The organism is Chitinophaga pendula, assembly GCF_020386615.1.
GTDB classification, from domain to species: domain Bacteria; phylum Bacteroidota; class Bacteroidia; order Chitinophagales; family Chitinophagaceae; genus Chitinophaga; species Chitinophaga pendula.
The window spans coordinates 1,384,117-1,614,802 of the sequence record NZ_CP077769.1 but is presented as its reverse complement, the minus strand read 5'-3'; the positions used below and the strand labels follow the sequence as shown (position 1 = coordinate 1,614,802).

General features: G+C 47.0%; 126 protein-coding genes (2 of these 126 running past the window's edge). 43 read left to right on the top strand and 83 right to left on the bottom strand.

From position 1 onward, the window contains the following. The 7 genes from KTO58_RS06320 to fbp all read right to left on the bottom strand — a co-directional run. A protein-coding gene (locus KTO58_RS06320) for an MGH1-like glycoside hydrolase domain-containing protein (RefSeq protein WP_198315002.1) crosses the window boundary here: on the bottom strand, positions 1 to 1,257 show its 5' portion. Its footprint begins 669 nt before the window's first position; the window shows 1,257 of its 1,926 coding nt (coding positions 1-1,257); its start codon is at positions 1,255 to 1,257; the stop codon falls past the left edge of the window. Positions 1,258 to 1,268: 11 nt separating this feature from the next. Further along, positions 1,269 to 4,472, bottom strand: a complete 3,204-nt coding sequence (locus KTO58_RS06315; protein WP_095840191.1) for a glycoside hydrolase family 2 TIM barrel-domain containing protein — start codon at positions 4,470 to 4,472, stop codon at positions 1,269 to 1,271. A 34-nt stretch (positions 4,473 to 4,506) separates the two neighbouring features. After that, the gene (locus tag KTO58_RS06310) at positions 4,507 to 6,036 is read right to left on the bottom strand and encodes a RagB/SusD family nutrient uptake outer membrane protein (protein WP_198315003.1); all 1,530 of its coding nucleotides are present in this window, start codon (positions 6,034 to 6,036) and stop codon (positions 4,507 to 4,509) included. 12 nt (positions 6,037 to 6,048) lie between these two features. Then, positions 6,049 to 9,444, bottom strand: coding sequence for a SusC/RagA family TonB-linked outer membrane protein (locus KTO58_RS06305; protein WP_095840193.1), 3,396 nt, complete (start codon positions 9,442 to 9,444; stop codon positions 6,049 to 6,051). A gap of 50 nt (positions 9,445 to 9,494) precedes the next feature. Continuing rightward, positions 9,495 to 10,499, bottom strand: coding sequence for a FecR family protein (locus KTO58_RS06300; RefSeq protein WP_095840194.1), 1,005 nt, complete (start codon positions 10,497 to 10,499; stop codon positions 9,495 to 9,497). Between the two features lie 42 nt (positions 10,500 to 10,541). After that, a complete protein-coding gene (locus KTO58_RS06295) occupies positions 10,542 to 11,213 on the bottom strand; it encodes an RNA polymerase sigma factor (protein ID WP_157753155.1) in 672 nt (223 codons plus the stop codon). Between the two features lie 204 nt (positions 11,214 to 11,417). Continuing rightward, positions 11,418 to 12,428 carry a class 1 fructose-bisphosphatase gene (gene fbp / locus KTO58_RS06290; protein ID WP_095840196.1) on the bottom strand — a complete coding sequence of 337 codons (1,011 nt, stop codon included), beginning with the start codon at positions 12,426 to 12,428 and terminating at the stop codon, positions 11,418 to 11,420. A 141-nt stretch (positions 12,429 to 12,569) separates the two neighbouring features. Here fbp and KTO58_RS06285 point away from each other — a divergent pair, with 141 nt between their 5' ends. After that, positions 12,570 to 13,835 carry an aspartate kinase gene (locus tag KTO58_RS06285; protein WP_095840197.1) on the top strand — a complete coding sequence of 422 codons (1,266 nt, stop codon included), beginning with the start codon at positions 12,570 to 12,572 and terminating at the stop codon, positions 13,833 to 13,835. Between the two features lie 73 nt (positions 13,836 to 13,908). Here the strand turns inward: KTO58_RS06285 and KTO58_RS06280 are convergent, their stop codons facing one another. After that, the gene (locus KTO58_RS06280) at positions 13,909 to 14,175 is read right to left on the bottom strand and encodes a hypothetical protein (protein ID WP_095840198.1); all 267 of its coding nucleotides are present in this window, start codon (positions 14,173 to 14,175) and stop codon (positions 13,909 to 13,911) included. A gap of 219 nt (positions 14,176 to 14,394) precedes the next feature. On the opposite strand from KTO58_RS06280, the gene KTO58_RS06275 reads away from it, so the two are divergent. Continuing rightward, positions 14,395 to 14,667, top strand: coding sequence for a hypothetical protein (locus KTO58_RS06275; protein WP_095840199.1), 273 nt, complete (start codon positions 14,395 to 14,397; stop codon positions 14,665 to 14,667). 94 nt (positions 14,668 to 14,761) lie between these two features. Next, positions 14,762 to 15,268 (top strand): ester cyclase, encoded by a 507-nt coding sequence (locus KTO58_RS06270; RefSeq protein WP_157753156.1) that lies wholly within the window; start codon positions 14,762 to 14,764, stop codon positions 15,266 to 15,268. 21 nt (positions 15,269 to 15,289) lie between these two features. On the opposite strand, the gene KTO58_RS06265 is transcribed toward KTO58_RS06270, so the two are convergent. Further along, positions 15,290 to 15,730, bottom strand: a complete 441-nt coding sequence (locus KTO58_RS06265; RefSeq protein ID WP_095840201.1) for a CBS domain-containing protein — start codon at positions 15,728 to 15,730, stop codon at positions 15,290 to 15,292. Positions 15,731 to 16,445: 715 nt separating this feature from the next. After that, positions 16,446 to 17,300 (bottom strand): hypothetical protein, encoded by an 855-nt coding sequence (locus KTO58_RS06260; RefSeq protein WP_095840202.1) that lies wholly within the window; start codon positions 17,298 to 17,300, stop codon positions 16,446 to 16,448. A gap of 214 nt (positions 17,301 to 17,514) precedes the next feature. Between KTO58_RS06260 and KTO58_RS06255 the strand changes: the two genes are divergently transcribed. Beyond that, positions 17,515 to 18,432, top strand: a complete 918-nt coding sequence (locus KTO58_RS06255) for a M57 family metalloprotease (protein WP_095840203.1) — start codon at positions 17,515 to 17,517, stop codon at positions 18,430 to 18,432. A gap of 90 nt (positions 18,433 to 18,522) precedes the next feature. Here the strand turns inward: KTO58_RS06255 and KTO58_RS06250 are convergent, their stop codons facing one another. After that, on the bottom strand, positions 18,523 to 18,912 hold the full coding sequence (locus KTO58_RS06250) for a winged helix-turn-helix transcriptional regulator (protein WP_095840204.1): 390 nt from the start codon (positions 18,910 to 18,912) through the stop codon (positions 18,523 to 18,525). 105 nt (positions 18,913 to 19,017) lie between these two features. On the opposite strand from KTO58_RS06250, the gene KTO58_RS06245 reads away from it, so the two are divergent. From KTO58_RS06245 to KTO58_RS06235, 3 genes are all read left to right on the top strand, one after another. Continuing rightward, positions 19,018 to 19,416, top strand: coding sequence for a DoxX family protein (locus KTO58_RS06245; RefSeq protein WP_095840205.1), 399 nt, complete (start codon positions 19,018 to 19,020; stop codon positions 19,414 to 19,416). Positions 19,417 to 19,514: 98 nt separating this feature from the next. Then, positions 19,515 to 20,117 (top strand): FMN-dependent NADH-azoreductase, encoded by a 603-nt coding sequence (locus KTO58_RS06240; RefSeq protein WP_095840206.1) that lies wholly within the window; start codon positions 19,515 to 19,517, stop codon positions 20,115 to 20,117. A gap of 129 nt (positions 20,118 to 20,246) precedes the next feature. Next, positions 20,247 to 22,001, top strand: coding sequence for an alkaline phosphatase D family protein (locus tag KTO58_RS06235; RefSeq protein ID WP_095840207.1), 1,755 nt, complete (start codon positions 20,247 to 20,249; stop codon positions 21,999 to 22,001). A 72-nt stretch (positions 22,002 to 22,073) separates the two neighbouring features. Here the strand turns inward: KTO58_RS06235 and KTO58_RS06230 are convergent, their stop codons facing one another. From KTO58_RS06230 to hppD, 8 genes are all read right to left on the bottom strand, one after another. Beyond that, positions 22,074 to 23,888 carry a glycoside hydrolase family 35 protein gene (locus KTO58_RS06230; RefSeq protein ID WP_095840208.1) on the bottom strand — a complete coding sequence of 605 codons (1,815 nt, stop codon included), beginning with the start codon at positions 23,886 to 23,888 and terminating at the stop codon, positions 22,074 to 22,076. Positions 23,889 to 23,979: 91 nt separating this feature from the next. After that, a complete protein-coding gene (locus KTO58_RS06225; protein WP_095840209.1) occupies positions 23,980 to 25,677 on the bottom strand; it encodes a GMC oxidoreductase in 1,698 nt (565 codons plus the stop codon). Positions 25,678 to 25,758: 81 nt separating this feature from the next. Next, positions 25,759 to 27,456, bottom strand: coding sequence for a GMC oxidoreductase (locus KTO58_RS06220; RefSeq protein ID WP_095840210.1), 1,698 nt, complete (start codon positions 27,454 to 27,456; stop codon positions 25,759 to 25,761). A 140-nt stretch (positions 27,457 to 27,596) separates the two neighbouring features. Next, positions 27,597 to 28,172: a gluconate 2-dehydrogenase subunit 3 family protein gene (locus tag KTO58_RS06215; RefSeq protein WP_095840211.1), complete on the bottom strand. Its 576-nt coding sequence runs from the start codon at positions 28,170 to 28,172 to the stop codon at positions 27,597 to 27,599. 178 nt (positions 28,173 to 28,350) lie between these two features. Beyond that, positions 28,351 to 29,334: a hypothetical protein gene (locus KTO58_RS06210; RefSeq protein WP_095840212.1), complete on the bottom strand. Its 984-nt coding sequence runs from the start codon at positions 29,332 to 29,334 to the stop codon at positions 28,351 to 28,353. A 111-nt stretch (positions 29,335 to 29,445) separates the two neighbouring features. Then, the gene (locus KTO58_RS06205; protein WP_225860083.1) at positions 29,446 to 30,282 is read right to left on the bottom strand and encodes a L,D-transpeptidase family protein; all 837 of its coding nucleotides are present in this window, start codon (positions 30,280 to 30,282) and stop codon (positions 29,446 to 29,448) included. A 135-nt stretch (positions 30,283 to 30,417) separates the two neighbouring features. Then, positions 30,418 to 30,606 (bottom strand): hypothetical protein, encoded by a 189-nt coding sequence (locus tag KTO58_RS06200; RefSeq protein ID WP_095840213.1) that lies wholly within the window; start codon positions 30,604 to 30,606, stop codon positions 30,418 to 30,420. A 167-nt stretch (positions 30,607 to 30,773) separates the two neighbouring features. Continuing rightward, entirely contained in the window at positions 30,774 to 31,898 is a 1,125-nt protein-coding gene (hppD, locus tag KTO58_RS06195; protein WP_095840214.1) for a 4-hydroxyphenylpyruvate dioxygenase, read from the bottom strand. 517 nt (positions 31,899 to 32,415) lie between these two features. Here hppD and KTO58_RS06190 point away from each other — a divergent pair. Next, positions 32,416 to 34,395 carry a S9 family peptidase gene (locus tag KTO58_RS06190; RefSeq protein WP_095841688.1) on the top strand — a complete coding sequence of 660 codons (1,980 nt, stop codon included), beginning with the start codon at positions 32,416 to 32,418 and terminating at the stop codon, positions 34,393 to 34,395. Positions 34,396 to 34,442: 47 nt separating this feature from the next. Here KTO58_RS06190 and KTO58_RS06185 read toward each other — a convergent pair whose 3' ends face one another. The 4 genes from KTO58_RS06185 to KTO58_RS06170 form a co-directional block, all read right to left on the bottom strand. Then, on the bottom strand, positions 34,443 to 38,648 hold the full coding sequence (locus KTO58_RS06185) for a carbohydrate-binding protein (protein ID WP_095840215.1): 4,206 nt from the start codon (positions 38,646 to 38,648) through the stop codon (positions 34,443 to 34,445). 172 nt (positions 38,649 to 38,820) lie between these two features. Then, positions 38,821 to 39,627, bottom strand: coding sequence for an acetolactate decarboxylase (locus tag KTO58_RS06180; protein WP_095840216.1), 807 nt, complete (start codon positions 39,625 to 39,627; stop codon positions 38,821 to 38,823). A 394-nt stretch (positions 39,628 to 40,021) separates the two neighbouring features. Beyond that, positions 40,022 to 41,014, bottom strand: a complete 993-nt coding sequence (locus tag KTO58_RS06175) for an aldo/keto reductase (protein WP_095840217.1) — start codon at positions 41,012 to 41,014, stop codon at positions 40,022 to 40,024. Between the two features lie 93 nt (positions 41,015 to 41,107). Next, the gene (locus KTO58_RS06170; protein WP_095841689.1) at positions 41,108 to 42,265 is read right to left on the bottom strand and encodes a homogentisate 1,2-dioxygenase; all 1,158 of its coding nucleotides are present in this window, start codon (positions 42,263 to 42,265) and stop codon (positions 41,108 to 41,110) included. A gap of 834 nt (positions 42,266 to 43,099) precedes the next feature. Between KTO58_RS06170 and thrA the strand changes: the two genes are divergently transcribed. The 5 genes from thrA (at position 43,100) to rpe (ending at position 49,667) form a co-directional block, all read left to right on the top strand. Next, positions 43,100 to 45,541: a bifunctional aspartate kinase/homoserine dehydrogenase I gene (thrA, locus tag KTO58_RS06165; protein WP_095840218.1), complete on the top strand. Its 2,442-nt coding sequence runs from the start codon at positions 43,100 to 43,102 to the stop codon at positions 45,539 to 45,541. 34 nt (positions 45,542 to 45,575) lie between these two features. Next, the gene (locus tag KTO58_RS06160) at positions 45,576 to 46,505 is read left to right on the top strand and encodes a homoserine kinase (RefSeq protein ID WP_095840219.1); all 930 of its coding nucleotides are present in this window, start codon (positions 45,576 to 45,578) and stop codon (positions 46,503 to 46,505) included. A 48-nt stretch (positions 46,506 to 46,553) separates the two neighbouring features. Then, complete coding sequence (thrC, locus tag KTO58_RS06155) at positions 46,554 to 47,852, top strand: threonine synthase (protein WP_095840220.1); 1,299 nt, start codon at positions 46,554 to 46,556, stop codon at positions 47,850 to 47,852. 100 nt (positions 47,853 to 47,952) lie between these two features. After that, positions 47,953 to 48,969, top strand: coding sequence for a tetratricopeptide repeat protein (locus KTO58_RS06150; protein ID WP_157753157.1), 1,017 nt, complete (start codon positions 47,953 to 47,955; stop codon positions 48,967 to 48,969). A 29-nt stretch (positions 48,970 to 48,998) separates the two neighbouring features. Next, complete coding sequence (gene rpe, locus KTO58_RS06145; protein ID WP_095840222.1) at positions 48,999 to 49,667, top strand: ribulose-phosphate 3-epimerase; 669 nt, start codon at positions 48,999 to 49,001, stop codon at positions 49,665 to 49,667. Between the two features lie 45 nt (positions 49,668 to 49,712). Here rpe and KTO58_RS06140 read toward each other — a convergent pair whose 3' ends face one another. Together KTO58_RS06140 and KTO58_RS06135 are read right to left on the bottom strand one after the other, a co-directional pair. Then, on the bottom strand, positions 49,713 to 50,105 hold the full coding sequence (locus KTO58_RS06140; protein ID WP_095840223.1) for a response regulator: 393 nt from the start codon (positions 50,103 to 50,105) through the stop codon (positions 49,713 to 49,715). Further along, on the bottom strand, positions 50,102 to 53,080 hold the full coding sequence (locus KTO58_RS06135) for a PAS domain-containing sensor histidine kinase (protein WP_095840224.1): 2,979 nt from the start codon (positions 53,078 to 53,080) through the stop codon (positions 50,102 to 50,104). The genes KTO58_RS06140 and KTO58_RS06135 overlap by 4 nt, the downstream gene beginning before the upstream one ends. A gap of 308 nt (positions 53,081 to 53,388) precedes the next feature. Between KTO58_RS06135 and purE the strand changes: the two genes are divergently transcribed. From purE to KTO58_RS06110, 5 genes are all read left to right on the top strand, one after another. After that, positions 53,389 to 53,844 (top strand): 5-(carboxyamino)imidazole ribonucleotide mutase, encoded by a 456-nt coding sequence (purE, locus tag KTO58_RS06130; protein WP_095840225.1) that lies wholly within the window; start codon positions 53,389 to 53,391, stop codon positions 53,842 to 53,844. A gap of 137 nt (positions 53,845 to 53,981) precedes the next feature. Beyond that, positions 53,982 to 54,944 carry a PhoH family protein gene (locus KTO58_RS06125; RefSeq protein ID WP_095840226.1) on the top strand — a complete coding sequence of 321 codons (963 nt, stop codon included), beginning with the start codon at positions 53,982 to 53,984 and terminating at the stop codon, positions 54,942 to 54,944. 230 nt (positions 54,945 to 55,174) lie between these two features. Further along, on the top strand, positions 55,175 to 55,645 hold the full coding sequence (locus tag KTO58_RS06120) for a DUF4878 domain-containing protein (RefSeq protein ID WP_095840227.1): 471 nt from the start codon (positions 55,175 to 55,177) through the stop codon (positions 55,643 to 55,645). A 252-nt stretch (positions 55,646 to 55,897) separates the two neighbouring features. Continuing rightward, complete coding sequence (locus KTO58_RS06115) at positions 55,898 to 56,437, top strand: inorganic diphosphatase (RefSeq protein ID WP_198315005.1); 540 nt, start codon at positions 55,898 to 55,900, stop codon at positions 56,435 to 56,437. A gap of 5 nt (positions 56,438 to 56,442) precedes the next feature. Continuing rightward, positions 56,443 to 56,814, top strand: coding sequence for a sulfite exporter TauE/SafE family protein (locus tag KTO58_RS06110; RefSeq protein WP_095840229.1), 372 nt, complete (start codon positions 56,443 to 56,445; stop codon positions 56,812 to 56,814). A 63-nt stretch (positions 56,815 to 56,877) separates the two neighbouring features. Here the strand turns inward: KTO58_RS06110 and KTO58_RS06105 are convergent, their stop codons facing one another. Then, entirely contained in the window at positions 56,878 to 57,636 is a 759-nt protein-coding gene (locus KTO58_RS06105) for a C40 family peptidase (RefSeq protein ID WP_095840230.1), read from the bottom strand. Positions 57,637 to 57,808: 172 nt separating this feature from the next. Here KTO58_RS06105 and KTO58_RS06100 point away from each other — a divergent pair, with 172 nt between their 5' ends. The 4 genes from KTO58_RS06100 to KTO58_RS06085 all read left to right on the top strand — a co-directional run bounded on the left by KTO58_RS06100 (position 57,809) and on the right by KTO58_RS06085 (position 60,650). After that, positions 57,809 to 58,384, top strand: coding sequence for a sigma-70 family RNA polymerase sigma factor (locus KTO58_RS06100; RefSeq protein WP_095840231.1), 576 nt, complete (start codon positions 57,809 to 57,811; stop codon positions 58,382 to 58,384). Beyond that, positions 58,374 to 59,546, top strand: a complete 1,173-nt coding sequence (locus tag KTO58_RS06095; RefSeq protein ID WP_095840232.1) for a hypothetical protein — start codon at positions 58,374 to 58,376, stop codon at positions 59,544 to 59,546. Before KTO58_RS06100 ends, KTO58_RS06095 begins: the two co-directional genes overlap by 11 nt. 121 nt (positions 59,547 to 59,667) lie before the next feature. Continuing rightward, the gene (locus tag KTO58_RS06090; RefSeq protein ID WP_095840233.1) at positions 59,668 to 60,234 is read left to right on the top strand and encodes an RNA polymerase sigma factor; all 567 of its coding nucleotides are present in this window, start codon (positions 59,668 to 59,670) and stop codon (positions 60,232 to 60,234) included. A gap of 62 nt (positions 60,235 to 60,296) precedes the next feature. Further along, the gene (locus KTO58_RS06085; RefSeq protein ID WP_095840234.1) at positions 60,297 to 60,650 is read left to right on the top strand and encodes an anti-sigma factor family protein; all 354 of its coding nucleotides are present in this window, start codon (positions 60,297 to 60,299) and stop codon (positions 60,648 to 60,650) included. Between the two features lie 43 nt (positions 60,651 to 60,693). Here the strand turns inward: KTO58_RS06085 and KTO58_RS06080 are convergent, their stop codons facing one another. The 7 genes from KTO58_RS06080 to KTO58_RS06050 all read right to left on the bottom strand — a co-directional run bounded on the left by KTO58_RS06080 (position 60,694) and on the right by KTO58_RS06050 (position 69,805). Next, a complete protein-coding gene (locus KTO58_RS06080; RefSeq protein WP_095840235.1) occupies positions 60,694 to 61,173 on the bottom strand; it encodes a nucleoside deaminase in 480 nt (159 codons plus the stop codon). 147 nt (positions 61,174 to 61,320) lie between these two features. Then, positions 61,321 to 63,921 (bottom strand): ATP-dependent chaperone ClpB, encoded by a 2,601-nt coding sequence (gene clpB / locus KTO58_RS06075; RefSeq protein ID WP_095840236.1) that lies wholly within the window; start codon positions 63,919 to 63,921, stop codon positions 61,321 to 61,323. A 214-nt stretch (positions 63,922 to 64,135) separates the two neighbouring features. Further along, positions 64,136 to 64,804 carry a response regulator transcription factor gene (locus KTO58_RS06070; protein WP_095840237.1) on the bottom strand — a complete coding sequence of 223 codons (669 nt, stop codon included), beginning with the start codon at positions 64,802 to 64,804 and terminating at the stop codon, positions 64,136 to 64,138. 882 nt (positions 64,805 to 65,686) lie between these two features. Further along, entirely contained in the window at positions 65,687 to 66,532 is an 846-nt protein-coding gene (locus tag KTO58_RS06065) for a glycine betaine ABC transporter substrate-binding protein (protein ID WP_095840238.1), read from the bottom strand. Between the two features lie 33 nt (positions 66,533 to 66,565). Then, positions 66,566 to 67,396 (bottom strand): ABC transporter permease, encoded by an 831-nt coding sequence (locus tag KTO58_RS06060; protein WP_095840239.1) that lies wholly within the window; start codon positions 67,394 to 67,396, stop codon positions 66,566 to 66,568. Positions 67,397 to 67,426: 30 nt separating this feature from the next. Next, positions 67,427 to 68,623, bottom strand: coding sequence for a quaternary amine ABC transporter ATP-binding protein (locus KTO58_RS06055; protein WP_095840240.1), 1,197 nt, complete (start codon positions 68,621 to 68,623; stop codon positions 67,427 to 67,429). A gap of 39 nt (positions 68,624 to 68,662) precedes the next feature. Continuing rightward, entirely contained in the window at positions 68,663 to 69,805 is a 1,143-nt protein-coding gene (locus KTO58_RS06050; RefSeq protein ID WP_198315006.1) for a porin, read from the bottom strand. A 659-nt stretch (positions 69,806 to 70,464) separates the two neighbouring features. Between KTO58_RS06050 and KTO58_RS06045 the strand changes: the two genes are divergently transcribed. Then, complete coding sequence (locus tag KTO58_RS06045; protein WP_095840242.1) at positions 70,465 to 71,775, top strand: OmpA family protein; 1,311 nt, start codon at positions 70,465 to 70,467, stop codon at positions 71,773 to 71,775. 164 nt (positions 71,776 to 71,939) lie between these two features. Further along, complete coding sequence (locus KTO58_RS06040; RefSeq protein ID WP_157753158.1) at positions 71,940 to 73,283, top strand: SMI1/KNR4 family protein; 1,344 nt, start codon at positions 71,940 to 71,942, stop codon at positions 73,281 to 73,283. A 37-nt stretch (positions 73,284 to 73,320) separates the two neighbouring features. Here KTO58_RS06040 and KTO58_RS06035 read toward each other — a convergent pair whose 3' ends face one another. Together KTO58_RS06035 and KTO58_RS06030 are read right to left on the bottom strand one after the other, a co-directional pair. After that, positions 73,321 to 75,240 (bottom strand): DUF3857 domain-containing transglutaminase family protein, encoded by a 1,920-nt coding sequence (locus KTO58_RS06035; protein ID WP_095840244.1) that lies wholly within the window; start codon positions 75,238 to 75,240, stop codon positions 73,321 to 73,323. A 1-nt stretch (position 75,241) separates the two neighbouring features. Continuing rightward, a complete protein-coding gene (locus KTO58_RS06030; RefSeq protein WP_198315007.1) occupies positions 75,242 to 77,257 on the bottom strand; it encodes a transglutaminase family protein in 2,016 nt (671 codons plus the stop codon). A 114-nt stretch (positions 77,258 to 77,371) separates the two neighbouring features. On the opposite strand from KTO58_RS06030, the gene queG reads away from it, so the two are divergent. After that, positions 77,372 to 78,298 carry a tRNA epoxyqueuosine(34) reductase QueG gene (gene queG / locus KTO58_RS06025; RefSeq protein ID WP_095840246.1) on the top strand — a complete coding sequence of 309 codons (927 nt, stop codon included), beginning with the start codon at positions 77,372 to 77,374 and terminating at the stop codon, positions 78,296 to 78,298. Between the two features lie 683 nt (positions 78,299 to 78,981). Next, positions 78,982 to 79,512 (top strand): RBBP9/YdeN family alpha/beta hydrolase, encoded by a 531-nt coding sequence (locus KTO58_RS06020; RefSeq protein WP_095840247.1) that lies wholly within the window; start codon positions 78,982 to 78,984, stop codon positions 79,510 to 79,512. 40 nt (positions 79,513 to 79,552) lie between these two features. On the opposite strand, the gene KTO58_RS06015 is transcribed toward KTO58_RS06020, so the two are convergent. From KTO58_RS06015 to KTO58_RS06000, 4 genes are all read right to left on the bottom strand, one after another. Continuing rightward, positions 79,553 to 80,257 carry an NUDIX hydrolase gene (locus KTO58_RS06015; RefSeq protein WP_095840248.1) on the bottom strand — a complete coding sequence of 235 codons (705 nt, stop codon included), beginning with the start codon at positions 80,255 to 80,257 and terminating at the stop codon, positions 79,553 to 79,555. A gap of 84 nt (positions 80,258 to 80,341) precedes the next feature. After that, the gene (locus KTO58_RS06010) at positions 80,342 to 80,995 is read right to left on the bottom strand and encodes an HAD family hydrolase (RefSeq protein ID WP_095840249.1); all 654 of its coding nucleotides are present in this window, start codon (positions 80,993 to 80,995) and stop codon (positions 80,342 to 80,344) included. Positions 80,996 to 81,051: 56 nt separating this feature from the next. After that, positions 81,052 to 82,413 (bottom strand): acyl-CoA dehydrogenase family protein, encoded by a 1,362-nt coding sequence (locus KTO58_RS06005; RefSeq protein ID WP_095840250.1) that lies wholly within the window; start codon positions 82,411 to 82,413, stop codon positions 81,052 to 81,054. Between the two features lie 84 nt (positions 82,414 to 82,497). Further along, positions 82,498 to 83,706 carry an SGNH/GDSL hydrolase family protein gene (locus tag KTO58_RS06000; RefSeq protein ID WP_095840251.1) on the bottom strand — a complete coding sequence of 403 codons (1,209 nt, stop codon included), beginning with the start codon at positions 83,704 to 83,706 and terminating at the stop codon, positions 82,498 to 82,500. A 240-nt stretch (positions 83,707 to 83,946) separates the two neighbouring features. On the opposite strand from KTO58_RS06000, the gene KTO58_RS05995 reads away from it, so the two are divergent. Beyond that, positions 83,947 to 84,459, top strand: a complete 513-nt coding sequence (locus KTO58_RS05995; RefSeq protein ID WP_095840252.1) for an outer membrane beta-barrel protein — start codon at positions 83,947 to 83,949, stop codon at positions 84,457 to 84,459. Positions 84,460 to 84,583: 124 nt separating this feature from the next. On the opposite strand, the gene KTO58_RS05990 is transcribed toward KTO58_RS05995, so the two are convergent. Then, positions 84,584 to 85,078, bottom strand: a complete 495-nt coding sequence (locus KTO58_RS05990) for a DinB family protein (protein WP_095840253.1) — start codon at positions 85,076 to 85,078, stop codon at positions 84,584 to 84,586. Positions 85,079 to 85,329: 251 nt separating this feature from the next. On the opposite strand from KTO58_RS05990, the gene KTO58_RS05985 reads away from it, so the two are divergent. Continuing rightward, complete coding sequence (locus KTO58_RS05985; protein ID WP_095840254.1) at positions 85,330 to 86,607, top strand: Na+/H+ antiporter; 1,278 nt, start codon at positions 85,330 to 85,332, stop codon at positions 86,605 to 86,607. A 31-nt stretch (positions 86,608 to 86,638) separates the two neighbouring features. Here the strand turns inward: KTO58_RS05985 and KTO58_RS05980 are convergent, their stop codons facing one another. Next, positions 86,639 to 87,088 carry an SRPBCC family protein gene (locus KTO58_RS05980; RefSeq protein ID WP_095840255.1) on the bottom strand — a complete coding sequence of 150 codons (450 nt, stop codon included), beginning with the start codon at positions 87,086 to 87,088 and terminating at the stop codon, positions 86,639 to 86,641. 134 nt (positions 87,089 to 87,222) lie between these two features. Here KTO58_RS05980 and KTO58_RS05975 point away from each other — a divergent pair, with 134 nt between their 5' ends. The 6 genes from KTO58_RS05975 to KTO58_RS05950 all read left to right on the top strand — a co-directional run bounded on the left by KTO58_RS05975 (position 87,223) and on the right by KTO58_RS05950 (position 90,586). Further along, complete coding sequence (locus KTO58_RS05975; protein WP_095840256.1) at positions 87,223 to 87,687, top strand: pyrophosphohydrolase domain-containing protein; 465 nt, start codon at positions 87,223 to 87,225, stop codon at positions 87,685 to 87,687. A 107-nt stretch (positions 87,688 to 87,794) separates the two neighbouring features. Beyond that, the gene (locus tag KTO58_RS05970; RefSeq protein WP_198315008.1) at positions 87,795 to 88,523 is read left to right on the top strand and encodes a hypothetical protein; all 729 of its coding nucleotides are present in this window, start codon (positions 87,795 to 87,797) and stop codon (positions 88,521 to 88,523) included. A gap of 9 nt (positions 88,524 to 88,532) precedes the next feature. Further along, complete coding sequence (locus tag KTO58_RS05965) at positions 88,533 to 88,784, top strand: hypothetical protein (protein WP_095840257.1); 252 nt, start codon at positions 88,533 to 88,535, stop codon at positions 88,782 to 88,784. 22 nt (positions 88,785 to 88,806) lie between these two features. After that, positions 88,807 to 89,337: a DUF4269 domain-containing protein gene (locus KTO58_RS05960; RefSeq protein ID WP_095840258.1), complete on the top strand. Its 531-nt coding sequence runs from the start codon at positions 88,807 to 88,809 to the stop codon at positions 89,335 to 89,337. A 42-nt stretch (positions 89,338 to 89,379) separates the two neighbouring features. Beyond that, the gene (locus tag KTO58_RS05955) at positions 89,380 to 89,841 is read left to right on the top strand and encodes an SRPBCC family protein (RefSeq protein WP_095840259.1); all 462 of its coding nucleotides are present in this window, start codon (positions 89,380 to 89,382) and stop codon (positions 89,839 to 89,841) included. Positions 89,842 to 89,869: 28 nt separating this feature from the next. After that, positions 89,870 to 90,586, top strand: coding sequence for a DUF92 domain-containing protein (locus KTO58_RS05950; RefSeq protein ID WP_095840260.1), 717 nt, complete (start codon positions 89,870 to 89,872; stop codon positions 90,584 to 90,586). A 51-nt stretch (positions 90,587 to 90,637) separates the two neighbouring features. Here KTO58_RS05950 and KTO58_RS05945 read toward each other — a convergent pair whose 3' ends face one another. From KTO58_RS05945 to KTO58_RS05925, 5 genes are all read right to left on the bottom strand, one after another. Continuing rightward, on the bottom strand, positions 90,638 to 91,996 hold the full coding sequence (locus KTO58_RS05945; RefSeq protein ID WP_095840261.1) for a MupA/Atu3671 family FMN-dependent luciferase-like monooxygenase: 1,359 nt from the start codon (positions 91,994 to 91,996) through the stop codon (positions 90,638 to 90,640). A 33-nt stretch (positions 91,997 to 92,029) separates the two neighbouring features. Then, complete coding sequence (locus KTO58_RS05940) at positions 92,030 to 111,004, bottom strand: non-ribosomal peptide synthetase/type I polyketide synthase (protein ID WP_225860082.1); 18,975 nt, start codon at positions 111,002 to 111,004, stop codon at positions 92,030 to 92,032. Between the two features lie 1,026 nt (positions 111,005 to 112,030). Then, the gene (locus tag KTO58_RS05935) at positions 112,031 to 112,855 is read right to left on the bottom strand and encodes a class I SAM-dependent methyltransferase (RefSeq protein ID WP_095840264.1); all 825 of its coding nucleotides are present in this window, start codon (positions 112,853 to 112,855) and stop codon (positions 112,031 to 112,033) included. Between the two features lie 108 nt (positions 112,856 to 112,963). Then, positions 112,964 to 113,938: an AraC family transcriptional regulator gene (locus KTO58_RS05930; RefSeq protein ID WP_095840265.1), complete on the bottom strand. Its 975-nt coding sequence runs from the start codon at positions 113,936 to 113,938 to the stop codon at positions 112,964 to 112,966. 308 nt (positions 113,939 to 114,246) lie between these two features. Then, complete coding sequence (locus KTO58_RS05925; protein ID WP_095840266.1) at positions 114,247 to 114,696, bottom strand: response regulator; 450 nt, start codon at positions 114,694 to 114,696, stop codon at positions 114,247 to 114,249. Positions 114,697 to 114,962: 266 nt separating this feature from the next. Between KTO58_RS05925 and KTO58_RS05920 the strand changes: the two genes are divergently transcribed. Next, on the top strand, positions 114,963 to 115,280 hold the full coding sequence (locus tag KTO58_RS05920) for a hypothetical protein (protein WP_095840267.1): 318 nt from the start codon (positions 114,963 to 114,965) through the stop codon (positions 115,278 to 115,280). A gap of 169 nt (positions 115,281 to 115,449) precedes the next feature. Here the strand turns inward: KTO58_RS05920 and KTO58_RS05915 are convergent, their stop codons facing one another. The 20 genes from KTO58_RS05915 to nusG form a co-directional block, all read right to left on the bottom strand. After that, the gene (locus KTO58_RS05915; RefSeq protein ID WP_095840268.1) at positions 115,450 to 117,405 is read right to left on the bottom strand and encodes a PAS domain-containing sensor histidine kinase; all 1,956 of its coding nucleotides are present in this window, start codon (positions 117,403 to 117,405) and stop codon (positions 115,450 to 115,452) included. Positions 117,406 to 117,414: 9 nt separating this feature from the next. Further along, entirely contained in the window at positions 117,415 to 117,867 is a 453-nt protein-coding gene (locus KTO58_RS05910) for a response regulator (RefSeq protein ID WP_095840269.1), read from the bottom strand. A gap of 307 nt (positions 117,868 to 118,174) precedes the next feature. Further along, the gene (locus tag KTO58_RS05905) at positions 118,175 to 120,604 is read right to left on the bottom strand and encodes an ABC transporter permease (protein WP_095840270.1); all 2,430 of its coding nucleotides are present in this window, start codon (positions 120,602 to 120,604) and stop codon (positions 118,175 to 118,177) included. A gap of 129 nt (positions 120,605 to 120,733) precedes the next feature. Then, complete coding sequence (locus tag KTO58_RS05900; protein WP_095840271.1) at positions 120,734 to 121,522, bottom strand: aspartate/glutamate racemase family protein; 789 nt, start codon at positions 121,520 to 121,522, stop codon at positions 120,734 to 120,736. Between the two features lie 68 nt (positions 121,523 to 121,590). After that, positions 121,591 to 123,474, bottom strand: coding sequence for a serine hydrolase (locus tag KTO58_RS05895; RefSeq protein ID WP_095840272.1), 1,884 nt, complete (start codon positions 123,472 to 123,474; stop codon positions 121,591 to 121,593). Further along, on the bottom strand, positions 123,471 to 129,599 hold the full coding sequence (locus KTO58_RS05890) for a glucoamylase family protein (RefSeq protein ID WP_095840273.1): 6,129 nt from the start codon (positions 129,597 to 129,599) through the stop codon (positions 123,471 to 123,473). Before KTO58_RS05890 ends, KTO58_RS05895 begins: the two co-directional genes overlap by 4 nt. 9 nt (positions 129,600 to 129,608) lie before the next feature. Beyond that, the gene (locus tag KTO58_RS05885) at positions 129,609 to 130,511 is read right to left on the bottom strand and encodes a thioesterase domain-containing protein (RefSeq protein ID WP_095840274.1); all 903 of its coding nucleotides are present in this window, start codon (positions 130,509 to 130,511) and stop codon (positions 129,609 to 129,611) included. 29 nt (positions 130,512 to 130,540) lie between these two features. Next, entirely contained in the window at positions 130,541 to 142,489 is an 11,949-nt protein-coding gene (locus KTO58_RS05880) for a hybrid non-ribosomal peptide synthetase/type I polyketide synthase (RefSeq protein WP_095840275.1), read from the bottom strand. A gap of 10 nt (positions 142,490 to 142,499) precedes the next feature. Beyond that, positions 142,500 to 150,107, bottom strand: coding sequence for a hybrid non-ribosomal peptide synthetase/type I polyketide synthase (locus KTO58_RS05865; RefSeq protein ID WP_095840276.1), 7,608 nt, complete (start codon positions 150,105 to 150,107; stop codon positions 142,500 to 142,502). A gap of 20 nt (positions 150,108 to 150,127) precedes the next feature. Beyond that, complete coding sequence (locus tag KTO58_RS05860; protein WP_225860081.1) at positions 150,128 to 157,684, bottom strand: non-ribosomal peptide synthetase/type I polyketide synthase; 7,557 nt, start codon at positions 157,682 to 157,684, stop codon at positions 150,128 to 150,130. Positions 157,685 to 157,694: 10 nt separating this feature from the next. Beyond that, on the bottom strand, positions 157,695 to 171,425 hold the full coding sequence (locus KTO58_RS05855) for a non-ribosomal peptide synthetase/type I polyketide synthase (protein ID WP_225860080.1): 13,731 nt from the start codon (positions 171,423 to 171,425) through the stop codon (positions 157,695 to 157,697). Between the two features lie 9 nt (positions 171,426 to 171,434). Further along, a complete protein-coding gene (locus KTO58_RS05850; protein ID WP_095840287.1) occupies positions 171,435 to 174,053 on the bottom strand; it encodes a non-ribosomal peptide synthetase in 2,619 nt (872 codons plus the stop codon). A gap of 93 nt (positions 174,054 to 174,146) precedes the next feature. After that, positions 174,147 to 177,278: a condensation domain-containing protein gene (locus tag KTO58_RS05845; RefSeq protein WP_095840288.1), complete on the bottom strand. Its 3,132-nt coding sequence runs from the start codon at positions 177,276 to 177,278 to the stop codon at positions 174,147 to 174,149. Positions 177,279 to 177,297: 19 nt separating this feature from the next. Beyond that, a complete protein-coding gene (gene asnB / locus KTO58_RS05840; RefSeq protein ID WP_095840289.1) occupies positions 177,298 to 179,154 on the bottom strand; it encodes an asparagine synthase (glutamine-hydrolyzing) in 1,857 nt (618 codons plus the stop codon). A gap of 11 nt (positions 179,155 to 179,165) precedes the next feature. Next, positions 179,166 to 188,123: a non-ribosomal peptide synthetase gene (locus tag KTO58_RS05835; protein WP_095840290.1), complete on the bottom strand. Its 8,958-nt coding sequence runs from the start codon at positions 188,121 to 188,123 to the stop codon at positions 179,166 to 179,168. Between the two features lie 76 nt (positions 188,124 to 188,199). After that, positions 188,200 to 189,180 carry a 2,3-diaminopropionate biosynthesis protein SbnA gene (gene sbnA / locus KTO58_RS05830; RefSeq protein WP_095840291.1) on the bottom strand — a complete coding sequence of 327 codons (981 nt, stop codon included), beginning with the start codon at positions 189,178 to 189,180 and terminating at the stop codon, positions 188,200 to 188,202. A 20-nt stretch (positions 189,181 to 189,200) separates the two neighbouring features. Further along, entirely contained in the window at positions 189,201 to 192,278 is a 3,078-nt protein-coding gene (locus tag KTO58_RS05825) for a cyclic peptide export ABC transporter (protein WP_095840292.1), read from the bottom strand. Between the two features lie 272 nt (positions 192,279 to 192,550). After that, on the bottom strand, positions 192,551 to 193,231 hold the full coding sequence (locus KTO58_RS05820) for a response regulator transcription factor (protein ID WP_095840293.1): 681 nt from the start codon (positions 193,229 to 193,231) through the stop codon (positions 192,551 to 192,553). 94 nt (positions 193,232 to 193,325) lie between these two features. Further along, on the bottom strand, positions 193,326 to 200,396 hold the full coding sequence (locus tag KTO58_RS05815; protein WP_225860079.1) for a non-ribosomal peptide synthetase: 7,071 nt from the start codon (positions 200,394 to 200,396) through the stop codon (positions 193,326 to 193,328). A gap of 74 nt (positions 200,397 to 200,470) precedes the next feature. Then, entirely contained in the window at positions 200,471 to 201,004 is a 534-nt protein-coding gene (nusG, locus tag KTO58_RS05810; protein WP_095840295.1) for a transcription termination/antitermination protein NusG, read from the bottom strand. A 1,082-nt stretch (positions 201,005 to 202,086) separates the two neighbouring features. Between nusG and KTO58_RS05805 the strand changes: the two genes are divergently transcribed. From KTO58_RS05805 to KTO58_RS05785, 5 genes are all read left to right on the top strand, one after another. Further along, entirely contained in the window at positions 202,087 to 202,650 is a 564-nt protein-coding gene (locus tag KTO58_RS05805) for an RNA polymerase sigma factor (protein WP_157753162.1), read from the top strand. 75 nt (positions 202,651 to 202,725) lie between these two features. Beyond that, entirely contained in the window at positions 202,726 to 203,688 is a 963-nt protein-coding gene (locus tag KTO58_RS05800) for a FecR family protein (protein WP_095840297.1), read from the top strand. Positions 203,689 to 203,827: 139 nt separating this feature from the next. Continuing rightward, the gene (locus KTO58_RS05795) at positions 203,828 to 207,163 is read left to right on the top strand and encodes a TonB-dependent receptor (RefSeq protein WP_198315010.1); all 3,336 of its coding nucleotides are present in this window, start codon (positions 203,828 to 203,830) and stop codon (positions 207,161 to 207,163) included. A 9-nt stretch (positions 207,164 to 207,172) separates the two neighbouring features. Then, positions 207,173 to 208,960, top strand: a complete 1,788-nt coding sequence (locus tag KTO58_RS05790) for a hypothetical protein (protein WP_095840299.1) — start codon at positions 207,173 to 207,175, stop codon at positions 208,958 to 208,960. A 14-nt stretch (positions 208,961 to 208,974) separates the two neighbouring features. Further along, a complete protein-coding gene (locus tag KTO58_RS05785) occupies positions 208,975 to 209,793 on the top strand; it encodes a hypothetical protein (RefSeq protein ID WP_095840300.1) in 819 nt (272 codons plus the stop codon). A 235-nt stretch (positions 209,794 to 210,028) separates the two neighbouring features. Here the strand turns inward: KTO58_RS05785 and KTO58_RS05780 are convergent, their stop codons facing one another. Beyond that, complete coding sequence (locus tag KTO58_RS05780) at positions 210,029 to 211,276, bottom strand: hypothetical protein (RefSeq protein ID WP_095840301.1); 1,248 nt, start codon at positions 211,274 to 211,276, stop codon at positions 210,029 to 210,031. A 278-nt stretch (positions 211,277 to 211,554) separates the two neighbouring features. After that, positions 211,555 to 211,932: a DoxX family protein gene (locus tag KTO58_RS05775; RefSeq protein WP_095840302.1), complete on the bottom strand. Its 378-nt coding sequence runs from the start codon at positions 211,930 to 211,932 to the stop codon at positions 211,555 to 211,557. 316 nt (positions 211,933 to 212,248) lie between these two features. On the opposite strand from KTO58_RS05775, the gene KTO58_RS05770 reads away from it, so the two are divergent. Beyond that, entirely contained in the window at positions 212,249 to 212,650 is a 402-nt protein-coding gene (locus tag KTO58_RS05770) for a DUF4345 domain-containing protein (RefSeq protein WP_095840304.1), read from the top strand. A 69-nt stretch (positions 212,651 to 212,719) separates the two neighbouring features. Here the strand turns inward: KTO58_RS05770 and KTO58_RS05765 are convergent, their stop codons facing one another. The 7 genes from KTO58_RS05765 to KTO58_RS05735 form a co-directional block, all read right to left on the bottom strand. Beyond that, positions 212,720 to 214,414, bottom strand: coding sequence for a RagB/SusD family nutrient uptake outer membrane protein (locus tag KTO58_RS05765; protein WP_095840305.1), 1,695 nt, complete (start codon positions 214,412 to 214,414; stop codon positions 212,720 to 212,722). A 17-nt stretch (positions 214,415 to 214,431) separates the two neighbouring features. After that, the gene (locus KTO58_RS05760) at positions 214,432 to 217,458 is read right to left on the bottom strand and encodes a SusC/RagA family TonB-linked outer membrane protein (protein WP_095840306.1); all 3,027 of its coding nucleotides are present in this window, start codon (positions 217,456 to 217,458) and stop codon (positions 214,432 to 214,434) included. Positions 217,459 to 217,911: 453 nt separating this feature from the next. Then, positions 217,912 to 218,943, bottom strand: a complete 1,032-nt coding sequence (locus KTO58_RS05755; protein WP_095840307.1) for an RNA ligase family protein — start codon at positions 218,941 to 218,943, stop codon at positions 217,912 to 217,914. Between the two features lie 118 nt (positions 218,944 to 219,061). Continuing rightward, positions 219,062 to 219,871 carry a tyrosine-protein phosphatase gene (locus KTO58_RS05750; protein WP_095840308.1) on the bottom strand — a complete coding sequence of 270 codons (810 nt, stop codon included), beginning with the start codon at positions 219,869 to 219,871 and terminating at the stop codon, positions 219,062 to 219,064. Between the two features lie 471 nt (positions 219,872 to 220,342). Continuing rightward, positions 220,343 to 220,564 (bottom strand): hypothetical protein, encoded by a 222-nt coding sequence (locus KTO58_RS05745; protein WP_095840309.1) that lies wholly within the window; start codon positions 220,562 to 220,564, stop codon positions 220,343 to 220,345. A 349-nt stretch (positions 220,565 to 220,913) separates the two neighbouring features. Further along, positions 220,914 to 222,026, bottom strand: coding sequence for an acyltransferase family protein (locus KTO58_RS05740; RefSeq protein WP_095841692.1), 1,113 nt, complete (start codon positions 222,024 to 222,026; stop codon positions 220,914 to 220,916). A gap of 292 nt (positions 222,027 to 222,318) precedes the next feature. Next, a complete protein-coding gene (locus tag KTO58_RS05735; RefSeq protein WP_095840310.1) occupies positions 222,319 to 222,696 on the bottom strand; it encodes a 5-carboxymethyl-2-hydroxymuconate Delta-isomerase in 378 nt (125 codons plus the stop codon). A 543-nt stretch (positions 222,697 to 223,239) separates the two neighbouring features. Between KTO58_RS05735 and KTO58_RS05730 the strand changes: the two genes are divergently transcribed. Continuing rightward, a complete protein-coding gene (locus tag KTO58_RS05730; RefSeq protein WP_095840311.1) occupies positions 223,240 to 224,601 on the top strand; it encodes a site-specific integrase in 1,362 nt (453 codons plus the stop codon). 133 nt (positions 224,602 to 224,734) lie between these two features. Here KTO58_RS05730 and KTO58_RS05725 read toward each other — a convergent pair whose 3' ends face one another. Next, complete coding sequence (locus KTO58_RS05725) at positions 224,735 to 225,415, bottom strand: hypothetical protein (RefSeq protein ID WP_095840312.1); 681 nt, start codon at positions 225,413 to 225,415, stop codon at positions 224,735 to 224,737. Positions 225,416 to 225,425: 10 nt separating this feature from the next. Then, entirely contained in the window at positions 225,426 to 225,908 is a 483-nt protein-coding gene (locus tag KTO58_RS05720) for a hypothetical protein (protein ID WP_095840313.1), read from the bottom strand. Positions 225,909 to 226,089: 181 nt separating this feature from the next. Here KTO58_RS05720 and KTO58_RS05715 point away from each other — a divergent pair, with 181 nt between their 5' ends. Next, positions 226,090 to 226,518, top strand: a complete 429-nt coding sequence (locus KTO58_RS05715) for a helix-turn-helix transcriptional regulator (protein WP_198315011.1) — start codon at positions 226,090 to 226,092, stop codon at positions 226,516 to 226,518. 184 nt (positions 226,519 to 226,702) lie between these two features. On the opposite strand, the gene KTO58_RS05710 is transcribed toward KTO58_RS05715, so the two are convergent. The 6 genes from KTO58_RS05710 to KTO58_RS05685 form a co-directional block, all read right to left on the bottom strand. After that, positions 226,703 to 227,302, bottom strand: coding sequence for a hypothetical protein (locus KTO58_RS05710; protein ID WP_095840315.1), 600 nt, complete (start codon positions 227,300 to 227,302; stop codon positions 226,703 to 226,705). Between the two features lie 37 nt (positions 227,303 to 227,339). Beyond that, positions 227,340 to 228,113: a relaxase/mobilization nuclease domain-containing protein gene (locus KTO58_RS05705; RefSeq protein WP_095840316.1), complete on the bottom strand. Its 774-nt coding sequence runs from the start codon at positions 228,111 to 228,113 to the stop codon at positions 227,340 to 227,342. Then, on the bottom strand, positions 228,103 to 228,465 hold the full coding sequence (locus KTO58_RS05700) for a plasmid mobilization protein (RefSeq protein ID WP_095840317.1): 363 nt from the start codon (positions 228,463 to 228,465) through the stop codon (positions 228,103 to 228,105). Before KTO58_RS05700 ends, KTO58_RS05705 begins: the two co-directional genes overlap by 11 nt. A gap of 454 nt (positions 228,466 to 228,919) precedes the next feature. Then, positions 228,920 to 229,210 carry a helix-turn-helix domain-containing protein gene (locus tag KTO58_RS05695; RefSeq protein WP_095840318.1) on the bottom strand — a complete coding sequence of 97 codons (291 nt, stop codon included), beginning with the start codon at positions 229,208 to 229,210 and terminating at the stop codon, positions 228,920 to 228,922. A gap of 108 nt (positions 229,211 to 229,318) precedes the next feature. Further along, positions 229,319 to 230,038: a hypothetical protein gene (locus KTO58_RS05690; RefSeq protein ID WP_157753164.1), complete on the bottom strand. Its 720-nt coding sequence runs from the start codon at positions 230,036 to 230,038 to the stop codon at positions 229,319 to 229,321. A 130-nt stretch (positions 230,039 to 230,168) separates the two neighbouring features. Continuing rightward, positions 230,169 to 230,686, bottom strand: the 3' portion of a protein-coding gene (locus KTO58_RS05685; protein WP_095840320.1) for a hypothetical protein. 31 nt of this gene lie beyond the right edge of the window; only the last 518 of its 549 coding nucleotides appear in the window; its start codon lies beyond the right edge, outside the window; it ends in the stop codon at positions 230,169 to 230,171.

Below are 230,686 nucleotides of genomic sequence, written 5' to 3'. Positions count from 1 at the left end.
GTCCATGCCGCTTTCCCAGGCGGCGGCGATGCGGGTGCCATCAGTGGCGCCGAATTCGCAGAGGCTATCGCGGTCATGGTCGCGGTTGGCGTACCACCAGTGGTGGTATTTTTCCAGCAGCGGGTACATTTCTTTTACGAATGCGGTATCGTGCGTGCTGCGGAATACGGCATTGACGGCCCAGGCTGCCAGCGGCGGTTTGGTATCCCGCCAGTTGTTCTCTGTCGTGTCGGTGTAGATGCAATCGGGTACCATACCGGCGGTATCCTGGAAGTCGAACATGGCGCGGATATTATCTTTTGCCAGCTGTGGGTGGAAGCGGGTGAGTGCGACTGCCTGTTTCCAGCTATCCCATGCCCAGAAGCCATAGAAGCCCTGGTAGCTGGCGGAGGGGAATACGCCGTCGTGATGTAATCCTTTGGTAGCGCTGCGCCAGTTAGTGAGCAAGGTGACGATACATTTAGTACCCAGCCGTTGTTGTGCCGGAGCGACGCCTTTGAGTCCTTTTTGGAGGTAGTTGTTCCAGCGTTGTTGGTTGGCACGCAGCAGGGAGGTAAATGACGATATCTGCTGGTGTTCCGGTGTCTGTAAGGCGTCTGCATTATAGGATTGGCTTTGTGTGATGCGGCTGGTGTTGCCCGGTGGTAGGGAGATCTTTTTTGTGGCACTGTATCCTTCTTTGGCAGTGGTGATTTGCCAGGTAGGGGTATCGTACCGGATGCGCAGCTGATGGCCACCTTTTTGCAGTTGCAGGAGCAGGTCGCCGGCCGGGCGGCTGTAGCTGGTAGCCAGCAGTACGTTGGCCGACCATTGCAGGTCGAGGGTGCGCGATTGTTTGGCTGTATTCTTTATCGTCGCTTGTATGACGGCTGTGTTTTTATTGCTATACAGCAGTTGCATGTTTACCTGCAGGCCCGGCAGTTGCCAGGTCTGTACGAGTATTCCCGGGTAATAATGCACGGTGATGGCGGACATGGGCAATTCTCTCTCGTTTTCGAATATGCGCAAGCGGGCGGTGTTATGGCCCAGCCAGCGCCCCTGCATGTCCATGATGAGGGGGCCGACGAAGGCTCCATTATCTTCTTCACGAGCTGGCAGTGCGTAGGCGTGCCAGGCGCCCTGGTCGGCGAAAAAACCAGCAACGGTGTTATTGGTATCTTTTACCTGGTGTCGGATATCGAGTACATCCGGGAACTTTTGCCTATCTGGTTGCTGGGCCTGCGCGTGCAGGCAGCCTATGCCTATGAGGGCGGTCAAGTATCTTGTAATTATTCGCATCGTTCTTTTGCCAGTGTGCCGGCGTTGGCGCCAGCGGGTAATGGTCTCAGGAGGAATGAGTAGTGATAGTTGCGGCAGGGGATGCGATATTGCGGGTGTGCTTTGGCGCCCCAGCTGTTGTCGCCACCCACGCCTGATTGCCGGTAATCGATGTTCCAGGTGATGAGCGGTTCATTGGTCATTGATCCACCATGTTTGTTACGGGAGCGATCGAAGTCGAGCCGTTGTTGGTTGAAATGCAGTATACCGGTATTCATGAGGGAGTCGCTGGTCATGATCCAGCCGCTTTTGTTGGCGGCTTGCAGTGCTACCCAGCGGATGCCGGTGCGATAGCCGCTTTCCTGTGCTCTTGGGTAGGGATGAAAGAGGGCATCTGCTTTTGCGGAATAGACAGCTACCTCTGCTGCGAAGTGCCGATCGGCATAATTATCGAAGGGCCCTCTTCCCAGCCAGCTTACGTTGTCGTATGCCGGGAGCACGGACATGCGCATACCGATACGCGGTAGTTCGGGCATGGTGGTATCTGCCGGGAGGAAGTCGACGCTGACGTTGATATCTCCGTTGGCCAGTATGCGATAGGAGGTATTGTATTGCACTTTTACGGTGGGCAGGAAGTGGCGGGTACTTATTGTTATGCGGAAGCTATCCTGTATGGAAGCGGTGATCGCCTGCAATACGGCACTATCTGCGGCATGTTGCCATACGGCGGCGCGTATCTGCATACTGTTGCCAATATCGTTGTCGGTGGCTGCCCGCCAGAAATGTGGCATGAGTGGACTTGCCATAAGAGCGGTGCCATTTGCTACAAGCTGATGCAGCCAGCCCCGGGTCTTACTGAAGGCAGCGGTAAAATGATCATTGCCGATGCGAAGTTCGTCCGCCGTATCCTGTACCCGCAATGTGGACAGCATAGCGGTGTTGAGTCGTTGCAGACGAATAGGTTGGTAGGCAGGCAAACGATATTGTTCTGTGGCGGCTACCCAACCTTTGGGTAACAGCGGTGCGGCAGCGTTGGTGGAAGCCTGCCAATGCAGGAAATATTCCACTCCTGGTTGCGGATGTATGGGAGGCAGTGGTATTGTCACTACGGTATCTGTGCCTGGCCGGAGTTGGATGGGCGGCATATTGGCGGCGGTGATATGCCTACCATCGGCCCGGAGGGACCAGCGTAAAGTATAGGCGGACAGGTTAGTAAAGTCGTAGTGGTTCTGTATACGCCATTGCTGCATGGAGCTGTCTACGGGGGTGATCCGTATGTATTGATATACTTTCCTGACTTCGAAGGCCTGGGGATGCGGGGACCGGTCGGCGGCGAGCAAGCCATCGGCGCAGAAGCTGGTATCGCTGGTAGCGCCTACGGTACCCATATCACCGCCATAGGCCCAGATATCGCGGCCCTGTTCGTCTTTACGTTTGAAGGTCTGATCGGCGAAGTCCCATATGAAGCCACCCTGTAGTTGCGGATGCTGATAGATCAGTTCCCAATCGTCGAGCAAGTTGCCACCGCTGTTGCCCATCATATGGGCGTATTCACAAAGTATGAGCGGCTTTTGCTGCTGTTGCTGTACGTATCGTTTCAGTACGTTGACCGGTTTATACATGGGGCAGTAGATATCTGTCCATGCGTTATCCCCTCCCCCTTCGTATTGTACGGGCCTGGTGGGATCGACTGATTTTATGTAGTTATAGGTTGTTTTAAAGTTGTTGCCGAAAGCGCTTTCATTTCCCAATGACCAGGTGACGATGCAGGTATAATTTTTATCGCGCTGTACCATGCGGCGGGTACGATGGAGGTAAGCGGCTTCCCAATCGGGATTATCTGACAAGGTCTTCATGGGATGCAAGGACATGCCATCACATTCTATATTGGCTTCATCTAAGACATAGATGCCATAGCGGTCGCAGAGTTCGTACCATTCTTCATTGCAAGGATAGTGGCTGTTCCGGACGGCATTGATATTATATTCTTTCATGGTCCGGATGTCGCGGATCATCTCTTCTTTTGTGATGACCCTGGCGTTGTACATGTCGTGTTCATGCCTGTTGACGCCCTTTAACTTGATGGGGGCGCCATTTACCAGGAAAAGACCATTTTTGATCTCTACGTTGCGAAAGCCCAGTTGGTGAGCGATCGTTTCCAGTACTTTTCCTTGTTTGTCTTTATGAGTGATGAGTAAAGTATATAGGTTGGGATGTTCTGCGCTCCAGGCGCTGATGTTGGGGATGACGGCATCCATGTTCCAGACGGTATCCTTTGCTGGCAGCCATTGGCGGGACAGCAGTACTTTGTTTTTATCCAGCAGTTGTACTTCTAGTTGCTGGCCGGCGGCGGTGCTACCTGGTTGTTGATTTAATGTTAGCTGCAGTTGCAGGCGGCCATCGCGATAGTTATTGACGAGGGAAGGTTGCGCGAAGAAGTCGTACACGCAGGCGGGCGGTCTTGCGAGGAGGTATACAGAACGTTCGATGCCGCTTAGTTTCCACATGTCCTGTCCTTCGAGGTAGGAGCCATCGTTGAATCGGAATACCTGCAACGCCAGTACGTTATTACCTTTCCGGAGAAAGGGTGTGATATTGAATGTTGCTGGTGTTTTGCTGTCTTTGCTGAATCCCAGGTATTGGCCATTGATCCAGATATAGAAGAAGGAGTTGACGGCGCCGAGCTGTATCCATACCTGTTTGTTCTTCCAATGTGCGGGTACCTGAAAGGAGCGGCGGTAGGAACCTACCGGGTTGAAGGCGGCGGGCACTTTGGGTGGATTTGGCGGGAAGGGATATTCGACATCGGTGAAGATGTAGCTATCGAAGCCCGCTGTCTGCCAGTTGGCCGGTACGTTTATCTCTTTCCAGGCGGCATCATTGAAGGATGGCAGCTGGAAGCCGGTGGGGCGTAAGGACGGGTTGCTGACGATATTAAACTTCCATTTACCATCGAGGGATTGTACCCATGGGCTTGGAAGTGTTTGCCGGAGGGCTGTTTCGCGGGAGGCGAAAGGAATGAAATGAGCCCGAGGCGGAAGTGTTCCCTGGGAGGTATGACGCGGGTTTTCCCAATCGGGTTGTTGTGCGAGGGCGGTCATTGGCCAGCAGTAGCAGGCGATGCAGATCATCAGCTGCAGGTACTTCTTGGCGGCAAAGGCGTTAGCAGCCGTTTTTAGAACGGCTGCTAACGGGAGGTGGATTAAACTGATCATACTCACTGTTCCATTTTTATAGCTGCGATAAAACCTAGTGTGCCATTGGATTGTTGACTGTTTCTTTCAGCGGGAGCGGGTAGAATGCTTTGTCCGGGCTGAATGTTCTGCCAGCTTCCTGCATCTTTGCGGGTAGCAGGCCCCATCTGCGGAGGTCATAGAACCGGCAGCCTTCGAGGGTGAGTTCCATGACCCTTTCGTGCATGATGTAGCGGAAGACGATCTGTTTGTCGTTGCTTTGTAATGGCGGCATGGCGGCGCGGGCTCTTACACGATTGACGAGGTCCATGGCTTCGCCAGGTTTGCCCAGTTCGTTATAGGACTCTGCCAGCATGAGCATTACGTCGGCTAATCTTACGAGGGGGACGTTGATGGCATTGTCTCTTCCCAGGCGGTTTAAGGAATCTGGTATCCATTTGCGGAAGGCGACGGTGGTGGCGTTTTCTCCGAAAATATCATGGTAGGTATAGCCATATGCTCTTCGTGTGGCCGGATCGTTGAAGTAGGGATCGTTGAATAATATGGTGGCGTAAATGCGATGGTCATAGTTGCCATCGGTGGCTACTCTTCCCTCCTGCTGCATTTCTTTCAGCAGTCTTCCGGTGCCATATATTTCGCCATATCCACCCATTTCGCTGGCGGCCATCCAGTCGTTCAGATAGGAGGAGTAGGAGGCGCCGTTGTTGACATCGGCGGTTTGTTGCAGTTCGAATATGGACTCGGTTGTATTTCTACCCAGGCCATTGAACATGTTCATAAAGTTTTCTGTGAGTTTATATTCGCCTGAGGCGTATACTTTACCCAGCCAGGTGGCGGCATCGGTGTAGTGTGTGTGTGCGCTTGCTTTTTCTTCTCCTGCGCGGTAGAGGTATATTTTACCCAGGAATGCCTGGGCGGCGCCTTTTGTTGCGCGGCCCAGTTCTGTTGCCGGGCGTGCGCTTCTGAGCGGTAAGGTTTGTTCTGCCTGTTTAAGGTCGTTGCAGATAAAGTCCCAGGATTCTTTGCGGGCGGACAGTTGTTTGGGTATGTCTGTTTCGCTGGCAGGTACTTTTTCGCGGATGATGATGCGATCGAAGTTAAGCAACAGGTTCATGTGATAGTAGGCGCGGAGGAAATGAGCTTCGGCCAGTATCTGTTTACGGGCGGCATCATCGATCGCGGCGGGTGGCATGGCGGTGACTTTTTCCAGTACCTGATTGGAGTAGTAGATACCTCTGTAGTTCTCTCTCCAGAGCAGGTCGATGGCGTAGTTGCCTGCGGTGAAGTTGAAGTTATAGTGTTCCATCCACCAGGAGTAGTTGTAGGCGTCATCGCCGGGTTGTACATAATCTTCGCGGTAGAAATTGCGTACGGAGCGGGCTTCGACGTAGTTGTCCCAGTATACGAAACCTTCTATTTGGGAGTAGGCGGCGGCGAGGCCTGACAGTGCTCTTTCTTTACTGGTCCAGTAGGTTTCGCTATCCAGTTTGTCGGGAGCGTTTTGGTTAAGGACATCTTTTTTGCAGGCGGAGGTCATTCCCAGGGTCGCTCCGAGCAAGCATATATATAGTATTGTCTTTTTCATGGTTGTCATGTTTTAGAATGATAGCTGGGCGCCTAACATCACCTTTTTGTTCTGTGGGTATTGCATGCGGTCGAGGCCTGAGTTGAGTACGGCAGTTCTGCCGATCTCGGGATCGAGGCCGCTGTATTTGGTGAAGGTGAGTATGTTCTGTGCGCCTACATATAGCCGAAGCCGTTGTACGTGGATGTGTTTCAGCAATGCGGTGGAGAAGGTGTATCCCAGCTGTATTGTTTTCAGGCGCAGGTAATCGCCTTTTTCCAGGAAGCGTGTGGATTCTCTGGCGTTGCGGTTAGGATCTCCCAGTACGGCTCTTGGCATATCGGTGTTGGTATTTTGTGGTGTCCAGGCGTTGAGGGTGGTATTGAGGAAATTGCGGCCGGCATCCATGCCTTCGAGTTCGAACCGGTTGCCATTGTATATTTTGTTGCCAGCTACGCCCTGGAAGAATAGGGCGAGGTCGAAGCCTTTACAGGCGGCGCTGAGGTTGAATCCATATTCGAGGGAGGGGAAAGCGGCGCCTTGGTAGGACTTATCATTTTCGTCGATGACGCCATCGCCGTTGGTATCTCGGAAGCGGATATCGCCTGCTTTGGCGGCAGGTTGGAGGGGTTGTCCTTCTTTGTTTTTATAGTTTGCGGCGGCATCGTCGGATTGGAAGATGCCATCGGCTTCATAGAGATAGAAGGCGCCGATTTCTTTGCCTGCGCGGGTTTGGTTAGCGATGTGATCGGAACCGAATTTGAGGCCGGTGCCGTACAATGTTTGTCCGTTGTTGGCGAGGCTGAGTACTTTGTTATTTACGGAGCTGAGTACGCCGGTTATGCTGTATTGCCAATTTTTTTTCTTTTCGCTGTAGGTGACTTCGAGTTCCCAACCTCTGTTTCGGATCTTACCGACGTTGAGTACGGGGTTGTTGAGGCCGGAGGAGGGTGCTACTTCTTTGGTGATGAGGAGGCCATCGGTTACGTTGTTGAAGAAGTTGAAGGCACCGCTGAGGCGGTTATTGAGTAATGCGAAGTCGAAGCCGGCGTTGGTGGAGCGGCTTGTTTCCCAGCGCAGTTTACGTTCTACGAGGTCCTGTGCGATGATGCCTGTCCAGGGTGTTCCGCCGGATCCCTGCACGTATCCGCCGAGCCAGGTGTTGTCGACATACATGAGCGTCTGGTGGTCATAGAATCCCAATGCGGATTCGTTGCCCAGCTGGCCGTAGCTGGCGCGGAGTTTCAGCATATCCAGCCATTTGATGCCTGCCATGAAAGGTTCGCGTTGGATATTCCATCCTGCGGATACGGAAGGGAATATGCCGTATCGGTAGGCCATGTCGAATTTGGAGGAGCCATCGCGGCGGACGGAGAACTGGAGCATGTATTTATCGTCGTAGGCGTAGTTGATACGGCCGAGGGTGGACAGTCTTACATATTTATTGCGGCTGCCACCGGCGCCGAAGGTGCCCCCTTTAGCGCCATCGATGGTGACGAAGGAAGGGTCGAGGAAACCGCCCGGTACTACCTGTTCTTTTATCTCTCCATCTACGACGGTTCGTACGATGGTTTTACCATCGGCGGTTACGTTGAGCCAGTCGTTGGTTTGTTCCTGTGCGGTGTAACCCGCCATGATGTTGAGGGAATGTTTTCCTTTTAGTAAGTCGTAGTACAGCAGGTTTTCCATGAGGCGTTCGCGATAGTTGGAGCGCTGGTTATATAAGTTGGCATAGGGTGTTTGTCCGTCGTTCGGGTTGATACGTACTACGGGGCGGAAGGTATAGGTAAATTCGTTTGCGTTGATGAAGTTGAGGTTGCTCACGAATTTGAGGCCTCTGTATAGTTGTGCGCTCAGGCGGACATTCGCATTAAAATATTGTGTGTTGGTGTATCCCTGCAGATAGTGGTCTGCGGCGAGTGGGTTCTGGTATTTGGGCAGGTTATCGACCTGGAGGGCGTAGCGATATTTTTCTGCCGGGTCAAATACTGGCAACAGCGGAGACTGGAAGTAGGCTTCCCTGGGATTGAATTTATGTGCTTCTGCTCTTGTTTCGGAGTAGGTGATGTTGGCTTCTATGGTGAGGAAATCTTTTTTGTATTCGTTTCGGGAGCGGACGGTTTTCTTTTTGAAGCCGGAGCCTACGTAGGTTCCTTTTTCATTGGTGATATCGCCGCTGAGGGCGTAGTTGATAAAGTCGCCACCGCCGCGGAGGTTGATATTATAGTTTTCTGCTGTTCCCTGTTGGAGTATTTCATCCTGCCAGTTGGTATTGACACCAGTTTGTTTGGTGACGAATGCGGGCGGTGTTCTGCCTACATTTTCGTACATCATTTTATGTACTTTTTTGTAGCCATCGGCGTCCAGGAGATTATATTTCCGGGTGGGATTGACGAAGCTGTAGTAGGAGTTGAATTCGATGAGTGGCGGTCCTTTTTTGCCTTTTTTGGTGGTGATGAGGATGACGCCGTTGGCGCTGGTGGAGCCATATATAGCGGCGGCAGCGCCATCTTTGAGTACTTCCATGGAGGCGATATCGTTGTTATTGAGATAATAGGGGTCGCCTGGTGTGCCATCGATTACGTAGAGGGGTTTGTGGCTGCCGAAGGTGCCGACGCCTCGGATGCGGACATCTGCGGCGGCGCCTGGTTGTCCGCCGGCGTTTGTTACGGTAAGGCCTGCTACCCTACCCTGTAATGCATCGATGGGGTTGTTGGTGGCCATATTTTGTACGGTTTCTCCTTTTACGGAGGAGATTGCGCTGGTTACGTTGCCTTTACGTTGGGTGCCATATCCGACTACTACAACCTGTTCGAGTTGTTTTACGGAAGGGCTGAGTGTGATGGATAGTTCTGAGCGGCCCTTCAGGGGCAGTTCTGTTGTTTCGAAGCCGATGTAGGATATTTCCAGGACGGCATTGTCGGGTACATTTTTGAGTATGAACCGGCCGTTTACATCGGTGAGTATGCCATTGGAGGTACCTTTTACTTTGACGCTCACCCCCGGCAATAGTTCGCCGGAGGCTGCTTTAACGGTGCCGGTTATATCCGGAGTGGCGGTGGCTGTCTTTGGTGAGGGTGCGGGAGTCGGTACAGGTTTGACCCATATCATGTCCTGCATGATCTTAAATTCCAGGCCGGTGGCGGCGCTGATCTCTTTGAGGAGTTCTTCTACGGTACGTACTTTTTTGTCGATGGTGAGTTTGGCGGTACGTTCGAGGTCGTCGCGATTGTAGGAGAACCTGATCTGGGCATTTTTCTCCAGGTAGTGGAGGATGCTGATCACGCCGCTTTGCTGGAATCCTATGTTCACTTTACTTTTGAGGCCATCCGTTACCTGTACCCAGGACAGCAGCAATACGGTTGCGGCCATGCAGCACACACGGAGGGCCATTCTCCTGTATTTACAGGAGTTGCGGTTGTATTTCATAACGTCGGTAGTTTAATAGTTAGCTTACGATAACAGTGAAGCTGAGATGTTTAATGGCTGATAAATAGTTGTCCCTTTTTTTGATCGATCTTAATACCGGTGATATATGTGATAGCAGTTGTGACGTCCTGCAATGATTTGTTGATGAATGTGCCGTTAAAGTGTACTGTTTTGTACGGGCCTGTTGGCAGGTTGACTTTTAGGCCATACCAGTTCTGGAGGGCATGTGCGATGTCTTCGAGGGAAGCATCTTTGAACAGGAGTTTGCCCTGTTGCCAGTTTTCTTCGTAGTTGATGTCCATGGGGACGTTGCCGATATTATTTTCTTTGACGGCGACGGCTTGTCCTGGTTGCAATTCGCGTTGTTGTTGTTTGCCGGCGGCTACTTTTACTTTGCCGGACAGCAGTGCGATGGTGACGGTGCTATCGAAGTCGTAGGCACGGATGCGAAAAGTGGTGCCTAATACCTGTACATGAGTGGTGCCGGCGGTGATGGCAAAGGGCCATGTTTCATCCGGAGCTATTTCGCACCAGGCTTCGCCATATAAGGTAAGATGGCGGTTGTTGTTGCCGAAGTCGTCTGGTACTTGCAGGCGGCTGTTGGCGTTGAGTACGATACGGGATCCATCGGGCAGTATGAGTTCGCGGCGTTGTGTATCGGAGGCCTTGTATGTTTTATAGGTGATGCGTGGTCGTTGTGTTTGTTTTACGCTTCTATTGTTTTGCCATAGCCAGGTAAGGGCGATCAGGGCCATTGTGAGCACTGCTGCGGCGGCATACCAGGGTTTGCGGTGGTGGGGTGGCATGCGGCTGGTATCTGGCAGGTCGATCCTGGCTTTTAGTTGTTCGAAGGCGGATTGTTTGTCTTGGGCGGTGAGGTGATTACCCAGTTTAAGTACCCATTCTCTGGCTGTGTTGATGTTTGCCTGCTGTTGTGGATGACGCGCTTTGAAGTCTTCCCAGAAGGCTATGTCGGCAGCATCTATCTGCAGGCAGTAGCGAACGAAGGAATCGTTGAGCATGAAGTCTTCCATTTTATATTGCTGCAGGTCCATGTATTGCCCGTTTTTATTAAAGAGGGAGGTGTTGTTATTTTTTTACCAAAGGGAGCGGATAAATTCCCAAAAATACCACGAAAGTGTCAGGAGCGTCCATATAGGGATGGAGATGGTATTACGGATGAGAGATAGTGCATTGTGTAAGGTGTTATAGATGGTGCGTACGGAGGCGGAGGTTTTGAGGGATATTTCTTCCATGCTCATGTTTTCGTAGAAGCGCAGGCGTATGAATTCTTTCTGGCGGGAGGTGAGTAATGCCAGTATGTTTTCCATGCGCAGGCGTAGTTGTGCGTCGGTTTCGAGTTGGATGAGGACCGTTTCGTAAGGAGCTACGGTCGGTTCGGGGAAGAGTGGGTTATCGATATGGCTGGTATGGGTTGGTTGTTTTTTGAGGGCTTTATACAAGCGTCTTTTAAAGCAGATGAAGATATAGTTGCGGATGTTATCTGGTATTTGCAGGCGATCGCGTTTTTGCCATAGTTCGACGAAGACATCGTTGATGGCTTCTTTTATGAGTGTTTTGTCTTGTATGACGGAGATACCATAATGGTACAGGTTGTCGAACAGGTGGTGGTAAATCTTATAGAGGCCCCGTTCGTTATGGCGTTGGAATTCCTGCCAGCCATGTGTCAGTTCATCGACGGGAGTTTGTTGGTCATTGTTCACATGCTCCGGTTGACCGGTGTTGTTATAGTACTCAGATGTTGTCACTCCTTGCTGGTTAGGACTTCGAAAGATAGTATATCTGTCAGGCGTTGACTTTTCGGAATTTAACCGGAACTTGACAGATATTAACCTAATTGAAGTAATAAAGGGGGACTGAGGGGAGGTTTATGTACAAAGGGGATGAAAAAGGTCCACCCTTGCCGTTTATTGCGGACGTGCAAGGGTGGGATATATTAATACGTTGGATTGTTATTGATTGACGATTTGTTGCCAGGTATCCATGAGGCCTTTGGAGCCGATGAATATGGGGATCCGTTGGTGTAGTTGTGCGGGTTTGAGTTCGAGGAGGCGTTGTTTACCGTTTGCCATGGAAGCGCCGCCGGCTTTTTCCATGATGAAAGACATGGGATTGCATTCGTAGCAGAGGCGGAGGCGGCCGGATTTATATTTACCGAAGGCGGGGTACATGAAGATACCGCCTTGTATGAGGGTACGGTGAATTTCGGCGACCATGCAACCTACGAAGCGGTGGCGATATATTTTTTCTTCTTCTGATCTGGCCATGAAGTGGTCGATGGACCGGCGGATATTTGCTTCGTAGAGGTGGTAGTATCCAACGTTTACGGAGAATATATCGCTATCCGGGGGGCACTTGAGGTTAGGATGGGAGAGGCAGAACTCGCCGATGGAGGGGTCGAGTGTAAAGCCCTGTACGCTTCTGCGGGTGGCGTATACGAGCATGGTAGAGGCGCCGTAGATGATATATCCGGCGGCTATCTGTTGGGTACCTGGCTGTAGGAAGTCTTCGAGTTCGCAGGAGGTACCTTCGGGTGACAGGCGGCGGTATACGGAGAAGATGGTACCGATAGACACATTCACGTCGATGTTGTTGGAGCCATCGAGGGGGTCCATGAGCACTACATACTTGGAGTTTTTGGAGTGTTCATCATCGAACATAATGAAGCTTTCTTCTTCTTCTGAGGCGACACCACAGCAATAGATGCTGGTACGGAGGGAGTTGATGAACTGTTCGTTAGCGAATTCATCGAGTTTCTTTACGGATTCGCCCTGTACGTTTGTTTTACCTGCTTCTCCGAGTATATCCGCTATACCGGCTTTGTTCACTTCTACATTGACGCGTTTGGCAGCCAGGCCTATATCCCTTAGCAGGCCTGATAGCTGGCCGGTAGCGCCGGGGTAGTTCCTAAGCTCCTGGATGGTAAATTCATCCAGTGTCATTACTTTTTGCTTGTTACTCATAACGTTCGGGAGTTTCCGGACGAAATTAAACGAATTAGGCCTATTTTAACGAAAGTGTCATTTCCGTAAAGAGAGTTTTTAAAACAAATTTAAAGTTGTCGTACTTTGCCAAATATTTTTTAACAGAAGATAATCCCACATATGAAGGTTTTCAAGTTTGGTGGTGCAAGTTTAGAAAGCATTGAACGTATACGGCAGGTAGTCGGCATTCTGCAATCGTTTCCTGATGAGAAGATATTGATCGTTATTTCTGCTATGGGTAAAACGACCAATGAGTTGGAGAAGGTAGCACAGAATTATTTTATGCGTAAGCGGGAGATTGCAGCGCAATTATTGTACAATATAGAGCAGCAGCATATACAGGTAGCGGAGGGTTTGCTGGGTACGAAGGATCATCCTTTGTATACGCAGTTGCAACAGTTTTTTACGGAAGCGGAATGGACACTTGGGGAGAAGCCGATACGTAATTTTGACTATTACTATGATCAGTTGGTGAGCCTGGGTGAGTTATTGAGCACAGCGATCGTGAGTGCTTATTTTAATATGGCCGGCTTACCTAATGTGTGGCTGGATGTAAGGGATATTTTCCGTACGGATGATAATTTCCGTGACGGTAATATTGACTGGGAGGTGACGGGTCGTCAGGTGAATGAGAAGGTGTTTCCGATATTCAATACGATGAACCTGGTGATCACGCAGGGTTTTATAGGCAGTACGGACCAGAATGAGAGTGTGACGTTGGGACGTGAGGGCAGTGATTATTCTGCTGCGGTATTTGCCAACCTGCTGAATGCGGAGAGCCAGACTATCTGGAAGGATGTGGAAGGGTTGAAGAATGCGGACCCGAAGTTATTTCCCAACACCATCAATATACCGGAGATCAGCTTCAGCGAGGTGATAGAGATGGCATATTATGGTGCGCAGGTGATCCATCCGAAGACGATCAAGCCGTTGCAGAACAAGCAGATCCCCTTGTATGTAAAATGTTTTCTGAACAAGGACCTGCCTGGTACGGTGATCCATGAGAGTGCTGTAGGCAAGCAGCTTCCTCCTATCATTGTATTGAAGAAGAGCCAGGTGTTGATCACTATTACATCGCGTGACTATGGTTTTATTACGGAGGAGCGTATCAGTGATATTTATGAGATCTTCCACGGATTGAAGATCAAGATCAACCTGATGCAGAATGGTGCGATCAGTTTTTCCTGCTGTATAGATAATAATCCGGAGAAGATAGAGCAGCTGATCAAGACGTTACATCTTGATTACAAGATTGCGTATAATGAGGGGTTGGAGTTGCTAACGGTGCGCTATTATGAAGACGGGTTGCTGAGTGAGTTGTGTACGAACCGGCGTATATTGCTGGAGCAGCGTTCGCGGGTAACAGTGCAGCGGTTGATGAAATAAGGATGATCTTAATAAAGGAAAAGCCGTACGTATGATGCGTACGGCTTTTTTATTATGTGCTTTTAATGTGTTATTAAGATTTTTTCTTTCCGGCTTCTTTGTTATTTGATTTATAGCGCATGTCTGGTGTGCCATCTTTTTTCTTAGGGCCTGGTGCGGTAGCGGCTTTATTTTCTTTGTAGCGCATGTCCGGGGTACCATCCTTTTTAGTTTTGGTGGCGGTTTGTTCTGTTTTTGTTTTAGCGGCTTTTGCTTCTTTTTTTGCTGTTGCAGGTGTTTGTGCCATTGTTACGGATAATCCCATGAACATGGCCAACAAACCGGTGAGTAACTTTTTCATATTACTATATTTTATTAAAAGTTAGGTTTTTTTATGCATTAGGTGTGGGTGGCCGGGGCTTTTTAAGTAATTTTTAATACTTGCGGGCCGGTGGACAGGAGGAAGTTTGCCTATTTACCTCACGCTATGCGATTGATTAACAATGATCTTTAAAAAAAGTTATCCTGCCTTGCAACTTTTTTATGGATGGTTCGTCTTTATTTACGTAAACGCCATTATATGAAAAAGGTACTTGTACTTATGGTGATCTTGCTGGCAGGGGTAGTAACCCTGGGAGCGTCGTATTTCTGTTCGGGGTCTGGTGGCCGGGGTTATAGTGGGGGTACGGCGCCCTTGTTCCTGATGCAATCCTATATGCAATTAAATACGCGGCTGATAGCCGATCCGGAGCATTTCTCTGTTACTGATGGCAGCTGTGCACCTGCATCCGGGCAGGATGTACCTAAGAACAGGTTGTTTATTCCGTTGATCATGGAAGGACTTTGGAAATAGGTCCGGAGGGTACTGTAGTAGCTATCTCAAAAAGTTACCCTATGTGATTGGAGCGGGGTATGAAACCCCGGAACTTTGGCTGACAAAAATCGTTATGTCAGCAGTTATTCCTTCTTTTATTGTTTTGGCTTTTGCGTCTTTGCTGTTACCGGGTTGTGGCCGGGTAGCTGAGCGGCGTCCTGTTTCGCAGGCGGATCAGAACAGGCAGATCGTTTCCCGTTATTTTTCTCAAGTATGGAATGAGGGCCGGCTGGAGGAGCTGGATGTGTTGTTATCGCCCGGGTATATTAACCATACGCCCAGTGTGCCGGATCCTCCTCCGGGGCCTGCGGGTCTGAAGCCTATTGTGTCGGCGTTGCGGACTGCGTTTCCGGACTTGCATTACGAGATACAGGACCTGGTTGTCAATGACAGCATGGCGGTAGCCCGGGTGACGGTGAGCGGTACTCATAAGGGACCTCTTTTTGGGAGGGCAGCTACCGGGAAAAAATTTACCGTGAACCAGATCAACATTGAAAGGATTGTCCGTGGCAGGATCGTTGAGCACTGGCGGGTGACGGATGAATTATCGATGATGCAGCAGCTGGGTTTGATAAGATAGCCAGGAAGGTTTGCTCATGGGCTAGTGATGGGTGCCATTGATATAACTTTCCAGGTTATTGATGACGTATCGTTGTTCGTCGATGATAAACTTTACGACATCTCCTATGGAGATGAGTCCTGCGAGGCGGCCGTTATCGTCTACTACGGGCAAGTGGCGGATATGTTTATCGGTCATTTTGATCATGCAGTCTTCGATGGAGGCATCGAGGGAGACGGTGATGGGGTTTTCTGTCATGATCTCGCGGATGCGTGTTTCTTTGGATGCGCGGCCTTTGAGGATCACCCGGCGGGCGTAGTCGCGTTCGGAGAAGATACCGAGGAAATTGTCACCATCGAGTACTACGAGGGCTCCTACATTTTTATCTACCAGGACGTTCAGTGCTTCATACACTGTATCGTCGGGGTGAACTGCATACACAGCGTTTCCTTTGGTATGTAAGATATTTTGCACTTGTCCCATGGTGAACGTGTTTAGCGGTGAACAATGAAAAAGAACGAGTATTTCTAAATTAATAAAATTACGGGCAAAAAACAAGAGGTGGGATGACACCGGCTTTCACGAGGAGGCCATCATGAAGATAACGAGATTGGCTGATCTTTGGTATCAGTGCATAAAAAAGCAGGGTGTATTACCCTGCCTTTATATGTATAATCAAAAACCCCTAACCTATAATGTCTTTATGGGAGGCGGTATGTGTTTGGCTATGGGATGTGTCGGGGCGGTATTTTTTTGCGGGTATGATTGAGCCATTCCTGCGGAGGAGAAAAAGAACAGGAGTATTCCCAGTCCGAGTGCGGTTCTACATGATATTTTCATACACGTTGCATTTGATGATTAAAGAACAAGCGGAATAAAGTTAGGTTACTATGCGTTTCCTCGGATGTTCATTATCCTCAAAAAGTGTTCATTTTATTCATTGAAAGTCTGTCAGTTATACATCGTTCACCTAAACGGGAAATACCTGTTGGATATAGGAATGATATACGAATGTTATACGAATGATACAGGAGAGGTGGACCTGAGCACTTAACCATTTAACTATCAATACGATACACCAGCTAATTATTACTTAATTTATTGTTTTACAAGCTATTACTGTTGCTGTAAATAAGAAAGGAGGCCGGCCCAGCAGCCGACCTCCCGGTTTGTATGGTCCTCTTCCATTAATAACTTATCAGGGTTGTGCAGCTGCTGCTGTCTGTTGGTTTACGATTGGCCAGATACCCGGTTGGGGGAAGCTGATGCCTTTATTTTTACTCCGTTGTTGTGCATCTTGTCCGAAGTAGTACAAAGGCCATCCTTTGTAGGTCAGTTGTTTTCTACCGAATACGTCGATGGTGGTGAAATCGGAAGCCGCTAAAACGGAAGGGATACTTTTGAGTGCAGCGGTTTCATAGATTGGCCAAACGGCGTTGTTAGAGAAGTCTGATCTAGTGTAGTTGTTTTTATTGAAACGGTCATTTCTGAAAGCATACAGGGTGCGACCAGCTGCGTCGGTGAAGTACTGTACGATCTCATCACCTTCTGTGTAATTACTGGTGTAGTGTTTGTTATCGTGGCCTACCAGTTGACCATTCATGAGCATGATCGTGTAATCGGCTTTGGCTACGTACCATACTTTACCGACGTTCTCTCCTTTCACGTCGCCAGCGGCGCCATCGGCGTTGTAATAGTACAAAGGCCATCCTTTGTAGGTGGTTTGTTTGTCGCCATCAGGACGGGTGATGGTACTGAAATCGCTTGCCAGCAGGCCTTCTGGCACTCTGATCTCGGCGGCATAAAAAACAGGCCAGGTGGTGCGACATCCGCCGGTACATACGGAGTTGCCGGTGGTGTCGCGGGTGAATAGGTACAGGGTTTTTCCTAGGCTATCGGTTAATACTTGTCCTAATGAAGTTTGTCTTAAAGTGATGTTGTTGGCAGGTGGCGGAGGTGTTGTCGGATTATTATTATCATCTTTCTTACACGCGGTCATGGAGAGGCCGCAGATGGCTACTACAGCCAGCTGGCGTTTGATTGCATTTAACATAGACTTGTTGATTTAATTTTTCTCGATGTACTGATTACGCCAGAGAATTACCGGAGGTTGCTCCCTGCTGAAAAAAATTTTTCAGCAGGATGGGGTAAAATAAAAAGGCGATGGTATCCTTTATACAGGAGCTCCTATGTTTACCTACGACCATCAAATAGCTATGTTGGTCTGCATATCGACCCAAATTGAGTAATAACCAAAATCTACAACCATGAAGACTCCCTCTATGCGTGTGTCGCTGGCACTGGTGTGCCTGGCCGGCGCGATGTTTACAGCCTGTAAAAAAGACAACAGACCTGCTTCTTCCCCGAATACCCCTATCAATAATCTCAGTAAGGCAGAGAACATAAGGATCCTGGAAGCCGGTTTTAACCCCTCTAATGCGTTTAAACAAGGAAACGGTTATGTTGTGGAGGGGGACGTGTTCCTGACGGCGGCGCAACTGGATGCGATGGCAGCTGATATAGTTGCTTTAAAGCAGCGCAAGCCTGGTACAGAGCAGTACCGGACTAAATACGTGGTAACGCGATTACCAAGGGTATTAAAGATCGCGGTGGATGCCGGCGGTTCGGATTCCCTCTTTAAGGTATGTGTACAAAAAGCGATAGACCGTTATAATGCGGTAGGCCTTCAATTATCTATGCAGCGGGTAGATAAATCCGTCAGCAATGATATACTGGTAACTGCCCGGGATCTGGGTACTACTCCAGATGGCAGTATTATTCTCGGGCAAGCGGCAGGATTTCCGGACAGCCTGGGTAATCCTGCCAAGGGGTTTACGTTGACGACGCGGGTATATTCCAACAGTTATAAGAATGTGGATGAGTTGACGACGGTGATCGCACATGAGATCGGGCATGCTATAGGGTTCCGTCATTCGGATTATCATATGCGCAACTACAGTTGTGGTTATTCGACATTGGATCAAATACTTGTCTGGCTTGGTGAGAAGCCGGTGGGTAATTACAATGAAGGATCCGGTGGTGCGGATGTTGGTATGATCCATATTCCGAATACGCCTACTGATCCTGATGCCAAGTCCTGGATGCTGGCGTGTTCTGACGGTACGAACCGGCCATTTACGGCTAATGATATTACTGCGCTGAAAGCGGTATACCTGAAAAAATAGTTATCGGGTCAATGAAAAATGCCGGTCCGGAACTTGTGGTTCCGGGGCCGGCATTCCTTTTATGAATATACTAACTTATATGCGTATACGCTAATTATTTTCTGAGTTACCTGTTACCTGGGCGCGATGTGCTTCTCTCAGTGTGATGCGATGTTGTTCTCCCCATGCGATGAGGGATTGCAGTACATGTCCGAGTGAGTCGGCATAATCTGTCAGTGCATATTCTACTATTACAGGTGTTTGTGTGTAGACTATTCTTTTGACGAAGCCATTCAGTTCGAGGTCTTTCAGTTCGTTGGATAATACGCGGGCGGAGATACCTGCGATGGCGCGTTGCAGTTCGTTGAACCTCATGGCACCGGCATGTTTTAAAGCGCTGATCACACGTAGTTTCCATTTTCCGCCGATCGCATATAGTGCATCGTCCAGGGCTGCCTGGTAGGCGCTACATTTTTTTTCCCGTGTTAGTTGATCTTTCATCTGATTGTGTTTAGGCACTAATAAAAAGGTTAGTACTAACCTTTTGTATACTGCTAATCATTTATTACCAAATGTAAATAGTTTTGGTGTACTAAAACTCATCACATGAAAGGAATCAAAATTACTTACTGGGTTGTGACAAGTGTCATCGCGTTGATGATGTGTTTTTCGGCCTATGCGTATTTAACGCAAGCAACTGTGGAGGCGGGTTTTCAGCATTTAGGTTATCCCGGTTATTTCCGGGTAGAGCTGGCTGTTGCGAAGCTGACGGGTGCGATATTATTGCTGACGCCGGTGAGTGGGCGTATCAAGGAGTGGACGTATGCGGGATTCACGTTTACATTTGTATCGGCATTTATTGCGCATACGGCTGCCGGTGATCCAATTGGCAATGCGGTGGGACCGATCGTCGCGCTTTTACTGCTGGCCCTCTCCTACTTTACTTATCACAAGTTACAACACTCTGTGGCGGCGGCTACTCCTGTAGCCAGCTACCGTTATTAATCAGCGCTATTTTATTCTGCCCCTGCATTTAAAAAAAGACGAAGTCTTTGACAGGGGAATGTTATGTCTATACATAAATATTTTAAATATCGAAGCAAATGAAAAATATATTGCACATCATTTCGAGTCCACGGGGCGAGGCCTCTTACAGTATCCGTTTGGCCAACGGCATTATTGAGCGTTTGCAGGCTACCTATCCTGGTAGTGTTGTAACGGTACATAACCTTATCAGCGATCCTATACCGCACTTGCAGGACCTGCATATACAGGCATTCTTTACGCCTGATGAGCAATGGAGTACGGAGGTAGCGGCGGCGGCACGAATATCTGCTGATGCGATTGCGGCGTTGCAGGCAGCCGACATTATCGTGATCGGAGTGCCATTTTACAACTTCAGTATACATTCCAGTCTGAAGGCGTGGTTAGACCAGGTGGTGCGGAGAGGTATCACTTTTCAGTACACGGAGAATGGCCCGGAAGGGTTACTGACCGGGAAGAAGGTTTACCTGGCTTCGGCATCGGGCGGTGTTTATTCGGAGGGGCCGATGAAAGTCTATGACTTTTCGGTGCCTTATCTACAGGCGGTATTGGGGATGATAGGGTTAACGGATATTACTGTGGTACGTGCTGAGGGCACTGCGATACCACAGTTGCAGGAGACGGCCCTTGAGAAAGGTCTTGGCAGCCTGGTGATATCTTAGGTATTGCTATTGCCTACCGCCGGCGGCTTTATGGGTGTTGGCGGTAGGTAATTTTTAATATACACTTAATACGGAGGGGCAGTCATAAATTGTAATATCGGGGGATATTGTATTTTTAAACCCCCTATCATGACCCAACCACAATTGCCCCGTAGAAAATTCCTAAAGGACGCCCTATTGTTAACCAGCGGTGTACTCCTGGCCCCTAATTTTATTAGTTGCAAAGACGACAAACAGGTATTGAGAGGCTTTTCTGCCGACAATTTCCGGTTGTCGCAGTTTGAGCACGGTGTAGCCAGTTTTGATCCTACTTCTTCCCAGGTGATCATCTGGACACGTTATTCCACTACGCAGCCATCTGCTACGCTGCAATGGCAGTTGGCGACGGATGCGGCATTTACTACGATCCTGCGTCAAGGCGAGGTGACCACTGATGCCGGCAGGGATTATACTGTAGCGGTGGAGATACAGCAGTTGCCTGCAGGGCAGCGATTCTACTATCGTTTTGCCAACCAGGCGGACAACACTGTTTCTGATACTGGTCAGACCCTTACTATTGCTGCGCATCCTTCGCAGGTGAAGCTGGCGATCTGTTCGTGTGCGAACTATGCTGCCGGACTTTTCAATGTATACCATGCGATGGCGAATTCGGATGCGGATATCATTGTGCATCTCGGCGACTACATTTATGAATATGGTGACGGTCAGTATGGTACGGATGCGCATACGGCTGCGCTCGGGCGGAATCATCAGCCTACGCATGAGATCTTGTCGCTGCCTGATTACCGTACGCGATACAGGCAGTACCGTACGGATAAAAACCTGCAGCTGGCGCATCGTACCAAACCATTTATCTGTGTATGGGATGATCATGAGATTGCCAACAACACCTATAAGGACGGTGCAGAAAATCATCAGCCTAATGAAGGCAGTTTCCAGGTGAGGAAGCAAGCTGCTTTACAAGCGTACAGTGAATATCTTCCCTTTAAGAGTACGTCTATCCAGCAGATCTACCGCACCTTCACATTTGGCAGTCTGTTGAGCCTGCATATGCTGGATACGCGGGTGATCGGCCGTGAGAAGCAGCTGGCCTATGCGGACTTTATGCGAGTGCCTGCTGGGGGGACGAAGCCCCAATTTGATCAGGCGGCGTTTGTACAAGCCTGGCAGGCGCCTACCCGTACGATACTTGGCACGACACAACGGGACTGGCTGATCAATAAAGTGAACGGCAGCAATGCCCGCTGGCAGGTATTGGGGCAGCAGGTGTTGATGGGTAAACTGCTGATAGACGAGGAGCTGATGCGGGTACTTATTCCTATCCTGGCCTTGATAGACGGCGGTGGTACGCAGGACCCCTCTGTGCTGTCGAGCCCACAATTCTCCTATGCCAGGAAGAAACTCGCCAAGCTGGCCACTGCGAGACGCTATCAGCAGGAGACGCAGCGCAGCCGTGCGAATGCGGTATTACTCCCTTACAACCTGGATGCGTGGGATGGCTATCCGGCAGAGCGGGAGTACCTGTATAATGCCTTTAATAAGCCTGTCATATCGTTTGCGGGCGATACGCATAATGCCTGGTATAACCTATTGAAGGATAACGGCGGTGTGGAGAAAGGGAAAGAGCTGGCGACGGCCTCTGTGAGTTCACCCGGATTTGAGAAGTACCTGGGGTTCCTGTTCAACACCTGTCCGGATCTGCTAGGCGCTTTTGAGACGCTGGTACCGGGGTTGATAGCGGATGTGGAGTATGTGAATGCTTCGAAGCGGGGTTTTGTGCAGATCACTTTTACGCAGAGCCAAGTAACGTCTGAATGGACATTTGTGAATACTATTACTGCGGAGACATATACGACGACTAAAGAGAAGACCCTCACCTTATAGCCAATGTCGAATTATTTTACAGACCATGTGCTGCTGCCGGGAATACCGGTGTGCAGCACACGGTTGTGTATTTTAGAGGGACGCCACTCCGCTGATGGGGGCGGGTGTTACCTGGTGGAGGTCGAATACTACGACTTCATTGTTGCCTTTTTTGAGCCAGGAGGCGGGGCAATATAATCTGTATTGCGGGCCTATTTCCCAGTAGCGGCCTAGGTTATGGCCATTTACCCATACGATGCCTTTTTTAAATTTAGACATATCGATGTAGGTATCGGCGGCTGTTTTCAGTTCGAAGCTGCCTTTAAAAAACTGTCCCGGGCGTTGGGCGGTCTGCGTTGTTTGTTTCAGGCCGGTGATGTAATCGGTGTTCATGGGCAAGTTGAATACGTCCCAGTTCATCAGGGTCATGCCATTGAGGGTGGCTCTGTCTGTGATCCCTTTCCGATCGATGAGATGTTGTGCGAAGTTGATACGTCCCATGCCTTCTACCAGTATTTCGAGTTCGGGATGTGCTACCTCACTTTTGGGTAAGGTGATACTGTTCTCACCCAGTCTTCTGTCGATCTTTCCTACGTATTGTCCGTTGAGGAATACGGTAGCATAGTCGTGGAGGTCGGTGAGTACGAGTTTCCCGCTTTTGTGTCCGATGAGTGTTGTTTTATATACGATGAAGCCATAGTCCTGCGCGTATGCTTCGAACGGTTTCGGCTGTACGGAATGGACAGCTGCCGGTAGTTGTTGCCATACGGAGGTGAAGGGCGTGAGTTGTATTTCGGGAAAGGTGGTGGTGGGAATTGCTGCCGGTATGCGCGGTAATTTTTTGCCTTTGGGCAGGTAGGTGCTGATCAGGTCGCGGAGGGCGTGGTATTTAGGTGTAGCATTTCCCTGTTCGTTGATGGGAGCGTCGTAGTCGTAGCTGGTCACATCCGGTTCGTAGCCTTTTCCGCCGGAGTTGGCGCCAGCGGTGAAACCGAAGTTAGTGCCGCCATGAATGACATAGAGATTAAAGGACCTTTTGGTATCCATGAGGAATTTGACTTCTTTGAGGATGCCTTCGGGTTTGGGTCTGGCCCAGGCTTCGCCCCAGTGTGTGAGCCATCCCGGGTATGATTCGCTGCTGAAGGACGGTACATCTGGCTGTTGTTTTGCGGCCTGTGCGAAGTCTTCTTCGGAGCCACCGGAGTCGAGTCCGATGGCGGCGCCCGGTACGGACCCAGCTTCGAGCATGTAGGCGGTGGCGCCATCGGCGGTATAGAATGGGACGTTAATCCCCTGTTGTTCCCACAGTTCTTTCAGTTTGAGGAGGTATTGTTTGTCGTTGCCGTAGCTACCATATTCATTTTCGATTTGTACCATGACGATGGGTCCGCCATTGGTTACCAGCAACGGTTTTACCTGAGTTGCGAGGGCCTGGATATAGCGGGTGACGGCGTTCATATAGCGCGGGTCCAAGCAGCGTACTTTGATATCGGGGGTACGTAGCAGGTAGGGCGGCAGGCCACCGAATTCCCATTCAGCGCAGACGTATGGGCCTGGGCGGAGCATGACCCACATTCCTTCTTCCTGGGCTATTTTGATAAATTCGGCGATGTTGCGGTTTTCGGAGGAGAAGTCGAATTGACCTTCCTGCGGTTCCTGGTAGTTCCAGAACACGTAGGCGGCGATGGTGTTGCAGCCCATTGCTTTGGTCATTTGGATGCGATGGCGCCAGTATTCTTTCGGGACGCGGGCGGGATGCATTTCGCCGCTGATCATCTGGAAGGGTTTTTCGTCCAGCAGGAAGGCGGATTTACTAAGGGCGAAGGTGTGCCTGCCTTGTGTTTGTGCCTGTACCTGTGCGGTATAGCAGGCAAGGGCCAGCACACTACTGAAGAGTAGTTTTTTCATTGTTACTGTCTGTATTGTTCACTAAAAAATATGCTATAAACATAAAGGCTGGCCGGCGGATGACCGGTCAGCCATTATGTTATTGACCGGATCAGATATTTCCTTTTTTGGCCTCTTTCACGGCGAAGTCGCATGCTCTTGCTGTCAGCGCCATGTAGGTGATAGACGGGTTCTGGCAGGCGGATGAGCTCATGCAGGAGCCATCTGTGATGAATACGTTCTTCACGGCATGCAACTGGTTGTTGCCATTGAGGACGGAGGTTTTAGGATCTTTTCCCATGCGTGCGGTACCCATTTCGTGGATACAGTGTCCGGGGGGCGGCATATCGTCGTAGCCGCCTACATTTTTGAGACCTGCGGCTTCGAGCATTTCTTTGGCGCTTTCGAGCATGTCTTTTCTCATGGTCATTTCGTTTTCTTTGAAGGCGCAGTCGATGTCGAGGGTGGGCAGGCCGTATTTATCTTTTTTGTCTTTGTTGAGGGTGGCTTTATTTTCATAATAAGGCAGGTGTTCGCCCCAGGAGCCGACGCCCATGCTCCAATCTCCCAGATCTGTCTGTGCTTCTTTGAAGGCGGCACCGATGCCATCCCAGGTGGTACCTCTGGAGCGATCTGCGCCCCCTTGGTATCCGAATCCCCGTACGTAGTCGGTGCGTTTGGTGGCTTCGCTGATGTTGCGGAAGCGGGGGATATAGATGCCGTTGGGGCGGCGTCCGCTGCTGTAGTATTGGTCTTTAAAGCCATCGAAGGAGCCCCAGGCGCCGACGCCGTAGTGGTGGTCCATGAGGTTGTGTCCTACCTGTTCGCTGTCGTTGCCGAACCCGTTGGGGAAGCGGCTTGATACGGAGCTAAGCAATATCTGGGTGGTGCCGAGGGTAGATGCGTTTAGGAAGATGATATTGGCGTAGTATTCGATGGTCTGCATGGTATGCGTATCGAGGATACGGACGCCGGTGGCTTTTTGTTTTTTGTCGTCGTATAGTACTTCGAGTACTACGGCATCGGGGCGCAAGGTGAGGTTGCCAGTTTTGGCGGCGGCCGGCAAGGTAGCGCCGTTGCTGCTGAAGTAACCGGTGAAGGGGCATCCTCTGGCGCACAGGTTACGGTACTGGCAGGGGCCGCGGCCATGGAGACCTTTGGTGAGGTGTGCAGCTCTGCCGATGGTCATGATGCGATCGTTAAAGTGTGCTTTGATGCGACCGGCGACATGTTTTTCGAGGCAGTTCATTTCCATGGCAGGCAGGAAATGTCCATCGGGTAGTTGAGGGAGGCCTTCAGCTTGTCCGCTGACGCCGACGAATTCTTCTACATAGCTGTACCACGGTTCGATGTCGCGGTAGCGGATGGGCCAGTCTACGCCATGTCCATCTTTGGCATTGGCTTCGAAGTCGACATCGCTCCAGCGATAGCATTGGCGGCCCCACATGAGGGATCTGCCTCCTACCTGGTAGCCCCGTAGCCAGTTGAACGGTTTTATTTCGTTATAAGGATTTTCTTTGTCGTTGACCCAGAATTGCTGGGTGGCTTCATCGAAGGCGTAGCAGCGGCTCTGGATGGGGAAGTTTTCTTTCATTTCGTTGGTGAATCCGAGGCGGTGTTCGAATTCCCAGGGTGCTTTCATGGCGGTGGTGTAGTCTTTCACATGTTCTACGTTGCGACCTCTTTCTAGTACGATGGTTTTCAGGCCTTTTTCGCACAGTTCTTTAGCGGCCCAGCCGCCGCTGATACCGGAGCCTACCACGATGGCGTCGTAGGTATTTTGTTCTACTGCTCTGATGTTAAGATTCATTGTTGCAGAATGATAAAGTGCTGACAGGTCAGGCGGGTGCGGTGAGGCTACCCTGCTGCCTATCAGCACTTATAATGAATGCTAGATATTTCCTTTCTTCAGTTCTTTGACTGCGTAGTCCGCTGCTCTGGCGGTGAGCGCCATGTATGTGAGTGACGGGTTTACGCAGGAGGCGGAGGTCATGGAGGCGCCATCTGTCACGAAGACATTTTTCACGGTATGCACCTGATTCCATCCGTTGAGGATGGAGGATTTAGGATCGCGGCCCATGCGTGCGGTACCCATTTCGTGGATGGCCATTCCGGGCCAGGAGCCGTTATCGTATGTTTTTACATTTTTGATGCCGGCAGCTTCGAGCATTTCGGCGGCATCGTTGGCCATGTCTTTGCGCATTTTCATTTCATTTTCTCTGAACTTGGCGTTGAATTTCAGTACGGGTTGGCCCCAGGCATCTTTGGTGGAGGTATCCAAAGTGACGAGGTTATCTTCATAGGGCAGGCATTCTCCGAATCCACCGAGTCCCATGGACCAGGTGCCGGGTTCTGTCAGCATTTCTTTGAAGTCTTTACCTACGCCCATTTCGGCGATACCGCGGCTCCAACCGCCGCGACCTGCGCCACCCTGGTATCCAAAGCCACGGATATAATCGCGTTTGTCGCTGCCGACGTTGCGATAGCGGGGGATATAGATACCGTTGGCACGGCGTCCGAAGAGGTATTTATCGTCGAAGCCTTCGGCTATACCGGAGGCGCCTGTACGGAAGTGGTGGTCCATAAGGTATTTACCCAGTACGCCGCTGTCGTTGCCGAGTCCATTGGGGAACCGGTTGGAAGTGGAGTTCATGAGTACGAAGGTGCTACCCAGTGTGGAGCCATTGACGAATATGATCTTGGCGTGATATTCGATCATTTCTTTGGTATGTTTGTCGATGACGCGCACGCCGGTGGCTTTTCCTTTTTGTTCATCGTAGACGATGCTGTTTACGATGGAATCGGGTCGCAGGGTGAGGTTTCCTGTTTTTACGGCAGCGGGCAGTGTAGATGACTGTGTGCTGAAGTAAGCGCCGAATGGGCATCCGCGGCTGCAGAGGTTACGGAACTGGCAGGCGGTACGGCCGGGCAGTGGTTGTGTGAGGTTGGCTACGCGACCGATGGTCATGATACGGCCCTGGAAGCTGGATTCGATCCTTTTCTTCACCTCTTTCTCTACGCAGTTCATTTCCATTCCTGGCTGGAACTGGCCATCGGGCAGTTGTGGCAGGCCTTCGCGGGTGCCGCTGATACCGGCGAACCGTTCTACATAGTCGTACCAGGGGGCGATGTCTTTGTAGCGGATGGGCCAGTCGACGGCGATGCCATCTTTGAGGTTGGCTTCGAAATCGAGGTCGCTGAGGCGATAGGACTGGCGGCCCCACATGATGGATTTGCCCCCTACGATATCAGGACGGTACCAGTCGAAGCGTTCTACTTCGTTGTATGGGCTATCGACATCTTTGATCCAGAACTTCTCGTTATGTTCGCTATATGGGTAGTCCCTGCTTAGTTTGGGATGTGTTTCGCGTTGGTCTACGGTAAGGCGGCCACGATGTGGGAATTCCCAGGGATCTTTGGTAGCGGTGTCGTAGTCTTTAACATGCTCGAGGGGCTTACCTCTATCGAGCATTAATACTTTTAATCCTTTTTCGGTCAGCTCTTTGGCAGCCCAACCACCGCTAACACCTGATCCTATGACGATGGCATCGTAGGTGTTCTGCTCCTGCGCTTTTATATTAAGATTCATGGCAATACAATTTAAGACGTGAAGAAAAAACGTGGAATGAACCGTTTTGCTGTAACTGGCAGCTAAGTCTTCCCGCACGGGGGAGTGGATCGGACGGAATTACGATTACATTTAACACTATGCTGTTGCTGTGGGTGTAACTAGACAGCCCAGGCTTTATCGCCCTTTTTATAAGGTACGCATCCTTCGAATTTACCAGGAACGGCTACATAGCGTAAAGCTTTGGTGGCGCCTGGTTCGGAGGTAAAGTAGCCCAGCAGGGTGAGTTCTTTTACGGCCTGGAAATAGTGAGGAGGATCTTCTTTTTTCTTGTTTTCGCGTTTATTGTAAGCCACTCTTTCTTTGTCGATATCGGTGAGTAGGGTGGTACGTTGTTCTGGTGTGAGGTCGACAAATTTTTTGCTGAACTGTTTTTCACTTGCAGCGTCAATTTTCTTCAGGCCTTCCAGGAACTGTTGCTGATCTTCCGGCTTATAGCAGTCGCTGACCATTCTCACGATAAACTCATCTACTTTAGCTGCTTTAGCGCCTGGTGTGTTTGTTTCGGGGATGATGGTTTCGGCGATTTCCGCCAGTAATGATTTTGTCTCCGGTGTGGACAGCTCATAGTTTTTCGGACCGGAAGATTTACAGCCGTTGAGGGCTGCTAACGTGGAAGCAGTCATCGCACTGCCTAGCAAAAGGGCCACGTTCCTGATGGCTTCTCTTCTGTTCATAATAGTAAATTGATTTGACCTTTGACAAGTTTCAAAAAATAATTGAGATTTCAAAATGGAAGTGTCGGACGGAAAACCCGCTGGAGGCAGGTCCGTAGGAAGTGGTGACCGGAGGGGGCCTTTCAGGTGGTTAAAGGCTGTGTAACTGACAGTTAATAATGGCTCAGGAGGGTCAACCCTACTGGCCGATGATAACGGTTCGTCCGTGGGTAGTATCTCCGTTGAGGATGGTTTCGACCTTTTTTATGGTGAGCTGGCCGGGGTTGCCTCCCCCTTTCATGATGGTAGTGGACGATTCCAGGGCTTTGAGCATTTGTTGATATCCTTTGATGGTAGCGCTGTCTTGTCCGGCCATTTGACTGGACAGGAAGCCTTTGATGGCCTGTATCAGTTGTTGGCGGGCGGCCGGATCTGTGGGATTAGCCTGTAGGTCCTGCTGTGCCTGGGTGAGGGTGTTGAAGTTACTCAGGTCGTTGATTACGGTGGTGGTGGTTAGTGATTGTTCCGGATCTTTGCCTGCTTCGAGTGCGCCCAATATTTGCCGGTACCGGTTTACGGTGAAGGTATCGTACCGGTGTTGCGGCTCGTCGAGATATTCTTTCAGAGCTGCCAGGTATTGCTGGCGGAAGTCTTTATTGGTGGGGCTAGCGTTGTATTGTATGCGGGCTTTTTCTACGTTTTCTTGTCCTAAAGCAGACAGTCGTTGTTTGCCATAGGGGGAATCGTCGCTTAGTACGACGATATTCTTTTCATATCCGGGGATATATTTTACTACGAAGAACTGGCCTTGTGGCGGTATCAGTATTTCGTTTCGGAGGGGGTATATGGCGGCGGACATGGTAGAGAATCCGGTGATGACATCTTTGCCATCGGCGGTTTTGAGCAGTACGTCGTAGTCGTACACGGGGGCATCGTTGAGGGTGGAGTTAGTATCTACGGTGCGGGTGATGACAGCTTCTCCTTTGATGCCATAGGCGTTGAGGAACCAGGCGTTAAGGTAGTGGGCGAGGAATATATTGGCCAATGCGCCCAGGAAGCCGAGCAGCAGGAATATCCATTTGCGAATGAGGCTGGTGAGCAGGATGCCGAGAAACAGGAGTATGAGGAACGACCATACGGGATGGTGGCTCAGGAAGTACAGTACAAATGAGAGGCTCTTCATAAAATATGGATTAGGCGGCGCCGGAGCGCTTACATAAAACTAATAAAAAAAAACGATCCATCGTTATGACGGATCGTTTCCCATATTTTAAATCGCCTCTATTGTATTGTTTTACATGCCACTTCCGCCCTGTGGCTTTACGGGATCGGGGCGCAGGGAGCTGCCTATGCGGGCACCTGCCAAGAGCTTCATACCGCTGGTGGTGTATTTACCCTGGCTATCGACGAGTACTACCGGCAGGCGGTGGTGTTTTTCGAAGTAGTCGTAGGCGGTTTTGAGTTCGAGCCAGAACTGTTGGGCGGCGTTGTCGGAGAGGGATACGCTGCCGAGGTAGTCCATGGAGCGTATGTTACCGAATTTCACGGGGAATACGTGCACGGGTATAAAGTCTTGTCCGGCATTTTTGGCGTTGACGGCCAGTATGTATACTTCTTCTATGAATTCGTCTGTCAGCGGTATACAGCCTATGGTGAGGCAGTTGCCATGGATATAGATCTCTCCGCCGGGGCGTTTCTGATCGCTCAGGATGCGATCGGAATAGTTGGGATAGTTGATGCCGAGGGAGAGGTGGTAGCTGCTGTTAGGATTAAAGTCGTTGACGTAGTAGAAGCCTTCCGGTACCTGGCGGTCGCCTTCTTTGCGTTTGGGACCCATTTTGCCGGAGAGGGTACATACGCGGTAGCTTTTGAGGAGGCGGAAGGTATCGGCTACGTTATTTTTCACCCAAATCTCCAGTTCGCTATCGAGTTTGAAGGAGCGGATGTACATAAATTTTGCCGGATAGGGGATGCCTTTTTTGGCGAACTCCTGTTTGAGGCGTTCTTCTTTTTCCCGGTAGGCGCTCCCTACTTTAGGGAATAGTTTCTGGTTATCCAGGAAGGATTGTTGTGCCAGTGCAGCGGTACCGCTCAGTAGAATTCCTAATGCCAGTATAATCTGCTTCATCATCAACTTTAACAATATTTTATACTTAAATAATAGCGTTGCGGTGGCTATTTGCGTGGTATTTCACCAGCTGGGCTTTATTTCTCTTTCTCTGCATTAACGCATAAAACATGCTCTAACGTATGTGACTGGCTTGTTTTACACCAGGTTTACATACGCCAGGAAAAATAGTAATAATGCAAAAATACTATATATTATCATACCGACTTTCCTGTTAGCAAAACGCAGGATATAATGCCTGTGGCCCTGATAGATGAGTATGGCGGTGATGGCTTGAAAGATGCCACCCAATAGGAAGAGGATCCCGAATAATGTTTGTGTCTTCATAATTAAAACGTATCCTCAAAGCTAAAATCAAAAAAGGGGAAATCAAAACGCGGGGGTTGTGGTATTACAGAAAGCTGCCCTGCTTATGACGGCGAGGGCAGCTGTTGTTGTTGTAACCTTACAGTGAAAAAAAAGAAATGTATGGGGGCCTTTGGATAGTGTTTTTATCAAAGGTTGCCACGTAGTGCCTGTTCGCGTTCGATGGATTCAAACAGTGCTTTAAAGTTGCCTTTTCCGAAGGATTGGGCGCCTTTGCGCTGGATGATCTCAAAGAATACGGTGGGGCGATCTTGTACGGGTTTGGTGAAGATCTGGAGGAGGTATCCTTCGTCGTCGCGGTCTACGAGGATGCCGAGTTCGCGCAGGGGGGCTATATCTTCATCTATCTGGCCTACCCTATCGAGCAGTTCTTCGTAATAGGAGGCAGGTACTTTGAGGAATTCCACGCCTCTGTTTTGCAGATCGGAGACGGTGCGGATGATATCGTTGGTGGCGATGGCGACGTGTTGTACACCGGGACCTCCGTAGAAGTCGAGGTATTCTTCGATCTGGGATTTCTTTTTGCCTTCCGCCGGTTCGTTGATGGGGAATTTTACTCTACCGTTGCCGTTGCTCATTACTTTACTCATGAGGGCGGAGTATTCTGTGGAGATGTCGCTATCATCGAAGGAGATGAGGTTGCGGAATCCCATTACGTTGGCGTAGTAGTCTACCCAGGTGTTCATTTCGTTCCAGCCTACGTTGCCTACGCAGTGGTCTACGTGCAGGAGGCCTGCATCGGCGGGGTTGTAGGTGGTTTTCCATTCTTTGTAGCCGGGCAGGAAGGGGCCATTGTAGTTTTTGCGTTCGATGAAGAGGTGTACGGTTTCGCCGTAGGTGTAGATACCGCTGCGTACTACTTCGCCGAATTCGTCTTTTTCGACTACGGGTTCGAGGTAGGACCGGCCGCCTCTTTTGATGGTTTCTTCGTAGGCTGCGCGAGCGTCGTCTACCCAGAGGGCGAGTACTTTTACGCCATCGCCATGTTTTTCGATGTGCGTGGAGATCTCGTTACCTGGTTGCAGTGGGGTGGTGAGGACGAAGCGGAGTTTGTTTTGTACCAAAACATAGGAGGCGCGATCTTTCACGCCGGTTTCAGGGCCGGCATAGGCTACTGACTGAAAGCCAAAAGCCGTTTTGTAATAATGCGCCGCCTGTTTGGCATTCCCTACATAGAACTCTACATAGTCAGTACCGTTGAGGGGAAGAAAATCGCGGGTCTCAGTTGCCGCAGGTGCTGTTGCCAAATCCATAACAAATTGAAATTAAGGTGAGATTGTGTTGGTGTATGATCTGAATTGGTGTATGATCAGAATACCTTTAAACGATTATGCAATAAAGTGAGTGAGTGTGTGTGCTGTGTGAAGGTGCTTATGATGGTATCACCGCAGTGTGCAGGGAAACGATCTAGCGCAGGCCAGGCTGCCGGAAAAAGAGTGAAATAATGGAAAAAGAAAAGCCACCGTTGAGGTAGCAGGTGCCGGCCTTAAGCCGTTAACGAATCCATAGCGAGCGTTGCCATCAAGAAGTAGTATTTCTTGTGACGTTGGTCTGTGTGAGGATAATATGAATGCAGGTCGTGCATACTCGCAAGCTACAATTAAAACTATGAAATTCCAAATCTGAAATTTGTACTAATCAAGATCGGGCTAACAATTTTTAAATATTAACGTTGAATAACTAATTTCTAACTTCGGTTAACCTGTATTACTATCAAGTCCAGTTAATTTTACACATTACCGTATTATTTTCAGAATTATGAGCAGCGCGATGCAAATTATTATCAGCACATTGGTGACGGCTGGCGCATCTTTAGGGGTGCAGGCGCAGCCGAAACCCGGAGACACTACCCTCCCCTCCCCTGAGGCGGTATTTGAGCAAATGGGGCATTATGACAAAGGTAGTTTCCGGTACCAGGTATCGGATTTTTTTGCCAAGCCTAAACAGAGTGGTTTTAGTTTATCTCCGGACGGTAAGTATTTGTCTTACCGGGAGAAGGATGCTAATGCGAAGCGGCATGTATATGTGAAGGAGCTGGCGACCGGTGAGGTGACGCGGGCTATTACGGAAGGGGAGCAACTGGTATCTACCTATGTATGGGGATATAACAACCGGTTGCTGTACCTGCAGGATAAGGGCGGGGATGAGAACTATGAGTTGTTTGTCGCTGATGTAGACGGCAGTCATCAGCAATCACTGACCCCATTTAAAAACATCAAGGTAGAGGGTATTTATCGTATTGTATCGGACCCGGATCATGTGGTGGTGACGATGAACAAGGAGGATCCTGAGATTTTTGAGCCATTCAAGCTGAATATTGTCAACGGGCAGTTGGAGAAGCTGATGGAGAATAAGGACAAGGAGAACCCGATTATGGGTTATGATATCGACAAGGACGGTTTTGTACGCGGTTATAGCCGGCAGTTAAATGGTACGACCAATGTGCAGATGTATCGTGCACCCGGGGAGACGGATTTCCGCGAGGTAGCGCGTACGGACTGGCGTAACGACTTCAGCATCTTGGACTTTGATTATACTGATCCGAAGGGACACCGGGCATATGTGCTTTCCAACCTGGAGACGGACAAGTCGGTGATACAGTTGTACGATCTTTCTGTGCGTAAGGTGATCAAGACATTGTTCGGGCACCCGGTGTTTGATGCGGGCGGTATAGGTACCTCCCGTGCCCGTAACTACGAGATCGACTACTATAGTTATGATGGGGATAAGGCGGAGCTGGTACCGGTGAGTGCTTATTTTAAGCGGTTGTATGCGCGGTTCAAAAAGGAGATCGGCGACAGGAGTGTGAGCATATCGGCTGCTACGTTAAAGGAAGATAAATACCTGTTGTTTGTGAGCAGCGACCGGTTGTACGGTGCTTATTATACTTACGATGTAGCTTCCGGCAAGCTGGAGAAGATGTTGGACCTGATGCCTAACCTGAAAGAGCCGGAGATGAGTGCGTCGAGGCCGTTTTCTTTTACTGCGAGGGATGGGCTGACGGTGCACGGTTATATTACGTTGCCGGCGAATGCGCCTAAGGGGCAACCGTTGCCGATGATCGTGTATCCACATGGTGGGCCTTACGGTGTAAGGGATAGCTGGGGATTTGATTTTGCGGCGCAGTTGTTTGCCAGCCGTGGATATGCGGTGTTGCAAGTGAACTATCGCGGTTCCGGCGGATATGGTAAACAGTTCTTTCTGGCGGGAAGTAAACAGATTGGCCGTAATATGCTGAACGATTTGGAGGACGGGGTGCAGTATGCTATCAAGAAGGGATGGGCACAACCCGGAAAGATCGGTATCCACGGTGGTAGTTATGGTGGCCTGGCGACGCTGGGCAGCCTGGTGAAGACACCGGACCTGTATGCCTGCGGAGTGGACTATGTGGGCGTCTCTAACCTATTCACGTTCTTTAAGGCCTTCCCTCCTTACTGGAAACCATTTCTGAAACAAGTGTATGAGCAGTGGTATGATGCGGAGTCGGCGGCGGACCAGGAGATTATGAAGGCAGTATCTCCTGCGCTGAACATTGATAAGATCACCAAACCTTTATTCATTGTGCAAGGCGCGAATGATCCCCGGGTGAATATTCAGGAGTCGGACCAGATGGTACGGCAGTTGCGGGCGAAAGGGCTGGATGTACCTTATATGGTGCGTTATAATGAAGGGCATGGCTTTCATCATGAGGATAATTCCATTACTTTTTACAAAGCCATGATGGGATTTTTTGCCCAGCATCTGAAGTAGCAGTATTACAAGATACATCCAGCGGACCGGTACTTATAGCCGAGTGATTATTCTATCATCAGCTTATAAGACCGGTCTGTTACTTTTATGAAGTAGATACCAGGCAACAATCCATTGATCTCTATCACGTTATCTCCTGTTACGAGCTTTCCTTGTTTTACTATCCGGCCCTGTACATTCAGTACGTAGTACCAGGTCTGTTTATCTGATAGCAGGTGTACCAAAGTTGAAGCGGGATTTGGATATATCTTAAGGGCTGATTTTCCGGATGCGACAACCGGGGGTTTTCCCCAGGTCATGAAAGCGGAGCGATTTTTCGCCCATGTTTCTTTTTCCTGTATTTCCCACCAGTTGATATTGAATCCGGAGGTAGTTGCCTTTAAGCGGAAGGTGTAGGTACCTGCGGTATCTATGTTTAGTTTGCCATTGACGGTAGTCCAGTTCTGCCAGCCTTTTGTATCCGGGATATTGACGGTGTCTAATGCCTGGTTGCCGGACAGGAGCAGGAGTTGTCCGCCCTGGTTGTAGGCAGCGGACACGCGGTATTTCACGATGTATTCGCCTGCATGCGGTAAGTTGACCTGATAGTCCATCCAGTCGCCGTTGTCTATCCAGCCAACGTTGAGATTACCTTCCAAGTCGTATGTCTGTTCTGTTTGTATGCCTGACATGGCGGTATAGTCTTCTGCTTCGATATGTGTGGAAAATCCTTTGAAGGGTATCCTGAGATCGAGCCAGTTCACGTTGTACTGTCCATTTTCTGCCAGCAATCTGATGATGTGATCACCGGCGGGCAATGAGATGGATGCTATCAGTGTTTTCCAGGATTGCCAGGCGCCTGTATTAGGGACGTTGAAGGTATATTTTTTCTGTCCATCGAGCAGTACGGTAACTTTACCTGTGCTATCGGGGCTAGCGATACGTAATTTCAGCTGGTAGTCGTCCGTTGCCGGTGTGTATATTTTGTATTCCATCCAGTCGCCGGTATCGATGTATCCGATGTTCTCTCCTCCTCCGCCATCTGCACAAGATTCTGTTTGTACACCATTCATTCTGGTGTAGTCTTCTGCCTGTATTAAGGCGGGCAGTATTACTTCCGGTTCAGCAGGTGTTGTAACGGTGCCGCATATTTTGCATTCAAAGATGGAGTATCCCCAAGGGGTGTTCCTGGCGGTGCCCAGCATTTTGAGGTAGCGGCCGGTGTAGTCGAGGTTGGTAATAGTATCTATCCGGTTTCCCAGCGGCATATTCGTTTTCACGGCCAGAGTGTCCCAGTGGAGGCTGTCTTTGGAAGCGAGGAGGTAGTAGTTTTTCGCGTTGGCAGCTTCCCAGGAGAGGGTTACTTCGCTGACATGAGCGGAGGTTCCCAGGTCTACGGTGAGTTGTTGAGGATCTTCGAATTTGCTTTCCCATCGGGAGCCTGGATCGCCATCTATAGCGGCATCTGCGTTTCCGGAGGAGGCGACAGCGCTGGCGGGGAGCAGGTCGTAGCAACCGGTGGGTGCATTGCCATAGGCGGGCAGTGAGGGATAAGTTACCAATGTAGCGGCAGGTACGGGGAATGATGCGATGAGAGCGCCGGCGCTGTTGTAGATGTTGCAGTTGCGGGTGCTTTTGGTGCTGTTGTAAGCGACTGCATGGCTGAACGTTCCATTTTTTTCGAATACGCTGCTCAAGGGGAAGTCGGTACGGAAGTTAGTAGAGAAGCGGCCGAGGTTTTGGTCTGCATGCGTGTAGAAATAGGTCATGCTGGCGGTTACATCTTTGAGTATGTATTTATCGCTGGATTCAGCCAGTTGTCTGTTTTTGTCTATATAAGCGGCGGTATATGCCGGGTCGAACAGTTGCCGGAATCCCAGCATGACGCCAGCCCAGTCGACGCCCAGGTCAGCTTCTTCTTTGAGGCCATCTTCGGCGATGGTTTCGCGGAGCATATCGGCGTATTCGCGTTTTGCCCAGGCGGTATCTCTGGTGAGGTATTTGAATCCGGGATTTACGGGCAGGTATTGGATACCATGTACGTATGCATCCGGGCCACCGAAGTATTTGGCATGTATGGCGGCCTGATCGAAGAGCATGCCGATCATGTTGTAGTTAAGTCCTGCGGGCAGGTTTCTTTTTTTCCAATCGAACCAATATTCGAGGCAGGCATATGATTCGCTGGAATATCCGAAGGCGGCGGCATCTTTGATTTCCTGATCATTGAGGAGATCGCCGAGGATGAACAGGCCGATCCATGACTGCATAGATTCGGAGGATGACTCCTGGTTGTTGCCATTAGGGGAGCTGATGCCGCCGGCGTAGCTATGTCCGGCCCAGGGACTGAAGGTGCGCAGGAAGGGGAAGCGATTATCCGCGCGATCCCAGTTGGCATATTGTTTTGCGACCTGTTTGATCATTTCTCCATATTGCTGCAGGAAATCGGGATCGGTCATGCCATACAGGGCGCTAGCCAGTATGAGGTATCCGTAGTGGAAATGGTTGTCGGTAAATGCGTAGGACCAGTAGCTTTCGTTGAAGCCGACTATTGCGCCCCATCGGTCATAGCGGACGAAATAATGATAAGGTTCACCCGGTGTATAAGTGAGCCAGTCGACGAGTGCGGCTTTTGTTTTTTCTTTTAGTGTCTGATAGGATTGATGATGCAGTTCTTTTGCTATCAAGGTATTTTTAGCCAGGTTGACGAGGTCTTTTCCACCCCAGTAGGTATCTGCACCATATCCTTTTACCCTGGAATATTTACTAAGTAAGGAGAACATGAGGGAAGGATCGTAGGGATGGGCATCTGAGGTGTCTCTGAACGGTGCGGAGTAGGTAGGTAATATGCCATCAAAATTGTAGGTGAAGGCGAATGAGTTGCCGATGGCTGTTTTGATGATACCACGGATATTCCGGTAGTTATATCCGGCAAATTGTATGTTATGCTCAGCGTTGGCGTATAAGTGTGGCAGGAATCCCTGCATAACCGGACCATTTGTTCCTCCCCGGAGGTTTTGTGTGGTAATGTTCCAGTAGGAGTATACTTTACCTGCGGCGGCATCGTACCGGTAGCTCAATTTTGTATCGGTGGGTCTATTGCAGGCGTACTGATCGAAAGTCGGCAGATCGGTTAAAGCGGGTAGTGCTGACAGTACAAAAAAGGCATCCTGGTTATGGTTGTTGAGGACGAGGCGGGTGGTTATTGCCGGATCGGAGCCCCAACGGGAGTTAATGTTGCCATCGTTCACGTTGGTACCGATATAGTAGCCTTGTATGGAGGAGACGGTAACGGGTTGGCGCAGGGAGATCAGTTGTTCTTTGTTATAGACGCTCATTTCCCATATGGAATAACCGAAGATAGTAGCTTTATTGGTAAGCTGGAGGCGGATATATTTGCCCGCTGCTTTGCTTAGTGATATGTCGTCCAGGTTTCCATCGCCTTTGATCTCGGAGAATACTGTTTGCCAGTGGATGCTATCGTCGGATGTCTGCAGGTAATATCCGGAAGCGAAGGCGTTTTCCCAGTTGATTGTGACCCTGGTAATAGGTTGTGAGTGTCCCAGGTCGATGACTACGTATTGTTGTCCCTGTATCTCTGCGGTAGTTTTATTGTCGAAGTGTAATCCGAGGTACCTGTCACGGGTTTTGATGATGAAGGGGGCTGTGGTGGGAAATTCGACGGTACTGCCATCTTGGTGGAGATAGGCGGGTGCCTCTCCATCCATCGAGAATTCGGGATTGATGCCATGGGTCTGATACCAGACGAAAGGTTGTCCTTGTGCCATGGTAACATCGATACTGGTATTATGTGCGCTATCTTGCTGGGACATGATCAGGCCCCAATCTGACCAATCTTTTGCAAATGCTTTATCCGGTTGGTATCCATTGGCGCTGATCTGCAACTGGGGTCCGAGGATCATGCCAGCTCTTTTGGCATCTACTTCGTAGTTGTTCGGAAAGAATACGTTGAGTCCATTTTCTTTTGGTTCGACGACAAGCGGAGCGATCCACAGTTTACCGGTTTTGTTGCCACTAACGACCAGGTCGGTCCACCAGTCGTTGGTGGGGATGGCCTTTTTGTTGTCTTTGGCGACATAGATGGGGCGTTCGAAGGCGAATCGTTCGACGGAGCCGGGGCCATCTTCTGAGGATAGGCCGGCGGGCGGGTAAGCGGCGTAGCTACCTGCGCCGACGGGGACGACAGTCTGCGCTGTTGTCCGAGCTATGCCACCCAAAATGAGTAAGGCGCATAAGCTAAATTTCACGGTTTTCATGGTATATGTGTTTAGGTTGGTTGTGTTGGCAGTTGTAGTTGTTTTTTATTGGTACGGGTATTAAAGGAGCATATTATTTCCGGCCGGTAGCTGTATATGCAGTACCAGCTGGAGCGGCAGCGTTACACGGGTAGGTTAGATGTTGTGGTTTATGTAGGATATGAATATGGTGTTATTTTTTGGCTCCTCTTTCTACGCTTTTGATGTCTTCTCCCCTATCTTTTTTGAAATCGAAATGATCGAAGGCGGCGTTTTTGGTGGGTACCAATACGGTGTAGCTATCGAGTTCGGATATTTCGACAGTAATGTCATCGGTATAGAGATCTACCATATGTCCGCCTTGTTTTTTGGAATCGGACAGGTAGTGAAAGTGATATCCGGATATATTGGTATTATCCATAAATGCTGGTAGCCGGTATCCTATGAGATCGCCGGAGGTGGCGGTATATTCGAAAAAGTGTTGTTTGTCGAGTATGGCAGACAGGGCGGGATAGGGAGGTTCGCTTGGCGGGAAGGCGCGGGTGCGCATTTTAGCGAAGCGGCCTTTGATATGGATTGCGTACAATCCGTTGGGATTGGTGAGCAGGCTATCGAGGCAATGAAAGAATGCTGGTTTGTTCATGCCGGCTGGTATCTTAACGGAGTGGTCGGCATGGAAGTAGTTGACCATAGCGAATGGTATGAGTGGGTCGTTGGTGACTTCGAATGTTTGTCCGGAGGCTTGTGTTTGGTATACTTTTCCTTTGAACATGACGAGTTCTCCATCAATTTTATCTGGGGCACCCAGGCCGAAGTCGCCGTTGGCTTTCAGTATGCTGACGGGATACAGGCCATCATACAATCCGCCGATCAATCCACCCGCTATACCTGCGGTCAGTAGTGTACGTGATTTGTTGCCGGGGGCGGGTTGTTTTTTAGTTACCTGGGCAAATAACGCAGTGGGTACTATCAGTATGGTGAGGAGTAGTTTGTAGTTCATATCTTATGTTTTGAAAGTTACAGGCAATGGCAAGGACCATTGCCTGCGGTTACCTGATGGAGGGCCATCAGGCAGATTGTAGGTATGTGAACGATAGACGGAATTGAATGCTATTGGTATGATGCACGAGGATTGGTTTTTCAGCTACTTATAATAAGGTTGGCAAGATACGGGAGCAGGGGCCGTATGATGTTGTGCCTTAATTCGCGTCAAAGATAATGTTGAAATTATTATGCTATGGGGTTGTTGTGGTGCTTTAATGGAATTTTAAGGGATTCTTAATACAGTGTTCATAGTTGTCTAATTAACACTTAATTGATTATGGGGGTAAAAATAGTACGGCAAAAGCAGTGTAATGCTTTTGCCGTGTTTTATATAGCTATATAAAGGTGTTTTATACCAGTTGCAGTTGTGCGAGATGTTTGTTGATAAAGTCGATCTCTTCTGCGCTCAGTTTCACTTCGAAGGCTTTGGCATTCTGGAGGGCTTGTTCTTCGTTGCGGGCGCCTACGAGTGCTACGGTGATGCCTGGGTGTTCGATGGTCCATCGGATCACGAGTTGTGCCAGTGTTGCATTTTTGCTTTCGGCCATTGGTTTGATGGCAGCGAGGAATGCGTTGATGCGATCGATATTTTCCGGTGTATAGAATTTTGAGTCGGCGCGGGTGTCGCCATTACTGAATTTGTGATCGCGTTTGATCTTGCCGGTGAGGATACCTCTTTGGAGGGGGCTATATGCCAGTATTCCTTTTTTATGTTGGATGCTGTAAGGTATTACGTTGTCTTCGTAGGAGCGTTCTACCATGCTGAATGGGATCTGATTGGAGGCGAGGGAGATCACTTTTTCAGCCGCCTGCATTTGTTCTACGCTGTAGTTGGATACTCCTGCTGCGCGGATCTTTCCCTGTTCCTGCAGGCGGAGTACGGCTTCGAAGGATTCTTCTATGGGGGTGGTATTATCGGGCCAGTGGATCTGGTAGAGATCGATATAGTCGGTGCCCATTCTGCTGAGGCTGTCTTCGCATTCTTTGATGATGCTTTCTTTGCCTGCATATTTATAGATATCGATATCGTTGCCGTTGTTGTCCTGGCTTTTGAAGCCGAACTGACCTTTTGCGAGGTCCCAGCGCATGCCGAATTTGGTGGCCAGTTGTACTTTATCGCGAGCGATGCCTTTGATGGCTGCTCCTACGATATCTTCACTGGTTCCTTGTCCGTATACGGGGGCTGTATCGATGGAGGTAATACCATGATCGATGGAGGCTTTGATGGCAGCTATTGCGTCTTTGCGTTCTGCGCCGCCCCACATCCATCCACCGATGGCCCATGCGCCGAAGGTAATGGCGGATAATTTTACGTCGCTTTCACCCAGTTGTCTGAATTCCATGCTTACAAATTTGCTATGTGAAGAAAATAGAAATGCCCGCAATAAGTGTCATGGGTACATGCTACTTATTACGGGCATCAAAAGTAAAATAAATTATTCAGACCAGCTCATTACGTATGCTTTATCTTCTATGCCCAGTGCGTCTTCTGTGATTTGCAGCGGGTGGAAGGTATCTACCATGACGGCCAGTTCTTTTGTTTCTTTTGCGCCGATGCTTTTTTCTACGGCTCCGGGATGTGGTCCATGGGGGATACCACCGGGGTGGAGGGTGATCATGCCGCGGGTGACATGTTTGCGGCTCATGAAGTCGCCATCTACGTAGTACAGTACTTCATCGCTGTCGATATTGCTATGATTGTATGGAGCGGGTATTGCCAGCGGGTGATAGTCGAATAAGCGTGGGCAGAAGGAACATACGACGAAGTTATTGCCTTCGAAGGTCTGGTGTACGGGAGGCGGCTGGTGAACGCGGCCGGTGATGGGTTCGAAGTCGTGTATGGAGAATGCGAACGGGTATTCGCAGCCATCCCATCCGATAACATCAAACGGGTGATGTGCGTAGTGGATGGGGTACATGACGCCTTTCTTTTTGATATTGATGAGGAAGTCGCCGGCCTGATCGATGGTTTCGAGCTGTTGGGGCTGGCGGATATCGCGTTCGCAGAAGGGAGCGTGTTCGAGCAGCTGGCCATAATGGCTGAGATAACGTTTAGGATAGCGTATGGGGCTGAATGATTCTACGATAAAGAGGCGGTTGTCTGCGGTATCGAAAGATATCTGGTAGATGGTACCTCTTGGGATGACGAGGTAATCGCCATATCCGAAGGTCAGCTGTCCGTATTGTGTGTGCAGGGTGCCGCTGCCTTCGTGTACGAAGATCATTTCGTCGGCGTCGGCATTTTTATAGAAATAGTCCTGCATGCTTATGCGCGGTGCGGCCAGTACGATATGGCAATCGCTGTTGACGAGCACGGGTTTGCGGCTTTGCAGGAAATCGTCCTGCGGTTGTATGGAGAATCCCTGGAAGCTGCGATGTTTGAGCATTTTCTCTTCTGCCACTTTGGGTGCTACGCTGTAAGGTTCATCGACACGGATGATCTCGGTAGGTGGGTGGCAGTGGTACAACAAGGAGTAGTGAGAGGAGAAGCCTTCTGTAGAGAACAATTGTTCTGAATAAAGGCTACCATCGGGCTTGCGGAATTGCGTATGCCGTTTATGGGGGATCTGACCCAGTTTATGATAATGAGGCATAAATAGTGGATTGTAATGGTGATGAAAGAAAAAGAAAGGGCGTAACGGATTATCTGGCGGGGGATGCCCCATTCATAGCCAGCGTGGCCAGCAGGAAGTAGTACTTCCATCTGCGCTTATCGATGTGATATGTAAAATTGCGGAAATAAGGCATGATTCAACAGGCTGTTCCAAATGTACAATTTCCTGTTGCATCTGACAAATGTGGGCGGGGTTGGGATGGCCGCAGCGGGGGAATATTCCTATAATCATTTAACTATCAATCACTTAGAAGAGTCTCGTATAAGCGTTGTATAAGCGTTGTATAGGCATCCTATAGTGATCCTATAGTCATTGTATAGGTGCGGTATAGTCGTTGTATACCTATTGTATAAGTTTGGATATGGGTTGGATATACAAATGATATACGAATGATACAGGAATGATACAGGAATGCTATAGGAATATTACAAGCAGTGGCTGCTGCGCCTTCATATTGTCATACAAATGTCATTAAAAACAAGTCCAAAATGAGGGGTATACTGCTATCAAAATCAGTACTGTACAGTAAATGGTGGTGATTTTGAATATTTTCTAAACTTTTGGCGTTGTGTTGCAATTGTGAAATTTAATGTCCACATTTGTAATACGAAAGTCATAATAGTGCAACATTCATTTACATATCAGTTCTCTGCTATCTGTTATCTCTCCGATGGCTATGTGAGCACTATTACTACGTCCACCATTATTACGACCCCAGTGCGGGGTTAGTGATCACATATCGTCCAGCGACCACTCAGGGTGGTAACAACCGGCAGGGGAACCTGCACATTATCCGATTAAATTTATTTTTTCATGCAAGTATTAAAATTCGGCGGCACCTCCGTGGGTAGCGCCAGTGCTATAGAACAGACGTGCCAGATCATACGGCAGCAATCCAGCGGCGATCGTTTTGCCATTGTGATATCTGCGATGAGCGGTATTACAGATAAGCTGATCCGTTGTGGTCAGCAGGCTGGTCAGGGTCAGGAATTATATAAGCGCTTATTACAGGAGATTGAGTATACACATCTGGAGACGATCCGGGCGTTGTTTCCTATTACGGCGCAGAGTGGGTTGATCAGCCAGTTGAAGAAGCGGTTGAATGCGTTGGAGAATTTATGTGACGGTATTTTCCAGGTGGGAGAGTTGAGTGTGCGGACGTTGGATAAGATTATGAGTTTCGGGGAGTTGATCTCTTCTTACCTGGTGGCGGAGAAGCTGAAGCAATTGGGGGTGCAGGCGGTGTGGAAGGACAGCCGGGAGCTGATTGTGACGGATGCGCATTACGGTAGTGCGCACGTTAATTTCCTGGCGACGAATCACCAGATTGGTCAATACTTTGCGCAGGAGGCGGCCGGTTATGTGGTGTTACCGGGTTTTGTGGCGGCTACCGCTGACGGGGATACGACGACGTTGGGTCGTGGCGGTTCTGATTATACGGCGGCGATTTTGGCGGCGGCGTTGCCGGCGCAGCAGCTGGATATCTGGACGGATGTGAGCGGGATGATGACGGCTGATCCGCGGTTGGTATCGCAGGCGATCCCTATTGCGCATATCAGTTATGAGGAGGCGATGGAGTTATCGCATTTTGGGGCGAAGGTGATCTACCCTCCTACTATACAGCCGGTGATGCAAAAGCAGATCCCTATCTGGATCAAAAATACATTTGCGCCAGCGGATGCGGGTACGTTGATACAATACAGTGAGGACCGTGATCATCCGGTGACTGGTATTTCCGGTATACAGCAGATTGCGTTGCTGACATTGGAAGGCAGTGGGATGGTGGGTATTCCTGGTTTTTCGAAGCGACTTTTCGAGTCGCTGTTGTATGAGCGTATCAATGTGATATTGATCACGCAGAGTTCGTCGGAGCATTCTATTACGGTGGGTATCCATGAGGCGGATATGTTGAAGGCGAAGAGTGCGGTGGACAGTGAGTTTGCGCAGGAGATACAGGAGAAGCAGATAGAGCCGCTGATTGTGGAGCGGGACCTGGCTATTGTGGCGGTGGTAGGTGATAAGATGAAGAACCATCACGGTACCAGCGGCAAGCTGTTTGCGGCGCTGGGGCGTAACGGGGTGAATGTACGGGCTATTGCGCAAGGTTCTACGGAGAAGAACATTTCTACGGTTATTAATAAAGCGGACGTCAAGAAGGCGTTGAATGTGATACATGAGGCATTTTTCGAGACCCCGGTGAAGCAGGTGAACCTGTTCATAGCTGGGGTGGGTAATGTAGGCGGTAAGTTGCTCGAGCAGTTGCAGCAGCAGGAGACTTACCTGAAGCAGGAGTTGGGGTTGCATTTGCGGGTGGCGGGGTTGGCTAACAGCCGTAAGATGGCATTCGGGCAGGAGACGCTTTCGTTGCAGGAGTGGCGGCAGCAGCTGGATGAGGGTGTTGATATGGATATGCCGGCCTTTGTGAAGCAGATCAAGGCGTTGAACTTACGCAACAGTGTATTTATCGATAATACGGCCAGTTCGGAAGTAGCGGCGGTGTATGCGGATTTCCTGCAGCACGGGATATCGGTGGTGACGTGTAACAAGATAGCCTGTTCTTCGGACTACCGTTATTACCGGCAGTTAAAGGATCTGGCGCGGCGTTATGATGCGGCATTCCTTTTTGAGACGAATGTGGGGGCGGGGTTACCGGTTATCAATACACTGAATGACCTGGTACGGAGTGGAGACAAGGTGCATCGTATAGAAGCGGTGTTGTCTGGTAGTCTAAATTTTGTATTCAATCATTTTGTGGGGGATGCTGATTTCCGGCAGGTGGTGCAAGCGGCGCAGGATGAGGGGTATACGGAGCCTGATCCGCGGATAGACCTCAGTGGGGTGGATGTGATGCGGAAGATATTGATCCTGGCCCGGGAGAGTGGTGTGGAGATGGAGCTGGCTGATATTACGAATCACTCATTTTTGCCGGCGGCCTGCCTGGAGGCGCCATCGGTGGCGGCATTTTACGAGCAGCTGGATGTGCATGCGGATCATTTTGGTCAGTTGCGGCGGGCAGCGGAGGCGGAAGGTAAGCGGCTGAAGTTTGTGGCCAGCCTTGCAGACGGGCGGGCATCGGTGGGGTTGCAGGCGGTATCGCCGGAGCATCCGTTCTACCAGTTGGAAGGTAAGGATAACATTGTGTTGTATACGACGAACCGGTATGCGCAGCAGCCGTTGATCGTAAAAGGTGCGGGCGCCGGTGCGGACGTAACTGCTTCCGGGATCTTTGCGGACATTATCCGTACGGCCCGATAATTACCCATCAAGTATAAATGCAGCTATCATTGCTATGGAACAGATAAAAGTATTTGCCCCCGCTACTGTTGCGAACGTAGCCTGTGGCTTTGACGTAATAGGATTGGCGTTAGAAGCGCCCGGGGATGAGATGATTATTCGCCGCACGGATACGCCAGGTGTGCAGATCAGTGCTATACACGGGGCGTTGTTGCCGTTGGAGGCGAGCCGTAATGTGGCTGGGGTGTCTGCGCAGGCGTTATTGCAGAAGTATGGGCAACCGGATGTAGGTGTTGCTATTGAGATCTTTAAGCACATACATCCTGGTAGTGGTATTGGCTCGAGTGCTGCCAGCGCTGCCGGGGCGGTAGCAGGTGTGAATGAGTTGCTGGGGCGGCCGTTTACGCCGCGGCAGCTGGTACGGTTTGCGATGGAAGGTGAGCGGCTGGCCAGCGGGGCGGCGCATGCGGACAATGTGGCACCAGCCATCATGGGAGGGTTTACGCTGGTACGCAGTTATAAGCCACTGGATATTACCTCGCTGCATACGCCACCGGCGTTGTGGGTGACGGTGATACATCCGCAGATAGAAGTAAAGACGGCGGATGCGCGGGAGATATTGAAGCAGAAAGTGTTGATGACGGATGCTATCCGTCAGTGGGGGAATGTGGGTGCGTTGGTGGCAGGTCTTTACCAGGAAGATTATGAGCTGATCGCGCGTTCGCTGGAGGATGTGATCGTGGAGCCGGTGCGCTCTATCCTGATACCTGCTTTCCAGGAGTTGAAGCTGAAGTGTAAGGAGACCGGGGCGTTGGGCGGAGGTATCAGCGGGTCTGGTCCATCGGTGTTCATGTTGAGCCAGGGCGAGGCGACGGCCCGTCAGGTAGCGGCAACGATGGACAGCGTATATGCGCCACTGGGAGTTGATTACAAGATCTATGTATCTCCTATTAACACTACGGGGGTGAGGGTGTTGGCGGACTAGTGCCCCTCTCCTATCCGATCTACATTATTTATTCAGACAAGACAGCACATGCAATATTATAGTTTACATCAGCGGCAGCACGAGGTATCTTTCCGGGAGGCGGTGATACGCGGGCTGGCGCCAGACAAGGGGCTTTATTTCCCTACTGTTATTCCCCGGCTGGACCCATTGGTGGCGGCCTACCCGGAGCGTTATGATGAGCGGGAGCTTGCGTACCAGGTGATACAGCCCTTTGTGGGGGATGCGATCCCGGAGGCGGCGTTGCGCGGTATTATCCGGGATACGGTCAGTTTTCCTTTTCCTTTGCGGGCGGTGGGTGAGCGCGTTTATTCGCTGGAGTTATTCCACGGGCCTACGCTGGCATTTAAGGATGTGGGGGCGCGATTTATGGCCGGTTGTCTCGGTTATTTCCGGGGCGGCGATGCGAAGCCGGTGACGGTGCTGGTGGCTACGTCGGGGGATACCGGCGGTGCGGTAGCCAGTGGTTTTTACGGGGTGCCCGGTGTGGAGGTGGTGATCCTGTATCCTTCGGGGAAGGTGAGTACCTTACAGGAGAAGCAGCTGACGACGTTGGGAGGTAATATTTCGGCGCTGGCGGTGTCGGGTACTTTTGACGACTGTCAGCAGCTGGTGAAGACGGCCTTTCTGGATGCGGCTTTGCAGGAGCAGCGGCCGTTGACATCGGCCAATTCTATCAATGTAGCGCGGTGGTTGCCGCAGATGTTCTATTATTTCCTGGCGTTGCGGCAGTTGGGGGCGCAGGAGCGGCCACCGGTGTTTTCGGTGCCCAGCGGTAATTTCGGTAATATCTGTGCGGGGCTGATGGCGGCTGCATTGGGATTACCGGTGGCGCATTTTGTGGCCAGCACGAACATCAACGATACGGTGCCCCGTTTTATGGACAGCGGGCATTATACGCCGGGGACGGCATTTCCGACCTTATCGAATGCGATGGATGTATCTGACCCCAGTAATTTCGTGCGTATCCTGCAGTTGTTTGGTAATGACCGATCACAGTTGGCGGCGCATTTTTCGTCGTATGCTTTTACAGATGAGCAGACGGTAGCTACGATGGAGGCGGTGTGGCAGCGATACGGTTATATGCTGGACCCTCACGGTGCGGTAGGTTACCTGGGATTGCAGCGTTACCTGCGGGAGACGGGGTATGCGGGTACTGGTATTTTCCTGGAGACGGCTCACCCGGTGAAGTTTGCTGATACGGCCCCCTCTTCTTTACAAGCGCATATTGAGACCCCTGCCCGCATCCAGGCGCTTTATGCGCAGGAGAAGCAGGCTACGGCGCTTCCGGCCACTTATGAGGCGTTGCGGGAGTGGTTATTACAATAGCTGTTGCGACGGTATTTTACAATTACGATTTTTGATGATAGTTTTACGGCGGCTGGCACCAGGAGGTGACCAGCCGTTTTTTAACAATCGAATCGGTTACATGAGATATTTATATTTAACAGGAGCGCTGTTTGCGATATGGAGTTGCGGATCGGGTGGTCGTCAGCCGGCGGCGGTTGTGGTGGCGGCGGATACGGCCTATCACAATGCGATGGTAGCGCCGCTGACGGATTCCATTGGGCAATTCCCGGATAAGGCGGATTTGTATTTCCGGAGGGCCTTATTATTATTCAATACGAATCCTACGCTGGCGCAGCGGGATTTTGAGAAGGCGGCCTCGCTGGACAGTAAGCAGGTAGATTATTGGGCCGGCGCTGGTGAGGCGGCGTTGCTTTCGGAGGATTATTCCGGTGCGGCGCGTTTCTTCCGGCAGGCGTTGTTATTACAGCCGGACTATTCGTATCTGCAGTATAAGCTGGCGATGGCGTTGACGGAAGCCAAGCAGTATACGGCTGCTGACAGTCTTGCTACCTTGTTATCGCGGCAGGCGGCTACACGGGACCAGGCATTTTACCTGAAGGCCCGTATGGCGGAGGATCTGAAGGATACGGTAGCGGCGATAGCCCATTTACGCAGTGCGGTGGCGGCAGCGGGTACGCACAGTGAGTATGAGGCGGTGATGGAGCTGGGTGACCTGTTGCAAGCGAAGGGATCACCGGATGCGGTGGCTTACTATACGCTGGCGTTCCGGCTGGATTCGACGAATGCGGAGCCATTGCATGCTATCGGGAGGTATTATGACGGTGCGGGGAAGAAGGCACAGGCGGTGGCGGCGTACAAGCAATGTATTGCGGCTGATCCTGCTTATGCTCCTGTGTATATGTCGCTGGGGAAACTTTACAAGGATCAGCAGCAGTGGAAGGAGGCGTTGTATTACTTTAACCTGGGCGCCAAGACGGCCCCTACGGATGCGGCCTGTTATTATTACCGGGGGCTTTGTTATGAGCGGACGGGTAATAAGGAGGCGGCTATTGCGGATTACAACAAAGCATTATCTTTCCGTAAGCAGTACCCGGAGGCGAGCCAGGCGTTAGCGGCGCTGGAGGGGGGTAAGTAGTCGATTAAATTTATCTTAGATTTACAACTATGACGAAAGACAAGTCAATAATAATAGCGCCCTCGTTGCTGGCGGCGAATTTTCTAGAGTTAGGCCAGGCGGTGTCGATGGTGAATGAGAGTGAGGCGGCGTGGTTGCACCTGGATGTGATGGACGGCCGTTTTGTGCCGAACATCAGTTTTGGTATGCCGGTGATCTCGGCGATACGGCAGGCGACGAAGAAGGTATGTGATGTGCATCTGATGATAGAGGAGCCGGAGCGATATGCGGAGGCGTTCCGTGATGCTGGTGCGGATGTGCTGACGGTGCACCTGGAGGCATGCCGGCACCTGCACCGTAATATTCAGCAGATCAAGTCGCTGGGGATGAAGGCCGGTGTGGCATTGAATCCACATACGCCGGTGCACATGCTGGAGCATGTGATCAATGATGTGGACCTGGTGTTGGTGATGAGTGTAAATCCCGGTTTTGGCGGGCAGTCTTTTATACCACAGGCGTTGCATAAGATCCGGCAGGTGCGGGAGTTGATTTCGCATAATGGTGCGCATGCGTTGATAGAGGTGGACGGCGGTATTAATCTGAAGAATGCGGCGGACATTATCCGGGCGGGTGCAGATGTGTTGGTAGCGGGTAGTACGGTATTTTCGGCTGCTGACCCGGCGCAGATGATCGTTCAGCTGAAGCAGGCAGCTAACTAGTGTTACGGGTAGTGGGGATCGCTACCGGCGTGTTGAGGTGACCTGTCAGGCAGATAGTTTCTGTACGATCTCTTTAGACAACGGTTTGGTGAGATAGCCGGTGACGAAAGCATAAGCGTTTACGCGTTCGCGGTCTTTTTCATCTATGGAGGACGTGAGTACGAAGATGCGTATGTCTTTGGGTAATTCCTTATAAAAGAGGGCGTACTCTTCGAGGAAGTCCCATCCGTCCATTACCGGCATATTGAGGTCGAGCAGGATCACATCCGGTAGTTCGGTGGACTGTGCGCGGTTCTCTTTCAGGCAGTTAAGTACATCTTCTGCATCGGAGAAGGTGCGTATTCTTTCACTTATCCCCTGACGCTCGATCATGATCTGTGCAATCTGTTGGTGTATTGGATCATCATCTACGATAAAAATCAATTGGACTGGTTTCATAAGGGGGACGATTCGGGTCTAAAAGTAATAATAAATTTGGTTCCGGCCCCAGGCTTACTTTCTGCACGTATACTTCCACCCATTGCTTCTACCTGTGTTTTTGTGATAAACAGGCCTATTCCCTTTGCTTCTTTATTTTTATGAAATGTTTTGCGGAAGCCGAATAGTTTGCTACCGAAGCGTTCCATGTCGATACCGATACCATTGTCTATGGCGGACAGTTCGATGTCGTTGCCTATCCGTCGTGTTTGCAGGTGGAGGGTAGGGATTCGTTCTGCGGCGCGGTATCGGATGGCGTTGGTGATCAGGTTTTGGAGGATGCTATCGAGGTATACGCGCGGGTATTCGATGGTATGTGCTTCATTGAAGTCGTAGGTGAGTTGGATGCCGCTGGTGTCCATATCTGCGCGGAGTATGTCTTTCACTTTCTGCAATCGATCGGCAAAAGAGAGCAGTTCTCTTTCGACGTTCATATCTTTTCTGATCTGAACGACTTCCACGAGGTCGTTGAGGGTTTCGTCTGTTTTTTTGATCACTTCGTGTAGCATTCCCAGGTAGAGTTCGCGTTCGTGGCTGACGGCGGATTCGTTGTGCATCTGCATGAGTGCTTTGAGGTTGGCGATTGGAGCGCGCAGGTTATGGGAGGTGATATGTGCGAAGTCTTCCAGTTGTTTATTTTGGTTGACGAGGGAGTTATTGAGGCTGGACAGTTGTTCGTTGGCTTTTCGGAGGTCTCGCTGCAGGTTGCGGCTTTCGGTGACATCTCTTATGAAAAGGGAGATGGCGCCATCGCGCATGGGAGCGAGCAGGAAGTCGTACCATTTGTCGGTATGACGGAAGTAGCTACCGAATGACTGGGAGCGTTGTTGTTCGGCGCATTCGAGCAATCTCAGTTCGAAGGGGGTATCGTGCAGGTCGGGCATTACGGTGAGGATGTTAGTGCCTACCGGTACTTTTTTGCCGATGATCTGTTCTGCTTTTTGGTTGAGGAAGTTGAGGGTTCCTTCTTTTTCGATGGAGGCGTATCCCATGTCGATGGTATCGAAGAACAGGCGCATGAGTTCTATGTTGCGGGAGAGTTCGTCGCGTATCTGGTATTGTTCGGTGATATCCTGTACGACGCCGTAGATACGTCCGGGGTTGAGGGTATCCTGGTGGGGTTGACCGATGGTGCGTATTCTTTTGGATTGGTTATCGCCGGTGAGGATATCGAATTGTACGTCGAAGGGCTGTTGTTTGTCGATGCAGAGCTGGATGAGGCGTTCTATTTCCCGATGTGTATCTGGGGCGTAGTATCGGTAGAGTTCATTCATTTCGACGGTGGTACCCTGTGGGATGCCGTATATGCGGTATGTTTCGGCGGACCATCGGAGGCGGCCGGAGGCGATATCCATTTCCCACCCTCCTATTTTGCCTACTCTGCCGGTTTGCTGGAGGAATTCCTGGTATTGTATGTTTTCGGCTTCCTGTAGTTTTTTATCGGAGATATCGTTGACCAGTACGACTACGATCTCGTCTTTGTCTACGGGGTCCTGGACGGGGAATATGGTTAGGTCGAGGAATACTTCGCGGCCGATGTTGGTCCATTGTTCTGCCTGGGAGAAGTCGAGGCGGCGTTCTACTCTGAGGGGTTGGTTTTCCCGGAGTACTTGCAGGAACAGTTCGTGGAGGCCGGCGTTTCGGGCGAAGGTATCGCTCATGATATTGTAGTGCAGGCGGCTGACTTTGTCGGGGGTATCGAAGAATTCGCGTTGTGTTTGATTGATGCGGCGGATATATCCGAGGTTATCGAACTGGATGTATCCGATGGGCATATTTTCGATGATATTATCGAGGAGGCGTTCGCTTTTTTCGAGGCTTATTTCGGCCAGTTTCTTTTCTGTGATTTCGTTGAGGATGAGGAACAGGTGACCATGTTGTGAAGGCAACGGGAACATGGTGGCTTCGTAGTATGCGGGGAGGAGGCGGGTTGTGCCGGCGGCATGCCTTTCCCGGTATTTCATGATGATCTCACGTTTGATAGGTGTTTTTCTTTGGATTACCTCCCGGAAGAGTTGTGTGAGGCCATTGCGCTGGTAGAAGGGATCGTTGAGTATGTTATAGTCTGGCTGTTTGAATATGGGATGGTCGGCGCCCCAGATGTTGCGTTGTTGGCTGTTCATGTTGACGGTGAGGCCATCCTGTTGGAATTCGTGTAATCCGATGGGTAGGTTTTCGACTACGTGCCGGAAGAACTGTTCGTCGTCTCTGGCTTTTTGTTCTTGTTGTTTGCGGCTGGTGATATCGAAACCTATGAGGAGGTATCCCGGATCTCCGCACGTCAGTGGGCTTGACTGGAGGTCGAGCCAGAGGGGGGTGTGGAGGGAGGTATTGCAGCGGATGTCGATGCGGCTTTTGAGGCCGGACCGGACGAGGTCGAGGAAGGCGGACCATTCTTCCGGCTGGCAGGCGGCGGCCTCGCAGAAGTTGCGATAGCGGAGGCTTCCTGGCGGTTGTTGGAGGAATATTTCGGCCTGCCTGTTGGCATGTTGGATGTGGCCCTGCTGGTCGATAGCGACGACGAGTGCGAAGCTATCTACGGCTTGACCGAGGTGAGCCATATATTCCTGCGGGAGGCAGGTACGATCGTTTTGAGGGGTCATGTTGTGCCAGATGAAGTAAGCGGTATCGGCGTGGCCATTTTCGGAGGAGCAAGGGCTGAAGGAGACTTCATACTGAGCGGCGGGGAGGCCTGGCAGTGTGAGTGTTTTGGTGATGCTGCATCTTTCTCCTGCGAGGGCGCGTTGGCAGCAAAGGAGGAGGAGGCGGTTTTCTTCGGGTCCGCAGACACCTATTTTGCTGATGTTATCGCCTGTTTTAATATCGAAGCCCAGGTAGGAGCGACAGGTATTTTTGAAGGCATCATTGATTTCCAGTAGTTGCCCATCTTTATTGAAGACGGCAGCTGGTTCTCCCAGACGGATAATTTGGCTCATTTTTGGCAAATGCTCAATTTTGTGCGTTATAACAGCAAAAAGGTGCCTTAAAAGTAGTTATTGCCGGTTAAAAATGGCCGGAATAATTTTGGGGTGTTTTTTTGGGGCGGGTGATTGGGGAGTAGATGTCTTTTGGGGGCGGGGGTTTGGCATGATTTATCCACCATTTGTGGATTATCATTTTTTTTGAATTCTGAAAGGATAGATATCTTTGAGACACAATTAATTAACCCAGCGGGGCCGGTATTGGCAGCTGGTAATTGCCGGCGACAATTCAATTTTACAACTATAAAACAAACAGGTATCAGATGAAAGTACTAATTCTTATGGGCTCAGAGAGCGACAAGCCGGTAATGCAGGAAGCGTTGAACTACTTGGCATTTTTCAATATCACCGGGGAGATGATTGTAGCCTCTGCGCATCGTAATCCTGACAAAGTACGTGAGCTTTGTATCACGGCTCAGGAGAAGGGATTTGGCGTAATTATTGCCGCAGCTGGTATGGCGGCAGCGTTGCCTGGTGTGGTGTCTGCTTATACATCATTACCGGTATTAGGTGTTCCTTTGGAAGGTGGTTTACCCGGGGGCGTTGATGCGTTGTATTCTATTGTTCAGATGCCTGCTGGTTTGCCGGTTGGTACATTGGCGGTAGGCAAGGCAGGTGCGCGTAATGCGGCTGTATTAGCTGCGCGTATTCTGGCATTGGGCGACAAGGCGATTGCTGAGAAGGTGGAAGCTTTCAAACAGAACGGTTACCGGATTTAGTAATTGCTTAACAGTACCTGGCTGTTGATTGCCGGGGAAAAGCATATTTTAGTAAGGAGGATGCGGGTGTTTGTTTATACCAGAGACGGGCCTGCATCCTTGCTATACAAGTCCATATAACTCAAAATCAAAGATCATTGACAGAGTCCATTATCAATTTAGAGAGTATTAATCCTATTGAGTTTTTCGGTGTTAACAACGGGAAACTGGATTTACTGAAGAAGAAGTTCCCTTTACTAAAGATCCTTTCCAGAGGTACCCAAATAAAACTGTCCGGCGCACCGGAAGAGGTGGCGAATGCCCAGGAAAAGATTGGTCAATTAGTGCAGTATCTGGAGCGGAACGGTAATTTGAGTGAGAATTATTTTGAGCAGATATTGGGAGATGAGATAGCGGTTGATAATTTCAAGGAGCGGAATCCGAATGAGGTGCTTGTGTTTGGTCCTAACGGGCGTACTGTGAGGGCTCGTACGGCTAATCAGAAGCTGATGGTGTCGATGGCGGAGAAGAACGACATTGTGTTTGCGATCGGGCCAGCTGGTACTGGTAAGACGTATACGGCGGTAGCGCTGGCGGTGCGTGCTTTAAAGAACAAGGCGGTGAAGAAGATTATTTTGACGCGGCCTGCGGTGGAAGCTGGTGAGAGTTTAGGATTTTTGCCCGGGGACCTGAAGGAGAAGATTGATCCTTATTTGCGTCCGTTGTATGATGCGCTGGATGATATGATCCCAGCGGAGAAGCTGACATACTATATGACCAACAGGGTCATTGAGATTGCCCCTCTCGCGTATATGCGTGGACGTACGTTAGACAATTCATTTATTATTCTGGATGAAGCCCAGAATGCCACCGATCTACAGTTGAAGATGTTTCTGACGAGGATCGGGGCCTCTGCCAAAGCAATTATTACGGGGGACCTTACGCAGATAGATCTTCCCAAAAATCAACGTTCGGGATTGGAGAAGGCCGGCCGGATATTGAAGAACATTGACGGTATCGGGTATGTGCAGCTGGATGAAGAGGATGTAGTGAGACACCGGTTAGTAAAGGCGATCATACGAGCATATGATGCCGCTAAAGAACGTGAAGAAAGTCACTAACACGCTTACGAACGACTACGGCTATTCCCGCATAAACAGCCCGCCAGTACACAATTAACACTTCCTTAACAGCCTCTGCAATTGAGGCAAAAGGGTTAGAGATAGTTATAGCTGCCCATTCCAGCAGTAGGATGACCGCCTGCAGGTGGTCATTGCCTATTTGCTAATAGCTTTGCAGATATCAATCTTTCCCCCTATTTTTGTTCATGATATTTTAACTTATCAACCGCATGACCAATTTTTGGCGATTTCTTACACTGCTGCTGTTTTCAGGTACATTGTTGATTGCTTGTAAAAAACGGGCTGCTCCTCAGGAAGTGGCGCTGGAGTTTATGCATGCTATCCAGGAGTCTAACTTTGACCAGGCAAGGGAGTATGCTACGAAGGAGTCGCAACAGATCATTCAATTATATTCTATTTTTGATGCGCGCAGGAATGATGCGGAGCGGGATAAGATCAAGAAGGCAAAGATAGAAGTGATAGATACACAGGAGAACGGGGATAAGGCTACTGTAACGGTACTTAATTCATCTTCCAGCCAGAAAGAGATGTTGCAGTTGATCAAGGAGAAGGGTCAATGGAAGATATCGCTGACATTTGAGAGTATCATTCCTAACTATATACCACCAGCCACATCTACGATGGATTCCAGTACGATTATGCACCAGGATTCCTTACAGTCTGCACCAGCTGTTAAATAATGCCCGTTGCTGGTTAACTGTTTAATTGCCTATTAATTATTACGGTATTATCGCCGAGTTCATTAATTTTGCGCACTGAGCAAAAGTCTTGAATGGCAATATATTGACATATATCTAGCTGTTTATGCAGGTGGTTATAGTATATGATCTGCCAGATCTATTCAGGGCGGCAGTCTATTACCGGCTCCAACACCGGTGGTGGCAAGTGTTTCACAACAATCAGACATTTAAATTTAAAAGAAACGAAGAATTATGATGACAAATCCCTGGCACAGCGTGAGTACAGGTTCGCAGTCGCCTCATATTGTAAATGCGATCATTGAGATCCCGAAGGGCTGCCGTGCTAAATATGAGCTGGACAAAGAAAGCGGATTGCTGAAACTGGACCGTGTATTATATTCATCAGTATATTATCCTGCCAACTACGGATTTATTCCTCAGACTTATTGCGATGATCATGATCCATTGGATATTTTGATCCTTTCTCAGGTAGACGTGGTGCCGATGTGTATTATGGAAGCCAAGGTGATTGGTGTGATGCAGATGGTGGATGGTGGTGAAGCGGATGACAAGATCATAGCAGTAGCTGCCAATGATATGAGTGTGAACTACATTAATGATATCAGCGAGTTGCCTCCTCACTTTATTGCTGAGATGCGTCATTTCTTCGAGGAGTACAAGAAACTGGAGAACAAGACGGTGAAGGTGGAAGAGTTCCAGGACAAGAAAAAGGCGGAGCAGATCATTATAGAGAGTATTGAGGGATACCGCAAAATGTTCGGTAAAAAATAGTCTTTATGCCGCTTCCTATTATCCTTGGACTCCTGTTATTGGGCTTGATGGCTGGTATATTCAGTGGTGTGGTCGGCATTGGTGGTGGGATCATCATTGTACCTGCCCTGGTGTATCTGTTTGGTTTGTCCCAGCATCAGGCGCAGGGCACAACATTGGGGCTGTTGATGTTTCCGGTGGGTATCCTGGCGGTTATACAATATTATAAGCAAGGTTATATTGATTACCGGTTTGTGGTTTGTATTGCTATTGGATTTATAGCGGGTGGTTATTTAGGCGGTAAGCTGGCGGTTAATATTCCGGATGTGATCATCAAAAAGGTATTTGCGTTGTTGATGATCGTGCTGGCTATCAAAATATTATTCTTTGATAAGTAACGATATCTCATTTTCATCAAAAAGCCCGCAACCTGACGTTGTGGGCTTTTTTTATGTGGAGGATCAGTAGTATCGTTTGATGATACGCAGGGAGTGGCTGCGTTGGCCGGTATCGCTATTAATGATGCCCTGGTTGTCGATGGGGTCTACTCTAACTTTGCCGGAGGCGTGTATGATCTCTTGTTCGTTGAGCAGTAGGCCGACGTGTGTGATCTTGCCATCTGCGTTGTCGAAGAAGGCGAGGTCGCCGGGGCGGGCTTCCTGCAGGAAGTCGACGGTGGTACCCTGGGTAGCTTGCTGATAGGCATCTCTGAGGAGCGGCAGGCCATGGGTTTTGAAGACGGTTTGACAGAGGCCGGAGCAGTCGGTGCCGAAGACGGTCTTTCCGCCCCAGAGGTAGGCTGTATTGCGGAAGAGGAAGGCATCGCGGAGGATGGAGGTGCCCTGAGCGGGTTGTAATGGTTGTGTTTCCTCAAATTGTACCTGGCAGGTTCCCCATACGGCAGCGGTGTTACCCTCTTTTATCAATGCGCCATAGGGCACTTGCACGGGGGTACCATTGAGTTGTACGGTGTTGATCCATTTGGGCAGGAAGTGTGTGTAGGGAGCATCAAACAGTTGCTGGGGGATCGTTTCCAGGTGACTGACAGTGACCCATCCTTCGTATCCGTCATACTGGCATTTTACCTGTACCCAGTTGTCCGGTCCGGTATTGCGTACTTCTACGCATTCTCCCCAGACAGCCTGGGAAATCATTTCACTTTTATGTGACGGCTCGGCCCGCAATGGCATGACGGGTACTACGGTAATGGCGTATGGCATATTAATTGTAATTAGTATATGCGATCATTTTGGCAGGCTAAAGATAAGTGAACCTTTTTGCCATTTTTGCGTAAATATTAATAATGTATGCAGTGTGCTATAGCCGTGAAAAGTATCACCGTGAGTTAAGTATGCCGACGAATCCATAATACCGTAGTTTCAAAATGTTTATATGCAGCAGCAACTTACCCATTTATCAGATAAGGAATTGATGTCGCGGGTGCGCAGGTTGAAAGACAGGGAGGCAGAGGGTGTGCTATTAGAAAGGTATAGTCATCTGTTGGTAGCTGTTTGTTTACCTGAGATCAATAAGCAACCTGGTTCTAATATCCAGCAGGTTTTTCCTTCCTTATTGCAGCGGTTAAGTACTGGATTAAAGACGTTAACGATTAACAAGGCGAGTGACTGGATATATTATACGATCCAGGCGCAGCAGGGACATTCGGACAAGCAGACGCCCTACCACCCTACCCGTGAGTCCAAGGACTTGCAATATCTGGCGGCGCAGGTAGAGAAGGCGGGGTCTAACAATATAGAGAAGCAGGAACTGATACGTCGGCTGCACCAGGCGATGCAGAAATTGCAACCAGAGGATCGGCAGTTACTGGAAGCGTTCTACCTGGATAATAAGAGTTTTGACGAGCTGGCATCCGGCCGTCAGGAGAGCACGGATAAGATACGGACGCTGCTGAAGCAAGCGAAGCGAAAACTGACTGTACAAATGATGAACCTTTCCTATGTCAAATAATCAGCCATATAACGAGAAGTTACTGAAGATATTTACCGGCATCCGCTGTCTGAACAGGGATCAGTTGCCCCGTTACCTGGAAGGGCGGCAGACCGAGCTGGAAAAGCACCTGGTAGAGCAGCACCTGGTGGATTGTGATCTTTGCCATGAGGCGCTGCAGGCGTTGAAAAATGAGCAGCTCAGGGAGCAATATCCTGTTATGGCGGGTAATATCCAACAGTATATCCGTGACAGTATCCGCTCTGTTTCGCAATCGCAGCGTAAGGAGGATTTCATCCGGCGGGAGAAGAAGAAGGAGAGTTTTCTTATTTACTTCTGGATACTGGCATTTGTGGTGTTGGGTGTGAGTGCTGTTTACTTATCGCAAGGTTATAAACGTAATAAGCCTACGTACCGACCTGTAGTGGCGGTACAGGCGCCGGCAGCGACGCCTGTGAACCTGCCGGAGACCAGTAGTAGTGAAAGTGAGTCCGCGGTTACCGATCATAAGGCAGCTATTGCAGCGGTGAATAAGGAGCCTGTTGCTGGGTCGGCGGCTACGGCCCCGAAAGCGGCTGGTGTAACGCCACCGGCAGCACCTACTGTACTTCCTGCTGCCAGGAAGGATACCGCCAAAGCGAAAGTCCCTCCTGTTAAAGATGCGAAGAAGCCGACGGATAGTCCGGCAGGTAGAACGGCGGCGGAGCGGGCGAAGACAGCAGACAGTTTGAAACGGGTAGCGGAGAAGGTAGCGGCGGACAAGGCTGCTACCGAGAAAGCAGCGGCAGACAAGGCAGCAGCGGAGAGGGCAGCGGCGGAGAAAGAAAAGGCGAGGATAGCAGCGGCCAAGGAAAAGGAAAAAGATAAAGACGATGCGCCTAAGGAGAAGCCTGCTGCCAAGAATGAAGAAAAGAGTGCGGCAGAACCTGCTAACACGGATGAATATCTGTATAAGGCGGCAATGGTATACCAGCAGCAAGGTGATCTGGGAGAAGCGATGAGCCGTTATAAACGGCTGGCATCTACCAGCACCGGCCGCTATGGTGAGCTGGCGCAATACCAGTTAGGTGTATGTTATCGTAGTAAGGGGCAGATGGGCCGGGCACGCCGGGCATTCAAGGAAGTGATCCGGATGAATGGCAGTATGAAGGATGCCGCGCAGAAAGCGCTTGACAATCTCTGATCAGTATAATCGATATATAAGCGGTCCGCCGTGTTACAGGAGCTACCTGTGATACAGCGGACCGGTCTTTTATGGATTCTTATTATTCCTGCATCTTATAAGTGGATAGTATCTTTAGCCCGTGAATCAACAATACTTACAACTAACAGATGAAGAAATACTACAACGGTATCGTACCGATGGCAACAGCGAATGGATAGGCATGTTGTTCGACCGGTATGCGATATTACTGTTGGGTGTATGTATGAAATACCTGAAGAATGAAGATGATGCCCGTGACAGTGTACAGCATATTTTCCTCAAGATGTTGTCTGATCTGCACCGGCATGATATACAGTATTTCAGGGCCTGGATATACCAGGTGGCCCGCAATCATTGCCTGATGCAGTTGCGGCAGAAAGGCGACCGTTTTAAGGAGGAGATCACCGATCGTCACTTACAGAATCCTGCTGATGAAACCGACAAATCGGCCTTTATACAAAAGGATCAGCTGCTGGAGCATATGGAGCAGGCATTGGTGATGCTCAATAGCGAGCAGCGTACCTGTGTGGAGCGTTTTTACCTGCGGAAGCAATCTTATCAGCAGATTGCGGAGCAGACAGGATTTACGTTACTGCAGGTGAAGAGTTATATTCAAAACGGGAAGAGGAACCTTAAATTGTTATTAGACAAGATACATTCTCACTGATATAAGCGGGATCACGCTATCTGGGTATGTACGTTGATATATTGTAAATTGCACTTGATCATATGCAGCCATCATTCGAAAATATATTTGTGAAAACTAAATGTCCTACGCAGCAACAGTTGCTGGACTATGTGGAGGGACGTCTCTCGGGCGATGCACTGCATGAAGTGGAAGAGCACCTGACGGATTGTGAACTTTGCAATGAGGCGTTAGAGGGATTGGCGATCATCCGGCAAAAGGAGAAGATCCCGGGCTGGTTAAGGCAGATGAAATGGGAGATGATGCGCAAATTGCGTAAGAAGAATCATCGCCGGCGGGAGCAGCATTTTTATGTACAGCTGGCGTTGACGATACTGGTTATCCTTTTCCTCACGCTGGCGGCGTTCTGGGCCTATCATTTTTTTTCCGCCCGGTAAAACGGGTATTAAAGGAAACGCCGCCCTTGGGGCGGCATTTCCTTTAATAGAGTAACTTATTTTCTTTCCTTTTCCATAATTCGAATACTTCTTTGGCTTCTTTAGACGGGAAAGCGATAAACGGTATGCGTTTATCTGTGTGTGGTACATTGATCTCCCTATAGATGAATGAGTCGTCGAAATCAATGGCAGCGGCATCGTCCTGGGTGTTTGCAAAATACACTTTCATCGGGCGGGCCCAGTATATAGCGCCCAGGCACATGGGACAAGGTTCACAAGAGGTATATAGTTCACAATCTTGCAGCTGAAAGGTGCCCAACCTTGTACAGGCATCCCGGATGGCGACTACTTCTGCATGCGCGGTAGGATCGTTGTGCAGCAGTACCTGGTTCCATCCCCGGCCTACTATTTCATCTCCTTTTACAATGACACAGCCAAATGGTCCTCCATCTCCTTTTTCCATACCTTGTCTGGACAGTTCTACAGCTATCTTCATGAAGTATTGCTCTCGTGTTCCCATCATAAATTCCGGTTTGTATCAAATTTAATAAATATCGCTGCAAAGTGCATGTTATATAACGTCTGTTGTGTGGTATTAAAAACCCGGATGAGGAATCACCCGGGTATTACAATCACTGTATATCGTCGTATTTAGTTAAACTCTTTATTGTTAAGCATTCCGGATCACCACTACTCCATCAAACACATCTATCAATACCGGTTTGGACTTATCTATATCACCTGACAGTATTTTTTTGCTCAGCAGGTTCACGATCTCTTTCTGAATGAGCCTTTTTAATGGTCTGGCGCCGAACTGGGGGTCGTAACCCTGTGTAGCCAGGTATTCCAGCGCATAGTCAGAAAATTCCAATATCATGCCATTCTTCGCCATGAGCGCCTTCAGGTGTTGTAATTGTATGTTAATAATTCCTTTGATCTGTTCTTTGAGCAGTGGCTGGAACATGATGATCTCGTCTACCCTATTAAGGAATTCCGGTCTTATGGTTTGCCGGAGCAGGTTCATGACCTCTTCTTTGGTAGCATCTACTACTTCATCCAGGTTACGCTCGTTAATGTTTTCGAAGTTCTCCTGTATGATGTTGCTTCCCATATTGCTGGTCATGATAATGATGGTGTTTTTGAAGTTCACCACCCGACCCTTGTTGTCGGTAAGGCGGCCATCATCGAGTACCTGCAGGAGTATATTAAACACATCGGGATGTGCTTTTTCTATTTCATCGAGCAGCACAACGGAGTAGGGTTTACGTCTTACGGCTTCGGTCAGTTGTCCGCCTTCATCGTATCCCACATATCCCGGAGGGGCGCCTACCAATCTGCTTACGGCATGTTTTTCCTGGTATTCGCTCATGTCGATGCGGGTCATCATGGTTTCGTCGTCGAAGAGGTATTCTGCCAATGCTTTGGCCAGTTCTGTTTTACCTACACCGGTGGTACCGAGGAAGATAAAGGAACCGATGGGACGTTTAGGGTCCTGCAGTCCTGCGCGGCTACGACGGATGGCATCGGACACGGCTACGATGGCTTCTTCCTGACCTACTACCCGCTGGTGCAGTTCGTCTTCGAGGTGTAGGAGTTTATCCCTTTCGCTCTGCATCATGCGTGTGACGGGGATACCGGTTGCTTTGGCGACGTTTTCGGCTATATCTTCTGCATCTACTTCTTCTTTGAGCAATCGTTTATGATTAGCGGAAAGGGAGTTCAGTTCGGCCATGTTATCGGCCAGCAGTTGTTCCTGTTCTTTCACTTTACCATATCTGATCTCTGCTACGCGGCCATAGTCGCCGTTACGTTCTGCCTGTTCGGCTTCCTGTTTAAGGTTTTCTATTGCTGCTTTGGCATTCTGTATCCTGTCTACTACTTCTTTTTCTTCCTGCCATTTTGCTTTGAAGGTGTTACGTTCTTCACTCAGGCGGGCGATCTCTTCTCCCAGTTCGCGTAGTTTCTCTTCATCATTTTCGCGTTTGATCGCTTCTTTTTCGATTTCCAGCTGGCGTATCCTTCTTTCCAGTTCGTCGAGTTCTTCCGGCATGGAATTCATTTCCAGTCTTAGTTTGGCGGCGCTTTCATCGATCAGGTCGATGGCTTTGTCCGGCAGGAAGCGATCGGTTATGTAGCGATGTGATAGTTCTACGGCTGCGATGATGGCTTCGTCTTTGATCCGGACGTGGTGATGTCCTTCATAGCGTTCTTTGAGGCCCCGTAGGATAGAGATCGCATCTTCTACGCTCGGTTCATCTACCAGTACTTTCTGGAATCGACGTTCGAGGGCTTTATCTTTTTCGAAAAACTTCTGGTATTCTGTTAAGGTGGTGGCACCTATGGCTCTGAGTTCTCCTCTTGCGAGGGCAGGTTTGAGTATGTTGGCGGCATCCATTGCGCCTTCCATGGCACCTGCGCCGACGAGGGTATGTATCTCATCGATGAAGAGGATGATTTCGCCATCGCTTTCCGTTACTTCTTTAACGACGGATTTGAGGCGTTCTTCGAATTCTCCCCTGTATTTTGCACCCGCCATCAGTGCACCCATATCGAGGGCGAAGATGATCTTGGAGCGGAGATTTTCGGGTACATCGCCATTGATGATGCGGTGTGCCAGTCCTTCTGCGATAGCTGTTTTACCCACGCCTGGTTCGCCGACGAGGATAGGATTGTTCTTAGAGCGGCGGGAGAGTATGTGTAGTGTTCTCCTGATCTCTTCGTCCCTTCCGATCACGGGATCGAGTTTACCTGCCTGTGCGAGTTCATTCAGGTTTTTGGCGTATTTCTGTAAAGCGTTGTATTGGGTATCGGCGGTTTGCGAATTGACGGTTGAGCCTTTGCGCAGGTCTTTGATGGCTGCTTTGAGGCCTTTTTCTGTGACGCCGGCATCTTTCAATGCTTTGGCGGTATCATCGCTTCCACTCAGCAGGCCTAATAATAGGTGTTCTACGCTGACGAATTCATCTTTGAATTCTTTCAGGCTGGCGCCAGCCCGGAGGATGGCGTTATTTGCTTCGCGGCTGAGTACCTGGCCGGCGTCTCCACTTGCCATTTTTGGGTATTTACTTAGTTGTTCATCTAATTTCCCGGACAGGAAACCCATATTCACATCATTCTTTTTCAGCAGATACTCAATTGCGCTATCCTCATCATCCAGCAAAGCCTTTAGCAAGTGACCTGTTTCAATGGCCTGGTTCTGGTTATTAAACGCCAGTTGTTGGGCCTGTTGCAGGGTCTCTTGTGATTTAATTGTGAAATTATTGAGGTTCATGTATATTAGTTTTCTCCTTTTTAAATTTTATTTTCAATAGAACATCAAAATTGACTCCAAGGTTATAAACAAGCAATTTTGACAGCATAAAAGGTCTTAAACTGCTGTTTTTACAGTTCTCATGAGCAAATACTGCTAATTTTTCATTTATCGGGAGGTGCTAAGGGAGAGTGATACGGGGGAAGTGTGGGGAATAGGGGGTGGTAACGGCAGGTTACTGCGTTATTTTTAGTTGTTTTTTGATGTTCCTGATCGCGTATTTGACCAGGGCGTGGTGGCCGGTAAGTTCGAGTTTACGGGCGATATTGTGTCTGTGGTTTTCTACTGTTTTGGTGCTGATACCTAATGCTTCGGCAATTTCCTTGTTATTCAGGCCATCAGCTATCATAATTATAACGCGGGTTTCTGTTTTGCTCAATTTACTATTGATCTCTTCGGGTACTTCGAGGGAGAGGGTGGTAACGATGGTATTTCTGGGAGGCGGGTGCCGGGCGCTGTTGAGTGTTGCGAATCGTGCCAGTCTGGCTTTGATGCTGAGCAGCAGTTCTTTTCCGTTGAATGGGGCGGGCAGGTAGTCATCTGCGCCGAGGTTCATACAGGTGCGCATTTCTTCTCTATTGTCTTTTCCATTGATGCTGATATAAACGATATTATGCATAGCGGTGTTGTTACGTAATTCTACCAGGAATTGAAAGCCGCTACCGCCACGCATCCTCATGTCGCATACGACGACATCGGGCGTGTATTTTTTGCACATTTCCATTCCTTCCTGCAAGGAGGAAGCTATAAAAACATTGTAATTATTCATATTCAATAGCTGCCTGATCTGCCTGGATAAAATGACATCTTCTTCTAATAATAATATGCTATAAATATCATTCATACGCTCAAAAATTTCCCAGGCTTAGCGCACTGAAAAATGGCACTATAGAACTTAAGGACATCACATTTTTTCCTGTAACCGGTTGGCTTTTTTGTCCGGTCTGCGCTCTCTATTTGCTAGTTACATAGGTCAGCAATCACATGTTTTTAAGTTTAGGATGGTTCTATCAGCACTATTTCCAATACTCTTACACATAAAATATATTCATACTATAGAGATTTTCAGGATGTAAGATGCTTAATTTTCCTTCTATGTCAAGGCCGGGCATCACCGGGGTTTACCTGCATTGCTTGCCAACTTCACCGGTTAACCTGATCGTTGAGATTGCATGAACGGTCAGTTTTACGCGGTTTTTCACAGAAGATAGGGGGTTATTTTTTGGCAGGTGTAAAGATGCAATTATTACCCGTAGATCAAAATCGCAGGTGCATCCTATCGCTAAAAATAGGTGTTTGTACCTAAAAACCTAGGTGAATTCACTCATTTTTACAGGAATTCCTCTTTTGTGTTAGTGATTATGGTTTCTTCTGCTGACTTTTGTCCTGCAATCGGATAGTCAGCCGGATGTCATGAGGCGGGACTATATTGCAATTAAAGATCTATGCTACCTATGATAAATACTATGAAATTGCTTTCATCTGCGCCTGGCGCACTTCCCATATATAAACGCTGAACAGTTTCCGTCATATCAGTTATGACTACCCGTTTATTTTGCAACAGGTAGCCCAGCGACGACATATGATTTTGTTATATATAACGGACGTAACTCTTTTCTGATTGAAAATTTCCTATTGAATTGTTATTCATTAGGTATAGGGTATTTACGAATACAACCATCCAATCCTGGATGGTTGTTCTTTTTTATGTCTGTTATACGGATTGTTACCATTTATCGACCAGTTCCTGGTGGTCGGTGATCCATTTTCCGACGGCGGTATCTTCTTGTCCATCTGCTTCGGCTATTGCTGCCATGAGGGATGCCAGTTGTTGTTCGTCGAGGTGGAAGTTGCTAAAGAAGGTAGCTGCTTCTGGTGCGAGTGTGACGAATTGTTTGTTGGCGATTACCTGGATCTGTTCGGCTTCGCCGAATACTTTTTTATCATCCGTTAGGAATTTCAGCTGGTAGCGGGCGAACATCCAGTGCGGGGCCCATCCGGTGACCACTACGGTTTCCTTTGCGTCTATCTTTTTCTTTAATGTGGCCATCATAGCTGCTTCGCTGGAGGATTGCAATTCGTATGGCAGGTCATATGTTTTTACGGCTTCTTCTGCTTTTGTCATGATACCGGCACCGGCATCGATGCCGACGATCTTTCCGTTGAAAGCCGCTTTCTGTTGTTTCAGGTCTTCGATGCTGTTGGCCTTGACGTAATCGGGGACTACGAAACCGATTTTTGCTCCTTCATAGCAAGTACCCAGTACTGTTAGTTTATCTCCGAAGGTGTCCATATATGTCTTGTGAGTAACCGGCATCCAGGTGTCCATAAATACATCTGCATTGCGGCCGGCGACGGCCGCAAATACGGGTGCTACATCTGCATTTTTCAAGGATACGTTATATCCCCGTTGTTCGAGGACTTGTTTTGCCAGTTGGGTCATGGCTACTCCTTCTGCCCAGTTCACATAGGCAATTGTTACTTTCTTCTTCCCTCCTGCCCCGTTGCTGCAGGCCCATAGGCCTGTAATGATTGCGAGCAGGCATATCCCGATTAAACATCTTTTTTGCATCGTTGATCTTTTAAAAGGTGAATAATTATCCATCTATTTGGCGGTAGTCTGTTTCTTTTTACCGAAAGACTGGGTGATACGATCGAGGATGATGGCGAGGATCACGACGGCGATGCCTCCTTCAAAGCCGGTTCCTATTTTCAGCTGGGTGATTCCTTTCAGTACGATCTCTCCCAGGCCGCCGGCGGCGATCATAGCTGATATTACTACCATTGACAATGCCATCATAATGGTTTGGTTGACGCCGGCGAGTATGGTTGGCAAGGCCAGCGGGAGTTCTACTTTGAAGAGTAGTTGCCGGGGAGTGGCACCGAAGGAGCGAGTTGCTTCTACGATGCTGTCGGGGACCTGGCTGATGCCCAGGGTGGTAAGTCTTACTGCGGGCGGCATAGCAAATATGATGGTAGCGAATGCGCCCGGTACTTTACCTAGTCCGAAAAACAGTACGGCCGGGATGAGGTATACGAAGGCAGGCATTGTCTGCATGAAGTCGAGTAGCGGCCGAAGTAGTTTATTGGCCAGTTTGTTTTTGGCGGCCCATATGCCCAGGGGGATTCCCAATAATAGTGCGATGCATGCGGCGGCCAGTATGAGTGCCAGTGTTTCCATGGTCTTTTCCCAATACCCCATTCCATAGATGAGCAGCAGGCCCAGTATGGCCAATATACCGGTGCCCCAGCCGGCCCGTTTCCAGGATAGCCATCCCAGTAGTGCGATCACGACGTAAAATGGCAGGAGTAGCAGGCACCATTCCAATCCACCTACAACGGCTTCTACGCTTACTTTGATGACGTCGAACAAATTTGCAAAATGTAAGGTGAGCCAGTTAATAAATTGTTCTATATAAAGTCCTGGTCTAATCATATCTTTTTTTTTATCGGTGAAGGTGCACTATCAGGCAGATTGCGGAGCGCCGGTAGTTTCGATGATCAGGGATGTTTGTGTGATCAGCCCTAATAGTTTGTTGGTATCCGGGTCTACTACGGCGACGGGTTTATCAGTTTCGGCGATGAAAGGCAGCATTTGTTCTACGGTGGTATCCGGGTATGCGACGGGGACATCGCGGTGGATAACGGCTTCTATTGTTTTGTCGCCCCGTTGTTTTACTTCCAGCACTTCGTTGAGATAGACGAATCCGAGGAAGTGTTTATCTACTGTTACGGCGGGAAGTATATTTAGCCCTGTTGCGCGCATTTTCCGGAGGCTTCCTTCTGGTCCATCTTTCCGGAATACGGCTACGGTTGGGTTTTTGAACATGAGGCTGGAAGCGGAGATAATGGCTTTGCGATCTACTTTTTCGACGAAGGAGGCGACATATTCGTTTGCCGGTGCGGTCAGTATTTCTTCCGGTGAGCCGACCTGCATTACTTCTCCATCTTTCATGATGGCGATGCGATCTCCCAGTCGTATGGCTTCGTCCAGATCGTGTGTGATGAAGACGATGGTCTTATGCATTTTTTCCTGGAGGTCGAGCAGTTCATCCTGCATTTGGGTGCGTATGAGCGGATCTAGTGCGGAGAAGGCTTCATCCATCAGTAGTATTTCCGGATCGTTGGCGAGTGCTCTAGCGAGGCCTACGCGTTGTTGCATACCACCAGAGAGGGAGGCTGGCAACATGTCTTCATAGCCGGCCAGGCCGACCAATGAGATGACCTGCCGGGCTTTGCTAAGTCGCTGTGCAGCGGATATCCCCTGTAGTTCGAGGCCGAAAGCGACATTCTCCAGTACGTTACGGTGCGGCAGTAAGCCGAATTGCTGGAACACCATGGAGATGCTTGTTCGCCGGGTTTCTTGCAATTGCCGTTCGTTTAGTTTGGTGATATCGGTATCATTGATGAATACGCTGCCTGCTGTTGGTGAGATCAGTCTGTTCAGGCAACGCAGGAGGCTGGATTTACCGCTACCTGATAGTCCCATGATGACAAAAAATTCTCCTTTTTCTATCTCAAAGGAGGCATTGCTGACAGCTACGGTACAGCCGGTAGCTTCCAGTATTTCCGATTTGGGTTTACCGTCTTTGAGCATATTTAAAGCGGTTTCCCGATCGCGGCCGAATATCAGCGTCAGATCTTCTATTTTGAGTGTAGACATAAGCGTTATTTTTCGTGATGAAGTAGCTCTCTGATATTATCAGAAGTAGTATCCGATGTTTATATTAAAGCGACTGTGCCAATTGGCGTTGGCGTCGCCTGCTGCCAGTGCGGTATTCCAGAGAGGTCCCAGCCAGGGTTGGTTATATCCGGCGGCCCAATCGACATACGTATAGATATGTCCTGCTGTGAGCATGCATCCTAGTACATTCATCTGTGTATCTGTGAAACCATTCTCCGGCTTGTGCATATAGGAATAGTTTTCGTAGAAGGTGAGGGTGCTGATGGGCCCCCAGGTGACTGGTTGTGTATAGGACAAGGAAGTGGTATGTATAAATCCGCGGGCGGCTACTTGATAGGTAGCACCGTAGGCACCCATTTCCAATTGTTTGCGATACTGTGCGGAATCGGCTGCATGCCGTTCGTAATAGAGGGATTGCAGTTTCAGGTTCCACTTTCTGTAGCCCAGGTCTGTATGCAATGCTATTGCCCAGTGATGCCCCATATTTCCGGTGGGTATGTTATATATCCCACCTAACATGGCGGAAGCGCCGATGCTATTGCGATCATTAAAGAAATAGGCGCTGCGTATATTTCCCTGATTGACTTCTTTATTCCTGCCAGCTAAGTCGTATGAATAGCGGCCGGGATCGATGGCAGACTTATCGCCGAAGGACAGCTCTTCTGCGTTTTTATAGAATGCGAGCTGATGGAGCCAATTACGGCTTCTTTTTACCAGTTTGATGCCCATATCGTAGTCGTCTTCCAGACCGGCGTAGTAAGGGAGGTTAAAGAACCAGCTATGAGAGTTATAGGTTTGATTACCGAAGGGCACCTGGTGGAGGCCCAGGTCGAGGAACAGGCTATCATTAAAATGATAGCGAACGTAACCTTCTTTGAGCATACCGCCGCCGAAATCTTTTGAGTAGAAGCGATATTCTGCATGCAATGACAGTTTTTTCCAGGAGGCATCGGCGTTGATACGGAACATATCGAAACCGAAATCGCCACCTCTTTTCACCTGTTCTTTTTTCCAATCGGATAAGTTGTAATTAAATCTCAGTGCACCACCTATCTTTATCACGGGCTTGTTATTACTCGGAATACTATCTTGAGAAAATGCCGGATTGATAAGTAACAGGCATGACAATGCACCTGCCAATGATAGTAGTGTTCTAATCATAGTCAACAACTTTACCATAACTTTTAAGCTGATCTTTTCCAGGCCACTAAGCGTAAAGCTTGTGCGCGGGCAACTGCATATAAAAACAGCTAGCTGGAATGAGAACCGGGCGCGATGCGGCCCGACACGTGATCATTTACCAATAAATGGGACTGCCGTACAGTAATGAATGCTCGGAAGGCATATTAGACAGTCAAAAAAATTAAGCGATGCAAAGATACAAAAAACGCGGCTACCTGACAAGACAAAATCGCATTTAGTGTTTATTCCATCAATACACATCTCCCGCAATCCTTTACAGCAGAAGGTTTCATCGCCATAAAAAAAAAACAAAATACATTATACATATCCGAATCAATCATTATTAAAAAATATTACTGTCTCTACTACACTTAAAATAATATATTCATCTCCGTTGTGAAATGAGACATCTATAAGCATGAAAAAAACTCTTTAATGCGATTGGCGGGGTATCTGTATGTTGTTTTTTTTCTGGTCGTCTATATGCCTGTGTTTCCATTTATTAGCCTTTTTTACAACTATTTTACGTGTATGATTGTTTATACAGTTCATACGCGGGCAAACAACAGTAAATGGGTGCCTTCCGGTATTTATCTCTGGCCTGTTATCTTTTTTCTTAACCTCTAAACCCATAAACTATGTCTTTTGACTTATTGGAAACTGTAAAAAACCTCTTTACCGGTGAGGTGGTCGGTAAAGCTGCAGATCAATTAGGCGAAAGTGAGGGTGGTATACAAAAGGCCCTGGGAGGTATTGTTCCCACTGTGTTGGCTGGTTTACTCAATAAAGCCGGCGGTACGCCCGGTGAGGCAGCTGGTGCGCTGGACATAGCCAAGGAGGCGGCTGGTGCTGATACGCAGCATAGTATATTCCATGCATTGACTAATAATGCGGGTGGGTTGGCTGGCCAGGGGATTGACTTGTTAGGTCGTCTCTTTGGTGATAAGGTGTCATCTATTGCCGGTATGATCTCATCGTTTGCCGGCATAAAGTCTACGTCTGCGCAGGCGTTACTGAGTGCTGCTGCACCTGCTGCGCTGGGGGTAGCTGGGCAATATGCGAACCAGCATAACTTGGGGCCATCCGGGTTTACGGAATTCCTGAATAGTCAAAAAGACAAGATATTATCTGCGGTACCGGGAGGCTTCAACCTGGCTGGTCTGTTGGGGCTGGGTAACCTGGGAGAATTGGGTAAACGCCTGGGAGGTCTTACCGGTCATGTTGCGGACGGTGTACGTGACACTGCGGGGAGGGTTACGGGCGCTGCTACGGGGGCTGCTAACAAAGCCAGTGGCAATCGTTGGTTATGGTCTTTGATACTGATCCTGGCGGCTATTATTCTTTTGTGGTACCTGATGAAAGGTTGTGGTGGTAAACACAGCACCGATTCGGTTACTACTACCGACAGTACGGTTACTGCCGCTCATTCGGGGGACAGTGTAGCTGCTCCGGGAGTAGCTGCTCCTGCTGCATCGGAGGCTGTGAGGGAGAATATCCAGGTGACATTACCAGACGGTACGGTGCTGGATGCTTATAAAGGCGGCATAGAGGATCAACTTGTTCAGTTCCTGAAAGACGATTCCAAGTCGGCTGGCAAGGATGTATGGTTTGATTTCGACAATCTGAATTTCAAGACGAACAGTGCAGAGATCACAGATGAGAGTAAGAAGCAGGTAACGAATATTGCTGCGATATTAAAGGCTTTTCCGAAGGTGAAGATCAAAATAGGCGGTTATACGGATAAATCCGGGGATGATGCGGTGAATTTAAGGATTTCCCAATCGAGAGCGGAGGCGGTAGATAATGAGTTGAAGCGTCTTCATGCGGCAGCAGGGCAATTGCTGGGTGCAGAGGGATATGGGTCTAAGTTTGCCAAAGCATCGGCCAATGCTCCGGATGAGGAGCGGAAAAAGGACCGGCATATTTCGATCAGTGTAAGAGAAAAATAAACCGGCAGCGGATAGTAATTTACGGTAAGAAGAGGCGGTATCATACTTTTGATACCGCCTCTTCTTATATATGGATCTATCGAAAAATAGGGCTACTTTCGAAAAGAGGAGCATACTATCCTTTTACTTAAAAATGCCTTTAATTGGTATTTAAACGCAACGCTATGTATCAATTTGATGAACAGATAGCACGGATCAAGATTAAGTTGAAAGCAGCCGAGCAAACAGACAAGGCGTTGACGGCTTTTGGTGCTCAAACCCATCAATATATTCTCCACCAACCGCTGAGTGTAACAGCGCTATTGGATTTCGAAACACGGTATAAGATTGTTTTGCCCGAATGTTATAAGGCCTTCCTCCTGCTGGTAGGTAATGGCGGCGTATCCTATGCGGATTCAGCAGCTGGACCCTTCTACGGTATTTACCCCTTAGGGACAGGTGTGGATGACTTGACCAATGCGCCTGAAAAGTATTTAGGAGCGCCGGTAAAAATCTATCCTGACATAACAATTGATGCATGGCAGCATCTCATAAAAGAGACGGAGGAAGACGATATTTCCGATGAGGCCTATGACGCCGCCTTAGGAAATATTTATGCGGGCATATTACCTATCGGTTCACAGGGCTGTACGTATGTACATGGGCTAGTGTTAAACGGTGAACATGCCGGACGGGTGATCAACCTTGATACGGACGGGCAAAGACCCCAATTCTGTTTTGAAGACAACTTCCTGGATTGGTATGAACGCTGGCTGGATGAAATTCTTTCGGAGGACCTGCTAACAGACGCTGCGCCCTGGTTTGGTTATACGATGGGAGGAAGTGTTGAGCTACTATTGAACAAGTATCACGCAGCTATCGATCCGCTGGTCAAACATCAGTGTATCCGTGGTATCCTCTCCAAACGCAGTATATCGCCGGTCATGATCACCTTGCTGGAAAAAGCATACCAGGATGCCGATCCGGCGTACCAGCAGGAATGGTTAGGAGTGCTGACAAAGTTTAATTACCAGTTGGCAAAGCCGCATTTGTTGGCTTACAGCGCCATCAACCCGTTACCTGTTTTACAATTTGTCTGGTGGTATGCAAAAGATAAAAGCGCAGAATGGCAAGCGTTGATAACAGAAAGTTTGCGCGGCGTTACGGACGAGGAAACATTCCGGTTTTGCGGCTACCTGTTGTTGGAGAGCAATATTGATTATGTACCGCTGATCATTCCCCTTACCACCCATAAAAATCCGCAAATCCGTGTTAGTGCATTTTACCTACTAGGCAAAATCGCCAACAAGGCTGCTTACCTGGATGTATTCATCCAGGGCTTGCATGATCCTGCCAACGAGGTGATACACACGACTTTACAGGCGTTATCCGGCGTAAAGGATAAACGATTAATACCGGCGTATCAGCAATTGACAGCGCGATTTCCAATGGAGCAGGACTATATTTTATCCAATCTCTCTCTCCGGCTTGAAGATATGGGCATTTCCATTTCGGAGTTGAAGCAGTGAATGCTGAGACGTCAAATCTCTTGTTAAGAAAAAATCTTTATTGTTTTACCAGTACGATCTTGTTCCTGTCTCCCCGATATTCTGCGACGAGTAATGCTATAAGTTTATCGTAGTCTGTTGCCGGAAACCTGCCGGCTGTCCGTTCCAGTGTTCTGATATAGAGTATTGTACGGTCTTCCACCTTTGTTTGTGACGCGTATTTCCCGAATGCATTTTGCATAGCTACTGGTTCCGGCAGTGCTTCCAGGCTATATCCATCGGGGAGGGTGATCCTTACGGTATCTATATCGCGGAAGGCGTAGTGCAGCTGTATTTCTGAGTGACGGGGGGCCGCTTTACTATCCTGCAGGCTTCCTCCTTTGCTTAGCAGGTTAGGTTGCAGGAAGATACGTTTACCGCTTACGGTGGCATAGCTACGGGCGGTGATCTGCATATCTTCTTCTATGGCAGGCAGGTCATTGGTCAGGACGGTACATTTATATTGGTCGATATCGTAGCTAGGCAGATCGAATGCGTTGCGTCTGTCTTTGAGGAATGCTTCTTTTGACTGGTGGTGGTAACTGGCAAATAGGTCGTCCTGTTGCATGCCGGTGTAGACGGTATTACAGTTCATTTGTACATTACCATCGGGTTGTATCTGTGCGTTGATCTTCCTGATCTGCTGATTCTGCAGCATGCCATAGGCCGGTGTACGTACCAGTTTGCCCCCTGCTTCATCTATTAACAATACGGGTCTGTTGCCTGTAAAACCACCCATATAGCCCGGTTGTACGTACTGGCTGGTACATTCCAGCCAGGTGGTGTCTTTGCCATTTGGTACGCAGAGGATGGCATGATTAAAGGCTTGCCGGGGGAAATCTGCTATCAGTTCCTGCTTCTCCTCTCCTGCCCTTACCAAGGTATAAAATGAGCGGATGCCTGCTTCTTTTAGCAAGGCATACATACAGTTAGTCAGTCCTTTACAATCTCCATATCCTTTTGTCATTACGGAGGTTGCATCGAATGGTTGCCAGCCCCCTATTCCGAGCTGGATGCCGATGTACCTGGTACGTTGCTGGAAGTAGCGGTACAGGGATTTTATTTTTTCTGCATCGGAGGTCAGGCCATCGGTGAGTGCATGTACTTGTTGTTTGACGGCATCCGGCAGTTGATCGCGGCCGGTGGTGAGCTGGTATACGAAGCGGCCCATGCTTTCCCAGGATTGCAGGTTGCCTTTATAGCGGTCCAGCTGCATGTCTGCGGGGGCCAGGAATACGGTGGTGGTTTGTTCCCACCAGTCTGGTGCAAATCGTTCGTGTTCTCTTGCGGGCAGGTCTTTTACTTCCCAGGTGATGGTCTTACGATCGCCGGTGGTTGTCTCTACTGGTTTGTCCGGGTAGTGAAAGGCGCGGTGGCGTAAGGGGTAGTCTGCGGGTATGTTGACGATGAGCTTACGTTGTTGTACGGCGCAGAACATGCCCGGTTGCGGCGACCAGGCGGGGAACATAAAGGAGTGGTTATATTTTTCTTCGATCTCATATTCTACGGTATAGGGATATACCGGGTAGGTGCAGGTGTATTGTTTGATGCGGTCGTCGGATATGAAGGTACCATTTTCTGTACCAGGCAGGTCTTTCAGATCGGATGACCTTATTTTTTTGATCTGTTTGCCGTTGGCATCATAGATGGTGCCTTTTATGGCGTTGAGTTCGCATAATTTATCGTATCCCCAGCTGAGGGCTGCATAGTCTGCGCCCTGAGGGTCGAGTATGGTAATGGCATAGGTATAGGTGACCCTGACCTCTTTCAGGTCGGCCATGTGGACGACGGTTTCTCCGGTCCTGAGTACCGCATGTGCTTTTTCTTTGAGGGCAGCGGGTATACCGGCGGTATTATAATCCGGATCACCGGCCATGGCGGTTACCACCTGACTTGTCATCAACAGTATGACTAACCAACGTCTGATAGTGTACATCATGCTATTGTTTCTTTTTAAGGACGATCAGTTCTGCCTGTTTTTTCACGATCATATCGAAGAAGCTACGCAAGGCTTCATAGTCTTCGGGGGCGAATGTGGCTTTATTGAGTTTTATCCGGGAGCGGAACTGGATATTGTCGCCGGATTGGGCGATGAGGTATTGGAATACGCCTTCATCATCGTTGAATTTCACGACTGTGGGTTTGGGGAGTTCGTCTACGACGTACCCATCGGGTATCTGGAGGTTGAGGCTAAAGTTATTATCCAATACTGCCGCCATTTCTACGGGGTAGGTACGTACCTGCGATTTAAACGGATTTTCCTTTATGTCCTCTCCCATCATTGGATTGATGTAGAGTATATTTTCTTTCGGTGCTTCTGCTTCGAATTCGTATTTGATTAGGAGTGATTTTTCGAGGCTATCTATATCTTCTATTGCTGCGTTTTTGAAAGTGGTGTTGAAGGGTACGCGTTCTTCCATTTGTTTGAAGACGGATTCTTTTCCTTTGTCGCGTATTTTTTCGCGTATGTCGTAGGATTCGAAGTAGGTGGGTCTGTATTGCAGGAAGCCTTCGAGTTTACCATTTGCCCCTTTAGCGATGAAGGCGCTGCTAAGGCGTTGTTCTACCAGGTCATCGGCGGCGATGGTGAGCGGGGTGGCATCTGGGTTTACGACGCGTGCGTGGCCATTGTAGCAGGAAGGATGGAGCCGGCCGAATCCCAGGGGATAGGACGCATCGAGGTAGCTGACGGTGCTGTCATCGAGTTGAATGGCAGCTATGCTGTAATTGAAGCGGTCGATCAAGGGATATACGGGGGAGGTGAATCCATGTTTACGTGTGCTGAGGAGGATGGGCCAGCTTTCCAGCCCGGCGGCTTTCAGCATGGAGACCAGTACGAGGTTGATCTCCGCGACGTTACCACTTTTGCTGTTAAATACGGATTTCAGTGATTTGGTGGTATATATGGCGGAGTGGCCGGTGCAGCTAAAGTGATCTCTTACGTAGGCATAAATACGTTTAGCTTTTTCTTCGGGGTTATCGATGCCTTTTACGAGATCTTTTACTACATCTGCGTATCCATTTCCTTTGGTGAGATCGGCGCCATAGTTTTCGTTTTTCAGCAGGTCTTCGGACATTTTTTGGTAGGTGCCCATTACTGGTCTGATGGGATTATTGGGCCAGTGTACGGATGCGAGCTGGAAGTCTATGCGGGTCATGTGATTTTTGAGGCTGGTGGTATAGTTTTCCAGGCGGAGAGCGGGTACGTCTTTGGCTTGCCAGAAGTAGGTGCTGACGCCGAGCAGCAGGGAGACGGCTTCGGTGCGGCCGCTGGAGGCAAGGCCTTCATTGGCGGTTACGCGGAAGGAGAATTGGCGGCGGGCGTCTTTTCTATCTTTTTGGCCGAAGGGGTGGAATCCCTGCATGAGGAATACGAATTCGTATACTTCGGGTACGGTCACTTCGTATTCGCTCCACAATGTTGGGTATATGCTTTGAAAGTTCCACGGTTGGAGGTTGAAGTAAAAATCGGAATTCACGGTGTAGGAGTATTCGATGATGGCTCCTTCTTTGACGGCGGGGAATGTAAACTTCTTGGAGAAGTGGTTTTTGTCTTGTTGTTCGGTGAAGACGCTGCTGCTTTCGAGCGGTGTTTGTACGACTTGTCCATTTTCCAGGTTATAGGTATAGGCTTTTAGTTGCGTTACCTTTTCTTCCTGTTGTCCGGATTTGTAGAGGGGGATTTCTACGGTAGCGATGTCGTAGCCATTTTTGTTGAGTACCCGGGCGCGGAAATGTTGTTTATGTACCAATTTAAAGCCCTCATTATCTCCTTCGAACTCGGAGGAGCCTATATGGGACAATATGATGGCGGAGGCGCTGGTATCGACGGTATAGTGGCTGGTTTGAAAGTCGTCCGGGGTTACTTTACCGAATTTGGTGCGTTTCTTTTCCTGTGCATTGACGGTTGCTGTCAACAGACAGAGCAGGAAGCTAACAGTACTTTTAAATTTCATATAGGTATTGATGAGCGGCGAAGTTATGACACCCATTTCAATGTAGCGCTAACACTTACGTGGTAGCTGATTGTTAGGCGTAGTGCAGAAATAGTGTAAATTTGCAATCCTGATATGAACACACTGGAGAGAAATACGGCATTTATTAAGCGGCAGGCGGCGGCGTTGGGTTTTGACCATTGTGGTATTGCGCAGGCGGTACAGCTGGATGATGATGCTCGGCGGCTGGAGCAGTGGTTGAACCGGGGTATGCACGGTAGTATGCGTTACATGGAGCATTATTTCGACAAACGTATTGATCCGCGGAAGCTGGTGGATAATGCCTGTTCGGTGATCACGCTGTTGTTGAATTATTATCCGGAGCAGCAGCAGGTGGTGGATGCGCCCCGTATTGCCAAGTATGCGTATGGTCAGGATTACCATGAGGTGATCAAGGGTAAGTTGAATACGTTGTTGCTGATGATGCAGGAGGAGATTGGGGAAGTGAGTGGGCGTGGTTTTATTGATTCTGCGCCGGTATTGGAGAGAAGCTGGGCGCAGCGTAGTGGTTTGGGATGGATTGGTAAGAACGGGAATCTGATCCATAAGCAGGCGGGGTCTTTCTTTTTTATTGCGACGCTTATTACGGATCTTCCTTTATTATATGATAGTCCTACGGGGGATTATTGTGGTTCCTGTACGCGGTGCCTGGATGCCTGTCCGACGGATGCGTTGGTGGCGCCGGGTGTGGTGGATGGCAGCCGTTGCATTTCTTATTATACTATTGAGTTGAAAGAGTTGTTGATCCCGGAGAATATGCAAGGTAAGTTTGAGAATTGGATGTTCGGATGTGATATTTGTCAGGATGTGTGTCCGTGGAATCGTTTTTCCAGGCCGAACACGACGGTTGAGTTTACGCCATTGCCGGCGATCCTTAACTTCAGTACGCGTGACTGGGAGGATCTGACGGAGGAGGAGTTCAGGAAGGTCTTTCGTTATTCTCCGCTTAAGCGTTCCAAATATGGAGGGATACGCCGTAATCTGAAATTTATCCAATACTGATCTTCTATATTGTTTGTTGAGGGAGGTTCCTGCGTTATGGGAGCAGGTTAGTTTTATTGTTTGTTTTTTGGGTCTGTTCTAAAAAGGCGGTTGTTTCTTTCTTTCCTAACGTTTTTTCGTGTTTTCTGATGATATTTTGCCATTTGGTTGGGTAGATAAGTTGCCATTTAAAAATATTTTGCCTGCTAAAACGTATTAGTAAAAAATAAGTTAGCTAAATTCTTGACTATCGATTTAGCATACCCTACATTTGCTGTATCCGGAAAAGCCACCGGAAAAAAAAGTCTTCGGAACAGCAGCACCGGAGCAAATAAGTGAGCCAGCATCAAAAGGGGTTATAACTAAAAAGTGTAACCATACTATTGGGTATTGCCCCAAGTAGCGTCATAGTGTATATGCGTTACCGTGGTAGTATGTCTTTCCCGGATTATTATTAATGATGAAACAGTATACTGTAAGATATTTTTAGCTTTTTATGGACCTGAGTGCCATAACGTGGAATTTTAGCATTACAAAAGGTCGAATTCTTTCGACCTTTCTTTTTTTATTGTGTAAGGCTTAACTTTAGGCATATAGGTTAACCTATCTGGTTCCACCACCCGGATAAGAGGAACTGTTACGCGGAGCGTGTTCTAATGTGCAACGAATAGTTGCGAGTATTCATCGACAAAATATATGAACCTATGCAAATTAAGATATTGACTGCTCCCGGGCTGTATGGTTCTGGTGTGGGTCATTGGCAGACATTATGGGAGATATCGCCGGAGGTGCGGCGTATTATGCAGGAGGATTGGGATGCGCCGGAGCGGGCGTTGTGGGTGCAGGAGATGGAGTCAGCGGTGGGCATGGCGGGGCCTGACGTTGTTATAGCGGCGCATAGTTTGGGCTGCATTACGACGGTGCATTGGGCATTACAAACGCAGTTGGCCATAAGAGGCGCGTTGTTAGTGGCGCCAGCGGATGTGGAGCGTCCTTCATTTACGAGGGATGCGATAGGATTTGCGCCTATTCCGATGGTGCGGCTTCCATTTCCTTCGATTGTAGTAGCGAGTGCTAATGATGAGTATACGGCGCTATCCCGCTCCATACGGTTTGCGGCTGCATGGGGGAGTCGATTTGTACACGCCGGTAATGCCGGGCATATCAATAGTGCTTCCTGCCTTGGAGAATGGGAGGCGGGAAAAAAGCTAATACGTGAACTGATGGAATTATAGAACGCGCGCTCTTATTGGCATAGTACCGGAAGGCTGTATGTTACAGTTTTCCGGGATCTGTGATAAAGTTGAGGAAAGCGTCAAATTTGGCATTATACTTCCTTTTGTCGAGCTTGTAGTAGAAGGCTCCTCTTTTGGAAGTAGTACGCTCCTTCTCTTTCAGCTTGATCAGCAGGCCGGTAGATAGTACTTTACGGCTGAAGTTGCGTTTATCGAATTCATTGTCGTACACTGCTTCATACAGCAACTGCAATTGCGGCAGTGTAAAACGTGCCGGCAGTAGCTCAAATAAAATAGGATGAATCGCCGCCTTATAACGCAGTCTTTCTTGCGCGAGGTGCACCATGTTCACATGATCGAAGATCAGGCGGGGAAGTTTTTTAAGAGACACCCATTCTGCGCGGTAGTTGTTATTGTTCAACTGTTGTGTGTATTGGTTAATGTCTACCAACGCAAAATAGGCGACTGAAATGGTGCGTTCGGCAGAATCGCGTTTGGGATCACCAAAGGCGAAAAGCTGTTCCATGTACACCCCTTCCAGGCCAGTAAGTTGTTTTAGTGTGTGTGTCGCTGCATCGTCCAGGCTTTGTCCAGGCTGTACGAATCCTCCCATCAAGCTCCATTTACCTTTATGTGGTTCAAAACCACGTTTGATGAGGAGCAATTTGAGATCATTCCCGTCAAAGCCAAAGATAATACAGTCGATAGCAACCAGCATACGGGTTTGCCGGTAATAACGTGTCATAAATAGTCCGCAGTTTAAATTGTCTGCTAAGATACTGTGATGTGGGGACATTTACAGACTATTATGCAAAATATATCTTCACACCTATACGAAACACTGTTCCAGCAAAGGATCGGTGTAATCGTTAACGAAGCCGATGATATTTTTGGAAGCGGCGAACTCTTCTCGTGTATGCATAGTCGTGAGTACCAATGCATTCATACCTGCGTTAGCGGCAGCTTCTACTCCTTTTGGAGCATCTTCGAACACGATGCAATCGGTTGGTTGTATACCTAATGCGGTAGCTGCTTTTAGGAATACTTCGGGATGGGGTTTGCTTTTTTGTACGCTTTCGGCGCTGACGATGGCTTTGAAGTAGTGCCGGATGTTCAGGTTATCTAGTACATAGTCGATATTGAACAGGTTGGCGGCGGATCCGATGGCCATGGGTATGTGTTGATCGGCGGCGCGTTGGAGGAAGGTTTGGAGGCCGTTGATGAGTTGGAGGTGTGGGCGGAAGACTTGCTGGTATCCTCTTTCTTTTTCGTCGCTGATAGCGGCGACTTGTTCGGCGGAGAAGTGTCCGGGGCCGAATATTCGTTCGAGGAGTTCTTCGTTTTTACCATACATGTGGCTACGGACGGTTTCCCGGTCGAGAGTGGCGCCGAGGCGGCGGAGCATGGTATGCCAGGCATCGAGATGGAATTCCATATCGTTGATCATGGTGCCATTCAGGTCAAAAATAAAAGCGCGGTTCATCGTAATGTCCTTTTATGCAGGTACAAAGATAGGGAGGGCTATGTTAAAAGCCGGTATTATACGAAAGCGCTGAAGCCGGTGATGGCTCTGCCTACGATGAGGGAGTTGATTTCTTTGGTGCCTTCGTAGGAGTAGATGGCTTCGGCATCGGCGACGAACCGGGCGACGTTGTATTCCATGAGGATACCGTTTCCGCCCATTACTTCGCGGGCCCGGCTTACGACATCGCGTGTGCGGAGGGAGCAGAATACTTTGGCTAGGGAGGCATGTTCATCTTTGAGCAGGCCCTGGTCTTGCAGTTCGGACAGGCGGTATACCATTGTCTGCATGGCGGTGAGGTTGGACAGCATTTCGACGAGGTGGTTTTGAATGAGCTGGAATGCGGCGATGGGTTTACCGAATTGTTTGCGTTGGCGGGTGTATGCGAGGGCATGTTCGTAGGCTCCTCTTGCGCAGCCTACGGCCTGCCAGGCGACGCCGGCTCTTGTCATGCGTAGTACTTTGGCGGTGTCTTTGAAGGAGTTGGCATATACGAGGCGATCGGCATCTTTTACTTCACAGTCCTGCAAGGTGATGAGGCCGTTCTGTACGATGCGGAGGGCCATTTTGTCTTCCATTTTTCTAACGCTGAAGCCGGGGTTGTCTTTACGGACGATGAATCCTTTTACTTCGTTATCATCGAGGTCCCGGGCCCATATGACGAGTACGTCGGCGAAGGTGGCGTTGCCTATCCATTTTTTCTGGCCATTGAGTATCCAGGTATCTCCTACTTTGCGGGCGGTGGTGGTGAGGCCACCTGCGGCGGCGGAGCCAATTTCCGGTTCTGTGAGGCCAAATGCGCCAATTGTTTTGAATTGTTGCATGGAAGGCAGCCATTCCTGTTTTTGTTGTTCGGAGCCCAGGAGGTATATGGAGCCCATGGCGAGGCCGCTTTGTACGCCGAAGAAGGTGGATATGGAGGTATCTATGCGGGCTATTTCCATGGCGATCATGCCTTCGAGGAGGTAGGATCGGCCGGCGCAGCCATATCCTTCGTAGGTGAGGCCGCAGATATTGAGTTCGGCCAGTTTGGGAATGATTTCGAAGGGAAATTCTGCCCGTAACCAGTATTCGTTGACGATGGGTTGTACTTCCCGTTCCATGAAAGCTCTTACTTGCAGTTGGAGGGCACGATCTTCTTCTGACAGGCGATGGCCGAGGGTATAGAAGTCGCCTTCTATGGGCGGCAGTTCTTTGCGTTTCTTTTTCCCTGGTTGCAGCATTTTCATGAGGCCTGCCAGCTGGTTATCGTCCATTTGTGCGACGGTGCTCATGACGGCAGGCAGGTCTACTTTGGCTGCCAGTTTACTAAGTTGATCTACATCTACCTGTTTCCATAATTGGTAAGCGCTCTTCATCTTCGAAAAAATACTAGCCATAACATCTCATTTTCGGGATACTGCACAATCCTTGTACCGTTTTTTGCTGAGTGCGGCTGAAAGCGGTGAAAATGAGGGCTTTTTTTAACGATTTGCGAGGAAGTGGACGATCCTGCAGGCGTATCCTTTGGATTGGGTGTTTTTATTATTGGTGACGGCCAGGGACAAGGTATGCAGGCCGGTGGGGAGGTTATCTGCCAGGAGCAGGTACCAGGGCAGGTGTAGTGCTTTGCTCCAGCGGGTGTAGGTATCGGCGGTGCGGGCGGGTTGGCCATCTATGCTGTAGCTGATGATGCCGGCATCGGGGCCGGCGATGATGGCGATGCCGACGGCGTTGCCGGTGAAGTGGAATTGTAGGGAAGCGCCGGCGCTATCAGTTTCGAGGACGGGTACGTTTACGAAACCCGGGCGGGTGTTGACGCCATTTACCGGTTGCCAAGCGGGAGTGAAGCGGAATCCCTGCAGTGCTGTTGCCTTTTGTAATGGCTCGTAGTTTGCATACGTATAAGCTGCCTTATCGAGCGGTGGTGGTAAAGCGCGTTGTGCTGAGGAGGCGATGGTGCTATCGAGGCAGCGTTGCAGCAGCCTGTCGATAGTGTTGGCGTAAAGGCGGTGGCCGAACGGTGCGGGGTGCAGGTCTTTGAAATCCTTTTCCCAGGAGAATTCTCTGTTATCGATACGGCGGGTCACTTCTGCTGCCAGGTTGATAAAAGGAAGCTGGTAGCAGTCGGCGAGCCGGGCGTGTAACGCTACTTCTGCCGGGGTGATGCCATGGCGGTAGTCGTTCATCTTATCTTCGTCGACGAAAGCCATCAGCACGATGTCGATCTGTGGATTGATGCGGCGGGCATGGCGGATGATGCCTTCGAGGGCGCGGCGTTGTACGAGGCTATCAGTGGCATTGACCTTATCGTTGACGGCGGATTCGATAAATAAGAGGTCGATCTTTCCCTGGGACAATACGTCTTGCTGAAGTCTGAAACTGTGGGGCAGACTCCCCAGAGAGGGGATACCCGCGTTGAGGAAGGTGAAGGCGGACTGTGGCCAGTGTGTCTGCAGGTAAGTGCTGACGAGATCCCGCCAGCCCTGCATATTGGTGATGGAGCCACCCAGGAAAGCTACTTTGACAGCCTGTTGATGTCGTATACGTTGATGGACGAAGGGTAAACCCTGGTGAACGGTGATGAAGCTATCACTGGAAAGTGGCTGTATAGCTTGTGCGGAAAGCCGGTGACCAGCGAGGGAGTTACCGATCATTAATATAAGCAGCGTGCTGAACAAATATCTTTTCATAACGTTGAATAGTAGTCACGGGGAATTTCCCGGTAACTATGCTTCAAAAGTAAAACGTAGCTATTATAATACTGATGCCGTTTTAGCTATTCCTGTTATTCGATTGGCGAGGACAGTGGTCATAACTGGTATTGCATTTGTTGATGATGGCTAAGCTGTAAGCCTGCATATTTCTGTATTATAATTTTTCTATACATTTACAACGAACTTTAACATCATTTTGCGTAAACAATCATTACTATGAAAAAACATCTTGGCATTCTTTCCGCCATTGTAGTTATGCTATGTGTGGGTCATTTTTCTGCATCGGCCCAGTTAAAAAGATTCAGTTTGGGTCCTTTTGTGGAGGCGGGTTTTCCTACCGGTGATTTCCAGGAGACCAACAAGCGGGGTTTTGGTGTGGGCTTGCAAGCGGATATTAAGCTGGTTGCGGGTTTGGGAGTGACCGGATCGGTAGGTTATATGCGTTTTGGCGGGAAGACGGAGACCAACAATGGTGCTACTGTTAAGTATCCTGCTTTGGGGGCGTTTCCTATCCGGGTGGGTTTGCGTTATCATTTCATCCCATTGGTATTTGTGAAGTTTGAGAGCGGTGCGGCGAATTTCACCGGCGACTATTCTGGTACGGCGGTTATTTTGGCGCCCAGTGTTGGTGTACGTTTGCTGGGGCTGGAAGTATCCGGTAAATATGAAGCCTGGTTGAAGGATGGTACTAGAGGGTTCTGGGGTCTGAAGGCAGGTTATAATTTCTAGTATCTGTATCCCTTTATGTTATTCGTGCCTGCAAAGGTGTGCCTGCGGGCGGCATCTTTGCAGGCATTTTTGTGTGAGGTTGTGAGGCGGCGGTAGCTGCTGGAGTAGTTGATTTGCAGGCGTTTTATTTCCAGGCCTTCAGTAATCTCCTGACGAGGATGATCTGCCCCGTGTGATAGGCGGTATGGTCTGCTATGAGGACGGCTTCGCGCAGCAGGTGTTGTCCGTCGCCATGAGGGAATGGGGTATACAGGTCTGTGGAGGGATCTTTGATCAAAGCGATGAAAGCGTTCCTATCTTTCTTTATTTGTTCCAGGCTATGTTCCCAATCCTGTTTGGTGGCTGGTGTTGTTTCGGCAGGCCAGTATTCGTCGGGCCAGGCAGGCGATACATGTGCGGGGTCGCGGGAGAATTCCAGGATATCCCATTGGGTGATACGGATATGTTCTACCAATTGCCATATGCTATAGGGTAGTCCTTCGGGTTGTATGCCGCGGAGGTGCGCGGGGAGGTCATTTACTGCTTCTTCGAAGGTAACGTGGGCGTTGCCTTTGGATAACAGTTGGATGAGGGTATCCACGATCGTAATCCTTTGTTCTTCTTTGGTGAGTTGTTTCATAACAAACCTTTTTTACAATATGGGCAGCTGCAAATATCATTCCTTGTGTTCTCTTCGTCTATTAAATTAACAATCAATCTATTACCGACCACTTGTATAAGCGTTGTATAAGCATTGTATAAGCAATGTATAAGCGTTGTATATCCATTCTATAGTCATTGTATAAGCTGCTATATGCTTTGCTTATACAATGACTATACGAATGCTATAGGAATGATACAGGAATGGTATAGGAGTATTAATTTAGGGCTATGGAAAATTACAGCATTGTCTTATCTATTCTTGCTATCATTATTTTTCTAGCTGTTTTTGCGGAAAGGGTGAAGTTGCCTTACCCGGTATTGTTGATTGTGGCCGGGATCGGGTTAGGCTGTATACCATCGTTGCCGCATATAGAGCTGAACCCGGAGATCGTGTTGCTGATCTTTCTTCCTCCCCTGCTTTACGATGCTGCTTTTAACATACGATTTGATGAATTCCGGACACATCTGCATACGATCGGTACGTTGGCGATAGGGTTGGTGTTTTTGACGGCGACAGGTATTGCGGTGATTGCGCGGTATTGTATACCTGGTATGGACTGGCCCTTGTCTTTTGTGCTCGGGGCCATTTTATCAGCGACGGATGCGGTGGCGGCGATCGGTATTACGAAGGGGTTGGGGCTTTCTCACAAGACGAATACGATCCTGGAGGGGGAAAGCCTGGTGAATGATGCGTCGGCGTTGATCGCTTACCGATTTGCGGTGGCGGCGGTAACGGGTATAGCCTTTGTGTTGTGGAAGGCCGCCTTACAGTTTGTGATCGTGATGGGCGGCGGTATCCTGATGGGGATGGCGATGGCCAAGTTGCTGGCGTTCATACTGGTGCGGGTGCGTAATAATAACCTGGTGGTGATCAGTTATATGTTGCTGATGCCTTTTGTGACCTATGTGGTAGCGGAGGCGGTGCATGTATCTGGTGTGATCGCGGTGGTGATCTTGGGATTGGGTATTGCGCGGTTCAGCCGGAAGGTATTTCCCGAGTCGTTGCGGCATCAGTCGAGTTCTATCTGGGAGATCATTATTTTCCTGTTGAACGGGCTGATCTTTATCCTGATGGGGTTACAGTTTCCCTATGTGATCAAAAACATAACGCCGGAGCAGTTCTGGCCTTATATCGGTTATGCTTTCCTGATTACGGTGGTGGCGTTGGCGTTGCGGATGACGCGAGTGTTCATGCAGCGGGCGAACCTGGCGAGGGCTTTTGTGAGTCAGCGGGGGCGGATCACAGAAAATGCGTTACTGGATGTGAAGACCAGCCTGATCATTGGGTGGTCGGGGATGCGGGGTATTGTATCGCTGGCGATCGCTATTGGTTTGCCCTTGACGTTACAGGACGGATCGCCATTTCCGATGCGTAATGATATCATCTTTATTTCCATTGCGGTGGTGTTGTTTACGCTGATCGGGCAAGGGCTTACGTTGCCCTGGCTGGTGAAAGTGCTGAACAAGGTACCTGAGCAGGAAGCGACGGCGACGGCAGCCTCCTAGAAAAAAAGGTCCTGGTAACCAGGACCTTTTTTTATTCGTATCGTTCTGCGATCTCTTTAAGTTGTTGCAATGCTTTGGGCCAGAGACCATCCATCATAGAGACGTATTCTTCCGGCAGGTCTGTATCTACGCGTACATTTGTTTTACCATCTACGGATTGCAGTGTATAATTTTCATATACTTCATTGTTAGCGCATTCCTGTGCGAAGGCGGAGGTGAAGTCTTCTTTCCCATCCTTTACTTCTCCCAGGTGCCGGAACGACATGTATTCATTGGGTATCAAGTCGTCTATCCGGGAGAGCATCCCCTGTTCTTTGGGATCGAGGAAGAGCACTTTACTTCCTTTTTTCCAGTCGCTTACGGCGTGAGACCCGTCGCTGAACGGGGCGGTCCATTGCCGGTAGTAGGCATCCTGCCAGAGTACTTCCCATACTCTTTCTTTGGGAGCGTTGATGGAGATATTGTATGATAGTCTTTTCATATTGTCCGCTATTTAGGTGATAGAATGGTGATGTGCTTTATACTACAAATATCCATCCATCCTGTTTACCGGAAGGGGTACACTTCGGCCAAATCCGGGGGCAAACAAGACAAAAAGTTCAGTAAATTAGGCGGATGAAAACGACACATTTTTTAGAGCAGGTGACGGCGTTTCACCACGCATTCAAGGTTCCTATCCTGGAGGCGCCGGCTATTCCTGCAGCGGGCAGGTGCCAATTGCGTGTACAGTTGTTCGAAGAAGAGCTGGCGGAGCTGAAGGCAGCAATTGCTGAGAATGACCTGGTGGAGGTGGCGGATGCGTTATGCGATCTGCAATATGTATTATTGGGGACGGCGCTGGAGTTTGGATTGGGGGAGAAATTTGCGGCGCTCTTCGGAGAGGTGCACCGTTCCAATATGAGCAAGGCCTGCAAGACGCGGGAAGAAGCGGAAGAGACAGTACAATGGTACCAGGAGCAGCTGAGTACGGATGCATATTACAAAGAGACGGACGGTGTATTTATTGTATATCGTACACAGGATGATAAGGCATTAAAGTCTGTTGCGTATTCTGCGGCTGACCTCTCTCCTTTGCTTTAGCAGATTGATCATTGCTCATCATAGCGGCCTGCAAGTGATTGCGGGCCTTTGTCATTTAATGGCACAGTATTTACGGGAAAAACAGTTAGTACACAAAACATTTTCTTATGGCAACTATCAAAAAGAAGGAGCAGCGAAATGGGAAGCGGGCTACTGCCAAACGTTCGAAGAAGGCGGTGGCATCCGCTGTTAAAGCGCCTTTATCTGCTTCTTATGATCGTTACAAAAAATATAATGGTATGCAGTATACCGGTGTGCAGATAGGGCGAGGTCATCACTGGCATTATGACCAGGGAGACTGGAAGGAAACGAAGATCACACCTGACCTGTGGGAGATCTCTTATGCAGTGACCAAACGGCGGGTGGGACATGCACCAGAGGGATCGGGGGTACCGGTCGGTACGGGTTATCACTGGTATATCCTTGCTCACCAGACTGCGGAGAAGCTGAATGCCAATGACTATGCCACTACGATGAGTGGTTTGAAGTTCAAGATAGCACATAAGCGGGCGGACAAGCAAAAATGGAGTGCTTCCGGCGCGACCCAGCGTAAACATCTTATTGCTTTTCTTAAAGAGATCATTGATCAGTTGGAGCGGGCGCCGGTACCCATCCAATTTGAGTATGACGATGTGACGTATAAGGGGGAGGGTATACCTATTTCACAGACCTGCCGGCCAGGCTTTTGTTACGAGTTGGATATTACACTTAACGATGCGCCGATGGGTATCATCCGGTACGGTAAAAGTGGCTGGAAGATGGACCTGATAAAAGATAAAAAGCTGATTGCCGCTATCGGCGACGCAGTGATGCAGTCATTTGAAGCACCTATATAATCAACAATTATGGAGACAACCACTATTACGGTATATATCGATGATAAGCCTTATCGTTTTCATGTGGATATTGATCATGAAGCGCAACATACCACTTATCGTGTATCTACTGCGGAAGAGAAGCCACTTGACTTTTTGCCGGACACCCTGCAATACAATGAGAACGGGCAGGTAGTATTGGAGGAGCGGTTGCGCACGGTAGAGCAGGAACAGATCGCCCGGCTTATCTGGCAGGAGATCATTGACAAGACTAAACCTTAAGGAAAAACGGTAAGTTTATGGCATGAACCCAGCCTTTGACTTTACGGATATTTCTTATTTACAGGCAGGTACCCCTTTACAGCAGCAGGTATATGCGATTGTGACCCGGCACCGGTTGCTGGAGGTATTAGGTGAATATGGGCCTATATTGATCGGTAGTATTCCCATTCGTGTAGCTATTGCCGACAGTGATATTGACATTAGTTGTTGTTATAAGGATGCAATAGCTTTTCGTGTACACTTACAGACGTTGTTTGGGGATTATCCCTTGTTCCGGTTACGGGAGGGGGTATTGAACGGTTTGTTGGCGGTGATTGCGAATTTTGAGGCGGAAGGTGTGCCGGTGGAGATATTCGGGCAGCCCATCCCTGCGAAGGAGCAGTATGGTTACCGGCATATGCTGATTGAGTACCGGGTATTGCAGGAGCGAGGGGAAGGCTTCCGGGAGCAGGTGGTGGCGTTGAAAGTGCAGGGAAGGAATACGGAAGCGGCCTTCTGTGAGTTGCTGGGATTGGCGGGTCATCCATTTGAGGTGTTGCTAACGTTGGAGTAGCGATGTATCATTCTCTATTTATTCATTATAAAATGGATCATCATGACTCAGACAGGTAATCAACCTTATGCCGGCGCAGCTATGCTGATACGCCGGCCGGTGGCTGTTGTTTTCAATGCATTTATTGACCCGGCGGAGACGACCCGTTTCTGGTTTACCCAAAGTACGGGTAAGCTGGCAGCGGGTGCGGAGGTGGTGTGGACCTGGGAGATGTATCATGTGAGTACGCCGGTACGGGTGGAGGAGATTGTGGAGAACGAGCGTATCTTCCTGGAATGGGAAGGTAGTGGGATGGTGGAGTGGACGTTTGAGGAATTAGGGCCGGATGCGACGTTTGTGAACATCGTCAATACCGGTATTCCTGCTGACGAGGAGTTGGTAGCGAAGGTGCGGGATCTAACGGAGGGGTTTACGCTGGTATTGTCGGGACTGAAGGCTTACCTTGAGCACGGCATTGAGCTGGGGTTGGTAGGTGATCGTTTTCCGAAGGAGATGCGCGGGTAATGATCAAATAATTAAGGTAGTTTTGGGCATGTCGTCATCTGTTCTTGCATTAATAGTACCCTTTGTTTTACTGGCTGTGGCGGCCATTTGTATCCGGAAGCGCAAGTTGACCTTTGCGGCTGGGATGATGGCATGGCTGACGGGCATCTGTATTTACCTGGGCGGTGGTTTGCCCGGGTTGTTATTCCTGGCGGTATTTTTTGTACTGGCAACGCTGGCTACCGGTCACCGGAAGGCAGAGAAGGCATTGCAGGAGCAGTCAGATGCGCATCCTGAGATACGGCGTAGCGGGCAGGTGCTGGCTAATGGTGGGGTGGCGTCGGCGATCTCTGTGCTGGCATTTCTGCACCCGGACCTGAAGGCGCCATCCCTGATGATGATGGCGGCCAGTCTTGCGGCGGCTACAGCGGATACGCTATCGTCGGAGCTGGGTGTTGTGTATGGTAAGCGGCATTATAACATTTTAACTTTCAGAAAGGAGGCGCGTGGGCTGGACGGTGTGGTGAGCCTGGAAGGTACTTTGCTCGGAGCCGGTGGGGCAGCGGTCATTGCGGTCGTGTATGCGATGACGGTAGTACCAGATGGCAGTGCATGGTATGTGTTTGCCGGAGGCGTGCTGGGTAACCTGGTAGATTCTTTACTCGGCGCCTCCCTAGAGCGGCGAGGTATTATCGGTAACAATATGGTCAATTTCTTCAACACCTTATCCGGTGCTTTTATTGCGCTGGCGTTGTATGCTTTATAGCAACAACGGTGATACGGTTACGATCCGGCTGGAGCAGCGGCTTTAGGGTGATCAGAAACCCGCAACTTCCAGCGGGAGGTCGGTCGATGGGGCTGACTGTGTGGCGGTGCTGACCATTGCCTGGTAGTTGTCTTTGACGGCGGTGAGCCGTTGCAATCCTTTCATGATGTCTTCATATTCCAGTCCGAAATCTATGAGGCAGGCGATCTCGTCTACTCCCAGGCTGCTGAACCTGATAAGCACCTGTTCTACATCTTGCGGTGCGCCGACCAGGCTGGAGCCGGACACATACCGATAGAAAGAATAGTCCAACATATTTTCGATCTCTTGTTCGCTGAAGCGCTGTATTTCGGGATTGTTGCCATTGCTGGCGACAAAGTGCCGGAACAGGCCGAAGGAGGAACGGAGGTAGTTGATGAGGGGGGTACGGGTTTTTTCGTAGGCATCTTCCCTGGTGGGGGCTACGTAGGTATGCAGCATGAGTGTTACTTTGCCCTCTCCTTCCGAGTGTCCATGCTGGCGCCGGGCTTGCCGGTATACGTTGATCTTTTCGCCCAGTTCGTCTGGCGAGCTACCCCAGAAGTTGGTGAGGATATTGAGGCCGAGGCGACCGGCGGCGCGGAAGGTATCGAGGTTACCATTGGAGGTGATCCACATGGGTAATTGTATTTGCAGGGGACGTGGGAAGATGCGGGTATCTTTCTGTTGTCCGTTGCCATCTTTCAAGGTGATGGCACCTCCTTTCCAGAGGTGTTGTATTTGTTCGATGTGTTTATACATGACGGCATGTCTTTCCGTGTAGTGATCGGGAGCGAGCACGAAATCATTGGCTTGCCATCCGGAGGCGCAGGCGATGCCTGCTCTGCCTCCGGAGAGATTGTCTATTACGGACCATTCTTCTGCTACTCTGATGGGGTTGTGCAGGGGGAGTACGACGCTTCCAGCGCGTATGCCGATGCGGGAGGTGGAGGCAGCGATGGCGGCGCCGGCGACTGCCGGACTGGGGTACAGACCGGCGAATTCATTGAAATGTCGCTCTGGTGTCCATACGGCGGTAAAGCCATTTTTGTCACCAAATCGGGCTCCCTCTATCAGTAGTTTATATTTTTCTTTTACGTCGTCGTAGGCATCTGCATTGCCAAAATAAAAGAGGCTGAAGTCGAGATGTCGAGCGGCGGGTGTTATGGTATCCTTTATATCAAACCGGACGATTGCCTCTTCTGTACCTGCGGTGGCGATACCCGCAGCAGCCTGGTAGTGGCTGAGGAGTGCCTGTTTCTGTAATTGTATCTGTTCTCTGATCTCCGGCAGGAGGTCGGCGCTGTTGCCCGTTACGTGGATGATGTTGCCGGTAACCTGAATATCGACATGCGGGGCGCTCAGCAGGTCCATCAATGTTTTTGTTATCATACGATTGATACTATTTAGTTAAACAAGCATGGATCAGGCGAGGAACAGTTGTTGTCTTTCGCTGATCCTTTTCAAGCAATGTGCGATCAGTTCATGCAGATGGCGGATATACGCCTCTCCGAGTGCGGCGATCGTTGCTGCGTTATAGTGATGGGTGCTATACAGCCAGTCTACGAGCAGTTCATTATCTGCTACTGCGCTATCTACGAAGAGCAGGAAACGCATGGTATAGTCGCCTATCAGGTTAAGTTCTGATGTATTATCGGTGAGGGTGATCCATTGGTGGTGACTGCTTATGTTGTCGGTCTGTCCATGGAAGTTGAAGATGACATCCCAGGGGTCTTTGCCTTGCAGGGCCTGGTCTTTGTTGATGTACTTCAGTACGCCGAATCCGATGCCTTTGTCGGGGACCTGTTGCAAGCTGGTTTTGATGCTGGTGATCAAGGAGCCTTTGTCTGCGGCGGTGCTGGTATCAAGGAGGACGGGTGACAAGGTGGTGAACCAGCCGGTGGTGTGGCTGATATCTATTGCGGTATCGAGATCTTCGCGGCCATGTTTTTCGAAGCCGACGGATACTTTAGTTGTCTGCATCCATTCGCTGAGGGTGAGAGCGAGGGCCGTCAGGAGGATATCTTTTGCATCTGTCTGATAGGCTGGCGACAGTTCCTGGAGTAGTTGCCTGGTGAGGGTAACGTCCAGTTTTACGCGATGGGCGGTCATGTCGCTGATCTTCACCAGTCCGTCGTGTTGTTTGTCTACGTATAGCGGGGTGTATTGCTGCATGGCCTGGTACCAGTACGGGCGTTGCGACAGGAGGCGGGCGCTTTGACCATATTGTTCCAATGTTTGATACCATTCGCGGTATGAGCTGCCTTTGGGCGGGAAGGTGATGACCTGATGGGACTGCAGTGCCTGTAAGATGCGATCGAGGTCATCGAGTATGATCCTCCAGGACACGACATCTATTCCCAGGTGATGGATGATGAGCAGTAACCTATTGGACGCTACGGTGTCGGGCATGAGGGACAGTGCGGCACATACCAGCTGTCCTTCCTGCATATGCAGGCTATGTTTGCAGGCATCTTCGTGTGTAGTTATTGCCTGGGGGAGATCAGCGGCAGGCGTGTCCCGGAGGTCTGTCACTACTACCCTACCATTGTCAGTGCCATATGTTTGTTGCCATTGCCCCTTTATGCGGCGGTAGGCGAATCGTAGGCTATCGTGGTAGTTCGTCAATGCGTTGATGGCAGTTTGTAATATTTCCGGGGTGATGGCTTTATTGATCTCGACGGGTACGTTTTGGATGAAGTGATCGGAGGCGTTGCTATCATCTTCGAGGTACCATTGCTGTACGGGCAGCAGGCCGGCGGTGCCGGTGAGGATGCCTTGTTCTCCCTGTACGAGGTGGTATTGTTGTTCTTCCAGTAGTGCGGCGAGGGCGGCGATGGTCTGGTGGGTGAACAGCTGGCGGGGTTGCAGGACGTATCCGTAGTGTTTGGCGCGGTTTACGACCTGGATGGTGATGATGGAGTCACCTCCTAGTTCGAAGAAGTTATCGTCGACGCCTATGCGCGGTATGCCCAGTAGTTCCTGCCAGATGGTGGCGAGGTGGCGTTCTACGACGGTAGAAGGCACCTGGTAATGGCCGGCGGAGCGGCGGGAGGTATCTTCCAGCTGTTGTAGTTGTTTACGATCTATTTTACCGCTGCTGGTGACGGGCAAGGATGACAAGGCGATAAAGTCTGCCGGCACCATGTATTCGGGCAGTTGTGTCAGCAAGCGTGTCCGCAGGGTATCTTCGAGGGCTGCTACTGTTGTTGTGAGATGTTGTTCGGCTACAAAGTAACATACGAGGCGGCTGTGGACATCCTGTTGTTTGCGTACTACGCAGCAGGCGGCTACCTGTTCGATATTGCTGACTGCATGTTCGATCTCTCCCAGTTCTACCCGATGTCCTCTTATTTTTACCTGTTCATCTTTTCTGCCCAGGTATATGAGATTACCATCTTCGCGCCAGCGTACGAGGTCGCCTGTTTTATACAGCCGGTCGCCGTGATTGCCGAAGGGGTTGTTGATAAAGCGATCTGCGGTGAGGTCTGGTCTGTTGAGGTATCCGCGGGCGACCTGTATGCCACCGATGCACAGTTCTCCTACTCCACCCAGCGGCACCAGGTTGTGGGCGGTATCCAGGACGTACAGGGGGACGTTGGCTACGGGGGTACCTATTACTACGGCGCCATCGGCGGTTACCGGTGTATCGGTGAGGGAGGCGCAGACGGTTCCTTCCGTGGGGCCATACGCGTTAATGAGGCGTATGCCTTTATCCCGGATGTAATTGGCCAGGCTGCGGGGGAGCGGTTCACCTGCGGATACGATGGTTTGCAATCCACCCAATGTGTCTTTCATGGCCTGCAGATAGGAAGGCGGCAGTACGGCCAATGTGACCTGTTGTGTTACCAGCAATGCTTCCAGGGAGGCACCGGATAGTAAGGTGTCTTTGTCTGCCATTATCAATGTGCCACCGCTGAGGAGGGTATTGAATATTTCGAAGCAGGCGGCATCGAAGCCTATGGAAGCGAACTGTAAGGTACGCATGCCTGGTTGCAGTCGTAATGTATCCTGCATACTGAGGGCGAGGTTCACTACGCCGGCATGTTCGATCATCACGCCTTTGGGCTTGCCGGTGGAGCCGGATGTATAGATCAGGTAGGCCAGTTGCTGCGGGGAGACGCGGTATGTTGGTTTCGTCAGCGGCATTGTCCTGGTATCTTCTATCGTGATGTACCTGGCTTGGGGATGGGCAGCTGTGACTGGCTGCTGCTGCTGATCGGTGAGTATGTACTGCGCGGCGGTATCTTCCAATATAAAGGCGATCCGTTCTGCCGGATAGGTAGTATCGACTGGTACGAAGGCGGCGCCGGCTTTCAATATACCGATGATGGCGACGATCAGTTGAGGGGAGCGATCGATGAGCACCGGCACGAGTGTGTCTGGTGTGACGCCTGCATGCAGGAGGGCCTGTGCGACCTGATCGGACTGTTCGTCCAGTTGCTGATAGGTAAGTACCTGATCATCGAAGCGTACGGCATCGCTGTCAGGTGTTTGTTGTACCTGCCGGAGGAAACGCTCCACGATGGTATGTCCCTGTTGGACGGCCGGGTATGGTTTTATCTTATTGAATTGCAGCAGTTGTGTCTGTTCTACGGTGCCGAGCATACGCAGGGCACCTATTTCCTGGTGTGGCACGGTTACTATGGCTTGTAGCAGGTGTTGATAAGCTGTCATCCATCTTTGGATGGTTGTTGCGTTGAACAGGTCGGTGCAGTATTCCACATCTATCTGTAAAGCGGCTCCTTTGGGTGTGACGAAGCAGCTGATATCGAACAAGCTGGTCTGGTGGCGGGATCGTTCTTCTGAGAGTGTTACTCCTGCGAGGTCTGTTGCCGGTGCTGGCGGAGTGTTTTGCAGGAGGAAGACTACCTGAAACAGGGGGTTTCGGCTGAGATCGCGTTGGCCGCCGACGGTTTCCACCACTTTTTCGAAAGGCACATCCTGGTGCATGAAAGCGTTGAGGGCCGTTGTTTTGACCTGCTGGAGGAAATCGGTAAAAGAGCGATGTGCGTGCAGGCGGCTGCGCATGACCAGGGTATTAACGAAAAAGCCTATCATGTCTTCTGTTTCTTCCTGTGTACGACCTGCTACACCGCTACCTACAGCGATATCTTCCTGGCCACTGTAGCGATGCAGGAGTATCTTAAATGCAGCCAGTAAGGTCATGTACAAGGTAGTGCCCTGTTGTTGTGACAATGTTTGCAGCTGTGCTGTCAGGGGGGCATCTATGAGGCAGGAGGCGGCGGCGCCTTTTATGCTTTGTATGGCCGGGCGTTCGAAGTCGGTGGGAAGTTGCAGGTCTTCTATGCCATCGAGTTGCTGTTTCCAGTAAGTCAGTTGTGTACGCAGCAGTTCATCGCTTACATATTTACGCTGCCAGAGGGCATAATCTGCGTATTGGAGTGGCAGTGGTTTCAGCGGGTTTTCGTTGCCGGTGGCATATGCATGATACAATACGGTGAGTTCATGTACGAGGTTGCCAATGGACCAGCCATCGGAGGAGATGTGGTGGATGGTCAGAACGAGCATATGAGTTGTCTCATTCCAGGAGAGCAGGTGTGCGCGTAACATATGATCGGCGGAGAGCTGGAATGGCTGTGCGATCAGCGAGGCGATATATGTGTGCAGTGCATCGGTGTCTGCTGCCGGAGGTGGTGTGGTGATGTGCCGGAGTTGCCAGGCATCTTTGTCGAGGATATACTGATAACCTTCGCCGGTGGTATCATTCACTTTGATGATGGTACGTAGTGCTTCATGCCTGTTGACGATGGTCTGCAATGCGGCTGTGAGTGCGGGGAGGTGTAGTTTTCCTTCCAATCGGAGTATGGAAGGCATGTGATATTGTATGCTACCCTGAAGGCGATCGATGAACCAGAGGCGTTCTTGTCCGAATGAGAGCGGTATTTGCGGTGGGCGTTCGGCGATGGTGATAGCAGGAAGTGCTGCATTTCCGTGATGGCCTTCGAGGTATGCTGCCAGCTGTTGGATGGTTGGGTATACGAAGAAGTCTTTGACGGTGAGTTCCAGGGCGCATTCTTTTCTGACGGCGGCTACGACGCGGGTGGCGAGTAGTGAATGTCCGCCGAGGGCGAAGAAATTATCTTGTATGCTGATTTGTTGTATGCCCAGGAGTCTTTGCCATATGGCTGCCAGTTGTGTTTCCAGCGGTGTTGCCGGCGCTTTATATGCAGTATGTTGTCTTCCGTGGACATCCTGCCATTGGGTCAGGAATCGGCGATCTGCCTTTCCGTTGTTGGTAAGCGGGATGTATGCTACGGCGGTAAATGTGGCCGGTACCATATATTCCGGCAGTCTTGCGGACAGCTGTTGGCGGATATCTTGTTCCAGTATGCCGTTGCTGTCGGAGAAGAGGGGATTATTGGCGATACTTCCTGTTAGTGCAGGTATGCTGGCCGGCTGAATGGCACCGGGGTAAGGTACTTTTTCGATCAGGAGATCTACTTCCAGCGGGTCGGCTGCTACGAGGAAGCGATATTGATAGCCCTGATCTGTGACGTATTTCAGTAGTTGTGTGATGCGCATACTTTCTTCGTCCTGTGTATTGACGGCTGTTGTCAGGTCGCGCAGCTGTTGTACTTTTTTATCCAGCAAGGAGGTTTGCAGCCGGCGTTCTTTCCACAGGCGCGGGTTAGGCACTCCTTTCCAGGCGATGAGTGGCTGTTGTGCCTGTAGCTGTGCCTGTGCTTGTATGAAACTATCTGCGCCCTGCCATTGCTGCCATTCCGGCGACAAGATACCGGGGGCCTCTCCTATGTACAACACTACGGTGTATCGATACAAGCTCAGTTCGTTGTGATTGCTGGCCTGTTTCCAGTGGATGGCTACATGGCTGATCTCAGGATGTATATGTTGCAGTTGGTAGAAAAATGCCGGTGACAGGCAGAGTTCTTCTTCTTTCAGTACGTCCTGGTCTGTCTGCCATACAAAGTCTTTTACGGCAGTGTGTGCTGGCAGTTGCTGTATTGCCAGGCGGCGTTTGAAGGCGGAGAGCAGGCGAAGGTCGCGTACATCTCCGATCACGATATGTCCTTTTCCTTTCAGCATGCGGATGCTGTTGCTGATGACTTTTGCGAGGTATTTGCTGCCAGGGAAATACTGTATGATGGAATTGAGGATCACCAGGTCTATGGTCCCGTTATCTTCTCGTGTCACTTCATGGGCGGGGCGTACCTGTAGGGTGGTATGGGGATAGTTGCGTTGTTTTTTGTCGATGTGTTGTTGCAGCTGTGCGGTAGATACCGGAGAGAAGTCGGCCCCGATATACCGGTCGATGTGGCTGGCGAGCTGGAAGTAGATCAATCCGGTGCCGCAGCCTATCTCCATGACGTTGCGCGGCTGTAGTGACAGGATCGTGGAGGTGATATCCTGCAGCCATTCGCGCATTTGATCTGCCGGGATGGGATTGCCGGTGAAGCTATCGTTCCAGCCGGTGATATCGAATTCGGGATCGGCGGCAGTTGTGGTTTCATTTTTCGTGAATGCTGCTTTATATAGTTCCTGCCAGTTGGCTACCTGGTGTTGGTATAGTTGTTCTTCTTTTGCTGCCAATGCTGCCGGGGCCGGTACGTAGTAAGCCGCCAGTTTTTTGTCGGCCGGTGTAGCTTGTTTGACTACTACGCAGGCGTTGGCTACTTCGCTGAGTGTTTGTAAGGCGGTTTCTATTTCTCCCGGTTCTATGCGGTATCCTCTTATTTTGACCTGTTCATCTATCCTTCCCAGGAATTCGAGGGAGCCATCGGGTAGCCAGCGTGTTTTGTCGCCTGTGCGATAGAGCCGGCCCAGTTGGGGATGTTGTATAAATTTTTCTGCGGTGAGAGCAGGTTGGTTGAGATATCCTTTTGCTACACCTGCACCTCCTACATATAATTCGCCGGTGATACCTACGGGACATAGCTGTTGTTGCTGATCGAGTACATATGCCTGCCTATTGTGTAAGGGACGGCCTATGGGTATGCTCTTACCAGGGGTAACATGGCGAATGTGCCAGGAGGTGGAGAAGGTGGTATTTTCTGTGGGTCCGTATCCGTTAGTGAGGCGTATGTCCGGGTAGGCGGACAGGAATTGCTGTACATGTGTTGTGGATAGCTGCTCCCCTCCTACCAGTATGTCGGTGAGGCCACGGAAGATATGTATGTCATCATCTACCAGTTGGTTGAACCAGCTGGCGGTGATCCACATGGTATTGATGTTATTGCGGCTGATCTCGTGTCTTAGTAAGGAGTTGTCGAGCAGGTGTTTTTCCGGGCAGATGACGAGTGTGCCACCGTTGAGCAATGCGCCCCAATATTCGAAGGTGGTGGCATCAAAGGATACGGCGCCGGTGGAGAGCACTACCTGTTGTGGGGTGAGTGCTGTGAAGGATGCTGCTTTCACCAGGCTTACTACGTTGCGATGGGATACCAGTACTCCTTTGGGAGTGCCGGTGGAGCCGGAGGTATACATTACGTATGCGATATCTTCTGTTATGGGAAGGGGCGGCAGGGGGCTATCTGCTATGTGCGGCTCATCGACCAGCAAGCGCCGGAGGTCCGGCGCTGCGGCATGTAGTATATCCACGTTAGTGTGACTGGTGAGCACAAGCGGAGCGGTGGTATCTTCCAGGATGTGGCGGATGCGTTGAACAGGATAACCCGGATCGACGGGTACGTATGCTGCGCCTGCTTTTAGGATAGCCAGTATGCTGACTATCAGTGAAGGGGAGCGATCTACGCATAGCGGTACGAGATGGCGCTGTTGTACGCCATTTTGTACCAGGTATCGGGCGAGTACAGTTGACTGTTCTTCCAGCACGCGGTAGGTTAATGACTGTTCCTGGAATACCAAGGCAACGGCATCGGGAGTACGCTGTACCTGTTCTTCCCATAGTGCCACAATAGATGACATATCGGGATATGGTGCGGTGGTATTGTTGAAAACCGTGATGATCTGTTGTTGTTGTGTTTTGTCCAGGAGCTCCAGCGTAAAGATACGTGCCATGGGATGCTGTACGATGTGTTGCAGCAATGTGATGTAGTGTGCCATCATGTTGCGGATGGTACGTTCGGTGAACAGGTCGGTGCTGTATTCTATTGCTATGGCGGTGTCGTCGTTATGTTCGCTGATGGACCAGAACAGATCGAACAAGCTGGTCGTATGCGGGATGGGGGTGCTTTTGAGGGTCACCTCTCCGAGTTGCAAGGCCGGTATGGCGGGGACGTTCTGCAATGTGAACATCACGCGGAATAGGGGGTTTCTGCCGGTATCGCGGACGCCGGCGACGGCCTCTACTATCTTCTCAAACGGCACTTCCTGGTGTTCGTATGCATCGAGGGTGGTGGTACGTACGCGGGCCAGGAAGTCGCTGAAGGGCAGCTCTCCCTGCACCTGGCTACGCATGACGAGGGTGTTGACGAAAAACCCTATCAACGTTTCTGTTTCTGCCTGCATTCTGCCGGCGATACCGCTACCGACGGTGATATCTTCCTGTCCGCTGTAGCGATACAGTAATACTTTGAATGCGGCCAGCAGCAGCATGTACAAGGTACAATCCTGCTGGTGGGCCAATGTATGCAGTTGTGCTGTGAGCGCGGCACCGATATGAAAGGAGACGAGGTCGCCCCGGGTGCTGGAGAGTGCCGGCCGTTCGTAATCTGACGGTAGTTGTAGTACGGACACATCGGCCAGTTGTTGTTTCCAGTAGGCCAGTTGCTTTGCTCCTCTTTCTCCGGATAGCTGTTGCCGTTGCCAGATGGCGAAGTCGGCATATTGCACGGGCAGCGGCGTCAGTGAGGAGGTACCCTGTGTATCATAGGTGTTGTAGAGATCGAGCAGTTCTTTGATCATGACGGACAGTGACCAGCCATCTGCGGCGATATGATGCATGCAGAGAACGAGTATGTGTGTATCTGTTCCCAATGCGAGCAGGTGTACGCGTAACATATGATCTGCGGATAAGTCAAAGGGGACTTTGATCAGCTGGTCTATGTAGGTTTGTAGTGTTTTGTTATCGGGGAACGTTCTTCCATCTACCTGTTGCAGCTGCCATTGATCCGGACGGAGTATATGTTGCCTAACGGTTGTTCCTTCCTGGAGGAAGACGGTGCGGAGTACTTCATGGCGGTTGACGATGGTACGCAGTGCATCGGCGAGGGCTGTTTTATTCAACTTACCTGAGAGCTGAAAGGCGGCCGGCATATGATACTGTACGCTTCCTTCGAGCTGATCGATGAACCAGAGGCGTTCCTGGCTGTAGGACAGCGGGATGAAGGACGGGCGTTGCGCGGCGGTGATCTCCGGTTGTACGCTCCGTTGTTGCTGTTGCAGGCGGGCGGCTAATTGTGCTATAGTGGGATGATCAAATAGGTCGCGGACGGCGAGTTCTATGTTGAGTTGTTTCCTGACGGCGGATACTACCCTGGTAGCCAGCAGGGAGTGGCCACCGAGGCGGAAGAAGTTATCGTGGCTGCCGATGCGCGGTACTTCCAGCAGTTGCTGCCAGATGGTGGCCAGTTGACTGGCTATGCCCGGCGCGGGCGGCTGGTATTCAACAGTGGATGATGTGATGGTGATCTGTTGTTTGCTTAAGGACTGCCGATCTACTTTACCATTGGCGGTGAGGGGTAATGCGGAGAGTGCTGTCAGCTCTGCCGGTATCATGTAATCGGGCAGTAGTGTCTGAAGTTGCTGACGGATGTGTGTATCTGCTATTTCTTTTGTTTCGCTGGCAGGAACGTAGTAGGCAGACAATACCTTTTCTGCTGATGCTTTTTGTTTTACGACTACACAGCAGGCGGCTATATCAGGTAGTTGGGATATGATGCGTTCTATTTCGGCCGGTTCTATGCGATAGCCTCTTATTTTGACCTGATCGTCGGTACGGCCGGAGTAGCTGATATTGCCATCTGGTAGCCAGCGGGCAATGTCTCCTGTCTTATACCAATGCCCAAGTTGTTGCGGGAGTGTTACAAACCTTTCTGCTGTCAGGGCGGTATTGTTTACATATCCTGTAGTTACGCCATCTCCCCCGATATACAGTTCCCCATCTACCCCTATGGGTACTACCTGTTGTTTTGCATCCAGTATCAATGCGCGGGTATTGGCCAGCGGCTTGCCTATAGGGATGGTGAGGGCGGTATCGTGTATGTAGTCGACGGCGTAGGAGGTGGCGTATACGGTTGTTTCCGTAGGGCCATATACGTGTACCAGCTTGCCGGCACCTATTGTGTGAAGTGCTTTTTGTACGTGAGGGATGGATACTTTCTCGCCACCGAATAATATTTTCCGCAGGGGTAACAGTGCGGTAATATCGGTGTCTACGAAGTTATTGAACAAGGCGGTGGTTATGAAGCAGACGGTAATACCAGCCTCGCGGAATGTGTTTGCCAGTTGTGTTGCATCTGCTGCTACATCGTCTGTGGTCAGTTGCAGGGCGGCGCCATTGAGCAAGGAGCAGAAGATATCGTAGGTGGCGCCATCGAAAGAGTAATTGGACCATTGGAGTACGCGATCTGTTGGTTGGATAGCGATGGGGCCCGGTTCGAATGCCAGTTTGACGATATTCCGGTGTGTGACGGCGATGCCTTTGGGGCGGCCGGTGGTACCGGATGTGTACATTACGTTGGCGACAGTCTGGCCGTCGATAGTAGCGTGTAAGGGGGCGGTACTATAGGACTGTGCGGCTGTTATGTGTAATGTAACGGTTGTATCGATGCCGGAGGTCCTGAGGAGGGCGGCATCTGTATAGAGTACTTTGCTGATGCCGGCATCTTCGATCATGCTCTGCATGCGGGCGGCGGGATAGCCGGTGTGGAAGGGTACATAGGCGGCGCCGCATTTGAGGACGCCCCAAATGGCGATGAGCATGTCGGGGCTTCGATGTGCGAGGAGGCCGATGCGGTGGCCTGGTAAGACGCCATTATCCTGTAGGCAGTGAGCGACCTGGTTGGCCTTTTCATCGAGGGCGCGATAGGTGAGCACCTGCTGACCGGCGACTACGGCTATGGCATCCGGATGTGCTGTTACCCTCTCCTCGAAGAGATCTACCAGTGATCGTTGTGCCGGGTAGGTATGCGTGGTTGTGTTGAAAGTATGGACGAGTTGCTGTTTTTCATTTTCGTTCAGCAGTGGCAGTTGGTATACGGGTAGTGCCGGGTTGTGTGCGGCTGCCAGCAGCAATGTGATGTACTGCTGCATCATGCGTCGGATGGTGGTTTCGAGGAATAGGTCTGTGGCGTATTCTACGCGTATGCTGATGCCTTCGGGGCGATCTTCTACGGCCCAGGTGATGTCGGCGATGCTGGTCTGGCGTATCACCGGTTCGTAGGTGACGGCGGCTGTACCCAGCCGGAGGTCGGTTTCTTCAGGCAGGCGTTCTACGGTGAACATGACATGCAGGAAGGGGTTATCGCCCGGTTGGCGTTCGGGCATGACGGCATCCATCAATTTATTGAAGGGGAGGTCCTGGTATTCATGTGCGTTGATGACGGTGGTACTTACCTGTTTGAGCAGCTGAGAGAAGGAAGGGTTGCTGCTGAGATCGGACCTTAGTATCAGGGTGTTAGCAAAAAAGCCCATGAGCGGTTCCAGCTCTGGCTGGGTGCGACCTGCTACGGGGCAGGCGACACTGATATCTTCCAGTCTGCTGTAGCGGGCCATCAACACTTTAAAAGCGGCGAGCAAGGTGGTGAATAGGGTAACGCCCTGGGAGCGGCTCAGCTGATGTATGTGATGGCTAACGGATTTGTCGGCGGTGTATTGGGTGAGCGCCCCTTTGATAGCACGTACTGGTTTTCGTTCGAAGTCGGTCGGGAGCAGCAGCGGGATGCTATTGGCCAGTTGCTGCTGCCAGTGGGCCAGCTGAGTGGTCAATGCGGGACCTTGCTGTTGCCGGCGTTGCCATACTGCGTAGTCTTTGTATTGGACTTCCAATATGGGTAGGGCTGCGGTTGTGCCATTGGTATATGCGTTGTAGGTGTTGATCAGCTCCTCGAAGAATACCCTGGCGGACCAGTCGTCGAATACGATATGATGGAAGGCCAGGATGAGGATATGTGTTGCCGGGGAGACGGTGATCAGTTCGGCTCTCAGCATGCAGTCTTTCGACATATCGAAAGGCGCGTATATTCTGTCGGATACGTATTGTTCGAGTACGGAGGCATCGTTGCGCAGATGCGGTTCGTCTGTGATCGTAAGTTGCCATTGGCTGCCATCGGTGAGGTACTGATAAGGTGCGCCTTCATCGGTGAGGATGACGGTGCGTAGTATTTCGTGGCGGCTGATGATCTTACGGAGGGTATATGACAGTATGTGTTTATTGACCTGGCCGTTGAGGCGCAATGCCAGGGGGATGTTGTATTGAATGCTTCCTTCCAGCTGGTCGATGAACCAGAGGCGTTCCTGATTGAACGACAATGGTATCTGCTGTGGAATATGGGAGGCGCCTATTTTAGCGAGCAGCTGTTCTTCCACTATATGTTCCCTTGGGGGGATGTTGACTGGCGACGGTCCACCTCCGGGTATGAATCCACCCTGTTGTAAGGCGGCGATGCTGTCTACGAATGCCTGTTCGATCGTGGCTATGTCCTCTGCGGTATGTGCGGCGGAGAGGAAGCAGCTTCTTCCCTCCCATATGTAGATACCATTTGCGACGAGGTGATAGAACAGCAGGTCCATGTTGCTGGTGGTGGTGAAAAAGAACTGGGAGCTGAAGTGTTGAATTTTAACCGGCAGCTGGTGTTGTTCAAACAAGGTAGAGAGCCTGTTGACGAGTCTGGTGGTGCGGGTGTTCAGTTCTTGCTGAAGGGCGGGACCACGATGTTCGAGTTCTGTGAGCATGGCGAGGGAGGCGGCCATGCTTACCGGATGTTTACAGAATGTGCCAGCGAGGAAGGTTGTTTCTGCGGCCGGATAGGAATCATCATCATATTCCCATATGCCGCCATCGACGGCGCGCATACACCAATCTCTGCCAGCTACTATGCCGATGGGGAAACCACCACCGATGATTTTGCCATAGGTTACGATGTCGGCGTTGACGCCGAAATGGGCTTGTGCGCCACCCGGGTGGACGCGGAAGCCGGTGATCATTTCATCGAATATGAGGAGTATATTTTCCTGTGTGGTCATTGCCCTCAGGGCTTGCAGCAAGGCTTTAGGCTGGTATCCGGGGCGGCGGCTCTGTACGGGTTCTACTAGTACAGCTGCCAGCTCGTGTGCATGGGCACGTATCTGTTCGGCGGCGTTTGGGTTGAGGTAGTCGAACACTAGTACATCGGCGATCATGTTATCGATGATACCCGGTGCGATCGGTACGCCATGATTGCTACTCTCCATATCTTCTGCGATGGCCAGGGTGCCATCGAAATAGCCATGGTAGGAGCCCTGGAAGATGGCGATCTTATGTTTGCCGGTGAGGGCGCGTGCGATGCGCATGGCGGACATGACGGCTTCTGTTCCTGAGTTATGGAAGCTGATCCTGTCCATGCCGGTGAGGGCGGCGATGCGGGTGGCGACTTCTCCTGCCATGGGATTTTGCGGGCCAAGCTGGTATCCTTTTTCCAGCTGGCGGTATACTGCCGAAGTGATCACTTCGGGGCGATGGCCCAGCAGGTTGACGCCGAATCCCATTGTCAGGTCTATATATTCATTGCCATCAACGTCGGTGATACGAGCCCCCTGTGAGGCGGTTGCCATGATGGGATATACCAGGTCTTTGGTTTGGAAGCGGAATCCTGCTGCTGACCGGAAGTCTGCCAGTACGGGCCGGTATTTGCCTGTCAGTGCTTTAGAGGTCGCAGTCTTTATTGTATACCGCTGTATGAAGGCCTCCAGGTATGCCTGTTGTTGTGGGGTGAGGTCATTTTCTCCACGTTTGGTTTCGATCTTAGGGAAGATCGCTGCCTGTTTTTTGTGGAGGGTATGACCTGTTGGCCGGGATGTATTTATCTGCTGTACGGGTTGTTGTTGTTGTGCTGGCGGCACTGTCAGTTGTTGCTGTTGTGTTGACAGGGTCGCCGGTGTTGGTATTGCTGCGGTTGGCTGTTGTTGTGTTGGTAATGGCGTAGCTGTCGGTATTGCTGTCGTTTGCTGCACATTTTGCAGCTGGAGTGTCAGCAGTTGGAATTGTTGTGCGATGATGTTAAGATGACTTTGCAGCAGCTGGAAGGCATCTGCCGGTGGCGTTGACGGCTGCCCGTTATTGAATGCTACGGGCGCTGTTGGTGCCGGCGTAACGATGGCTGGTGGTGGTTGTACCGGTGTGGTATCGGCTACGGTAGGTGGCGCTGGTGGTGGCACCGGCACTACCGGTGTTACGGGTTCCGGGTGTGGGAGGCGTTCGGCATGTGTGATGATATAGTCTGCCATGAGGGCAACGGTTGTCAGTTCTTCGAACAGCAATCGCATGGAGAATGTCAGGCCATATTCCTGTTCTACTTTGCGTACGACACTAGCCAGTATGAGCGAGTCGGCGCCCTGGGCGAGGAATGGCGTTTGTACGTTGATGTTGGCCGGGTCTATCTTGAGGAGGCGGGCGAGCACATCGACCAGGCTGTTGATGATGACGGTACGTACAGGCTGCGCTGTTGTTGTTGTCGTGGCTGTTGTTGTTGTCGTGGTGTTAGCGGCAGCCGGTGCAGATGATGCTGCGGCCGGTGTTGCTACTGGTTGTGCTGTTGTTGCGATGTTACAGGCAGCGGTTACCGGTGTTTGTTTTTCGCTGGTGCTGATCCAGTATCGCTGGCGTTGGAATGGATATGCAGGTAAGGTCAGGTGGCGATACGGTCTATCTTCAAAGAACGATTGCCAGTTGACTGGGGCGCCTTTGACATATAGGGCCATCAGTGCCTGTAGCATGGTGGACCAGTCGGACTGGCCTTCGCGCATGCTGGGCAGGGCGGTGCCCTCTTCGAAGGGGGCTGTCAGCTGGGCCATGGAGAGCAGGTTAGGTTGCGGTCCTAATTCGAGGAAGCTATCGATGTTGAGGTTCCTGATGGCCTGTATGCTTTTAGAGAACTGTACGGGTGCGAGGATATGACGGCACCAGTAGTCGACGGTGGTGACTGCTGTGTGGCCGCTATCGCCGGTGACATTGGACACCAGTGGCAGTTGGGGGGTATGGAAGCGGATGTTGGCGGCGACTTCGCGGAAGGCTGGTATCATGGGTTCCATCAATGGGGAGTGGAAGGCATGTGATACTGCCAGTTCGCGGCTGCCGATGCCAGCTTGTTTGAGAGCGGTCAGCGCTTCGGCTACGGCGGCTTTTTGTCCTGATATGACGATGAGGTTAGGGCCATTGACGGCTGCGATGGCCAGTGCGTTTCCGAAGGGCTGTATGATGTTGTTGACGATGTCTTCGGGGCCGAATGCCATGGCCATGCTACCAGGTTGTTCGATGGCATGCATGAGGGCGGCTCTGGCGGTGATGAGGCGGAGGCCATCATGGAGGGAGAAGACGCCGGCGGTGTATGCTGCAGCGAATTCGCCTACGCTATGTCCGGCGACGACGGACGGGGTGATACCCCAGGAGCGCCAGGTATCTGCCAGGGCGCAGCCGATGGCATAGAGGGCGGGTTGTGTGTAGCGGGTTTCGCGGAGGCGGGCATTGCCGGTGGTTTTGTCGTGCTGGTAGAGTAGATCCAGCAAGGAGATATCCCACTGTTTTTGCAGGTAGGCATCGCAATGGTCGATGACCTGTTTGAACACGGCGTTATGTGCATATAGTTCTTTTCCCATTTCCCAGTATTGGGACCCTTGTCCGGTGAATAGCCAGGCCAGTTTAGGGATGCCGGCATTATGTACTCCATAAATGATATCCCTAGAGAGCTGGTCATCGCCGAACTGTTGCAAGGCCTGGCGGAGTGCGGGGATGCTTTCTGCGGCGATGGCGAGGCGATGGGTATGGCTTTCCCTGGTGAAGACCATATTGGCAGCCAGGTCAGGCAGCGGCAAATCATTTTGCTGCAGGTGGGAGCTATAGCGTTGGGCCAGTGCTTTCAGCGCTTTGCTGTCTTTAGCGGATAGGACCAGCGGATAGGACGGTTTGTAAGACGTTGTGATGACGTTAGTGGCGGTTGGCGGTGCTTCTTCCAGGATGACATGCGCGTTGGTGCCGCTGAGGCCGAATGCGCTGACGGCGGCGCGGCGGATGTTGTTGCCGGCATTCCAGGGTGTGAGGCGATCGACTACCTGTACGGGCATGTCTTTCCAGGGGATAAAGCGATTAGGCGTGTGCTGATGGATGGTGGCCGGTATCTGCTGGTGTTGCAGACAGAGGACGGCTTTGATGAGACCAGCTATCCCTGCGGCGGCTTCGAGATGGCCTATATTACTTTTGACGGCACCTAACAGCAACGGCTGTCCGGCATGGCGGTTATTGCCATAGACGGCATTCAGTGCCTGTACTTCTACGGGGTCGCCGAGGCGGGTGCCGGTGCCATGTGTTTCTACATATTGCACGTTGGCTGCATTGATGCCAGCGCGATGTAATGCTTTGTTGATCAGCTGTTGCTGGGCGACGCCATTGGGTGCGGAGATGCCATTGCTGAGGCCATCATGGTTGACGGCGGCACCGCTGATGACGGCCAGTATGTTATTACCATCTGCGATAGCATTTTCCAGTTTTTTCAATACGATCACAGCGGCACCTTCGCTACGGACATAACCATCGGCGCTATCATCGAAGGTTTTACATGTGTCGGTGGGCGACAATGCATTCATCTGGCATAGTTTGACGGTGCCATCGGGGGACAGCATGAGGTTGACGCCACCTGCCAGTGCCATTGAGCAGCCATCGTACAGGAGGCTTTGGCAAGCCTGGTGTACGGCTACCAATGAAGAAGAGCAGGCGGTATCCAGCTGTATGGCCGGGCCGTGGAGGTCGAGCAGGTAGGCGATCCTACCGGCGGCGATGCTACGTTCGGTGCCCAAGCCGGTGAAGGCATCTTCGAACCAGGTGACGTCCTGGTTTTCGCGGATGATTTGTCCATAGTCATCTGCCCCCATGCCGATGAAGACGCCGCTGTCGCTGCCTCTGAGGGAGGCGGGCTGGAGCCCTGCATGTTCCAATGCTTCCCAGCATACTTCCAGGAGCAGGCGTTGTTGCGGGTCCATGGCTTCGGCTTCTTTGGGGGAGATACCGAAGAAGAGCGGATCGAACTGGTCGACACCGGATAGGAATCCACCTTGGCGGGTATACATTTTCCCCCGTGTTCCCGGTGTGCTATCGAAGTATCCGGGGATGTTCCAGCGATCTTCGGGAATATCGGTGATGGCGTTGCGCTGTTCGATGAGCAGGCGCCAGAAGTCGTCCGGGGTGTTGACGTTACCAGGGAAGCGGCAGCCGATACCGATAATGGCTACCTTGTCATCGTCTGTACTGGTGCTAAGCGGATGAGGGGTTGTGTTAGCTGGCTGCTCCTCTCCTGCCAGGTGGAGGGACAGTAGCTGTATGTTAGGGTAGTTGTATACGACGGTATTGTCTACGGGTTGTTGCAGGAAGTGTTCCAGATCTTGTGCGAGGGCGACGGCCTGCAGAGAGGTGATGCCATATTCTCGGAAGGTCTTAACCGGTGATAATACGGCGGCGGTGATCCTGAGTTTTTGTTGCAGCCAGGTTTCGAGCCAGGCGCGGATGATGGTTTGGTGGGGACGTACCCGCTGTTGTTGTGTGACTGCCGTTTGTGCTATCTGCCATTCCTGTTCCTCTATGGCATCGATGGTGCGGATAATTTCGTTGTATATGCCATTGCGGTATTCTTCTGAGAAGAGGTAACGTTTTACTTTTCCGCTGGTGGTTTTAGCGATCTTACGTGTGGGCAGGACATGTTTCACGTCAAGACCCAGTTGTTCGGCGATGAGGCGTTTGACTTGCCGGGCGATGGGAACAAATTTCTCTATGGACAGTTTGAATAATACGAATACGACGATGGATTCGGAGGATTCGTCTTCGTTGGGTACGCCGCAGGCCAGTACTTTGCCGGTTTCTATTCCTTCTATGGCTTCTGCGGTTTGTTCGATGTCGTGCGGGTATACGTTAAGGCCATTGACGATGATGATATCTTTTACACGGCCGACGATATAGAGTGCGTCGTTCCACATAAATCCGGTATCGCCAGTGTTGAGCCAGCCATTTTCAATGACGGCGTTGGTGGCGGTTTCGTTGTTATAATACTGTGATGTTACGCTGGGGCCTCCGACCCATATGATGCCTACTCCCCCATCGGAGAGGATATTGCCCTGGTCATCGGTGATCCTGAGGGTGGTGTCAGCGATGATCTTACCGGCGTTGACGATCTCCATATTTTCCGGTGTCTTTGCCTGTTCTATCATACCCGGTTCGGTGATGTAGCGGCCGACGGTGAGGGCTTCTCTTTTCACGAAGAGGCTTTCGACGGTGCTGTCTGCCGGGGCAAAGGTAACGATGAGGGTACTTTCGGCCAGACCGTAGGCGGGGCACATGGCGGAGGCGCTGAGGCCGTAACGGGATAGTGTGTGGAGGAAGTTACGGCAGAGGGTACCGGCAATAGGTTCGGCTCCGTTGATGATGATCTGTAAGGAGGAAAGGTCCAGGCCTTCTACTTTTTCGGGAGAGAACTGATTGAGGTAATATTTATACCCAAAGTTGGGTGATCCGGTGATGGTGGCTTTATGCTCTGACACCTTCTGAAGCCAGAGCAGTGGGTGGCGGATGAACAGGTCGGTAGGCATCAGGAAGTGTTGGGCGCCGATGGCTAGCGGGTATAGGTGAAAGAAGATCAGGCCCAGGTCGTGGGTGAGTGGCATCCAGCTGAGGCGGCGGTCTTCTTCGCAGGTATGGGTGGGGAGTGCGGAGGTGATATTGGCGATGAGGTTACTATGTTTCAGTACGACTCCTTTAGGATTGCCGGTGGAGCCGGAGGAGAACTGGAGGAAAGCGATATCGGAGGATCCGGCATGATGTATCACGCCGTCACCTATATTATTCCCTGCCTCTTCCACGTAGATGGTGCGATTGGCGAGGGAGGAAGCGGCGGTACTTTTATCATTCAGTTTGCCGAATGCTTCTTTGTTGGTAAGCAGGTATGGATGGTGAAGGAGTTGCCATATGCGGTGTAGTTTTTGTGCATTTTCTCCCTGGTAGGTTACTGCGACGGGTACGGGGATGATACCACCTAGGATGCAGGCCCAAAAGTATTGAATGAATGTTTTATTATCCTGCAACTGCAATACTACTTCATCGCCGGGTTTTACACCTTTGTGTTGTAAATATCCCAGTATTGACAATGCATTATTATATAAGTGTTGATAGGACAAATAATCTTCCTTGTTGGCCGCGGAAATAAAGGTGATGCCTTTATCCAGGTTATTTTTCTGTGCGATCAATAACGCTGTCAGTGTCGGGAGGAGATTGGGTTTACTCATAAAATGTCTGGTATTAACATGGTTTACGCTATGGGGGCCTTTATAGTAATGGGAATACGTATTTGCATACGATGCGGGATGCATGTATCCATTCTATTCAGGGTAAATATCAAGTCATTGGCAGCTGGTACCGGCAATAAGGATGCGGGTATCCGGCGTGGATCTCATCGTTTGTAATCAGTGGTACACTATAAGTTGGATTTAACAAGATGTATTAACATGATAAATGTGGCATCATCTGAGCTGGCATTTTGCATTATCAAATCACTTGTTGCTGGCTAACATAGTTGACTGTGTTTCAAATACAACGGTACTGGTCCTGGCGGGGCCTATTACTGAGCGATTTGAATGAGTTGTTTTTATTTAATAACAGGGTTTATTTAGTCGGGTTATGGGTCATTTCAATGGCGAATCTTTTGTTCACCTTCTGTAAATATTCTCGCTATTTAAATAGTGTTTATTTACGTTGGTAAAGTAAGCAAATAAATATGAAACAGCCAAAACTCCTATGTAATGGCAGCGCATTACTCTACTTTTACAATCTGCCCAAACAAGCCATGACAATACATTTACCAGCTACTCAAATAAATCACTTACACGTTGCAACAGTCAATGCAATCCTATTTCAGTAGTATAAAATGACGGCTATACTTGTCTTGTTGTTGTATGCAATAATGGTCTATGTTATCATCATTTTTGTATACAAAGGCGGAGGTACTGTATACTTTTATATATTCAGCTATTCATTTAACGTATATCTATTATCGATAGTTACGCTGAGGTGTATTTTTTTAAATCGGGCGCTGTTGGCATCAAGTTACCAAGTGCATCGGGACAGGTGGCGGGGAGGCTTGCCAGGTGAAGGTTACTTATAGGAATGTTATACGAATGTTATAGGAATGATACAGGAGAGGTGGACCTGAGGCTATAATTACCTATAAGTCAGCTCTTTTCGCTTACACATTAAAAATCAATTAACTGACAGTCAACACCTTGCGTTGTACACTCATTATGACATCCGGGGTATTATTTCCTGGCGGCGATCATCATATGGGGGCTCATGGCGAGCATTTCGGGATGATTTTCGGTGAGTCGGAGGAGTTCCATCAGTTGTTTGTTTTTGAGGGGGTCGGAGCGGTGTTCGAAGTATTTGCTGTCCATCCAGGCGATGCCTTCTACGGCGAAGGTATCGATGTGAGAGAGGCCGGTGGTGGTAACTTCGGCTGTCAGCTGAGGGGGGCGGTGGTAGTAGGCTTCGGGGAGGATACCGGGCCAGTTGCCGGGTGCATTGTGGACGCCGGAACTTAGTTCTTCGCGGCACATTTGCAGGAAGGCAGGGTCGTAGATGTGGCCATTGAACAATCCTACGAGGGTGGAGGCGGTATAGTTGATGGCGAAGCCGAGGAATATGCCGCCGGGTTTCAGTATGCGCTGAGCTTCGCGGATGGCGGCGATGCGATCTTCTTCCTGCTGGAGGTGGTAGAGGGGACCATGGAGTATGGCTACATCGGTGGTATTATCCGGGAGGTCGAGTTGCCGGGCTTCCCCCAGCAATGCTTTGAAGGGACGTTTTTTGGATTTGGCGGAGCGTTTGTTTGCTTGTTCGACATGTTTGGGTACGGGGTCGAAGAGGATTACTTCGTGGCCCAGTTTGGCCATCCAGGCGGCATATACACCTGGTCCGCCGCCTATGTCGGCGATCGCGCCTCCTTTTGCTGGCAGGAAACGTTGTATGAGTTCTTTATTACGTTCGAATTCCAGGGGTCCCAGCCCTACTTCCAGTCTTATCTCTTCGTAAGTTTCGGAATAGAATTGTTCGATTGTTTCGCTGACTAGTTTAGCCCTTTTCATATTGGATCGTTATCGTAGCGCAAAGGTGTTATTTTTTCTCCACATAGTATAGTACTTATGGTGGCGGGGTATTTTAGCGGGTCAGCAGGCTACTATTGAGATAGAGATTCAGGACGGGTTGCTTTCTTCTTCGTTATATAGCTCCCGGTAGGAAGCAGGCGTCAGGCCGGTGGCTTTTTTAAATGCTCTCACGAAATTGCTTTTATCGGGGAATCCTACTGTTGTGGCTACTTCTGCCAGGAGGGCGCCTTGTTGGAGGAGTATTTTAGCTTTTGCGATGCGTTCTTCTATGATGTAGCTGTGTATGGGTATGCCGAATAGTTCTTTGAAGGCGGATTGGAGGCGGGAGCGGCTCAGTTTGAATTTGCGGGCGATGCTGTCGATGGTCATTTTGTGGTCCAAGTGATGCTGGATAAAATGCTGTACTTCGAGGAGGAGGTTTTTGTAGGGATTGCAGGGCAGTCTGATAGTGCTGGTGAGCCGGGTACGTGCTTCTTTGAAGGTGAGGAAGAGTAATCTTTTGGCGGCGGCGTCGAGGTTGATGCTACCAAGCTGTCCGGATTCTTCGATAGACAGCAGTTGTTCGCTGGTGAGTTGCATCTGGGCGGATTGGGTAAGGCGGGGGCAACGGCTGTGTAGCTGTTGTGAGGGGGATAATTGCCGGAGGAAGTCGTATTCTTCTTTTAGCAAGGGGTATAGTGTTTGATCGACTTCGAGGGTGAGGACGCTATAATGACCGGGGAGCAGGCTGATCGTGTATTGCGGGCAAATGAGGTAATTGATCAGCGTTTGGGTATTGCCCAGTTGAACCAGTTGCTGGACTGGTATATTCCTGCCGCTGAGGTTGTAGCAGAGGTGCAGGGATTTGAATGCTGAGATGTTGATATCGGTGGCCCTGGAGAGGTCGAATACGCAATAGCTCAAGGTGAGGAGGTCGAGATGGGATTGCTGGCAGTATATATTGCCGAAGTCGCCTTGTATAGTGGTCCTGGTAGCTTGTGGTATGAAATGTCTTATTCGTTCCGGGCTGTGGATAGCGGGCAGGTATTGTACGTCGGAGGTGGTTACAACATGGATCTTCATAATAGCATACGATAGGTTTGGTTAGGCAGTACTGGGCTGCAATAGGTATAATACACACACGAAATGATGGTCAAACAACAATGGTTGCCGGCGGATATGGTACTTACCTGGAGTGCAGTGATGCGGGGAAAGGAGGAGAAGGTCCTGGTACCGACCCATGCTTACAGCAGGTAAGTGTGGCCAGTCATCAGGTGGGCTAAAGTACGTTAAATTCCGTTGTCATATAAGGCTACTCGTGTGATTGACCTTATATGACAAATAATTTTTACGGTTGGTATTGTGGTGCAGTAAAAAGCGGCGGAGATGATCTATTCGTTGATAACGAACTGTGACATGGGCGGATAGTACATCATGCGTTTCCAGTCGATGGCGAAGATGCGTTCAAGTATATCTCTTAGTTCCTGTAATGAAGACGGTTTTTTGGCGTAGAGGTTGGACCCTTCGCGATAGCAGAATTCGATATTCTTCAAGTCGGCCAGTGAAGAATAGATGATGATGGGTAATGAGTCGAATTTCTTATTGGCACGGATCTCCCGGATGCATTGCATACCATCTTTGCAGGGCATTAACAGGTCAAGGAAGAGGATATCCGGATGTTTTTCATCCAGCAGCCGCATCAGAATCTCACCATTCTCTGCCCTAGTCAATACTATTTTAATGGTCTTGATGTCATCGACAGCCATAGAGAATACCATAAAGTCGTCGTCATCATCTTCTGCTAATAAAACATGGGTGTGTTCTTTATTAACATTTGTCATAATACTATATTAACTTATAGGTCTTTCGAAGATAATTAATGATCCAGGTTGCAAATAAAGCAAATCTGTTATAGAATGAAAAAATAATTTATTGCAATTCGTGCTGCAAATACTACCTTTACGCCTACTCTGTCCTTGGAGTGAACACTATGCTCATCAAAGAAAAACAAAAATGCCCTGCATGTTAAAATACGTGTAAAACATACGCTATCAGCCGCTCCTTCAATGAACTCCAACCAGGTTATGATCTATTCTAACACTGAAATATGCTCCCGGTAAAAAACATTATCCTGATCGGCAATTATTCAGCAGACCTGACCGCTACCCAATATATATCTTCCAAATATGTCTATGATCTGAAAATAGCATCAGCGGATATGGCGCAGGTAAGTGCTTTATTGCGGGATGCGGTGCCTGATCTGATCATTATTTACGGTCAGGGCACCACGGAATGTCATCATCATTATGTAACCCGGCTGCGGCAGGACAGCCAGGTGGATCAAGTTCCTATTATTGTATGCCGGACAGCGATTGATGTACTGTTTCTTGATCATATTTTCAGCTTTCTACCCGCCTCCAACTAGTTGTTATCGTTATTATCTTTTGGCGAGCTGCCGGTCTTCCAGGATTGCGAGCCCTCCTACTACCAGTACCTGCAGAATTAAAAAATATGCATCCCAATGCAGTGACATCTTTACCATACCGGAAGATCATTTCCACGCTGATCACTGTGCCTCCCGGTTGGCGACGCAATCAGCGATGTGGATCTATGGGGAAATAGATATCAAATCGGGCGCCATTGTCTTTTTCGCCCTGTGCGGATATGATGCCCTGGTGGTTTTCTACGATCTTTTTTACGATGGCTAATCCGATACCGGTACCTTCAAATTTCTCTTTCTGGTTGAGCCGTTGGAAGATCTCGAAGATCTTTTCCCGGAACTCGTTGTCGAATCCGATGCCATTGTCTGTTATGGTAAGATGATAGTAGTCCTGTTCGATGGCGGTGGTGGTGCCGGGGACAGCCGTTGCTTTAACCACCTGGTGGTTTATATTAATAACGGGAGCTATGCCGGGTCGGCAGAATTTAAGCGAATTGCTGATCAGGTTAATGAGTAGCTGTTTGAACTGAAAGGGGATGATGGCTGCAATACCCAGAGGGGTGGCGTTGATAGTGGCGTTTTTCTCTTCCAGCTCTTCGCTTAACTGTTCTCTGACTTCGTTGAGGAGATCGTCGATATTTCTTTTTTCGAAGGTCCTTTCGGTGTTGCTGGTGCGGGAGTACACCAGCAGGTCTTTAATAAGTGTCTGCATGGTGACCGTTGCTTTTTCGATACGGCTGAAATAGTCTTTTCCTTTAGCGGAGAGCTGATCGATTTCCGTTTCGAGTATGCGTTCGGAGAAGATGCGGATCTTTCTCAGCGGTTCCTGCAGGTCGTGGCTGGAGACGTAGGCGAAGCTCTTCAGTTCGGCGTTCATTTTTGCCAGGGTTTCGTTTTGCACGGCCAGTTCTTTTGTCCTTTCCTGTACCTGTCTTTCAAGGGCTTGTGAGAAGGCTTTTTCTTCGGTGATATCGCGCAGGGTACCTATTATTTTAAAAGGTACTTTATGTTCGTCGTATATGACTTTCCCCTGTGTTTTGATCCAGGCGATGGTATTGTCAGGGAGGATGATACGGGCTTCATATTGATAGATCCCGGAGGTCATGGCTTCTTCCTGTGCTTTTAGGACGATATTTTCCAGGTCTTCGGGGATGACGCTATTGCGCATTTGCTGATGGGTGAGCGCCGTGCCGGCGGGATAGCCAAGTATTTCGACCAATCGTGGGGCATGTTGAATGGACATATCTCGCAGATCCAGGTCCCAGCTGGCGAGACCGGTGGCTTCTACGGCGAGACGGAGGCGTTCTTTTGTTTCTTCAACATTTTGCCGGGCTACGACCTTTTCGGTTACGTCATAGACGGTGATCATCACGCCAGATATGTTGCCTTCTGTATCTCTCAGCGGTGCGTATTCGAAGTCGAGATAGAATGACTCCTCTCCTACTATTGCCAGGGATTCGCTTTCCCGGTGTGTGATGCCGGTATTGAGTACTTTTTGCAGGAGGGCGGGATATTTCTGTGTTTTTAGTTCGGGGAAGACTTCGAGGGCTTTTTTGCCCATGACCTCTTCTTCTGTTTTGCGCCAGATATTTTTGAGCAAGGTGGTATTTGCCAGTTCTATAATATGGTCTGGGCCGCGGAATATGGTCATGGCGATGGGAGACTGCATGACCATGTTCCTGAATTGCCTTTCGCTTTCTTCTATGGACTGTTTGACACGTACTAGGGTGGTAACTTCATTGGCTACGACGAAGACGCCAAATATTGCGCCCTCTGCATCTTTGAGGGCCTGGTATACGAAGTTAAAGTAGGTCAGTTCGCTTTGTCCGTAGCGGTTCAGGATGACGGGGAATTCAAACCCATAGTGGGAGACACCGGTATTATAAACTTTATCTAGGAGTGGTTCTACGAATGTTCTTACTTCCGGGAGAGAGTCGTACAGGGATCTGCCTATAAGTTCTTCTTCTTTTTTATCAACGATCTGTAGGTAGGTTTCGTTGGCCATCTCCACGATCATATCTTTTCCTTTGAAGATGGTGATACCAACAGGCGCCTGTTGAACGATGAGTTCGAACCGGCCATCTGCGGTTGCTGCATTTTTTTTCTTCATACAGTTTTTTTACGGCTGCAAAACGAAATCGTCGACTGAATTGCAGTGTAGCTTTGTTTCCGCAGCCAGGCTGAATACCCTACGGATGGCTTTTACGAGGTCTTTGAAGCTGTTTGGTTTAACGAGATAGCGATCTGCCCCGTACTGGCAAAGCTGCTGAACGATTTCAGGTTGAAAAGAGGTAGAGAATATCACGACAGGGATATCTTTCAGGCTGGTATCTCCTTTTATCTCCCGGATACATTCGTAGCCAGTTTTCTGGGGCATGTTGAGATCGAGAAAGATGATGTCAGGCAGTTCAGTAGGTCGAGATAATTTAAGTACCCCCATTAGTTCGACGCCGTCCCGGCAATGTTGTACACTGGCCGGTAGTACTAATTCTTCCAATGCTTCCTGGAAGAGTTCAAAATCATCCTGGTCATCGTCTGCGATCAGCAAACGGATTTCTCTCTCGTTATGCATTGCCCAAAGCTACAAAAATGTTACCAGCGTAGTATTTTATCTGCTGCGTATGCTGCCTGCAAAATGACGGCTTGTCCATGTAAAAATTAAGGTTATGAAGATAGATATATTTTTCACTAATCCAACACCCCAGTTCCTGCGATGCCTATTTCCGAAATATCTTCAGTATTATCAAGGCATTACGCGGCGAGCGCGGCCATAATCACATTATTCATTACCCATATATAACAGCAAAAAAAACTCCCCCGGTGTCTTGTACCAGGGGAGTCAGGGTGTCTATCAGCGATTTAACAGACTATTGTAACCATCATGAACGCGGTCTTATACTTTTTAGCGGGTTGGCCACTGCTACTTTGATGGCCTGGAAACTTACGGTTGCCAATGCGATCAGGAGTACCATTACTGCGGCTACGATGAATATCCACCAGCTGATGCCTACGCGGTAGGCAAATCCTTGCAGCCATTTGTCCATAAATAGCCAGGCGATGGGAGACGCGATGATGAAGGCGATGATCACCAGTCGCAGGAAGTCTTTAGACAGCAGCCGTACGATACTTTCTGCGCTGGCGCCCAGTACTTTCCTTATACCGATCTCGCGGGTACGCTGCTGTGCGATGAAGGTGGCTAGTCCGAACAATCCAAGGCAGGCGATAAAGATTGCCAGCAGGGAAAATATCATTCCCAGCTTACCTACCCGTTGTTCGTCCCGGTACATATCATTGAAGGAGTCGTCCATGAACCGGTAGCTGAACGGCATGCCTGGCGCCATGGATTTCCATTTTTCTTCTATGCTGCTGATCAGCGGGTTTACATCTTTTGTATTGAGCCGGAAGGATTCGAGTCCGGTATTTTTGTTCAGGAAGAAACTGAGTGCACCTATATTCTGGCGAAGTGATTCGAAGTTGAAGTTCTTCACTACCCCGATGATGTTGTAGGATATCGGGTTGTGATTTGCATCATTGGTATAGATACGTTTACCTACGGGGTCATCATATCCCAGCAGTTTGGCGGCTGTTTCATTAATGATCACGGAGTTGGAGTCGTTAAAGTTCCTGGAGAAATTCCTTCCTTTCAGCAGCTCCATACCCATTGTAGGGATGTAGGTATAATCGATCTCCCAGTTTTGCATATGCAGGGAGTTTTTCACATCGAGGGTGGCTTCTTTGAAGTAAGACTCTCCGCTACGGGAGGAGCTGTTTACCGGCAGGAAAGAGCTGATAGTGCCGTTGGACACACCTTTGATCCGCAGTACTTCATCTTTGAAGGCATCCACATTATTTCCGAGCAGTTGGGTGTTGTTGACAATCAGGATCTGGTCTTTATTGAACCCGAGGTCTTTTGACTGGATGAAGCTGAGTTGTTTGTATATCACGATGGTACCGATGATCAGCAGGATAGAAGTAGCGAACTGGAATACGACCAGGATGCTGCGCAATCCGCCACCGGATGAGCCGGAGCTCAACTTGCCCTTTAATACTTCTATGGGTTTGAAACCAGACAGGTAAAAAGCGGGATAAGCACCTGCCAGTATACCTACCCAGAATGGGAGTGTGAGTAGTATGATCAGGATAGCCGGAGAGAACAGGAAGGTGATAGAGATGGATTTGCCGGCGATATCATTAAAGACGGGCAATGATAACCAAGTAAGTCCGATAGCCAGTATCAGCGACAAGCTGGCAGTAAGGATAGATTCGGCCAGGAACTGGAATATCAGTTCTCTTTTTTCCGTACCCAATACTTTGCGGATACCTACTTCTTTAGTCCTTTTGGAGGAGCATGCTGTAGCCAGGTTCATAAAGTTGATACAAGCAATCACAAGAATGAACAGTGCCACTACCGCAAAGATATATACGAACTGGATGTTACCGTTAGGCGCCAGCTCGGAGGAGAGATTGGAATACAGGTGTATCTGTGTGAGCGGGATTAATGAATATTCCAGGCTGTTGCCGGATTTCTTCAGTTCTTCCATGCTGTTGATCTTAATGAACTGTTGTACGTATGGCAGTACATATTTGTTGATATACTCATCCAGTTTTTTCTCGAATGATTTATAGTCTACTCCTTTTGCCAGTTTGAGATATGTATGGAAGTTGAAGTTGGTGAATTGTCCCCAGTTGTAATTGAGGTTTTTCATGGGGAACAGGAAATCGAAGTTAAAGTGCGAATTACGTGGCATATCTTCGATCACGGCGTTCACTTTATATATGGAGGAGCCATTATCGGTGGTTTCGATCGTTTTGCCTACCACATCGGTAGTACCGAAATACTTCTTTGCCATGCTTTTGGTGATCACGACTGTATTGGGCTCGTTCAGGGCAGTCTTCAGGTCTCCGGATATAGCGGGTAATGTAAATACATCAAAAAAGGTGGAGTCTACGAAGGCGACCCTGCTTTCGCTTACATTGGTAACGCCTCTTTTTATCAGTTTGGTTGTTTCCTCATTATAGATGCGGGTAAACTGTTCCACCTGTGGATAGTCTGCTTTCAGCAGTTGTCCGATCATATCGTCTGATACGGCGGCATCGACATCACCACCCCCTAAACTTACTTTTGAATTGATCCGGTAGATACGATCGGCATCACGATTGAATTTATCATAGCTCAATTCATCCAACACGTAGGAAGTTATCAGCAAGAAACTGGCTATACTAATGGCAAGCCCTACAATATTGATGTAAGAAAATGTCTTGTTTTTAACAAGGTTTCTCCAGGCAATCTTCAGATAATTGGTAATCATAGCATCTCGTTTATTGTTCTCTGATAAAATATTCAACTACATACATCTAACCGTGGGGCAATTAGTGTAAGATATAAATAAAAGTATTAAGAATCGGTTCCTGTCAGCTGCGATAGCAGATTTAAAGATTTATTCACCAGGCGGGATCGGTTCCACTACCTGTACAGCTTCTTTGATCATGGACCGAGCCAGCGACTCCATTGCATCTACTACAGGAATGTCGGGGACGGGTGTCTTCTGGGCGATGATAGACAGCTCTGTACAGCCCAGTATCACGGCATCTGCCTGTTGCGATCTAAAGAAGTCCAGGGCTGTTGTCCACCATAACTTTGCCTGCCTGGTGATACGATCGGGGTTGGCTTTTATTCCATGTACCGGATCGTAGATGATATTGTGAATGACCTGCTGTTGAAAGTCTTTTTCCGGCAGTACGGCATCGTATCCATAACGTTCCAGGAGGTTTTTGTATAATAGCGACCGATAGGTGCCATTAGAAGACATGACACCTATTCTTTTGTATGTCGGGTAACGTTCGGCGATATACTTGCAAGTTTCTACCGGCATGTGCAATAATCGGATATTGCTACCAGCGTCGCGTAACAGTTCCTGTATCTTATTCATGATCGCTGGCACATGTGTGGTATTACAAGGGATACCTACAATTGATGCGCCGACCTCTTCCAGTTTGAGGATGATCTTTGTGATGTTGAAGGCCGGGTTGATTTCTTCATTTCCTTCCAGGAACTGTGTTCTGTCGGCCATGTATTTGGGCAGGGACATCATGATAACGGACAGGTGGTCCTGGTCTGTGCTGGCTTCGGAAAGCGCCAGTATCCTATTAAACAGCATACCACCCGCTTCGGGGCCCATCCCTCCTACTATACCTATTACCCTGTCATCTTTTGTAAGACTAAACATATCCGTTTAATTATAGATAATCATTTCTATCGCGCTGCACGGGTTATCTTCACCTTATTTGGCGAGTGCTAGCGGACAGGTGTAAATTCGAACCAGTTAATGCTCATGGTGGTGGCCGGCATATTTAATTTCATCGTCTGCCAGCCAGCAGGCAGTTGGGCGGTAGTCGTTATGGTATTCCATCCCTCTACTTCTTTCAGGGATGATTTGTCAATACGGGCGACCACTTTAGTCCCGGATTTTAATGTGACGGTTTCTTTATTCAACGTTCCGTTTACCCGGAAGCTCACGTTGTACTTGCCCGGCTTGCCTACATACACTTTATATTCCAGCCAGCCATCCTTATCGATCGACATAACGGCGTTGGTATTGTCTGTATCTTCCGAATTGCCATTTTCCATTGCATACATACGGTTATAATATTCGCTCTCTACACGGGCTTTCTGTCCTGGTTGTATGGTTGTTTTATTGGCACTACGTGTCTGCAGGTCGTTGATATTACGCTGGCAATTGCTTAACCAGAGGTCCAAAGCGTAGTTATTGTCAAAATCTGCGAATTTCATTTGTCGGGCCTGCCGGAAGCAATCACGCGCTTCGTTGTAGTCTTTCAACCGGAAGGCTATTGCGCCCAGCATATAATAAGACAGCGAGTCGGAGGGAGTCATTGCCAGGTTTTTATGTAGTAATTTTTGGGCCAGGCGCCAGTCATACTGATAGATCAGGAAACTCAGTTCGTTGAGGGTATGTGGTTGTATCTTCCGGGAGTCGATCAACTCGTCCAGTGTTTTTATCATCTGTGAAAATCCTTTTTTCTTGTAAGTGGCCAGCAAGGTGGTCACGTCATTCGGATATTGCCGGGTAAACTCCAGCTTACTGAGGATGGGCCTAATATCGAGGTTTACGGACGATTGGTTCAATCTATCCAGCATCACAAGGCCACGGTCACTGTTGGTCATTAGTACCAGCCCTTTTTTCTGTACTACGGAATACAATACGCAGGCTTTCCAACCTTCATTATCTCCCCCCTGATAAATAAGAGTATCTGTTGCGTTTCGTAATACGACGAAACCAGGTCCGAAGAAGGCGGTGGAATCTTTCTCATTCAACTTCACTACGGGCTGCATAATATCATGGATGCGTGTTGCTGAGAGGTTCTTGCCACCGAAAATAGCGAGGATGAGTTTGGCGTAGTCATTTGCGACGGTGTTGATCCCTGAAGCTGGTTCGGGCTCTGTATTGATCCATTTTTCATAGGACCTTCCAAAGGGATCATGTCCTATGGCGTAGTTATCCGGATGTTTTTCATCCTCTGTAAAATGTGTATATGTATGATTCAGTTGCAGGGGCTCTAACACCCGCTCCTTCATGTAATCCACATATTTCTTTTGGAGGATGGTGGCTACCACTTCTGACAGATAGACATACCCTTCTCCCGAGTACACGTATTTTGTACCCGGCTCACTGACTATTTCGAGGGTATCACCATTATTGAATCCGGACCAGTTCTCGATTCCGGAGGAATGGCTCATGACCATCCGGGCAGTGATCTTTTTATACCTGGGATCGTGTTTCAACCGTTCATTCTCCAGGTATTCATACAGTGGTTTATCCAGGTCTAACCGGCCTTCATCTGCCAGTTTGTATACAGCATATAGCAGGAAGGTCTTGGAGAGTGAGCACGCTTCAAAAACTGTTTCCTTGGTTACGAGGTCGGTGTCTTTTTTTACGCCATAGGCATTAAAAAAGACGACCGCTCCGTTATCGATCAGCGCGACGGATGTAGCCGGGATATTACATTCTGCCATCAGGGTCCTGATCTGCTGATTAAACGATCCGGTATCGACTTGCTTACCTCCCAAATTAAAATGACCTGCTTCCTGTGCTATTGCATGGGAGGTCAGTAGTGTTGTCATCAGAAACAGAAAACCCTTATATGCGGATCGTATCATCATGCAGTTACTATTTTTTCGTTTATGTTACTATTCCATTTAGAAAGGTGGAAGGATGTGTTCCAGTTTTTCGCGACGATGATGCCGACAGCGTCTTGTAGCAAGCGTTTTTCTTCTTCATTGTATTCAGCTACCATCCGGATGAATATACCACCACCATGTCTGTTCAACAGTTCAGCGCTGACGCCATTGTTGATTATTTCGAAGATGAGCTTTTGCAGGAAGTGTCTATAGCAGCTGGTATCTTCATTCCATATCACCAAGTCGGTAATGATGCCATGCATGCGCCAGTAGGCATGTAACTGTACGATCTGCAGGATGACATCGGAATGAGCGGTACTTTTAATTTTCAGCAACAGCGTTGCGGGCTTTTCTGCGACATCCCGGAGGTCAGTACGGGTATTATCAGCAACGGGGGTCGAGAAAATCGTACTTCCGGCCAGGCGTCTGAATAACCTTGCATTGGCATCTGTCAGGTTAACACGCTTCTTCACCATTAAGGCATGCCGGCGGGCATCTGTTATGACAGCTGAAATACCCTGCTGTTGTTGCATCTTCCTGACAATATCAATGCTCTGTTCTTTCGTCTCGCCTACCCCCATCAGCACATTCACTATGACTGTTTCTTTCGGAGCCACCAATATCTTATTACGGATGCCAGCTGCCAGCAAGGGGTTATTCTCCTGTCCCGGCATTTGTGTATGTTTGTGCTCCTCTCCCTTTCCTCCGTCCGCGGTAGCTATATATTCTTCAGACAGTACCGTACCCGACTCCACTACTGTTGTATGAAACAAACATACCTGTGAGGTATTATCGTGTTTAGCGTTCTTGACAAACAATACCACCTGGCCATCAGGTAATATCGGTACGGGAATAGCTACAAAGGAATTGTCCAATGCCGCTGTTGCGTAGCTGATGATCTCTATTTCCTTCTTTTTGTTGGTGTCGTTATAGACAGAGATCCGTCGTACTTCCATATCGTCATCCGGTGCTATTGATAGCTCTTCCCGAATATGCAGTCCATTACTCTCATGATAGCATACCGCACTTCCTGCGGAAAAGCCCATCTTACCCTGTTCCTGTGGCTCTCCCGTGTAGTAGTTTAATGAGGTACAATATTGCTCTCCGGCAGGATCATATACATAACATCGAAGACCGGAAGGGTATATAGCAGGCTTTGTCCAGCTGCTTACGGATGCGTTTTTCCACCGGCTAAGGTATTTACCCTTATTTGATAAGATCGTATGGTAGCGTCCGTTAGATAACAATTGCACTTCTTCTTCTCCATTTGCAGCCGGATACTTTATCCAATCGTTGTCCGACATTGACAAACCGGTCTCTTCGTGTTCGCCGGGGTTATCAGTGCTTGTTCCTTTAATATGGAAGGGTACGTCCAGTGGGAACTTTTCCTGCAGCAAGAGAATTGAAGATTCCAGTTCCGGGTCTTGCATAAAGCGGCGTTGCATGGGTTTATCCTGGAGCAGATATGCCATACCCAATAGAGCCATTCCCTGATGGTGTACCATATAGGATCTTACCAGACCGAACTGCTGCCCACCCGGTACGCGGGAGCGGGTGTAATCTATTGCCTCAAAGAATCCATACCGGCCACTGAATTGCTGTTTGGCGAGCAGTTCCAGATTACGGCATGCTGCTGCTGGAGACACCATCAATGCCATAGCGGATGCATAGGGGGCTACGACACTGTCTTCACTTAAATAACTTTGCCGCAGGCTCAGATCGGGCGCTCCAAACACTTTATATTGATAGTTCGAATTGGCATCCAATGCATAGTACTCTGACTCTGAAAATCCCCAGGGGATTCCTTTTTTATTACCGTAAGCTATCTGGGCGGTTACTGCAGCTTTACAAGCCTGGTTCAACAAGGTATTATCAAAATCCGGCATTACCAATAGTGGCATCAGATATTCGAACATAGTACCATTTGCAGATAACATCACCAGGCCTTCATCAGTCTGTACCAGCGGGCGCCCCAATGCAAACCAGTTCTTCACCGGTATTTTGCCCTGGCAAATGGCTGCATAACTTGCCAATCGAGCTTCGGATGCTAATTCATCATAGTAATCCGGATCCAGGCTTTCCGTTTCCATTTGGTAACCGATACTTAACAGCATATTCTCCTTATTATAGAGAAAATCATAGTCCATATCGGCAAACGCTGTACATTTCACACGGATATAGGCGACCTCTTGTAATAAGTGACTGGCTGTTATTTCCGTTTTCTCCCAAGCATTCGCCAATCGGTGTAAGACGGCCCGCTCCTGGTGGGTCAATGTGGGATGGTCTAACTGGTTAATAGCCTCTTTTATAGTGCTATTACATTTTTTTAACCCCTGTGGAGATAATGCCTGCGACGGTAGCAATTCCTGCCAAGATGCAGGTAAATCAGTCCAGGATACCCATGGGAAATAGTTATCCAATACCGACTGCATAGCATCACATTGGTCTTCCAATCTGCCGATCCAGAAAACAGCATCACTATCCTTATCATATTCACGTCTTAGGCTACTTCCCAGATCATTCACTGCATCAATACAAGCGGAAAGATGTACGTTGATCTGTTCCAGTGAAGAAAGCTCTTCTTTAGTGATAGCATGCAATTGTTGTATAAACGATTGTAGCGTCTGCGTACCAGTCATTGTTGTCTCAAGCACCAACGCTGTATCCAGCAACCCTTTAAACTGTGTGATGCTTATAAGCGGTGAGTCATTCACATCGGTGATCCCCTGCCGGAGCGTCATCAGGTGGCCGGCAAGATTCCCGCTATCGACCGTGGACACATAACGCGGGTAGCAGGGGCTAAGGCTATGAATATTATACCAGTTATAGAAATGGCCTTTATAACGTTCCAATCTTCCCATGGCGTGCAGGATATTATTCAACTGCACTACAATGCGATCACTGGTCAGGTATCCAAAATCATGCGCCGTTAAATTGGCTAATAATGCCAGGCCCATATTGGTGGGGGAGGTATAATCTTTTAAGACTTTTACCGGGTGCTCCTGGAAGTGATCGGGAGGCAGCCAGTTACCCGATTCATTGATAAATGTCTCAAAGTAGGCCCAGATCTTCCTTGCCTGCTGATGCAGGAACAATGTCTGTTCTCTAGTGATCTGATCCAGTGTGATATCATCCGGATGATTCATCCACCAGGCGCATACGGGAGAAAGTAACCAACCTGCCAGTAGTACGACCGGCATAAAAGAGATATCCTTACCTGTCAGTATCCAATATGCTACCACAAATACACTCAAAGCCGGTCCTACAAGCATGTTTTTGCAGGTGGTCAGCAGGTCTGCATTACCAATATTTTTAAAATTCGCGGACGGCACCCATTCCAACAATCTTCTTTTACTGACATATACTCTCCAGACGGCACGTAGTATGGCATCGATGGCCAGGTAGGCTTCATATGGGAGTACCAATATCTCATATATTCTGAGTAGAAAATCGGCGGCGGTATCTTTTATGCAGGCCATCCAATGTTCTGCTGTCAGGAGCCTTACCGGTTTGGAAAACAACTTGGATATTAACGTTATCAACGCCGGAGACATCATAGTCAGTATTCCGGCCATTGTCCAGAAAAGGGTATTTGACAACACGGTCATTCCTAACACCAGCAGCAGCAGGTTTCCAACCGGCATGAGACTTATGCGCAGGTTATCCAACATTTTCCAACGGGACAATGCTGAGATAGGATTGTTAACTTTCCTATTATCCTGGGTAGGTACGAAAGGACCAATCCAACTAGCGATCTGCCAGTCTCCACGTATCCATCTATGTTTCCGTTTGATCTCTGCGTTATATCCGGTGACCTGTTCATACAGTTTTACATCATTCAATAGCCCTGATCTGACATAGGACCCCTCCAGCAGATCATGACTTAGTACGCGATCGTCCGGAAAGCGATTGTGCAACGCCTTTAATACAATATCTACATCATATATTCCTTTTCCGACAAAAGACCCTTCGCCAAACAGATCCTGATAGAGGTCGGGAATAGCCCGGGTATAAGGATCCAGATCGGGACCGCTGCCGCTGAAGCGATGATACCTGCTTTGATTCATTTCGCGCAGGTCATTGGCCATTCTGGGTTGCAGCATGCCATATCCTGCTATTACGCGTAATCTCTTCTCACAATATTCCGGGTGATTTAACGGATGTGCCATGGTACCTGTCATTTTCCAGGCGGCATCTCTTGGCAGCTGCGTGTCCGCATCCAATGTAATCACATACCTGATCCCGGCAAAAAGTGTTGTATCACCTATCACCCGGGAAAACTCATTCGCCTCTCCTCTCAGCAATGCTGTTAATCCCATCAGTTTGCCTCTTTTCCGTTCATAGCCCATCCATATCTTCTCCAGTGGGTTCCAGCACCGTGGGCGGTGGAACAGGAAAAAGAGGTCGTCGCCGGCGCTATTATATTTGTCATTCAACGCCGTTATGCCATCTGCCAGCAGCTCTAATATCTGATCGTCTCCAGGCATTATTTCATCCGACGCATCGCTGAAGTCTGTTACCAGTCCAAAATACAGGTTAGGTGTTCTATTGGCCAGGTAACGTACTTCTAATGCATGTACCAGTTCTTTTACATCTTCTTCTTTAAACAATAAGGCAGGAACTACTACCAGGGTCTTTGCGGAGTCCGGTATTCCATTGGCATAGTCAAGACGTGGCAGCAACACCGGTTTGGTAAAACAGGAAGCTACCATATCTACCAGTAACTTCGCCAGTTGACCGGCACCTGAAATAATGGCAACAGACATCAGCAGCCATACCATCAGACTGCGCGCCTCGTGTTGCAGTTGGTTAAAGAACACGGCTGACAGCAAAGCGGTAAACAGTAAAAAGCCTCCCAGATAAAGTATTAATGCTTTTCTACCTATTGGTTGAGGGCTCTTTTTACTCCATGGTATGCCCAGCATTTCCGCCAGCTGTTTACGTCCTTCTCCAATAAGGAAATAACCAACATGGGATCTGCCATAGGCGGTATCGCCTGCTATATGGGCATTATCTGCCAGCCTGCGCACATGATCAGCAATGACAGTTTCCGCCACATTCGCCTGCCGTGCAATAGCTCCCACTTCCCTCCTGTATCTGTCACGAGTATGAAATTCCATTAATGGATATACCCCACTATGTTCTTTTGACAAGATCGGATCGATTGTATTGGCAGCATCTATAAAGGAGGACCAGTCTACAGTATCCAGCATGCGGATACTACTCAGACAGTTCCTGAAGCTCACTTTTTCCATTGTAAGCTCTTCATTGACCAATACCATGACGCTTTTTCCTGTCAAGGACTTTTCGCTCAGTATCTGTTCCAGCCGGGACATTGGGATAGCAGCTTTGGGACTCTTTTCCTGCAGGTACCGTATTACCTCTGCTATGACGACGTCCTTATAGGCATGACCTGACAGTAGAAAATCTATCCATAACGTATTAAGTGCTTCTATTCCATTTTCGTTGGCAGTAGCAATCCGGGCAGCCCAGCTATCTGCGATACCCTGGTTGATCTTTGCTACGGCTATCCGGGCAGCTACCCTCACCAGATTTTCTATTAATGCGACTTTCAGTACCAGTTGTATAGCTCGTAACTCTCCGGTCTGTAAAGGAGAGATTGTTTGATAAGTATTGACAAATGCCAGCAGGTTGTTGATATCAACCTGCGCATTGGAGTGTGCGATAAATGCGGTGATGATCCTGTATATACGCGGATAATCCTTGCCTGATTCGCCCTGTAACCTAGGCAGTTTCTTGTTTGCTGCAGTCAGCAACATTTTAGCTTTGGACAGCTGATCTTCTATGAGATAAAAATTTGTTCTCCATTCATGCAGTTCAATAGCATCGTCACCGGAACCGGCTTCCGCTAGTACTTTATGAATCCTGTTTATCTTCTCTTTGTTGTCCGAGAGGCTTCTGAACATTATTTTATTATCCAGCCCGGCAATCAGTTTATGTCTGCCTGCCAGCTGGCGGCAATATTGCAGCATTTGCTCTGCATCAAACAATTCAGACCTGAATGGCGGGGGCTCATGTTCAAACTGTGTCAGTATATCCTCATGGGGGAGAAACGACGAAACCTGACGTGAATAGGCTTTATTCATAGTCTTTGTTTAACGGCTCATGTTGATGCGATCTCTCAGATGTCTGGATACTTCGAGGACGTTGTTTCCCCAAACGATACTGTGATGGTTTCCTGGTACAATAATGCTTCTTACGTTGTCGGCATATGCCGCCCAACCTAGTGTATCGTCGGCAATATCCTGATTGATGCTTTTAGCATTAAAAACAATGATCTCTGAGTTAATCTTTACAGACGGGCTGTAAACGATACTGCTATTGTACAACCTGATATTGATCAATCTGGAGACGTAGGCGATGCTATTCCACTTTCGTGGCCACTCCTGTCTTACAAAATCTGCGATCCCCATTACTAATGTCTCCAGATCTAAAGCGGCCAGGTTGTTTTCAAGTGCTGCTCCCCATTCAGGGAAGGGGATGCGAAAACTTTCATAGTAATCCCTGGATATTTGTAACAGCTCCTGTACCAGATCCAATTTGCTGAGTTCCGGATCAAGCCCCTCCAGTTCACCAACCGGCTGGTCTAATACTGCCGCAAAATCGACTAACTCTCCTGCAGCTTCAAGCTGGCATACCATTTCGTAGAGGATGTTTGCGCCATAAGAATATCCCAGCAAACGATAAGGTCCTTCCGGTTGTACTTCCTTTATCCATAAGATATTCTGTGCCGCAATCGCTTCAATACTTCTTAATGGAATTTCATCCCGTTGTGTGCCCATCATTTCGAGACCGTACACTGTACATATCTCTCTAAAGATGTTGCCAAACATGCGGAACCGGTCATTTTTCCCTCCGATACCAGGTATGATAAATAGTGGCCAGCTTCCCCGCTTGATATTCAATACATATAAATGGTTGTTCCTGGCTTTATTAATAACAAGTGGCATAAGTGTTAACCGTACAGGTTTTTCGTTTACTTCATTCAGGGTTATCATCAACCAGTAGTTTTTTGAATAAAGAAGGGCTATCTAACAGGTTTCTTCTTTTGTTTCATGAGATAGTCGGATAGTTTTTCAATAGTCTGGTAATCATACATGTCTCTAAAGTGTATCTGATAATCAAGTTTTCTGATCCTATTCAACATCTGGAAGACGTTAAGCGAATGTCCTCCCAGTGCAAAGAAGTTGTCATCTATACCGACACTATCAACACTAAATATTTCTTTCCATATATCCGTCAACTTGCTATCCAGTTCATTACGAGGAGCCACATATTCATTGCCAAGGAAGCGGGGATTAACACCTGGTATCGGATTAACCGGTGCTGACTTTACCGTTTCTACATTACTCACTACCGCTTCTATTACCGGCTCCTGTTTCGGCAAATCATTCCCCTTCTCCACCCATTTCTTCAAACGTGTATCTAATGCTGTTTTTGACACTACTACATGTGGTAAATCGCGGTTACTGAGTATTAATTCCAATACTTCGCATAACTCGGCACCTGTGATATCCTGATCGCTGGAGTGCTCTTTGAATTCCAATCCGTCCAAGCCTACACTTACCCAATGTTCCAAACGTCCCGCGGCTACTTCCCGTTGCACGAACTGATCCATATAGCGGTTCGCTGTTGCGTAAGCGCCATAACCTACGCCACCCAATACAGTAGATATAGAGGAAGTTAAGAGGCAAAAGTCCAGTGCACGACCGGCAAGTACTACCGATAATGATTGCAAACCGTTGATCTTAGGATTGAACTGATGCATATAGTCGGCGGTGTTCAGCTCTGGTAACAGCCCGATGGAACGACCTTCTATGACACCAGCGGTATGAATAACACCGTTTATGGTACCCAATTGTTCTTCTGACAATACCAATGCTGCTTTCAACTGACCGGCATCGGAGATATCACAGGCTACGTAGCGCACTGCTCCCAGGTTCCGTAATTCCTCATAACGAGTTTGCCTGTCGCCATCTAACATCGCATTACGGCCTACAAGTACCAATCTGGCTTTATAACGCGTCAGCAGGTATTTAGACAATGTATAACCTAATTGGCCTAAACCACCTGTGATTAGGTAAACACCTCCCTGACGGAAAACACTACCCTCCCGCTCCAGTGACAACGCGTCGTAATGCTGCTGCCAGCGCTTGCCTCTCCTCAGGCCGATCACCGTACCACTACGAATAGCCGACAGTTCACGGCAAACAGACATTTCCAATGTGGCCTCGGATATGCCCAATTGACTAATATCTATATGTTGGGTACGAAGACCAGGATACTCCTGACCTATTACCTTCAGCAAACTTTGACCTAAGCTACTATATGCATCACCTGACTCATCTCCGCGTATCAGCTCTCCTTCCTCTGTCAGCAATACCAACTCCTGACTACAATGCTGCCAGGTACTTGCCATAGTGGCCAGGCTGTAACATAATGATGTATAATCTGCCCCTCCTTTATTGTCCATAGACCATACATGCAATAGCTGGTTGGGCTTAAAACCTTCTGAGTTTAAAGCAGCTGCCAACTGCTGATAGCTTTCCGTAAGAGTGGCGTCTATTTCATAAGTATGCGTATCCCGCTTATTAAAGGCTGTTCCTCTATATACTTCTACTACCTGATGGCCCTGTGCACCCAAACGGGCAGACAAGCGGGCACCAAAACCTTTTTTATCGCAGAATACTAATATCTGTCGGTCAGTCTGTACGTCCTGATTTAGTCCTCGTACTGACTGACGCCACCCGGGTACATAGAACCAATCGGATAGCTTACGGCCCTTATCTGACAAAGTACCTGATCCCAACTGTTGTTGTAATAGCTGATAAGCATCCACATGTACCGGATATTTCACCTGCTCAAAACTATAACCTGGTAAAGGCACCTTCAAGCGACGCTCATTACCATAATAATCCCGCCAGTTGATACTTACGCCTCGCTCCCATAACTGACCCAAACCGGTTAACAGGTAATGACCATCAGCTCCCGTATCACGTGCTCCACGAACCAGGGGAATACCCTCCTGTCCGGCCATACTGCATAAAGTACTCAACACCTTGCCTGGACCTACTTCCAGTAAAACAGACGTACTGCTGGTGGATAGCAACGTAGACAAGCCACCTGAAAAGTCTACGGTCGAACGTAAATGGTTCACCCAGTAGTCAGCCTGGCAGATCTCATCGGCCAAGGCTTCCTTACCCGTCACATTTGAAATAAATGGCAGGGAGGGTGTATGGAAGGTAATACCCGAAAAACAGCCACGGAAAGCGGGTAACACCTCATCCATCAGGTGTGAATGGAAGCCATGTGAGGTACGTAACTCCCGGCAAACATGACCCGATGATTCTAATTGTAGTTTTAATGCTGCTATCGAAGACTCTCTGCCGGACAATACACCCGAAGAAGGGCCATTGACTGCCGCCAGGCAGATATCCACTCCACACAATGCCAGCAACCCTTCACGATCCAATGACACACTCAGCATCTTACCTGTAGGTGCAGCCTGCATACATTCTCCCCGTTTTACTACCAGGTACAATGCATCTGATAAGCTAAATACACCACTCACACAAGCAGCCACATATTCTCCGATACTGTGACCGATCATCATAGAGGGCTGAACGCCCCAGCTCATCAGCAAACGAGCTAGGCTATATTCTATGATGAACAGACAGGGTTGGGTATATTCTGTCTGATCCATACGGGCATCTGCACCAAATAATACCGGACGCAGGTCTTTGCCACAACGGCGTTGGACAATAGACAAACACTCATCTACTGTACTACGGAAATGCGGCTCTTCTTCATACAGCCCCTGGCACATCCCGCTATATTGAGATCCCTGGCCAGGGAACAGAAAGGCAACACCTACTGTACGTTTGTCCGAAATATAATGACTCCCTGCCGACAGCCAGCCAGGGGTATTCAACAATGCCAACGCTTCGGAACGATTTCGGCAGACCAGCATCCGACGATACTGGAAGGCTTCACGTCCTACCTGTTGCGTATAGGCAATATCATTTAAGGAGGTGGTGGTATCCTGTTGCAGGTACGCCGACAAGCGGGCAGCATTACGCTCCAGCGCCCCTGGCGTTTTACCGGACAGCAGCAGCAACTGATGGCTGCGACCGGTACTGCCGGTGTCGCGCCCAGGTGCTTCTTCCAACACCACATGCACATTTGTACCACCTATACCAAAAGCACTCACGCCTGCCCGACGGGGATGACCATTACGTTCCCAGGGACGCAATGTTGTATTTACATAAAAAGGACTGTTAGCAAAGTCGATCTCCGGATTGGGTTGCTGGTAGTGCAGACTGGGCACCAGCTGGCCATGTTGCAGTGACAACACGGCCTTGATCAGACCCGCTACCCCGGCAGCCGTATCCAGGTGGCCGATGTTAGATTTTACAGAGCCGATTGCGCAGAATTGTTTCTTTTCTGTATTAAAAGCCCTTGTCAGACCGGCGATCTCTACAGGATCTCCCAGTTTGGTACCTGTACCATGTGCTTCAATATAGCCAATGGTTGACGGCTCGACACCTGCACTTGCATATGCCATATCGATTGCCTCGCGCTGCCCATTGATAGATGGTGCGGTATATCCTACCTTATCATTACCATCATTGTTAATGCCCGTACCCCGAATCACCGCATAAATATGGTCGCCATCCCGTACAGCATCATCTAACCTTTTTAACAGCACCACACCGGCACCTTCTCCATCTACCGTACCTGTCGCGGCTGCATCAAAAGCCCGGCAGTGTCCATCTGCGGAATGTATCATCCCTTCTTGATGCAGATATCCGGTTTTCGATATATTCTTTATTGCGATGCCGCCTGCCAGTGCCATGGTACAATCGCCAGCGAGCAAACTCCGGCAGGCCTGGTGTACAGCCATAAGGGAAGAAGAACAAGCGGATTGAACAAATATAGCCGGCCCTTTGAGATTAAGCTTATAAGAGATCTTAGTAGTCAGAAAACTAATATCCCGTAAATGTGAAGCACTAAAATCATCTATGCTTTCTTCTTCATTTTTAAGCATTGCATATACTTCCCAATTAGGATTCGATGCAGCCGATGCGAATAAACCTATTTTTGAATGCTGATCAAGTTTGCCATATCCTGCATTTTCCAATGCAGTCCAGCATACTTCATGGAACAGACGCATTTGAGGGTCCATTAAGCGAGCTTCAGCAGCCTGATAACCAAAAAAGCTGGCATCGAAAAATTCTTTCTTGTCTACATAAGCATTGGCTTTTACATAAGCAGGATCACTCAGTAAATGTGCATCTTCTCCTGCTTCCAATAATTCTTCCTGACTGAAGAACGAAATAGATTCAACACCTGACATCAGGTTATCCCAAAAATGGCTGATATCATTCGCACCCGGGAACCGACCATCAAGGCCAACAATAGCTATTGCTGTTCCCTTATCTCCTGCAGGATACGTGGACTTATATGTTTGTTTAGTCTGTAGCTGCGTATTTGTCCCGAGGATAAACTGTTTCATATCCCGGATAGTCGTCAGCCCAAACATGTCAGCCGTAGTAATATTACAGTTAAAGGCCTTATTAATCAGCTGATTGAGAGAAACTATTTTGAGTGAATTACCGCCCAATTCAAAAAAGTTCCTGTGTACGCTGATAACCTGTGGATCTACTTGCAATACGCTCGCCCATATTTCGACCAGTTTTTCTTCGACCTGCCCTTCCGGTGCTTTATAATCCACCTCTACCTTCAGTTCCGGAAGCGGAAGCGCCTTTTTATCCACCTTACCACTACTAGTCAATGGGAATTGCTCCAGGTGCACGAAGAACGATGGTATCATATAATCGGGGAGCTTATTCCGAAGGAATATTCTCAACTCAACAGGTGAAATTACCCTGTCACTTATATAATATGCAACTATATATTTATCTGCTGCTCTTTCTTTCACAACTACCACACTCTGTGCGATAGCAGGATGCGCTCCCAGCTGTACGGCAATTTCTCCCAATTCGATACGGAGCCCTCTTAATTTAACCTGGTCATCTATACGCCCCAGGTATTCAATATTCCCATCCTCTAACCAGCGAGTGAGGTCTCCTGTGCGATAGATCCGCTCCATTGGCACATAGGGATTGGGGATAAATTTCTCCGCTGTTAATGATATATTATTAAGGTAGCCTCTCGCCACACCTGCTCCTCCAATACACAATTCACCAGGAACCCCAACAGGCTGTAAAGCACCATACTTGTCAAGGATATATAACCTTACATTACTGATAGGCTTACCGATAGACATTTTCATGCCTTCCTGCAGATCTGCCAGAGAATAGGCACTGCTATATACGGTCCCTTCGGTCGGTCCATATATATTTTCCAGCTTAATGTCTCTCCCGAATTTCCTGAAATCATTCACAAGGTTTTCGCTCAATGCCTCTCCTGCGAGGAAAATATATTTCAGGCTTGTAATATTTTCTGTACCTATTTCCTTCAACGTATCCACAAAAGCCGCAAATACGGACGGAACAAAGTTGATATGAGTAGCTTTAAATCGTTTAATAGCTGCCACGACTTCCCGCATATCCGTCTTATGAACAGGATCCAGAATACAGAGACTGCCTCCCTCCATAAACCAACCAAAAAGCTCTGCTATAGATACGTCAAATGAAAATGCAGTCTTAAGCAGGAAACTATCCTGACTAGTAAGCGGGTATTTTGCCTGAAGTGCATGAATAATATTCAACAAAGAGCCGTGTTCTATCATCACCCCTTTAGGTTCACCGGTTGACCCAGATGTATAAATTACATAAGCAAGATCTTCCAGTGACAATGTATAAGACAAAGCGCCTTCTTTAGGACCGGTAACAGCAACGGCAAGGTCTTCTATATTCAGTACCTGTATCTCTCCTGTCAGCTCAATCTTATCTTCCCTGTGTTTAATTACCAATGACAGGCCAGCATCGGAAGCAATCGTATTTATCCTTGCCACCGGATGTTGCGGGTCAATAGGAACATACACTCCACCAGCTTTTAGTAAACCATATAAAAGAGGAATAAAATTCAGATCATAGGCCGTCATCACACCTACTAAGCCTCCTTTTGCCAGTTGCAGTTCGTCTCTGAAGTATAAAGCAATGTTATCAGACAGCGTTTTTAACTCACCATAGGTCATTACTTCTTCTTCAAACCGCAAGGCGGCTTTATCCGGTGTTTGTAGCGCTAACTGATCAAATAATGCCAGGAGACTCTTATCCGTTGGATACACAAGGCCTGTGTCATTAAAGCCAGTTAGTAGCTGTTGACGTTCCTCCTCTCCCAATACACTGATCTGGCTCATCTGAATATCAATCTGTTCAATAACAGTAGCTGCTATCTGTTTAAAATAACCGACAAACCTTTCAATCGTTGCCGGTTTGAACAGGGCTGTACTATATTCAAAATTGATGTATATCTTTTCTTCTCCCTCACTTGCGATAAGGGTCATATCGAATTTGGAAGCAGTATAATTACGATCATAAGTAGTGAGTTTCAATCCTTCCAGCTGTAAATCCGGATCTTCAAAATTCTCATAACTGAACATCACGTCGAACAATGGATTACGTCCCATATCGCGCGCTACTTCCAGTGCTTCGATCATATCTTCATACTGGTACTCCTGATTATCAAAACAGGATAATGTATTTTCTTTTATCCGTTGTAAGAACGAGCTGAAGGTATCTTCTCCGGCAGCGGCATTACGTAAGGGTAAAGTATTCACGAACATCCCCATTACGCCTTCCAGATCTGCATGTAAGCGACCGGCTGTCGGTGTACCGATTACAATGTCTTCCTGATTACTGAGTTTACTCAGTAACACATGATAGATGGAAAGTAACAACATAAACATTGATACCCTTTCCCGCTCTGCCAGTGCTCTCAATTTTGTAGTCAGGTCAGTGGATAGTTCGTTCATCGACACTGCCCCTTCCGAACTTTTAACTATGGGACGAGTAAAGTCTACAGGCAGGTTCAGCGGATCGGGGAGTATGTTGTATTGCTTTTTCCAGAATGCACGCTGCGCCGATATGCGTACCTGCTCTGCCGCACTCTGCTGCCATTGTGCATAATCTTTATATTGTAAGTGCAGCGCTGGTAATTCAGCTCCGCGATAAAGTGAACTAAAGTCATTGACCAGGATATCTGTAGATACCCCATCAGTTACTACGTGGTGCATATCTACCAGCAACACATGTGCTGCTTCTCCGATACGGATCAGCCCTGCACGCAACAAAGGTGCTTGTCCCAGGTCAAATGGACGGATAAACTGATCTACCAGGGAGGATACTCCTGCTGCATCACTCTCGTAAATCGTCCATTCAAAGCCTGCGATCGTTTCATGGACCCGCTGTTTTACTTCGCCTTCATGCAACTCGAAACTTGTACGCAGTATTTCATGGCGCGCTATCAGCTGTTCAAAACAAGTACGTAGCCGTTCTGCATCCAACGTGCCTTCCAACCGGATCACATGCGGCATATTATAGGTCAGCGCCGCTTTGTCAAAGGCATGTAAAAAGTACATCCGCCGCTGTGCTGCCGACAAGGCATATAAGCCCGCCCCACCTGCTGAAGGGATCGTTATGCTACGACCTGTTGTTTGTTTATTACTTGAAGTCGTTTCTAAACGGTTATAGATAAAAAGACTCTGTGTCGACAATACCGGATGATCATAGAAATCACGGATGGACATATCTACACCAAAAGTCTTGTGTATCCGCGATAACATCGTCAGCGCCTTCAGAGAATCGCCACCTATCTCGAAGAAGTCTGCTGAGCCGCCTAAATCAGCTTTACCGAAGAAACCCTCCCACATTGTCTGCAGTTGTTTGCTTACGCCAGACGCTGTTTTCTCAAAAACAAGATGTTTATTTATTACTTCTTCTTGCTCACCGTTGTCTATTGTTCCAGTCACCCATTGCTCCAACCGTCCCTGCAAAGGAGTCTTTGATACTACCACGTGCGATAAACCGCGATGGCTTAGTACTATTTCCATCATCTCACTTATCTCCGCACGGGTAATCTCTTCCGTCTTATTGTCTGCTGTAAAATCTAGTCCATCCAGGCTGACACTTAGCCAGCGTTGTAAACGGCCAGACCCTACTTCCCGTTGTACAAACTGGTCCATATAACGATTGGCGGTCGCATACGCACCAAAACCTAAACCGCCCAATACCGTCGATATCGAGGAGGTCAGCACACAGAAGTCCAGTGCACGATCAGCCAATACCTGCCACAAGGCATGAAGACCGCTGATCTTGGGATCGAACTGATGCATATAGTCACCAGTACTCAACTCCGGTAATAAACCTATGGAACGACCGTCCACCACTCCTGCGGCATGAATAACACCATTGATGGTACCCAGTTGTTCCTCTGACGACACCAATGCTGCCTTCAATTGACCGGCATCGGAGATATCACAGGCGACATAACGAACCACTCCTAAGCTGCACAATTCTTCATAACGTGTTTGTTTGTCACCGCTCAACTTTCTGTTGCGGCCTACCAGGATCAACTTAGCCTGATAACGACTCAGCAGGTATTTAGACAACGTATAACCCAGCTGACCCAAACCTCCCGTAATCAGGTAAACACCTCCGTCACGGAAAACACTACCTTCCCGATCTAGCCGCAAAGCATCGTAATGCTGTTGCCAGCGTTGACCCCGACGCAAACCGATCACCGAGCCCCGGCGAACGGCCGATAACTCACGGCAAACACATTCTTCCAGCCATTCTACAGATACTCCCGAATAACTGATATCTATTTGTTGGGTACGAAGTCCTGGATACTCCTGACCGATGACTTTCAACAGGCTCTGACCTAAACTGCTATATGCGTCGCCTGACTCATCCCCACGTATCAGCTCTCCTTCCTCTGTCAGCAACACCAACTCCTGGCTGCAATGCTGCCAGGTGATTGCCAGGTTAGATACACTGTAACACAAGGAGGTATAATCGGCAGCACTTTTACGGTCCATGGACCATAAATGTAGTAGCTGTGTAGGTTTAAAACCACCGGAAGATAGTATCGATGCCAACTGACTAAAATCTCCTGCAACGCCGCCATCTATCTCATAAACATCTACGGAAAGACTGGAAAAACCGCTTCCCTGGTAGACTTCTACCACCTCATGGCCTTGGGAACGAAGCCGGGCGGATAAGCGGGCGCCAAAACCACCTGCATCACTTAATAACAGGATCTGGCGGGTAGCCGTAGCAGCTGTACCTACCACCGACTGACGCCATCCGGGTACATAGAACCAATCGGATAGCTTACGGCCCTTATCTGACAAAGTACCTGATCCCAACTGTTGTTGTAATAGCTGATAAGCATCCACATGTACCGGATATTTCACCTGCTCAAAACTATAACCTGGTAAAGGCACCTTCAAGCGACGCTCATTACCATAATAATCCCGCCAGTTGATACTTACGCCTCGCTCCCATAACTGACCCAAACCGGTTAACAGGTAATGACCATCAGCTCCCGTATCACGTGCTCCACGAACCAGGGGAATACCCTCCTGTCCGGCCATACTGCATAAAGTACTCAACACCTTGCCTGGACCTACTTCCAGTAAAACAGACGTACTGCTGGTGGATAGCAACGTGGACAAGCCGCCTGAAAAGTCTACGGTCGAACGTAAATGGTTCACCCAGTAGTCAGCCTGGCAGATCTCATCGGCCAAGGCTTCCTTACCCGTCACATTTGAAATAAATGGCAGGGAGGGTGTATGGAAGGTAATACCCGAAAAACAGCCACGGAAAGCGGGTAACACCTCATCCATCAGGTGTGAATGGAAGCCATGTGAGGTACGTAACTCCCGGCAAACATGACCCGATGATTCTAATTGTAGTTTTAATGCTGCTATCGAAGACTCTCTGCCGGACAATACACCCGAAGAAGGGCCATTGACTGCCGCCAGGCAGATATCCACTCCACACAATGCCAGCAACCCTTCACGATCCAATGACACACTCAGCATCTTACCTGTAGGTGCAGCCTGCATACACTCTCCCCGTTTTACTACCAGGTACAATGCATCTGATAAGCTAAATACACCACTCACACAAGCAGCCACATATTCTCCGATACTGTGACCGATCATCATAGAGGGCTGAACGCCCCAGCTCATCAGCAAACGAGCCAGGCTATATTCTATGATGAACAGACAGGGTTGGGTATATTCTGTCTGATCCATACGGGCATCTTCACCAAATAATACCGGACGCAGGTCTTTGCCACAACGGCGTTGGACAATAGACAAACACTCATCTACTGTACTACGGAAATGCGGCTCTTCTTCATACAGCCCCTGGCACATCCCGCTATATTGAGATCCCTGGCCAGGGAACAGAAAGGCAACACCTACTGTGCGTTTGTCCGAAATATAATGACTCCCTGCCGACAGCCAGCCAGGGGTATTCAACAATGCCAACGCTTCGGATCGATTTCGGCAGACCAGCATCCGACGATAGTAAAAAGACTCACGTCCTACCTGTTGCGTATAGGCAATATCATTTAAGGAGGTGGTGGTATCCTGTTGCAGGTACGCCGACAAGCGGGCAGCATTACGCTCCAGCGCCCCTGGTGTCTTACCGGACAGCAGCAGCAACTGATGGCTGCGACCGGTACTGCCGGTGTCGCGCCCAGGTGCTTCTTCCAACACCACATGCACATTTGTGCCACCTATACCAAAAGCACTCACACCTGCCCGACGGGGATGACCATTACGTTCCCAGGGACGCAATGTTGTATTTACATAAAAAGGACTGTTAGCAAAGTCGATCTCCGGATTGGGTTGCTGGTAGTGCAGACTGGGCACCAGCTGGCCATGTTGCAGTGACAACACGGCCTTGATCAGACCCGCTACCCCGGCAGCCGTATCCAGGTGGCCGATGTTAGATTTTACAGAGCCGATCGCGCAGAATTGTTTCTTTTCTGTATTAAAAGCCCTTGTCAGACCAGCGATCTCCACAGGATCTCCCAATTTAGTACCTGTGCCGTGTGCTTCGATATAATCTATTGTATCAGCCTCTATCTTCGCCCATTTATGAGCTGTCATAATGGCCTCCATCTGACCGTCGATAGAGGGAGTGGTATATCCTACTTTATCACTGCCGTCATTATTGATACCCGTACCACGGATCACCGCATAAATGTGGTCGCCATCTTTTATAGCATTCTTAAGTTTTTTCAGTACAACCACCCCTGCTCCCTCTCCTCCTACGGTACCGCTGGCAGCCGCATCGAAAGTGCGGCAATGCCCGTCTACTGAGTGTATCATACCCTCCTGGTACAGATATCCTCTTTTTGATTCATTATGTACCGTAACTCCCCCTGCTAATGCTACCGTACAGTCTCCTACTAGAAGACTACGGCAGGCCTGGTGTACAGCTACCAATGAAGTAGAACAAGCGGTATCTACAGACATGGTCCAGCCCTTCAGGTTCAGGACATAAGCAATCCTGGTCGCCAAGAACCTTGTGTTACTAAGCTGAAGCGCTGAATAATCATCCATGAGCCCCTCCTCATTCTTGAGTGCTGCATAAACCTCCCAATTTACATTAGGGGTGGCTCCTGCAAAAAGACCGATCTTATTACCAGGTGTATTAGGATTACATCCTGCATCTTCCAGTGCAGCCCAGCATATCTCATGAAATAGCCGCATTTGGGGGTCCATCAGCTCTGCCTCAGGAGGAAGATATCCAAAAAAAGAAGCATCGAAGAACTCCTTGCCTTTCAAATATGCATTTGCTTTTACATAAGCCGGATTATCTATCACAGTAGCCGTCTCCCCTTCCTCCAATACCTCCTCTCTACTGAAAAATTCAACAGACTCTACTCCTTCTTTCAGATTGTTCCAAAAACTATGAATATCATCTGCACCCGGGAACTTACCCGCCATACCAATGATAGCGATCTCAAAACCAGTATATTCACTCATATAGAACTCTTTAAATATCTTCTAACATTTTTAGATCCTCTTCTGCATCATCGATGGCATAAGCAATATTTTCGCGTATGCTGTCCAACCGCTCGGTATCTCCTTTCAAAAGGAACTCCTTTATGGCAAGTATTGTAGTTAACCCAAACATATCCGCGATGCCTATACTCCGGCCGAAGGTGATGTTAATTTTATGAGTAAGTGCTACTATTTCTAGTGAATTACCCCCTAATTCAAAAAAGCTCCTGGTAACGCTAATATCTTCTTTCTCTAACTGTAACACATCTGCCCAGATTTCGACCAATTGCTCTTCTATCTCTCCTGATGGCGCGATATATCCATCTCCTGCGGTAATCTCGATATCAGGTAGCGCTTTATAATCCACCTTCCCATTCTGGGTCAGCGGAATATGATCAATACGTTGCAGGTGATCAGGAACCATATAAACAGGTAACTGTTCCTGCAGATAGGACCGCAGCGAAGCATGATCAATTGTAGCTGAAGATACATAGTAGCCACACAGGTACTGGTCTTCAGATGTACCCATCACTACGGCGACACTGTCGCTGATACCTTCATAGCTATTCAGTAAACCGCTGATCTCTCCCAACTCGATCCGGTAACCGCGAAGTTTGACCTGGTCATCCAGACGACCCAGGTATACCATCTTATCCCAGGACAACATCCGTACCTGATCGCCAGTACGGTATAAACGATCTCCCTTCACGAAGGGACTATCAATAAACCGCTGAGAAGTCAACAGGGGATTATTCGCATAACCCACTGCCAGACCTGCACCCCCTATATATAATTCTCCCCGGACTCCCAACGCCACAGGACGTAATTCCTCATCAAGCACATAAAGACGCGTATTCCAGATAGGCTTACCTATAGGAACTGCATAACCGCCTTCCAACGGATTATACAGGTAGAGCATACAGCCCACAGTAGACTCAGTCGGGCCGTACTCATTATACAAGGAGGCTTGTCCCCCATATTGCTGATAAATATCCTCCGCTACCGTACGTTCCAGTAACTCCCCGCCTATGATAAATTTCATGGGCCGTGCAGATACCGGCAGATCGCGGATCAGCTTCAGGTGAGAGGGTGTCAGTTTCACCACATTCACCTCTGTATCAGCTATTACTGTTCCAATAACTCCCGGGTTATTACCTCCTCCGAAGATCTTCAGGCGGCCTCCACTGATCAATGGCAGAAATAAAGAGGTGATCGTCAGATCAAAGGAAATAGAGCTATGTAAAGAAAATACCGTTTCTGTATTACTATGAATGTAATGGTTACGCGCCCACCTCAGATAGTTTGCCAATGAATGATGGGCTATCATTACTCCCTTAGGCTGTCCGGTAGATCCAGACGTATAGATCACGTAAGCCAGGTCTGTGCCCACAGGGCGTAAATACAACTTATCTCCACTGTAACTTGCCGCTGCCTGTCTTACAATGGAAATCCTTTGGTCATCCAAAACCAGTTTCACTCCAGCATCACGCAAGATCATGGATGTACGCGCTTCCGGATAGGCAGGGTCTATAGGAATATAAGCTGCTCCAGCTTTTAATATCCCTAATAAGACAATGACCAGATCAATGTTTCTCTCTGCAATTACTCCCACCAGATCACCACCTCCCAGATTGAATTCAGCTTGCAGATACACAGCCAATTGATCTGATATCACATGTAGGTCCTTATAAGAAATCATCTCCTTACCAAACTGCAAAGCCGTTTCACTCGGAGTACGATATACCTGTTCTTCAAACAAGTCTATTATAGTCCTGTCTTGCGAATGGACATTATCAGTATTATTAAAATCGATCAATAAGCGATTGCATTCCTCCTGATCCATTATACTAATATCCCTCAGGCAAACATTTGAATTTTCTATAATGGCACCTACTATTCGTTTGAAGTATAGACATATCTGTTCTATGCTTTCCCGCATAAAAAGCGCAGTGCTATACTCTAATTGGATACTAATAATCCCACTATCTTCTCCGGCGATCAGCGTAAGGTCAAACTTGGATATTTCATGCTCTTCATTATAGGGTTTTAACCTCAACCCTTCCAATTCCATCTCGACACGTTCAAAGTTTTCATAACTGAACATAACGTCGAACAAAGGATTGCGGCTCATGTCCCTGGAAATACCTAAAGATTCCACAATATCTTCGTACTGGTACTCCTGGTTATCAAAACAGGAAAGAGTGTTGTTCTTTACGTCTTGTAAAAAGCTACTGAAAGGCTGGTCTTCCTCAGATCTATTCCGGAACGGTAATGTATTGACAAACATTCCCATCACACCTTCGAGATCGGCATTCAGCCTTCCAGCTGTAGAAACGCCTACTACAATATCTGATTGCCCGCTCAGCTTGCCTAACAAAACATGGTATATTGACAGCAAAAGCATGAACATAGACACCCCTTCTTTCTCCGCCAGTTTCTTTAATGCAAGGGAATGTTTATCTGATAATTCATCTACCAGTTTGGCACCTTCCGTGCCTTTAGACAAGGGGCGGCTAAAATCCAGTGGCAGGTCTAATGGCGCTGGTAACTCGCTGAACATATTCATCCAGAACTCTTTCTGGGCATATATACGCTGCTGCTCAGGTTCGCTCTGTTGCCATTCAGCGAAGTCCCGGTATTGTAAACGTAAAGGCATTAGTTCCTTCCCGTTATACAAGTCCATAAAATCGCTTGCCAGAATATTATTGGAAACGCCATCCGTAACTATGTGATGCAGATCAAACAACAACAAATGACTTAGCTGATCGATCCGGATCAATCCAGCACGAAAAACAGGCGCCTGATTCAAATTAAACGACCGTACAAAACGTTGGATCAGGATATCAATATCAGTACCATCGGATTCATACTCTTCCAACAGGAAATTAACTACCTCCTCCACTTTCTGTACCATTGTCTCATTAACCAGCTCAAATTTCGTCCTCAGTATCTCGTGCCGTTGTATGACTTTATTAATACTATCCTTTAATTTGTTCTTGTCGGGCAAACCATCCAGCATTAGTATCTGCACACCATTATAGGCAGTACTATTCGGATTCAATTGCTGCAAGAAATACATTCTCCTTTGTGAGGAAGATAGCTGGTAATATTCCTTTTTGGGGGCTTTAGGTATTTCTGAACCTCCCTGTTTGTCTTCTTGACTAGCCAGATACCGCACCAGCGATTTAACATCAGGGTGTTTATACAGATCCCCAATAGCCAGCCTTACTCCTATTTTTTTGTTAATCCTGGCGATCAGCGTCATCCCTTCCAGGGAATCCCCACCAAGCTCAAAGAAATTATCTTCATCATTTATATAAGATCTACCAAAAAACTCACGGAATACATCCATTACCTTTTCCTCTGTAGTCCGGATCTTATGCACTTCTTTATTCTCTTCAGGAGCACCGTTCATTTCATCCCTGAAGGACTCAAATTCATGCTGATGTTCACGGATTGCCTCATTAAGATCTCCGCGGTAAATAGTAGTAGAAAGGCCAATACCCTCCAGGCATCTATGAAACATATTTACACCCTCGGAGGGATAAATTCCATCGGTTATCTGCGCATTGATCTGCCGGATATCCGTATCCTGCTGTTGCATCGTTTTTACCGTCATCCCAACATCCAGCCAATCACACCAGTTGATGGCAAAAGCATGGATGCCAAATTGTTCCCGCAGGCTGGCAACATGTGCTTCCATAAATTCATTGGCAGCATTGTATGCCACCTGGCCAAATTTTGACTGATAGAACACGTTACCAATAGAAGAGAACAACGCTATAAAGTCGAATGAGGCGAAGTCAATAAATCGTTGAAAAAGCAGAACTCCTTTAATTTTAGAATCCGTATACCGAATAAGATCATCAGTTGTCCTATTCTGAATGATCCCTCCTCTGTCAACTTCTCCCGCTGACCAGATCAAACCGTTTATTCTACCATACTTCTCACTAATTTCGTTAGCAAAATGCGCTACGTCACTCTCTTTGGAGACATCCATTTGATAGAGGTCCACCTTTTGCCCTTCCGCACGTATAACTGTAAGTTCTTCCAGCATTTCCGCAGAAAGGTCAGAGCGATGTATAATAATTACGTTAGCTCCCCCCTTACGAGCAAGGTCTTTAGCAATGGAAAAACCAATACCACCAGCTCCGCCGGTTACTATATATGTTCCTCCCCGAATAATCTTTACTGCAGAAGTTGTTTGTTTGCTGGCCTCCAGTTTGTCAAAACCATGTTTCCACCTTTGTCCTGCTCTGTACGCGACCAGTGGCACAGTTTTTTCGTAAAACAGCTCCCCGGCAAGCCCTGGCAAATATTTACGTGCCTGTTCATTTGTAAAAGGATATGGGATATCAACAAGCTTACAAGTCACATTCATTAATTCTAAAGGCATTACCTTAACACAGCCGAGAATAGCAGATTTCAATGCATTCACATCATCCTGATCAAAAACCTTCGCTACATAGTTGTTATAAACCGTGATAGATATATCATGAACAGATTTCATTGTCGCAATAGACTGCGCCAACCTGCATAGATTAAGATATCCGTCCTCTAATCCGGAAAGTGCGGATGTATAATCTGGTGATGAAAACTGCTCATATAAAGCGGTGTTATAAACAATATGATCCGGAGAAAAGCCATTCGATCCCAGATAATCCCATAACAATGTTAAATGATTATAATTTACTTCTAACAAGCCTTCATGGATCACCTTAAATGTTTGCCCACCAACAACTGCTATGATATTATGCCCAAGATCACGGAGGTATGCCGCCAGAGAATCGCTGAAATGTTCATTCCCCTTGAATAGCAATATTTTCAGGGACTCTTCCTTTACTATCTTCGGTATAACGGTTTTCTTCCACGTACTTGCAAAGGCGTTCACATCTCCCGTACCGGGTTCTCGTCTGCTTTTACCATATCGTTTCTGTAATAGACTGTCTATATTAACAACAGTTGAATAAGGTACTTTTTCAAAAGAATACGTCGGCAATGAAAGTCTCGCCCTTGATTCCTTCCCGTAATATTCGCTCCATTTTATATTAATTCCTGCCTCCCAAAGTGTACCCATTTTCTCGACCAGGTAGTATTGATCATTTATGCTTTCCTGAGAAGCTCTGATCATATTGACCACCGTATATTCGTCACTTAATAAAGGATTTAAATTAACATGATTACATAATGCCTTTCCAGGGCCTATCTCGATGAAAATAGCCGGCCCCTGCTTAATCAACAGATCAATCCCCTTTGAAAAGCGTACAGTATTTCTGACATGTTTACTCCAGTAGGTCCCTTTATTTAATTCATCAAAAGTGACGAATCCACCATGCAGGTTGGAAACGTAAGGTATATTTGGAGGATTTATCTTTATTGTATTGGCAGTTTGTTCGAATTCCGGCAACATATCTTCCATCATATAGGAATGAAAGGCATGTGAAGTAGGTATCACCTTATTCTTAATACCTGCTACTGACAAAGTTCCACAGAAAGCTTCGATAGCGCCCTCATTCCCGGCTACCACTATCCCTTCCTGGCTATTTATGACTGCTATTTCAATACCCTCATATCCTGCAAGCAGGTTACGAGCTCCTTCTTCATCAATAGCGATGCTTAGCATCTTACCCTTCTTTACTTTACCCATCAATTCACCACGACGAATTACAAGTTTCAAAGCATCCTCAAGAGATAATACGCCACTTAAACACGCGGCCACATACTCACCGATACTATGGCCGATCATCATATCTGGTACCACACCCCATTGCATCAACATATGAGCATAAGCATACTCTACTATGAACAGTAAAGGCTGTGTGTACGTGGTATCATCAATGTCAGCCAATTCGGTTCCATCTGCATACATCGAAAGTAAGGCGGCACGCAGATTTCTGGCAGTATATTGCTGAGATAAGAGAAAACACTCGTCCACTTTTTCTCTAAAAATCACTTCACTGTCATAGATGTCCTTAAACATCCCCGGATACTGGGTCCCCTGTCCGGAAAACATAAAGATGATATTCCTCAGGCCTCTGTTTCCGGAAATAGCTACTGCTTGCAGAAAGCGTTCCTCAGACATTTTCCGGATGGCATCTTCTCTCGTATCGCTGGCAATGGAAATCCTGTACGGAAAGGTACTTCTACCTAAGTTCAGGGTATATGATACATCTGCTAGCGCTATCTCTTCGTTATGCTTCAAATATGTTGTAAAGCAACTTATATTCCTTTCAAGAACAGCCGGTGTCTTTGCAGAAAAAGTAAGTAACTGGGATTTTCGGCCCGCTGTAGATCTTGGTGTTGTTATCGATTCTTCCAAAACCATATGGACATTAGTGCCTCCGATACCGAAAGAACTTATTCCAGCCTTAATGGTGCTCCCCGAGCTCATCCAATCCTGCGTGGTGTTATTGACGTAAAATGGTCCCTTTTCAAAAGGTATACTGGGATTAGGATTGGTATAATGCAAACTCGGCAACAGTTTTTTATATTTCAGCGCGAGCACTGTTTTTATAAATCCCGCCACCCCGGCAGCTGCATCCAGGTGACCAATATTTGATTTTACTGACCCTATCGCACAGGTAAGTGGTTTACTACCTTCGAAAGCCTGGTTGAGTGCTTCAATCTCAATGGCATCCCCCAGCTGAGTAGCCGTACCATGTGCTTCCACGTAACCGATTCCGGATATGGCGACAGCAGCCATCTTATGCGCTTTTTTTATCACATCTACCTGGCCTTTTACCCCCGGAGCCGTAAATCCTGCCTTATCATTCCCATCGTTGTTAATCGCAGAACCCTTTATTACCGCATAAATATGATCATTATCCTTTATTGCATCCTGTAATCGTTTTAACACCACAACGCCAACACCTTCACCGGCAATTGTACCACTGGCATTTACGTCAAAGGGTCTGCATCTTCCGTCCTTTGAGAAAATCATCCCTTGTTGATATAGATATCCTCTTTTGGAATAATTATTTACAGATACACCACCCGCAATCGCCATCTCACATTCTCCCAACAACAAACTGTTATATGCCTGATGAATGGCCGCCAACGACGAAGAACAAGCTGTATGTACAAATACGGCAGGACCACGCAGATTAAGTTTGTACGCAACCCGGCTGGCGAGATAACTTACATCTCTCAGTTGTGATGCACTAAAGTCATCGACCAACCCTTCTTCATTCTGTAACATTGCATAGATCTCCCAATCAGGGTCCGAAGATCCGGATGCATAAAGTGCGATTTTCCGATTAGTATGTTCTGTGCTATAACCACTATCTTCCAGTGCTTCCCAGCAACATTCGTGAAACAGTCTGACCTGCGGATCCATCAACTCCGCTTCATGACTGCGATAACCAAAGAATGCCGCATCGAAGAACTGCTTATTCTCCAAACAGGCATTGGACTTTACATACATGGGATCCTTTACAAGCACTATATCTTCACCTTCTTCTATAATCTCTTCTTCGGTAAAATCGCTTACACAGTCCCTGCCATTCACCAGGTTGTCCCAGTACTGTTTAATATTATCTGCCTTGGGAAACTTTCCTGACAGACCTATCACTGCTACTTCTAATCCGGTATATTTCTCCATGTATAAGGAAATTGTATTTATTAAGACCTGTTTATTGCGCCTAAAACCAGATGCATCTGGTCCATTTCATTGTCCAAATATTGTATATTTTCCTGCTCCTCCTCTTTTACCTTACCTGACAGGTACTTCGCCATTTTGCTGACAAGTGGGAACTCAAAAAAGGTAGCAACGGATAGATTTGTATTAAAAGCAGTATTGATCTCATTACATGCATTAATAACATCCATAGAGTGTCCACCTAATTCAAAAAAGTTAGTATCGATGCCAATTTTCTCCTCATCAATAGCTAATACAGCGGCCCATATTTTCACCAGACTTTTCTGTAGCTCATTAGCCGGTGGAACATAACTGTCCTTTTCTATTTGTATTTCAGGATCTGGTAATGCCTTTTTATTAAGTTTTCCGTTAGTAGTAAGCGGGAACGTGTCTATCTTAATAAAATAAGAAGGTATCATATAATCTGGCAGCCTTGTACTCAGATATTCCTTGAATGTCGACACGGCTATTGGGATCTCACTGGTATAGTAACCAACAATATATTTACTCCCTGCTCGTTCCTTGATGACAGCTATGCTCTGTTGTATATCTTTGTGACCACTTAACTGATAGGTAATTTCACCTAGTTCGATACGAAGTCCTCGTAACTTTATCTGATCATCCAATCGCCCCAGATACTCTATATTACCATCCGGCATCCACCGCGCCAGATCTCCTGTTCTGTATATCCTATCCCCGCTCTTAAATGGATTTGAAATAAATCTTTCACTGGTTAACGCCTCATTATTTAAATACCCTCTTCCTACTCCGACTCCTCCTATATATAATTCTCCTGCTACTCCAATCGGGGACAGCCTACCATATTTATCAAGTATATATAACGCTGTATTGGCAATGGGTTTGCCTATAGGAATACTGGCAGGTAATTGTTCGATAGACCAATCACAATTATACCAAGAGACATCCACAGTAGCCTCAGTAGGGCCATATAGGTTAATTAGATCGGTTCCCTTCTGTAGGGTAAACAATGCTCTGAATTTATTCACTTGTTCTACTTTCAGGGCTTCTCCACTACAAAATATCCGGCGTAATGTTTTTAATCGGGTCTTTACTTCATCTTCAGTAGTATTTAAAAGGAATGCCTCAAACATTGATGGTACAAAGTGAAGCGTCGTTACTCCGGCAGCAGTTATCGCGGACTTTATCATTTCGGGGTCTTTTTCTCCTCCTGGAGGAAGCAGATATAGACTCGCCCCAGTAAAAGACCACCAGAATAACTCCCACAGAGACACATCAAACACAACCGGAGTCTTCTGTAATATCACATCACCTTGCCCTATCGGATATTGTTGCTGCATCCACCATAATCTATTGACCAGGGAGCGATGCTCTATCATCACTCCTTTGGGCTGTCCAGTGGACCCGGAAGTATAGATCACATAGGCAAGATCACTACCTGTAGGACCTTCATATGACATTTCCTTTTCATTGTATAGAGAGGCTTGTTGTACGATCCCATATACATTCTCATTATCAATCATCACCAGTATATTACCGTCCTGTAAGATATGCTCAACTCTCCCCACGGGATAAGAAGGATCAATCGGAACATAAGCTGCACCTGACTTTAAAATACCGAGTAAAACAGGTATCAGGTATATACTCCTTTCCAACATGATCGCTACTTTATCTCCAGCGCTCACCTTTCTATCTTTGCATAGGTATATACTTATCTGCGTTGATAATAAATCTAGTGCACGGTAGGACATTGTATCCGACCCAAATATTAATGCTGGTTCATCAGGAGTTTTAGTAACCTGTGTCCTGAAAAGATCAACAATAGTTTTATCAGAAGGATATACACTTTCAGTGCTATTAAATGTCCCTAGTAAGATTTCTCTTTCCGTTTCATCAAGCAGTTCAATATCCTTTATTCTAATACCAGCATCTTTAACAATAATCGCTGCGATTCTTTTCAAATAAGCTACCATTCTAATGATGGTGTCCTCTTTGAATAAAATGGTATTATATTCAATATTCAAACTGATTCCATCTGCTTCTTCTGCTGCAATCAATGTCATATCGAACTTTGACACATCATGTTTCTTCTCATATGCAGTTAACTTTAATCCTTCCAGCTCTGAATCAACATCTTCAAAGTTCTCATAGCTGAACATTACGTCGAACAACGGATTACGGCTCATATCACGGGCTACACCAAGCGACTCAACGATATCCTCATATTGATATTCCTGATTATCAAAGCAGGATAATGTATTTTCTTTTATACGTTGTAAAAAGGATTGAAATGTATCCTCTCCTGCACAGCTATTACGTAAGGGTAGTGTATTTACAAACATCCCCATCACACGTTCCAGATCTGCATGTAAACGACCTGCCGTTGGTGTACCGATTACAATATCCTCCTGGCTACTGAGCTTGCTCAGCAAGACATGATAAATAGACAATAAGAGCATGAACATCGATACTTTTTCCTGCTCAGCCAGACGTTTCAATCCATTTACAGTATCGCCAGTCAGCTTATTTTTAAGAATCGCACCAACGGTACTTTTTATCAGGGGACGACTAAAGTCTACCGGTAACGCTAATGGGTCTGGCAGATCCTGGTATTGTTTCATCCAAAAAGCCTTTTGAGCTGATATACGTATCTGCTCTGCCGCACTCTGCTGCCATTGTGCATAATCTTTATATTGTAAGTGCAGTGCTGGTAATTCAGCTCCGCGATAAAGTGAACTAAAGTCATTGACCAGGATATCTGTAGATACCCCATCAGTTACTACGTGGTGCATATCTACCAGCAACACATGTGCTGCTTCTCCGATACGGATCAGCCCTGCACGCAACAAAGGTGCGTGTCCCAGGTCAAATGGACGGATAAACTGATCTACCAGGGAGGATACTCCTGCTGCATCACTCTCGTAAATCGTCCATTCAAAGCCTGCAATCGTTTCATGGACCCGCTGTTTCACTTCGCCTTCATGCAACTCGAAACTTGTACGCAGTATTTCATGGCGCGCTATCAGCTGTTCAAAACAAGTACGTAGCCGTTCTGCATCCAACATTCCTTCCAACCGGATCACATGCGGCATATTATAGGTCAGCGCCGCTTTGTCAAAGGCATGTAAAAAATACATCCGCCGCTGTGCTGCCGACAAGGCATATAAGCCCGCCCCACCTGCTGAAGGGATCACCGCACTACGCCCTGTTATCTGGTCAATACCAGCGTCCCCTAAACGATTGTGGATAAAAAGACCCTGTGTCGACAATACCGGATGATCATAAAAATCACGGATGGACATATCTACACCAAAAGTCTTGTGTATACGTGATAACATCGTCAGCGCCTTCAGGGAATCACCTCCTATTTCGAAAAAGTCCGAGGTATCAGATAAATCAGCCTGGCCAAAGAAGTCTTTCCACATTGCCTGCAGCTGTGCGCTCACGCCAGACTCCGTTTGCTCAAAAACAAGATGGTTATCAATTACTGCTTTCTGTTCACTAGTATCTATTATTCCTGTTACCCAACGCTCCAATCGACCTTCCAGTGGGGCTTTTGATATCAATACATGCGATAAGCTGGTATGTTGTAATGCCGTTTCCAACACTTCACAAACTTCGGTATGGGTAATCTCCTCCGCACTTCCAATTTCATCAAAATCCAATCCATCCAGGCTGACACTTAGCCAGCGTTGTAAACGGCCAGACCCTACTTCCCGTTGTACAAACTGGTCCATATAACGATTGGCGGTCGCATACGCGCCAAAACCTAAACCGCCCAATACCGTCGATATCGAGGAGGTCAGCACACAGAAGTCCAGTGCACGATCAGCCAATACCTGCCACAAGGCATGAAGACCGCTGATCTTGGGACCGAACTGATGCATATAGTCACCAGTACTCAACTCCGGTAATAAACCTATGGAACGACCGTCCACTACTCCTGCGGCATGAATAACACCATTGATGGTACCAAGTTGTTCCTCTGACGACACCAATGCTGCCTTCAATTGACCGGCATCGGAGATATCACAGGCGACATAACGAACCACTCCTAAGCTGCACAATTCTTCATAACGTGTTTGTTTGTCACCGCTCAACTTTCTGTTGCGGCCTACCAGGATCAACTTAGCCTGATAACGACTCAGCAGGTATTTAGACAACGTATAACCCAGCTGACCCAAACCTCCCGTAATCAGGTAAACACCTCCGTCACGGAAAACACTACCTTCCCGATCCAGCCGCAAAGCATCGTAATGCTGTTGCCAGCGTTGACCCCGACGCAAACCGATCACCGAGCCCCGGCGAACGGCCGATAACTCACGGCAAACACATTCTTCCAGCCATTCTACAGATACTCCCGAATAACTGATATCTATTTGTTGGGTATGAAGTCCTGGATACTCCTGACCGATGACTTTCAACAGGCTCTGACCTAAACTGCTATATGCGTCGCCTGACTCATCCCCACGTATCAGCTCTCCTTCCTCCGTCAGCAACACCAACTCCTGGCTGCAATGCTGCCAGGTGATTGCCAGGTTAGATACACTGTAACACAAGGAGGTATAATCGGCAGCACTTTTACGGTCCATGGACCATAAATGTAGTAGCTGTGTAGGTTTAAAACCACCGGAAGATAGTATCGATGCCAACTGACTAAAATCTCCTGCAACGCCGCCATCTATCTCATAAACATCTACGGAAAGACTGGAAAAACCGCTTCCCTGGTAGACTTCTACCACCTCATGGCCTTGGAAACGAAGCCGGGCAGATAAGCGGGCGCCAAAACCACCTGCATCACTTAATAACAGGATCTGGCGGGTAGCCGTAGCAGCTGTACCTACCACCGACTGACGCCATCCGGGTACATAGAACCAATCGGATAGCTTACGGCCCTTATCTGACAAAGTACCTGATCCCAACTGTTGTTGTAATAGCTGATAAGCATCCACATGTACCGGATATTTCACCTGCTCAAAACTATAACCTGGTAAAGGCACCTTCAAGCGACGCTCATTACCATAATAATCCCGCCAGTTGATACTTACGCCTCGCTCCCATAACTGACCCAAACCGGTTAACAGGTAATGACCATCAGCTCCCGTATCACGTGCTCCACGAACCAGGGGAATGCCCTCCTGTCCGGCCATACTGCATAAAGTACTCAACACCTTGCCTGGACCTACTTCCAGTAAAACAGACGTACTGCTGGTGGATAGCAACGTGGACAAGCCGCCTGAAAAGTCTACGGTCGAACGTAAATGGTTCACCCAGTAGTCAGCCTGGCAGATCTCATCGGCCAAGGCTTCCTTACCCGTCACATTTGAAATAAATGGCAGGGAGGGTGTATGGAAGGTAATACCCGAAAAACAGCCACGGAAAGCGGGTAACACCTCATCCATCAGGTGTGAATGGAAGCCATGTGAGGTACGTAACTCCCGGCAAACATGACCCGATGATTCTAATTGTAGTTTTAATGCTGCTATCGAAGACTCTCTGCCGGACAATACACCCGAAGAAGGGCCATTGACTGCCGCCAGGCAGATATCCACTCCACACAATGCCAGCAACCCTTCACGATCCAATGACACACTCAGCATCTTACCTGTAGGTGCAGCCTGCATACACTCTCCCCGTTTTACTACCAGGTACAATGCATCTGATAAGCTAAATACACCACTCACACAAGCAGCCACATATTCTCCGATACTGTGACCGATCATCATAGAGGGCTGAACGCCCCAGCTCATCAGCAAACGAGCCAGGCTATATTCTATGATGAACAGACAGGGTTGGGTATATTCTGTCTGATCCATACGGGCATCTTCACCAAATAATACCGGACGCAGGTCTTTGCCACAACGGCGTTGGACAATAGACAAACACTCATCTACTGTACTACGGAAATGCGGCTCTTCTTCATACAGCCCCTGGCACATCCCGCTATATTGAGATCCCTGGCCAGGGAACAGAAAGGCAACACCTACTGTGCGTTTGTCCGAAATATAATGACTCCCTGCCGACAGCCAGCCAGGGGTATTCAACAATGCCAACGCTTCGGATCGATTTCGGCAGACCAGCATCCGACGATAGTAAAAAGACTCACGTCCTACCTGTTGCGTATAGGCAATATCATTTAAGGAGGTGGTGGTATCCTGTTGCAGGTACGCCGACAAGCGGGCAGCATTACGCTCCAGCGCCCCTGGTGTCTTACCGGACAGCAGCAGCAACTGATGGCTGCGACCGGTACTGCCGGTGTCGCGCCCAGGTGCTTCTTCCAACACCACATGCACATTTGTGCCACCTATACCAAAAGCACTCACACCTGCCCGACGGGGATGACCATTACGTTCCCAGGGACGCAATGTTGTATTTACATAAAAAGGACTGTTAGCAAAGTCGATCTCCGGATTGGGTTGCTGGTAGTGCAGACTGGGCACCAGCTGGCCATGTTGCAGTGACAACACGGCCTTGATCAGACCTGCTACCCCGGCAGCCGTATCCAGGTGACCGATATTAGATTTTACAGAGCCGATTGCGCAGAATTGTTTCTTTTCTGTATTAAAAGCCCTTGTCAGACCAGCGATCTCCACAGGGTCACCCAGTTTGGTACCTGTACCATGTGCTTCAACATAACCAATGGTGGCCGCCTCGATTCTACCCCATTCATGTGCCATCATAATGGCTTCCATCTGACCATTGATAGAAGGCGCAGTATATCCCACTTTGCTATTACCGTCGTTATTGATACCCGTACCACGGATCACCGCATAAATGTGATCTCCATCATTAATTGCGTCCTCCAGCTTTTTGAGTACCACTACTCCTGCCCCCTCTCCTCCTACCGTACCGGTAGCGGCAGCATCAAAAGCCCGGCAGTGCCCATCTGCGGAATGTATCATACCTTCCTGGTACAGATAGCCTTTTTTTGACTCATTACGGATTGTAACCCCTCCTGCCAATGCTACCGTACAATCTCCCAATAACAAGCTGTGACAGGCCTGATGAACAGCCACCAACGAAGTAGAGCAGGCTGTTTCCACTCCCATTGAGGCCCCACTGAAATTAAACGCATAAGCAATCCTGGTCGTAAGGAAACGGACACTGCTTAGCAAAAATTCTGTGTAGGCATCCACTTCTCCAGTCTCATTGGCTAATGTTGTATAAGCCTCCCAATTGACATTAGGAGTAGCACCCGCGAATAAACCGATCCTATTTCCTGGTGTATATGGGTTACAACCAGCATCTTCCAATGCTGTCCAGCAAACTTCATGAAATAAACGGGCCTGCGGATCCATGAGCGCTGCCTCAGTTGGTATATAACCAAAAAATGCTGCATCGAAATATTCCTTGCCTTTTACAAAAGCATTGGCCTTTATGTAAGACGGATGATCTACCACTGATGCTTTTTCACCTTCTTCCAGCACTTCTTCACGACTAAAAAATTCGATCGACTCCTTTCCTGCCTTTAGATTCTCCCAAAAGCCCTCTATATCGTTGGCCCCGGGAAACCTCCCGGCCATACCTATGATCGCAATCTCAAAACCAGTATATTCACTCATGTATGACGTTTTAATTCACTTTTCGCAAACTGCTTAAGGACTTCAAGTTTTTAGCAGCGCTTGTAATCGCTTGTTTTACAGCACTCCTCGTTTCTTCAGTCGTCTGTCCCGCACCTTTCAGCAGGAAATCCCGTATGGCTGTTATAGTTGTAAGCCCAAACATATCAGCCACACTAATACTGGTACCAAATACACTGTTTACCTTGTAGTGAAGACTTATAATACCAATCGAATTCCCTCCAAGATCAAAGAAGTTTTTACTTACACTGATCACCTGTCGATCCAGATGTAGGATCGTAGCCCATATATCCACTAACTTTTCCTCTATGTCGCCGGAAGGAGGAACGTAGTTCTCTTCTGTAATCTCCGGATCAGGCAAGGCTTTCTTATTCAGTTTACCATTGACAGTTAATGGGAAGGCCGCTATCGGAATAAAATAGGAAGGGATCATATAATCCGGGAGCTTGCTACCCAGGAAGTATTTGAGATCTTCTACGATAATTGGTTGATCAGCTATGTAGTAGCCTACTATATATTTATTACCGTTTCTCTCTTTCATGACTACTGCACTTTCCCGAATACCTTCATAGGCGTTCATTTGCGCAGTAATCTCTCCGAGCTCTATCCGAAGCCCCCTCAATTTCACCTGTTCATCTATACGGCCCAGGTACTCAATATTTCCATCCGGTAACCAGCGAGCATGATCTCCTGTTCTATACATGCGAAATCCATATGCTGGTTCGAATGGGTTATCCACAAAACTTTTCGCCGTCTTCACGGCATCTTTCCAATATCCTCTTCCCACACCTATTCCAGATATACATAGTTCTCCCTTTACTCCGGGGGGGCATAGATTCCCTGCGCTATCCACTATATATATCCTTGTATTCTGAACAGGTTTACCAACCGCAATAGTATTATGGGCAGGTGTCTCATGCATGATATAATGACAGATATCATCTGATGCTTCTGTAGGTCCATAAGCATTGACCACCTGCTTATCAGGATAGGTATTAAACCATTTTTCAATTAAATTTTTACTCACAGCCTCACCTGTTACCATGACAGTAGTCAATTCTTTCAATGCCGGCAGCTGTATATCAGGAGACAATACTGAAGTCAAATAGGAAGGGACACATTCCCAAATTGTCACACCATCTGTCTCCATTTGTTGCAATAGTGTAGCGGGCGATAAGATCAACTCATCAGTATAGATAACAGTCTTTCCTCCTACTAGCAAAGCACATAATATTTGCCACACCGAAATATCAAAAGTATAAGGGGCTGTTTGCGCAATAATGCTATGTCCATTCAGTTTGAGGTCATTTATTTTCGCGTAAAGATGGTTCAACATACCACCATCTTCAATCAACACCCCCTTCGGCAATCCGGTAGAACCAGAGGTATAGATCATATAGACCAGATCACCCGCCACCGGCTTCATTTCAAACCTATCTGCAATACAGGTACTCCATTGGTCAATCTCCTTATCAACATAGACCAGTGACGTTACATTGATATCCTCCAATAGCAGCTGCAAGGAGGATTGTGTTATAAGTACCTTCGCCTCTGTATCAGATAAGATGTAGGCAATTCTATCCTGGGGAGCTTTAATATCTATGGGGACATAGGCAGCCCGTAATTTTAATATTGCAAGTATAGCTATCACCATTTCTATACTCCGATGCATGAAAATCGGCACGAGCTGTCCAGCCACCACTCCTTTAGCGGAAAGATAATGGGCCAGCTGGTTACTTCTCTGATCTAATAAGCGATAGCTTAATTCTTCTGTTCCAAATAGAAGTGCTGTCTTGTCCGGGGTGAGATCGGCTTGTATTTCAAATAAGGAAACCGTATTGCTATCTGCAGGATAAGATACTACAGTATCATTATACGCATGTATCAATTGCGCCTTTTCTGATTCATCCAGGATGTCTATATTCTTCAACAGAATCTCCTTGTCTGCTACAATTGCAGCAAGAATACGTTTGAAGTAGGTTATTACTTGTGCGATTTTCTCCTTTTGAAATAAAGCTGTACTATACTCAAAAGCGATATTAAGTCTGCCATCGCTTTCTGCAGCTACCAGCGTGAGATCAAATTTTGATATCTTATGTTCTGAAAAATAATTGTTGAGTGTTACGCCTGGTAATTCCAGGTTCAGATCATCAAAATTCTCGTAGCTGAACATTACATCAAATAATGGGTTCCGACTGGTATCACGACTTACCCCTAAAGATTCCACAATATCCTCATATTGGTATTCCTGATTATCAAAGCAGGATACTGTATTCGTTTTCACTTGCTGTAAAAAGGACTGGAAAGTACTTTCATTTACAGACTGGTTCCGGATCGGCAATGTATTCACAAACATCCCCATCACATCATCCAAATCTGCATGCAAACGTCCTACGGCGGGCGTTCCTATAACAATATCTTCCTGGTTGCTTAACTTATTTAATAAAATATGATATACCGATAATAACAGCATAAACATAGATACGCCCTCGGCTGTAGCCAATGCGTGTAGCTCATTTGTAATACCAACAGAGAGTTCGTCCGTTATTTTTGCTCCATCCGTATTCTTTATCAATGGACGGTTAAAGTCAAGTGGTAATTCAAGGGGATCTGGCAGATCACTATATTGAGCCAGCCAAAAATCACGCTGCGATGATATTCGTTGCTGTTCTGATTCGCTCTGCTGCCATACAGCATAATCCTTGTACTGGATGCGTAAAGCCGGTAAACTTTCTCCACGGTAAAGACGGGTGAAGTCATTCACCAATATATCGGTTGATACTCCATCGGTCACCACATGGTGCATATCTACCAGTAAAATATACGCTTCTGCTCCAACTTCAATAAGACCTATCCGCAATAAAGGAGCCGTGCCTAGATCGAAAGGCCGGATGAAAGCTGTAATCAATGCCGGCACACCTGCCTCATCACTTTCATAAACATTCCACTCAAAACCAATAGTAGCATCGTGCACCCGCTGCTTCAATACACCATCCTCCAACTCAAAGCTGGTACGGAGTATCTCATGACGGGATAACAAACCCTCAAAACTTGCCTTTATACGATCCACCGATATTTTACCATTCAACCTTATTATATGGGGCATGTTGTAGGTCAACGCAGCCTTATCAAATTCATGTAAAAAATACATCCGCCGCTGTGCAGAAGAAAGTACATATAGACCGTCCCCGTTGGCCGCAGGTATACTGCGGTAAGAAACTCGTCCGGAAGAATGGATCACTTTGTGTAGTCCGTGGATCGTCGGCGTACCGAATAGTTGCTGTAAACTCACTTCTACTTCCAATTCTTTCCGGATCTGGTTAACCAGTAAAATCGCACGTAAAGAGTTTCCTCCTAATTCAAAAAAGCTTTGGCCAGCACTAATTACAGACGCATCCAAACGAAGTATGGAGGACCAGATACTCACTAGCTGTTCCTCTATCTCTCCTGATGGTGCGATATAGTCTGTGCCGGCCACAATCTCAATAGCTGGCAACGCCTTATAGTCCACCTTCCCATTCTGGGTCAGCGGAATATGATCAATACGTTGCAGGTGATCAGGAACCATATAAACAGGTAACTGTTCCTGCAGATAGGACCGCAGCGAAGCATGATCAATTGTAGCTGAAGATACATAGTAGCCACACAGGTACTGGTCTTCAGATGTGCCCATCACTACGGCGACACTGTCGCTGATGCCTTCATAGCTATTCAGTAAACCGCTGATCTCTCCCAACTCGATCCGGTAACCGCGAAGTTTGACCTGGTCATCCAGACGACCCAGGTATACCATCTTATCCCAGGACAACATCCGTACCTGATCGCCAGTACGGTATAAACGATCTCCCTTCACGAAGGGACTATCAATAAACCGCTGAGAAGTCAACAGGGGATTATTCGCATAACCCACTGCCAAACCTGCACCCCCTATATATAATTCTCCCCGGACTCCCAACGCCACAGGACGTAATTCCTCATCAAGCACATAAAGACGCGTATTCCAGATAGGCTTACCTATAGGAACTGCATAACCGCCTTCCAACGGATTATACAGGTAGAGCATACAGCCCACAGTAGACTCAGTCGGGCCGTACTCATTATACAAGGAGGCTTGTCCCCCATATTGCTGATAAATATCCTCCGCTACCGTACGTTCCAGTAACTCCCCGCCTATGATAAATTTCATGGGCCGTGCAGATACCGGCAGATCGCGGATCAGCTTCAGGTGAGAGGGTGTCAGTTTCACCACATTCACCTCTGTATCAGCTATTACTGTTCCAATAACTCCCGGGTTATTACCTCCTCCGAAGATCTTCAGGCGGCCTCCACTGATCAATGGCAGAAATAAAGAGGTGATCGTCAGATCAAAGGAAATAGAGCTATGTAAAGAAAATACCGTTTCTGTATTACTATGAATGTAATGGTTACGCGCCCACCTCAGATAGTTTGCCAATGAATGATGGGCTATCATTACTCCCTTAGGCTGTCCGGTAGATCCAGACGTATAGATCACGTAAGCCAGGTCTGTGCCTCTGGGAGAACTTAGCCGCGAAGCGCCACTATAGCACTTAGCTGCATCCAATATTCCCGAAAGTCCATCAGCATTCAATACTAACTTCACGCCTGCATCTTCCAGGATCAGGGCCGCACGTTGTGCAGGGTATGCAGGATCTATCGGCACATAAGCAGCGCCTGATTTAAGAATACCTACTAACACTGGCAACAATAACAGATCACGGTCCAGTATCACCGCCACACGATCCCCACTACCTATGCCCAAGCTGCACTGCAGATATATGGCCAGCTGCTCTGATAAAATATCCAGTTCTTTATATGACATTTTATCCGCGCCACAGGTCAGTGCCAGCGCATCTGGCGTACGGTGGACCTGTTCACTAAACAGATCTATAAAGGTTTCATTAGCAGGATAGGCGATCGTAGTATCGTTATAATCTGTCAGCAGCCGGTCACGTTCTACCTCATCCAGTATAACTATATCTTTCAACAATACATTCGTATCAGCAACGACTGCGGATACTATACGTTTGAAATAAGTAGCCAGGCGATCTATTGTTTCCGAACGGAACAGGGTCGTATTATATTCAAAATCTATAATAATCTGTTCTTCATGCTCTCCGGAAAATAAGGTCAGATCAAACTTTGATATGGGTCGTTTATCATCATAGTAATTTAGATCCACACCATCCAAAGTCAATGTATTTGTTTCAAAATCCTCATAGCTGAGCATCACATCAAACAAAGGATTACGGCTGGTATCACGGTTTACTCCCAGGGATTCCAATATATCCTCATACTGGTATTCCTGGTTATCAAAACTAGAGAGGGTATTCTTTTTAACCTGCTGCAAAAAGGAACGGAAAGAGCTGGTATGTTCGGATCGATTCCGCAACGGTAATGTATTCACAAACATCCCCATCACTTCCTTCAAATCAGCGTGCAGGCGACCGGCAGTAGGCGTCCCTATAACAATATCTTCCTGGTTGCTTAACTTATTTAATAAAATATGATATACAGACAATAATAGCATAAACATGGACAGTCCTTCTTCTGCTGCTAGTTCTTTTAATGCTATTGTTACTTCTTTTGATAATTTATCTTTAAAAACAGCTCCATCCGTATTCTTTATCAATGGACGGTTAAAGTCAAGTGGTAATTCAAGGGGATCTGGCAGATCACTATATTGAGCCAGCCAAAAATCACGCTGCGATGATATTCGTTGCTGTTCTGATTCGCTCTGCTGCCATACAGCATAATCCTTGTACTGGATGCGTAAAGCCGGTAAACTTTCTCCACGGTAAAGACGGGTGAAGTCATTCACCAATATATCGGTTGATACTCCATCGGTCACCACATGGTGCATATCTACCAGTAAAATATACGCTTCTGCTCCAACTTCAATAAGACCTATCCGCAATAAAGGAGCCGTGCCTAGATCGAAAGGCCGGATGAAAGCTGTAATCAATGCCGGCACACCTGCCTCATCACTTTCATAAACATTCCACTCAAAACCAATAGTAGCATCGTGCACCCGCTGCTTCAATACACCATCCTCCAACTCAAAGCTGGTACGGAGTATCTCATGACGGGATAACAAACCCTCAAAACTTGCCTTTATACGATCCACCGATACTTTACCATTCAACCTTATTATATGGGGCATGTTGTAGGTCAACGCAGCCTTATCAAATTCATGTAAAAAATACATCCGCCGCTGCGCAGAAGAAAGTACATATAGACCGTCCCCGTTGGCCGCAGGTATACTGCGGTAAGAAACTCGTCCGGAAGAATGGATCACTTTGTGTAGTCCGTGGATCGTCGGCGTACCGAATAGTTGCTGTAAACTCACTTCTACTTCCAATTCTTTCCGGATCTGGTTAACCAGTAAAATCGCACGTAAAGAGTTTCCTCCTAATTCAAAAAAGCTTTGGCCAGCACTAATTACAGACGCATCCAAACGAAGTATGGAGGACCAGATACTCACTAGCTGTTCCTCTATCTCTCCTGATGGTGCGATATAGTCTGTGCCGGCCACAATCTCAATAGCTGGCAACGCCTTATAGTCCACCTTCCCATTCTGGGTCAGCGGAATATGATCAATACGTTGCAGGTGATCAGGAACCATATAAACAGGTAACTGTTCCTGCAGATAGGACCGCAGCGAAGCATGATCAATTGTAGCTGAAGATACATAGTAGCCACACAGGTACTGGTCTTCAGATGTACCCATCACTACGGCGACACTGTCGCTGATACCTTCATAGCTATTCAGCAGACCGCTGATCTCTCCCAACTCGATCCGGTAACCGCGAAGTTTGACCTGGTCATCCAGACGACCCAGGTATACCATCTTATCCCAGGACAACATCCGTACCTGATCGCCAGTACGGTATAAACGATCCCCCTTTACGAAGGGACTATCAATAAACCGCTGAGAAGTCAACAGGGGATTATTCGCATAACCCACTGCCAAACCTGCACCCCCTATATATAATTCTCCCCGGACTCCCAACGCCACAGGACGTAATTCCTCATCAAGCACATAAAGACGCGTATTCCAGATAGGCTTACCTATAGGAACTGCATAACCGCCTTCCAACGGATTATACAGGTAGAGCATACAGCCCACAGTAGACTCAGTCGGGCCGTACTCATTATACAAGGAGGCTTGTCCCCCATATTGCTGATAAATATCCTCCGCTACCGTACGTTCCAGTAACTCCCCGCCTATGATAAATTTCATAGGCCGTGCAGATACCGGCAGATCGCGGATCAGCTTCAGGTGAGAGGGTGTCAGTTTCACCACATTCACCTCTGTATCAGCTATTACTGTTCCAATAACTCCCGGGTTATTACCTCCTCCGAAGATCTTCAGGCGGCCTCCACTGATCAATGGCAGAAATAAAGAGGTGATCGTCAGATCAAAGGAAATAGAACTATGTAAAGAAAATACCGTTTCTGTATTACTGTGAATGTAATGGTTACGCGCCCACCTCAGATAGTTTGCCAATGAATGATGGGCTATCATTACTCCCTTAGGCTGTCCGGTAGATCCAGACGTATAGATCATATATGCCAGGTCTGTGCCTCTGGGAGAACTTAGCCGCGAAGCGCCACTATAGCACTTAGCTGCATCCAATATTCCCGAAAGTCCATCAGCATTCAATACTAACTTCACGCCTGCATCTTCCAGGATCAGGGCCGCACGTTGTGCAGGGTATGCAGGATCTATCGGCACATAAGCAGCGCCTGATTTAAGAATACCTACTAACACTGGCAACAATAGCAGATCACGGTCCAGTATCACCGCCACACGATCCCCACTACCTATGCCCAAGCTGCACTGCAGATATACGGCCAGCTGCTCTGATAAAATATCCAGTTCTTTATATGACATTTTATCCGCGCCACAGGTCAGTGCCAGCGCATTTGGCGTACGGTGGACCTGTTCACTAAACAGATCTATAAAGGTTTCATTAGAAGGATAGGCGATCGTAGTATCGTTATAATCTGTCAGCAGCCGGTCACGTTCTACCTCATCCAGTATAACTATATCTTTCAACAATACATTCGTATCAGCAACGACTGCGGATACTATACGTTTGAAATAAGTAGCCAGGCGCTCTATCGTTCTGGGGCGGAACAATACAGTACTATATTCAAAGTTGATGCTTAACCGGCCATCACGCTCTCCCGCTACCAGTGTAAGTTCAAATTTCGCTATTTCGTGTTCTCTATTGAATGGTAATAGCTTCAGCCCTTCTAATTCCAATGCAACATCATCAAAATTTTCATAACTGAACATTACATCAAATAACGGATTTCGACTCAGATCCCGCGCCACTCCCAATGACTCTACAATATCTTCATACTGGTATTCCTGATTATCAAAACACGCTAATGCATTTTGCTTTACTTGTTGTAAGAATGTATGAAATGTATTAGTCTTGCTTGATTGGTTACGCAATGGCAATGTATTGACAAACATACCCATCACGCCTTCTAGATCTGCATGCAGACGACCTGCCGTCGGTGTACCGATCACAATATCTTCCTGATTACTAAGCTTGCTCAGCAAGACATGATAGATAGACAATAGAAGCATGAACATCGACACATTTTCTTTTTCCGCAACATCCTTCAATTGGCTTGTTTGTTCCTCTGACAGCTCATCCATCCATTTCGCACCTCTATCGCTCTTGATCAGAGGACGGCTAAAATCTAATGGTAGCTCCAGGGATTCTGGTAATTCCTGGTATTGTTGCATCCAGAAATCCCTTTGTCCCTTTATTCGCTGTTGCTCCTCTACTCCTTGTTGCCATTGTGCATAGTCTTTGTATTGTAGGTGTAACGCCGGTAATGTCGCCCCCTTATAGAGATGCGTTAAGTCATTCACCAGGATATCTGTGGATACCCCATCAGTCACTACGTGATGCATATCCACCAGCAATATGTGTGCGTCATTTTCCGTACGGATCAACCCTGCTCTTAACAATGGTGCCCGCCCAAGGTCAAATGGACGAATAAACTGATCTACCAGGGAGGATACTCCTGCTGCATCACTCTCATAAATCGTCCATTCAAAGCCTGCGATCGTTTCGTGGACCCGCTGTTTTACCTCCCCTTCCCGTACTTCGAAAGTCGTCCGTAATACTTCGTGACGGGTAATCAACTTTTCAAAACAAGTAAGTAGTTTTTCTGCATCCAACGTGCCTTCCAACCGGATCACATGCGGCATATTATAGGTCAGCGCCGCTTTATCAAATTCGTGTAAAAAATACATCCGCCGCTGTGCTGCTGACAAAGCATATAAACCAGACCCACCTGCTGAAGGGATCGCCGCACTACGCCCTGTTATCTGGTCAATACCAGCGTCCCCTAAACGATTGTGGATAAAAAGACCCTGTGTCGACAATACCGGATGATCATAAAAATCACGGATGGACATATCTACACCAAAAGTCTTGTGTATACGTGATAACATCGTCAGCGCCTTCAGGGAATCACCTCCTATTTCGAAAAAGTCCGAGGTATCAGATAAATCAGCCTGGCCAAAGAAGTCTTTCCACATTGCCTGCAGCTGTGCGCTCACGCCAGACTCCGTTTGCTCAAAAACAGGATGGTTATCAATTACTGCTTTCTGTTCACTAGTATCTATTATTCCTGTTACCCAACGCTCCAATCGACCTTCCAGTGGGGCTTTTGATATCAATACATGCGATAAGTGTTTATGTTGTAATACGACTTCCAGCACCTCACAAAGTTCCTCAGCTACAATATCCTGATTGCTTGTCTTTATATTGAAATCCAATCCATCCAGGCTGACACTTAGCCAGCGTTGTAAACGGCCAGACCCAGTCTCCCGTTGTACAAACTGGTCCATATAACGATTGGCGGTCGCATACGCGCCAAAACCTAAACCGCCCAATACCGTCGATATCGAGGAGGTCAGCACACAGAAGTCCAGTGCACGATCAGCCAATACCTGCCACAAGGCATCAACACCACCGATCTTGGGATGGAACTGATGCATATAATCATCTGTACTCAACTCCGGTAATAAACCTATGGAACGACCGTCCACCACTCCTGCGGCATGAATAACACCATTGATAGTACCTAATTGTTCCTCAGATAATACCAATGCCGCCTTCAATTGACCGGCATCGGAGATATCACAGGCGACATAACGAACCACTCCTAAATGACGTAACTCCTCATAACGAACCTGTTTATCTCCTTCCAATAAATTATTGCGGCCTACCAGGATCAACTTAGCCTGATAACGACTCAGCAGGTATTTAGACAACGTATAACCCAGCTGACCCAAACCTCCCGTAATCAGGTAAACACCTCCGTCACGGAAAACACTACCTTCCCGATCCAGCCGCAAAGCATCGTAATGCTGTTGCCAGCGTTGACCCCGACGCAAACCGATCACCGAGCCCCGGCGAACGGCCGATAACTCACGGCAAACACATTCTTCCAGCCATTCTGCAGATACTCCCGAATAACTGATATCTATTTGTTGGGTATGAAGTCCTGGATACTCCTGACCGATGACTTTCAACAGGCTCTGACCTAAACTGCTATATGCGTCGCCTGACTCATCCCCACGTATCAGCTCTCCTTCCTCCGTCAGCAACACCAACTCCTGGCTGCAATGCTGCCAGGTGATTGCCAGGTTAGACACACTGTAACACAAGGAGGTATAATCGGCAGCACTTTTACGGTCCATGGACCATAAATGTAGTAGCTGTGTAGGTTTAAAACCACCGGAAGATAGTATCGATGCCAACTGACTAAAATCTCCTGCAACGCCGCCATCTATCTCATAAACATCTACGGAAAGACTGGAAAAACCGCTTCCCTGGTAGACTTCTACCACCTCATGGCCTTGGGAACGAAGCCGGGCGGATAAGCGGGCACCAAAACCACCTGCATCACTCAATAACAGGATCTGGCGGGTAGCCGTAGTAGCTGTACCCATCACCGACTGACGCCATCCGGGTACATAGAACCAATCGGATAAACGACGATCGGCAACCGTAATATTATTATTGGATTGTTGTTGTAATAGCTGATAAGCATCCACATGTACCGGATATTTCACCTGCTCAAAACTATAACCTGGTAAAGACACCTTCAAGCGACGCTCATTACCATAATAATCCCGCCAGTTGATACTTACGCCTCGCTCCCATAACTGACCCAAACCGGTTAACAGGTAATGACCATCAGCTCCCGTATCACGTGCTCCACGAACCAGGGGAATGCCCTCCTGTCCGGCCATACTGCATAAAGTACTCAACACCTTGCCTGGACCTACTTCCAGTAAAACAGACGTACTGCTGGTGGATAGCAACGTGGACAAACCGCCTGAAAAGTCTACGGTCGAACGTAAATGGTTCACCCAGTAGTCAGCCTGGCAGATCTCATCGGCCAAGGCTTCCTTACCCGTCACATTTGAAATAAATGGCAGGGAGGGTGTATGGAAGGTAATACCCGAAAAACAGTCACGGAAAGCGGGTAACACCTCATCCATCAGGTGTGAATGGAAGCCATGTGAGGTACGTAACTCCCGGCAAACATGACCCGATGATTCTAATTGTAGTTTTAATGCTGCTATCGAAGACTCTCTGCCGGACAATACACCCGAAGAAGGGCCATTGACTGCCGCCAGGCAGATATCCACTCCACACAATGCCAGCAACCCTTCACGATCCAATGACACACTCAGCATCTTACCTGTAGGTGCAGCCTGCATACACTCTCCCCGTTTTACTACCAGGTACAATGCATCTGATAAGCTAAATACACCACTCACACAAGCAGCCACATATTCTCCGATACTGTGACCGATCATCATAGAGGGCTGAACGCCCCAGCTCATCAGCAAACGAGCCAGGCTATATTCTATGATGAACAGACAGGGTTGGGTATATTCTGTCTGATCTATACGGGTATCTGCACCAAATAATACCGGACGCAGGTCTTTGCCACAACGGCGTTGGACAATAGACAAACACTCATCTACTGTACTACGGAAATGCGGCTCTTCTTCATACAGCCCCTGGCACATCCCGCTATATTGAGATCCCTGGCCAGGGAACAGAAAGGCAACACCTACTGTGCGTTTGTCCGAAATATAATGACTCCCTGCCGACAGCCAGCCAGGGGTATCCAACAATGCCAACGCTTCGGATCGATTTCGGCAGACCAGCATCCGACGATACTGGAAGGCTTCACGTCCTACCTGTTGCGTATAGGCAATATCATTTAAGGAGGTGGTGGTATCCTGTTGCAGGTACGCCGACACGCGGGCAGCATTACGCTCCAGCGCCCCTGGCGTTTTACCGGACAGCAGCAGTAGCTGATGGCTACGGCCCTCACTACCTGCCTCCCGGACAGGTGCTTCTTCCAACACCACATGCACATTTGTGCCACCTATACCAAAGGAACTGACGCCTGCCCGACGGGGATGACCATTACGTTCCCAGGGACGCAATGTTGTATTTACATAAAAAGGACTATTAGCAAAGTCGATCTCCGGATTGGGTTGCTGGTAGTGCAGACTGGGCACCAGCTGGCCATGTTGCAGTGACAACACGGCCTTGATCAGACCCGCTACCCCGGCAGCCGTATCCAGGTGACCGATATTAGATTTTACAGAGCCGATTGCGCAGAATTGTTTCTTTTCTGTGTTAAAGGCTCTTGTCAGACCAGCGATCTCTACAGGGTCACCCAGTTTGGTACCTGTACCATGCGCTTCAACATAACCAATGGTCGAGGGGTCCACTTTAGCCATCTGAATAGCTTTCATGATTACCTTTGACTGTCCATCAACACTGGGGGCTGTATATCCGATCTTCCTGCTACCATCGTTATTAATAGCACTCCCTTTAATTATAGCATAAATGTGATCTCCATCTTTGATAGCTTCATCCAGTTTCTTTAATACTACGACGCCCGCACCATCTCCAATAATAGTACCGCTGGCAGCTGCATCAAAAGCCCGGCAGTGCCCATCTGCGGAATGTATCATACCATCCTGATGTATATAACCCACCTGAGGCCGCGTGGAGATAAAAACCCCACCAGCCAATGCCATATTACATTCCCGGAGCAATAAACTCATACAGGCGCGCTGTATGGCTACCAATGAAGTCGAACAAGCAGTATTACAGGTGATAGAAGGACCTGAGAGATCTAACAGATAAGATATATGGGAGCTTAAAAAGTTAATATTGCGAAGATTGAATGCAGAAAAATCATCCACCATTTCTTCTCTATTGGCTAATATTGCACCAACCTCCCAATTGGCATTTGAAGCTCCTCCCGAAAATAATCCAATCTTATTCCCGGACTCATAGGGATTATATCCAGCATCCTCTAATGCCGTCCAGCATATCTCATGGAACAGTCGCATCTGCGGGTCCATTAACCTCGCTTCGGCTGGCAGATATCCAAAGAAATCAGCGTCAAAGTACTCTTTACCTCTTACATGAGCACTGGCAGGTACATAAGCAGGATGGTCAATCAATTCTGGATTTTCTCCATTTTTCACCAGTTCTTCTCTGCTCAAAAACTCAACAGACTCTACTCCATTTCTTAAATTCTCCCAAAAGCCCTCGATATCGTTGGCACCGGGGAATCGACCGGCCATACCGATGATAGCTATTTCAAGCCCTGTATAATTTTTCATCTGTTGTACCTAGTCTAATTGATTAAATAAATCCTGCATCCCTGACAGTTCTTCTGCTACTTCTTCTTTATAGCTTTCTGTTTCGTTATTATTATTCTCCAGGAAGTTGAGCAGGGAAGTAATAGTAGGATTGCTAAATATATCCGTGATCACCAACTTGTAACCGAATTCTTCATTGAGAATGGTTATCAGCTGGAGTATTTTCAGGGAATTCCCACCGAGTTCAAAAAAATTCCGATTTACACCAATCAGGTGTTTACCCACCCCAAGCACTTCAGCCCACACCTCTACCATTTTTTCCTCAGATTCGCCAGAGGGTGCGTTGTAAATTACAGCTGCCGCTATACTTACATCTGGTAATGCTTTCTTATCGATCTTCCCATTGGTAGTTACCGGCAATTCGCTCAACTCTACCCAGTGCCTCGGCAGCATATATTCAGGCAACTGAAGGCTCAATGCCCGGGATATATCCTCCCGGTCTACACCTTCTTCCAGTACTACATATCCAACCAACCGCTTATTGCCATTCTCATCTTCTCTAGCCATAACAACACCCTGCCTTACTCCCGGTTGTTGTGTCAATACATTTTCAATCTCCTGTAACTCTATACGATAACCATGGATCTTAACCTGTTCATCTATACGTCCCAGAAATGCGATATTCCCATCTGGTAGCCAGTAAGCGTAATCACCCGTTTTATACATACGGTACCCTTCATCCGTTTCAAATGGGTTAATAACAAAACTTCTATCGGTTTTCACCGGATCTTTCCAATATCCTCTTCCAACACCAACTCCGGATACACACAACTCTCCCTTCACACCTATAGGACTCAGTTGCCCATTATCATCCACCACGTATATTTTCATATTCTGCACTGGCCTGCCTATCGGAACATGGTTATAAACAGGTACCTGTTCCATTGCGTAATGACAGATATCATCAGATGCCTCTGTAGGCCCATATGCGTTCACTACACATTTGCCAGGATAAACACTAAACCATCTCTCCAGTATTCCTAGGCTTACTGCTTCTCCTGTTACCAAAATTTTCCTGAGATAACTAAATGCAGGCAGTTTTGCATCCAGCGCCAACACTGTCGCCAAATAAGAGGGTACGCATTCCCAAATAGTAACTTCATCGCGGTCAATTGTACGTAGCAGCTGCAGGGGAGAAAATATAAGATCGTCCGTATATATCACGGTCTTACCTCCGACTAGTAATGCACTAAACATCTGCCATACAGAGATATCGAACGTATATGATGCCGTTTGAGCAACCTGACTTGTATGGTCCAGTTCCAGGTCGTTAATCTTAGCATACAGATGGTTTAACATACCTGCATTCTCTATCAGAACGCCTTTAGGCTTCCCCGTAGAGCCCGAGGTGTAGATCATGTACACCAGTTCATTCGTCGCTGGCTTTACCGTTATTCTATCTTTTCCTAATGCACTCCAATACTGCTCCTGTTCATCCATCATCAGGATATCTACCCCTACTATATTCTTCAGTATATTTTTAAATCGCAGCTGCGTTATCAAAACTTTAGCGTCCGTATCAGACAACATATATTGAACCCTATCTTCCGGGAAGTTCGTATCTATTGGAACATAAGCAGCCCGTAGCTTAAATATCGCCAAGATAGCAATCACCATTTCCAAGCTCCGGTCCATAAACAACGGTACCAATTGCCCTGCTCCCACTCCATGTCCAGTCAGGTAATATGCCCACTGGTTACTCCGCTGATCCAATTCCCGGTAACTCAATATCGATTCTCCACATATCAAAGCAATATCATCCGGTGTCTTGTCTACTTGCTTTTCAAACAATTCAACAACGGTTGCATCTTCCGGCCAGCTCACTACATTGTTATTAAACTGTTGCAACAATTGTCTTTCAGGGGCATTCTTAAACAAATCCAGCTGTGCGATATCTACAGCCGCCTCCTGCATTAGGGAGCCAGTTAAGGCACAAAAAGCATCCCCAAGCCGTTGTACATATCCTGCCGTAAATTTGTCAGTATTATATTGAACAGTTAATGTCGGGGTATCTTCTAATGAGAAAACAAACAATAAATCAACTAATAAAGGTTCGAACTGGGTTATGCAATGCAATTCTTTCATACAGCAGCCAACTACGGGTTGACGCTGTATTACTATTGGATCGATACCCAGCATATAGTGAAGAGGATAACTGCTGTAATTACTACCCTGTATAAATTCTTGCTTTACATGTCCCAATAAATCACGGAAACTATATCCTTTGAAAGGTCTTACAACAACAGGTATCACTTCATTCTCCACTTGACCATGCTGCGAAGCATCTTTATACACTGGCGTAAACACACAAACTGACTGGGTCGATGTATATTTCTGTATATGTATTCCCAGTGCGGTCAACAGAAGTATATGTGCAGCTTTTGTGTTAGACGCTATCTTGGACAAAGATTGCTGGAGTTCAGCAGGGAATACAATACAGTAGCTGTCCATTACGGCCTGATAAGCCATATCGGTAGTAATGGTATAATCCTTTAACGGATTTTCAAACCTAATGCCCTTCAACGTCTTTTCCCAGTATTCTCTTTCGAGTACCTTTTGATTATTTTTTAATGATGTCAGGTCTAACATTCTTCACAGTTGAAGATTAGTGATTGTCGGATTGGCCGGATAGAAAATGAGGGGTTGCTTCAGTCCAATAAGCATTCGAAGTATTCATCCCCATTAAAAGTTGAATGAAATATCCTCTGCATCCAGCAAAGTACCTATGGCACTTTCAGTAATAAATGACGATATGGTGGCATTTGTATCATTGCTCACCTTAAATATGAGGTCTTTAAAAATGCCAGCAAGCACTTTCATATCTGCGGGCATGAAATAAGAAAACGAATATTCTATGCGGAACGAGAATACGTTACCCTGTTCTGTAATAATTAAAGACAGCGGGAATTTTGGAGCAGGGGTCGCTATGTGATATTCTCTAAAGTAGTCATTATGGGCAAAAACACCTTCCTTTTCAAAATTCTGGAAAGTGAACATTGTTTCAAACAAATTAATAACTGGCATACCGCCGGTCGAATTCAGATCGCTGATAACGTCTGTGAGGTCACACAACTGCCTGTCGAATGCACTTACCAACGTAGTATGTAAATCTGTCAACCATTCTTTATAATTGACATCAGCATTTACTTCTAAACGAATGGGTAATGTCTTGACAAACATTCCTACTACATTCTCCACCTGATACTGGATCCTGCCTGAAGTAGCTACTCCTATTACTATATCTTTCTTTCCTGTTATTTTATATAGATATATATAATACAATGAGAGTAACATGGATGACAAAGTGGTATTCCCAGTACAAACCTTGTCGGATATTTTATTTATAACCGACTTTTCAATCTCGAACATTATCTCTCCACCCTCCTGCAACATTTCAGTGGTATTTCCCAAGGAAGGTAATTGCAAACGAGGCACCTCGTCCTTAAACATATTTATCCAGTAAGAGCGAAGTTCTTTATAGTTCTCAGACTGGCGATATTTAAATTCCCAGGCTGCATAATCCTTATATTGATAATCTAATACCGGTAAAATTTCTCTGTTGTAAATCCGGAGGAAATCCATTTCTAGGATAACTTGTGACAGGCCGTCGCAGATAATATGATGAATATCGATCACAAATACTTTACGTCCACCTTTTCCACAAGCCAATGCACAGCGGAATAATGGATGTCCATCGAGATCAAAAGGTCTGATAAACGAGGCAACTATATTATCAACATCCTGATCTTCAAATGCTAATTCCTCTATATTTATTTCAACATTTTCCGCTATCTGCTGCATCAACACCCCTCTCTCTAATCTGAATATCGTTCTCAGACTTTCATGCCTGTTTACGAGTGCCCTGATTACATGCTGCAGCCTATCAACTTCACACAGACCAATTAACTCTACGGCCATTGGTAAATTGTAGGCACGATCTCCCGGGTTCAGTTTATGGTTATAATACATTCTCGCCTGGGAAGAGGATGTGTTATAGTATTCCTTCTCTATCGCTTTTGATATTTGCATATCCGAATCCTTCGCTGCGCTTCGGATAAAATCTGCTTGCCTGCGGACGGTCATATTTTTAAAAACGTCACTTAGTGCTATCTTCACACCAAACTCCTTACTGATCTTCGCAATCAGGCTCATAATGGCAATAGAATTCCCTCCTACCCGAAGGAATTCGTCCAACACAGACAATTCCTTATCTCCCAATAGCTCTTTCCAAATCAACAGCACCTTTTGTTCCGTATGATTAGCCGGTGGCTCAACCGTGGAAACACTTTTGATATTTTGCAACGCCTTAATATCGATCTTGCCGTTACCCAGCAAAGGAAATTCGTCTACTACCCTCAATTCAGAAGGTATCATATAATCGGGCACCTCTTCTGAGAGATGGCTATTCAATAAGGAATAGATATCACCGGACAACGTTTTGTCCTTAATAACAACAAAGGCCTTTAGAAACTCTGTATCTCCCGCCTCTTCTTTTACAACAACCGCATTCTGTATAAAAGGTGACTGGCATAATAGGTACTCCACTGCATCCAGCTCGACACGAATACCTCTTAATTTCACTTGCCTGTCTTCCCTGCCTATAAGATCTATATTACCATCAGCCAGTTTTCTTGCCTTGTCTCCTGTTTTAAAGACTGCTGTCTCTCCACGCCCCGCAATATTTACCGAAAAGAACCGGCTATTAGTAAGTTCACTATTATTTAAGTACCCCTTCGACATATATGCAGAAACGACATACAGGTCTCCTGGCATGAGCGTACTACACACCTTAAAATCACTGGTCAATATGAGTAAATCTGTATCTGATATAGGTTTACCTACAGGTATCTTCGCCTTTTCCGCATCAGCTGGTAATATCCTGTAAAACGACCGGATCATGGTAGTTTCTGTAGCGCCATATAGGTTAACCAATTGTATTCTAGATCCGAATACTTTATACCAGTTCTTCAATTCCCCTGGTATGATTTTTTCTCCTGACAGTAACACATATTTCAGCGAGGAATAATCATCCGCTGTTAGCTCTTCCGTATTGATAGTTCTAAACAAACTCGGCACACAATGAATGAAACCGATATTGCATTTATTTACCCATCCAGACAACTGCTCAGCCGGAAATAATTGTCCTTCATAAGTAGGTATACAGATAGTCCCGCCTGTAAATAGCGGAACAAAGACATCTCTCAAAAAAGCATCGAAATATGGGCTAATGAACTGGCTAAAATTCAACGGTTTATCAATACCAAATGCCGATATTTCCCAATCCAGAAAGTGCAGCAGACTAGCATTTTTACCCACTATTCCTTTGGGAAGCCCTGTTGTACCAGAAGTGAAATAAATGTACAAACTATCATTAGGATCATACTTTGGATATTCCACAGTGTATGCATCTTCTGAAGATGCAGTTGCTACGATATCCTTCCATACAAAGCGGGTTAGTTCTGCCTCCTCACCAATGTTATCCAAGTACCCGCTTTCATCAGCAGTAATTACATATCTCAGATTCAGATCATCGAATATTCTCTCCAATCTTTTTGCCGGCCAGTTGGGATCCAACGGCACAAATATGCAACGGGCATTACAGATACCGATAGCAGCAGTGATAATCTCAATACGATCTGTGCAGAATACGCCCACAGGAATGAGTTCTTCTGACAATTCCCGTAGTAAAAAGTTGGTTATCCTTCGCGTTACCGACACTATCCCCGCATAGGTAATCTCGCTGCCATCCTGTCTGATAGCAATGTTGTGAGGATTAGCTTGCAGGCACTCGTTTAGCTTATGCTGGAAAGTCATGGTTGTATCATATGTGGGGTTACTCAAAAAATTGGTCTAGGAAAATACCGAATGTAATGACTGTGATCAGCAGGTCACTTTCAAAAGGTAGATTCAGCTTAAATCCTTTCTGACTATAGCGCGTTTTCAGGCTTTCAATCATATCAGGATTGAAGTAACCTTGCCGTTCTATTTGGCTATAAGACAGAAGGTCCTGGATATATTCTACTTTATTCTGCAACAAATAGGAGCTACCAGGTGCAACAAATCCAAACTTCTCCCTTTCCACTACCTTCTTTGGTACGAATCTGCTTGCTAGTGTTTTCACAATATATTTTTCCGTAAAATCTTTCAGTTTAAGATCAGGGGGCACTTGCGTGGAAAATTCTATAATCTCCTTATCCAGGAAAGGATATCTTACCTCTACAGAATGTGCTAATGCCATCCTGTCCCCATGATCAGCGACCAGGTGATCCACTAACCTTAGCTTATAATCAAGATAGGAACGTTTGTTAATAACGTGTCTGCCCTTTAACCGTGCTTTATTAATTACGGGAAAATTCAGGCAGTTAACCTGGTCAAAGTTGTCATTAACACTTTTTGAATATAGCTGCCTTTTTGTATTTGTTATTTCAGAAAAATCGGACTCATAAAATACGGTATCATCTCCCCACACCCTGTTTCTATATGCTCGTTCGGTATCAGTAAGCGGAGACTGGAAACCGCCCATTGCCCGCATTTTATCGAACCGGTAACCTACATAGCCGGCAAATAATTCGTCTGACCCTTCCCCAGAGAGGATTACTTTTACTCCTTTTGCACGGCTGGAAGAAGATAAGGCCAGGGAAGCTGTATTGTATGTCTCCTTTAAAGGACACTCACAGTGGTAAATTGCCTGTTTTAACCGCTCACTGATATCTTTAAAATAGAATGTCTTTTTGTTAAGATTAGCATTGCTGGCGGTAGCTACGAGTTCCTGATAAGAAGTCTCTGATATATCTGACTCAACAAAATCAATGGAGAATGCCTCTTTATGTTTTCCTGGTTGCAGTTGGTCTACTTTCATCGTTATCATAGACGAGTCCAGCCCTCCGCTCAGATATAAACCTGTTGGTACATCTGATCTCAATCTTAATTTGATAGACTTTTCGAACAGTTCCTCCAGTTTGTCAACATAATATTTTTCGTCCCTTTCTTCGACTTGCCCTTCTGCCGGAAAATCCAAATCCCAGTATTCCTTTTTACTAATACGGCCTTCGGGATCTACTTTGAGATAATGTCCATTTTCCAGGCTATGTATATCTTTAAACATGGTCCTGGGACTTATCAGTCCGGGAAAGGTAAACACCTGGTCCAATGCTACCAGATCAACCTGCCGGCTCACAGCAGGATGTTCCAGAATTGCTTTAATCTCCGATCCGAATACGAAAATATCGTTGGCAAAAGTATAGTATAAAGGAACAATCCCCATGTGGTCACGTACGCAGTAAAGTTCACTTTTGCGCTTGTCGTACAATGCAAAAGCAAACTGGCCATTCAGCATATTGACAAAGTCCATCCCATGGTCTTCATATAAGTGAATGATCGTCTCTACATCTGATTCTGTTTTAAATATATGGCCCTTTGCTCTTAATGTGTCTCTCAGTTCAATATAATTGAATATTTCTCCATTACATACCAGGAAAATAGAGTCGTCCTCATTACTGATCGGCTGCATGCCATTCCCTAAACCGATAATGCTTAAACGGCAAAATCCCAGTGCCACATTATCGAAAATTAATGTATCCTGCGCATCCGGTCCTCTATGGATCAGTTTGTCCGTCATTCTACGCACTATCTCTTTATCCTCTGCTGATGCCCGTGCCTTAAAATTTATAAATCCGCATATGCCACACATATGATATGTTTTTATTTATCTGAGAGAGAAATTGCAGGAACTTCAAGATTTATGTCTCCTACAAGGATAGATTCATTATGTAATATTGCCGTAAGAATGTTATAGAAATATTCTTTCAATAACTCGATCGTGTCTTCTTCAAACAATCTGTTGTCATATACAAAAGAAATATCAACCCTCTTCTGATAGGCAAATGCTTCCAATTTAAATGGATACTGGCTGCTTATGTGCTCCTTGTCCAATACCAGGTATTTTAAGCCGGCTTTTGAGGCAACATCAATTTCCTCCGCCGCCGCTGTATAGGCGAAGTGTACATCAAAAATCGGGTTCGCTGATCTCCTAGCGTGCTCACCGAGCATATTGACAATCTGATCGAATTGCAGATCCTGGTTTTCGTAAGCATTCAGTACTAAACTTTTCACCGCCAACAGAAAATCTGTATACTGCTCATCTGCAGTAACCTGTATTCTGAGCGGCAATACATTTATAAAAGTGCCAACTACCTCTTTCAGATCGTGATGGGTACGGCCAATAACATCTGTGCCTATAATAATATCCTCACTACCAGACATGCGGGATAACATAATATAATAGGCGGATAAAAACAGCATAAACTCGGAAACCTCACAAGCTGCCGCTTTTGCTTTTATCTTACTGTAAATATCTCCAGTAACAGAGAGTATCTTTTCAGTACATACATATCGCTCTATTTCGTAAATATTACCAGATACCGGTAGTTCAAGCTGAGGTAGTTCACCAGACAAACTATTTTTCCAGTATTGACGTTGTTTTTCCAACGTATCTCCATTGTTCTTTACCCAATGTGCATAATCAACATATCGAACCGGTAACTGGATTATTGACTGTTTGTTATAAAGCTTATACAGATCCTTCATTAATATCTCCAGGGAAGATCCATCTGCGACAATATGGTGAACATCTAATAACAAGAATGACCTCCCTTCCTGGTCCTTTAGCCACCCACTTCTAATTAATGGGGGAACAGACAGATCAAAGGGACGGGCAAATTGTCGCAATGCCTCGCTAACATTTTTTTCGGAAAGTACCTCCAAGCCAAGTGTTACCTCTTCAAATATTTTTTGTACCACACCGTTTTCTTGCAGGAAGAAACCGGTCCTCAGCCCTTCATGTCTTTCAACCAGTTGCTGTAAGGTCTTTTCCAACATTGACAAATCTATATTCTCTTCTATCAGGAACGGCAATGTGATATTAAAATCAGTATTATTTTCATGTAGCGTGTGTTGATAATACATTCGCTCCTGCGCCGGTGAGGCTGGATAATATTCTCTGTCAGCTATCCGAATTATATGCTCAACAGTGGTCTCCCCCAACGAAGTGATGAGTGCAGCAAGTTTCTTTACGGAAGCATTCTGAAATATTTCTCCCAATTTTAGCTTTACGCTGAAGCTCTCCTGGATCTCATTTATCAGGTGGAACACTTTTAAGGAATGACCTCCTGCTTCAAAGAAACTCTTATTAATATCTATAGTACCCACATCTATTTTCAATATTGATGCCCAGACGTTCACAAGTTTTGTCTCTGCAGGAGTCATGACCGCTAGCGGAACATCGCCTACAGTGGGTATCTGATACTCCATTAATGCCCTTCTGTCTGTCTTACCATTAGGTAACAATGGTATTGCATCCAGCTGGATAAAGTATGCAGGCATCATATTCCTGGGCAGGATCTTATCTAGATATGCTCGCAGTACTGTGACTTCAACTTTATCATCGCTTACGAAGAAAGCATAAATATGGACCTCTCCTTCCTCATCCTTTTTACTGATAAGTACTACTTCTCTTAATACCGGATATGATAATATGTTTTGTCTGATATCATCCAGATCTATTCGTATTCCCCTGATTTTTATCTGGTTATCTATCCTACCCATTATCTCCAATTCTCCATCGCCATGCCAACGGCCCTGGTCACCAGTTCTATATATCAGATCATCTTCTCTGTTTGCATACGGATTTGTTATAAACAGGCTTGGATCTACCCGTTTATTTTTGAGGTAACCGGCAGTGCGATATGGGGTTCTGATATAGATTTCTCCGACCACGTATTGCGGGCAACTATTCAACTGATCATCCAAGATCATAAACTGTGCTCCCGGTATCGCTTTAACAGGAATAAATCCTCTATCGATATCTTTGTTATTAATTAGAAAATATCCTTTTGCCAACGTCGTCTCCGTAGGACCGTAAATATTAACCAATTGTACAGCATTGCCTACGGTCTCATACCATTCTTTCAGTTCGAACGGAATCGTTTTTTCTCCCGCCAGCAGTATGTACTTCAAATGTTTTAAGTCTGTTTCTGCTACATTCTTATTAAAGAATTTGAAGAAAGTTGGAACACAATGAATCAGATTAATCTGGCTATCTGCAATCCAGTGCATCACTTTCTTACCAGTAAGTAAATGTTCTTCCTCAGGCACATATATACAGGCACCTGCACATAATGGCACCAAGGTATCCCTCATAAATACATCGAATCCAGGGTTCGTGAACTGGCTAATCCTGAAACTACTGTCAATACCAAACGTTGTTATTTCCCAGTTGATAAAATGAGAAAGTCCTTTATTCTTACCTACCACTCCCTTAGGAATACCTGTACTTCCCGAAGTGAAATATATGTAGATATTATCTGACGGATCATAGTTTCTTTCCTGTAGGATACCTGGTACAGCATATCTGTCAATATCGGCGGGACTGAGGAAATTGACGCTATCATCATACAGCTGCCTGTTTCCCTGATCTGTCAATACACAGCTCAGATCTATCTGCGATAACATAGCGGCCAATCTGCCTTCCGGCAATGTCGGTTCCAGCATTACGAATACACCACGTATTCTCAACACGGCCAACATAGCGCAGATCACCCAGCTACGATCTTCAAATGATATACCAACAGCACTACCTTGCGGTAACTGAAGTTTTTCCAGTGCAGCTACAATACTGGTAACTCTATGGTCAATATCAGCATAGGTATACAACTTGTCTTTGTAGTGTAATGCCGGTTTTTCCTTATTGGTGTCAAAGCTCTGTTGCAGTCTCCACTGTACTGTCAGCTCATCTCCCGCCTGCTGAAGCTCTTCCGTGAATACATTATTGCTATTAACACCATACTGCTCATCGAATAATGCTTTAAGCGATGATGTACCTTCAGCGGTAATACGATGTAATAACCATGCAAAATCATTACTTATCTGCGTTACCCTTGTTTCTTCTAACAGAAGACTGTTGTAGCTAAATTGCAGATGAATATCACCTGCTGATGAATATGCTACTATCGTCAAGGGATAGTTGGTATGTTCTTCTATTTTTACTTCCTTAATTTTCAGCTGCCATTTCTCCTTTATTTCTGACCAGTCTATCGGATAATTCTCATATACTAACAGCGAATCGAACCAATCATCGGTTACACCACTGCTTAATTGAATATCACTTAATGGCGTGTATTGATACTCCTGGCTAGCCTGGTGTGCAGACTGCAGTTGCAACAGCCAATCAGTTACACCTATTTCCCAATCTATCTGGCTTCTGAATGGCAGGGTATTGATATAAAGTCCTACACGACTTTCCACATCTGAAAGGTCTGCAGGACGACCTGCTACTGTAACACCAAATACAATATCCTTATTCGCTGTATACCTATGCAGTAACAGGCTCCAGACAGCTTGAAGAATGGTATTGAATGTAATTCCATTATTTCTGGCGTAGGATATTATGTCCCGGGCACCTTTCCCTTCTATTCTAAGCTCCACTTTACCATAGCTTTCACCCCCTCTGTTCCTGGATACCTTTTTATCTATAAATGGTAATAAGGTAGGACCTTCAATTCCGGCAACATATTTATTCCAATATGCTCTTTCATTTCTTCTATCAAGTCTTTCCAGGTATTTTATATAGTCGCCATAATTATCTGTTCTTACGACAGCCCGTACTTCGCTTTTCAGTAAGCTTTCGTATGTAGCCAGCAATTCCATTATAATCAGTGGCATAGACCAGCCATCCAGTAATATATGATGGTGCGTCCAGTATAGTTTGTATGTCCGATCAGTTAATTTCACCAGCCGCAAAAATAGCAGTGGTGCTACTGAAAGATCAAATAAAGGGATCGTAGCCGTCGTCTCTTCACTTTCCACGTACTCAAAGTTCAATGTCACAGTTTTCTGTACACATTGTACAGGTACTTTAAACCGGTCAGCAAAAAAAGAACTCCTTAGTATACTATGGTTCGCAACAATATGTTCCCAACTCTTTCTAAATATTGCCGGGTCTACATTCTCCAGCTCCAGTTCCTGCTTCTCAATGTACAAGTCGGCATCGGCTGAATCCTTGTATAAGCTATGAAACAATAGCCCTTCCTGGAGGCCCGTTAACCTGTATAACCCTTCTATGGCTTCATATCTCCTTAAGCCCGGGGTCACTTCCTCCTCCATAAAATCATTCAGCTGCCCTACCGTTGCCACTCCTTGTAAACCATAGTCAGAAGGAGTGCCATAGATACCTGCAGCGGCTGTACAATGATCGATTACCTCTTCCAGTACGGAAAGATAAGATGCCATAAAGGCCGCCATGGCCTGATCTTCGAATTGTAACCTATTATAACTCAAACTGAATATCAACTGACCTCCCGATGTAGCGCTATTCAATATTAATGGTGCTGCCATTCTTTGCTCCAACCCAACCATATCCCCTACAGGCCAAGCATCGCTGTCGTACACTCCTTCCCAATATCCCAGATAGTTAAATATTATATCCCAGGGCTGTATCTCCGTTTGTAATGCTGCTTCTTTATTGATATACCTTAACACACCATATCCCATCCCTTTATCCGGCACCGCACGTAATTGTTCTTTTATCTCCGTAATAATGCGCGCTAAATTGAGTTCGGCTTCCCCTTCCGGTAATTCGAGCATTACAGGGTAAAGATTGGTGAACCATCCCACTGTACGACTTATATCCAGGGATGCAACTAAATGCTCACGACCATGTCCCTCCAGTCCGATGTTGACTTTCCTTCTTCCATTATATTTCAATATTGTGACCATCAAGGCTGACAACAGTATGTCATTGACATCCGTATTGTAGCGTTGTCCTGCCTCTTGTAATAGTTGTTGTGTGTATCTTGCCGATAATGATTGTCTCAGTTCCACACCATCTGCTACTTTACCCACTACTTCGCTATTTACATCTACCAAAGGAAGATATCCATTCGTAATGTTTTCCCAGTAAGCAACTTGAGACAAAAGTTGTTCGGACTTACCATAGGCAGTCAATTCCTGGTACCAATCTTTATAGGAAGCAGATTTTGTACCCAATAGCTGTTGTTCCGGTAATACTCCTTTTTCTAGTTGTTGCAACAAGAGACCAATATCTTCCTCAATGATTCTCCAAGAGACGCCATCTATAACAAGGTGATGACCTACCATTAATAATAAATGTTGCTGACAGGAAGGAATACCAGTAAAAAGTATCATCCGGAATACTTCTCCAGTAGTAATATCGAGGCGCTGCTGACATTCATTGGCAGCAGCCTTAATAACATTCCTTACATCTCCAGCAGGAGTATCTTGCAAGTTTATAGCTGACAGCAAATTTTTTTTCGCGTCAACAGGACTATACTCCTGTTTCCAATTGTTTCCAGTATAGCTATACCGGAAACGGAGCGCATCGTGCTGGATGAGCAGCAAGCGCCCTATTGTATGCATATCTTCAACCGATACGGATGGGGGGATGTTTATAAAAATAGCCTGATTGTAGTGGTTAGTAACAGCTGACGGTACCTTTTCTTGCAGATACCAATGCTGTATAGGCAATAATCCGGAAATACCGGATAAGATGCCCTGCTCCGCTGTTATGGTGGTTTGTTCATGCTGATTACTGTTCAGATAGTCTGCTAAATCAGCCGGCCGTTGGTGTTTAAATACTGATTGCGGACTGATGCTGTATCCTTTCCTGTTCATGCGGCTGGCAAACTGGATTACCATTATGGAATCCGCTCCCAGTTTAAACAGGTTATCATATATACCGATGGTGGGTACCTTTAAGATTTCCTGCCAGACATTGATGATAACCGCTTCCAATGCAGACCGTGGTTCCATCTGTTCGTCAGGCAAACTATCATTCCATTCCGGGTCCGGCAATGCTTTTTTGTTAATCTTTCCATTGGTGGTCAAAGGCATTTCTTCCAGCTCTACTATCGTAGCCGGCAACATATAGTCTGCTAGCTGCTCTCTTAAATACCCGAATAACAATTCCTTGCTATAACCAGCAACTGGTACCACATACCCCACCAACTGCTTATGTACGTCTCCCTTGGTAAGTACCACTACCTGTCGAACGAGTGCAGTATTTAATATAGCATGTTCGATCTCACCTAATTCAATTCTATATCCACGTACCTTCACCTGATCATCCATCCGGCCAATGAACTCAATATTGCCATCCGGAAGCCATCTGGCCAGGTCGCCTGTTTTATACATTCGCTGTAGTCCTTGACTGTCAAATGGATCTATTACAAATTTGGATGCAGTCAGTTCGTCTTGATTAAGATAGCCTCTACCAACGCCAATACCGGCTACGCATAGTTCTCCATTAATACCAATGGGACATAACTGTCCATGCTCATTTACAATATAGATCCTGGTATTCTGTACGGGGCTACCAATGGGTACCTGAGATGTATCAAGCGGACCTGTGATGAAATAGTGACAGATATCATCAGAAGCTTCGGTCGGACCGTAGGCATTCACCAGTGTTATACCTTTTTTATCCACCTCAAACCATTTGTTCACCAGCCACGCATGCAATGCTTCTCCTGTAATTAACAGATATTTCAGGTCATTCAACAGCTGCACCTCTGGCACGTCCACTATGGCAGACAAATAAGAGGGTACTACTTCCGCTATTGTTATTGCATCTTGACTAAATAAAGTCAGAAGCCGGGCCGGCTCTAAAATGGCATCCTGCGCATAAATACAAGTACGACCGCCACATAACAATGCCGAAAACATCTGCCAAACAGATATATCGAAAGTATAAGAAGCGGTATATGCTACTTTGCTATCCTTGTCTATCCCAAGGTCATTAATCTTCGCATACAGGTGGTTCAACATACCCCGGTGTTCTATCATTACTCCCTTAGGATTACCTGTTGACCCTGAAGTATAAATAATATAAGCTAATGATGCTGGTGCCGGCTGATCTTCCAATGTAGTTTCAGGGAAAGTATTGAGCAGCTCATTATCTAGGCCCCGCATAGTCAATACCGCATTCAAGTCTTGCACCATGTAATCGATACGATTCTGAGGATAAGTTATATCGATCGGGACGTAAGCAGCCCCAGCCTTCATCACCCCCAAAATGGCAATTATCATATCAGTACCTCTTTCCATCAATAAGGGTACATAGCTTCCCTGCCTCACACCTTTACTACGCAGATAGTGTGCTACACTGTTTGATCTCTCATCAAGTAGTCTGTAGGTAATAGATGTATCCAGAAACTGTAAAGCCACTGCATCCGGGGTTTCCTTAGCCTGTTTAGCAAAAAGGCTGACCACTGTCTGATCTGCCGGATAATCCCTTTTAGTATCATTGAACCCTTTCAACAACTTTATCCGTTCTGTGGGAGGGATGACATCTATATTCTCCATTGATTTTTCAACATCTGAACAAAATTGATCAAAAATGAAGAAAAGTCTTTCAGTCAATAATCTTACATCCTCGCCACTAAAATATTTGGGCCGATAATCAATTCTCAGTTCAAGATCCTGCTTACCGCTATATACCCTCCACCAAAAATGTAATGGATTAGGCTCACTTTCCGTTGAGATATCGTAAAATGCGGCTTGAATATCTTTCATAGAAGCCACCACATCCAGGACGTTATAGCTCACCGCTATATCAAACACCTGACTTCTGTTCTTTGTAAATAGTTTGAGATCCCGGTTAATCTGCGCGATCGGATAATTCAGATGCCTGTAGTCTGCGCGTTGTTTTGCCTTTATCTTATCGAATAGCTCATGTACTGTTATAGAAGGATCTGTTACTGCGCAGCTGAAAGGAAAGATCTGTGCAAAAGTCCCGAAGGCTATTTTCTCCTGCCTGGTCCTACGGTTATGGGACGTCAAGCCGTAAGTGATGTTCTGCCAACCATAGGCATGGTAATACAGTACATTCAATGCGGCCATAGTAAGCTGGGCCAGGTTCACTTTATGGTTGCTCATCAATTCGTTACATCTTCCTAGCAAGGATTTATCCACAGGCACAACTACACTCTCACTTGCTTCTTTCGCATGTGGATAACGAACATCAAAGAATTCATTATTTTCCCTGTCAAACTCTTTCAGCCAATATACCTTGTCTTGTTGGTAGAGTGATTCATCGAAAGAAAGCTCATAGGCTTCTACTGTAGACCTAAAGGTAGTTGTTACAGGAGCCGGAGCGACTCCCTTAAGCAGCGCATTATATCTATCTGAAACAAACTGGCTAAAAATAGCAACCCCTATACCGTCACAGACCAGGTGATGAAATTTAGTTAGCAAGAAATATTTCTTCTCGGATACCTTTATCAATGAAAAATCATAAAGCTCGCCCAGGCTAATATCAAAGCTAACATTCATTCGTTCTTTCAACCATTCATATCCTTTATTCAACGCATCCGCGTCACCGGATAGATCTACCTCTGTGATCGTCACCTCTCCTACCGGCATTAACTTACACCTTCCCTCTCCGTCATCCCCTTGCTCAAATGAAAGTTGAAGTGCATCAAACGCATGCACTCCGGCCCTAATCGCCATTTTTAGATAGGATATATTAATATCACCGGAAAATTCATGATAACCACCGATATTATAGTGCACACTATTAATATCCATTAACTGGTCAAAATAAATAACCCTTTGACTGGGATTAAGCGAGAAATAAATATTTTCCATAAAATTTTACCAACTGGCGGTATAGACGATGACAGGTAGATAGAAAGTTGTTAGGCAAAGCTGTCCGGTATAGAAGTTAAATACTTTCGGCCACTATATCCGGCTTAGGTTGTGCTTCAGTAACCTTACGGCACCATTCAGGGTTATATATAGTATCATAATATCTTTCACCGCGGTCAGGAAATACGGCAATGATATTTACGGGGCCATAGAGATCCTTTTCTGAGAAGTATTTCTTAATCCCTGCAAGCACGGAACCCGAAGAGCCACCAGCAAACAAGGTATGTTTGTTCAACAACTCGTAACAAGCTTCGATAGTGGCAGTTTCACTTACCATTACCACTTCGTCAATCCTGGCATGTTCCAGTATCTGTGGCACCATACTGCTCCCTATACCGGGTATGTATCTCTTCCTGGGAGGATTATTGAAAATAACCGATCCCTCAATATCAACAGCAACAACTTTGGCATCCGGATAGTTTTCCTTTACCTTGCGGGAAACACCCGAGATAGTTCCTCCAGAACTAACGCCCATAAAAACATAGTCTATAGTTTCTGTCTGAAAACACATTTCTTTGCCCAACGAGTGATAATAGGCGGCAGCATTCAACGGGTTTCCATATTGGTTGATCCAATAGGCATCTCCTATTTCTTCTACCAGTTCATTCACTTTTTCCAACCGGGTCAACAGGTACCCGCCGTACTTATCCTGCTGTGTAACTTTCACCATTTCAGCCCCATTTGCTGCAATCAGCATTTCATTCATTGAGGTGATATTGGGGTCAACCACTGCAATGAATCTTAATCCATGGTATCTGCAGTAAGCAGACAAAGCCACTCCGAAGTTGCCAGACGTAGATTCAATGATGGTAGTATTCCTGGTAATCGTACCAGTATGTAGCAGTTTACTAAGGATGTATGAAGCAGCTCTGTCTTTAACGCTTCCGGTTGGGTTATAACCTTCTAATTTCAGTAGGATATTCAGGTTGTTATACCCCTCTATTTTAATATTGACTAAAGGGGTATTACCTACTTTCTCAAGAACATTGGTATGCATAAGCAGAAAGGATTTTCCCGTTACAGGACGTCTTCTACGGGGTGAAACATTGTTTTATTATTGTTGTAAACTTCCAGTTTGCCTTGTTTCATCTTCAACACTTTATCGGCGACGTCGAAGTAATGATCATCATGTGTAATGGCAATCACAATCTTTCCTTTCGCTCTCATATCGGGCAATAGTGTTCTATAGAAGAAATTTCTATATTCGGGATCCTGGTCCGCAGCCCACTCGTCAAACAGGTATATAGGATAATCTTCCAGGTAACATTGCAGAAGGGCTAATCTTTTCACTTGTCCACCAGAAAGTTTGATCGTACTATACTTATTGCCCTCAATCTTCACTTTATCTTCCAGGTGAAGTATCTTCAGATATTTCTTCATCTCTTCCCGTTTCTCTTCTACGTTAATATTATACAACTTCTCAAATAGGAATGCGGGACTGAAAGATGCGGAAAAATGTTCGCTCAGCTGGAAAAAGTAAACCGGTTTATCATTGATATAAAAATGTCCCTCGTCAGCTTCGTATAAACCAGTCAACAATTTGGATAAAGTAGTTTTTCCACTTCCATTACCACCAATAATGAATAATATCTCTCCACTCTTTATCTCCAGGTTTACAGGTCCCACCGTAAAGGGATTGGGTTCATCATTATTTTTGTATCTGAAAATAATACCTTCTGCCCGGATAGTTTCTACTTTTTGAGGCAAATGTCCTTGCTCCGGCACTTCTTCTTCACTAAGATTTGCTGGTATTTCAGACAAGAATTGAGCTATTCTCTTTCTGGATATCTTTAGTTGAATAAACCCCGGGATAGCACCCAGTACATTTTCGATTGGAGCGATTACATATAGCAGGATGATTACAAAGCCCGTTATCTGCTCGACCTGTATTTCCTTAAAGAAAAAGGGTAAGGCAAATACTACAAAACCAAGCAGGACTACCAATAACGATTCCCCAACCAGGAAAACATCTACATATCTTAAATTGGCAATCGTCATATTATCCCGGAATTTCTGCGCTGATGCTGCCAGGTCGCTCTTATACTCAAACTTTTTATTCCGATGCAGACTGATCTCTTTATAGCCATCTATCATCCCATTCACGAATCTCATAAATACGTTCTCAGAATCACGAGACCTTTCAAAGTATTTAGTGGTGCTCTCCGTTACGAAATAGTAAATAACAGCCATGATCGAGAATACAGAAATGATCAGTATAGTAGACCAGAAGGCCAGTAGTGTGAGGTAAACAAAACCTCCTACTATCGTAAAAATGCCACCGAAGAAAACCACTACAGTGTTAGCAGTAGAACTGATCTGAAAGATATCGTTATTCAAAGACGTATACACCCGGCCACGATCTATTGCTTCAAACTTCTGGTAGGAAGTTGCAAATATCTTGTTGACCAATTGCGTGCGGAGCTCATATACCACTTCCATCGAATACTTCGTGAGACTGATCTGAACAAACCGCCTTCCCAATAGGTAGACTGCTATAGCCAATACATAATAATACACCATATGGCTCAGTTCAACGCCTGCTGTAAATGCATTGGAAATAAGGGTGATCACGATGATATTTGCCACCCCGGAGAACATACTCAACACCAGGATCATAGGTAATATCTGCTTAAATTTACTCTTCTGAATAAAGCAGACATTTAAACCATATGCAACGTAACTAAGTCCCAGTAAAGCTCCCATCAAGGATACGGTAGCAATAAAACTAATAGGCGACCAGATGATCATTTTGTTCCAGTCATTGGCTGTCGCTGATGGCAGTAAGTACAAGCCATAGACAAAGGGAACCATGATAACAAGTGCCAACAATAATTTCCCCAGTATCTGAATGGGCCTACCTTTAAGGGTCCTGGCGCCGCATTTTATGTCATATAATATGCTACCTATGAAGAATAATATACCGGCAACGAAAAGTCCGACAACAATACTGATCATGGAATAGAAGCCATCACTGTCCTCTTCCGTATGTACTCCACCTTCCAGACTTCCTCCGGAAAGATAATTCAGGTATCGCTCACCGACAGCTGCGGTATATTTACTATTTGAGTTTGCGAGTACGATCACACCATTTTTCCGGCCAGGAGAGAAGGCGATGTATGCACCAGATGATGGTCCGGTATAACTAGCGGATCTCTTTTCACCATCAGCTTGCAAAGTAATATCCCATCCCATCGCACCTGTGGTGCTATTATTCGTATTAGCGTAAGCGGTCCCTCCTTGTACACCTTTTATTCCATCAAAAGGACTCTTGCTGTAGTGTCTCATCTGAAACAACACCCATTTCCCGAGATCATCCGCTGTAGTAAATAATGCTGGCACCACATTTTCACCATTGAATGCCGGAGCATGATAGGGTCTGGGGCTAAAGAATCCTATTTTGTGCTCTCCTGCTACCTGTCCTTTCCCGGGGTCACCGACCGTTGTATTATTCATTGCTAAGTCAGCAAAGATTTTTTCTCTCAGGTTGGTGGCGTATGATTTCCCTGTTACCTTTTCGATGACCAGTATCAGCAAATCGTAATTAAACTTTGCCGGTTTATAAACAGTTCCGGGAGGGTTATCCAACGTCACTCCTGCCGCATCCTTTATCAACTCTTCCGGAGTTACCGTACGATCTATTTCGGGTGCAGGCAGTAATACTTTGGGAGATATACCACTAGTGTGATACAATAGTTGTTCAAGTGTTATATCTACCCGACGCTCTTTATAGGTTATCTGAAACCAAGGCAGATAATCTGAAATCTTCTTTTTCAGGTCTAGGGTACCCGCATTCGCAAGTTTATCAACCAGAAAACCTACAAATGGGCCACTGGCAGCATCTGTCTGAAAAATCGTCTCTCCTGATACAGGTACCTGACTATTTATGTCAATAACACCCATATGCTTAGTGACCGTATTGCTGTCTTTGATCAATACCAAGGTCAAACCGGGGATCTTTCCCTGTCGCATCAGTTTATGAATATCCTTCGTAAGTCGTTCTGAGTTGAAATCACTCAACTGAGGTACTTGCGCCCATGAGCACATCGACTTTAAAAGAAATATGACGATGAACAGGCATCTAATAATATTCGCCATAAAATAATATCGGGATTCTCTCAGAGCGAGAAATTAAGTGTCTAAAGTTGTGCATAGCTACCGCTACAGCGAGCGAATGATAGCAGCTGGGATAAACATATGTCTTTAATATCAGTGATAGCTGGTCCAGAACAGCTATCCTCTTTTGTTAACAAACTGACATAACCGTTAACAATAATCAAATTAACCCTTAAAAAATGATATACTGAATAGTGCTAACTGCATTTATAATGCGGTTTTTACGAAAGCTATCCCCATTCATTCATAACAATCTATCGGATCATGAATGAGTCTCTTCCGGCAGCTACAATACCTTTGTTGATAGCGTATTTTAACATACCTACCGTAGAACCTACTTTTAATTTAACCTTCAGATCTTGCCTGATTTTCTCTATAGACCTGACACCCAGGAATAATTGTTCTCCAATTTCCTTATTACTCTTTTCTTCCCATATCAATTGCAACACTCTCTTTTCCCGTTCGCTCAATGGCACATCCAATCCGTTGATCCCGCTCCGGAGATGATGTTGTTTCCCCCAATACAAAGCTTCTGTAAACAACCTGTTGCGATAGATCCGGCCTTCAGAAACGGTCATAATTGCTTTGATTAATTCTTCCGGCTCTTCTGTTTTCGTCACATAGCCATGAATACCAGCCTCCATCATTTCATTAATCAACTCGAGATCAGCGACCATAGATAGTATAAGTATACGTACTTGAGGAAATTCTCTTCTGATCATCTTAACCAATTCGATACCTCCTAAAGTGGTGAGGTTTACATCTGTCAGCAAGATATCAACATCCGCATCCTTTAATTTCACCCGTAGGTCGAGTAAGTCAGGTGCCTGCGCCACAATACGGATCATGGTATGCTCCAATAAGTAATTTTTCAGCATCTTTCTGAATAACGTCTGATTGTCCAGGATAGCAAGATTAATCTTTGGGTGTGGCATAAGATTGTTGATTTTTTGGATCAGGATCGGTTGCCAGGATATATCATCCAGGTCAAACCGGACCCTGCACCGGTTTATTCAGATAGCTCTATCATTATGATATCAGTATACGTTTCATGATCTTACTTAAGATCGGAAGATGTTCTGTATTTAATATTTCTGTATGTATTGCATTAATATCGAAAGAAGAAAACAGTCCATTTGAGTATTCTTTCCACGTTGACATATTCGTTTTGATCAAAGGATTATTTCCCTGTATAGCGAAGATATCTGCATTCACCATACCTGTAATAGTATGACTGGCGTGTACATCTGAGTTGTGTTTATACATTGCTTCCAGATGTCTGGTTTCTTCTACGGTAAATGTCTGATTCAGCCATGACAACTCCGACAGGAATCCTTCCTGCATCACATCCGATTTATTTAAATAGACGCGGCCTTCTTCAGGAATCTCTACATTTTTATCCATAAGTATCAAGGTCACCGTATATCCATTCGCTTCCAGTAATTTGGTCATCTCAAAGCTAATCCAAGCTCCTATTGAATAGCCAAGCAGGAAAAGTGGTTTTTCTTTTACCTGTATATTCATTATTTCCGAGGCGAGAAGCTGTGCAATACCAGGTAAGTTCTGTGGAAAATCCTGTTCCATAAAGAAACCCGGATAGAAAAGTCCGAAGCTATTCGCCTGATGTTGTATTGCATTTGCCAATGGTAAATAAGCAGTAGCCGATCCCAGGATGGCAGGTACGCAGAATAAAGAGGGCAGATCGGCATCACCGTCTGACAATTTTACTAATAGTTTTACATCCGCTCGGTTTTTCTCTTTTAATCTTCCATCAATGAGATGGCCCAACGACCTAATATTGGGATAGGTAAAGACATCCCGGAAACTGATAGCCGCATCTAAGTCCTGGTAAGTTGCATTGATCAGTTGCATTACTTTGATAGAATGTCCTCCCAGCTCAAAAAAGTTGTCGTTTACTCCTACTTGTATCCCTTTACCAAAAATACGTTGCCATATCTCAGTTAAAATCTTTTCGGTTCTGGTAGCGGGCAGGTCATTCGGATCCAATCTTTTAGTTATCAAGGCGGGTACGGGCAAGCTTTTCCGATCGATCTTTCCACTTGTAGTCAGTTCGAATGCTGTTATCTTTTCCAGATAAAAAGGTATCATATAATAAGGTAACCGCTGCGCCAGGAGATGCTTCATAGACTCCTCACTAATTTCACCTGTGTACCAACCAGCTAAATAGGCGCTCCCATTTTCATCTTTATGTGCTACCACCACTGCCTGAGAAACCTGTTCGACCTGCATCATATTCTTTTCTATCTCCTCCAGCTCAATCCTGAAACCCCGTATTTTCACCTGATTGTCCTGTCTGCCGACAAATACCAATTGCCCTTCGCCATTCCAATACCCCCAATCTCCTGTCCTATACATTTTTTGGCCGGGGTACCAGGGATCTGCAATAAATTTTTCCTGTGTGCGAATATGATCATTCAGGTATCCGATCGCGACACCATCCCCACCTATATAGATCTCTCCTTTACAGCCATAGGGCATTAATTGTTGACGCGAATCCAGTATATAGATACGGGTATTAGCGATGGGTTTACCTATGGGAATAGGCGCATCTTTCTCTTCCACTTCCGTAAATGAGGCTACTACCGTTGCTTCTGTAGGTCCATAGCAATTATAGAGCTTCCAGTTTCCGCTTCCAACCTTTTTCAACTGCTCACCCCCTGTAAATATGGTAAGTCCGTCTCCGAAGACCTGCTGATCTGCAAGGAGTTCGTATGCTGCGGTGGGAAGGAACATGTGCGATATCTTATGTTCCCGCAAGAAGTCTCTCATCAGATCTTCGCGTTGCTGCACCTCAAGTGGTAGTACATACAAACCAGCGCCTTTCAACAGGTATGGCCATATTTCCCATATACTGGCATCGAAGCCGGTCCCAGCATACACCGTCGCTCTACTCTCACCTATAATCCCGAACTCCTGCTGATGCCAGGCACATAAATTCATAAGTGACTGATGCGCTACTTTTACTCCTTTGGGCTGACCACTTGAGCCTGAGGTGAATATCACATAGGCAGCCTCTTTCAAACGATTCGCTGCTGGCAAATTCTCCTCATTCGTAGATGTATTTTGCAATATCTCGCTTATATTCAATGTAATTGCTCCTTCTGCCAGCGTTCCTTTCCAACCATTGACGAGCATACATCTGGCCCCGGATTGCACCAGGATGTCATTGATCCGGCTATCCGGATTAGCCGGGTCCACCGGTAGGAAGACCATTCCTGCTTTTAAGACTGACAGCACTGCCGCAATAAACTCAAAAGACCGTTCTATACAAACGACAACCATTTCCTGCTCACCGTTCACTGATTTGTCTTTTAAATACCAGGCAATTTTATTCGCAGCCCTGTTTAACTGATCGTATGTATAATGATGTCCGTTTGCATACACCGCAATATTACCAGGTGTTGCTTGTGTCTGTATTTCAAACCAGGTACTTACAGCTTCATAAGTATTATATGGCAGTAAATTTCCCTTTGCCACTTGTGACAACCGGCTTTGTTCTTCCTCTCCAATAAGGGGAAGGCTCCCTATTGGCTCTTCCGGAGCAGATAAGATCCGAGTCGTCAATTCTATATAATGACGCAATAGCGCAGTGATCCGCTCCTCGCTATATAACGCTGAGTTATAGATGATACTGAGTGCCAGCCCTTTGCTATTCTCATAAAAGCTAAAATTGAGATCAAATTTGCTGGTGTTCTTACCGAATCTTATGATCCTTAATTCTTCATTTCCTTCATTTTCTTCAAATGGAACATCATTTTCTTCGTGTGTCTGTATATCTACAATAATATCGAAGAGTGGATTTTTATCAGCGGCCCATTCTTTTCCAAGTGCCTCCACCAATGCATCGAACGGGTAATCCTGGTATTGAAAAGCTCCTAATATAGTCTCTTTTACTTTCCCCAGAATCTCCAGGAAGCCAGCTGTGTCGGCCTGAAATGCTGTTCTAAGTACAAGTGTGTTAACATAAAGCCCTATCTTATCTTCCAATTCCAGCTTATCCCGGCCGTTTCCTACCGTACCCAATAGTATATCAGACTGTTCGGTGTAGCGATAAAGGAGCACCTTCAGAATGCTTACTAACCCCATAAACAACGTTGCTCCGTTGTTACGGCAAAGAACACTTAGTTTCTCTCTCAGGTATGCAGGAAATATGGCAATCAGCGACTCTCCATCAAATGTCCTGATACCTGTTCTTAACTTATCCTGCGGAAATTCTGATACCGGCAACTCGCCGGTAAGCTGGGATAGCCAATAATCCCTGGCGGCATCCAGCTGCCTACTTTTCATCTTTTCCTGTTGCCAGCGGGCAAAATCCCTATACTGGAATGATAGTGGTGGAATTACCGGTTCCTTTCCTTTACTAAAGGCTTCATAGAAAGACAATAACTCTCGCTTAAATATGTCCATAGACCAACCATCGATCAGGATGTGATGTACGACTACGATTAGTAAATCTCCCTGGTTAGTAGTACGTAACAAAGTACATCTCAGCAGTGGACCGGAGGAAAGGTCCTGATCTATTGCAGATCTTTGCCTGATCTTTTCACCTAACTCATCAATTGTAAGATTCTCCTGCCGCAGATCAACGATCGTTAACCAATCTGTAAAATCACTCCAGTTATGCACCCTTTGTTTAGGTTGTCCCTGTATTAATTGTATAGTAGTACGAAGTATTTCGTGGCGGTTTACTAGGAATTCTAATGCCTGCTGCAAGGCAGCCACTTCGACATTTTCCAGCCCGTATACACTTGTAACATTGTAGACATGCCCGGTTTTACCAAATTGGTCTACCAACCATAACCGGCGTTGGGTAAGGGAAACATCATAATACTCAGCTGCTGCAGTTTTGGTAATTGCTTTATCCTTTTGTGTTCCTTTTCGTTTATCGATTTCAGCTGCCAATGTCGCTACGGTTGGATAACTAAAAATATCCTTGAGCATCAGCTCGACTTCCAGCCCTTTATAAACACGTGTAATTACCTGCATAGCTTTCAGCGAGTGGCCTCCTATTTCCAGGAAGTTATCCTCGACACCCACCTGTTTTTTACCCAACACCTCTTTCCATATATCTGCTAATGCTATTTCTGTATCGGATACTGGTAACAATATCGACGATTCGGGAATTATTTCTTCCGGCATATCCTCATCCGGCAGCTTCCGGCGATCCACCTTACCATTTGCATTCAATGGCAGCCTATCCATATATACAAACCGGGAGGGGATCATGTAGTCCGGCAGCTTTTCCTTCAATCTTGCTTTCAATTCACTTTCCTTTATCAGATTGCCGGAATAATAAGCAACCAGGAAGTCACCTATTATTTTGTTTTTGCAAACTTTCACACAACACTCGGCCACTCCCTCCTGGGCGGCTATATTAAATTCGATCTCTCCCAATTCTATCCGGAAACCTCGTAATTTTATCTGATTATCCTTCCGACCGATGAACATGACCCGTCCATCTTCCCTCCTATATCCCTGGTCTCCTGTCAGTAACAACCGCTCTCCGTCTATGTATGGATGTGCTATAAATCTCTCCCCAGTTCTTTGTTCATCGTACAGATATCCTTTGGCAACCCCATCTCCACTGATTGCAATTTCACCAGCCACGCCCAACGGCATCAACTGGCGCCGACTGTCCAGGATCAGGATCCCTGTATTATGTACAGGTTTGCCGATAGAGGGCACGTCTTCTTCCGGCAGTACTACCTCATAAGTAGAATCTACGGTAGTTTCAGTAAGTCCATACACATTGATCAACCTGCTTCCTTTCGGGAATACGGTGTAATATCTTTGTACCAATCCTTTCTTTAGCGCTTCTCCACCAATCAGCGTGGTCAAGACGGGCAGTTCTCCCTTTATTGCTGCCAATGCCTCTAGTACTACTTCCAGGTATCCGGGTGTACAGTCCAGTACGGCTACTTGCTGTGTGACTATGCTGCGTGCATAGGCATGAGGATCTTTCCTTTCTTCATCAGAGATAATTATCAGTTTACTTCCATAAATCAAAGGAGGGAATAGTTGCTGCACAGAAGCGTCAAAGCTAATAGGTGCTGTGAGCATACAGTTCCGCGGCTGTCCGTCTGCATATATCAACTCTTTCAGCCATTCACTGAAGTTAATCACGGATCGATGTGTGATCATTACTCCCTTTGGCAAACCTGTAGAGCCAGATGTATAAATTACGTAAGCCAGGTCCTCAGCACTTGACAGATGCGATGCCGGCGCCGGTTCAAGTTCATTCAGCAGGGTTATCAGATCTGTGTTAATACTTATCTGGCTGGCAGTTGCACTGGCTGGCCAACGCGCTGGCTTATCCGTAAGTACTCTTTCGATTTTCGCATTCTCCAGCATGTATTTTATCCTATCCTCCGGGTACTCCGGATCAATCGGCAAATAGGCTGCGCCACATTTTAATATCCCGAGAATGCTAATCATCATCCAAGGTGATCGTGCCTGCATAATGCCGACAATAGCTCCTGGTATCACCTCTTCCTTTGTGATAAGATAGGTTGCCAGCCGCCCCGTAATATCATCCAGTTGCTTATAGGTATAGGTCTTTTCTCCCATCTGCAAAGCGATGCGATCGGGATTCTTCCTTACCTGTTGCTGAAAGAGACCTATGATGGTTGCTTCTTTGTCAAAAGGATACGATGTGTTGTTCAGTCCATCAATCAGAAGATGCTTCTCTGTAAGTTCCAGGTACGGTACTACTGCCACAGGCATATCTGGTGCTTGTACCAAAGCATTTGCCAGGTTAATAAAATGCCTGGTGAACCGATTCATCCAAGCGGCAGGATATATAGTACTGTTATATTCTATGGCGAGTGTCAATCCTTCTTTAGATTCCGTAAACACAAAACTCATATCCTGTTTGCTAATTCCTCCTTCCTGTATATCAATGTGTCCTTCTTTGGTATCATTTGCAATGATCCTATCCCGGGTCATAGGTTCCTGTACAATATAGTTCACCATTATATCAAATACCGGATTCCTGCTCATGTCCCTTACACCTCCCAGCTCGTTCACCAACAGGTCAAATGGATATTCCTGATGAGTTTGGGCATTAAAGACGATATCTTTTACCTGCTCTAATATTTCTACAAAGCTGTTATTGGCAAGTATGCGGGAGCGTAACGCGAGTGTGTTTACATAAAATCCTATCTGATTTTCCAGATCCAATTGGTTTCTTCCGGCGACTACTATACCAAGCACCTGGTCTTCTTGTTCAGAATAGCGATACAATAGTATTTTGATAATGCTCATTACGCCTATGAATAGGGAAGCTTTCCGTTGCTGACAGAATGTAAAAAGGTTTAAGCGGAGTTCTTCCGGCAACAGCACATGCACTGAGGAACCCTCATAGTTTCTTTTGAGAGGTCTGGTCACTTCGGCACATAACTGTAAAGAGGGAAGTGTACCCGCGAGATGTTCGAGCCAATAAGTACGGCTTTTATTCAATTCTCCGCTTTCTATCCGTTTCTTTTGACCTACGGCATGGTCCTTATACTGCATCGGAAGTGGGGGGATGTTTACATCCCCAGTTGCCGAGATCATTTCATAAAACGTATTAAATTCTTCTTCCATCAGCTGCATAGAATAACCATCACATATAATATGATGCAGGGTTACCAGGAAGAGATACTCAGTATTTGTGATCCTCAGTAATTTTGCCCTTACGAGTGGTCCACGTGCCAGGTCAAACGGCGCCTGGGCCATTTCCGTTGTAATTCTTTCTACTACTTCTTTAACGTCAATGCATGTACGTAAATCTTCATATACTAACCAAGGTGCAAAGTCTTCTACCGGATGAATAAATTGTCTGGGCTCTCCTTCTACCTGTTCGATCGTCGTTCTGAATGATTCATGCCGGTGTACCAATGCCATAAATGCCATTTCCAATACATGCTCATCAATATTTTCCATCCTGTAGCTAAAGGGCATATGATATACATATCCCATATCTTCGAACTGTTCCTGCAACCATAAACGACGTTGAGCATAGGAGACGTCATACATCTGCAATCCTTTTGCCAGTCCGGCTATGCGCACCGGCATTATTTCATTTACGACGGTATTCATTCTGATATTTATACTATTAATAAATGTATGGGGATATTATCCTGATCCTGTCAGGGTTAAAAAGTTGATAGTTCTTAACTGCAAGCTGGTAATGACATAACAGTATCGGTCAATAGATTGGCGGCATCAGCAGATATAAGGATACATCTGTTCATTAACCTTACTCTTACTAGGTATTTATCTTTACTATTGTAATTGATTACTTCGCAAGCAAGGCCAGCTAATGGACCTTCCTTTATAACGAGCTGCTCGCCCGGCAGAAACTGTTCTGTGGATACTTCCAGCTGTTCGCCACTGGCGACAGTCAGGCGAATATTTTCAACCACCTGGTCCTGTACACGGGCGATGTCCCTTCCAATTTTCACATAGTTCAATACACCATCCAAATCTAGTCCGCTATAATATTGCTGCATCTCTTCCAGATATATGAAGAGATAAGAGGGGAATAAGGGCGTGTCAATGATTTTGCACTTGTTGCCAATTGCCCGAAGCGATCTTATCAATGGGAGATAGCAACGGATTTGCAATTCATTCAGGTTCGCTGCAACTTTTTTTTCGTGGGAAGGTCTGGTATATAAAACATACCACCCTGGGGAAAATCGCGCCATATTCTAAACGATTATAGGATAAACAAAAGATAGCGACCGCTGTAGCTTCAGTCAGCAATTTTATTAGGTGACAGTAATTATGGTCAACACTGATGGGTATGAAACAACGTTGGGTTAACCCAATAGTGTCTTCATGTACCAGCTTTATACATAACGATGATTCAAAACATAGCTACCGCTACGGGCTGCAAAAAAGTACAGCCTCAACGGATAGTATTTTAGAAAAAAGCAATCTCACTATGACAAACTTCTCAACGTTATTGGAATCTTTGATCAGGGGCAACGGCCCTGAACGACTCTAAATTTAAAGCCATACTCTCCTTTGTACAGGATTTTCTGATAAATAGTGCTCTATTAATTCTGATAAATATATAGTTCTAATAATTATATGGCATAGCTATCCAATACTGTTGGATTTGGAATTTATAATTTTGTGCTAAAAAATTCACCTTTCAGATTTTACAATTTGTACTATATATTATCCCCGTAAAATCTGGTAAAATATCTCATAAACATTAATAGGAACAGTTCTTTCCACCCCCTATCCTTGTTAAACTATACGCTATAGCTGGATATGGTGATTAACATAAGTCATAGATTAAATTTTTAGTCGAATAACAATTAATTTAATTATGGCAAGGAATTAATTTTGGCTTCGGTTTATTTGTTTCAGTGTGATAGGGATTAATATAACAAAAAAAATTTGCTTACGACAGCAATATTACTTTGCTTTTGTAGAACTCACAAATTAACGGGTTACGCGGGTAATCATTCATTTGTCTCATTTGCTTGTTCTTTTGGGTATATCTCTAAGTCTAGCACTGAAGGTGATACAAATATGAAGTTAATTTCTTAAAAAGTCAATACCTCGATAAAAAAATGCGATGTCATCTCAGTTAAGTTTGTTTAAACTCATTCAATGGCAGGCGTCAAAAACTAGCTAAGACATTCGGAAACATGTCATGACCCAACTCATCTTTTGAAAACGCAATAGCTTTCGTTGCATCACCAGATAAATGACTTCCAATAAGGGAATTAACTTTTCCTTAATATCCGGATGTTACATTTGTGTTTCGTATATCATGAATCAACTTCCCGACAACGAATTACTGATATTACTTAAGAGCGATGATAATCGCGCGTATGAGGAATTATTCCATCGTTACTGGAAGGAGACATTTACGCTCGCTCATCGCAAATGTGGGAATGAGCAAGAGGCACTTGATATCGTTCAGAATATATTTTTCCAATTATGGGAAAACCGTAAGCACTTATCTATTACCGGGTCATTTGCAGCATGGCTGTATACTGTAGTAAAATATAAAGTTATCGACTGGTACCGCAGCACACAAACAAGAGAAGTACAAAAAAAAGCCTTATATCAGCAACTTGTTGCGCAATCAGCTGCAGTTGTCAAAGAAAATACCATTATTCATTACCGTGAACTTAGCAGTGACTGGGAAACGGCCGTCAATAATCTTCCCGAGCGTATGAGAGAAGTATACCTCATGCGTTATCAGGTACATCTTTCCATTGGTGACATCGCTCAACAATTATCCCTAACTCCTCAAAGTGTAAAAAATCATTTACAGAAAGCCAAAGTACGCTTACGCAAAATGCTTTCACACCACCTACCCATTTTTTAGCATCCACTTTCGATAACAATTTGGTAATATACCGACAGGGGTACTTTCGTCCGTCTTATACGAGATATAAGTAGTATGAGCGAACAGCAATTTGTCAACGAACTGTTACACAGGTACCTAACGGGAGAATGCACACCAGCGGAACAGCAAATCATTCAACAATGGTATGATCAACTGGATCTTACTGCACATGATCCACAGGTGCAAAACAAGGACCTTACGGAAACGGCCTTCCAGCGATTGCGTAACCAACTGCCTTCATTACCGAAGGATGCAACTGCCAAACGACTACCGATAATTCGACGCAGGTATATCCGTTGGATTGCCGCAGCTGTAATTATTGGCTTATCCGTCGTTTATCTATTGCCGCACCTTCAGACCAGCAAAAAAGCTGCGCCAACAACCATATCTATCGTTAATACTGACAGCCGGCAACTAAAACACATTCAACTTCCTGATGGCTCCTCGGTGTGGTTAAACAGGCTTTCCAGGTTGGAATGGGCAACGAGTACAGATGACACGGTACGACTGGTCAAATTATCCGGTGAGGCATTGTTCAATATCAAGCCTTACGCAGATAAACCATTTGTTGTTCAGGCAGGCCCTACCCGTACACTTGTGCTCGGTACTGAATTTAATGTTGAAGCATATACAGGAGAGCAGGAAATTAAGGTGGCATTATTAAGTGGTAAGGTGCAGTTATCAACAGCAGGAGATATATCCCAGACCATTTTACAGCCAGGGAAACTAGCTACCTGGTCGGTGAAAAATAAATCTTATAAGATAAGTACACTTCCTGATGACGTAAGCACATGGACTAAAGGATATACTGTATTTAACGAAGTGCCTTTGACATCTGCCATCAACCGATTGGCGAAACGATATAATTGGAAAGTCGTATGGCATCGTAAGAACAAGCCCGATATTCCGGTTTCTGCGATTTTCAGTAAGGAAACACCTACGCAAATGCTGCAAGGGATAGCATTTACCTATCATCTTACACTTACTATACAAGGGGACACTGTCTTTATTAAATAAAAAAGGAGCTGCGGGAACAGCTCCAGGGAAAAAAGTCAAAAAAATGCAGATCAAAAGTAAAAAGATTTGGGATCAATCCCAAAAAAGGCGGAGCCATGCCTTATTCAGACAAGCCTTGACCATATGTTTTTGTTGGTTGATGTTGATTTCAACAGCGGGAATCGCTCAGTCATACAACCTTTCCGAAAAGGTCACCTTATCCGTTACACATACCAACATTGCTGATGTATTGGAAGTACTCGACAAACAAACCAACTTTTCATTTACCTATTCCAAAACCACATTAAGAAAGATTGCCGTAGGGAATATCAGCTGGCAATATTTATCCCTTCAGCAGGCGCTGGAAGAATTAAAAAACAGGTATCAACTCAATTATTTGCCAATTGGAGGCACCATTTCTTTCAGTATTGCTGAAAAGCAAACGCTCCCGGTGCATTCTGAAACAAAAGGAGGCACCATCAAGGGACGCATCGTCGATTTTGAAACCTCCCAACCGCTACCAGGTGCGTCCGTTCAGTTGGAAGGCACCGTCAAGGGTACTGTTACTGATACAAGGGGATATTATGAGTTCAGGGATCTCCCTATAGGAAAGTATAACTTACTGATCTCTTATATTGGCTATCTGCGTAATAGTATTCTTGCAATGGCTGAAGAAGGCAAGAGTAATACTTATGATATAAAAATGACAGCAGGTAAGTCTCTTGATGCCGTAATCATCAAAGCGGGATCCAGAAGAGTATCGCCTGTGACCTTCTCTACTGACCGAGAGATCATTAGCGAAATACGTGGTGCAAATGCGGTGGTATCTGGTATTTCAAACGAGCAGATCAATAAGATGGCAGATCGGAATGCAGCTGAAATTGTAAAACGTATCCCAGGTATTACTGTTGCAGATGATCGCTTTATCGTAATACGGGGAATGAATCCCCGCTATAATCAAACCTACTTGAATGGTGCATTGGCTCCGAGTACGGAGTTATATACACATGCCTTTGCACTGGATTTGTTACCCACTCCGATCATAGATCGCATTCTCATCTTTAAGTCACCTACGCCAGATGTTTACGGAGATGTCACCGGAGGCTCAGTAAAAATATTTACAAAAAATGCCCAGCCTGTCAGACATTTTGATATCGGTATACAAACAGGTATAAGAACGGGGACTACATTCAAAGAAGGGAATACTTATCAGGGAGGACACCTGGACTGGTTAGGATTTGATGACGGTACACGAACCGCTCCCTCGCGCCTACTCCCAGGATTTGCAGCCAACTATGGGAAAGCCCCTGTCGCCCAAGTAAAGATGCTGCAGGCCTTCTCTCCGGACATTCAAAACGGCCGAAAAATGATGAGTCCTGATATCCAGGGGTTCATTAACTATTTCGACAACGTTAGGGTAAGTGCTCATGCTCGCCTGTACAACTTTACAATGGTTAATTACACCCGTGAAAATCGTATTCAGCAAGTATACCGTCAGACCGGCAATCTTTATTCTATGAGTTTTGCTGGTATGACGCAAGATGCCAACAGGATCACACATGCGGATCAGTCTATGGAAAAGGGACGGTTGAATATTATGGAGAATTTGTTACTCAAGCTGAATGAACATCATTCTATTGAGTTAAAAAATTTCTTCCTCAATGAAGGGAATAAAAATACATCCGTCTCCATTTCACAGTATAACCAGCTCCCAAAACAGGATAGCGCCCAACAGATACGCAGCAAAGATATATTGGAAAATTTTGAACAGCGAACATTGTATTCCGGGAACCTGAGAGGTATACACCAGGTGGGTACAAACCGCCGGCACCATGTAGCATGGAACCTCGGATACAATTATTACAGACAGCTTATCCCCGATCAGCGTAATATCCGATTCTTTGGACAGAACGGATTTTTTAATGCTGCAGGCAGTAATATGACCTCTTACCGTGATGTATTCTTAGGAATGATGAATCGCAGTTTTATTACCAACAATGAAAAAAACTATCAGGGAGCACTTGATTATACCTACACTATTACTCCTCTTCTAAAGATCAAAGCAGGCGCTTATGGTCTATTTAAGAACAGGGAAGTAGAGCGCAGGTTCTTTCAAGTAAACCGAGCAGGACTCGATGGTGTAAATCTTGCCGGATTCGAATTTGCGCCTCCCGGCATCCATGATAACTACGGATGGAGCGATCCTAACCTGATACAGTTTAAGGAAGAAGAGATGAACAGAGTATGGTCTGCCGGCTACTTCCCTGCAAACGGGAAGGGGCTTGCGATTTACAATGATAGCCAACCAACAGATAGTTATGTTGCGGATGAGCGCAACCTTGCTTTTTATGCTATGGGTGATTGGCAGCTGTTGAACAAGCGCCTGAACATTATTGGAGGACTACGTGTTGAACATGACCGGCAACGCCTGTCTGTCGCTATCGTACAAAACGGCGCCTTTATTCCATTGTTGTTGGAAAAGCCATTAAATGTATGGTTACCCTCTGTCAATGCGACGTATTCTTTCGCTGATTCGACCATGCTTTTCAGAGCCGGATATGGAAAAACAGTGAACCGCCCTGAGTTCCGCGAAATTTCACCTTTCTCCGATTACGACTTTCTTAATGATCTGACAATACGTGGGAATCCCAATTTGCTTACAGCACGAATTGACAACTATGATCTGCGGTGGGAATGGTATCCCAAAGCACATCCGGGAGAGATCATCAACGCAGGTGTATTTTATAAATATCTGACACATCCTATTGAGCAAATACGGGATGACCAATCTGGAGCAGTATCATTTCTGCCCACTAATATTAGTTACTGGAATGCGGATAAAGCTGTGGTTTATGGTATAGAGGCAGAAGTACGTAAAAGTCTGTCCTTTATCCCGGGTAACGTCTTTCGTAACCTATCCATTATGCTCAATGGTGCATTGATCAGAAGTCGGGCATCCAAAGCTCCAGTAGGCGACAGTGCCCAACAAGGTTTCTATAGTGCATTTAAAAACAGGCAGCTACAGGGGCAGGCCCCATATGTTCTTAACACAGGACTTTTTTATGAAAATCCCGGATGGGGGTTAAAATTTTCACTGACTTATAATATTTCAGGTCCAACGATCAATGCAGTATCCAAAGTGTCTACTAAGGAAGGTCATGGTGACGCGGAGACCGGGCCTAATGGTAATCCAACTGCCCAAGCCTTTATCCGTCCCAATTTATTGGAATTGCCCAGGCACCAGTTAGACCTTTCTATCAGCCAAAGGCTGTTTAAGTCTATGAATGTAAGACTCAATATTCAAAATTTATTAGATCAGGCGGTACGAATAGTAGAAGATCAGGACTATGACAACAAGTATACTGCCGAAAAGAATACCGGCTATATGCCTGGCGCTTATCCTGGTGTCAGCGGGCCACTTTATAAAGGAGATAATATCTTCAGGCGCTTCAATACTGGCCGATATATGGCACTTTCATTCACCTACGCTTTTTAACAAAATATCATGAACCGGTTATTATATCTATTACTTTTCGCCATTTTCTGCATAACTGCCTGTCGAAAGGTAGAGAAGAACTATGACTTTCTCCAATCTGTTTATTCTGTAATTACTTCTGCCGTTTTATACAAGGAGGATGGATCCTTTCTAATTTATGGATACAATGGTACCGACAAAGCCTTTGTTCCCGGCGACACCCTCACTATCGCGGGGATACTTGGCGGTCCGAACGGAAAACGTGTTGTAAAGATAGGAGACAGCATCGTACCCGTATTCGGTCAACAACACCTACGGTTAAGAAATACCAGCACAAAAGATACCTTATGGACGAATATTGACTACATGAAAGTAAAAATTACTAAGGGACTTCAAACGGGGAACAATGTGCCGGTGATAATTAATGTAAATGGTATAGATATCAGCGCTCCAGGCATCCGGATCCAACAGTTCTCCGACATACCAGGAGCTACAGATACCACCCTCATAGTAGATAAAGTAGGTGAATGGTTCCCGGCGGACATCGATAGTTACGCCGGTGCGCCATTATGGATAGATGGTACTGTCACCAATGCCGGCAATGTATGGTTCTATAACCAGCAGGGGGGTATATTCAAAATGAGTCGTAGTGTTACACAAAAGTTCCTGCCTAAAGGTGCTCGTATCACACCAGTCAACGGTAGCCCATTTACAATACAAGGTATCGTAGGTTTTACCATTGACCTGGATGAAACGCTGATCTACTTTTCTGCTTCAACAACGGAAGACTCTCCTGATAATAAACTGTATTATATTACCCGACTTTGTAAAATGGATCCCATTTCGGGGGCGATAGCAGTATTGAACCGGTCGACCTATATGAAAACCGCTGCGCAATACCCAAGGGATAAGGACCTGAAAACACCCTTATATAATCCGTCGGTCAACTATTTACCAGCGGAAGGGAACTTGAGTACGGTCAAACTGACGCTGGGAAAAATGGCCATATTACCGGACGGAAGCCTGATAGGTACTAATCTAAGTTATCTAACCAGGATAACGCCTAAAAGCCCTTTGGCAGATGATCCCAGGTTTCCCATGTTTAAAAAACCTGAATACTATGCAGCAAGAGATTCCCTCCTGGCAATGTATTGGTATCAGGATGGTAATATTTCCAGTGGTACGAACAATTTTGTCCGCATCCGCAACGGAGTACTGAAATCACTGGCCAGACCCAATCCGGACATACCTGTACCTGGTCCCGCTATATTCTATTATACTGGTCAACAGTTTAGTGCGGATGGGAAATCTCTGTATGAGATGAATACAACACAAGGGCAGTTGAATGTAATCTCGATCGAAGACTTTGAAAGTGATACGAGGGGAAAACCGGGCTATGATTTCAGTTTTTCGTCTGTAGATAGCAGTAGCGCTACCGGGCGACACGAACCTAATATCACGCTACAGCAAGCGAACTTTTTGAATTTCTATGTACTATCTAATGGTAATGCCATTTTTTTCCCAGGAGGATACGGTTATCCAGGCAGATCTATGCTAGGCATCAATTTCACGAAGAAGAATGCTTATACCTATGCAGGCACAGAGATCGGATTAACCAGTGGAGATGTTCCCAATCAGAATAAAACAACAGGACCTGCCAAATGGGTCAACTTTGATCCTATCCGAAGAGGCCTGGCAGGAAAAAACACTTTTATTGGCACTGATAGAAGGAATAACCTGTATTTCATTAGTACCAGCGAGAATATCAACACAGGTATGCCGCTACCGTTAGAAATATATACCATCAGAAAACCTTAAAATAATTTATAGTCATGCGTTTCTCTATTCTGGTATTCTTTGTGCTACTGATTATAACCGCGTGTAGCAAAATAAAATATGACACAACAGATACGGTATATGGTGGACTTAGTCTTTATAATGCGTCTTATACGCTAAATAGTTATCTTCCCTCTTCCGGCAACCAACGTAGCATCGTGTTACCAATTACCGGAGATTTGAGTCAAACACCACTATTGAAAGGCAGCAGTACACCTATTTTCTCCCCTGCTAGTGGTTGTCGACTTGACTTTCCTGCCATCAACTGGCGTTATGAGGTACCATGGACTGTATTTGATCACTATACACCGGGGCATTATACCGGTAAGGTATATCTTAACAGTACCAATAGCAATAGTTTACTGACATTCCCTTTGAACGTTATCAAAGATCGTATGTCGACCTATTTCATATCTGACAGCCTGGGAACATTTCACTCGTCAATGGTAGAATATGACAATGCTCCTGCTGAAGGTTACATCAGCTTACAATTGATACAACTTTGTCCCGATGCGGATTCAATCAATATGCGGATCGGCAATAACTTATTGGAGGGGATGCAGAATATTCCCTATCGCAAGGTATCACCTATCATCAATTACCGATTACCTGCCGACAGCATATTAAAGCTGAGGGTGTTTAATGGCGGAGATACCCTGCAGGTTATAGCCAGAACAGATTTACCGGTTACTTCCGGCCGGGCTTATATGATCATACTGAAGCACTATCGTCAGACACATGGTTATATCGATCTCGAAGGGCATTCCGTAGACATTGTTCCTAACGCTTCCCTGGACATACGTAAGGTATATTAGCCATTCTTTATAAGCCAAAGCCCGTATAGCCTGATGGCCATACGGGCTTTTATATAGCGTATTTTTATTCAATTAAAAGCCATCAATGACGGATCTGATTCTTCAGATTAAAATGTCTAAACTGCGTGAAATCCTGCACATTACTTGTCGCCAGTTTATTCTGTCCGGATGATTTGGCTTTATTAAAAGCGGGTACCGACTTAAATGCCATTACCATATCGTAATCCATGGCTACTTATCCGGAATCAAATGGCACATTGCCATAATCGTCCCTAAACCAGCGCATCCATTCCGGGCCGCCAGGAGGATAGACAACTAGCCCTTTTGCAGTAAACTTTCCTGGTAACAGGAAAGACTTAAATTGGTCCTGTGCGGGGCTATGACAACTCATACAGGAAGAGATAGGCAGATTCTTGTATACTGAATCCGTCTTCATATCAAAGGCAGCCTGTACTACTGCACCGTCATTCGGTCCACTCAATCTTCCACCCCACCCCAGCGTCTCCTTACTATAGTAAGGTGCTTTACTATTGATGACGGTCTCTTTTAATGGAGGATAGGGAGGCGCGGTCGGGCTGTTTACGTCCGGATCGTTCCCCCACATGGCCCCCAATGGGACCATCTTCTGCCAAAAAGTGCCTTTAGCATCCTTATCATATACAAAGGTAGAGTATACCCAGCCTGTCTTAGGAGCTGTTTTGCTGTCTTTTACCACTACATCCATCTGGAAGAAACTAACTTTACGCATCTGGTAGCCCGTTTTGCGATCAGCTGTGGTAGGTACTGTATCATATATACTAAAGGTTTGCGCGCCATTCATTACCGACCATTGCGGATAATTTATATTCGAAAAAGCCAGTTTTACAACTACGCTTCCTTCTTTAAACTGAGTAGCATCGTTCAATAGATTCACTTTCTGCCCTGTTTCTCCCCATATCTGACCGACGGTATATCCTGCCGTCGAATCATACAACACTAGCACATAACCCGCTTCGTTTTCATGTAAGGTCGAAAACATCCCGGCAGGATTAGGATTTCCCTGGTAAGTACCTAGAATGGCCTCCCTCTCCAATCCCAGCCAGGGTTCATGAAACCAGCCGTATTTAGCTGCAGTCCAGTTTGTATTATTGTTAAAAAATGGTAATATTCCAGGTGCGATATAACTCTTCAGAGAGTCCATATAAGCAAACACATTTAAGGCAGAGATAGGTTTTCCTTTCAATGCTTTTTGCCAGGGAGGATCTACTACTGTCTTTGCTTCTCTCGGATAATCATGGCTAAGTACGAATAACGGATGATCATACTGCTGCTTGGAAGGGATTGAATCCCGATGATTCAGAAAAGCACTATCTGTGTAAGCTATCTCCTGATCAGTTTTGGTTTTGGGGGCTTTGGACTGATTATTACTTGCGCAATTATATGCAACTACAACTATAACGGATAACGTAAATAAAGTATAGGCAAACGTATTTCTTGTTTTCATAGCGGGCGGAGTTTTGGTTTTAACAATTGTATAATGGGATAATAAAAGCCTATCTGGATATTGAGGGATATTTATCGAACTGACAATCTACTTCCTTGTAATACGTACATAAATATATATTAAAAAGATAAATTTTCACAATTTAAAATAAATAAGGGCCAGTTCCGTAGGAGTTTATTACACATGTATAAAGGGTCCAGTATCCCGCTACTTCTCCTAAAAAAAACGACCTGCTTAAAGCAAGTCGTTCTTTATATCAGGAATGCGTAAGTACTATCTTATCTTACAAGCGGCATATACTTTTCGCGGTTTTCAAAGATCACCCAGAGATTGATTGCAAATAAAGTCAACGCTATGGGTAACCCGGAAGGTGCTGAGTTAATATTGATCAAAAGGATCCCTATCATTACCGGAAATATAATGATTGCACCTAATGCCCTGTATCGGTTCGTGATAAACAGAATACCACCTACGATCTCCACTATTCCAACCAATGGTATTAACCAGGTTATCTGACTGATTGCCCCCATTAGCTTCATCATGCTCTCAGGCATATCCTTGGGCACCGGCATGTAGTTTAAGAATTTGTTGAGACCGGCATTAATAAACATTAAACCGAATAAGAGACTGATAACAAATAGCACTTTCTTTTTCATAGCGTTTTTTTTGACAAGAGTTATTATTATAAAGTTGATTGTTGTTAATGACAGTGAATACTTTCAAACTGACGACACAAAGATAATCCCGGGAATCATTCTGCTTCCTGTGCAAACAGGACTTTCATGGGGTGGATTTGCGACAAAACAGGTCTCAAAGCCCCTCTTTCACGGATATTTATGCCTGGCAATGAAGGAAATTTAGCCTTTGGTTGAACTTTCTTACAATATGAAAATTAAAAAAATCTTGTTATAAAACAAGATTTACGACAAATACCATTGATAGTTTTGAATAGAGATTAAACTTATATTGAAGATGAAAATCCAAACTATTACAAAGGTATTTTTAAGCCTGACAGGTATTGCGTTCCTGAATATTGCTGTACAGGCAATTCTCAATCCACAATCGATCATGGACCTCGTCTCCGTGCAACTGGACAACATAAGTGCCAGGAATTCCATAAGAGCCTACTACGGTGGTGTGAACCTGGCATTCGCCATCTTTCTCCTTTATGGGGCTTTTAAAATGCAAAGAGAAGCCCTGACGCTGGTTTTCCTGTATTGCAGCGGCTTTGTTGCCGGAAGGCTCTATAGCATACTTACGGAGGGCAAACCAAGCGCCTTTATATTGAATTGGCTAGTGATAGAATCCGTACTTGCCATCCTATCATTTCTGCTGCTCCTCAAAGCAAAAAGACGCTTGTCCCCACTGGCATAACGCTTTAAAAAGATAGCGCTCAGTAGCCTGCAGGCCACTGAGCGCTGTTCGAAGTATTATTAAAATCGATTAGTAACCGGGATTCTGGGTCAGATAACCGATCAATACGCTGGACCCGTCCATCTGCGTTTGCGGGATTGGGAAGATGCGTTTATTCTTGTCAGTATTATTCTTCTCTGTCCAGGAAGACTCATACTTACCGAAACGTATCAGATCAGTACGACGTTGTGCTTCCCAGTAGAACTCAAAGCCACGCTCACGCAACAGCAGATCGAGGTCGATAGTTGCCAGCGGAGTGGCCGTGTTACGGGCTGTCCTGGAAGTACGTACAGTATTTACATCTGCGAGTGCTGCTGCCGGCCCCTCTCCCCTTCTGAGTTTTGCTTCTGCCCTCATCAGGAATGCGTCTGCATAACGAACTATTACGATGTCATGTTCGCCGAAGTTCCTTCCGCTTACAGAAGTTTTACTGAATTCATACTTAGACACACGGTAGCCGGTATTGTAGTCACTGCCTGCTGCAGTAAAATCCACTTGTTCGGTAAAGTTAACTGGTAGCTCAGGCCTGCTACGCGTATCATGAAACAATTTACGCACCTTCATCTCTCCGCCATCACACTTCAAAAATACATTATCCTTATTACGCACAAGGCCATATTGCTGTCCACGAAGGATACCACGATTAATGTTGAAGCGGGATGCCTCTACGCAGGAATCGCCCGGATTGGTGTAGATAGACAGGTTTTGTTTGAAAAACCGGGAATCAGCCTGTGCAGGATCAAGCGGTGCAGTAGCATTGGCCCATGTGCGGTAAAAATCGGGGGTGATGGCAGGTCCATCCGTACCATTCGCACCTGGATAAGCTGGCAATGGGAACATGTCGCCGGAGAGAGAGAAATAGGCCATACGGTTGTGGCCATTCAGGTTGGCGCGTTGATCTACTGCAAAGATCAACTCTTTGTTGGTATGGTTAGCATCATCAAAGATGGCAAAGTATTCAGGAGAAAGGCTGTACTGACCACTGGAAATGATCTTATCGCAATATTCCACCACTTTATCCATATCTTCTTTCTTAAAATTGAAAGTAGCGGCATAACGGTCATTATAAACCGCTGCGTTCAGGTATAGACGTGCCAGTAAACCCCATACAGCACCTTTGGTGATACGACCCGGGCCAGCATTAACTGTTACTATAGGTTCGATCGCCAGCAATTCTGATTTAATATGTTCTACCGCTGCAGCACCACGCAATATCTTGGATACCTGTTGTGGGTTCTCTTTTACAAAAACGATCCCGAACAGGTCTAACGACAACATAGAGTAGTAAGCCACCATCCCTCTTGCTTCTGCCAGGAAAAGTGGTGCATTTGCATCTTTGTTGTTCTTTAATACCTCGATAGCAGTAAAGGCACGCGAGGCACCCTGCATGATATTATTCCAGGTATTACGAACGTTAGGATCGCTACTGGTCGTTTCATGTTTATGTAAAGAGAGATAAATACCATTATCTCCCCAGTCTTTGCCCCCGCGGTATGGGAGAATGGCTTCATCCGTAGATATTTCCTGCAGGGCAAAATAGTTAGTATGTAACCAAATATCAGGCAGGTTGGTATAAGCCCCTACCATCAATCCTTCTGCTACTTCCTTTTCTGATTGCCGTGAAATGAGAACTTCATCCAGTACGTCCTCTTTCAGTTTGGTACATCCACCGGCAACAGCCACACCTGCCAATAAGATCAGTATATATAATTGAATCTTTTTCATGTTGTTTACTTGAATGCTTAGAATGAAACATTTAAACCAAATACGATAGACCTGGCTTTAGGATAGCTCATGTAGTCAATACCGTACGAATACACGCCTTCGACCTGTTTGTCTGTATTCACCTCCGGATCATACCCATTATACTTGGTGATCACAAAAAGATTCTGACCGGTCACAGAAAGACGCAGGTTGCTGATATAGTTATTAAGACCTAATGCACGGGTATTAAAATTGTACCCCAGCGTTAAGTTGTTAAGACGTAAGAAGGCGCCATCCTTCAAATATCGGGTGCTTACCGGCGCCGGATTATTAGTTGCCTCCTGCGGATATTGAAGCGCCTCTGGCGTTACGTTCTGACTTTTAAACAGCTGCAATTTGGAGAAGGCCGCATTAGTAGTGTTATCATATATTTTATTGCCTGCTACACCGTTAAAATTAACGGTCAGATCAAATCCTTTATAATTAACACTACCAAAAAAGCTATACATCTTATTAGGTAATGCAGTACCCGCAGCAATACGATCCTCGTCACTTACAATACCATCCTTGTTCGTATCTCCATAAATACTCACTCCATTGGCGTCAAATCCCTTCCATTCTTTGAGGAAAAAGGTACCAATAGGCTGTCCATTCACGTAACCATTAATTGTAGTAGAGGTAAGCCCAGCACCGGTAGCTGAACCGGATGGAATTACTTTAAATGGAGAATTCTGCACTTTGTTATTTAGGAAAGTAATGTTACCTCCTATATTAAAGCTAAGGCCCGAAGAGAATGTTTTATGATAATCCAAGTCGATCTCTATTCCATAATTAACAATATTCATATTCTTGACATTCGTCCAATAAGTAGACGTTGGAGATACCGGGTCAGCAGCTACAACATTCAAAAGCATATTGCTGGACACTTTCCGGAAATAATCTACAGTACCAGACAATGCACCGTTGAACAACGAAAAGTCTACACCCAGATCCACTTGTTTGGAAACCTCCCACTGAATATCTGGGTTGGCCAGGCGTTTGTAAACCGTACCTGGGATAGCAGGGCCACTGGGATACAACGGATAACCAATACCACCGCCTATTTGAGAAGTATAAAACGGTTGTGTGATCTTGGCTGGGATTTCCTGGTTACCGGTTTGTCCCCAACCAGCACGCAGTTTCAGGTTGCTAAGCAGTGTAGATCCTTTTAGGAAAGGCTCTTCTGAAACGCGCCATCCAAGTGAGAAAGATGGGAAGTACCCATACTTATTATTACTTCCGAATTTGGAAGAACCATCCATCCTGAAGTTGGCGGTAGCCAGGTATTTATCCCGATACTGGTAGGTAACCCTGCCAAAGAAAGATTGTAATTCGTTGATCTCCGCAAAACCACCTGGCATATTACCTAAAAGCGTTAACTCCTGTCCTACTCCCGGATTATAGATCGGATCGATCGTTCCCACCGCAAATTTGTTAATGCTGGTATTTCTACCCTGGATAAACAACTTCTGGTAGGAATGTCCTACCAACGCAGACACGTTATGTCCACCTTTTTCAATGTTATAAGTCAGGTAGTTCTCAATGAGGGTATTGCGATTATAGTTGTTCCAGGTCTCCAGGCGGCCATCTCTCTGTGGTACAGCTGTAGCTTTGGAAACGATATCCCTGTTACTGTTAGAATTGTCAATACCAAAGTTGAGCTTATATACCAGCCCTTTGATGATGCGGAGGGAAGGAGAGATATTACCGGTAATACGGGTAATGTTACCCAGGTCATAATCATTATCAAAATACATCAATGGGTTGGTGAGACCTTGGTAAGAAGCCCATTTCCCATCCGGTCCATATGCTGAATACGTAGGATTGTTTGACAACGCACTACCAATAATAGAGCTAACCGGCGGACGAAGATTTTTGGTATTGCTGATGCCCAGATTCACATCTATTACGAGACGATCGTTATCCCAGAATTTCTGTGTAGCGTTGAAGCGACCGGAATAACGGTTCATTTCGTTATTCTTAATGATGCCTTGCTGCTTCTGCATGCCGAAAGACGCATAGTAAGTCAGCTTATTGGAACCACCGCTCAGTGCCAGATTATGGTTCTGAGTAAGGGCCGTCCGGAATATTTCCTTCTGCCAGTTGGTATTCCCCCCCTTATCATCCAGTGTACCGCCTACTTTTACCACTTCCTTACGGAATTCGTCAGCAGATAATACCGGCAGCTCTTTGGAAACTTTTGACACACCCACACTAGAGGAGAATTGCAGTGTAGAAGCGCCGGCCTTCCCTTTTTTAGTAGTGATCAGTATTACACCGTTGGCACCACGGGCACCATAGATGGCAGTAGCAGAAGCGTCTTTCAGTACATCCATTGATTCGATGTCCTGCGGATTGATGGTCGTCAGTGGATCTCCACCGCCGGTGCTCGCATTGTCTAATGGCAATCCATCAATTACAAATAACGGTGTACTACCGGTACGGATACCTCCGGGACCACGAACGGTAATACCTTGCGTACCTCCCGGCTCGCCACTCACAGCTGTTACATTCACACCAGACACTTTACCTTGCAGTAACTCCTGTGGTGAATTCACAATACCCTTGTTAAACTCTGATGACTTCAGCGTCTTTACAGCACCGGTAACATCCTTTTTCCGCTGCGTACCGTAACCTACTACCACTACCTGGGAAAGGTCTGTAGAAGAAGCACGGAGCAATACGGTCAACGGTTTGCCGTCGAGCGGCACTTCCTGTGTTACAAAGCCCACAAAACTAACTACCAGTGTAGTTACATTTTCAGGAACTGAAATGGAGAAGTTTCCCTTTCCATCAGTACTGGTGGTCTTTAAAATTCCCTTGACGCCCACGGTAGCGCCGATAAGAGGTTCACCACTAATAGCATCCCGTACAGTACCTGTAATTGTCTTTTGCTGCATTACCGCATACCCAGCAGTTGGTATGGGTAAGGCCCCTGCATGAGCAACCAGGGGAATTGCGTCGCATAAAGGCAAAAAAGCGAATACCAGCGCGAGGTTTCGCTTTTTCAAGTAGATTTGGTTCATGAAACTCTTTTGATCAGTTAATGTGAAAAAGTGTGCAAAGCAAGCAATCGATTGTTATCAGACTGTTACGCGTAGCTGAACAGATTGTTATTTCTTGATTATTAGGTGACAGGATGACACTTACTGAACGAAACGTGGAATAATTGTTAATGCAACAGTCATATTTAGAAGTGCCCTCCATAAAACAGATCACCTGAAAAAACCATCCAATCCATTCTATGCTTGTATGTTTATTCGATGGTTCTTATCAGAACATATTCTGGTTGATAGATTTCAAATTATAAGTGTACATCTGCCAGATAAAACGTAGAATAATTAGTATGACAGCACCTTTGACGCTCATGAAGTGGCACCTGGCAATGTTTCACCACTTCACGAATGCTCCTTCAGGAGATCGGCCGTACAAAATAATAATAGTATTTCAGTAATACAATACCCTGGTGATTTAACTCACTAACCATTACCACTAGTAATAAACGCCTCAATACGCGCCGCTATCCGGTCTCTCACCCACTGCAGGTTCCGCTCTTCCAACTCACCCAGGATATCATTATTATCAAGGTTAAAGTCTACATATACATCTTCCAGGAATTCGGCTTTTATCTCCGACATCCGCTTTTCATTGGCCTCGTCCAGTCGCCCGATCTTCGACAATACACTGTTTAGCCGGTTATCAGTAATATAATTACTCATTTCTTCTACCAGGAACGATAACTCCTCCGACAATGAAATAACATCCGGTATAAAGGACCATTTCTCCGCTTCATGGAATTTCTTTTCCTCATCGAACTCCGGGTTCTTGATCTTGATAATTGGCCGTACTGCCGGAGCAGGCAAGCCCGAATGACTCAGGGGTTTCACGACAATACCCTCGATGAGATTAGGGTTAAGTACCGGCAGGCCGAAATGCCCGGGGATCATGGAATCAATTCTGGTATCGAACTGTAACGCTTCATTCCATTTTCCCGAAAATAGCACCTTCGCATAAAAGATATCGAAGCGCTCAAAATAGGATAACGCCTTATCGTAATCAATATACTGCTTTATCCCTGCCCACTCCACAGCAATATCGAAAGCACAAAAACGGACAGCCGGGCTATAGTAAACACCCGTCTGAATAGCCTGTACATACGGGTCTGGGACTACATCCGGATGCGGGTAAGCTCCTCCAAAAAGCTCTCCGTATATGATATATCGCTGGCCAGGGATATCGTGGTGCAGTTGCTCAAACAGGCGGATCAACCGATCTTCCAACTGAGCTGCCACCACCTGGAAACCGAAAAAATCATCCTGCCAGCTCAGATATTCTTTACGTTTGGCATATAACAAGCGACGGTCTTCGTATACGAAGCTGAAGTTAGCTCCATGTACTTTCTCTGTAACCACCCACTTCAATTTGTTCAGATGATGCTGGTCTTTCTCCGATAAATTAAGCCCTTTCAGGCGCTTAGGCATTTTCTCATACTCGGCATGCTTACTCGTCATATAGGTCAACCGTTTAAAACATAGAAAAGATAGTCTGCTACATCAGACTGCAAAGTACATAATAAAAGAGATACCGTTTGGTATCCCTTTTTATTACGATCGTATGTAAATGGCGATCCTAGTGAGTATATTTCTTCCGTAATAGCGCTATTTCATCCGGACCTACTCCCAGTTCAAGTGCAAAGAACCGTTCGATGCTCCCGTATTGTAGTTTGATAGCCGCAAACATACGCTGCAACCATTCAGGTCTTAGTTCCAGTGCCTGGCGGATCGTATCGGTATCTAACCCGGTAGCCTGCGACATCCCCTTGAACATTTTTCCATACATCGGTTGTAAATAGGTATTGCTGGCAGTGAAATCCGCTTCAATAGTAGTAAGCGGCACTCCCAGTGCATATAGGAACAAAGCATTGGCCATGCCGGTGCGGTCACGTCCGCCCGTGCAATGGAACAATACCGCTTCCCGCTCCGGCATCGCCAATAGCTGCTGGAACAGCGGCCGGTACCTCGCCCCTAAGGGCTTAATGTTGCTATAGAACTGCTCCATAAATTGCCCTTGTTTTATCAAGGCCGCCATCTGCGCAGGATCAGGTAAACTGTCGCTACCCGCCGGGCATAACAGGTAACGTACGCCCGCAGGCAGCCGGTCCGGAGCCACCGCCGACTCTCTTACGCCCCTGAAATCGATCACACTGGCAATATGCCGCTGCTTTAATATCTCCAGGTCTTCATCCGTCAGATGACTGATATCCGCCGAACGGTATACTCTATCCCACGTTACCTGCCGGCCATCAGCAGTCTGATAGCCGCCCGCATCCCGGAAATTAACAGTCCCCTGCAGCCGCACTACCCTGCGTACACTATCTGCCAGCTGTGCAAATGATAATAAAGGGATAAACAGTATAACACCTAATACCGCTTTTTTCATATGTGCTCTTTTATCTGATAAGTGATAGTAACTGTGACTTCACAGCCATCTCGCTAACAAAGGTGTACTTTCCGTGTCAACGGTACGACCTGCTGCTGTGGCAACTGCCATTTGTACGTATTTTCGACGCACACGCACTAGCTACAATTGATTATCAAATACTTGTAACACATTAAGAAATTATTACCTCCCCGGAAAAATGCTTCGGTTATCCCCTCAAAATGAAAAAAAGATACCTGTTAACAGTTTCTCCGGTAACCTGAATTTCTCATTAGGTAAAAAGCTATGATGATAGAATGGATGTTTTTACCCGCATATATAAGAAAGAATCGTAAATATCCTTCAGGGAACAGTAACAAATAGCATTAAGGTAGAGTTAATCTATGCTCCTCTTGCAATCAATAAATGATATGGTATCATGTGCTATAATTGCCAGTCCCCTGGTTATGTCGGCAATGCCCTCTGTAACAGTTATTGCTGAGAGACCTTTTTGATCTCGTTAAGATGAAACACACCACTTTTAAAAATACCCTGGTCGGCCCACTCCGCCCATTGGCACAATACAAAATTTGACTTCTCTTCAGTATATATCAAACCTCCTGGTCCGTAATAGGCAAATGAATGGATAACGGCAGATTTGGCTATTTGTTTGATCTTAACCTCTTCGCCAATCTGGAACTCTTTTTCCTGCATAGTAATTTAAATTTTCAAAAACCCCCAAAACATATTCCCCTCAGGGAGGGGCACAATAAATAGTAAAAAGTGCGGCGCAAAGATATGACAGTTGTATATAAAAAGATGCTGCTTTTGTGCTTTCCTTCGTTAATCATCGGTTAATACACAGGTCTTTTCGGAAAATCCACCCGCCCAGCCATCGCAATCTTACGAGTAATGGGACCTATCCGACAGCCTGATGTCATGTATTATTTTTTTATTACACCTTTTGTATAAATAAGAAGGCACGCGCCCGCGTGCCCACTCCACCAAAAAATAGTTCCGTCCGCTTCCCCCTCTTGCTGCGATGACTTTCTTCCCTGCTTATTTATCCTAGCTTTTTACTCAGCCATTTGCGAACCGGCTCATCATACCACTTCAAACTTGCATACGCGAGCATAACACTACCTGTTAGGATCAATAGGGCATAAGGCCAGATCTCCGCGAAGGTCACTCCCTTGTGGTTACTGATCCAGGCAACGTAAAAATATACCAGCGGATAATGTACGAGGTAAAGCGGATAAGAAATATCCCCTAAGAATTTGCATATCCTTTGTTCCATCTTAGTAACTACCACGCCACTGGCACCCAGGTAAACAATCAGCGGGAAGACCACGATTATACATACCGATTCATATAGGCCATTCATCCAAAGATGCTCCACACCGCCTATACGGGGCATATATAAGACGAGGGCGACCAACAGGCTGCACCACAAAAAGGCTTGTTTGATACGGATGGGTTTAGCTATACGTGAAAGCAGCAGACCAGCAAAGAAAGGATACATCGTCCGGGTGATACCAACGCGTACTTGTTCCGCATTAAGTGTCCAACCTCCGCTGACATCTCCGTTAGGACTGGTAATGGCCAAATGAGCAAGCGCCGCAGCAGCGATTAACACCAAAATAGTCAATACGGTCTTTGAACACTTCCGAACCCCGATGGCGTATAGTATATTGGCAATGTATTCAAAGAATAATGACCAACCGACACTATTAAGCGGGTGCATCTCCTCCCACCCTCTTATGTCCAGCGATAAGGGAACAGGTAAAATAGTATACCCGATAATCAGCACCAGCAGCATTTTCCACAGCGGCACAGTGTGGATGAGAGGCCATATCGTCGAATCTGTAAAATAAAAACCGATGGCTCCCAGTGTCATCCCTAACACCACCATGGGTTGAAGCCGTTCGATGCGGCGCTTGAAGAAAGTGCCTATCGTCATTTTATCCCAGCGGTCATCATAAGCATAACCGATCACAAAGCCGGACAACAGAAAGAAAAAGTCAACAGCCAGGTAACCATGATTGACCAGGATATCCAGGTGCCCGGTCCCTAATGGCTCTGTCAGGTGAAAGGTCACAACGATAATCGCCGCGACACCACGTAACCCGTCCAATATGGGATAATGCGGCTTTGGGGAAAGACTATTACTATTCATTGATCTTTGAATATTGAAAACAACCAGGTGCCAGTCACACCTTAACAAGCTCCTCAAAAGCGCCCGCTCCCTATGCCCGTTCATTCAGCATGAATAAACGGATAGTGGGTTCGTAAAAATAAGTAAGCGACTTATCTACATGTAAGCAAATTGTATCAAAATCCAGGCAGATCGTTTCATTTTTAGTCCATTCACAAAGCTGGTGGCACACGCCAGATATGGGGAAATGATATTCCGCACAATAAAGTATAGGACGATGTAGAAGAGAAAGGATCTGATACGTGGATCCTTATCAAAAATGTCTGTTCCTGTCTGTATTAAGAGGATTGATCAATGATTTATTACTGTAAGTAGCCTGTTCAAACTCCCATACGTTCATGGATAGAAATGAAATATCAGCCAATAGCGGCGCCAGCTTTTGTATAACGATGTCGGAAAGTGCTGCTTTCTGGGCAGTCGTTCTACCTTCCATAATACTTGCATAAATGTGCAGGAAGCTATCCTTTTCATCGCCTAATTTATAGTCATCATAACACCTGATCCGGACTTTAATGTCATTGGGGGCAAACAATCCGGTGGATTCAGCAGCAGCGTATACAGTATCCATAATAATAGCTGCCGGCTGCTGAGCCAAGACATTACTGGAACATTCTATTACAAAGTGAGGCATACCATGAAATGATTAAAGATGAAATTTTAAAGACAAAGCTACCGGGCATTTTAAACGGTTTAATTACGCAGGCTATGCTCAAGTAGGCAAAGTAGAAAATACTATTTACATTTCAGGTATCCCAACGAGTGATTTAAGCCCGGATGGTATCTTCAGGTTTACAAAGCGTTGGGAGATTGTTTAAAAGCATTTAGAGCATCTCCAAAAATGTAGTAAAAGAAACCCTTTATACAACAGATATTGATACAATGAAAAAATACAAAGATTCAAGAAAAGACTTTTATAAAGGAGATTTCCCTGCGGCGTCATGGGTGCAGGTGAGCCGATTGTAGGAAGCAAAAAAAAGACTATCAAAATTGATAGCCTTTTTGTGATCCCGCTGGGATTTCGTTCAGCCATTTTAAGTTTACAGGTCTTTACCTAACTTAATTATAAAGTTCTGATTTTCAATATCCTATAACAACGATTGAAATTTTTCCGCCTTACCTTTATATCGGTTAACAGCATTGAACTCAACTAAAAACTCGACTAAAATTTTTGAGTATGCTGTTACCAATCAAACTAATCTGCCCAAAGGGCAAAATGCGCAAAGATGGCACCTGTATCGTTTTTATCCAGTATTGCGGGGATAAAACCATTCTCCTGAATACAGAAATAGCCATTCCCCCCAAATGCTGGAACCGGAAGTTTCACCGTATTACCGCCGATCTCCCCGCAACATATGGGGCCGCTGACGATCTAAACGGCCAACTGGCAGCCCTACTACGAAAAGCAACCGATATTATTACTCATGCGGTGAAAAAGAAAGTACTGGATATATCTGCCTTTGCAAAGAAGACCTTTCACCCGGCCTTTGATACAGCCACGTTGGAAGAAAAGGCCAAACAGGCCGCGGCCCTTAACCCCAAAACAAATTTAGAGCTGATATTTCAGATTGAAGATTATATCAAATGTAAGCGGGATAAGGTTTCTAAGGGTATGCTAAACGTCTACAAAAACATGAAAGATCATATGGCAGCCTTTCAGGAATACAGGAAAGCTCCTATTACATTTGATTCTTTTGATTTTAATCTCTATGAAAGCCTTGTTAACTACCTCACTTATGACTATGTACAGCGCCGTAAATCGGAAATAATTAACGGCAAAAGAGAGCAGATTAAAGGGCTTAAAACCTCTACAGTTGGCAAAACCATCAAACAGCTACGTATATTCCTGCGGGATAGGATGCGCCGTAAAATCATCTCCCCGATTGATTTATCGGACTTTAAAATACTGGATGAAGAAGCGGACGCCGTGTATCTGACATGGGCGGAAATCGCCCAAATATATCAAATCGACCTTTCCGAACAACCGCACCTGGCTAAATACCGGGATTTGTTTGTCCTCGGCTGTCTGACTGGTTTAAGGTTTTCCGATTTTTCCTCTATACAACCGGAGGACGTGCGGAAAGGGTCACTATATAAGAAACAGGAAAAATCTGATCATTGGGTTGTTATACCGTTAAGAGATGCAGCAGAAGAAATACTGATCAGGCGCTTTAACCGCCAGATCCCCATTGTAAGCAATCCTGAATTTAACCGCCATATCAAAGAGGTGGCCCAACTGGCGGGCATTTGTGAGTTAATAAAGTTCTCCCACAAAAAAGGTAATAAGGATATAGTACAGGTAAAGCCCAAATATGCGTGGATTACCTCTCACACCTGCCGCCGCTCATTCTGCACCAATGAATTTCTGGCGGGAACTCCTGTCGAGCTTATAATGAAGATCAGCGGCCATAAAAGCCTGCGTGATTTTTACAAGTATATCAGGATCACCCCTGAAGAAGCAAGCCGGAAGATCCGGGAAATATGGGAAAAAAGAGGCGATATAGGCATATCTGCTACAGCCTTGCAAAATGTCGGGTAATCATTACGGGGGAGGCGCTGCCGCCGCGCCATCCCCCTAGCCCCCTCCCGGCAAGGGTTTCAAACAATGGATGCTAAAAAAAGGAGCGTTTGAAATTTCAAACGCTCCTTTCGTCTGTAACCCTCTATAGTCCTCATGCTTCATCCTTTTTCTGGCTGGCTTCACTAGTTACTTTATCATAAAATGATTGACGATATTCCCTAACATCAATCAGGTGCCCCGCTTCGATCAGTTTTTCAAGATGTTTCTTTATGCCCAACATATCAAAATCTAATGTTTCATCAAGAAACGTTCTGCGAGATACGCCCATAGAAAACAATTCACGGAGTAACTCTCGCCATTCCCCCAATGTGAGAAAAGAAAAAAATTTCCCTAACACCTGATATGGGTTTAAAAACTCTTTATAGGTAAGGCTTCTAGGGAAATTTTCCCATACTTCACGATAAGCTATGGCTTCCCCTTTACTCTGCCTGATCCATGCACAAAATAACCGGGGGTTCATCAGGTCAATTTCTTCTTCATCTTCGCCTTGTATGGTGATCGCTTTCCTTCCGCTGTTGTCCAATTGTTCAACCAAAAAGGCGGCTTCAATTAGTAATTCCGTTCTTTCATAAAAGAATTGCAGCCCGGATGCCGATAGCTTGCTAGGCTTTTCCTTACTGGTTGAACATAACCACTTATTCAAAATTTGCCTTGCCCGTGGCATATCATGCGCAGAATAGTATTCGTGTATGACTTCGTACGGGTCGCGGATTTCCTCTGTTGTTAAGCGCAGGGGAAGGTTATCCCACGCGCGGGGAGTAGTAAAATACATAGCTGGGGATTTATAAGTTTGAAATATTGGTTTGTGACTTCATGCAACCGGGAAAGGCTGTAAGGATGCGCCCTCCGCTATCCGTTAAAACGGTTAAAAGACTGGTAGGAAGCTGGTTAAAGTCGTGGCCTATTGTTTTCCCGGTATCAATAACCCTTTTAAGGTAGGTAGCCCCGGTAACCTGCTCAACCGGCTCTGTATTGGCATCCCGGAGCAAGGCCAAAATTTCCACTACCGGAATAGTGAATTTACTGACACTGGGGTGTCTGGGAATTTTATAATGATGCCTTTCCATAATATGAGCCAGCGCCCCTACAGTGATATAATAAGATCTGCGGAATAACTTTTTCCTGTCCTTCATTGGTACGCTGAACATAGCAGCGTTAACCAATTCATTTAGCCAGTTTTGCGTGTCGCTAAGTAGGAAAACCAGCCGAAGCCACTCATCTTCATTAAATGGCGGGCTTAGATGAAGCTTTTCTATTTCTTCCATAGCTTAAATTTTGGAGGTTATTTAAACTTGGATGCAAGATCAGATGTAATAAAATCATAATCAATTCGTTATTAGCATAGTTTATGGGGATAGTCAAGTATTTTAGCGGGTAAATTATCCGGATTAAAGGCATATTTTAGCAGTAGAAAAATCTTATATTTGTTACATGAGCATAACTACTATGAACAAAAACATCCATGAAGGCCGGAATATCAAGCGATTCCGGGAAATGTTGAACATAACCCAAGAGGCAATGGCGGCTGATCTAGGTGACGATTGGACGCAAAAGAAAATTTCCTTGCTTGAAGGGAAAGAGAAAGTAGAACCTGAAATCATTGATCAGGTTGCAAAGGTGTTGAAAGTGCCAGCCGAAGCCATAAAAAATTTTAGTGAAGAAGCTGCCAATAACTATTTCAATACCTTTAATGATAGTAGTGTCAACAGCGGCACTGTTGGTTGTACAAATTACAATTGTACGTTCAACCCTTTGGATAAATTTGTAGAGGTGGTTGAGGAAAACAAAAAACTGTATGAGCGTTTATTGCAGGTGGAGCGCGACAAAGTGGAAATGATGGAGAAGCTGTTGAATGAGAAGAAGGGCGGAAAATAAAATACTCCCAAAGTAAAAATATAGAAAGCCACTGCATAAAAATGCGGTGGCTTTTTTGTAACTGGCTATCAAGGCAAGCGGCCTCAATTGCGACAAAACACAATCACACCATTGTTTGAAACCCCTGCCGGGAGGGGGCGCGGGGGATGGCGCGGCAGCAGCGCCTCCCCCGGACAAATATGCGTTAACGGATTTTTCTTGCTTTACTCCTTAACTGGCCTGCTTCTTCCTCCTTTTCCCGTGCTTTTCGTAGCATAGCTGCTATGCGTTCCCTTTCATCCTCCCACTTTATAACGCTATCCCGGAAGGCTTGCGGGTTTATGTGATACAGGCTATCCGTTTTAGACAAGAAAGGGCGTAAGGGCTTCCCAGCCTGTAGCAATACGTAACGGTATTTTATATCCCCGGTCCTGTAGTCCTGTAGCATTGAGCGGGTATTGAATAACCATACGCCAAATAGAACAAGCAAGAGGAACAGACCGGCACAAACGACCATTCCCCCATTTACATGATGATGGTGTTTAATTTCCTGTATGGGCGGACGTTTCAGCAGGTCATTATTTACTTCAAGATGTTGCGATAGTGTATAAATCGCTCCTGTCGGGAATTTTAACCGTTCCGGCATTGCTGCCATATCTGCTTTTACCTGCTCCAAAGTGGAACAGACACGCTTTAGTTGTTCTGAATAGTCTGGTACTTGTGGCACCCCGCTATTTACTTGATGGATACCTTCATCAACTTTATTTAACTTGTCTACAATCGTCTGCAATAACAACTCATTCATAATACATAGTTTAATTCATTTTTAAATAGATTTACTGTTACAACCGCAATCCACGCCTGTTTTGCGGTTTCTGTTCCTGTGCCATCTGCTGCTGCATTGCCTTCTGTAGCCCTGTTATAGAGTACTTCCGGTCGATGCTGCTACCCTTAAAGGCATACAAGCCTTTTTTGAAACTAATCCCCTGTAGTTGCTGCGTATCTCCTTTGTACTTATACTGTATATCTATTCCTTTTTTCGTCAGCTCCTTTTCCAGTGCTGGCAAGATTTTACAGTGGTGCAATGCTGATTCGATGGCCTGAAATATTTCATAACGGGCCTGCTCTTCATTGTTAAGGGCTTGTAAGTTGGTAAGGGCTATTTTCTTTTCAATAGCAGGAATTAACTGATACTTCTGTGTAAGCTGTTGCGCGGCCTTCTTCCCACGCAAGCCTATCCAACTATCGCTGATCGACTGCCCTTTGTTATTAACCAAATTAGCGACAATGTGCAAGTGCAGGTGGTTGGTATCTGTATGTTTGGTTATCACATATTGGGTGTCTGTGATGCCTATTTTTTCAAGATACTCCCGCGCAATCTGTGCCATCGATTCATTGGTTAACTGCTCACCAGGATAAAAACTAAGGATGCCATGAAAAACAGCTTTTCGTTTATCCGGTAACTGCTGCCGGTTCACTTCAAAGTCATGCCCCATATACCAGTAGCTGTATTCTCTCACCCCTTCCGCTTCCAGTATTTCCGCCCGCTGTTCATCGGCGCAGATATAGCGACAGCAGCCATAAAAGGATTTACCGGTTATTACTTTACTTATCACGCTTTAACCAGTTTAAAAGGTTATCAATCTGCTGACGGTAACTTTCAAAAAGTAGCATCGCGCTCAACATCCCCTCTTTGTGGGCCTGTTTTGATACCTGATTGATATTATTGGCCATTCCTATCAACTGTTTGATATATGCCCGTTCTTCGTCATTTAAACGGGCTATAACGTCTCCAAACAAAGCCATCTGACGGATATAGCCAGTGTAACGCATACGGGCTTTAATGGCCTTCTCCTTAACGATAAAATACTCGGCTTTGGTAAACCTCACGCCTGTACGTATTTCCTTCCTCACGGCTTTGGTGGGTCTGCCGCCTTTGCCTTTCTTCTTTTCCTGTGTCTGTTCCATATCAGCTACGTTTAAATCTTCAAGGGCTGGCAGCTTTGCTGCCCTGCCCGATCTTCCCGTACAGGTGGCAACGCCGCCTGTACAATCTCCGCTAAGCTCTCCGCACTTCCCCCTTGCGACCACCGGGAGCGAGGGGGCGAGCGGTTTTTGCGCAGCAAAAACACCGCTCGCTAACGGAGCGGAGCCCGTTCCGAATCCGCGAACGGGATGCCGGAGGCGGCCCGTTCAATCTCCGCGGGTGGGGCCTGCGTAGAGCAGCCCCGCCCGATCTCCCCGTACAGGTGGCAACGCCGCCTGTACCATCTCCCGGAACGGGATGCCGTAGGCGGCCCGTTCGATCTTCGCGGGCTGGGGCCTGCGTGAAGCAGCCCCGCCTGATCTCCGCGACAGGTAGCTACGCTGCTTGTCATTCTTTCGGCTGTCCTCCGGGCTGCAATAATTGCTGAATGTCGTTCTAAAGAAAATAGACCCTCGACCGGATTTTGTACGGCTTTAGTTTGCCGTGTTTTATCCAATCGTAAATAGTAGGCTTAGTAACCTGAAATAGTTGACAGACCTCACCGATTTTGTAGAGGGGTTTATAGGTGAGGCCGGGGGTATCATATGCCGGGGTACGTACCGGCCGTTTTTCCAGTTGGCTAACTTCTTCACGTACCAATACACGCAGCATTTGCCAAAACTGTTCCGGCTCAATCGGGAACAGTATTGGCGCTGCCGTCTGCACATTGCTTTCTCTCCTTTCCATATTATACCGATTTATACGGCAAATATGGTTGCTCAGGAAAAAGAAAACAGGTTAAGTATACTTGTTTGGCGGAAAAAGGAAGGTTTTGGCTGTATGTTCTGAATGATATTAGGGCCTTTGAAATTGCTGCTCCAAATGCTTTAGCCTTTGGATACCTTCTTCAAACTGCATTGCTTCTAAGATTGCATAGGCTTCTTCAAAACTTTTGCTTACTTCTACAAGATGGCGATGTTCCAATTTGGCCCTTTTATCCTTCTTAAAGATCAGGTCAAGTGCTTTTTTGATTCCATCAGGGCTTGACCCGAAAATTTTGTGCAACAGGTCTGCGCATTTATCACTGGGGGTTAGGAAATTGGCTTTACTGGCTTTATCAAATGCGTAGAAGAAAAGTACCAAAGCGCGGTTTGTTAACTGGTCTTGTTTACACTTTTCCAGCCATGCACGCTCACGGCCTTCATACGCCGCTATTACCGTTTCCAGCTTTGGCAGAAACTCGCCGGTAAATATGGGCCGATAAAGAATGAAATACAACGGCAGATATGCGGCTATTCCCAACGTCACGCCGACAAGCATAAACATACCATTCAATTGACCATTGTAAAACCAGACAGCAACAGCGGCAACAACAACCAAAAGCGAATAATGCCAAAGCGCATTACTCCAATACTCATTAATCATATGGCGGCGGGTTGCCTCTGCCGGCCAACTGGCGTAAATATCGCGCTGTCCTTCATGAGTTTTACGAAAACGAGAATAAATGTAACTGTATTCAACGGGGAGATCAAAGGTGAAAAAGGATTTCAACTGCTTCATATTCAAACTTCTCATATCCTAAAATTTTAAGTAAGGAAACAACAACTAATATAAAGATACTGCATTGAGAAACCAGTATCCAAAATTATTTTGCCGTTTCTTTACATGATCGTAGAACTATGATACGAACACGACAGGTTAAACCTTAATTACCTCTGCTAATATTTAGCATAGCTTGAGCAACAGCCTTCACGGAGGTATCATATTCCTCGTGACCATAGCCGTGACGCTCATTGAGTTCATAAAATTCTCTGTATATATCAAAAGGGCTTTGTGAATCAGCAACCCATTTAACAACTATATCTAAAATTTCATTCATTACCGGCTGATAAGTCATTCTGCCATCTGACTTCCTAATACCGTTGTTATCACATTTCCTTTTTCCTAGATTAAGGAAAATATTTTTCTCATCATAGATAATTTCCCTCATTTCCTTATAGTCTTCACCCTTAGGTAAATGGTCAATTAGAAGCTTTCTGATACCTTTGTAATACAAATTGTACTTCTCATCAGGATTCTCGAATGCTCTGCCTATCAATTCGCGTAGCTCATTTATCTCTTTCAGATCGCCCGTTTCAGCGCTAATAGTCAACTGTCTTCCAGTTTTCTGTTTCGATTTCAAGAGTATTTCCATTCTTTCAATATCAGCGGCGGAAAGCTCCT

Coding starts and splice junctions, on each gene's coding strand:
- asnB (WP_095840289.1), bottom strand. CDS start 179,154: ATGTGTGGCATATGCGGATTTATAAATTTTAAGGCACGGGCATCAGCA.
- KTO58_RS06275 (WP_095840199.1), top strand. CDS start 14,395: ATGAAAAAGGTACTTGTACTTATGGTGATCTTGCTGGCAGGGGTAGTA.
- KTO58_RS05955 (WP_095840259.1), top strand. CDS start 89,380: ATGACTCAGACAGGTAATCAACCTTATGCCGGCGCAGCTATGCTGATA.
- KTO58_RS05970 (WP_198315008.1), top strand. CDS start 87,795: ATGGCAACTATCAAAAAGAAGGAGCAGCGAAATGGGAAGCGGGCTACT.
- KTO58_RS06100 (WP_095840231.1), top strand. CDS start 57,809: ATGCAGCAGCAACTTACCCATTTATCAGATAAGGAATTGATGTCGCGG.
- KTO58_RS05760 (WP_095840306.1), bottom strand. CDS start 217,458: ATGAACCAAATCTACTTGAAAAAGCGAAACCTCGCGCTGGTATTCGCT.
- KTO58_RS06285 (WP_095840197.1), top strand. CDS start 12,570: ATGAAGGTTTTCAAGTTTGGTGGTGCAAGTTTAGAAAGCATTGAACGT.
- KTO58_RS05690 (WP_157753164.1), bottom strand. CDS start 230,038: ATGAGAAGTTTGAATATGAAGCAGTTGAAATCCTTTTTCACCTTTGAT.
- KTO58_RS06095 (WP_095840232.1), top strand. CDS start 58,374: ATGTCAAATAATCAGCCATATAACGAGAAGTTACTGAAGATATTTACC.
- KTO58_RS06175 (WP_095840217.1), bottom strand. CDS start 41,014: ATGGAATTCAGACAACTGGGTGAAAGCGACGTAAAATTATCCGCCATT.
- KTO58_RS06105 (WP_095840230.1), bottom strand. CDS start 57,636: ATGCCATACGCCATTACCGTAGTACCCGTCATGCCATTGCGGGCCGAG.
- KTO58_RS06235 (WP_095840207.1), top strand. CDS start 20,247: ATGACCCAACCACAATTGCCCCGTAGAAAATTCCTAAAGGACGCCCTA.
- KTO58_RS05905 (WP_095840270.1), bottom strand. CDS start 120,604: ATGATTACCAATTATCTGAAGATTGCCTGGAGAAACCTTGTTAAAAAC.
- KTO58_RS05910 (WP_095840269.1), bottom strand. CDS start 117,867: ATGCATAACGAGAGAGAAATCCGTTTGCTGATCGCAGACGATGACCAG.
- KTO58_RS05965 (WP_095840257.1), top strand. CDS start 88,533: ATGGAGACAACCACTATTACGGTATATATCGATGATAAGCCTTATCGT.
- KTO58_RS05950 (WP_095840260.1), top strand. CDS start 89,870: ATGTCGTCATCTGTTCTTGCATTAATAGTACCCTTTGTTTTACTGGCT.
- KTO58_RS05735 (WP_095840310.1), bottom strand. CDS start 222,696: ATGCCTCACTTTGTAATAGAATGTTCCAGTAATGTCTTGGCTCAGCAG.
- KTO58_RS05945 (WP_095840261.1), bottom strand. CDS start 91,996: ATGATAACAAAAACATTGATGGACCTGCTGAGCGCCCCGCATGTCGAT.
- KTO58_RS06225 (WP_095840209.1), bottom strand. CDS start 25,677: ATGAATCTTAACATCAGAGCAGTAGAACAAAATACCTACGACGCCATC.
- KTO58_RS06110 (WP_095840229.1), top strand. CDS start 56,443: ATGCCGCTTCCTATTATCCTTGGACTCCTGTTATTGGGCTTGATGGCT.
- KTO58_RS06065 (WP_095840238.1), bottom strand. CDS start 66,532: ATGCAAAAAAGATGTTTAATCGGGATATGCCTGCTCGCAATCATTACA.
- KTO58_RS06135 (WP_095840224.1), bottom strand. CDS start 53,080: ATGAGCCAAATTATCCGTCTGGGAGAACCAGCTGCCGTCTTCAATAAA.
- nusG (WP_095840295.1), bottom strand. CDS start 201,004: ATGGCGCGATTTTCCCCAGGGTGGTATGTTTTATATACCAGACCTTCC.
- thrC (WP_095840220.1), top strand. CDS start 46,554: ATGCAATATTATAGTTTACATCAGCGGCAGCACGAGGTATCTTTCCGG.
- KTO58_RS05775 (WP_095840302.1), bottom strand. CDS start 211,932: ATGAAAAAGAAAGTGCTATTTGTTATCAGTCTCTTATTCGGTTTAATG.
- KTO58_RS05745 (WP_095840309.1), bottom strand. CDS start 220,564: ATGCAGGAAAAAGAGTTCCAGATTGGCGAAGAGGTTAAGATCAAACAA.
- KTO58_RS05935 (WP_095840264.1), bottom strand. CDS start 112,855: ATGAAAAGGGCTAAACTAGTCAGCGAAACAATCGAACAATTCTATTCC.
- KTO58_RS05985 (WP_095840254.1), top strand. CDS start 85,330: ATGGAAAATTACAGCATTGTCTTATCTATTCTTGCTATCATTATTTTT.
- KTO58_RS06085 (WP_095840234.1), top strand. CDS start 60,297: ATGCAGCCATCATTCGAAAATATATTTGTGAAAACTAAATGTCCTACG.
- KTO58_RS06210 (WP_095840212.1), bottom strand. CDS start 29,334: ATGAAGAGCCTCTCATTTGTACTGTACTTCCTGAGCCACCATCCCGTA.
- KTO58_RS06240 (WP_095840206.1), top strand. CDS start 19,515: ATGAAAAATATATTGCACATCATTTCGAGTCCACGGGGCGAGGCCTCT.
- KTO58_RS06020 (WP_095840247.1), top strand. CDS start 78,982: ATGCAAATTAAGATATTGACTGCTCCCGGGCTGTATGGTTCTGGTGTG.
- KTO58_RS06115 (WP_198315005.1), top strand. CDS start 55,898: ATGATGACAAATCCCTGGCACAGCGTGAGTACAGGTTCGCAGTCGCCT.
- KTO58_RS05930 (WP_095840265.1), bottom strand. CDS start 113,938: ATGAAGATCCATGTTGTAACCACCTCCGACGTACAATACCTGCCCGCT.
- KTO58_RS06185 (WP_095840215.1), bottom strand. CDS start 38,648: ATGAAAACCGTGAAATTTAGCTTATGCGCCTTACTCATTTTGGGTGGC.
- KTO58_RS05865 (WP_095840276.1), bottom strand. CDS start 150,107: ATGGAGAAATATACCGGATTAGAAGTAGCAGTGATAGGTCTGTCAGGA.
- KTO58_RS06120 (WP_095840227.1), top strand. CDS start 55,175: ATGACCAATTTTTGGCGATTTCTTACACTGCTGCTGTTTTCAGGTACA.
- KTO58_RS05920 (WP_095840267.1), top strand. CDS start 114,963: ATGCTCCCGGTAAAAAACATTATCCTGATCGGCAATTATTCAGCAGAC.
- KTO58_RS05820 (WP_095840293.1), bottom strand. CDS start 193,231: ATGCCACACCCAAAGATTAATCTTGCTATCCTGGACAATCAGACGTTA.
- KTO58_RS05725 (WP_095840312.1), bottom strand. CDS start 225,415: ATGTATTTTACTACTCCCCGCGCGTGGGATAACCTTCCCCTGCGCTTA.
- KTO58_RS05785 (WP_095840300.1), top strand. CDS start 208,975: ATGCGTTTCTCTATTCTGGTATTCTTTGTGCTACTGATTATAACCGCG.
- KTO58_RS05990 (WP_095840253.1), bottom strand. CDS start 85,078: ATGAAACAACTCACCAAAGAAGAACAAAGGATTACGATCGTGGATACC.
- KTO58_RS06245 (WP_095840205.1), top strand. CDS start 19,018: ATGAAAGGAATCAAAATTACTTACTGGGTTGTGACAAGTGTCATCGCG.
- KTO58_RS06180 (WP_095840216.1), bottom strand. CDS start 39,627: ATGAACTACAAACTACTCCTCACCATACTGATAGTACCCACTGCGTTA.
- KTO58_RS05695 (WP_095840318.1), bottom strand. CDS start 229,210: ATGGAAAGGAGAGAAAGCAATGTGCAGACGGCAGCGCCAATACTGTTC.
- KTO58_RS05895 (WP_095840272.1), bottom strand. CDS start 123,474: ATGATGATACGATCCGCATATAAGGGTTTTCTGTTTCTGATGACAACA.
- KTO58_RS06305 (WP_095840193.1), bottom strand. CDS start 9,444: ATGAAATACAACCGCAACTCCTGTAAATACAGGAGAATGGCCCTCCGT.
- KTO58_RS06045 (WP_095840242.1), top strand. CDS start 70,465: ATGTCTTTTGACTTATTGGAAACTGTAAAAAACCTCTTTACCGGTGAG.
- KTO58_RS05805 (WP_157753162.1), top strand. CDS start 202,087: ATGAATCAACTTCCCGACAACGAATTACTGATATTACTTAAGAGCGAT.
- KTO58_RS06260 (WP_095840202.1), bottom strand. CDS start 17,300: ATGTTAAATGCAATCAAACGCCAGCTGGCTGTAGTAGCCATCTGCGGC.
- KTO58_RS05925 (WP_095840266.1), bottom strand. CDS start 114,696: ATGACAAATGTTAATAAAGAACACACCCATGTTTTATTAGCAGAAGAT.
- KTO58_RS05815 (WP_225860079.1), bottom strand. CDS start 200,396: ATGAATACCGTCGTAAATGAAATAATGCCGGTGCGCATAGCCGGACTG.
- KTO58_RS05835 (WP_095840290.1), bottom strand. CDS start 188,123: ATGGAAAATATTTATTTCTCGCTTAATCCCAGTCAAAGGGTTATTTAT.
- KTO58_RS05825 (WP_095840292.1), bottom strand. CDS start 192,278: ATGGCGAATATTATTAGATGCCTGTTCATCGTCATATTTCTTTTAAAG.
- KTO58_RS05940 (WP_225860082.1), bottom strand. CDS start 111,004: ATGAGTAAACCCAATCTCCTCCCGACACTGACAGCGTTATTGATCGCA.
- KTO58_RS05765 (WP_095840305.1), bottom strand. CDS start 214,414: ATGAAAAAGATTCAATTATATATACTGATCTTATTGGCAGGTGTGGCT.
- KTO58_RS05795 (WP_198315010.1), top strand. CDS start 203,828: ATGTTGATTTCAACAGCGGGAATCGCTCAGTCATACAACCTTTCCGAA.
- KTO58_RS05730 (WP_095840311.1), top strand. CDS start 223,240: ATGCTGTTACCAATCAAACTAATCTGCCCAAAGGGCAAAATGCGCAAA.
- KTO58_RS05740 (WP_095841692.1), bottom strand. CDS start 222,026: ATGAATAGTAATAGTCTTTCCCCAAAGCCGCATTATCCCATATTGGAC.
- thrA (WP_095840218.1), top strand. CDS start 43,100: ATGCAAGTATTAAAATTCGGCGGCACCTCCGTGGGTAGCGCCAGTGCT.
- KTO58_RS06255 (WP_095840203.1), top strand. CDS start 17,515: ATGAAGACTCCCTCTATGCGTGTGTCGCTGGCACTGGTGTGCCTGGCC.
- KTO58_RS06200 (WP_095840213.1), bottom strand. CDS start 30,606: ATGAAGACACAAACATTATTCGGGATCCTCTTCCTATTGGGTGGCATC.
- KTO58_RS06080 (WP_095840235.1), bottom strand. CDS start 61,173: ATGATGGGAACACGAGAGCAATACTTCATGAAGATAGCTGTAGAACTG.
- KTO58_RS05710 (WP_095840315.1), bottom strand. CDS start 227,302: ATGAATGAGTTGTTATTGCAGACGATTGTAGACAAGTTAAATAAAGTT.
- rpe (WP_095840222.1), top strand. CDS start 48,999: ATGACGAAAGACAAGTCAATAATAATAGCGCCCTCGTTGCTGGCGGCG.
- KTO58_RS05850 (WP_095840287.1), bottom strand. CDS start 174,053: ATGTTAGACCTGACATCATTAAAAAATAATCAAAAGGTACTCGAAAGA.
- KTO58_RS06030 (WP_198315007.1), bottom strand. CDS start 77,257: ATGAAATTTAAAAGTACTGTTAGCTTCCTGCTCTGTCTGTTGACAGCA.
- KTO58_RS05770 (WP_095840304.1), top strand. CDS start 212,249: ATGAAAATCCAAACTATTACAAAGGTATTTTTAAGCCTGACAGGTATT.
- KTO58_RS06265 (WP_095840201.1), bottom strand. CDS start 15,730: ATGGGACAAGTGCAAAATATCTTACATACCAAAGGAAACGCTGTGTAT.
- KTO58_RS06070 (WP_095840237.1), bottom strand. CDS start 64,804: ATGAATGATATTTATAGCATATTATTATTAGAAGAAGATGTCATTTTA.
- KTO58_RS06005 (WP_095840250.1), bottom strand. CDS start 82,413: ATGGCTAGTATTTTTTCGAAGATGAAGAGCGCTTACCAATTATGGAAA.
- KTO58_RS05790 (WP_095840299.1), top strand. CDS start 207,173: ATGAACCGGTTATTATATCTATTACTTTTCGCCATTTTCTGCATAACT.
- KTO58_RS05915 (WP_095840268.1), bottom strand. CDS start 117,405: ATGAAGAAAAAAAATGCAGCAACCGCAGATGGCCGGTTCGAACTCATC.
- KTO58_RS05980 (WP_095840255.1), bottom strand. CDS start 87,088: ATGAAAAGACTATCATACAATATCTCCATCAACGCTCCCAAAGAAAGA.
- KTO58_RS06150 (WP_157753157.1), top strand. CDS start 47,953: ATGAGATATTTATATTTAACAGGAGCGCTGTTTGCGATATGGAGTTGC.
- KTO58_RS06190 (WP_095841688.1), top strand. CDS start 32,416: ATGCAAATTATTATCAGCACATTGGTGACGGCTGGCGCATCTTTAGGG.
- KTO58_RS06205 (WP_225860083.1), bottom strand. CDS start 30,282: ATGATGAAGCAGATTATACTGGCATTAGGAATTCTACTGAGCGGTACC.
- KTO58_RS06300 (WP_095840194.1), bottom strand. CDS start 10,499: ATGGACCTGCAGCAATATAAAATGGAAGACTTCATGCTCAACGATTCC.
- KTO58_RS06015 (WP_095840248.1), bottom strand. CDS start 80,257: ATGACACGTTATTACCGGCAAACCCGTATGCTGGTTGCTATCGACTGT.
- KTO58_RS06270 (WP_157753156.1), top strand. CDS start 14,762: ATGTCAGCAGTTATTCCTTCTTTTATTGTTTTGGCTTTTGCGTCTTTG.
- hppD (WP_095840214.1), bottom strand. CDS start 31,898: ATGGATTTGGCAACAGCACCTGCGGCAACTGAGACCCGCGATTTTCTT.
- KTO58_RS06315 (WP_095840191.1), bottom strand. CDS start 4,472: ATGATCAGTTTAATCCACCTCCCGTTAGCAGCCGTTCTAAAAACGGCT.
- KTO58_RS06140 (WP_095840223.1), bottom strand. CDS start 50,105: ATGAAACCAGTCCAATTGATTTTTATCGTAGATGATGATCCAATACAC.
- KTO58_RS05855 (WP_225860080.1), bottom strand. CDS start 171,425: ATGAAAAATTATACAGGGCTTGAAATAGCTATCATCGGTATGGCCGGT.
- KTO58_RS06050 (WP_198315006.1), bottom strand. CDS start 69,805: ATGATTAGAACACTACTATCATTGGCAGGTGCATTGTCATGCCTGTTA.
- KTO58_RS06035 (WP_095840244.1), bottom strand. CDS start 75,240: ATGATGTACACTATCAGACGTTGGTTAGTCATACTGTTGATGACAAGT.
- KTO58_RS05715 (WP_198315011.1), top strand. CDS start 226,090: ATGAACAAAAACATCCATGAAGGCCGGAATATCAAGCGATTCCGGGAA.
- queG (WP_095840246.1), top strand. CDS start 77,372: ATGAACACACTGGAGAGAAATACGGCATTTATTAAGCGGCAGGCGGCG.
- KTO58_RS05900 (WP_095840271.1), bottom strand. CDS start 121,522: ATGTTTAGTCTTACAAAAGATGACAGGGTAATAGGTATAGTAGGAGGG.
- KTO58_RS05880 (WP_095840275.1), bottom strand. CDS start 142,489: ATGAGTGAATATACTGGTTTTGAGATCGCTATCATTGGTATGGCGGGT.
- KTO58_RS06310 (WP_198315003.1), bottom strand. CDS start 6,036: ATGAAAAAGACAATACTATATATATGCTTGCTCGGAGCGACCCTGGGA.
- KTO58_RS05780 (WP_095840301.1), bottom strand. CDS start 211,276: ATGAAAACAAGAAATACGTTTGCCTATACTTTATTTACGTTATCCGTT.
- purE (WP_095840225.1), top strand. CDS start 53,389: ATGAAAGTACTAATTCTTATGGGCTCAGAGAGCGACAAGCCGGTAATG.
- KTO58_RS06055 (WP_095840240.1), bottom strand. CDS start 68,623: ATGTCTACACTCAAAATAGAAGATCTGACGCTGATATTCGGCCGCGAT.
- KTO58_RS06010 (WP_095840249.1), bottom strand. CDS start 80,995: ATGAACCGCGCTTTTATTTTTGACCTGAATGGCACCATGATCAACGAT.
- KTO58_RS06230 (WP_095840208.1), bottom strand. CDS start 23,888: ATGAAAAAACTACTCTTCAGTAGTGTGCTGGCCCTTGCCTGCTATACC.
- KTO58_RS06280 (WP_095840198.1), bottom strand. CDS start 14,175: ATGAAAAAGTTACTCACCGGTTTGTTGGCCATGTTCATGGGATTATCC.
- KTO58_RS05700 (WP_095840317.1), bottom strand. CDS start 228,465: ATGGAACAGACACAGGAAAAGAAGAAAGGCAAAGGCGGCAGACCCACC.
- KTO58_RS06220 (WP_095840210.1), bottom strand. CDS start 27,456: ATGAATCTTAATATAAAAGCGCAGGAGCAGAACACCTACGATGCCATC.
- KTO58_RS05845 (WP_095840288.1), bottom strand. CDS start 177,278: ATGACTTTCCAGCATAAGCTAAACGAGTGCCTGCAAGCTAATCCTCAC.
- KTO58_RS06000 (WP_095840251.1), bottom strand. CDS start 83,706: ATGAAAAGATATTTGTTCAGCACGCTGCTTATATTAATGATCGGTAAC.
- KTO58_RS05860 (WP_225860081.1), bottom strand. CDS start 157,684: ATGAGTGAATATACTGGTTTTGAGATTGCGATCATAGGTATGGCCGGG.
- KTO58_RS05755 (WP_095840307.1), bottom strand. CDS start 218,943: ATGACGAGTAAGCATGCCGAGTATGAGAAAATGCCTAAGCGCCTGAAA.
- fbp (WP_095840196.1), bottom strand. CDS start 12,428: ATGAGTAACAAGCAAAAAGTAATGACACTGGATGAATTTACCATCCAG.
- KTO58_RS05885 (WP_095840274.1), bottom strand. CDS start 130,511: ATGATAACCCTGAATGAAGTAAACGAAAAACCTGTACGGTTAACACTT.
- KTO58_RS05960 (WP_095840258.1), top strand. CDS start 88,807: ATGAACCCAGCCTTTGACTTTACGGATATTTCTTATTTACAGGCAGGT.
- clpB (WP_095840236.1), bottom strand. CDS start 63,921: ATGAACCTCAATAATTTCACAATTAAATCACAAGAGACCCTGCAACAG.
- KTO58_RS05995 (WP_095840252.1), top strand. CDS start 83,947: ATGAAAAAACATCTTGGCATTCTTTCCGCCATTGTAGTTATGCTATGT.
- KTO58_RS06060 (WP_095840239.1), bottom strand. CDS start 67,396: ATGATTAGACCAGGACTTTATATAGAACAATTTATTAACTGGCTCACC.
- KTO58_RS06160 (WP_095840219.1), top strand. CDS start 45,576: ATGGAACAGATAAAAGTATTTGCCCCCGCTACTGTTGCGAACGTAGCC.
- KTO58_RS05975 (WP_095840256.1), top strand. CDS start 87,223: ATGAAAACGACACATTTTTTAGAGCAGGTGACGGCGTTTCACCACGCA.
- KTO58_RS06040 (WP_157753158.1), top strand. CDS start 71,940: ATGTATCAATTTGATGAACAGATAGCACGGATCAAGATTAAGTTGAAA.
- KTO58_RS05800 (WP_095840297.1), top strand. CDS start 202,726: ATGAGCGAACAGCAATTTGTCAACGAACTGTTACACAGGTACCTAACG.
- KTO58_RS06250 (WP_095840204.1), bottom strand. CDS start 18,912: ATGAAAGATCAACTAACACGGGAAAAAAAATGTAGCGCCTACCAGGCA.
- KTO58_RS06170 (WP_095841689.1), bottom strand. CDS start 42,265: ATGCCTCATTATCATAAACTGGGTCAGATCCCCCATAAACGGCATACG.
- KTO58_RS05890 (WP_095840273.1), bottom strand. CDS start 129,599: ATGAATAAAGCCTATTCACGTCAGGTTTCGTCGTTTCTCCCCCATGAG.
- KTO58_RS05720 (WP_095840313.1), bottom strand. CDS start 225,908: ATGGAAGAAATAGAAAAGCTTCATCTAAGCCCGCCATTTAATGAAGAT.
- KTO58_RS05750 (WP_095840308.1), bottom strand. CDS start 219,871: ATGAAAAAAGCGGTATTAGGTGTTATACTGTTTATCCCTTTATTATCA.
- KTO58_RS06215 (WP_095840211.1), bottom strand. CDS start 28,172: ATGAACAGAAGAGAAGCCATCAGGAACGTGGCCCTTTTGCTAGGCAGT.
- sbnA (WP_095840291.1), bottom strand. CDS start 189,180: ATGCATACCAATGTTCTTGAGAAAGTAGGTAATACCCCTTTAGTCAAT.